The sequence below is a fragment of the Pseudomonas sp. IzPS59 genome (assembly GCF_014863505.1).
In the GTDB taxonomy this organism is placed as follows: Bacteria; Pseudomonadota; Gammaproteobacteria; order Pseudomonadales; family Pseudomonadaceae; genus Aquipseudomonas; species Aquipseudomonas kribbensis.
On the sequence record NZ_CP062251.1, the window covers coordinates 4,998,941 to 5,229,626 of the forward strand.

Sequence of the window (230,686 nt, forward strand, 5' to 3'; positions counted from 1 at the left end):
GACGGCAAGGATCTGGCGATCCTCAGCCCGCGCCAAGGCCTGCGTCGGCATGACGACGCACTGACCGAAAGCCGCGAGTCCCGGGTCAACAGCGACGACCCGCTGGTCAGCCGCGCCATCTCGTATTACCAAACCGCCAGTTATGGCTTCAAGCAACAGCTGCTTGGCTGGAAAGCACCCAAGGAGGGTGCCGCGCAAGTCAGCGATCGTTAATCGAAGCGCCCCGGACTGATGCTCCGGGGCGTTTTCCCGTTCTGGACCCGTCATGTCATCAAGCGTTGTACGCCCTGCCCCTCGCCCGCTGAACTTCTGGCTGTGCCTGGGGATTCCCGCCGTCGCGGCCACTCTTCTGATCCTGCTGGAACTCACCGATCTGGACATGAACCTGGCGCGCATGTTCTACGACCCCGCCGCTGGCGACTTCATCGGACGCCACAGTTACTTCCTGGAAAACATCCTTCACGATCGCGCCAAGCAGGTGGTGATCGCGTTCTCGGTGTTCGCCGTCATTGGTTTCATCGGTGCGTTTTTCATCGACCGGATCAAACCGTACAAGCGTGAACTGGGCTGTCTGGTGCTGTCCCTGGGCCTGGCGACCTCATTCGTGACACCAATGAAAGCCGTGACTGCTGTGCAGTGCCCGTGGAGTCTTGAGCAGTTCGGCGGCCATGAAACCTACAGCAAACTGCTGGATCACCGCCCGCCGACCGACAAGCCCGGCCGCTGCTGGCCCGGTGGTCATGCGGCTACGGGGTTCACCTTGTTTGCGCTGTTTTTCGTGCTGCGTGATCGGCGTCCGCGACTGGCGCGGCAGGCGTTCATCTTTGCCTTTGCGCTGGGTTCGGTGTTCTCGATCAGCCGGATGATGCAGGGCGCACACTTCTTTTCGCACAACGTGTGGACGGCGATTTTCTGCTGGCTGATCTGTCTGGGGTCGTATTACTGTGTGCTGTATCGCCCGACCGTGAAAGCTAAAGCGGTCATGAAGGCACAACCGGTAAACGCCTGATTACTCAAACGCCAGTTAACAAAATCAGGACATTAAAAAACCCCGCCTGCTCATCGCAGGCGGGGTTTTTCGTTTCGCGGTAAGGCTGGCTTACATCATGCCGCCCATGCCACCCATGCCGCCCATGTCCGGCATACCGCCGCCTACTGCACCTTCTTTCTTCGGTGCGTCAGCAACAGCGGCTTCGGTGGTCAGGATCAGACCGCCGATCGACGATGCAGCTTGCAGAGCGGAACGGGTTACCTTGGTTGGGTCCAGGATGCCCATTTCGATCATGTCGCCGTACTCGCCAGTCGCAGCGTTGTAACCGAAGTTACCTTTGCCGTTCTTGACTTCGTTGACCACAACGCTTGGCTCGTCGCCGCTGTTGGCAGCGATCTGACGCAGCGGTGCTTCAACGGCACGACGCAGAACAGCGATACCTACGTCCTGGTCGGCGTTGTCGCCTTTCAGGTTGATGATCGCATTCAGAGCGCGGATCAGCGCAACGCCACCGCCAGGTACCACGCCTTCTTCAACGGCTGCGCGGGTTGCGTGCAGGGCGTCTTCAACGCGGGCTTTCTTCTCTTTCATTTCAACTTCGGAACCGGCACCAACCTTGATCACTGCAACGCCGCCGGACAGCTTGGCCAGACGCTCTTGCAGTTTTTCACGGTCGTAGTCCGAGGAAGTCTCGGCAACCTGGGCACGGATCTGAGCGATACGCGCCTGGATGTCGCCTTCAACGCCAGCACCGTCAACGATGATGGTGTTTTCCTTGGACAGGGTCACGCGCTTGGCGCTGCCCAGGTGTTCCAGAGTGGTGCTTTCCAGGCTCAGGCCGATCTCTTCGGAGATAACGGTACCGCCGGTCAGAACGGCGATGTCCTGCAGCATGGCCTTGCGACGGTCGCCGAAGCCTGGAGCCTTGACGGCTGCGACTTTGACGATGCCACGCATGTTGTTCACGACCAGAGTCGCCAGGGCTTCGCCTTCAACGTCTTCGGCAACGATCAGCAGTGGACGGCCGGCTTTGGCAACGGCTTCCAGCACTGGCAGCATTTCGCGGATGTTCGAGATCTTCTTGTCGACCAGCAGGATCAGCGCGCCTTCCAGCTCGGCAACCATGGTTTCCGGCTTGTTGACGAAGTACGGCGACAGGTAGCCACGGTCGAACTGCATGCCTTCTACGACCGACAGTTCGTTTTCCAGGCCCGAGCCTTCTTCAACGGTGATCACGCCTTCTTTACCGACTTTTTCCATGGCTTCGGCAATGATGTCGCCGATGGAGTTGTCGGAGTTGGCGGAGATGGTGCCAACCTGAGCGATCGCTTTGGTGTCGGTGCATGGCGCGGACAGCTTTTTCAGCTCGGCAACGACAGCGATGGTCGCTTTGTCGATACCGCGCTTCAGGTCCATCGGGTTCATGCCGGCAGCGACGGCTTTCAGGCCTTCGTTGACGATCGACTGAGCCAGAACGGTAGCGGTGGTAGTACCGTCACCAGCGTCATCGTTGGCACGGGAGGCAACGTCTTTGACCAGCTGCGCGCCCATGTTTTCGAAACGGTCTTCCAGCTCGATTTCCTTGGCAACGGAAACGCCGTCCTTGGTGATGGTCGGAGCGCCGAAGCTCTTCTCGAGGATCACGTTACGGCCTTTCGGGCCCAGGGTCGCTTTTACCGCGTCAGCCAGGACGTTTACGCCAACCAGCATTTTCTTGCGGGCGGAATCGCCGAATTTAACTTCTTTAGCAGCCATGATCGATATTCCTTAAATACTTTGTAGTAGCGGGAAAATGAACGGGGGTAATCAGCCTTCGATAACGGCGAGGATTTCGTTCTCGCTCATTACCAGCAGGTCTTCGCCGTCGACTTTCACGGTGTTGCTGCCGGAGTACGGACCGAACACAACCTTGTCGCCCACTTTCACGGACAGTGCGCGCACTTCACCGCTTTCCAGTGCCTTGCCCGGGCCTACAGCCAGAATCTCACCGTGGTTGGCTTTTTCAGCAGCCGAACCTGGCAGGACGATACCGCCAGCGGTTTTCTTTTCTTCTTCGCTGCGACGGATGACGACGCGGTCATGCAGAGGACGAAGCTTCATTGTCGATCTCTCCTAATTGTGGTTTTCATCGGCCGGTGTAGTCCCGGCGGGTTTAACGAATCCGGCCTGCGCCGGTTGCGGCTCGTCGAGCGAACCGCGGAAGTCTGTCCGGTTCAAATACCGGAAACCTTTCGGTGACCGATACATAAGGGCGCATAAGCTTATTACAAGGGCAGGCCTAAAATTTTTTCATCGCGGCTCGTGATGTGCACGGCCATAAACGAACACGGCACCCGAAGGTGCCGTGTGAGTGCAGAAGTTACTTGGTATCGCGGTGTTCGAACTCGCCTTCGATCACATCGCCTTCGCGGCCCAGGGGCTGGCGCGGTGCGGGACCGCCGCGAGGTTGCAGGTCATCGGCGAACGCGCGCTGACGCATGGCCTGTTCTTCGGCACGCTGGCGCATCTTGTTGGCGAACAGACGACGGCTGAACGGCAACAGCAGGATCAGACCGGCCACGTCGCTGATGAAACCCGGCAGGATCAGCAGACCACCGGCCAGGGCCAGCATCAGGCCTTCAAGCATGGTCTGCGCAGGCAGTTCGCCGCGGTTCAGGCTTTCACGGGCACGCAGGGCGGTGGCCAGTCCGGCGATACGCAGCACGAATACGCCGAACATCGAGCCGAGAATGATCAGCAGCAGGGCCGGGAAAAATCCGATCGAACCTGCCACTTTGACGAATACGAACAGCTCCAACACCGGGAACAGCAGAAAGAGCAACAAAAAAGGGCGCATCAAAGTTTCCTCAACGCAAGAAATGCCTTGCAGTAAGCCTTAGATGACGTCGCCCTTTCGTGAATTCAAGCGTCGGCCACCGCATTTTTTGGCCAGACCTCGGCGTGAGCCAGAGAAACCAAGGCTTCGCGCACTTGTATCGGCGTATGACAAGGCGCTTGAAACGGCAGCCAGTACAGCGCCTGACCGATGCGCAGGTGCATGCCTTCGGTGTCGATCCCGGCCATTTGTGCCGGTACGGTTTTCGGCAGCCCGGCGAGGTCGACGTAATGCGCGATGGCCTTGGCGTGGTCGCTGTTCATGTGCTCGACCATGCTGATCTCGGCCTTGCCGGCGAACGGGTTGGCCAGGGTCAGGTGATCGACCCAGTGGATCGCGCCGAAACCGCCGATGTAGCGATGACGCACAGGCTTGAGCACCCAGAAATCGAAATCGTGGGCCTTGTGGTAATTCTGCGAATCGGGGAAATAGCGGTAGTAACGCTCGGCGGCGGCTTCGATGGCGGCTGCGTCTTCGAGTTTTTCCGCTTCCGCCAGATAGGTCAGGCGACCAACGGCTTGCACATCGTCAGCCTCGCGCTCTCCCACCAGCAGCGAACATTTCGGATCTTTCTGCAGGTTGTGGGTGTGCTGGGCGATGCGGCTGATCAGGATCAGCGGCCGGCCCTGCTCGTCCAGGCAGTAAGGAACCACGGAGCCAAACGGAAAACCGGGCATTGATTTGGAGTGGGTCGACAGCACGCCACGGTATTCCTTGAGAAGCAATTCTCGGGCATTCTTAGCCGCTTCAACGCTCAATTTATGACTCCTTAATTAGAATCCGTCGAAAAAACGGACGGGCAACCTGGATTACGTCCCGGTCGCCATCGGGGCAGTTCTCATGTGCAGCCGGGCCATGTCGGGCGCAGATCGAGAGGCTCTCTAAAGGACACCACTCTGACCTGCTCTCGGGGACATGCGAATGCAACTCAACGACAAAGTAATCATTATCACTGGCGGTTGCCAAGGCTTGGGCCGCTCGATGGCCGAGTATTTCGCAGGCAAGGGCGCGAAGCTGGCACTGGTCGACCTGAACCAGGAAAAACTCGATGACGCCGTCGCGGCCTGCAAGGCCAAGGGCGTCGAGGCCCGCAGCTATCTGTGCAACGTCGCCAACGAAGAACAGGTGACACACATGGTTGCCCAGGTCGCCGAAGACTTCGGCGCGATCCACGGCCTGATCAACAACGCCGGGATCCTGCGCGATGGCCTGCTGCTCAAGGTCAAGGACGGCGAAATGACCAAGATGAGCCTGGCCCAATGGCAGGCGGTGATCGACGTCAACCTGACCGGCGTATTCCTCTGCACCCGTGAAGTGGCGGCAAAAATGGTCGAGCTGAAGAACAGCGGCGCGATCATCAACATCTCGTCGATCTCCCGCGCGGGCAACGTCGGCCAGACCAACTACTCCGCCGCCAAGGCCGGTGTGGCGGCAGCGACCGTGACCTGGGCCAAGGAACTGGCGCGCTACGGCATCCGCGTGGCGGGCATCGCACCGGGCTTCATCGAAACCGAGATGACCCTGGGCATGAAGCCGGAAGCGCTGGAGAAAATGACTTCGGGCATTCCACTCAAGCGCATGGGCAAGCCGGAAGAGATCGCCCATTCTGCGGCGTACATCTTCGAGAACGACTACTACACCGGCCGGATTCTGGAGATGGACGGCGGGTTGCGCATCTGACCTCTGCCGCGCAATGAAAAACGCCCCGGTGCACTGGCACCGGGGCGTTTTTTGTTTAAAACACAGCCATCAATCGTCGCTGATGGTGATGTTCGGCATCGCCGGCGACGCCGCTTCCTGCAACACAATCCGCGCACCGACGTGGCGGGCCAGTTCCTGATAGACCATGGCGATCTGGCTGTCCGGCTCGGAAATCACCGTCGGCTTGCCGCCATCGGCCTGTTCGCGGATCAGCATCGACAGTGGCAGCGATGCCAGCAGTTCGACGCCGAACTGGGTCGCCAGCTTCTCGCCACCGCCCTCACCGAACAGATGCTCGGCATGCCCGCAGTTCGAGCAGATGTGCACGGCCATGTTTTCCACCACGCCCAGCACCGGAATGTTGACCTTGCGGAACATCTCCACGCCCTTTCGCGCATCGAGCAGCGCCAGATCCTGCGGGGTGGTGACGATCACTGCACCGGCCACCGGGACTTTCTGCGCCAGGGTCAGCTGGATGTCGCCGGTGCCTGGCGGCATGTCGATGACCAGATAATCCAGGTCGCCCCAGGCGGTTTGCGTGACCAGTTGCAGCAGCGCGCCGGAGACCATCGGCCCGCGCCAGACCATCGGCGTGTTGTCGTCAGTCAGGAAGGCCATCGACATGACTTCCACGCCATGGGCCTGCAGCGGCACGAACCACTTCTGATCCTTGACCTGCGGGCGGGTGCCCTCGGGAATGCCGAACATGATGCCCTGGCTCGGGCCGTAGATATCGGCGTCGAGAATCCCGACCTTCGCGCCTTCACGGGCCAGTGCCAGCGCCAGGTTGGCGGCGGTGGTGGATTTGCCCACGCCACCCTTGCCGGACGCCACGGCGACCACGTTCTTGACGTTGGCCAGCCCCGGAATCTGCGCCTGGGCCTTGTGCGCAGCGATCACGCTGTTGACCTCGACCTTGGCCGACACCACGCCGTCGAGGTTTTCGATGGCCAGTTGCAGCAATTGCGCCCAGCCGCTCTTGAACAGACCGGCGGCATAACCGATTTCCAGCTGCACGCTGACGCGGTCACCGGTGATTTCGATGTTGCGCACGCAACCGGCGCTGACCGGGTCCATGTTCAGGTAAGGGTCGGTGTATTGGCTGAGGACGGCTTCCACCGCTGCGCGAGTGACGGCGCTCATGGGCAACTCCGATAACAAGACTGGGAAAAGATGGCGGGTATCCTACCCCTTCTGTCCTCCGGACGGCATGCCCGGCAACGATTTGCAGGGGTGAAATATCTTTCCCGGCGCTTTATAGTGGCCGACCTCCGTTTCATCAAGTAGCGAAGCCCCACATGTCCGAACCACGCAAGATTCTCGTCACCAGCGCCCTGCCCTACGCCAACGGTTCGATCCACCTTGGCCATATGCTGGAGTACATCCAGACCGATATGTGGGTGCGCTTCCAGAAGCATCGCGGCAATCAGTGCATTTATGTCTGCGCCGACGACGCCCACGGTTCGGCGATCATGCTGCGCGCGGAAAAGGAAGGCATCACCCCGGAACAACTGATCGCCAACGTCCAGGCCGAACACAGCGCCGACTTTGCCGAGTTCCTGGTGGACTTCGACAACTTCCACTCCACTCACGCCGAAGAAAACCGTGAGCTGTCGAGTCAGATCTACCTGAAGCTGCGTGACGCCGGGCACATCGCCCAACGTTCGATCACCCAGTATTTCGACCCGGAAAAGAAAATGTTCCTGGCCGACCGCTTCATCAAGGGCACCTGCCCGAAATGCGGCACCGAAGACCAGTACGGCGACAACTGCGAAAAATGCGGTGCAACCTACGCGCCGACCGACCTGAAGGATCCGAAGTCGGCAATCTCCGGCGCCACCCCGGTGCTCAAGGATTCCCAGCACTTCTTCTTCAAGCTGCCTGACTTCCAGCAGATGCTGCAGACCTGGACCCGCAGCGGCACCCTGCAGGATGCCGTCGCCAACAAGATCGCCGAATGGCTGGACGCCGGCCTGCAACAGTGGGACATCTCCCGCGATGCGCCGTACTTCGGTTTCGAGATCCCGGGCGAGCCGGGCAAGTACTTCTACGTGTGGCTGGATGCGCCGATCGGCTACATGGCCAGCTTCAAGAACCTGTGCAACCGCACGCCGGAGCTGGACTTCGACGCGTTCTGGGGCAAGGACTCCACCGCCGAGCTGTACCACTTCATCGGCAAGGACATCGTCAACTTCCACGCCCTGTTCTGGCCGGCGATGCTCGAAGGCGCGGGTTTCCGCAAGCCGACCGGGATCAACGTGCACGGCTACCTGACCGTCAACGGTCAGAAGATGTCCAAGTCCCGCGGCACCTTCATCAAGGCCCGTACCTACCTGGATCACCTGTCGCCGGAATACCTGCGCTACTACTACGCGGCCAAACTGGGCCGTGGCGTGGACGACCTCGACCTGAACCTCGAAGACTTCGTGCAGAAGGTCAACTCCGACCTGGTCGGCAAAGTCGTCAACATCGCCAGCCGTTGCGCCGGTTTCATCCAGAAGGGCAACGCCGGCCTGCTGGTGGACAACAACGCCGCGCCGGAACTGACCGAAGCGTTCCTGGCCGCCGCGCCGAGCATCGCCGACGCCTATGAAGCCCGCGATTTTGCCCGTGCCATGCGCGAAACCATGGCTTTGGCCGACCGCGCCAACGCCTGGATCGCCGACAAGGCACCGTGGTCGCTGAACAAGCAGGAAGGCAAGCAGGATGAAGTCCAGGCGGTCTGCGCCACGGCGATCAACCTGTTCCGCCAGCTGGTGATCTTCCTCAAGCCGGTGCTGCCGGTGCTGGCCGCCGATGCCGAGGCGTTCCTCAACGTCGCCCCGCTGACCTGGAACGACCACACCACCCTGCTGGCCAACCACCAGTTGAACGAATTCAAACCGTTGATGACCCGCATCGACCCGGTAAAAGTGCAAGCCATGACCGACGCCTCGAAAGAAGACCTGACCGCCAGCCAGACCGACACCGGTGCTGCCGAGCCTGCCGGCAACGGCGAACTGGCCAAGGATCCGCTGTCGCCGGAAATCGACTTCGACACCTTCGCCGCCGTCGACCTGCGCGTGGCGCTGATCGTCAAGGCCGAACACGTGGAAGGCGCGGACAAGCTGCTGCGCCTGACCCTGGATATCGGTGACGAGCAACGCAACGTGTTCTCCGGGATCAAGAGCGCTTACCCGGATCCGTCCAAGCTCGACGGTCGTCTGACCATGATGATTGCCAACCTCAAGCCACGGAAAATGAAGTTCGGCATCTCCGAAGGTATGGTGATGGCAGCCGGCCCTGGCGGTGAAGAAATCTACCTGCTGAGCCCGGACAGCGGCGCCAAGCCGGGTCAGCGCATCAAGTAAGGTTCTGCACTGATCGATCCCACAGGCGTACCCCGTGCGCCTGTGGGATTTTTCATATCTGGTCCGCCCGTCATGGCGGCCGGATAATGCCTAATCTTAAGTGACACCCGCCCGCTCTCACCGGCAGAACCATGACCGAACTCGTGCTTACGCTCTTCAGTGCTGCGCTGATCAACAACTTCGTGTTGCATTGGCCGCTGGGCGTCGATCCGCTGCTGGCGGGCGAACGCCGTCAGGTGCATGCGCTGGGGCTGGCAACATTGTGTCTGATGCTGATTGTCGGTGTGGCGGGTTACGTGATCTGGCATTGGCTGCTGGTGCCGTTGCAACTGGAGTTCCTGCGCCTGTTCGTATTCCTGCCGCTGAGCGTCCTGCTGATCGCACCTTTGTTGAAGTGGCTGGCGCGATGGCGACCCGATATGCCGTTCGACGGCTTGTGGCCGCTGCTGCTGGGCAATGCCGGTGTGCTGGGGCTGACGCTGATCAACGCGCAAGCGGATAAAGGCCTGTTTCATGCAGCGGCGCTGAGCCTCGGCGCCGGCCTGGGTTTCTGGCTGGTGTTGAGCCTGTTCAGCGATTTACGCGAACGCACGGCCGACAACGATATTCCCCTGCCCTTTCGTGGCCTGCCGATCCAGTTGATTGGTGCCGGACTGATGGCGGTGGCTTTTCTCGGATTCAGTGGACTGATCAAAACATGAGTCTGATTCAACGCATCGATGCCCTGCTGCCGCAGACCCAATGCGGCAAGTGCGGCCATCCCGGATGCAAACCCTACGCGGAAGGCATCGCCGCCGGCGAGCCGATCAACAAGTGCCCGCCGGGTGGCGACGAAACCATCGCGGCACTGGCGGAACTGCTGAAGATTCCGGTGCTGGAACTGGATATCAGCCGTGGCACCGCACCGCCGCAAGTGGCGTTTATCCGCGAAGCCGAATGCATCGGCTGCACCAAGTGCATTCAGGCCTGCCCGATCGATGCCATCGTCGGCGCGGCAAAACTGATGCACACGGTGATCATCGACGAGTGCACCGGTTGCGACCTGTGCGTGGCACCCTGCCCGGTGGATTGCATCGAAATGCACCCGCTGCCGCCCGGCACGTTGCCAGTGGTGGGTGGCCTGGCCAACAGTCTCGAAGAACAACAGGCGCGCACCGCCAAGCGCGATCACGCCCGGCAACGTTTCGAACGGCGTAACGCCCGGCTGCAAAGAGAAGAACAGCAGAAACAGGCCGAACGCGAAGCTCGCGCACAACGTGCAGCACAGGTTGAAGTTGCGTCCACCACGCTTGATCCGGTGCAGGCAGCGCTGGAACGGGTGCGCGCGCAGAAAGCCGCAACCGCCGATGCCGCGCTGAAAAAGGCCAAGATCGATGTGGCGATGAGCCGCGCCCAGTTGCACAAATCGCTGAAAGCCTTCGGCCATCCGCCGACCTTCGAACAGCAGTCGCAATTGATCGTTTTACAGCAGCAATTCGAAGCCGCTGAACAGGCGCTGGCCAAACTGGAAAGCAGCGCCGCACCTGCGCCGGTCGTGACAACCCCGGCGAAAGACGCCGATCTGAAACGAGCAAAAATCCAGCTGGCGATGCGCCGTGCCGAGCTGAAAAAGGCGCAGACCGCAGAGGCTCCACCGGAGCAGATTGCTGCGCTCGAACAAGCGCTGCGTGACGCCGAGCAAGCGTTGCACGACGCAGAAGCCGCCAGCGATCAACCGGCCCCCGACCTTGTGCGCGTGGAGAAACGTCCGATCGACAACCAGCTTCGTCAGCTGAAAACCGAACTGGCCTACGCGCGCGCCGACCTGAACAAACTGCAACGACGTGACGGCACGCCAGCCGAAGTCCTCGACAAGGCCCGCACCCGCCTGCAAGAGGCGGAGCGGCAGGTGGAAGCTCATGTCATCCATTGAAACCAGGGACGAACGCCTGCAACAGGCGATGAAGCTGGTTTTGCTGGCGATATTGCCGGGGTTGCTGGCGTTGTTCTGGTTTTACGGCTGGGGGGTGTTGATCAACCTGATCCTCTCCGTCGCCACAGCCTTGAGCGTCGAAGCTGCCGTGACCTCTCTGCGCCGGCAGCCGCTGCAAGCGACCCTGACCGATGGCAGCGCGGTGGTCAGCGCCACGCTGCTGGCCATCGCCCTGCCGCCTTACTGCCCGTGGTGGCTGACGGTCACGGCGATCGGCTCGGGCCTGCTATTGGGCAAACATTTGTACGGTGGCGTGGGCCGAAACCCTTTCAATCCAGCCATGCTCGGCTTTGCCCTGGTGATGGTGATGTTTCCGCAGCCGATGACTCATTGGCCTGCCCATGGGATGGATCTGACGGCGGCTTTTGGCCAGGTATTCAACTTGGGCACGCAGCCGGACGCCTGGGTTCAGGCCACCGCGCTGGACAGTCTGCGCATCAACAAAAGCCTGACCATGGACGAACTGTTTGCCGGCAATCCGGCGTTCGGCCGTTTTGGCGGGCACGGCGTCGAATGGGCGAACCTGGCATTCCTCGCCGGCGGGCTGTTCCTGCTGCAGCGTCGGGTGATCGGCTGGCAGGCGCCGGTCGGCATGCTCGCCAGCCTGTTCGTCATCAGCCTGCTGTGCTGGAATGGCTCAGGGTCCGACTCCCATGGCTCACCACTGTTTCATCTGCTGAGTGGCGCTACCATGCTTGGCGCGTTCTTCATCGTCACCGAGCCGGTTTCCGGTGCAAAAAGCTCGCTCGCACGCCTGTTGTTCGGCGTGGGCGCTGGCCTGCTGACCTATCTGATTCGCACCTGGGGCGGCTACCCGGATGGCGTGGCGTTCGCGGTATTGCTGATGAATCTGTGCGTGCCGGCGCTGGAACGCATTGCAGCCGCTCGTCAGGCGCAGGTGAAGCCATGAACCGCACGAACAGCCTGATCACCCTGGCGCTGCTGGCGACTATTGGTGTCGGCGTGACGTATGTCGTGCAACGCAGCAATGCGCCGCACATCGCTGCCGAACAGCGTCAGCTCGAGAGTCGCAAACTGCTGGACGTGCTTTCAGTCGATGCGTACGACAATCAGCCTCTCGAACAGCCTCTGGCGCTGGCCGACACCCACTTGAGCCACAGCGAGCTGCTGGGTGGTTATCAGGCGACCAAGGCCGGCCAACCGGTGGCGGTGCTGCTGCGCACCCGGAGCGAGGGCTATGCGGGTCCCATCGAGTTGCTGATTGCCATCGATGCTAATGGCCGATTGCTCGGCGTGAAAACCCTGGAGCAAACGGAAACACCGGCACTGGGCGGGCACATCGGCGACTGGCCGAACACCTGGCTGCAGGCGTTTATCGGCAAATCCGGCAGCCAACCGACCGATGCCGGATGGGCCCTGAAAAAGGATCAGGGACAATTCGACCAGATCGCAGGTGCAACCATCACGTCCCGCGCAGCCATCAACGCCATCCACGATGCCCTGCGTTACTTCGACGGCCACCGGACAACCCTGCTCGGGAGCGCGCCATGAACACGTCAGCGACACTGTCGAACTCAATGATGCTGGTGCTGTTGATCGGCGCCACTGACTCCGTGGCGGGCGCGCTGGCGATTGTGCTGATGTTCGCTGTTGTGGTGAGCCTGTATGGCGTGTGCATGGCACCGCTGCGGGCACGACTGAGCGGCGAGAGCCTGTTACCGGTCAGCCTGGTGCTGGCCGCGACGTTGACGGGGTGTGCCGATATTCTGCTGCAACGCAGCGCTGTGCAGTGGCATCAACTGGTCAGCCTTTACGTCGGCCTGATCGGTTTGCAGTGCGTCATATTCGAACACAACGGATTATTTCGACTGCCAGCCCGAGGACGTCTGAAACAGTGCGGCTTGTTCATCGCACTGATGACCGTGCTGGCGGTGTTGCGCGAGCTGCTCGGTCAGGGCAGCATCGGCCATCACCTGTCGGATCACTGGCAAGGCTTGATTCTGTCCGGCGACGGCCTGCATTTCGCGACGCTCGCTCCCGGCGCCTTCATATTGCTGGGGCTGTTGCTCGCCGCCCGTCAGGCCTGCACTCACTCGCTCCGCCGCCCCACCCGAGGAAACGCATCACCCATGAATGCCGCAAAACGTCTGGAGATCTTCCGCCGGTTTCACGAGGACAATCCCGAACCCAAGACCGAACTCGCCTATTCTTCGCCTTTCGAATTGTTGATCGCGGTGATTCTGTCCGCGCAATCGACTGACGTCGGGGTGAACAAGGCGACGGCAAAGCTTTACCCGGTGGCCAACACACCGGCCGCCATTCATGCACTGGGCGTCGAAGGTCTGTCCGAGTACATCAAGACTATCGGCCTCTATAACAGCAAGGCCAAAAACGTGATCGAAACCTGTCGCATGCTGGTCGAACTGCACAATGGCGAAGTCCCGCAGACGCGCGAAGAGCTGGAGGCATTGCCCGGCGTTGGCCGCAAGACCGCCAACGTCGTGCTCAATACCGCGTTCCGACAGTTGACGATGGCGGTGGACACCCACATTTTCCGGGTCAGCAACCGCACCGGTATTGCCCCTGGCAAGAATGTGGTCGAAGTGGAAAACAAACTGATGAAGTTTGTGCCAAAGCAATACCTGCTCGATTCACACCACTGGCTCATTCTTCACGGTCGCTATGTGTGCCTGGCCCGCAAGCCGCGGTGTGGCAGCTGTCGGATCGAAGACTTGTGCGAATACAAGGCCAAAACTTCGGACGATTGAGCGTCTATTGGAATTATTGATATTGCGATTGAAAAAATCTTTTTTACGATCTGCTGGATTATCGATATAAGGAGCGCCAAAGGCAGTCTTAGCCTGGAGTTAACCTTATGAGCACCAGCAAAGAGCAAGTGGACGTAGAAGACGATTTCGTCGCAGATGCGGACGACGAACCGGTGGTTGAGGTCGCCAAGACCAACCTGAGCAAACGCCGGACCATCGATAACATGCTTGAGGAACGCCGACTGCAAAAGCAATTGGCCGATTACGACTTTGATCTCTGACATTTAAAAGCCTCCGCAACGGAGGCTTTTTCGTTTCTGCTGCAAGCTGATGCCGATCTGCCCATGATCCGTCAGCGACTGAAGCGGTCAGACCAGGCCATTGCGCTGGGCCAGTTCGATCAGATCCACCAGCGACCGCGCGTTGAGCTTCAACAGCAACCGTGTCTTGTAGGTGCTGACGGTCTTGTTGCTGAGAAACATGCCATCGGCGATTTCCTTGTTGGTCTTGCCGCGTGCCAGCTGCTGCAACACCATCATCTCGCGCCCGGAAAGACGATCGACCATATCGGCTTCACTGGCATTCCCCAGGCTGGTGCGTACGGTGTGCAACGCCTGATTCGGAAAATAACTGTATCCGGACAGCACAGCCTTGATAGCACTGAGCAGTTCGGTCAGATCCTGTTGTTTGCAAACATATCCTGCTGCCCCGACTGCATGCAGCGCATGGAAAAATGGCCCGGGGCCTGGGACGTCAACACCAACACCTTCAAAGGCATTGCGCTAGTTGTAAGGCGCGCAATGACTTCCAGTCCATCAAGTTTTGGTATACCGATATCGAGAATGACAATATCGGGCATCTGGTCGCGAGCCAGTTGTAATGCATCCACTCCGTTATCCGTTTCTGCAATGACTTCGTAGCCATGACGCTCCATCAGCATACGCACCGCAAGACGAATGACAGGATGATCATCCACGATCAGCACTTTATTCATGGGCAAGTCCAGTTTCGCTGTTCGAATTTTTAGAACCGGCACAATAACGTAGTCATTTCATCCATGGCATAGCGAAGTTCCCTTGCATCAGTAGCGAGAGACACTTCCTACAGGCAATAAAGATTTATCCTACAGAAAAGACTCATGAGCATGACTACTGGATAGCGAACCTTGAAAAAGATGCACTCAGCGGGACAAAAAAACCGAAACAACATACTTATATCCAACCGGATTTTTTTACTATAAACACCAAATACCGGGGAGCAAAATCCTCCAACCACAAAAATCAAAACCACCCAACACAATGAGAAAGATCACTCATGAGTAAAGAATATGTTAAAGATCAACAAAAAAATCACCAACCCCATCAGTGTCATTGCCATATTCGCGTTTATCTCCGAAACGTCCGCAGCGGTGTCCTTGCCCTTCCTTGACAACGACGAACGGGAAATCTACATCTGGTTTCTGATCAGCTTTCCATTTTATTTGTTATTCCTGTTCTTCATTACATTGAACTTCAACTACCGATCCCTTTATGCGCCCTCCGACTTTGATAACGACAAGAACTTTCTCAAAGCTTTTAAAGATGAAGCCCCTGACATTCCAGGCGAGTCCACAGTTCAATCGAACACAGGACCGCATACCGTAAAACTACCAAAACCACTGAGCACACTGTGCATCATTGATATTCGAGGACCGAATACCGAATCAAAAATCGACACGCAATTGAAAAAAATCCCACACCCCGGTAAGAACTTACCAAGAATACTCCTCGTTTTAACCGACGACATGTCGGATATTTTACCGAAAGAAAATTTCGCCAAAACGCTAAAACAAGGAAAAAAAACCATGGGAACGACGCATTGTATTATTTACGATGTCCACTCGCTGAACATCACTGTATTGGGAAAAGTTTAAATTGAGGCGCGGATACACGAAGCGCATCAGTGCGATGCACAAAGTACCCATTGATACGGAAACGCTGATCGGCAACGATCAGGTAAACAGAAGGGTTTTACAACATAGCGGCCTTGTCACAACGACAAGGCCGCTATTTCACATCAGGCCCGAGGGGCTCAGAACAGCTTGCGGCCCTTGTTGGCAGCAATACGCATGCGCAGCGCGTTGAGCTTGATGAAGCCCGCCGCGTCGGCCTGGTTGTAAGCGCCGCCGTCTTCTTCGAAGGTCGCGATGTTGGCGTCGAACAGCGAGTCGTCGGACTTGCGGCCGGTCACGATCACGTTGCCCTTGTACAGTTTCAGGCGCACGACGCCGTTCACGTTGACCTGGGAGGCGTCGATCATCTGTTGCAGCATCAGACGCTCAGGGCTCCACCAGTAGCCGGTGTAGATCAGGCTGGCATACTTCGGCATCAGCTCGTCTTTCAGGTGAGCGACTTCGCGGTCCAGGGTGATCGATTCAATGGCGCGGTGAGCACGCAGCATGATGGTGCCGCCCGGGGTTTCGTAGCAGCCACGGGACTTCATGCCAACATAACGGTTCTCAACGATGTCGAGACGACCGATACCGTGTTGACCACCGATCTTGTTGAGGGTCGCCAGTACGGTGGCCGGGGTCATTTCGACGCCGTCCAGCGCGACGATGTCGCCGTTGCGGTAGGTCAGCTCCAGGTACTGCGGGGTGTCGGGAGCCTTCTCCGGGGAGACGGTCCAGCGCCACATGTCTTCCTCGTGCTCGGTCCAGGTGTCTTCCAGCACGCCGCCTTCATAGGAGATGTGCAGCAGGTTGGCGTCCATCGAGTACGGGGATTTCTTCTTGCCGTGACGCTCGATCGGGATCGCGTGCTTCTCGGCGTAATCCATCAGCTTCTCGCGGGACAGCAGGTCCCACTCGCGCCAAGGGGCGATCACTTTCACGCCTGGCTTGAGCGCGTAGGCACCCAGTTCGAAACGTACCTGGTCGTTGCCCTTGCCGGTCGCGCCGTGGGAAATGGCGTCGGCGCCGGTTTCGTTGGCGATTTCGATCAGACGCTTGGCGATCAGCGGACGCGCGATGGAAGTACCCAGCAGGTACTCGCCTTCGTAAACGGTGTTGGCGCGGAACATCGGGAACACGAAGTCACGCACGAATTCTTCGCGCAGGTCGTCGATGTAGATTTCTTTGACGCCCATGGCCTGCGCCTTGGCGCGAGCCGGCTCGACCTCTTCGCCCTGACCCAGGTCAGCGGTGAAGGTCACGACTTCACAGTTATAAGTATCCTGCAGCCACTTGAGGATCACCGAAGTGTCCAGGCCGCCGGAATACGCCAGAACGACCTTGTTTACGTCCGCCATGCCATCACTCCACGGGGTTCTACGGAAAGCCGAGGAGTCTACCGCTCAAACGCGATAATTTACAGAGGCGCGACAGCTTAAGACGACAAAGCGACAGAATCTGTCGAGAGCGCGACGATGACCGACAGGTCAGGAAGTCGCCGCAGCGTTGGCAGGCGTACTGGCTTGAGGCGCTGGAGCAGTGACCGGTGCCACCCGGGCCAGCTTCACGCTGACTCGCCGGTTTTTCGCCCGGTTGGCGGCGTTGGTGTTCGGTACCAGCGGGTATTGCTCGCCGTGGAAACGCACGGTGATCTGCGATTCGGCGATGCCGTTGGCCTTGAAGAAATCGACCACCGCCAGCGCACGACGGCGCGACAACTCACGATTGGTCAGGCGATTGCCGCTGTTGTCGGAATAGCCATCGAGTTCAATGTGATTGACCGTCGGATCGGCCTTCATGAACTCGAGCATTACTTGCAGTTTGGCTTTCGCGGCGGCGTCCAGATCGGTGCCTTCGCCCGGAAATCCAACTTGCGAATTTTTGACCTGATCGAAATTCTGCGGGAGCAGTTTCGCCACGCAGGTCTGATAGTCATTGAACGCCTTGCTGAACTTGACCGGCAGCAGACGCACTTCGGAGACCCGTCCATCACCGGAGGCACGGCGCACCACCGGGCTGCGACCTTCCAGCAAACCGCTGATCAGCCCGCCGGCCTGCGATTGCGAACTGTTGAACAGCACGTTGCCGGTGCCGATCCTGACGCTGCCCAGGTTGATGTCATTGCGTCCCGGCTGCCAGGGCGCTGCCGCCGCCAGCAAGGTTGCCGAACCACCGCCCAGCATCGCGTTGTAGGCATTCAGGCGAAAGATCGCCTGCTCGCCGGCCTTGCGCACGAACTGGCCCGAGCCGAAATCGGTGATCGGCTGCGTCAGGCGGCATTCGAACTTGTCGCCTTCGACCGTCCACTCAATGTTCTCCAGACGGGTCTGGTAGGTCAGTGCCATCGCGGGAAGACTGGCAAACACACTGAGCAAGGCTAAATAACGCTGGCGCACGGGAGGCTCCATTGGCTTCTACAACAAAAAAGACCGATACATACATGTTTACGGCATACCTATGGGATATCGGACGCTCGTCGCAAAACTTGATAGCGAGTGCCTGCAAGAGTCTTTTCCGGTAGCATTCGCCTCAGTTTGACCCGCCTGGAATCCCCTCATGTCCGACCGCCTGACCCTGCTGCGTCCCGACGACTGGCACATTCATCTTCGCGATGGTGCCGTGTTGACCAATACCGTTGCAGATGTTGCGCGCACCTTTGGTCGCGCCATCATCATGCCTAACCTGGTACCTCCGGTGCGCAACGCCGCTGAAGCCGACGGCTATCGCCAGCGGATTCTCGCTGCCCGCCCGGCCGGCAGTCGTTTCGAGCCGTTGATGGTGCTGTACCTCACCGACCGTACCCAGCCCGAAGAAATCCGTGAAGCCAAGGCCAGCGGTTTTGTCCACGCGGCCAAGTTGTACCCGGCCGGCGCCACCACCAACTCCGATTCCGGGGTCACCAGCATCGACAAGATCTTCCCGGCGCTGGAAGCCATGGCCGAAGTCGGCATGCCGCTGTTGATCCACGGTGAAGTCACCCGTGGCGACGTCGACGTGTTCGACCGCGAAAAAATCTTCATCGATGAGCACATGCGCCGCGTGGTCGAGCGTTTCCCGACCCTCAAGGTCGTGTTCGAACACATCACCACCGGCGATGCCGTGCAGTTCGTCAACGAGGCTTCGGCCAACGTCGGCGCGACCATCACCGCGCATCACCTGCTGTACAACCGCAACCACATGCTGGTGGGCGGGATCCGGCCGCATTTCTACTGCCTGCCGATCCTCAAGCGTAATACGCATCAGGAAGCTCTGCTCGACGCGGCCACCAGCGGCAGCGCGAAGTTCTTCCTCGGCACCGACTCGGCACCGCACGCCCAGCACGCCAAGGAAGCTGCCTGCGGCTGCGCCGGCTGCTACACCGCGTACGCTGCCATCGAGCTGTATGCCGAAGCCTTCGAGCAGCGCAATGCGCTGGACAAGCTCGAAGGGTTCGCCAGCCTCAACGGCCCGCGCTTCTACGGTCTGCCGGCCAACACCGACCGTATCACCCTGGTTCGTGAAGAATGGACCGCCCCGACCAGCCTGCCCTTCGGCGAGCTGAACGTTATCCCGCTGCGCGCCGGTGAAAAACTGCGCTGGCGCCTGCTGGAGGAACACGCGTGAGTGAAGACCATTTCGACGACGAACTGGACGGTCAAGGTGGCGGCGGTTCGCGCCATCCGATGGCAGCGCGCTTTCGCGGCTACCTGCCGGTTGTCGTCGACGTAGAGACCGGTGGCTTCAACTCGGCCACCGACGCGTTGCTGGAGATTGCCGCGACCACCATCGCCATGGATGAAAAGGGTTTCGTCTACCCGGATCACACCTACTTCTTCCGTGTCGAGCCGTTCGAAGGCGCCAACATCGAAGCGGCCGCGCTGGAGTTCACCGGGATCAAGCTCGATCACCCGTTGCGCATGGCGGTCAGTGAAGAAACGGCCCTGACCGACATCTTCCGTGGCGTGCGCAAGGCCTTGAAGGCCAACGGTTGCAAGCGGGCGATCCTGGTCGGCCACAACAGCAGCTTCGACCTGGGCTTCCTCAACGCCGCCGTCGCGCGGCTGGACATGAAGCGCAACCCGTTCCACCCGTTCTCCAGCTTCGACACCGCGACCCTCGCCGGCCTGGCGTACGGTCAGACCGTACTGGCCAAGGCCTGCCAGGCAGCCGACATCGATTTCGATGGCCGTGAAGCGCACTCCGCGCGTTACGACACCGAGAAGACCGCCGAGCTGTTCTGCGGCATCGTCAACCGCTGGAAACAGATGGGCGGCTGGGAAGACTTCGACGACTGATGGTCGTCGGTTTTCTACCGAGCATAAAAAAACCGGCCACATGGGCCGGTTTTTTTTGTACCTCGACGTTGAGCCTTACAGGGCAGCAGCGTTCTCGGTCAGGTAAGCCGCAACGCCTTCCGGCGAAGCGTTCATGCCTTTGTCGCCTTTTTTCCAGTTGGCAGGGCAGACTTCGCCGTGCTCTTCGTGGAATTGCAGAGCGTCGACCAGACGGATCAGCTCTTCCATGTTACGGCCCAGCGGCAGGTCGTTGATGATCTGCGAGCGGACAACGCCTTTGTCGTCGATCAGGAACGCGCCACGGAAAGCCACGCCGCCTTCGGATTCAACGTCGTAGGCCTTGGCGATTTCGTGCTTCATGTCGGCAGCCATGGTGTATTTCACCTGGCCGATGCCGCCATTGTTGACCGGGGTGTTGCGCCACGCGTTGTGGGTGAAGTGCGAGTCGATCGACACAGCGACCACTTCTACGTTGCGCGCCTTGAAGTCAGCCATGCGGTTGTCCAGAGCGATCAGCTCGGACGGGCAGACGAAGGTGAAGTCCAGCGGGTAGAAGAACACCAGGCCGTATTTGCCTTTGATGGCCGAGGACAGGGTGAAGCTGTCAACGATCTCGCCATTGCCGAGTACGGCCGGGACGGTGAAGTCAGGGGCTTGTTTGCCTACGAGTACGCTCATTGATATCTCCTGGTGTAGAAACTTGAAGTTCAGGGTCCGCGCCAGCCTGTCACCCTCAGGCGACAGCCCTGTGACACGAACCCCCTTCGCAAGGGCCGACCATCATACACTGCGTTTTTCGACTGTCCTCAAAGGTTTTTCGCGAAATCCCGGATGGCATTCAGCCATGCACCACCGTTCGTCAGTCACAGCCGTTGGCGATGAAAACCGTTGGGAAAGCACTTTGACAATCATTCTCGTTAACATTAAGATCCATCGCAATTGAGCCACAACCAGCGACGGTTCTCACTTATGTATGTTTGCCTCTGCACTGGCGTCACCGACGGACAGATCCGCGAAGCGATCTATGAAGGTTGCTGCAGCTATAAAGAAGTCCGTCAGGCCACCGGCGTAGCCAGTCAATGCGGCAAATGTGCCTGCCTCGCGAAGGAAGTGGTACGCGAAACCCTGACCAAGCTGCAAACCGCCCAGGCCGCGATCCCCTACCCTGTAGAATTTACTGCAGCGTAATTGCACCCAATTCGAAGAACCGGACTAATGTCCGGTTTTTTATGCCTGAAAATCAATTGCTTAGCGACTAGACGCGGAACACAAACATTCTTATTCCGATTAATTTTCATATATTATTCAATAACTTAGGTTTGACACTTATAAATACCAAGCTCAAACTCCGCCTTATATACCGCTACTTAGGGCAGGACTCCCATCATGAAAGGCGACGTAACAGTCATCCAGCATCTCAACAAGATCCTTGCCAATGAGCTGGTCGCGATCAATCAGTACTTCCTGCATGCGCGCATGTATGAAGATTGGGGCCTGAACAAGCTGGGCAAGCACGAGTACCACGAATCCATCGACGAGATGAAGCACGCGGACAAGCTGATCAAGCGCATCCTGTTCCTCGAAGGCCTGCCGAACGTGCAGGACCTGGGCAAGCTGCACATCGGCGAGCACACCAAGGAAATGCTGGAGTGCGACCTGCGTATCGAGAAGACCGGCCACGCCGATCTGAAGGCCGCCATCGCTCACTGCGAATCGGTTGGCGACTTCGGCAGCCGCGAACTGCTTGAAGACATTCTCGAATCCGAAGAAGAACACATCGACTGGCTGGAAACCCAACTGGGCCTGATCGATAAAGTCGGTCTCGAGAACTATCTGCAATCGCAGATGGGCGAAGACGAGTAATCAGCAAGCGCTGAACTTGAGACATTAAAAAGCCCCGCCCTCTTTCGAGAGGCGGGGCTTTTTATTGCCCGGACTTCAGACTCGCCTAAATCCGGGCTGAAACCGATCAGGCTTCGGACTTGGCCGCAGCAGCCTTGGCGGATGCTTCCTTGACCAGAGTCTGCAGTTCACCGTTGGCGAACATTTCAGCCATGATGTCGCTGCCGCCGACCAGTTCACCAGCTACCCACAGCTGCGGGAAAGTCGGCCAGTTGGCGTACTTCGGCAGGTTGGCACGGATTTCCGGGTTCTGCAGGATGTCGACGTAGGCGAACTTCTCGCCACAGCCCATGACGGCCTGCGCAGCTTTCGCGGAGAAGCCACACTGCGGGGCATTCGGCGAGCCTTTCATGTAAAGCAGAATGGTGTTGTTGGCAATCTGCTCTTTAATCGTTTCGATGATATCCATGGAGCACCTCGGCTGAACTTTCCGACTCATGGGTCGGCACGGTGGCGCATTGTAACGGAATCCCGAGCGCGCTGCTCGGTCTCCCCGACAGACATGCTCAAGCCGCCGCCACCGTCACCGGAACGCCGTTGAGCGCCGCATTGCCCGACAACTCGTCGAGCTGGCATTCATCGGTCAGATCGTTGGCGCTGGAGCCTGGCTGGCCGCTGGCAATCGCCATCTGCACACCCGGTCGGGCATGGCCCCAGCCGTGGGGCAGGCTGACCACGCCCGGCATCATGTCCGCACTACCGAGCACCTCGACCTCGATCTGCCCGACCCGGGAGCTGACGCGCACAAGCTGACCATCAGTGAGCCCGCGACTGGCGAGATCGTCCGGGTTCATCAACAACTGGTGACGCGGCTTGCCCTTCACCAGTCGATGATAGTTGTGCATCCAAGAGTTGTTGCTACGCACATGACGACGTCCAATCATCAACAGTTCACCATCAGCCGGCGCCTGCAAGGCAGAAAAACGCGCCAGGTCGGCAAGAATTTCCGGTGGCGCTGCCTGGACTCGTTGGTTGGCGGTCTTCAAGCGCGGTGCCAGATTGGGCTTCAACGCTCCCAGATCGACGCCGTGCGGATGATCGAACAGCGTCGCCAGCGACAGCTTGTGTTCGGAGGCGTCGCCATACCGACCCATGCGCAGGCCCATGTCGATCATCTTCGCCGGCGGCATCGTCGGCTTCAGTTCCCTGTCGGTCTTCGCCGCAAAAGCCTTGGCCAGGCCGACGAAGATTTCCCAGTCATGCAGCGCGCCTTCGGGCTTGGCGAGGATTGCCCGGTTGAAACGGGTGACGTTGCGCACCGCGAACAGGTTGAAGGTGGTGTCGTAGTGATCGTTCTCCAGCGCCGAGGTGGACGGTAGGATCAAGTCGGCGTAGCGCGTGGTTTCGTTGATGTACAGGTCGACGCTGACCATGAACTCCAGCCCGTCCAGCGCCTGTTCCAGTTGCCGGCCGTTGGGCGTGGACAGCACCGGGTTGCCGGCGACGGTGATCAACGCGCGAATCTGGCCCTCGCCTTCGGTGAGCATCTCTTCGGCCAGCGCTGATACCGGCAGCTCACCACCGTACTCCGGGCGACCCGAGACACGGCTTTGCCATTTGTTGAAATGCCCGCCCGAGGTGGACGCCACCAGATCCACCGCCGGCTCGGTGCACAGAGCGCCGCCCACCCGGTCGAGATTGCCGGTCACCAGGTTGATCAGTTGCACGACCCAATGGCACAGCGTGCCGAAGGCCTGGGTGGAAACCCCCATCCGGCCGTAGCAGACGGCGCTTGGTGCAGCGGCGAAGTCCCGGGCCAGTTGGCGGATCTTTTCGCCGGGAACGGCGCACAACGGACTCATGGCTTCGGCCGTGAACGCCGCCACCGCTGCGCGCACGTCGTCGAGACCGTCCACCGGCAGATGGCTGTCCGACGTCAGCCCTTCGCTGAATAGCGTGTTGAGCACACCAAACAGCAAAGCAGCATCGCCACCGGGACGCACGAACAGGTGCTGATCGGCCATCGCCGCCGTCTCGCTGCGACGAGGATCGACCACCACCACTTTGCCGCCCCGGGCCTGGATGGCCTTCAGGCGCTTTTCCACATCCGGTACGGTCATGATGCTGCCGTTGGACGCCAGCGGGTTGCCGCCCAGGATCAGCATGAAATCGGTGTGATCGATATCCGGGATCGGCAGCAGCAAGCCGTGGCCGTACATCAAGTAGCTGGTCAGGTGATGGGGCAATTGGTCGACAGAAGTTGCCGAATAGCGATTGCGGGTTTTCAGCAGGCCCAGAAAGTAATTGCTGTGAGTCATCAGCCCGTAGTTGTGCACGCTCGGATTGCCCTGATACACGGCGACCGCGTTCTGCCCATGACGCGCCTGAATCGCCGACAGCTTTTCAGCCACCAGCTCAAAGGCCTCCTCCCACTCGATCGGCAACCAGTCACTGCCGACCCGGCGCATGGGCTGGCGCAGGCGATCCGGATCGTTCTGGATATCTTGCAGCGCCACGGCCTTGGGGCAGATGTGCCCGCGACTGAAGGTATCCAGTGCATCACCCTTGATCGAGGTGATCTGCACATGGCCGTCGGTTTCAGTGGTTTCGATGCTCAGGCCACAGATGGCTTCGCACAGGTGGCACGCACGGTGGTGGAGAGTCTTGGTCATGGCCAGTCTCTGTCTTGTTCTGGGCAGGCAATAACGCCTGCGGGAACAAAACTATGGCGCGTGACCGAGCGTGGCGCCAGCGACGTTCGTCTTGTGAATCGACGACCATCAGGCGAGCCGATAGCCCTTCATCGCGATCAGTTGGAAGGCAACTGGGGCGGTGCGGCCAGCTGGATTTCCTGAATGGTTTCAATCTGCTCATGGGCGACGTGCACGCCGGTGAGTTCGCCGATCAGCCGCCAGTGCTCGTCGAGTCCGGTGCTGATGGTCGCCATGCGATCGATCATGTGGCGGCCGGCGGTCTTGACCACTTCGTCTTCACTGCGCAGCAGTTCGAAGGACAAGGAGGTGACCGATGCGGTCAGATGAGTCAGTGAGCGTGCCGTGTGGCCCAGCAATTCCATTAACAGTTTTTCTTTCGATTCCATGCGGAGGCTTCCTGCGTCGCTCGTGAGTTATTTATAACCCAGCACTTTGCTTTAGCAAATGTTTCAGGTCTGACATCCGACCAGCGATTCCATGGCCGACCGGTCGCAAACCGACCAGGCCTGCTCCATCCCCGCCCTGCCTGATTGCCAAGCCAGGCGGCGCCAGTGTACAAAGGTCTGGAATCCGGCTCAAAACCGGCGCTTCGAGTGACCTCGTCACCTCCGCACAATCCGCAAAAATCGTAGCCTATTGGAAAAACGCGACATTTAGTGTCAATATCGCGCCTCCCCCTATTTCGTCGCCCCGTGCGGCTTACGCCGCAGGTCTCGCCCGTTGTTCCTGTAAACAAGGCTTTGAGCATCTGCGGTTTGTAGCAAAAAGGTAGTCAATGATGAGCGCAAGGCACTTTCTCTCCCTGATGGATTGCACGCCCGAAGAGCTGGTCAGCGTGATCCGTCGAGGCGTTGAGCTCAAGGACCTGCGTAACCGCGGCGTACTGTTCGAGCCTCTGAAAAACCGCGTCCTGGGGATGATCTTCGAGAAATCCTCGACCCGTACCCGGATCTCCTTCGAGGCCGGCATGATCCAGCTCGGTGGCCAGGCGATCTTCCTTTCGCCGCGCGACACCCAGCTGGGCCGTGGCGAGCCCATCGGCGACTGCGCCATCGTCATGTCGAGCATGCTCGATGCGGTGATGATCCGTACCTTTGCCCACAGCACCCTGACCGAATTCGCCGCCAACTCCCGCGTGCCGGTGATCAACGGCCTGTCCGATGACCTGCACCCGTGCCAGTTGCTGGCCGACATGCAGACCTTCCTCGAACACCGTGGCTCGATCCAGGGCAAGACCGTGGCGTGGATCGGCGACGGCAACAACATGTGCAACAGCTATATAGAAGCGGCGATCCAGTTCGACTTCCAGTTGCGCGTGGCCTGCCCGGAAGGCTACGAGCCGAATCCCGAGTTCGTGGCCAGGGCCGGTGACCGCGTGACCATCGTCCGCGACCCGAAAGACGCCGTGCGCGGCGCGCATCTGGTGAGCACCGACGTCTGGACCTCCATGGGCCAGGAAGAGGAAACCGCCAAGCGCCTGAAGCTGTTCGCGCCGTTCCAGGTCAACCGTGCCCTGCTCGACCTGGCCGCCGAGGACGTGTTATTCATGCACTGCCTGCCCGCCCATCGCGGGGAGGAAATCAGCCTCGACCTGCTCGATGACCCGCGCTCCGTCGCCTGGGATCAGGCAGAAAACCGTCTCCACGCACAGAAGGCCCTGCTCGAGTTCCTCGTCGAACCGGCATATCACCACGCATGAGTCATGAATTACTGCTGAACCTGCGCAACCTCGCTTGCGGCTATCAAGATCAACGTGTGGTGCAGAACCTCAATCTGCACCTCAACGCCGGTGACATCGGTTGCCTGCTCGGCTCCTCGGGCTGCGGCAAGACCACCACCCTGCGCGCCATCGCCGGTTTCGAACCGGTCCACGAAGGGGAAATCCAGCTCGGCGGTGAAACCATCTCCAGCGCCGGTTTCACCCTCGCCCCGGAAAAACGCCGGATCGGCATGGTGTTCCAGGACTATGCGCTGTTCCCGCACCTGAGTGTCGCGGACAACATCGCCTTCGGCATTCGCAAGCACCCGAACAAGGAGCGCGTCGTCGAAGAGTTGCTGGAACTGGTCAACCTGAAGAACCTCGGCAAGCGTTTCCCGCACGAATTGTCCGGTGGTCAGCAACAACGTGTCGCCCTCGCCCGCGCCCTGGCGCCGGAGCCGCAACTGCTGCTGCTCGACGAACCGTTCTCCAACCTCGATGGCGAACTGCGCCGCAAGCTCAGCCATGAAGTGCGCGACATCCTCAAGGCTCGTGGCACCAGCGCGATTCTGGTGACTCACGACCAGGAGGAAGCCTTCGCCGTCAGCGATCACGTCGGCGTATTCAAGGAAGGCCGTCTGGAGCAGTGGGATACGCCGTACAACCTCTACCACGAACCGGCGACGCCGTTTGTGGCCAGTTTCATCGGTCAGGGCTACTTCATTCGCGGCCAGCTCGGCAGCCCGGAATCGGTGCACACCGAACTCGGTGAACTGCGCGGCAATCGCGCCTACACCTGGCCGACCGGCGGTGCGGTGGATGTGCTGTTGCGTCCGGACGACATTGTTTACGCCCCGGACAGCGGGTTGAAAGCACGGATCGTCGGCAAGACCTTCCTCGGGGCTTCGACCCTGTATCGCCTGCAACTGCCGACCGGCGCGCAACTGGAATCGATCTTCCCGAGCCACGCTGACCATCAGGTCGGAGCGGATGTCGGGATTCGTGTGGCGGCGGAACATCTGGTGCTGTTCCAGGCGTCCGGCAGCACGGCTGCGCAAATTCCAGCGGTGGAAAACGGTGTTCGCCGGTACAGCACGGCTCACTGATCTGTACAAAAGCAATGAGGGAGCCCGATGGCTCCCTTATTTTTTGGCTTCACCCCAGCATCAAGGTGCCGCTCGCAACGAGCGTCGCATTCCCGCCGATCTTCACCCGCTCGCCTTCCAGCCGACAGAACAGCTCCCCGCCACGCGCCGAACGTTGGCAAGCGGTCAGGCTCGACTTGCCCAGACGTTTTGACCAGTACGGAATCAGGCTGCAATGGGTCGAGCCGGTCACCGGGTCTTCATTGATGCCGATTGCCGGAGCGAAGTAGCGCGAGACGAAATCATGCTGATTGCCCCGGGCCGTGACGATGGCGCCGAGCCAAGGCAGCTTGGCCAGGGCGACCATGTCCGGCGTGCAATCGAGCACCGCCTGCTCCGACTCCAGCACCACGAACAGCTCGTTGGAACTCAGAACATCCACCGCCTGAACATTCAACGCCCGCTCGATCTCCACGGTAACGCCTTTCTCCACCGCTTCAATGGCCGGGAAATCCAGCCACAACCGGCCACCTTCGCGGCTGACACTCAACGGCCCGGACTTGCAGATGAAATCAAGACGCTCGGCGCTTTCCTTATAGATCTCGTACAACACATAGGCACTGGCCAGTGTCGCGTGACCGCACAACGGCACTTCGGTGGTCGGCGTGAACCAGCGGATGTGCCAGGCCTGGCCTTCGCGCACCAGAAATGCGGTTTCCGCCAGGTTGTGTTCGGCGGCGATCTTCTGCATCAAGTCGTCCGCGAGCCAGGCGTCGAGCCGATAGACCATCGCCGGGTTGCCACTGAACGGCCGATCGCTGAATGCATCGACCTGATGAAACTCGAGCTGCATAACCTTCTCCCTGTGTCAGTCGAAAGAGCATGCCGCTACGGCTTGTTCATCGCCAGTGACAGAACCGGTCAATTTTTCTCATACAGAACTCAGGCCCGACCAATATCGGCGAACTTCGCCTGGGTGTGCTCGGCAAGGACGGCGGGCGCCAGTTCGACTTCCAGACCACGTCGACCGGCACTGACATAAATGGTCGCAAAACCCTGGGCGGAATTATCAATAAAGGTGCGCAGGCGTTTTTTCTGCCCCAGCGGGCTGATGCCGCCCAACAGGTAACCGGTGGAACGTTGCGCGGCAGCCGGGTCGGCCATCTCCACTTTTTTTACACCGGCGGCGTGGGCCAGCCCTTTGAGGTCGAGACTTCCGACGACCGGCACCACCGCCACCAGCAATTCGCCTTTTTCACTGGCCGCCAGCAGCGTCTTGAACACCTGCGCCGGCTCCAATCCCAGTTTTTCCGCGGCCTCCAGCCCATAGGACGCCGCCTTGGGGTCATGTTCGTAACTGTGCACGCGATGTTCGGCACGAACTTTTTTCAACAAGTCCAACGCAGGGGTCATGGCAGCTCCGGGCTCGGCAGTGGCAAAAAATCCTGCGCCGGATTCTAGGCCATCGGCACGTAAAAGGCTCTACTGCGCGCCACGTTTCCCGGGGCTTGCAGCCTGACAGCCGCATTGCCCGACGGGTGCCCCGCAGGATCATTCACCTGACTGATAGTTTATTTGTGACTGACGGTTCACTTTCGACCTTTGACAGCTTTGTTTCTTGTCTATATTTTTTCGAATCTGAATAATGTAAGAATTATCGTCACCGCAGCACCCAGCAGTAAACCGGGAACAGGATGGGGATCCTGCCCCGGCGAAAATCGCGCCTTGCCCTGTCGGCAACCGCGCCAGACAACAACAAAAACCGAGGTTTTCAATGACAACTGCGTTACAGCAACCATCGCTCTCGAGCCAGTGCCTGGCCGAGTTTCTGGGTACTGCACTTCTGATCTTTTTCGGTACGGGCTGCGTCGCTGCGCTCAAGGTCGCGGGCGCAAGCTTCGGTCTGTGGGAAATCAGCATCATCTGGGGCGTCGGCGTGAGCATGGCGATCTACCTCACCGCCGGGGTTTCCGGTGCGCACCTGAACCCTGCCGTCAGTATCGCCCTGAGCATTTTCGCCGACTTCGAAAAGCGCAAACTGCCGTTCTACATCCTTTCCCAGGTTGCCGGCGCCTTCTGCGGCGCGCTGTTGGTTTACACGCTGTACAGCAACCTGTTCTTCGATTTCGAACAAACTCACCATATGGTTCGTGGCTCGGCCGCCAGCCTGGAACTGGCCTCGGTGTTCTCCACCTTCCCGAACCCTGCGCTGTCGACGGCCCAGGCGTTCCTGGTCGAGGTGATCATCACCGCGATCCTGATGGGCGTGATCATGTCCCTGACCGACGACAATAACGGTCTGCCGAAAGGCCCGCTGGCGCCGCTGCTGATCGGCCTGCTGATTGCCGTGATCGGCAGTTCGATGGGCCCGCTGACCGGTTTCGCGATGAACCCGGCCCGTGACTTCGGTCCGAAACTGATGACTTTCTTCGCGGGCTGGGGTGAAATTTCCTTCACCGGCGCACGTGAAATTCCGTACTTCCTGATTCCGATTTTTGCACCGATTGTCGGTGCCTGCCTCGGCGCCGCCGGGTATCGCGGGCTGATCGCCCGTCACCTGACCGGCGCCACACCTGCTACAAAGGACGCAGAACCGGCCATTGACGGCAAACCAAGAACTTCTTGAAACAGTCGGCGCGGGTTCCTGCCCATTTCGAGCCCGCGCCACGGCCCACTCACCCTTATTTCGTCCAAGGCAATCGACATGACCGACATTCAGAATAAGAACTACATCATTGCCCTCGATCAGGGTACGACCAGCTCCCGCGCGATCATTTTCGACCGCGATGCGAACGTGGTCTGCACCGCGCAGCGCGAATTCGCCCAGCATTACCCGCAAGCCGGTTGGGTCGAACACGACCCGATGGAAATCTTCGCTACCCAGAGCGCAGTGATGGTCGAGGCGCTGGCCCAGGCCGGTCTGCATCACGACCAGGTGGCCGCCATCGGCATCACCAACCAGCGTGAAACCACCGTGGTCTGGGACAAGGCCACCGGCCGCCCGGTCTACAACGCGATCGTCTGGCAATGCCGCCGCAGCACCGAGATCTGCCAGCAGCTCAAGCGCAACGGTCATGAAGACTACATCCGTGAGAACACCGGCCTGGTCACCGACCCGTACTTCTCCGGCACCAAACTGAAGTGGATCCTCGACAACGTCGAAGGCAGCCGTGAGCGTGCGCGCAATGGCGAACTGCTGTTCGGCACCGTCGACAGCTGGCTGATCTGGAAATTCACCGGCGGCAAGGTGCACGTCACCGACTACACCAACGCCTCGCGCACCATGCTCTTCAACATCCACTCGCTGGAGTGGGATTCGAAGATGCTGGAGATCCTCGACATCCCGCGCGAGATGCTGCCGGAAGTCAAAGCCTCCTCGGAAATCTACGGTCGCACCAAGAGCGGCATCGCCATCGGCGGTATCGCCGGCGACCAGCAAGCTGCACTGTTCGGCCAGATGTGCGTCGAGCCGGGCCAGGCAAAAAACACCTATGGCACCGGCTGCTTCCTGCTGATGAACACCGGCGACAAAGCGGTGAAGTCCCAGCACGGCATGCTCACCACCATTGCCTGCGGCCCGCGCGGCGAAGTGGCCTACGCACTGGAAGGCGCAGTGTTCAACGGTGGCTCCACCGTGCAGTGGCTGCGCGATGAACTGAAAATCATCAACGACGCCCACGACACCGAGTACTTCGCCAATAAAGTGAAGGACAGCAACGGCGTGTATCTGGTGCCGGCATTCACCGGCCTCGGCGCTCCGTACTGGGACCCGTATGCCCGTGGCGCGCTGTTCGGCCTGACTCGCGGCGTACGTGTGGATCACATCATCCGCGCTGCGCTGGAATCGATCGCCTACCAGACCCGCGACGTACTCGACGCCATGCAACAGGACTCCGGCGAACGCCTGAAAGCCCTGCGCGTGGACGGCGGTGCGGTGGCGAACAACTTCCTCATGCAGTTCCAGGCCGACATCCTCGGCACTCAGGTCGAGCGCCCGCAAATGCGCGAAACCACTGCACTCGGTGCTGCGTACCTTGCCGGTCTGGCGTGCGGTTTCTGGGGCAGCCTGGAAGAACTGCGCGGCAAGGCAGTGATCGAGCGCGAGTTCGAACCGAGCCTGGACGAAGCGGCAAAAGAGAAGCTGTATAAAGGCTGGAAAAAAGCGGTCAGCCGTACCCGTGACTGGGAACGTGAAGACGCCGAATAAGCCACGAACCGGACTCGTATCCGTATGTAACTGGTAGGGAGCGGATTCCTGCGGCATCATGGGCAAATTTTGCACGGCAGCCCAAAGGAAGCCCCATGAATCTGCCTCCCCGTCAGCAGCAAATCCTCGAGCTGGTCCGCGAACGCGGCTATGTGAGCATCGAGGAAATGGCCACGCTGTTCGTTGTTACCCCGCAAACCATCCGCCGCGATATCAATCAACTGGCGGAAGCCAATCTGCTGCGCCGCTACCACGGCGGCGCCGCCTATGATTCCAGCGTCGAAAACACCGCCTATGCGATGCGCGCCGATCAGATGCGCGATGAAAAACAACGCATCGGTGAAGCCATCGCCGCACAGATTCCCGATCACGCCTCGCTGTTCATCAACATCGGCACCACCACCGAATCCATCGCCCGCGCCCTGCTCAATCACAGCCACCTGAAAATCATCACCAATAACCTGCACGTCGCCTCGATGCTCAGTGCCAAGGATGATTTCGATGTGCTGCTCACCGGCGGCAATGTCCGTCGCGACGGCGGCGTGGTGGGTCAGGCGAGCGTGGACTTCATCAACCAGTTCAAGGTCGACTTTGCGCTGGTGGGCATCAGCGGCATCGACGAAGACGGCAGCCTGCTCGACTTCGATTATCAGGAAGTGCGGGTGTCCCAGGCGATCATCGCCAATGCCCGGCAGGTGATCCTGGCGGCGGACTCCAGCAAGTTCGGCCGTAACGCGATGATCCGCCTCGGTCCGATCAGCCTGATCGATTGCCTGGTCACCGACCAGCAGCCAGTGCCGGCCCTGGCGCAACTGCTGAGCCAGAACAAGATTCGTCTGGAAGTCGTTTAACCCTCCTCACGCATAAGGCGCCTTCATGGGCGCCTTATGCGCATCTGATGTTCGAATATTTTCTTTTAGCCGCCCTTCGATGAGTTTTTTCAATCGAAGTCGACTGGCTGCGTGCGTCTTTATGGGCTACCATTTTCGCAAATGAACATTCATGTTCGATTTCCAAGACAGAAAATCAAAAGAGCCCGAGGCCAGCCGATGTCCACCTCTACCTTGCGTACACCCCCTATCTCCGAGATCTACGATATCGCCGTCATTGGCGGCGGGATCAATGGCGTGGGGATCGCAGCGGATGCCGCCGGTCGCGGTCTTTCGGTGTTCCTTTGCGAAAAGGACGACCTGGCCAGCCACACCTCGTCGGCCAGCAGCAAGCTGATCCACGGTGGTCTGCGCTACCTTGAGCATTATGAATTCCGTCTGGTGCGCGAAGCCCTGGCCGAACGCGAAGTGCTGCTGGCCAAGGCCCCGCACATCGTCAAGCCAATGCGCTTCGTGCTGCCGCACCGTCCGCACCTGCGTCCGGCCTGGATGATCCGTGCCGGCCTGTTCCTGTACGACAACCTCGGCAGGCGCGAAAAGCTCGCAGGTTCGAAAAGCCTGAAGTTCGGCGCCGACAGCGCGCTGAAAAGCGAAATCACCAAAGGCTTCGAATACTCCGACTGCTGGGTCGATGACGCCCGCCTCGTCGTATTGAACGCCATGGCCGCCCGTGAAAAAGGCGCTCATGTGCACACCCAGACCCGTTGCGTCAGCGCCCGCCGCGCCAAAGGCCTGTGGCACCTGAACCTGGAACGTGCCGATGGCAGCCTGTTCTCGATCACCGCCAAGGCACTGGTGAACGCCGCCGGCCCGTGGGTCGCCAAGTTCATCCGCGACGACCTGAAGATGGAGTCGCCGTATGGCATCCGCCTGATCCAGGGCAGCCACATCATCGTGCCGAAACTCTACGAAGGCGATCACGCGCACATCCTGCAAAACGAAGATCAGCGCATCGTTTTCACCATTCCGTACCTGAACAACCTGACGCTGATCGGCACCACCGACCGCGAGTACACCGGCGATCCGGCCAAAGTGGCGATCACCGACGGCGAAACCGATTACCTGCTGAAAGTGGTCAACGCCCACTTCAAGAAGCAGATCAGCCGTGATGACATCCTGCACACCTACTCGGGCGTCCGTCCGCTGTGCAACGACGAATCCGACAACCCTTCGGCCGTGACCCGCGACTACACCCTGGCGCTGTCCGGCAGCACCGAAGAAGCACCGCTGCTGTCGGTGTTCGGCGGCAAGCTGACCACCTACCGCAAACTCGCCGAGTCGGCGATGGCACAACTGATGCCGTTCTTCACCCAGATGCGCCCAAGCTGGACCGCCAGCGCCACGCTGCCGGGCGGCGAAGACATGACCACGCCGCAGGCCTTGAGCGCGCTGATCCGCGACAAGTTCGACTTCGTGCCAAGCGAAATCGCCCGCCGCTGGGCTACCACCTACGGCAGCCGCACCTGGCGCATGCTCGAAGGCGTGGACAGCCTCGCCGACATGGGCGAACACATCGGCGGCGGTCTCTACACCCGTGAAGTCGACTACCTGTGCGCCGAAGAGTGGGCCACCACCGCGCATGACATCCTGTGGCGCCGCAGCAAGCTGGGCCTGTTCACCACCCCGGCCGAACAGGAAAAACTGGCGGCGTACCTGAACAAGGTCGAGCAGAACCGCAAGATCGAAGCAGCCTGATCGATCGGCCCGTAAAACGAAAAGCCCCTGAATCGCGAGATTCAGGGGCTTTTTGCATTCAGGCTTAAACGCGGCCCGCCTTATGGCATTCGGTTTTCCGAACGCGACCTGTCGGTCGGTTCGGATTACCGGATCAGAAACGCTGAAAAACACCATCACAAAACTTTAATCACCAGCAAAATCAACCAGTTAACTTGTTGCAACTGGTCTGGCACGACTCATGCTCTACACTCCTTCGACGAATGCCTGTTGCGCCAGCACAACAGGAGCCGTCAGGCATTCGAAGCACAAAAGGGCCCGCTCAACCGGCTCCATAAAAAAAACAATGTCGAGGAAAATTTGATGCGCATCGTTCCCCATATCCTGGGCGCAGCCATTGCTGCCGCTCTGATCAGCACACCAGTTTTCGCTGCCGAGCTCACCGGCACCCTTAAGAAGATCAACGACTCGGGCACCATCACCCTCGGGCATCGTGACAGCTCCATTCCTTTCTCCTACATCGCCGATGCTTCGGGCAAACCTGTGGGCTACTCCCACGACATCCAGGTCGCTATCGTCGAAGCCCTGAAAAAAGACCTGAACAAGCCTGACCTGAACGCCAAGTACAACCTGGTCACCTCGCAAACCCGTATTCCGCTGGTGCAGAACGGCACCGTGGACATCGAGTGCGGCTCCACCACCAACAACGCCGAACGCGCCCAGCAAGTCGACTTCACCGTCAACATCTTCGAAATCGGCACCCGTCTGCTGGTCAAGAAAGACAAGGAAGGCAAGCCGTCCTACGCCGACTTTGCCGACCTGAAAGGCAAGAACGTCGTGACCACCGCCGGCACCACCTCCGAGCGCATCATCAAAGCGATGAACGCTGACAAGCAGATGGGCATGAACGTCATCTCCGCCAAGGACCACGGTGAATCCTTCCAGATGCTGGAAAGCGGCCGCGCCGTCGCTTTCATGATGGACGACGCCCTGCTGGCCGGCGAAGAAGCCAAGGCCAAGAAGCCGGACGACTGGGTCATCACCGGTACTCCACAGTCCTTCGAAGCCTACGCGTGCATGGTTCGTAAAGACGATCCGGCCTTCAAGAAGGCTGTAGACGACGCCATTGTCGCGCTCTACAAATCCGGCGAGATCAACAAGATCTACAGCAAGTGGTTCGAAAGCCCGATCCCGCCGAAGGGTCTGAACCTGAACTTCCCGATGAGCGAAAAGGTTAAAGAGCTGATCGCCAATCCGAGCGACAAGCCTGCGCCAGACGTAAAAATCTGACACTGATCTAACCTTGTCACCTGAGGGAGCCAACCCTCCCTCGGGCGACAGTTAATACCTGCTGGTTTCAACTGGAACACTCGACCTGGTGGTTTTCGAGCCGATCGCGTGTGCCTGACGTTCAACGTCAGACGGGAAAGGATCTTCCCCAGGCGGGCACTTGTACATCGATCGAATCGAGGGGAGACCCTAATGAATTACAACTGGGACTGGGGCGTGTTCTTCAAGTCCACCGGCGTGGGCAGCGAGACCTATCTCGACTGGTTCATCTCCGGCCTGGGCTGGACCATCGCCATCGCCGTCGTGGCCTGGATCATCGCCCTGTTGCTGGGCTCGCTGCTGGGCATCATGCGCACCGTGCCGAACCGCATCGTGGCGGGCATCGCGACCTGCTACGTCGAACTGTTCCGCAACGTGCCGCTGCTGGTTCAGCTGTTCATCTGGTACTTCCTGGTACCCGACATGCTGCCGCAGAACCTGCAGGACTGGTACAAACAGGACCTGAACCCGACCACCTCGGCCTACCTGAGCGTTGTCGTGTGCCTGGGTCTGTTCACCGCCGCCCGGGTCTGCGAACAGGTTCGCACCGGTATCCAGGCGCTGCCGCGCGGCCAGGAATCCGCCGCCCGCGCCATGGGTTTCAAGCTGCCGCAGATCTACTGGAACGTGCTGCTGCCCCAGGCCTACCGGATCATCATTCCGCCGCTCACCTCGGAATTCTTGAACGTGTTCAAGAACTCCTCGGTGGCCTCGCTGATCGGTCTGATGGAACTGCTGGCGCAAACCAAACAGACCGCCGAGTTCTCGGCCAACCTGTTTGAAGCCTTCACCCTGGCGACCCTGATCTATTTCACCCTGAACATGAGCCTGATGCTGCTGATGCGCATGGTCGAGAAGAAAGTCTCCGTGCCCGGCCTGATCTCCGTGGGGGGTAAATGATGGAATTCGATTTCAGTGGCATCGTCCCGGCCATTCCCGGCCTGTGGAACGGCATGCTGATGACCCTCAAGCTGATGGCGCTGGGCGTGGTCGGCGGGATCATTCTCGGTACCATTCTTGCGCTGTGCCGTCTGTCCCACAGCAAACTGCTGTCGAACCTTGCCGGCGCCTACGTCAACTATTTCCGTTCGATCCCGCTGCTGCTGGTGATCACCTGGTTCTACCTGGCGGTGCCGTTCGTGCTGCGCTGGATCACCGGCGAAGACACCCCGATCGGCGCGTTCACCTCGTGCATCGTGGCCTTCATGATGTTCGAAGCGGCGTACTTCTGCGAAATCGTCCGTGCCGGCGTGCAGTCGATTCCGAAAGGCCAGATGGGCGCCGCCCAGGCACTGGGCATGACCTACGGCCAGATGATGCGCCTGATCATCCTGCCCCAGGCGTTCCGCAAGATGACCCCCCTGCTGCTGCAGCAGAGCATCATCCTGTTCCAGGACACCTCGCTGGTCTACACCGTGGGCCTGGTGGACTTCCTCAACTCCGCCCGCTCCAGCGGCGACATCATCGGACGCTCCAATGAGTTCCTGATCTTCGCCGGTGTCGTCTACTTCATCATCAGCTTTGCCGCCTCGCAGCTGGTCAAGCGTCTGCAAAAAAGGTTCGCCGTATGATCTCTATCAAGAACATCAACAAGTGGTATGGGGACTTCCAGGTGCTGACCGATTGCAGCACCGAGGTCAAAAAGGGTGAAGTGATCGTGGTCTGCGGTCCGTCCGGTTCGGGCAAGTCGACCCTGATCAAGTGCGTCAATGCGCTGGAGCCGTTCCAGAAGGGCGACATCGTGGTCGACGGCACCTCGATTGCCGATCCGAAGACCAACCTGCCGAAACTGCGCTCGCGCGTCGGCATGGTGTTCCAGCATTTCGAACTGTTCCCGCACCTGACCATCACCGAAAACCTGACCATCGCGCAGATCAAAGTGCTGGGTCGCAGCAAGGAAGAAGCGACCAAGAAAGGTCTGCAACTCCTTGATCGCGTCGGCCTCTCCGCTCACGCCCACAAGCACCCGGGCCAACTGTCCGGTGGTCAGCAACAGCGTGTGGCGATTGCCCGTGCGCTGGCGATGGACCCGATCGTCATGCTGTTCGACGAACCGACCTCGGCGCTGGACCCGGAAATGGTCAACGAAGTGCTCGACGTGATGGTGCAACTGGCCCACGAAGGCATGACCATGATGTGCGTGACCCACGAAATGGGCTTCGCCCGCAAAGTGGCCGACCGGGTGATCTTCATGGATGCCGGCAAGATCATCGAAGACTGCAAGAAGGAAGAGTTCTTCGGCGACATCAGCCAGCGCTCCGAACGCGCGCAGCATTTCCTCGAGAAAATCCTGCAGCACTAAAACACTGCGATCCCTGTGGGAGCGGGCTTGCCCGCGATGGGGCCCTGTCAGTTGTCGATGATGTCGACTGACAGACCGCTATCGCTGGCAAGCCAGCTCCCACAGGGGCAGTGGCAGCTTTCAGGTAAGTGTTGTGGTTGACCCAAGGCATCTGTGATGAAATGCGACCCCAATCTCTATCGCGCAACCACGCCATCACTTGCCGTGAAACCCCGTCTGATCCGCCATTTGTTCCTGCCGCCGCTGATCATCATCCTGATGGTCGGACTGGGTTACGCCGGCTTCTGGATCAGCGAACGCTTCGGCATTCGCAGCCTCAGCGAAAACGGCCAGCGCCAGCTCGAACTGAACGCCCGCGCCGTCGAAAGCGAAATCAGCAAATACACCTACCTCCCCAGCCTGCTGGAACTCGAATCGAGCGTTTCGCAGTTGCTCGGCGACCCGACCCCGGAACACCGGCAAACGGTCAACGATTACCTGGAAGGCCTGAACCGGCGCAGCCGCAGTCGGGCCATCTATGTCATGGACACTACCGGCCGGGTCCTGGCCACCAGCAACTGGCGCGACGTCGACAGTTACCTCGGCGAAGACCTGTCCTTCCGCGCTTACTTCCAGAAAGCCGTGCGTGGTGAACCCGGACGTTTCTACGGGATCGGCAGCACCAATGGCGAGCCCGGCTACTACCTGGCCCACGGCCTGGAAGAACACGGCAAGATCATCGGCGTCGCGGTGGTCAAGGTGCGCATGGAAGCCATGGAGGAGCGCTGGCAACGGGCGCGCCTGGAAGCCTTCGTCAGTGACGAGAACGGCATCATCATTCTCTCCAGCGACCCGGCCCGACGTTTGAAATCCGTGGTACCGCTGAGCGACGAGACCAAGGAAAAACTCGCTCGCAGCCTGCAGTACTACTGGTTCCCGCTCAACGAACTGCAACCGCTGGCCCGGGAAACCCTGGCCGAAGGCGTGGAAAAACTCACCTTCCCGGCCAACAGCGAAGTCCTGCCGCAACAGGACCGTGACGAAGAGAACATCAGCTACCTGGCACAGACCCGGCCATTGAGCGACACACCGTGGAATTTCACCCTGCTCACGCCGCTGCAGGACCTGCGGCGCGAAGCGATCAATCAGGGGATTCTGGTGGCGGTCGCTTTTGCGCTGGTGGCGTTCCTGCTGATTGCCTGGAACGAGCGGCGCAAGGTCATCGCCACCCGCCTCGCCGCCCGGGAAGCCCTGCAGGAAGCCAACAATCAGCTGGAGCGTCGGATTACCGAACGCACCGCCGACCTGCGCGCCAGCAACGAACGGCTCAAGAGTCAGATCCGCGAACGCCGTCAGGCCGAAGAAACCCTGCGCCGGGCCCAGGACGAACTGGTGCAGGCCGGCAAACTTGCGGCCATCGGCCAGATGTCCACCAGCATCGCTCACGAACTGAATCAGCCACTGGCGGCGATGCGCACGCTGTCGGGCAATACCGTGCGTTTTCTGGAGCGCGGCCAGCTCGACGTCGCCAGCACCAACCTCAAGACCATCAACGATCTGATCGACCGCATGGGCCGGATCACCGCCAGCCTGCGCTCGTTCGCTCGGCGCGGCGACGACAAGGGCCGCGCCAGCCTCGGCAAAGCCGTGGACGCGGCACTGCAAGTGCTCGGCGCCCGTGTCGAAAAAGCCGCGCTGCAAGTGCACCGTCAGTTCATCGATGAACAAGTGCAGATCGACCAGACGCGACTGGAGCAGATTCTGGTCAACCTGATCGGCAACGCCCTCGACGCCATGCAGGCACAACCGCTGCCGGAACTGTGGCTGGAAGGCGAAGAATTCGACGGCAAATATCGCCTGCGGGTGCGCGACAACGGTCACGGTATCGACGCCGAAGCGCGCAAGCATCTGTTCGAACCGTTCTTCACCACCAAACCCGGCGAACAGGGTCTGGGCCTCGGCCTGACCCTTTCCGCCAGCCTGGCCGCCGCCACCGGCGGGCATCTGGGTGTCGAGCACCCGGCCGGCGGTGGTACCACCTTCGTCCTCAGTTTACCGTTGGTAAGCCCTACTCCTGCCGAGCCAATATGAACAACGACCTTAGTGTGCTGATCGTCGAAGACGATCCCCATGTGCTGCTCGGCTGCCAGCAGGCACTGACCCTGGAAGACATCCCTTGCATCGGCGTCGGCAGTGCCGAAGAAGCGCTGGAGCGGGTCGGCGACAATTTCGCCGGCATCGTCATCAGTGACATTCGCCTGCCCGGCATCGACGGTCTGGAACTGCTGACCCGCCTCAAGCAGCGTGATCGCAGCCTGCCGGTGGTGTTGATCACCGGTCACGGCGACATCTCCATGGCGGTCGGCGCGATGCAGAAAGGCGCCTACGACTTCATGGAAAAACCGTTCTCCCCGGAACGGCTGGTGGATGTGACCCGGCGTGCGCTGGAGCAACGCAGCCTGGCCCGAGAAGTCTCGTCCCTGCGCCGGCAACTGGCCGAGCGTGATTCCCTTGAAGGACGGATCATCGGGCGCTCGCCGGCAATGCAGAACCTGCGCGAACTGATCGCCAACGTCGCCGACACTTCGGCCAACGTTTTGATCGAAGGCGAAACCGGGACCGGCAAGGAACTGGTCGCCCGGTGCCTGCACGACTTCAGCCGTCGCCACACCAAACAATTCGTCGCGCTGAACTGCGGCGGCCTGCCGGAAAACCTGTTCGAAAGCGAGATCTTCGGCCACGAGGCCAACGCCTTCACCGGCGCCGGCAAACGGCGGATCGGCAAGATCGAGCACGCCGACGGCGGCACGCTGTTCCTCGATGAAGTGGAAAGCATGCCGTTGCCGTTGCAGATCAAACTGCTGCGGGTGTTGCAGGAGCGCACCCTCGAACGCCTCGGTTCGAACCAGAGCGTGGCGGTGGATTGCCGGGTGATCGCGGCGACCAAGTCCGACCTCGACGAATCGAGCAAGGCCGGTGAATTCCGCAGCGACTTGTACTACCGGCTCAACGTGGTAACCCTGGAACTGCCGCCCCTGCGCGAACGCCGCGAAGACATCCTGCAACTGTTCGAACACTTCACCCAGCAATCGGCCCTGCGCTTCGACCGCGCACTGCCGGAGCTGGACAACCAGACCCTGTCCAGCCTGATGAGCCACGACTGGCCGGGCAACGTGCGCGAATTGCGCAACGTCGCCGAACGCTTCGCCCTCGGTTTGCCGGCATTCAAAAAGTCCGGCGCCGGCAGCGGCGGCCAGGGCCTGGCGTTCGCCGAAGCGGTGGAAGCCTTCGAACGCAACCTGCTCAGCGATGCCCTGCAGCGCAGCGGCGGCAACCTGACCCAGGCCAGCCTGGAACTGGGCATGGCCAAGACCACGCTGTTCGACAAAGTGAAAAAATACGGCCTGAGCCATTAAAGCGAGTACGACGTGGATCTGATTTTCAAAGCCTTTCTGGGTGCGGCGGTGGTGGTGATCCTCGCCATGCTGGCCAAGACCAAAAACTATTACATCGCCGGTCTGGTGCCGCTGTTTCCGACTTTCGCCCTGATCGCCCACTACATCGTCGGCAAGGGCCGTTCGGTCGATGATCTGAAGACCACCATCGTGTTTGGCATGTGGTCGATCATTCCCTACTTCGTTTATCTGGCGACGCTGTACGTGATGGTCGACCGGATGCGTCTCGAAGCTTCGCTGGCCGTGGCGGCTGTCGCGTGGCTGATGGCGGCGACGGTGCTGGTCAGCGTCTGGGTCCGTCTGCACGCCTGAGCTGCCGTGCGGGAGAGGGGCTGGCCCGTCCCTTGCATTTACCCCCGAAAGCCCGCCCGGCCGGCGCTCATGTTCGATGAGGCCGGTGTCTGGGAGGGTCTGCCAAGGGTGAATTGCGACCTTGAATATATTAGATCTCGACCACAGCCTGACCGGTCAGGCGTCCATCGCGCGGCTACTCGACAGCGGCCGTGCCCGGCGCCTGGACCTGCTCGACCTGGGCCCGAAACTGCGGCTCTGGTCCAGCGAACGCACCTTCCGCCGTTTCACCGAACGCCTGCGTGAGCGGCCCCGGCACAGCGGCCCGGCACCGGAAATTTTTTTCGTCGGTTCCGGCGACTATCACCATCTGACCCCGGCCTTCCTGACTGATTTGCCGGAGCCGGTAAGCCTGATCCATTTCGACAACCACCCCGACTGGGTGCACTTCGCGCCCCGCCGGCATTGCGGTTCGTGGGTCAATCAGGCGCTGAAACTGCCGAACATCGAACGCATCGTCACCCTCGGGCCGTGCAGCGACGACCTGCAAAATCCGCAGATCAAGGGTGGCAATCTCGGTGCCCTGAAACGCGGGGTGTTGCAGCTGTTCCCCTGGCAGCATCCGCCGTCGAAAGTCTGGGGCCGGGTCGGTGACGGCGCCGGTCATCAGCAACAGGAAAACCTGCTGCACTGGAACAACCTGGCCGATCAGGACTGGTCGGCATTTCTCGAGCGGATGATCGCCAGCCTTCCGACCCAAGCCGTGTGGATCACCATCGACAAGGACGTGCTGGCCAGCGAAGACGCCGCGACCAATTGGGATCAAGGCCAGATGCGCCTGAGCCATTTGCTCCAGGCCATCCGCAGCCTCGCCGCCAGCAAGCGCGTAATCGGCATCGACATCTGCGGTGAGTTCGCCCGCCCGGCCTTCAGCAACGCCTTCAAACGCTGGGAAGCCAAGTCCGACCAGCCGCCGGCCGAACGCTGGAGTGAAACCGATCTGCTGCGCAACTCGGCGACCAATCAGGCGCTGATCGAGTTGTTCGAGGAACTGTTCCCATGACCTTGACCGTGATTCTGCTGGTGGCGTTTTCCATCGTGCTCGACGTGATCGGCCAGCTCTGCTTCAAGCTTGGCCTGGACCGTCTGCCTGAGCTTGAGGGCGGTTTTCGGCTCGGTGCGTTCTGGGGCCAGGTGTTCAACGCGCCGCTGCTGTGGTGCGGCATCGGCGCCTACGTGATCGAGTTTTTCGTCTGGCTCGAAGCCCTGTCCCGGGCGCCGCTGAGCCTGTTGTTCCCTGCCGCCGCGCTGGCCTATTGCGGCGTGGTGCTGGCCGGCAAGGTGTTTCTCGGCGAAACCGTCAGCCGACGGCGCTGGATGGGCACTCTGGTGATTACGGCGGGCGTGATGCTCGTGTGTGTCGGCCATGCCTGATTCTCAACTGATACTCAAAAGGAATGGCTCGATGGATTGGCTGCACGGCCGCCTCGGCACCGTGGTGCTCTGGGCGTTGCTGATCATTCTGGAAAGTGGCGGGCAGATCGCGACCAAGGTCGGCGGCGATCAACTGGGGCAAATGGATTTCACCCTGCAATGGCTGCTCAGCGTCGCCCAGGCACCGGGGGTGCTGGTGGCGATTGCCTGCTACATCGGCGCGTTCTTTGTCTGGATGCTGATTCTGCGGCGCAGCAGTCTGTCGCTGGCGTTTCCGCTCAGTTCGCTGGTGTTCGTCGGTGTACTGCTGGGGTCGTGGCTGGGCCTTGGTGAACAGATCAGCCTGCTGCACTGGGTGGGCGTGGCCGTGATCATGGGCGGCATTGCGCTGCTGGCCGAGGGCGAGGAAAACTGAGGTGAACGGTCGTGGGAGCCTGCAGGCTCCCACGTTTTTTACGGTTCAATCCTTGCGATGGGCCACCAGAAATCCGAGGCCATGGGCCACCGGAATATCCTTCACCCCCGCCTCTCGCTGCTGCCCGGCGATCTCCCGGTGAAACGCCTTGACCCGGGTCCAGTGCATTTTCGGCCGGTAGTGATGCTCGGCGTGGTAGCCGTTGTTCATCCACAGCAGGTTGTAGAGCGGGCTGTAGGCGCTGACGCCCCAAGCGATGGGCGAATCCGGGTTGCCGCCGAAATGCTCGTAGTAACCGTTGAGCGAAGACAGCGCTTGGCCCAGATACCAAAACGGCAGCAACACCAGCACCGCCCGCCAGTCACAGATAGCCAGCCCCAGATAGAACGCCACTGTCACACCGATCTCCACCTTGACCCAACGCGCATCGGCTGGACGCTTGCGGCGCATCTCGTCATAAATCGGCTTGGGGTCGTCGCGAAAAAAACTCAGGAAGGTGTAGGCCCATGGATTCTCGGGCTGACCGTCCTTGCCGCGCTGGTAGATCGACAACGGATCGATGGTCTTGCCATCCGCCCCCGGCCGGTCCGAATTGCCCCGGTGATGGCGGTTGTGGATATCGCGATAAAGGGTCTGGGAAAAACCGATGGTCACCGACAGCAGCAGGTCAAAGGCACGGTTGAGCCATGCCGGGGTGAAGTAGGCATTGTGGATCTGGTTATGGGAAATGCTATTGATGCTCCATGACAGGCTCACCGCGTAAACCAGCGCCAGCGGCAGCAATGCCCACCAGGACAACGCATGAAAGGCCAGGACCAGCCACACCACGAAGGCGAAATGGGCCAGTCCGAGGGCCACGGGAATCAGGTCCCACAACGAATGGGCCAGCAAACGGTAAGCAGGGCGAGCCATGAAGAACATCCTGAAACAATGGGTTCGTCACGGCTGTCTGCAAAGGCCAGACCAGTTCACGTCGGGCTTACTTGAATTTATAGGCGATCGCCATCTGCACCTCGCCCTGATTGGTATCGCCGACGCTTTTGACAATGCTGCTGTCGGCCGCCGAGTTCGTCAGGTGAATCCAGCTGGCGCTGGCCACCAGCGACCACTGCGGCGCGATAGGGAACTCGAAACTCTGGGTCAGCGCGATGTTCTGCAAGCCGCCGCCGGCGTTGTAGGCACGGATGCCGGAGGCCTGGGCCTCCTTGTCGCTGACACCGAAGAACGTGTTGTTTTGCCGGGCATTGGCGAAATGCGCAGTCAGATTGCTGCTGCCAATCACGCCGCCGCCCAGTGGATAACCGATCTCGCCACCGACCCGACCGAGCACGCCGCCCTGCCCGCCATTACCGCCGATGGCCTGGCCGACGGAGGCGAATACCCGCCAGAAGTCGGCCGGCGCGTACTGCACGAAGCCACCGGCCTCGGCCATGTCCGGCACATCGCGCAAGCCGCGCAGTTCGCCGTTGGAGGTGCGGCCCGGCAGGTAATTCACATAAGGACCGGCGCTGAAGCCGTTGGTCTTCAAAGCGCTCCAGGTCAGGCCGTCGTCGGTACTGAGGCTGACGTCGCCCCAGTCCAGATCCAGATACGGTATCGGCCGTGTTTCGTAACGGCTGCCACTCGGGTCGTGGGGCTGATAACCCAGGCCCACGCCTGCCTCACCGGTGATGCCGTCCGCCATGGCGCTGGCTGAGAAAGCGCCCAGCGCTGCGAATAAAAACAGTGTCTTCCTCATCATGAGGCCATTCCTTTAATTGAACATGCGCGCATCAATCCCCGGATGCCACCCACCGCGCAAGCACTCATGTTGTTTGTAGCAAGCTACAAAAATTGTAGCTTCGAATTTCCAAAGCACCTCATCGGCCCCGCCGGCAAGGGGCTGATGGCACTTGGCACAGTCCCTGCTCTACCCCTCGGCAAGCGCACACAACGCGCTCTGACCAATAGGTAATGCAGATGATTGATTGGCATATCGTGTGTGATTTCGACGGGACCATCACCCGCACCGACGTGATCGACAGCATTCTCGAACGCTTCGCCGACCCGAGTTGGGAAACGATCGAAAACCAGTGGCTGGCCGGTGAAATCGGTTCCCGTGAATGCCTCAGCCGCCAGCTCTCGCTGGTCAAGGCCACGCCCGGCCAATTGCTGGAGTTCTTCGACAGCATCGAGATCGATCCAGACTTCCCCGACTTCGTCGACCACGCCATCGGCCTGGGCGCTTCGTTCGAAGTGGTCAGCGACGGCATCGAGCAAGGCATCGCGCGGATTCTGTCGCGCAACTACGTGACCCTGCTGCCGATCCTCGCCAACCGCCTGCGACAGATGGATCACGAAAGCTGGCGCATCGACTTCCCGCATTCCAGCGACGCCTGCCGCGCAGCGTCCGGCAACTGCAAATGCAAATCCACGCCGGGCAACAAGCGGGTGCTGGTGATCGGTGACGGCCAGTCCGACATGTGCGTGTCGTCCACCGCCGACTTCGTCTTCGCCAAGGGGCGCCTCGCCGAATACTGCGAGCGCAACGCGATCCCTTACGCGCGCTTCGACAGCTTCGCCGAACTCCCGGCGCTGCTGGCCCTGCTGCCAAAGGCCAGCGCCGCCAACGCCACCGCTTTCAACTCCGACACCTTCAATACCGAAACCCAGGAACTCTTCCACCATGTCTGATATTCGAATCGCTACCCAGGAAGACCAGATCCTTCTGGAAAAAGAAGCCAAGTACTGCTCCTACGGCGACACCGTTCACTACATCGAACCGCCGCGCATCTTCAGCCGCTGCGAAGGCTCCTACGTCTGGGACACCGAAGACCAGGCCTACCTCGACCTGCAAATGTGGTATTCGGCGGTCAACTTCGGTTACGCCAACCCGCGCCTGAACAACGCGCTGAAACAGCAGATCGACACCCTGCCGCAGATCGCCAGCCAATACCTGCACAAAGGCAAGATCGAGCTGTCGGAAATGATCGCCGTGGACGCCAAGAAGAAGTTCGGCCTCGACGGACGCGTGCACTTCAACGTCGGCGGTTCGCAGTCCATCGAGGACTCGCTGAAAGTCGTGCGTAACGCCAGCAACGGCAAGAGCCTGATGTTCGCCTTCGAGGGCGGCTACCACGGTCGTACCCTCGGCGCTTCGTCGATCACTTCCAGCTACCGCTATCGCCGCCGCTACGGCCACTTCGGCGAGCGCGCCAACTTCATCCCGTTCCCGTACCACTTCCGCGGCCCGAAAGGCATGACCAAGGAAGAATACGGCAGCCACTGCGTGCAGCAGTTCGCCCGTCTGTTCGAGACCGAATACAACGGTGTCTGGGATCCGAAGGTCGGCGCCAGTGAATACGCCGCGTTCTACGTCGAGCCGATCCAGGGCACCGGCGGCTACGTGATTCCGCCGATGAACTTCTACAGCGAACTCAAGCATGTGCTGGACCAGCACGGCATCCTGATGGTGGTCGACGAAATCCAGATGGGCTTCTATCGCACCGGCAAGCTGTGGTCGATCGAGCACTTCGACGTCAAACCGGACGTGATCGTCTTCGGCAAGGCGCTGACCAACGGCCTCAACCCGCTGGGCGGCATCTGGGCCAAGGAAGAACTGATCAACCCGAAAGTCTTCCCGCCAGGCTCGACCCACTCGACCTTCGCCTCCAACCCGCTGGGCACCGCCGTGGGCCTGGAAATGTTCAAGATGACCAGCGAAGTCGACTACGGCGCGATGGTCATGGCCAAGGGCAAATACTTCCTCGAAGGCCTGCAGGACCTGCAGAAGCGCTACCCTATCATCGGCGACGTCGATGGCCTGGGCCTGGCCCTGCGCTGCGAAATCTGCGCCCCGGACGGTTTCACCCCGGACAAGGCCACCCTGGACTTCATGGTCGAGGAAGGCATGAAGGGCGACATCGAGATCGACGGCCGCAAACTGGGCCTGATCCTCGACGTGGGCGGTTACTACAAGAACGTGATCACCCTCGCGCCGTCGCTGGAAATCAGCTACCCGGAAATCGACCTGGGCATCGCCCTGCTCGACCGTCTGCTGGCCCGGGCGATGAAACGATGAACGCGGCCGGGATCGATCTGGGCGAAGGCGACGCCGGTTTCGTTCTCGGCACAGGGGAGGTCGCGGTGTTGTTGATCCACGGCCTCACCGGCACCCCGACGGAGTTGCGTCGGGTCGCCGTGGGACTGGCCAAGGCCGGTTGCACGGTGTACGTGCCGACCCTGGCCGGGCACTGCGGCGGCAATGCCGACCTGCAGGCCACCGGCTGGCGCGACTGGTACGAAGGCGTGCGCAAGACCTTCGTCGGCATTCGCCGTCAGCACAGCAAGGTATTCGTCGGCGGCCTGTCGATGGGTGCGGTGATGTCGATGTACGTGGCGTCCGAGCATCCGGGTCAGGTCGCCGGATTACTGATGTATTCCACGACTTTGAAGTACGACGGCTGGAGCATCAACAAACTGGCGTTCCTCACGCCGTTGCTGATGAAAATCCCGTTCGGCGTGCACATCTGCAAGTTCGAAGAGAAACCGCCCTACGGCATCAAGAACGAGCGCCTGCGGGCCATCGTCGAACGGCAGATGAAAGAAGGCCACAGCAGTGAGGCCGGCCTGTTGACCATGGAAGGCGTGACCGTGCGCGAACTGCACCGGATGAACGCCGTGGTGCGCAAGCGCATGCCTTCGATCACCGTGCCGGCGCTGGTACTGCATTCCATCGAGGACGACATCACCAGTCGCTGGAATGCCGACTACGTGGAACGCAAGCTCGGCGGCGAAGTGGTGAAGATTCTGCTGGACGACTGTTATCACATGATCACCGTCGACCTGCAGTACCGACGCGTCGTAGAACTGAGCGTGCAGTTCATCAACAACCACCGCACCGACCTTGCGCCAACCGCTGATTCCCTGCCAACCGAGGAATACCGGCAGCGAGCGTGAAGCGCCTGCAAAACGACATGCCATGCCGGTTAAGGAAACGACGTGATCACGGCCCAAGCCTTTTCAACCATCGAAGCGATTGATCGCGACGCATGGAATGCCTGCTTTCCCGAGGAGCTCGAAGACTGGGCCTACTATCGCGCCGTGGAACAGGCCGGCATCGACGGCTTTCACTGGCGCTATCTGGCGCTGTTTGAAGACGACCGGCTGATTGCGGCGGTCGTGGCCTTCACCACGGCCTATTCGCTCGATACCACCCTGCAGGGCACCGGCAAGCGCTTGAGCCAATGGCTGCGCAGTTGCTGGCCGGGGCTGTTCGACATTCGTCTGTATGCCCTCGGCTCGCCGGTGGCCGAGCAGTGCCATGTCGGCACGCACCCGTCGCTCGATCCGGCACGTTTGCCGACGCTGTTCGCACGCCTGCTGCAACTGGCCCGCGAGGACGCGGATCAGGCCGGGGTCGGTCTGCTGGCCGTCAAGGACGCTTCCCACCGCAACCCGCAATGGCTGCAGGCCTGCCGCGAGGCCGGTTTGCAAAGCATGCCGGGATTGCCCGGTGCCGAGCTGCCGATCAAGTTCGCCTCGGTCGACGCTTACCTCGGCACCCTGGGCAAATCCACCCGCAAGGACCTGCGGCGGACCCTGCGCGGTTCGGGCCCGCGAATCGAATGGCGACGTTCGGTGGACGATCTGCTGCCGACCATGATGCGGCTTTATGAAGCGACACTGGCGCGCAGCGACCTGACCTTCGAATGCCTGCCTGCCGCGTATTTCCGTCAGGTGCTGGAACACCTCGACGAGCGTGCCGCCTGCGTTTTGTACTGGGTGGACGATGAGCTGGTGGCGTTCAATCTGGTGCTGCTGGACGAACAGCGGCTGGTGGACAAGTTCTTCGCCCACGATCTGGCCCGCACCCGCGAGCACAAACTGTACATGCGCAGCTGGCTGGCGAATGTCGGCTACTGTATTGAACACCGGATTCCGATCTACGCGTGCGGCCAGGCCGGCTATGCCAGTAAGCTGCGCCTGGGCTGTTCGTTCATCGGCAATACGGTGTTTTTCCGCCATCGCCACCCCGTACTCAATCACCTGCTGCGGCTGGTGAAGATTTTCATCCGCCCGGACCGTACCGATCCGGCCATGGCGACTGCGATAAGCGAACAACAATAAGCGAGCATGATGAGCAAAGACCGACGCGCCACCGCCCGACCCTTCGCCCTCTCCGGCTGGAGCCTGCAACGCAAACTGGTGCTGGCGTTCTGGCTGGTCAGCGTGATTCCGACCATGATCGCCGCGGAACTGGCGGCCACCACCCTGTCGCAGATTTTCGACAGCAACGTGCGGATCTGGCTGCAGGAGTCGACCAAGATCGTCGAGGACGAGATCCGCGAGATCGTGCGCGACAATGCCCGGATCGCGCAGTTGTTCCTGCGCTACACCCGGCCGCCCACGGACCGGCAGTCGGCCCGGCGCGACAAGCTCACCGCCGACATTGCCGACTCCATGGGCATCGACGTAGTCGCGCTGGTGCGCAACAGCGATCACAAAGTGGTGTTCAGCACCGCCGCCGATGACATCGTGCGGCAGATCAGCACCGCGCCCAAAGCCGTACTGCAAACCCTGCAGGTCGGCGGCGTGGCGACCGGCGCCGTGGTGTCGACCTTCGAGAGCGAGCAGGACGGCACCGACTACAAACTGATCGTGGTGACCTACCTCGACAACAGCTTCCTCACCAGCGTCGCCGACGTGCATTCTCTGGACCTGCGCCTGTACCTGGCCAGAGACGCCGATTTCTCCGAGATCTTTTCCACCCAGCGCTTTGAAGATCACCCGGCAATCGTGCCCGCGAAAATCGAGGACCAGTTGCGCAGCACCAAGCTGCCAATCGAGCAGTCGACCAAACGCTACAGCGGCATCTACCGACCGATTCTCAACGAAAACGGCGAACTGCAAGGCGTGGTGTTCAGCGGTCTGCTGCGCCACACCACGCTGGTCGGGCTGGTGAACCAGAGCAACCTGTTCATCCTGATTTTCATCCTCAGCTCGGCGGCTTCGCTGGCGGTGGGCTGGCTGGTGTCGGAGCGCATGACCAAGCCGCTGCGCGGACTGGCCAAAGGCGTACAAGCGGTGATTGCCGGGGATTACCGCCAGCGCCTGCCGGTCACCGGCGGCGATGAACTGGCGGAACTGAGCAGCATCTTCAACCACATGAGCGAACGCCTCGGCGAGTTGCAGCATCTGGAGTCGCAACTGCGGCGCCGCGACCGCCTGCATGCGCTGGGCGAAGTGGCGATGGGCCTGGCCCATGAAATCCGCAACCCGCTGGGCATCATCAAGACCGCCACGCAACTGCTGCACCGACGCGCCGACCTGCCCGAGACCGACAAGCGTCATCTGGAATACGTGGTCAGTGAAGTCAGCCGCATCAACGACCTGATCACCGAATTTCTCGACTTCGCCAAGCCCAGTGCGCCACTGCGTTCGACCCAACTGGCACGGCCGCTCGTAGATGAGCTGGTGGGTTTCTGCGCCCCGGAACTGGCCAGCCACAACATCGATGTGCAAATTGAGGACCGCGCGCCGGGTGCCACCCTGTACGCCGATGCCCGGCAACTCAAACAGGCGGGCCTGAACCTGATCGTCAACGCCATCGACGCCATGCCCGACGGCGGCCGCCTGACCCTGGGCATCCACAGCGATCAACACAACACGGTCATCAGCATCAGCGACACTGGCCAGGGCATCGAAGCGGACATGCTCGAGCGAATTTTCACGCCGTTCGTCACCACCAAGGCGTCCGGCACCGGACTCGGTCTGGCCAAAGTCTTCTCGATCATGGAAAACCATGACGGACGCATCGAATGCGTCAGTGAAAAAGATGCCGGAGCCACCTTCAGCCTGTACATTCCGGCCAACGGTGAAGATTTCGACGAGGACAGCGATGACGCATAACGTACTGGTGGTGGACGACGAGCCCAAGCTCTGCGACCTGCTGGCATCGGCCTTGAGTCAGAACGACATTGCGGTGTTCACCGCCGGCAACGGCCTGCACGCGCTCAAGGTGCTGGAGTCCGAGGACATCGATCTGGTGATCAGCGACTGGCGCATGCCCGGCATGGACGGCCCGCAACTGCTGGCGGAAATCAAGAACCGCTACCCGCAGTTGCCGGTGATCGTGATGACCGCCTACAGCACGGTGAAGAATGCCGTGCAGTCGATGCGCAACGGCGCCTTCGACTACATCGCCAAACCCTTCGACATCGATGAGCTGGACATCACCGTCAGCAAGGCCCTGCAATTTCGCGACATCCTCAAAGACAACCTGCGCATGCGCGCCGAACTCGACGAGCACCAGCAGATCGACAGCCTGGTGGGTGACAGCCCGAGCTTTCGCCGTGTCCTGAGCGCAATCGATTCGGTGCGCGAAAGCAACGCTACCATCCTGCTGACCGGCGAAAGCGGCACCGGCAAGGAAATGGTCGCCCGGGCCATCCACAAGCACGGCAACCGCGCCGACAAGCCGTTTGTCGCGGTCAACTGCGCGGCGATCCCGGAAGGGCTGCTGGAAAGCGAAATGTTCGGCCACCGCAAAGGCGCGTTCACCGGTGCGGTGGCGGACCGGGTCGGGCGTTTTCAGCAGGCGGACAAGGGCACACTGTTTCTCGATGAAATCGGCGAAATGCCTTTGGCGCTGCAGGCGAAAATCCTCCGCGCCCTGCAGGAACGCATCATCGAACCAGTAGGCGATCCACGCGAGCGCAAGGTCGATGTGCGGGTCATCGCCGCGACCAACAAGAACCTGCTGGACGCGGTGGCCAACAAGGAGTTTCGCGAGGACCTGTATTACCGCCTCAACGTATTCCCGATTCCGTTGCCGGCCTTGCGTGAACGGGTCGAAGACATCGCCCCGTTGGCCCGGCATTTCGCCCACACACTGGGCGCTGCGGCGGGCAAGCGCTTCAGCGGTTTCAGTGCCGAGGCGTTGCAGGCGATGGCCCGCTATTCGTGGCCGGGAAACATTCGTGAACTGCAGAACTGCGTCGAGCGCGCGACCATCGTCGCGTCCGGTGCGGAGATTGAAGAGCAGGACCTGCCGGCCTATCTGTTCGCCTCACAACCGACCCAGCCGGGAGCGCTGGTCGCCGAAGGCAGCGTGCCGGCCGACCTGGAAGCGGCGCTGGCAGAGGTGGAAAAGGCCTACATCCTCGCCGCGCTGGCCCAGAGCAACGGCGTGCAGGCTGCGGCGGCGCAGTTGATCGGGATTTCCGAGCGCAGCTTCTGGTATCGCCTGAAGAAACTGGGGATTCACGTCGACAAGATCGTCCGCTGATCCGGGTTCCCGGGCGTTGCCCGGGAACCTCGCGGCCTCAATTCACCGTGCCGCCCTTCGCCTCGCTCATGATCTGCCGGATCGCCCCGACAAAGGTGTCCTCCGGCTGCCCGCCAGTCACCGCGTATTGCCCGTTGAACACCACGGTTGGCACCGAACTCACGCCGCGCGACAGCCACAGTTGTTCTTCCTGGCGCACTTCACTGGCGAACTCGTCGGACGCCAGAATCGCCTCGGCGCGCTGCCGATCCAGACCCACGCTTTCGGCAATCTCTGCCAGTTGTCCGTGATCGGACGGGTTGCCGCCATCGGTGAAATACGCCTTGAACAGCGCCTCTTTCAACGGCAACTGCAAGCCCTCCTCGCCCGCCCAATGCAGCAGCCGATGCGCATCGAAGGTGTTGTAGATGCGGCTGTTGGAGTCGGTGCGGAAGGCGAAACCGACATCGGCGCCACGGGCGCGGATCACTTCACGGTTCTTCTGTGACTGCTCCGGGGTCGATCCGTATTTTTCCTGGATGTGCTCGCCGATGTTCTGCCCTTTGGCGCCCATCTTCGGGTTCAGCTCGAACGGCTGGAAACGGATCTCGGCCTGCACCTCGTCACGCAGAATCTCCAGCGCCCGCAGCAAACCGTACAGACCGACGACGCACCACGGGCAGGACACGTCGCTGACAAAATCGATTTTCAGGGCAGAACTCATGACACACCTCGCGCGTTCAATCGGGGTCAAAGACCTGCACGATACACCCGCTAGAGCAGGTTGCGCTCGCCCACCGGTTCGATCTGTGCCCAGTGCGAGGTGTCTTCACGGTGCTGCTGCAAATACGGCAACACCGCCGCCAGCAATGGCGCCTTGAACGCCTCCTGAAAACGATGGGCCAGCCCCGGAATCAGCTTCAACTGGCTGCCGCGAATGTGCGCCGCCAGATGTACGCCGTGCATCACCGGCAGCAACGGATCGGCGGTGCCGTGCACCACCAGCGTCGGCACCCGCAACTGATTGAGCAACGCCACCCGGCTCGGCTCGGCGAGGATCGCCATGATCTGGCGCTTCACGCCTTCGGGGTTGAACGCCCGGTCATAGGCCACCGCCGCCTGATGCAACAGCATCTGACGATCATCGGTAACCATCGGGCTGCCCAGCGCCGCCAGCAGATCGGCCTGTTGCTCCAGCGCCACTTCACGGTTAGGGGCACCGCGCCGCGACAGCAATTGCACCAGTGCCGCGCTCGGTGCAGGCAGGCCTTCGGCGCCGGAACTGGTCATGATCAGCGTCAGGCTCTCGACCCGCTGCGGCGCCATGGCCGCCAGGTGCTGGGCGATCATCCCGCCCATGCTCGCGCCGAGCACGTGGAATTGCTCGACGTGCAACGCGTCCATCAGGCCCAGCGCATCGTCGGCCATATCGGTCAGGCTGTAAGGCGCCGCCACCGGCAGGCCGAGTTTGTAGCGCAAGACTTCAAACGTCAGGTTGGCCTCGGCCGGTGCCTGGCGCCAGGTCGACAGACCGACGTCGCGGTTGTCATAGCGGATCACCCGGAAACCCTGCTGACACAGGGCGACCACCACTTCGTCCGGCCAGTGGATCAACTGCCCGCCCAGTCCCATCACCAGCAGCAATGCCGGATCCGACGCACGACCGATGCTCTGGTACGCCAGGCTCACCTGCGCCAGATCGACCCGTTCGGTCGGAACATTGACATCACAACGCGACGCCGCAGAAGACGCCGGAACGAAAAAAACCGCGGCCAACAACGCCGCGATTGCAAAAAATCCCTTGAACATGAAAAACACCGAAACGCAGAACCCCAGTAGAGCGCGAGTCTGATGAAGTTTGTTCAAGCGCGCTGCCACAGTTCGATGACAGTTTGATGAAGAGTGCCGAGCGGTCGAACGGGCCGATAACTATGTAGCACCCGGGCATCCGGTGATTTTCCTTGAATGGCGCTTGAGTGGAGCGGATCCGCCGCCCTTCCCTTGAGCCCCATTGCCATGATCGAACGCTTCTTTCTCGTGAACACTCCTGCGCCGTTGCCAGCATTTCCCGGTTTTACCGCCCTGCCGGCATCTGTCGATGAAAGCCTGCTGCACAGTGCGGCCACCCACCGGCAAGCGTGCAGCGAAGGGCTGCGACAACTGTGTGCCGGCGTACCCTCGGTACGCGCAACGCTCAACCGGTTGCTCCACCGGGAACTGGACCTGGACGGTGAGCAGGCTGGCCTGTCGTTCCCCCCGGGCGACGGCTACCCGGAGCGCCGGATCAGTCTGGTGACAGCCTGCGCCTTCGTCGCCCAATCCCCCCGACCAGAGGAATGGCTCGACAGCCAATGCCGGGTGACCGGTGTGAACAGCAGTCACGCATTGTCGGCACTCACCCCGTCGCAACTGCTCGCCCGGATCAAAGCCCTCGAACCGGCACTGGCGCTCGATGTGCGCTGGAATGCCTACTGGCAGGGCCGCGCTCCGGGCACACCCCATTCCCGCCAGGAACAGGCCGGCCGGTTGTATCACGGGCATATCGAGGCGGCCGCGCAAATGGCCTTCGCCCGACGCACGGTGACAGCCGACCAGCTACAGCCACTGTGGTCGCTGATGGGGGAACCGGGTACGCGGCCTGCGGCTGACGATGCCCTCAGCGTCGAGCTGCCGACCTTGCGCCTGCACAATGGCGTGCGGGTAAAACTGCCGGCGGCCTGGGTCATCAGTCGTGGAGACGACGCCGCACAGTTGCTGTACATGCCTGATCAAGCGGACGCTATCCATGCTTTCGCCCGACGCAGTGACTTGCATGCCTGGTTGGCACAAGAGCCGTTGGTGCCTGCCGGTCTTGCGTTCGAAAACCTTCAGGTCGAATACATCCCGGCCGGGCAATCGCTGGTCACGGCTGTCGACGAATGGCTGCTGCAGCAGCAAATCGCGCAGGTTGCTTCCCTGCGCAACGGCACGGACGGCACGCGCGGTCTCGCCGAACAGGGCCACCACGCGCTGGACGTCGCCGACAGGGTCGACCGGCAACGCAGCACTGCCGTCTTCTGCGCCCCGCCCGGCCTGGACAATCAACTGTCCGGCGTCCGGACAGCAGACGAAGTCGAAGTCTCGCTGTTCGGCAGCCTGCATCCCGATATTCCCCGCTCCCTGCGACAGGCCAGCGTCACCCGGGCACAGGATGCGCTCGAAGCATCAAGCGATGGCGACACCCTGAAATCGTTCGAGGCGCTGCAAACGACACAGGAAACGGCCGAACAGGCCGCCGATCTCGCAGCACGCGCTCTGCTCTATCGCGAACGGGTGCTGGACCTGGCCACCTTCAACCGCCAGTTCACCGCGCTGTACAACGCGCACATGCAAGGTCTGCGGGCCGAAGCCGGGATGCAACGGGCGCTGAATCGCCTGAGTGTCGAAGAACATGACCTGCTCATCGCATGGCTCGATGCACCCGATCGAACCGATGCCGACCGGGTGGTGAAAAGCCTGACACTGTCACTGACCGAATCCGCAGGAGGCAAAGTCACCACCACTCTCCAGACGCTCAATGGCCCGCTCGTACTGATGTTCATGGGTTCGATACAGAGCCTGTTGCTTTACTGGCCCGGCAGCGGTGGCGGCCTGCAGCGATTCGCCAATCGCCAGGCACTCGAACGGTACGTGTTCAAGCTGCATGCCGGTGACGCACAGCAAACCTTGCAATTGAACACCCTGACCGGCGACCCGTTGCTCCATATGTTGAATCAGTTGACCGGCGAGTTTGAAACCCGGGCGGCGACTATCCGCCAGCGATACAGCGAGCCGTCACAGGCCCGACAGCGTGCAGATGAACTGGAGCAACTGCGCCGCAAGACACTTCCCCTGCTACAGGTGCCCGTCGATGCCGCACGACGCCTGGCGCTGTTTCATCGCATCCAGCAGGAACGCAGCGCAACCCTCGCCACACAGGCACCGGCCTGGCTGACCGACCTGAGTGACAACGAACGAAGCACGCTCAAGGCGCTGATCCTGGCCTGGATCAGCGCGATGCACCGCAGTCACGAATTGCTGACCGTCGCGCTGCTACCCCGGGAGGATTTCACTCGACAGCATCTGCACGCCCGACTGCGTCGGGACTTTTCTCTCAAGGGGCACTTTTCGGTACAGCTGGACCTGCCGGACTCGGTTGCGCTGCAAAAACAGGCCTTCAGTGCCCCCGGTGCACCGGGCACCCCGCAAAAACGGGTGGCCGTCCCCAGCGTCGGACGCAGCCGGATGTCCCTCGAAACCCTGGCCCAGCTCAATATCGACAACACCCCGTCGATGAACCTTGAACAACTGTCACTGCGTCTTGGCTTCATGCGCGTCGAAGTCAGCGCCACCGATGAGCGGGAGCGTCAGACCCTCACTGCCGGTATTACCCGGGCCTACCTGCGCAAACTGATGCCGGAACTGGATCTGCCCAAGGCATACGAACAAAAGATTTACGACACCTTCAAAGGTACGACCGAAGAACCACCATTCCAGCGCGAGCACCGTCAGGAATGCCTGCTCGAACCCTGGCAGGTAATGCTCAAGCTGCAAGGCCGATGCGCACGGTTGCAGCACCACATTGACGGCTCTGACCTGAGCCTGTTTGAAACCGCCATCGACGCCGACACGCCCGACGCCTGGGCAACCGCCGGTCGCCGCATTGTGCTGCTTCCGGCATTCCTCGCCGTCGGCGGCACTGACACACCGAATGAAGGCCCCACCACATTGTCCGGTGTGACCTTCATCGAAGAACAAATCAGCGGCACGACACTGCTCTATCTGCCGGATGCCCCCGACGCGAGGTTTCTGCGCCGATACGACAGCCTTGAAGCCGCCCGCAAGGATCTGTTCAATCGTTGCAGCCAGGACGAGATGATCCACTATCTGGCCGACCGGGCCTTGCAAGGCAGCGTAAACGCCCACGAACGCCGCATCGCTCAGGCGGTGGACAAACGCTTCGATGCCATGATCGGTGTCGGCCCGCGCTGGCCGGTAACCACGTCGCTGGCCGCTCATCTGCTCAGTGCGCACATGGGGCGTCTGATCGAGGTCCATCGCGGCTCCTCGCGCTCCAACGATGCGTTGTATCGGGAACGTTATGCTCTGCAGGGCACACGGGTGTTCGATTACCTGAAAATGGCCCTCGGCATGCTGCCATTTGTTGGCAGTGCCATCGCGCTGTACGACGCGTGGAACGCGGCCAACCAGGCAGTCGCGGCTTTTCTGCGGGGCAGTCTCGGCGACGGCCTGGCTGAAGTCGAATCGGTGTTGCTGTGCCTGATCGACGCGTTGATCGACATCGTGCCTGGCGCCGGTGCAGCCCTGACGGCCCGCTCGGCCACCCGTGCCCGCCTGCTGCGAAACCTGGTCCCGGAGGTCGGCACGCTGACCGTTCCCGATACCCGGCAGGCCCGGCGCATCGTTGAACGCTTTGCCGGTTACGAATATGAGAAACCCGTCTCGCTGGCGGGGCTGCGAGCGGCCGAGGGAGGCGTCTGGCGCAATATCTACCGCCATGCCGACGGCGATTTCATTGTCCGTCATGGCCGGATCTATCAGGTCGAATGGAGCCGCGATTCCCGCAACTGGCGCCTGCGCGGCACCTCGCAGAATACCTACAGGCAACCGATCGCCCTGAACGAGGCCGGAGAGTGGGACACCTGGTTCGGCGTCTACGGCACCACCTTCGAAGGCGGCGGTGCCGGTGGTGGCGGCGTGCTCGGGCATATGGCCGATACACTCGACCCGCTGTGGCCACTGGCAATCCGTGAGCGTCTTCCGCGCTGGCTGGTCGACCGGACCTACCGCCGACATCACCAACTGACGCTTGAATGTGATGACCTGAGTTACCGCCTCGATCTCCAGATCGAGCGAAGCGACAGGGCGATCAACGCTTACTGCCAGGCTCCCGATGACGCTCTGCTGAGAAACGTCGCACAGAAAGCCTGCGACGAGGATATTGCCCTGCTCACCCGGCAATACCAGACAGCCGCCGAGCTGCGCCCCCTCACCCATGGCAACAAGTTGCGAGCCCTGCTTGAAATACAGAGCCAGGACGCTGCACGAGTGACCGACCGCCTCAAACACCGTGTCTATATGGCCAACCACCGGATCTACAAATGGCTCGACGAGATCGACACCCGGCACGCAACCCTCGATGCCCTGCCGGACAGCCCGGTTGCCGAACGCCTGGTCCTGCTTCAGGAAATGCGCAGATTGCGCGTCGATGTGACCACCGCCATTGAAGAAGTCGAAGCGCTCATGGGCGACATGAACCGCTGGTACGCGCTGATCGGCGTACGTGCGGACAAGGCCAGACTGACCGAAGCCGTCACCTATTTGAACGGACGCATGAGCGACTTCAATCTGGGTTACCTGAAGACCGCTCACCGCCTGGAGTCCATCAAGAATTTCGAGAACACTGGCGACGTTTCCTGGCTCTACCTGCAACAACGGGCCTGGCAACTGCGCATGGACATGGACCGTGCGCTCTTCACCCAGTTCAGCCTGTCCGAAGTGAGCGCCAACCGTGCGCAGCGCACACAGATCCTGGGCAACTGCCTCGACACCTACACCCGATACTGCCGGGAAATGAACCAGTGGACAGCCAGCTATCCGCAGTACTTTCACATGGAAGAGTTCGAGCCGCTGATGGCCGGCATCGAAGCCATGGCCGAACGTGCCAGAAAGGCCATCGATCATCCCGCGCCGCCTCGTAAGACGGGACCAAGCGAGAAGAAGATTTTCCAGACCGAAGACCAGCAATGGCTGATCGGGGTGGAAAACTGGGAACCCAGAACCCGCAAGCGGCAGTTCGTCCTGAACCACGGCAAGGCGGGGCGGGAAGTCTGGGAGCTGGCTGACAACGGCAAATTCCGCCTGCTGGCGGTGAACACACCGCAGCCCGCGCCTTCCCGGAACCTTGCATCGTTGCTGGCCGACGCCCGCAAGCGCCTGAATGGGCAAGCGGCCTATCAGGCCAAGGTGCAGGGCCACGCCGAGCGCGACATGCTCCCGGTGGATCTGGAGCACATGATGGTCAGCGAAGCCGATGACCTGAGCCATCGGGCCAGCGACATTGAAGCGCTGTCGGCAGAGAACCCGATCATCAGTGAATTGAAAACCAAGGCCGACGAGTTGCGCCTCACCGGACGGCAGTTGCGCACCCGACAAACCCTGAGGAGTCGTAAACCCACCGACGGCATGCTCGATGATCTGCTGCGACAGAACGCCGTGGAAGTGCGCAAGGTGGCCCTGATGAAACAACTGCGCAATCGCGTCGACGGTCGTCCCGACCATCTGCAGGAATATGAAATCCACGACCTGAATGTCCGACCGCCACGTCTGCTGTGGTATGCGCATTTCCACTACAACAAACCCAGGCCGTCATTCGCAGAGTTCGAGAAAGCGCACCTGAAACTGCCGGAGCACCGCTACCTGACTCACGCCGACAATGCGGCGCTGCCGTATGCCGACATAGGCAAACGCTCGCCGGTCCTGCCCTGGTTCGAAGCGTTGTAAAACAAAACGGGGAGCGGTTGGCCGCTCCCCGTTTTGCTGTGCGTCAAGCCAGCTGACTGCGCAGTTGCCGCGCCGCCGCGACCATGTTGACCAGCGCCGCTTCGGTCTCCGGCCAGGCGCGGGTTTTCAGGCCGCAGTCCGGGTTGACCCACAGACGTTGCGCCGGAATCCGCTTCACGGCCTTGCTCATCAGCTTGACCATTTCCGCTGTGTCCGGCACTCGCGGCGAGTGGATATCGTAGACGCCCGGGCCGATGTCGTTCGGGTAGTCGAACGCTTCGAAGGCATCGAGCAATTCCATGTCCGAGCGCGAGGTTTCGATGGTGATCACGTCGGCGTCCATGTCAGCGATGGCCTTGATCACGTCGTTGAATTCGCTGTAGCACATGTGAGTGTGGATCTGGGTTTCGTCCTTCACGCCCGAGGCGGTCAGGCGGAACGCTTCCACCGCCCAGTCCAGATACTCCTGCCACTGTGCGCGGCGCAGCGGCAGGCCTTCGCGGAACGCGGCTTCGTCGATCTGCACGATTTTGATCCCGGCGTTTTCCAGATCCACCACTTCGTCACGCAGGGCCAGCGCCAGTTGCTGCGCCTGGACTTTGCGCGACACGTCCTCGCGGGGGAACGACCACATCAGCATCGTCACCGGGCCGGTCAGCATGCCCTTCATGACCTTATCGGTCAGGCTCTGGGCGTAGCTGATCCAGTCCACGGTCATGGCGTTCGGACGGCTCAGGTCGCCATAGATCACCGCCGGTTTCACGCAGCGGGAACCGTAGCTCTGGACCCAGCCGAAACGGGTGAACAGGTAACCGTCGAGTTGCTCGGCGAAGTACTCGACCATGTCATTGCGTTCGGCTTCACCGTGCACCAGCACATCCAGCCCCAGACGTTCCTGGACTTGCACCGCATGGCGGATTTCGCTGCGCATGGCATCGTGGTAATCGTTGGCCGACAGCTTGCCCTGCTTGAAGGCCTGGCGGGCCAGACGGATCGAACCGGTCTGCGGGAACGAGCCGATGGTGGTGGTCGGAAACGCCGGCAATTTCAAACGTGCCTGTTGCGCGGCGATGCGCTTGGCGAACGGCGAATGACGCTGGCTGTCGCGGGCATTGATCGCTTCGATCCGCGCCTGCACATCGGCCTTGTGAATACGCGGCGAGCGAGCGCGGCTTTCCTGAATGGCGCGGCTTTCGGCCAGCGCGCTTTGCACTTTAGGTGCTTGAGGATCGTTCAGCGCATCACGTAACACAGAAATTTCGGCGCACTTCTGCACGGCGAATGCCAGCCAGCTTTTCAGTTCCGGATCGAGCTTGTCTTCGCGCTCGACATCCACCGGGCTGTGCAGCAACGAGCAGGAACTGCTGACCCACAGATTGTCGCCAAAGCGCTCCTGCGCCGGTTGCAACTGCGCCAGTGCCTGCTCCAGCTCGCAGCGCCAGACGTTGCGACCGTTGACCAGGCCCACCGAAAGAATCTTGTAAGTCGGCAGACGATCCAGCACCTGACCGAGCTGATCCGGCGCACGCACCGTGTCGATGTGCAGGCCTTGTACCGGCAGGCCCACGGCCAGACCGAGGTTGTCTTGCAGGCCGCTGAAATAGGTCGCCACCAGTTTTTTCAACGGCGAGTACTGAAGGATGTGATAGGCGCGTTCGAAGGCGTTTTTCCACGCCTGCGGCAGGTCGAGAGTGAGGATCGGTTCGTCGATCTGCACCCACTCCACGCCCTGTGCGGCAAGCCGCCCGAGGATTTCGTTGTACACCGGCAGCAGGCGCTCGAGCAGGTCGAGCTTGTCGAAATCGTTGCCTTTCGCCTTGCCCAGCCACAGGTAAGTCAGCGGGCCGATGATCACCGGTTTGACGTTGTGACCGAGGGCTTTGGCTTCTTCGACCTCATCGAACAGCTGTTCCCAGCTCAGCTTGAACTGTTGATCGACGGTGAACTCCGGGACCAGGTAGTGGTAGTTGGTGTCGAACCACTTGGTCAGCTCTTGGGCATATTGGGTCTTGCCGTGCTCGCCGCCGCAGCAGGAGGCCGTGGCGCCACGGGCCATGGCGAACAGGGTGTCGAGGGTCGGCAGGCCACGCTCGTCGCGCACGCCATTGAAGCGCTCGGGGATCACACCGAAGGTCAGCGAGTGGGTCAGCACCTGGTCGTACCAGGCGAAGTCGCCGACCGGCAACAGGTCGATGCCGGCGTCTTTCTGAAGTTGCCAATGCTTGGCGCGCAACTCGCGGCCGACCTGATTCAGGGACGCCTGATCGAGATCGCCTTTCCAGTAGGCTTCGAGGGCTTTTTTCAGTTCGCGGTCGGCGCCGATGCGCGGGAAACCAAGGGTGTGGGCCACGGCCATGTCGAGTGTTCTCCATTGCGTAAAAGATGGCGCCATTGTCGACAGCCAACCCAACATGAGACAAACTCAACCTTTTCGTGTTGATCACAAATTTTCCTCATGGAGCCCGTGGTGCTTGAGATCCGTCACCTGAAAACCCTGCATGCCCTGCGCGAAGCCGACAGCCTGGTCGATGCGGCCGACCGCCTGCACCTGACCCAGTCGGCGCTGTCCCACCAGTTCAAGGAACTGGAAGAGCGCATGGGCATGCCGTTGTTCGTGCGCAAGACCAAACCGGTGCGCTTCACCAGCGCCGGCCTGCGCCTGCTGCAACTGGCCGACGCGACCCTGCCGCTGCTGCGTGCCGCCGAACGTGACATCGGGCGTCTGGCCGGGGGCACCGCCGGGCGTCTGCACATGGCCATCGAATGCCACAGCTGCTTTCAGTGGCTGATGCCGACCATCGACCAGTTCCGCGATGCCTGGCCGGAAGTCGAACTCGACCTCGCTTCGGGATTCTCCTTCGCTCCGCTGCCGGCGCTGGCCCGCGGTGACCTGGATCTGGTGGTGACCTCCGACCCGCTGGAAATCGCCGGCATCACCTACGTGCCGCTGTTCACCTACGAAGCCATGCTCGCGGTCGCCAACCAGCATGCATTGGCAAGCAAACCGTACATCGTCCCCGAAGACCTGCTGACGGAAACCCTGATCACTTATCCGGTTGAGCGCGACCGGCTGGACATCTTCACCCGTTTCCTCGAACCCGCCGACATCGAACCTGCGCAAGTACGCACCTCGGAACTGACGGTGATGATGATGCAACTGGTGGCCAGCGGCCGTGGCGTGTGCGGCATGCCGCACTGGGCGCTGCATGAGTACAGCTCGCGGGGCTACGTGAAGGCCAAGCGGCTGGGGGAGAAAGGTCTGTTCGCGACGCTGTACGCGGCGATCCGCGCCGACATGCTCGACGCGCCGTACATGCGCGATTTCCTGCTGACGGCCAAGGACACGTCGTTCTCGACGCTGGATGGGGTCAGCGCGGTTCGTTGAGGCTGGCGGTTGGCAGCAAAGGCGCGCACCACATGTGAATCTTGTCGAAGTAGTCCTCGCCGACCCGCACCGCCATCGGCTCCAGACCGAACTGGATGAAGCCGCAGCGCTGGTACAGCTTGAACGCCGCGTCATTGCCGGCGGTGACGGTCAGTTGAATGACCTTCAGCGCCGGATGCTGCTGCGCTTCCACCAGCACCGCCTCCATCAACTTCAGGCCCAGCCCGCGCTGACGAAATTCAGCCGACACATACATGCCGAATACCGTTGCCTTGTGCCGGGCCTTTTCCCGAGGCTCGAACGCCAGACCAACGATCCCCGCCAGACGGCCTGCTTCGAACGCGCCAAACACCGCATCGAGCTTGCTGGTCAGGCGCGACTCCCACCAGCTCAGCGGCATCGCCGCCCGCTCGCGCACGCTGGAGGTGAAGGCCTGCGGATGCCGGTCATACGCTTCCAGCATCAATTCCCGATAGGCCAGCGCATGGCTGGCATCCAGCCGTTCGATCCACATGTTCACGCGGTCCTGCGCTGCTCGAGCATCAGGCGCACCGCCAGGCCGCCGAGCACGAAGCCCATGAAATAACGCTGCGCCGCCAGCCAGGACGGGTTGTTGGCGAACCACGAGGCAATGCCCGCCGCCGACAGGGCAATCAACAGGTTGACGCTGAAACTGACGCTGATCTGGGTCAGGCCGAGGATGATGCTCTGGCTGAACACCGAGCCGTGCTCCGGCGTGATGAACTGCGGAAACACCGAGAGGTAGAACACCGCGATCTTCGGGTTCAGGGCGCTGGTGAGAAAGCCCATGGTGATGAGCCTGCGCGACGAGTCCGCCGGCAATGCCTGCACTTCGAACGGTGAGCGGGCACCGGGTTTCACCGCTTGCCAGGCCAGCCACAGCAGGTACAGCGCACCGGCCCACTTCAACACTTCATAGGCCATCGGCACCGCGAGAAACACCGCCGTCAGACCGGCCGCCGCCGCGAACATATGCACGAAGAACCCGGCCACCACGCCGAGCAGCGACGTGACCCCGGCCTTACGCCCCTGACAGATCGACCGCGAGATCAGGTAGATCATGTTCGGCCCCGGCGTCAGTACCATCAACAACGCAGCGGCGGCAAAAATCAGCAGGTCTTGAAGCGGGATCATGACGAAGTCCTTTGCACAAATGATCAGGCGATCGCGGTCAGCGAGGCTCGATAAAACGGCAGGATCAGGTCGCGTGTCAATGGGGCGAGAACCACATCGCCGTCGGTGGCCGGGTCGATCCAGATCACCTCTTCGATCTCGGCCGCCGGGGAGACTTCGGCGTCGATGGTCAGTTGAAAGATCTCGGCCTGCACGACAAATCCCGGCTCGTTGGCGGCCGGTGCCGAGAACTGGCCGAGAAAACTCGCCTGCGCCGGATCGATCACCAGCCCCAGCTCTTCTTCCAGTTCGCGGGCCAGCGCATGCACCGGCAGTTCATGGGCCTCGATCTTGCCGCCCGGTTGCATGAACGCCGTGGTATCGCGCTTGCGCACCAGCAGGGTCTGGCCTTCGGGGTTGAGCAGCAGCGCGGCGGCAATGCGAATGGTGCGGGGGGAAACAGCGGATACAGAGGTCATGGGTCAGCCACCGGCCTTGGGAAAAACCGCAAGGATCCCATGCCGGCTGCACCAACGTCACCTCGTGCGGCCTCAAGAACCGGCCAGCAGCGCCATTTCGCCCTCCTCCGGCACTTTCACGAACACCTTGTATTTGGCCCCCTCCATGGCTTCGAAACTGATCAGTTTGTCCACCAGCAGCGCACTCAGCACCTTGCCGGCATTGAGCAGCAACATACCGTTATCGGCATTCAGGTTGCGCGCCAGGATCATTCCCGCCGCCAGCTCCCGAGTGCCCAGCACCTTGACGCTCGGATCGGTCAGGGTGATATCGCTGACCATCGCGCAGACCTTGATGAAGTCCTCGATCAGCTCGGGATCGTAAAGCCTGCCGGCGTACTGGCGCAGGTACAGCAACGCCTCGTCGCTGTTCATCTGCCGTTCGAGAATCAACCCGCGCTGCAACTCGACGAAATCCACCGCCAGTTTCAACAGCCGCGAGCCCAGGGGAATGGCCTCGCCCTTGAGCCGGTCGGGAAAACCGCTGCCGTCCCAGTGTTCCTGATGGTGCAGGATCAGCCGCGCGGCATCCTTCATCGGGTCCAGGGTCATCAGCAGTGACTCGCTCTGTTTCGGATAACCCCGATAGCGGTCGCGGTCGGTGCTGTGCAACAGGTCCGAAGGGGTGGTCATCATGCTGTCGGTCCAGCTCAGCTTGCCGATGTTGTACAGCGCGGCGGCCATGGTCAGGTCGCGGCTGGCGGCTTCGTCCAGCCGATGCACCTTGCAGTAGCCGCGCACCAGTTCGATGATCTGCCGGTTGGTCTGCTTGGCCGGCGGCAGGCGCAGGTTGGCCAGCAGCGAGAACACTTCGGTGCCGGTCACATAGCTGTGCTTGAGCTCCTCGTAGGCCAGATCGAGCATGTCGGCGGTCTGCTGCAACTCGGCGGTACGGGCGCTGACATGTTTTTCCAGGGTGCTGTTGAGCAGCTTCAACTGATCGTTCTGCACCCGGGTCAGTTGCTCCAGACGCTCGCGCTCACGGGCCAGATGCTGATGTTCCAGGGCCTGGCGCAGGATCAGCAGCATCTCCTCGTCGTTCCAGGGTTTGCTGATGTAGCGGTCGATCTGGCCTTCGTTGATGGCCTTGATGATCGCCGAAGGGTCGGCATAGCCCGTCAACATGATCCGCGTGGTCGCCGGATACAGCTGACGAACGCTGGCTAGTAACGTGGCGCCGTCCATATTGGGCATCCGCGCGTCACTCATCACCAGATCGACCGGACGTTGCGCCAGCACTTCCAGCGCCTGGGCACCGCTGCTGGCGAGCAACACCTCATAGGGCTGGCCACGCAGCAGGCGGCGCAGGCTGTTGAGGATCGACTCCTCGTCATCGACCAGCAACACGGCAGGCCGATGGGCCGGAGTCGGGGCGGATTGCTCTTCCATGGCGAGGCCTCGCGAATGACGATGGACGTGGCAGGCGTGTCGACAGACCTCCTCCCTTGCCCGCGCCTGAGTGACAGGCTAGATGATTTTTGCGCCGGGACCGCGCAAGTCATCGGGTAAGGCGAAGTACCCACAGGGCAACTATGCTCAAGTCGCTGGACGACACCATCAGCCTGCGCGCAGGCCTGTGATGAGGGGAAAAGGATGCTCCCGATGACGATCGTGCGTGAACTTGCGGGTATGGCGCCATGAGTGCGCCACCTGGCCCCATCAATCGCCGTGTGCTGATCGTCGACGATACGGCGTCGATCCACGACGATTTCGCGAAAATCCTCAAGTCATCCGCGATTGAAGACAATAGTCTGGGCGAAACCGAAAGCCTGCTGTTCGGCACCCCGTCCGGCGCGCCTGCCACACAGAACGAAAACTTCGAACTGGACTCGGCCTTCCAGGGACGCGAAGCGCTGGACAAGGTCGAAGCCGCGCTGGCCGCCGGTCGCCCTTACGCCATGGCCTTCATCGACATGCGCATGCCGCCGGGCTGGGACGGCCTGGAAACCATCGAGCGGCTCTGGCAGGTCGATCCCAAGCTGCAAGTGGCCCTGTGCACCGCTTATTCCGATTACTCCTGGGAAGAGATCGATCAGCGGTTGCCGCTGAATGATCGCCTGCTGATCCTGAAAAAACCCTTCGATGCGATCGAAATCCGCCAGATGGCCAGCGCCCTGACGGTCAAATGGCAAATGACCGAAGACGCCGCGCTGAAGATGAATCAGCTGGAGCAAAAAGTGACCCTGCTGGCCCGCACGGACGGCCTCACCGGGCTGGCCAACCGCGCCACGCTGATCGAGCGTCTGCATCAGGCCTTCGCTGCCGCGCGCCGGGGGGCGGCGCCATTCTCGGTGTTTTACCTGGACCTGGATCACTTCAAACGGGTCAATGACACCCTCGGTCATCCGGTCGGCGACCTGCTTTTGCAGCAAGTGGCACAACGGATCAAGGCCGGGGTCCGGGAGAACGACGTGGTGGCGCGCTTGGGCGGCGATGAGTTCGCGATCCTGCAACTGGACGTCAGCGAACCGACACAGTCCGCCGCCATGGCCAGCAAAATCCTTGAAACACTGCAGGCGCCCTTCCAACTGGGCGGCAATGCCGTGCGCATTTCGGCCAGCATCGGCATCAGCAGCTATGCGCCCGTCAGCTTCGATGCCGACAGCCTGTTGGGACAAGCCGACATGGCGCTGTACCGTGCCAAGGAGTCCGGACGCGATCAGTTTCACTTCCACTCGGAGGACATCACTCGGGAGGTGGCCGAGCGCATGGTCCTTGCCGAGGAGTTGACCACGGCCCTCACCCAGGGAGGACTGAAGCTCGATTACATGCCGGAAGTGGACCTGCACAGCGGCAGGATTCTCGGCATGGCCGCACAGGTCAGTTGGCAACATCCCCGGCTTGGCCTGCTGCCGGCGTCAGCCTTCGTTCCGGCGGCGGAAAAGACCGGCGCAATCATTCCACTCGGACGCTGGATTCTGGATCAGGCCTGCTGGCAGATGCACCGGTGGCAAAACGACGGGGTGGCGCCTCCGGTGATGGCGATCAAGATTTCCCTGGCGCAGCTCAAGTCCGGCCCCGAACTCATCTACGACGTGTTGCGCACCACTGCGCGCTGGGAGCTGGCGCCATGGGACCTGCGTTTCGATGTCACCGAAGCCACCCTGGCCCAGACCCAATGGACCCACAACGATGCGTTGCCGCGCCTGCGCGAGCTGGGTGTGACCATCGCCATCGATGATTTCGGCACCGAATACTCATCGTTCGATTACCTGAAAACCTACCGGGTCAATCACCTCAAACTCGCCCAGTCCCTGATCGACAATGCGGCCCGGGATGAAGACGGCGCCAACCGGCTGCGGGCGATCGTCAATTTCGCCCGGGACCTGGCCATCGACATCAGCGCCGAGGGTGTCCGGCCGGATGCTCAGGGCGCCGCCCTCGTGCCCGGCACACCGTTGAAAAACGTGCAGGGCTTTTGCCTGAGCGCGGCGGTCAGCCCGGAACAGGCTGCCCGCCTGCTGAAGGACGCCAGCGCGGCCGCCCCGCTGCCCAGGGAGGATGAAGGATGAAAACGCCTTTCCCCCAGACCAACCGGCGCATTCTGATCGTCGACGATACGCCGGCGATCCATGCCGATTTCCGCAAGATCCTCGCCCCCGAGACGGCGGCTGAAGCGGATCTGAGCGGTCTCGAACAGACGCTGTTCGGCACCCTTCAGTCGCCGCACCTGACTTTTCAGCTCGACTCCGCCTATCAGGGCCAGGAAGCGTTGAAGCTGGTGCAACACGCGCTGGACGAAGGTCGCCCCTATGCCCTCGCCTTCACCGACATGCGGATGCCGCCCGGTTGGGACGGCCTGGAGACCATCGAAAAACTGTGGGAGGTCGATCCGAACCTGCAAATTGCCCTGTGCACCGCCTACTCCGACTACAGCTGGGAGGCCATGGCCGAACGGCTGGAATTCGGCGATCAGTTGCTGATCCTGAAAAAGCCGTTCGACACCCTGGAAATCCGTCAGATGGCCAATGCCCTGACCTGGAAATGGCAACTGGCCCAGGACGCGGCGCTGAAGTTGCTCAGCCTCGAGCAGACCGTCGAAGCCCGGGTGCATGAGCTGCTCAAGGTCTCGCGCCTGTTGCAGTACGACAGCCTCACGGGCCTGCCCAACAGCACCTTGCTCGGTGACCGACTGACTCAGTCGCTGGCCGCTTGCCGGCGCCATGACAAACAACTGGTCGTGATGTTTCTCGGCCTGGATCGCTTCAAGCGCATCAACAATGCCCTGGGCCATCCGGCGGGCGACGAGATGCTCAAACGGGTCGGCCAGCAACTGCTGGCCTGCGTACGCGAATCGGACTCGGTGTTTCGCTATGGCTCCGACGAATTCGTGGTGATGCTCAGCGACATCAATCACCCGCAGCAGACCCGCAGCCTCGCCGAAAAACTGCTGGCGGCCATCCGTGAGCCACAGACGATTGTCGGTCACGACGTCAGTGTCACCGCCAGCGTGGGCATCAGCCTTTATCCGGACGACGGGCTGGAAGCCATCGACCTGATCAAAAAAGCCGAGACGGCCATGCGCAATGCCAAGGAAAGCGGTCCGAACGAGATCGGTTTCTTCATCGAGGCCATGAACCAGCGCGCCCGGGAACAGCACGGCATCGAGTCGGGCATTCGCCTGGCTCTGCAACGGCACGAATTCGTCCTGCACTACCAGCCGAAAATCGATCTGGTCAGCGGCCGGGTGGTAGGCGCCGAGGCACTGGTACGCTGGCAGAAACCGGGGCATGGCTGGGTGTATCCATCGGAGTTCATCCCCGTGGCCGAAGACAGCGGCCTGATCGTGCCGCTGAGCAAATGGGTGCTGGGTGAGGCGTGCCGTCAGACGCGGGACTGGCAAAAAGCCGGGTTGCCGCCGATCCGCATGTCGGTCAATACCTCGGCCATCGACTTCCGTCAGCGCCTGTTTGTCGAGGGCATCGAACAGGTGCTCAAAGAGACCGGGCTGGATCCCGCCCTGCTGGAACTGGAAATCACAGAGGGCGTATTGATGCAAAACGTCGACGCGACCATGAGCGCGTTGAACCGGCTCAAGGCCTTGGGCGTCAGGCTGGCCATCGATGATTTCGGCACCGGCTATTCCAGCCTGAGTTACCTGCGGCGGTTCCCCATCGATGTGCTGAAGATCGATCAGTCGTTCATTCGCGGCCTGAGCCATGACAGCAGCGATGCCGCGCTGGTCGGCGCGATCATCAGCCTGGGCAAGAGCCTGAACCTGAACGTCATCGCCGAAGGCGTGGAGACCGCACAGCAACTGGCCTTTCTCAGGGCCCACGACTGCGAGGAGGGCCAGGGTTTCCACTTCAGCAAAGCCTTGCCGGCGGACGCCTTCGCCCGCCTGCTGGTGGCCGGGGTGCCTGGTCCCTGGAGCGTTGCATGAACACGCCGACGACGTACCCGTCGCGAAGTGTTTTGTTCCTGATGCTTTTCGCGCCCTGCGTCGGAATTGTTGCCGCGCCGCTGGACGAGCCGCTGAAACCGCTGCCCGACATTCCGAAACAGGATCCGAAACGCGTCGAGCTGGGCCGCCGGCTTTTTCTCGATCCACGGCTATCGCTCAACAACACCCTGTCCTGCGCCAGTTGCCATCAACTGGACAAGAACGGCGCTGACAGCCGGGCCCTTTCCCTGGGCTTCGATGGCCAGCCGGTGGCGGTCAACACCCCGACCGTACTCAACGCCAGCCTCAATTTCCGCCAGTTCTGGGATGGTCGCGTGGAAACGCTGGAAGAGCAGACCAACGTCGTCATCACCAGCCCCCACGAAATGGGCAGCGACTGGAACACTGTCGTGCAACGGATTGCCGACGATTCCGGTTATCGCCAGTCTTTCAGTGCCGCCTACCCGGATGCCGTGACGCAAGCCAATATCCAGAACGCCCTGACGAGCTACGAACGCACGTTGCTGACACCCGGCTCTCGCTTCGATCAGTACCTGCTCGGCAACACCGATATCCTGACCCTCGATGAGAAATACGGCTATCAGCGCTTCAAGGACTACGGCTGCATTGCCTGCCATCAGGGGGTAAACATCGGCGGCAACATGTACCAGAAGTTCGGGGTGTTCGGTGACTACATTGCCGATCGCGGCAACCCGACGCTGGCGGATCAGGGCCGGTACAACGTCACCGGCGACGAAAACGATCGGGCCGTGTTCAAGGTGCCGAGCCTGCGCAACGTCGCGCTGACCGCACCGTACTTCCACGACGGCTCGGCGCCCACCCTCGAACGGGCGGTGGACGTGATGTTCCAGTATCAGTTGGGGCGCATGCCGAGCGAGGAAGACAAGGCGCTGATCATCGAGTTTCTCAAGACCCTGACCGGACACTGGGAGGGTCAGTCATGATGACCACCGTCTCGGGGCGGCGCAGCCTGCTGTTGCTCAGCCTCCTGGCCGTATTGCTGGCCTCGGTCCTGGTGTTTCTGTACCTCAAGTCCAGTTCCGAGCAGACCACCACCTACACCGAATCCCGGGACCTGATCCGTCAGATCAAGCAACAGGATTCGCAGTGGGAAAGTGAAGTGCTCAAGGCCCGGGTGGCGATCACTCACAATTACGACCCGCTGGTCTCGCCGATGAACGAGATGAATCGCCTGTGGGCACGTTTCGAATCCATGGAATCCGGTCATGGACGTGACGAATCCAGGCAATGGGACCACGCCCACGAGCGCTACCTGGACGCCATGCAGGAAAAGACCCGTCTGGTGGAGCAGTTCAAGTCGCACAACGCGTTGCTGCGCAACTCCCTGGCGTTTCTGCCCAGCGCCGAGGATGACATTCAGGCACAACTGGCCAATCTGTCCGACCTCGACAAGATTCAATTGCAGAACATCGTCACTGACACCTATGACCTTTTGCTCAGCGCACTGGAGTTCGCCCAGGTCGCCTCTGACGACAAAGCCTCCGACATCGAGGTGGGCCTGAACAAACTGGCGGTGAACGCGCAACGTTTGCCGGCGAATTTTCAGACCCCGATCAGGATCCTGAGCAATCACATCGCCCTGATCCTGCGCGAGCAACCGATCGTCAACCGCCTGCTCGATCAGATCGAAGCGATTCCCGTGGCCGAGCGCCTGGACACCATCACCAACATGCTCGACCTGGATCAGCAACAGGCCGAACGCACCGACCAGAAATACCATTTCTACCTGCTGCTGTTTTCCGTCCTGCTGATGTTGTCGCTGCTGTGGCTGGCCATCCGCCTGATCCGCAGTTTTGCCGAAATAAACCGGGTCAATGCGGCCCTGCAAACGGCCAACGATGTGCTCGAGCAACGGGTCGACGAGCGCACCCGCGAACTGAAAAACGTGCAGAGCGAATTGCTCGATGCCGCGCGCCAGGCCGGCATGGCGGAAATCGCCACCAACGTGTTGCACAACGTCGGCAACGTGCTCAACAGCGTGAACATTTCCTCCGACCTGATCTCGCGAAAACTGCGCAGCAGCAAAGCCCTGGGGCTGGGCAAGGCGATGCAGTTGATCAACGAACACCCGGACGACCTCGGGCCGTTCCTGACCGAAGACGCCAAAGGCAAGCTGCTGCCGGGCTACCTCAACCAACTGGTGGGCGCCATCGCCCAGGAACAGCAGGAAATGGCCGAGGAACTGGCGCAGATGAACAAGAGCGTCGATCACATCAAGGACATCGTCGCCACCCAGCAATCCTATGCCGGCGCCAACAGCCTGACCGAGCCGCTGTACATCAACGAACTGCTCGAAGACGCCCTGCGCATGAACGCCGGCGCGCTGACCCGGCATCACGTCACGGTGGTCAAGGATTACGGCGACGTGCCCCAAGTGATGGGCGACAAGCACCGTCTGCTGCTGATCCTGATCAATCTGATCAGCAACGCCAAGTACGCGATGTCCGACCTCAGCAACCGCCCGCGGACCATGACCCTGGGCGTGAAAATCGTCGATGAAGGCTTTCTGGAGATCAGCGTCCGGGACGATGGCGAAGGCATTGCCCCGGAGAACATGACGCGGATCTTTGCCCACGGTTTCACCACCCGCAAGGATGGCCACGGCTTCGGCCTGCACAGTTGCGCCCTGGCGGCCATCGAGATGAACGGCCATCTTACCGCCCACAGCGACGGGCCTGGCCTGGGCGCCCTGTTCACTTTGCAGATCCCGCTGATCACGGTAACGGAGAACGCATGAGCGAACTGTCGAACCGCCGCATCCTGCTGATCGACGACATGCCGTCGATCCACGAAGACTTTCGCAAGATCCTCACCCCGAACCGGGCGCAGTCGGCGGAACTGGACGAGATGGAAGCGGCCCTGTTCGGCGCCCCCGCCAAGCCCCGACGGACGATGTTCCAACTGGACTCGGCCTATGGCGGCGAAGAAGGCCTGGCCAAACTCAACCTGGCCTTGCAGGAGCAATGCCCCTACGCCCTGGCGTTTGTCGACATGCGCATGCCCGACGGTTGGGATGGAGCGAAAACCATCGAGCAGTTGTGGCTGCAGGATCCGCAATTGCAGGTGGTGGTCTGCACCGCTTATTCCGACTATTCCTGGGATGAACTGCTGGATCGCCTGCACGCCCATGACCGGCTGCTGATCCTGAAAAAGCCCTTCGACAACATCGAAGTCCAGCAAATGGCCAACACCCTGCTGACCAAATGGCAGATGACCGAACGTGCATCATTGCAGATGCATCACCTGGAACATCTGGTGGACCAGCGCACGGCCCAGTTCAAGCAGGCCAGCGAAGCCTTGCAGCGAGAGATCGATGAGCGCAAGCAACTGGAAGGCCAGTTGGTGCAGTCGGAAAAACTCGCCTCGCTGGGGCAACTGGCTGCCGGGGTCGCCCACGAAATCAACAACCCGATCGGCTTCATTTCCTCCAACCTCGGCACCCTAGACGGTTACTTCCAGCAACTGCTGGCCATGCTCGGCGCCTATCACGCCGCCGGGCAGACCCTGGCGGCCGAGCCTGCCGCGCAGTTACAACAAATGCGCGAGCACCTCGAAGTGGATTTTCTGCTGGAAGACATTCCGGTGCTGATCCGCGAGTCCAAGGAAGGCATCGGCCGGGTCGGGCAGATCGTCAAGGACCTCAAGGACTTTTCCCGGGTCGACACCCAGCAGCAATGGCAGTGGGCGAACCTGCAACAGGGTATCGAGTCGACCCTGAACATCGTCGCCAGCGAGCTCAAGTACAAGGCCGATGTGGTCAAGGAGTATCAGGACCTTCCGGAGATCGAGTGCCTGCCCTCGCAGATCAATCAGGTCATCATGAACCTGGTGATCAACGCGGCGCAGGCCATGGGTGCCGAGCGCGGCACCATCACCCTGCGCACTGCGGTGCAGGGCGAGTCGGCGATCATCGAAGTGGCCGACACCGGTTCGGGCATTGCGCCCGAGACCCTGCAGAAAATCTTCGACCCGTTTTTCACCACCAAACCCGTAGGCCAGGGGACAGGGCTGGGTCTGTCCCTGTCCTATGGCATCGTGAAGAAACACGGCGGGGATATTTCAGTCAGCAGCACGTTGGGCGCCGGCACCACGTTTCGCGTGCAACTGCCATTGCGCCAGACCCGGCCTGCGGCTTGATCAGGTCGCTTCCTGAAAATCCATTTCCGGTGGCTGGCGACGGAAACCGCCGGTCAGCACCGCCAGATACACCACGCCAATCGCCAGCCAGCTCAGGCCCAGATACACCGCCAGGTGATCGAGGCTGACCATCAGCCACAAGTCCGCGACCAGACCGATGAACGGGAACACCAGAAACAGCAGCAGCTCGCGCGGGCCTTTTTTCTCGCCACCGATCCAGTAGTGAAAAATCACTGACAGGTTGACCAGGCTGAAAGCCAGGAACGCGCCGAAGTTGATGAACGAGGTCGAGGTGGTCACGTCGAGTTTCAGCGCCAGCAATGCCACCACGGCGCAGAGCAGGATGCTGTTGACCGGCGTACCGAAGCGCTCGTGCAAGGTGCCGAAGAATGACTTGGGCAACACGCCGTCACGACCCATCGCAAACAGCAGCCGCGAACCGCTGGCCTGCGCCGAAAGACCCGAAGCGAACTGACCGACGATCAGGCCGATGAGGAAAATCGACACGAACAGGTCACCACCGATGTTGCGCGCAATCTCGTAGGCCGCCGAGTCGACGTTGTCGAACTGGAACGACGGATGCGCGACCTGCACGAAGTACGACACGCCGACGAAGATCAGCCCGCCGATCAGGGTGATCAACATGATCGCCCGAGGGATGGTGCGACGTGCATCGCGGGTTTCTTCGGTGAGGGTGCTGACTGCATCGAAACCGAGGAACGAGTAGCAGGCGATGGCCGCGCCGCTCATGATCAGCGGCATCTGCATGTCGCCGCTGAAGAACGGTTTGATCGACCACAACGGCGTGCTGGCGTCGCCGCCGATGTAATGCACGCACAGGGCGACGAACGCGACCAGCACCAGGAACTGCACCAGCATCAGCAAGGCGTTGATGCCGTTGGCCAGTTTCAGGCCGATGATGTTGATCGCGCTGGTGATGCCGATGAACGCCAGCACCCAGATCCACTGCGGGATCGACGCAAAGGCCGAAGCGAGGTACGCGGCACCGATCAGCCAGATCGCCATCGGCAGAAACAGATAATCAAGCAGCACCGCCCAACCGGCGATGAAACCGAGTTTCGGGCTGATGGCCTTGCGCACATAGCTGTAGGCCGAGCCGGCCACCGGAAATGCAGCAGCCATGCGGCCATAACTCATGGCGGTGAAGAACATCGCCACCAGCGCCGCCAGATACGCGGCGGGCACCATGCCGGCGGTGGATTGGGCGAGGATGCCGAACGTGCCGAGGACAATGATCGGCGTCATGTAGGCGATGCCGAACAGCACCACCGACCCCAGCGAAAGGGTGCGTTGCAAACGAGCCATGGGCGACTTACTCCGGATTTTATTGGATTTATGGCAGAGGCCGAGTTCGGCGAATGTTTTGGGTGTTGCGTTGTTGTTTTTGGGGTTATCTGAATGTTTGTATGACTTGAGATCGATCCCCCTCACCCCAGCCCTCCCGAAACGTCGGACCGCCCCCAAGGGGGCGAGTGGGAAAGGGAGCCGATCGGGGGCTTTTCAAAACCTGAGTTCGACGTGGTCTTTCAGGTCGATGTACCTCGAATGAGCGACTCGGTCGGTCCCCTCTCCCCCTGGGAGAGGGTTAGGGTGAGGGCAGCGATCAACGGGCAGGAATCAAAAGCTCCCGAACACCACCCTCCCGCTCCACCACCTCCCCCGGCAACTTCAACCGCTGATCATCCAGATACCGATAATCCTTGCGCGCCAGTTCTAGCTGACCGAAATCCAGATCGACACTGAACCGCCCTTCCTCACGCCCGGCCTCGAACAGCACCGTACCCAGCGGATCCACCAGCGCACTGCCGCCGGCGAACATCAACCCGTCATCCCCGGCTTCCACGCGGTTGACCATCAGCGCAAACGCCTGGTTTTCCTGGGCCCGGGCCATGATTGCGGTGCGGTGAGTCGGCCCGTACGGGTCCATGTTGCCGTTGGTGACGATCAGCAATTCAGCCCCCAGTTGCGCCAGGGCACGGGCGGACTCCGGGAATTCGATGTCGTAGCAGATCAGCAGACCGACCCGCACGCCGTTCCACAAACACGTGGCATAACGGTCGCCAGCCTCGAACACACCGCGATCGGAGGCCCAGAGGTGGGTCTTGCGGTATTTCAGGGCGATGCCTTCAGGGGTGATCAGCAGCGTGGTGTTGTAGAAGCGGCCGTTGTCGTTTTCGGCCATGCCGATCACCACGGCGAGGTTGCGTTCGCGGGCAGCGGCCTGCACCGCGCTGACGGTCGGCCCATCCAGCGGCTCGGCGATCTGCGCCACGGTGTCGACGGTCGGGAAGCCCATCAGGTGGGTCTCGGGGAACACGATCAGTTGCGTGTCGGCCGGGCACTCGGCAATCGCCGCCAGGGCGCGTTCGAGGTTGTACGCCGTGTCTTTGTCACGGCCCGCCAGTTGGGCGAGTTCGACTTTCATGGGGAGTCCTTGTTATGAGCGCCGGGCGCCGAAAGATTGCCCGGCGGCTGTCTGTGGGCCAGTATGCTCGGCATTCGACCGGCCAGGGAATTACGCGGCCGGGGTAACCCGATAGGGGTAGAGGCATGACTGTTTCGTTTGACGACATCACCTGGCACCGCGCCGTCGGGCAGTTGATCGACGCCCTCGACAAGCCGAATTTCTGGGCGCAACTGGTGCGCCTGCTCGACCAGTACGTCACGTTCGATAGCTGGGTAGCCCTGCTGTTCAGCGCTGACCGTCACCCGCAGGTGTTCGCCGAATGCCCGGGCGAGGACGGCAGTCCCGACCAACTGTTTCAGGATTACCTGCGCGGGTTGTACCTGCTCGACCCGTTCTACATCGCCTGCCGCGAGCAATCGCGCACCGGGTTGTACCGCCTGTCGGAGGTCGCGCCGGAGCACTTCGAGCTGACCGAGTATTACCAGCGATACTTTCGTCTGAATGTGGTGGCCGACGAAATCCAGTTCAATTGCCAGCTCGAAGGCGACCGCACGCTGTGCCTGTCACTGGGCAGCAAACAGCGTTTCAGCGGCGAGCAGATTGCCCTGCTGTCGCTGATTCAGCCGTGGGTGCTCGGCCTGCTGCGCCAGCGCCTGCCTTACGAAATCAATGAAATCGTCGCCCTCGCCCCGTCGCCGGCGCAACCGGACTGGCGGGTGCAACTCGAAGCGTCGGTGCAGCAACTCAAGGGCGCCCAACTGACCGCCCGGGAACTGGATGTCGGGCGTTTGATGCTCAGCGGTTGCTCCAGTAAAGAAATCGCCCGTAAGCTGGAAATCTCTGTTGAAACCGTGAAAGTCCATAAGAAACACATGTACAGCAAGCTGGGGATCAAATCCCAGTCGGAGCTGTTTTCGATCTTCCTGCAGGCGCAGAACGCCTGACTGCCGCAAAAAAATCTGTCCGAACCAAGGAAACCGTATGAGCCTGTCACTCCTGAGCCGCTACGCCTTCTTTGCCGTCTGCGTGATTTTCACCCTCGCCAGCCTGCCCTTCCTCGAACACGACTGGCTGTGGCCGATCACCGCCGTCACCGGGGTGCTGAGCCTGCTCGGTCTGTTCGACCTGATGCAGAGCCCCCACGCGGTGCGCCGCAATTACCCGATCCTGGGCAACATCCGTTATCTGGTCGAGGGGATTCGCCCGGAAATCCGCCAGTACCTGCTGGAATCCGACAGTGACGCCCTGCCCTTCTCCCGCGCCCAGCGCTCGCTGGTGTATTCGCGGGCCAAGAATGAAAGCGCCGACAAACCGTTCGGCACCCTGATCGACGTGTATCAGTCCGGTTTCGAGTTCATTGGTCACTCGATGCGCCCGGCGCCGTTGAGCGATCCGAACAGCTTTCGCGTCACCGTCGGCGGGCCACAGTGCACTCAGCCGTACTCGGCGTCGGTGTTCAACATCTCGGCCATGAGTTTTGGCTCCCTCAGCGCCAACGCGATCCGCGCGCTGAACCAGGGTGCGAAGCTCGGCAACTTCGCCCACGACACCGGCGAAGGCAGCATCAGCCCCTATCACCGCGAACACGGCGGCGACCTGACCTGGGAGCTGGGCAGCGGTTACTTCGGCTGCCGCACCAGCGACGGCCGTTTCGACCCGGAACGCTTCGCCGCCCAGGCGCAGACCCCGCAAGTGCGGATGATCGAAATCAAGATGAGCCAGGGCGCCAAACCCGGCCACGGCGGGATTCTGCCCAAGCACAAGGTGACCCAGGAAATCGCCGATACCCGCGGCATTCTGATGGGCGAAGACTGCATCTCGCCGTCCCGCCACAGCGCGTTCTCCACGCCGATCGAGATGATGCATTTCATCCAGCAACTGCGTGAGCTGTCCGGCGGTAAACCGGTAGGCTTCAAGTTCTGCCTCGGCCATCCGTGGGAGTTCATGGGCATCGCCAAGGCCATGCTGGAAACCGGCATTCTCCCGGACTTCATTGTGGTCGACGGCAAGGAAGGCGGCACCGGCGCGGCGCCGGTGGAGTTCACCGACCACATCGGCGTGCCGATGCGCGAAGGTCTGTTGTTCGTGCACAACACGCTGGTGGGCCTGAATCTGCGGGACAAGATCAAACTCGGCGCCAGCGGCAAGATCGTCAGCGCCTTCGACATCGCCAGCGTGCTGGCCATCGGCGCCGACTGGGCCAACTCGGCGCGCGGTTTCATGTTCGCCATCGGCTGCATCCAGTCGCAAAGCTGCCACACCAACAAATGCCCGACCGGCGTCGCCACCCAGGACAACCTGCGCCAGCGTGCGCTGGTGGTGCCGGACAAGGCTCAGCGGGTCTACAACTTCCATCGCAACACGTTGAAGGCGCTGGCGGAAATGCTCGCTGCCGCCGGCCTCGATCATCCGTCGCAACTGTCGGCCAAGCATTTGGTGCGGCGCATGTCGGCCACCGAGATCAAGTTGTTCTCGCAGCTGCATGTGTTCCTGAAACCGGGGGAACTGCTCACCGGGGAAGTGAATGGCGAGTTCTATTCGAGGATGTGGCAGATGGCGCGGGCGGACAGTTTTGAGCCGCAGGACATCGCGGCTGCCTAGCGGTAACGCTCACCAACTCAGGAGCCGACCATGGGGCGGCTCTTTCATGACGATGAAACCGTAATCGCCGATCAGGTAGATGCGGTAATAGAGGCTGTCCACCAACGCGGGAAAACCCTGATAGCCGACGCGCGTGGCATTGCGCCGCTCGCGTTCGGCGACCACGTTGGTGATACCGGCGGACGGCAGGTTTTCCGCGAGCATGAAGTAGTCGATGTTGAGCAGATAGCGCAGCACCGGCAGCTGTTTGAAGGTGCCCGTCGCACTCGCCAGCCAGCGGTCAGAGTAGGTGACCGAAATGTATATCCGCTTGGCGTCGCGCAATTCGCGATGGGAAGAAATGTCATGACTGAGGCTGTAGAGAGCGCTGCTGGCGAAGGTTTTTTCCATCGTCAGCACCCTCCCATAAGCGAAGGACAGCGACAGCGTGGCCAGAAGCGGAATCGCCAGCAACAGGGGCAGCCGCGAGTGCAGCGACGTCAATCCGATACAGGCCAGATAGAACAGCAACATCAGCAGCACGCCGAACCCCATCAGGGTTCGCGCACCTTCGTTGAAGTCGCGAAACAGCAGCGTCATGCCCGGCACCAGCAGCACAATCAGCGGCAAAGTCAGCAGACAGCCACAGCTCAGGAGCAGGCCCTTTGCGGGTGGTTCCTGGCGCAGGCAAATTCGCTGTCCCATCCGCACACCACCGAGCAACGCGCACAGGAGTAACACGACGAACACTGCCGTGTAGCCACCGTGAAACAGCAGCGCCACCTTCTCCATGACCCGGCCAGAATTGATGCTGATCTGAAGCAGTGGATCAGCACTGAAGTCGAGCAATTCGGTGCGTGTGGAATCGGTGAACGGATAGGCCGTAACGGCGTAGATCGACACACCCAGCGCCAGTTGCGCCAGCCGCCAGCCTGATCGGCGCCAGAGCTCATTCCATGGCACTCGCGCGTGAACATGCCTGAGCAACTCCACACAACACAGCCCGAGAAACACATTGAGGCTGATCTGATACAGCCCGATCGCCAGCGCCAGCAACACCGAAGGCACCAGCCATCGCTGTATCCGGGACGTGCCGCCAAACGTGATCGCGTAAATCACCGCGACCAGACTCAGGGCCATGCCGGCCCCGTCGTATTGATAGGACAGGTTCTGCAACAGGAACGGGTTGTACCAGAGCGGCAACGGCACCAGACAACAGGCCAGCGTCGGTTCGGGGAAATAGTGAAAGGTCAGGCGGGTCAGGGCCAATGACATGGCCAGTGTGGCGAGCAGCAGCGGCAAGGGAAAGATGTTCGGCGCAGCGCCAGTGAACGTCAGCGCTTTATACAGCCAGTCCATGAACAGGCGCCCCTGCCCGGCCCAGACATTGCCGGCGGCCAGGGTGCGCCAGTTGTCGTCGATGTAGGGAAAGTCGGCGAGGAGCAGCGGCAGGATGTACAGCATCGTGGCGAACAGGAAAAACAGCACGACCTGACGGCGGCCGAGTTCTCGTACGAGAAAATCGCTCATCCTCATACCGGCGCCTCTGTGCACTGCTGCGCGGGAAACTGCGTCTATAAAGCTTGGAACATGGCACGAGGTCAGAGGTCGTTTTTTACGCTGGTTTCAGACAAGCGGCCTCACCTCCCGCCCACAAAAAAGCCCCGGCCAATCGACCGGGGCTTTCAGTTTCAGCGCTGACGTTTTACGAAACCGAACGCACCGCGCCTTGCGACGCATCGGTCGGCTGCAGCTTGAACACGTAGAACAGAACGGTCAGCAGCACCAGGAACGCCGGGCCCACATACAGCGCCACGCGGGTGTCCGGGAAGTACGCCATCAGGCCCACCACCAGCACCAGGAAGGCCAGCGCCAGATAGGAGCTGACCGGGAACAGCCACATCTTGTATTTGAGACCGGCGCGTTCGCTGGCGCTCAGGCCTTTGCGGAATTTCAGCTGGGCCAGCAGGATCATCACCCAGGTCCAGATCGCGCCGAAGGTGGCGATGGACGTTACCCAGACGAAGACTTTTTCCGGCACCAGATAATTCAGCAGCACGCCCAGCAGCAGGGCGAAGATCGACAGCAGCAACGCCCGACGCGGCACGCCGTTGGAGGTCTTGGCGAAGCCGGCAGGCGCCTGGCCGTTCTGCGCCAGGCTGTAGAGCATGCGCCCGGTGCTGAAGATGCCGCCGTTGCACGATGACAGCGCAGCGGTGATCACCACGAAGTTGATGATGCCGGCGGCAGTCTTGATGCCCAGACGCTCGAAGGTCATCACGAACGGGCTGCCCTGCGTGCCGATTTCATTCCACGGGTAGATCGACAAAATCACGAACAGTGCGCCGACGTAGAACAGCAGGATCCGCCAGAACACCGAGCCGATGGCACCGGGAATGGTCTTCTGCGGGTTCTTCGCTTCACCGGCGGTCAGGCCGATCATCTCCACGCCCAGGTAGGCGAACATCACCATCTGCAGCGACATCAGCACGCCCGTCACGCCGTTGGGCATGAAGCCGCCATGGGTCCACAGGTTGGAAATCCCCAGCGCCACACCGTCGTTACCGAAACCGAACGCAATGATGCCGATGCCGCCGAGCACCATGGCGATGATGGTGACGATCTTGATCAGGGCAAACCAGAACTCGAATTCACCGAAGGCCTTCACCGCGATCAGGTTGATCGAACCCATGCTGACCAGCGCCGCCAGCGCCCAGATCCAGCGCGGCACATCGGGGAACCAGATGCCCATGTACACCGCCACTGCCGTGATTTCGGCGACGCAGGTCACCAGCCACAGGAACCAGTAGTTCCAGCCGGTGAGAAAGCCTGCCAGCGGGCCGAGATAATCCTGTGCGTAACGGCTGAAGGAGCCGGCCACCGGGTTGTGCACGGCCATCTCGCCGAGTGCGCGCATGATCACCAGGATCGCCAGGCCACCGATGATGTAGGACAGCATGATTGCCGGGCCGGCCATTTCGATGGCCTTGGCCGAACCGAGGAACAGACCGACACCGATACAGGCGCCGAGCGCCATCAGACGGATATGCCGTTCGCCGAGTTCGCGTTTGAGTGGACCGCCGTTCGCGGTCTCGCCATGGGGCGGGTGATTGCCGACTGGCATGGGGGACTTCCTCGTCTTGTTATTGGATAGACCACCGAGTGTCGAAGCGTCGGCCGATAAGCCCTGGCTTCCCGACACCGCGCCGGCCTCGTGGGCGGACGCGTCCTCAGGTCCGGGCCTGAGGATCAGCGGCTCTGGCAGTATAAAAAGCTTCTGGCAGGATATTTCACTCTAAAAGACGCGATATTCAGCGACAAAATTCGCCAACCATCGAACTTTCGAGACAAACACTCCTGAAAAAACCGGATTATTCACTGCCGAAATGGGCGCCGAGTATTGCACAGCAATGGTGCAGCGTCATGCCCCTACCCAAGTCGTATTACCCGCGAACCGCTCTGATCCGCGCCTTTTCAAGACCTGCACACGCATTGCTGCCGGATTGCCCGCTGCGCAGATTTGTTCAGGGTCGAAGCTTCACAATTTTTTCACCCCCGCCAACCACCGACTAAGCTTCAGTCAAGTCCGATCAATCTGCGTGAATGGATCAATCGACTATGGGCGCTTTGTGGCAAACCGATTCGAGTGAAAAAGTGGTTCCGACTGAACGTGTGGATGAAGCGCCTGTCCCTGAGAAACCCCGTCGTAACCGGCATGGGTGGAAGGCTTTCTGGCTGTTGCTGGTGATCATTGCGATTGTGGTGGGCCTGGCCGCGATGAAGGAAATGCGCACTTCGCGTTTTCAATCCCGCGAGGTCAGCCAGTACGCCGCCAGATTGACCTATGAACTGCAACCTGGCCCCAGCGAGGCCATTCGTTATCCGGGCAACGGACCGTTCGATCTGCGTCTGGGTTACAGCTCGCTGGACGAGTTTTTGCCACGACTGCTCAAGCGCAATTACGTGATCACCGAACAGACGCGCTTCTCGCCAGCGCTGCTCGGCTATACCGACAAGGGCCTGTTCGTGCCCTACTCCGAGAAAATCCAGGCCGGGCTGTCGATCACCGATTGCCGCGCCGCACCGCTGTATCAGTACAACTATCCACAGCAGCTGTATTCGAGTTTCGAGTCGATCCCGCCGGTGGTGGTCAACAGCCTGTTGTTCATCGAAAACCGCTTCCTGCTCGACCCCAAACAACCGATGGCCAACCCGGCGGTGGACTGGCCGCGCTTCGGCATGGCCGCGTGGTCGCAGGTTGCCAAGTTGTTGCACTTGCCGGGACAGTCGGCCGGCGGCAGCACCTTGGCCACGCAACTGGAAAAGTATCGCCACTCGCCTGACGGGCTGACCGTCAACGGTGCCGAGAAAATCCGCCAGATGATTTCCGCCAGCGTGCGCGCTTATCAGGCCGGCCCGGACACCTTGCCGGCGCGGCGCAACATCATTCGTGACTACCTCAACAGCGTGCCGTTGTCGGCGGTGCCGGGGCACGGTGAAGTCCATGGCATGGCCGAAGGCCTGCGGGTCTGGTACGGCGCCGATTTCAACGAAGCCAACAAAAAACTCGCCAGTACCGCGACCGATCCACAGACCCTGGCCGACAAGGGCCTGGCCCTGCGCGAAATGCTCTCGCTGATGATCGCCCAGCGCCGTCCTTCCCATTACCTGACCAAGGGCCGGGAAGAGCTGGCCGACCTCACCGACAGCCACCTGCGGCTGCTCAAGCAGAACGGGGTGATCGACAACGCGCTGGCCGATGCGGCCCTCGCGAGCAAAGTCACCTACCGCGACTGGCAGACCCAGCCAACCATTCAGCCGATCGAAACCAACAAAGGCATCAGCGTCGCCCGCAGCCGTCTGGCCTCGATGCTCAATCGTCCGCTGTACGACCTCGACCGCCTCGACCTCTCGGCCACCAGCACCCTGCAAGGCGAGCTGCAAACCCAGGCCACGGCCTACCTGAAAAAACTCGCAGACCCGGCCTACGCCGCCGAAATCGGCCTGCTCGGCGAACGTCTGCTGACGCCCACCAGCACCACCCAGGTACGTTACAGCTTCACCCTGTTTGAGCTGACCCCGGACGGCTCGCGGGTGCGGGTGCAGACCGACAGCACCGACCAGCCGTTCGACATCAACGAAGGCAGCAAACTGGAACTGGGCTCCACGGCGAAGATGCGGGTGCTGACCACCTACCTGCAAATCATCTCCGAACTGCATGACAAGTACGGCGCCATGACCGTGCCGGAACTGAAGAAAGTCGACGTGCCGGATCAGGATCGCCTGACCCAGTGGGTGATCGATTACCTGATCCAGAACAAGGATCACGACCTGTCGAAGATGCTCGGCGCCGCCCTCGACCGCAAATACTCCGCCAGCCCCGGCGAGGCGTTTTTCACCGGTGGCGGCCTGCACGTGTTCCACAACTTCCGCAAGGAAGACAACGGCCGCATGCCGACCCTGCGCGATGCCCTGCGCGAGTCGATCAACCTGCCGTTCATTCGCCTGATGCGCGATCTGGTGCGCTACACCACCTACTCCGGCCCCAACAACAGCGCCGAGCTGCTCAAGGATGATCGCGACCCGCGGCGTCAGGAATACCTGGCCTCGTTCGCCGACCGCGAAGGCACTTCGTTCCTGCTCAAGTTCTGGAAGAAGTACAAGAACAAGGACACCCAGGCCCGGCTCGACACCTTCCTCGACAGCATGCGCCCGACGCCGATCCGCATGGCCGCCGTGCACCGTTATCTGCTGCCCAACGCCAGCCAGGAGGACTTCAACAGCTTCGTGCGCTCACATCTGAAGGGCGTGAAAATCACCGAAAAACTCACCGACGAGCGCCTGGAACGCCTCTACCTCGCCTACGGGCCCGGGACTTACGATTTGCCGGATCAGGGCTTCATCGCCAAGGTGCACCCGCTGGACCTGTGGCTGATCGGCTATCTGCTCAACCACCCGGACGCGACCTGGAGCCAGATCGTCAAGGCCAGTCAGTTCGAGCGTCAGGAAGTCTATAGCTGGCTGTTCAAGAGCAAGCACAAGGGTGCCCGGGACAGTCGCATTCGCACGATGCTGGAGATCGAAGCGTTCCTCGACATCCATCAGCGCTGGCAGAAAGTCGGCTATCCGTTCGATCACCTGGTGCCGTCGCTGGCCACCGCTATCGGCAGCTCCGGCGACCGCCCCGCCGCACTGGCCGAGTTGATCGGCACCATCCTCAACGACGGCGTGCGCATGCCGACCCTGCGCATCGACAGCCTGCATTTTGCCGCCGGCACGCCTTACGAGACGAAACTGGTCAATGACCCTCACGTCGGTAAACGGGTGATGCCGTCCGAAGTCGCCACGGCGATGCGTGAAGCGTTGTCGCAAGTGGTGGACTCGGGAACCGCCAAACGTGTTTCCGGCAGTTTCAAACTGAACGATGGAACTCCGCTGACCATGGGCGGAAAAACCGGTACGGGCGACAACCGCATCGAGGCCATCGGTTCCGGCGGGCGCATTTTGAGTTCCAAGTCGATCAACCGCACGGCGACCTTCGTGTTCTACATCGGCGACCACCATTTCGGCACGCTCACCGCGTTCGTTCCGGGACGCTCGGCAGAGAACTTCAAATTCACCTCGGCCCTGCCGGTGCAGGTGCTCAAGGGCATGGCGCCGATCCTGATGCCGTATCTGCAACCGGGCAGCGATTCGCAATGCCGGCCACCGCAGGTTCCCCAGGTGGCGCTGGTGAACCTGCCATCGCGTAACCCCGATTGAAGTTGTGGAGGCAATAACTAATTATTTTATGCATTCCAATATTCAATGTTTCGCCTGCCAGGTTCGCACTCTAAAAGCAGGCTTTTGAACTAATTCTCTGCACGCTTGAACGTTAGGCTGAACCCTCCTGACTTATTCAAGGCTGTACCCATGACTGCAACAACTGAATACAAAGGGCAACATTACGAATTAATCAAATCGCGGATCGATCCGGTATTTATCGATATGAAGCCGCAACACGGCGAAGCGTTTAGGAAGATCAAGCCTCGCCGTGAGTCGTGGATGACGCCGCAACTGGCCCGGGTCAACAAGAACGCCTGGGCAGCCCGTAACAGTGCCGACAAGGCACTGAGCCGACTGAAAGACATTCATTCATTTGCCAAACCGCTGCTGAAAGCCCGCTTGCGGGAAAAAACCGGCATCGACATTGATATCGAGAAAACGGTTCTGATGCTGTACCGTGACGCCAGATCGCCCTGGTACGTGATAGAAACATTAAGTGGTTCAGCCACAAGAAAAGTGTCATTGCTCGAAGCCGCGTTGAACAACTTTTCCTATAACGAAACTTACGCGCCGAACTCCGCATTTCTCGTCCGAAGAGAACATGTGAATGATCAGTACGATATTTCACCACTTGATCGATTGATGACCGTTGCCCAGTTCCAGACGCTGTGTCGGGAACTGGATATCGGCAGGCTCTATCAAGCACACCTGCAGAACATACTGTTGAACGACGAGCCGGTGGCGCGCAGCTATGTGCAGTCACGGGTTGTGCAAAGTCACAAGGCCACGCTGCAGGCAGCCGCGCACATGGCGTTGGCGAGAAACGAGATCAGCCGCGAAGGCTTTCAACTGATCCGCGCCCTGCTCGATGGCCGCGTGGCGCTCAAGCTCGGTCAGCAGCCGATGCAGGCCTGCGAGCTGAACATCATGGATCTGAAGCTGACCGGCATCCTGATCCTGCGCCCCGATCCCGCTCAGCCGCTGCATTCTTCGCGAGTCATCGTCTACGTTCCCCACGACCCTGAACATCCGTTGAAGGAATACGACTCCCACCTCGACTTTCTCAAGGAACTGTCTCGTCAGTTGCAGAGGAACGAAACTCTGGCCTCCACTGGTGGCAATTACTGGCAGTTCTTCAGCCAGTTCGTCGATCACCATGAGCGCGGGCACTTTTTTGCCGATCTCAAACAGCGCCTGATGCATGTGAAATGGTATCCACATGAACGCGGAGACTCGCGTCCGTCCTGGCGTGAAACACCTGTCAGCAATCCCCACCTGCAATATGGCGCGACTGTCATCACCGGGCCATTGTGGGAATCCCTCTATCAGCGGCAGCTCGACAAGATCCTCAACGATGCACGCAACATCGCCGTGCCTACCGCCGATGCAGACAAGAGTGCTCGCGCGGACTGGTGGGCAAACGTCTTCAAGATCCTCCAGGACATCCTGAATGCGGCGGTGATGGTGGCTGCGCCCTTTGTACCTGTTGTCGGCCTTGCGATGCTGGGCTACACCGCCTGGCAATTGACCAACGAGGTCATCGAAGGTGTGGTGGATCTGACGCTGGCCCATTGGGAGGACGCTGCGGAGCATGTGGTGGGGGTGGTCAACGATGTGCTGCAACTGGCGGCTTTCGCCATTGGCGGCGTCATCGCCAAGCCGTTGCTGCTGAAGCTGTCTCCCTTGATTGAAAACATGAAAGCGGTGCGTTCGTTCGATGGCAGCACGCGCTTGTGGCACCCGGATCTCAAACCGTACGAGCAGTCGCAACTGACGCTGCCGGGGGGCTCAAAACCTGATGTTCGGGGCCTGCATCAACATGCAGGCAAGACTGTTCTGCCGCTGGAGGGCAGACACTATGCGGTCAGGTTCGACCGCAACAGCGGCGACTATCGTGTCGAACACCCTTCCCGACCGCAGGCTTATTCACCACGACTGCAGCACAACGGTCGGGGGGCCTGGACTCACGAGGCCGAGTCCCCCCATGAGTGGGAAGGCCCGCGCCTGATGCGTCGAATGGGCCACTCGGTCGATGGTTTGAGTGACACCGAACTGGAGCGAATACGCCAAATCAGTGGCACGCCAGTCGACTCGCTGCGCCGGATGCATGTGGAAAACAGCCCGCCACCGCCGTTGCTGGACGATACCCTCACCCGCTTCAAGACCTGGCAGGAAGCCAGAAACGTCGGTGAGCTCATTCGTATCGGGCAGCCGCTCTATCCGGAATCGCACTGGTTCGACCGGATAGTCCCTGACATGCCGGGCTGGCCTTCGGACAAGGCCCTGAAGGTCTGGCAAAACAACGATCTGACCGGTGCTTACAGGCAATACGGCAACCCTGGCGCATCTTCCGCGCAGACTTTGTCCGTCGGCATTGCCGATGTAATAGACAACAAACTCCCTGAACGGCTGGTGGACTTTCTCGGAGACGCCGACATGCAATCCCTGCTCGGCGGGAACTACCCGAAAGCCCGACGGGCGCAAATCCTGCGCAACCGCCTGGCCGATATCGTGCGACCCCGTGAAAGCGAGATTTTCGATTATCACTACCGCTTCAAGAATCGCACTGCCGATACGCTGGCCCAGATGATCCAGCGCCGTTTCCCGCACTTGTCCGCACGGCTTGCCGAATCGTTGGCAGGCGAGGCGACAACTGCCGAACACAGCATCATGACCGAGCAGCAACGCATTCCCCTGCGTCTGAAGAGTCAGGCCCGCGAAATCGAATTCGAGGTTCTGTCGACCCGGGCCAATGAGGGCGTGCAGGCTCCGGCGTTGTTGACACCCGATTCAGAACGTCTCGCCCTCAATACCTTGAAGGTTTACACCAACGTATTCGAAAACCTGCGCATTGAGGTGCGAGAAGGCACTCATGACGGCTGGTTGCGATGCAGCGCCGGCCCAGAAAATGCCGCCACCGTGCACAGGCTGATCAGGAATGAGCACGGCCTCTATGACGTGCATGACAGCGCTGACAACAGAGTCCAGGAGGCCAGCGATTTCTATGAGGCGGTTCTGTCGGCTATCCCCGAAGCCAGGCGCACGGCATTGGGCTACCGCACAGGTCAAGGGAGAGTGTTCAGGCAATGGGTGATGGCGTTGACCGAGACACCAGCCGAACGCCGGATCGTGCTGGCGAGCCCTCCCATCCGCCCGTTCGTACCACTGGAAACCGAATTGTTGTTGCGCGGCCCGAGACTTTCCAAGGCACCGCTGACCGTGGAAGAAAAGGTCAGAAATCTCTACCCGCATTTCAGTGAATCAGAGGTGGCGACGTTCACCCGGTCATTGCACTCCACGGGTGATGCTCACTGGAAAATCGCGCGACTTGAAAGTGAGCTCAAGACGTTGAAGGAAAAACTGGAAACCTGGAGACAGAGCTTCCTGAGCAACTGGGATGCGGACATCCCCGATGCCACCCTGCCCCGCGCCTATCGTGACTTTCAGCACATAGGCGGGCGCTTCATCGCCGATCGGCTGCTGGAGTGTTTCGAACGCAAATCCGAAGTGTTCCAGGAGCGCAGCACCAGCCTGGAAAGCGGCTATGCACTGGACTTGTCGAAAGAGATGTTGCCCCATGACCTGCAACACTGGTGGGGGCAGTTGCCCGACGGCCTCAAACCCTGGCTCGATCAGATCACGACACTGAATCTGGACGGTCAGAGGTTCTCCTCGTCCTCCAACGGGTTGTTGAAGGATTTCCCTCAACTGCGTCAACTGAGCGCCAGACACTGTGACCTCAAGACCCTGCCGGCCAGCATCGGTCAGATGCTGCGTCTGGAAACCCTGCGCCTGAGCGACAACCAGCTGCAAATGACGCCCAGCAATGCGCAGCAATTGAACACGCTGACACGTCTGGAGATCCTGAGACTGGACAACAACCCCGTCAGCATGCCCCTGTCGGTCGGGCGCATGCCGAGGTTGCGAATCCTGAGCCTGATCAATACGCAGATCGACGCCTGGCCGCTGGGTCTGTTCGATGTTCCTCGCCCCCGAGGATTCTTTCTCGATCTGGGCAACAATCCGCTCAGATACATCCCCGAAGTACGGCCCGGTTCCAATGAGGCACGATTGATCGCCCGTACTCGCGTCCATCTGGATCAACTCGCCAGACGAGCTCGCGCCACCTACGAGCAATATCGAAGATCAGTGGGTCTGCGTCCTTCGCAAAGCTACGCGACCATTGCCGAAGACTTGCTGGAGCAGTGGCCGGTCTCCGTGGACACCGAACTGGCCGATGAAACGCCCGGCATCGGCGCACTTCGCCCCGAGGCGTGGCACGAACTGGCAAGCGAACCCGGTTCCGACGGATTCTTCCAGGTGCTGCAGGATCTGACCCTTTCTGCCGACTACGAACAGGGTGGCGAGGCGCTGGATCAGTTGACCGACCGCGTCTGGCGCATGATCGACGCCATGGACATCGACACCCGGCTGCGCGAAGAGCTGTTCCTGATGTCGACCAATCCCGAAGGTTGCGAAGATGCCGGCGCCCAGTTGTTCAACAGCATGGGAATACGCGTACTGGAGTCGGAGGCACGCACCTTTTCCAGCTCTCCCGAGGAGCTTGAGCGCCGACTGGTGACACTGGCCAAAGGTGCTGCGCGACTCAGGCAGGTCAATGAAATCGCCCGGGCCGATATCGCGGCCCGGCAGGGCGAACCTGACGAGGTGGAAGTCCATCTGGCCTATGAAACCGGCCTGGTCAGACGCCTTGAACTGCCTTGGCAGTCCGAGGCCATGAAGTTTCGCCGGGTCGCCGGGGTCAGCGATGAAACCATCGATGCCGCCTATGACCGGATCATCGACGATGAAGCCGGTGACGGACTGGTAGAGCAGATGCTCGATCAGCCATTCTGGGATCGTTATCTGCGTGAAACCTGGTCCGGGGAACTTGCGGCCAATACCCGCCGGTTTCAGGAAAAGGCCGATCTGCTGATCGATCTGCAGACAGCCCAGGAGCGCTGGATCGAGTCGGCCGATCGTTCACCGCCACTCAGGCAGGCGCTCGCCGAGCTGGCGCGCCGGCTGTCCATACCGGACGCCGTCGTCTTCACGCCGGAAAAGATGAGCCAGCAGACCTTCGACCGGTTGCTGGAGGACCTGGGCAAGCAGGAGAGACAACTGAACAGAAATCTGACACGCGAGGCGATGACACGCGCGGGCCTCTGACACCTTGAACCGCATCCTGAAGGCAATCCCTCCCGACTGTCTTCAGGACTTGCACTAAACCTCCGAATCCCAGATCACCGTGACATTACCGGCGTACCTTCTGGCCTGACCGGGCTGCAGCATCTGTTCGACGTACTCCCTGGGTATTTCGAAATGCAACGTGCCCGCCGTCCGGTCCAGAAACCGGTCCGGTTGAAAGCCCGGAGCATTCGGGCTGGAGGTCAGCGGCCGACGACGCACCGGCTGGCCTGCATCATCGGTGATACTGTCGGGCAGGCTGACGCTCACGAACACCTGTGCATCGGCCCCTCCGCTCTCCGTATCCCGTAACCCGCAAGACTGTGCACCACCGTGCTGGCATTCGATAAACATCTTGAACCGCGACGACGACGAAATATTGAAGGTCTGATCGCGGAACAAGCGCACCGGTTTGCGCCCCTGTTGCAGCCAGGCCTGCCAGCCGCCCTGCGGCACCAGTACGATCTTGTTGCCGCCGGGGGGAATGTCGACCTTGAGCACATGTTGCACATCCAGTACGAACCTGAAGGTCACGGCCGAATTGTCCGGCAACAGATTGTCGCCGGTATCGATATCCATGCCAGGGCCGACGCTGTAAGTCAGTGCGCCGCTGTACAGGCCGGCCGACATCTGCAGCGGGTTTGGCGTACGCAGTTCATAGGCCACATCCAGATAGCCGTAAGACATCCATGGAATCATGAAAGCCGTCTGTTTGGCGCACGTCCCTTCGGCAGGCGTTTTCCAGAAAAAGCGATAGAAATCCGGTCCGTAAGATGACATCGCTGCGCCTCTACAGGGCAATGGTGCAGACCACCAGGCGCGCCCCCAAAGTACGTCATGCGCTCTAGAGTCGTTGGCTTCTCCCGTCAGGTTGGCCGCCGTATCGCTCAGCACATACTGGGAACCGAATCCGCCAATGCGCATTTCCACCGTCGCCGATTCACCCGTGAACACATTGGTGACCAGCAGACTGCGCCATTGTGCGGGCATGCTGAACATCGCACCGTTGCGCTCGGACGCCCCCGGCTCGACCGCCTGAACCGAGGCGAAACGCAGTGGCAACCTTACGCCGGACAAAGGCTGACAATCGCTGGGGTAAGTACCGCAATAACCGCTCTGGGGCGTCTGGTTGATGAAGGTGTTGGTCTGTGGATTGGCCGGATCGGGGATATAGACCGCACGGATTTCCTGTGTCACCGCCAATACCGCTGACGACAGCAGACCTGCGCACACAGCGCACCACCCTTTTGCCTGATTGAACCTGTTGATCTTGCGCAACCCTGAAACCATTACCAGCTCCTTGCTCAGCAATCGGTCTGTTTTACTTCAAGCGATCAGCCCGCCGGGGCTGCCACGTTGAAAATGATGTTGACGCTGCCGTAGTAATCGCCCGGTTTGTACCCGTCCGGGTGGACCCGTGGTTCGATTTCCAGTTGCACCCGTTTACCCGCCACCGCCTCCTCGCGGGATACAACCTGACGCGGTACCGGATGATTGCTCAGTTCCGTGCCGTTGAACGTGACCCGCAGGCTGATGTCGTCCCGCGAGTCCTGGCCGCTGGAGAGAATGGCGAAGCTTTCGAGGCGGGCTTCGATGGCACTGCTGTCGGTGCGCACATCGAAGTTCTTGCGCAAGCCGCCCAGCGTTGAAGACGTCAGATTCCAGGGCAATGTCTGCTGAAGGTGAATCCAGTCCGCTTCAGTTGGGATCACGTAGAACTCCAGGGTCGGAATATCCACCGAGACTTCAAAGGTGTGTTTCTCCTGCGCCGCAAATACGCCTCCCACCATTGACGATGAAGTGCCGAGGGTCACGGCAATGACTGCTTGCTTGATCATGTCACTTCCTTTTGCGTGGATAAAAAGCCGCCTCCCTGGCGACATCCTTGACTGGCGATAACCGTGATTTCTGCTTTATCCGCAAACGAATACCGATGGTGTGCCGCTGCCAGTCATTCGCCAGGTGCACGAGCGTTGAACAGCACCAGGACGTTGCCGAAATACTCTCCCGCCTTGTAACCGCCTGCAGGAATGATCGGGTCTATCTCCAGCGGAACACGCTTGCCCGTCGCGGCTTCCTCTTTTGACAGCACCTGACGGAAAGCCGGATCGGCGCTCAGCTCCACATTGTTGAAGCGCACGCGCAGGTCGATGTTTTCACCGGGTCTGCCGGTCGACAGGTAAGGCGCACTTTCCAGGCGGGCCTCGATGGCACTGGTGTCATGCCGCACATCGAAGTTCTTGCTGAAGCCACCAAGTGTTGAATCCGGGTAGTTCCAGAGCAGAACCTGTGGCCGGTGGATCCAGCCCGGTTCCGACGGCAGGATGTAGAACGATCGGCTGGGGATCGTCAGCGTGACTTCGAATTGCAGCGTTTCCCGCGCGGCCCAGGCCGTAGCACCGGTCAATGCGCTGATTACCGCCAGTACAGCGGCCACACAATGCTTGTTCATGGGTTTTCCCGTCTGTCAGCGACTGACAACCTTGAGATCCTTCTTGCGCTCGCCTTCGACGAGCTTGAAGCGGTATTCGCGGCCTTTTTCCTTGTCAAAACCGAACGTACGGCCGGCCATGACATGGTGTTTGACGGTCGCACCGCAATCGGTTTCCTTGTCCAGCGAGCAGCTCTTGAACTCGTCGACCACTACCACCGTGTTGCCGTTGTTGCGCACTTCATACCGACTACCGGTGTCATTGAGGACGGTGTCGTAGCGCGCATCTTTCGGGCGTACGAAAAACACCGTGCCGAATCCGGTCATCACATTGACGCCGGCCGAAAGGGTCTTCTTGTAGTCTTCACGCTCTTCGGTGGAAACCACGAAGTCGTCCTCCTTCTCCGGCACCACCGGCACGAAGCGCACCCGGAAATAGCGCTCGCGATCGCGCTCGCCCATATACAGCAAGCGCGTGCCCTGCATGCCCTGGGCCGGAATGATCAGCCGTGCCGGGCTGGCCATCAGGCCGTTGCGCGACGCACCATCAGCGGCATTGGTGACCGGGATTTCCCTGGACTGACCGTCGCTGCCGTAAACGATTTCCAGCACGTTGACCTTGACGAACGCGGTGCTGTCGCCGCTGTTGAACACCCGTTTCAGGTAGGTGCTCTTCTCGCCGTCCAGGTAGTCGTACACCGTCCCAACATTGATCTGCGGCCCGGCGTTGGCCGTCGTCCAGAACACCGCGCACAGCAACAGAAAAAACAGTCGTGTCATCGTTTCAACCTCATGAAAAACGGAATGGCCGCGTGTCGGGCGCTCATACTTCCGAATCGAAAATGATCGTGGCGTTGCCCGTCAGCGTGCCGTTCATGCCGGGCCTGAGAAAATCCAGAAATCGGGGGGAAATGAAGAAGCGCAGCATTCCCTGTTTGCGGTCGATGTAACGGCTCGGTTCGAACGGACCGAGCCACTGGTTATGGATGAGCGTGCCGAACCAGCCGTCGTGATTGCCTGGGCCGACAATACCCGGTGGTACGGTGAGTCGGACCTGGAACTTGGAATAACCCACCTGGTTATTACCGATGTCGCAGTCCGAACCGCCCAAAGAGTTGCATTGCAGCATCACCTTGAACCGCGAAGACGAGGACAGGAAAAACGGCTGGTCACGAAAAATCTCGGTGGGCCGGCGACCGCTGTCGATCCAGCGTTGCCAGCCTCCTGCAGGCTCCAGCGCAATCTTGTTCCCACCAGGAGGCAACTCGACTTTCAGTGTGTGCTGTACGTCGAGGACGAAGTCCAGGGTCAGATTGCTGTCGTCCGGCAACATCATCGAGCCCATCTGGAAATCACCGGTGGGACCGAGTGTGTAGGACAGCGATCCGGTGTACAGCCCGGAGGACATGCCCAACGGATTGGGCGTACGCAACTCATAAGCGAAATCGAGGGTGTCGAAGGACATCGAAGGAATACGGTACGCAGCCACTTTGGTACAGGCGGCCTCTACCGGCGCCTTCCAGAAAAACCGGTAGGTCGCCGGGGTATAGGCCCCTACGCCACTGTATTCACAAGGAGACGGGGCATAGACCCAACTGTTGCTGGTCCAGAGTTTCTGATGTCCTTCAAGGATATTTGTCACCCCCACCAGATTGGCAGCCGAATCGCTCAGAATAAAGTGGGACCCGATACCGATGATGCGCACTTCAACGGTTTCGGTTTCCTGCGTGTCCCGGTTTGTGACCGTCAACCGCCGCCAATTGGCAGGGGCCTTCACCCCCAGACCATCGCCAGGCACCAAGGCCCGCGTGGACGAGAACTGCACCGGTATCTGAATGCTGAACATATTGTTCGCAGAACATTGATCGGGATAATTCGCGCAATAACCGCTGTTCGGCGTTTTGTTGACGAACACATTCTTGTTCGGCTGCGAGGAATCCGGCTGGAACAACGCGCGAATTTCCTGATTGGCCGCCTCGGTCGAAGACAGGCTCAACGCTGCCGCCAGGCCCAGCCAGTACGAAGTCTTTTTCATGGTCTCAACCCGCCTTCTGTTCGGGGGAGGAGAGATCGGCCAGGGTGTCCGGCGTGCAACGCAGATCCCCGATCATCAACACATTGTTTTCGCTGCGATGGTCCTTCTCGTTAAGACGGAACTGACACAGCAGGCTGTTCTCCCGACGCACCTCAAGAGTCGGGGAGCCGGCATTCATTTCCATCGAGAAGAACCCGTCGACTTCGGTGACTCCGCGACTGGCGTGGTTGATCACGTGATGGCCCTTGAGAGGCCGCCCCTGCTCATCGAGCAGACGGCCAAGAACAGTGAGGGTTTTCATCACCCGGATATGTCGGTAATCCACTCCACCCTTGTTCAGGTGATAACGAGTGCGGGCCGGGGCGATGGTCGCGGCGGGCACATGGTTGCCTTCGAAGTCGAAGCTCACGGAGCTGTTCTGGTAAGCGGTCAGCGGAATGAAATTGCGCCCCGGCTTCAACGCCGCACCGCCACCGCTGAGATCGTCGGCCCGCAGGACGATCCCGTCGATATCCGACTCCACGTCGACGATCATGCCGGCCCCGCGCATCTCGTACTCGCTGGTCATCAACATCTTTTCCCCGCCCATCACCAGCGTACTGTCGAGGTTCAGACCGCCGGTGAACTTGTTGTTGTAGGACGAACGCTGAACGAAACCGTCGCCATTGACCGTGTCGGTACGGAAATTGGCCAGGCTCGACAGCCCCATGCCGTAGGTGTCGCTCAGCGCGGTGACCGAGACGTTTTGCAGCACGTGATCCTTGAAGTCCTTGCGCCAGCCCAGCGAGGCGTTGTTGTCGCGTCCGCCATCGCGATCGGTGCGCGAACCGATGCTGCCGGTGAGTTGCTGACCCGGCCCGCCGATGGCCAGGTTCAGGCTCAGATCGACGCCACGGCTGCGGTCATCACCACTGCTGAAACTGCCCGGCCGATCAAACAACGACAGGCGCCAGTTGGCATCGTTGCCGAACAGTACCGCGCGCCGGTTCCAGCCCAGATCCACTCCGACGCCTTCGACGTTGCCTTCGCTGTGAGAAACCCGGGCATTGAGGGAGTTGCGCTGATCGACCCGATGGTTGATCGCCAGCGACGAGTTGCTGGTCTGGCCGACGAACACATTGCGCTGTCGCACACGGGTGCCGTCAGGCAGGGTGTCGTAGAGGTTGGTGGTGTCCAGCCAGCTTCGGCTGTGGCTGAGGATCAGGCTGCCGGCGCCGTAGTTGTAGAGGCTTTGCAGATCCAGGCCGGTGCCGTAGTCCCGGGTCTGGTAGACGTTGGCATACAGACTGAGATGGTTGGCCAGGGTCCAGTCGATGGACGTGCCGTACTGCAGCTTTTCCCGGATCTGGCGTGCCGACAGCCCGAGAATCACCCGCGGGTGCGCCAGGTAGTTGATCGACGCTCCGGCCGTGGGACTGCCGCTGGCCTGTTGATCCCAGTTGCTGAGCAGCTTGCTCTCTTCGCCGGCGAACAGGTTGTAGCGCCAGCGTTCGTCGAGGTTGCGCCAGTTGTTCGGTTTGTAGACCAACTCTTGAGTGGTGGAGGTGATCTGGCCGTCTTCGATCAGCCGCACTTCCACTTCATAGATGCCGCCGGGCAGTGGCCGGGTGTCCAGGGTCTGCAATCCGGCGGGCACCGACTGGGTATTGATCAGCAGGCCGTCGCGATAGATTTCCACTGATCCCTGACGGTTGGCAGTGACATAAATCGGGTAAACGCTGGGCATTGCATTGTTGATGGCGAGACTGTCGGAGCTGCCGTACATCACACCGACCGCTGTGTCGGGGCTGGTGCCGAATGTGCGCGGCTGACGGGTCAGGCCTTCGGAATTGGGGGTGAAATAGCCCAGGCGAAAGAAGCTGCCTTGCAGCTCGCGCTGGGTGTAAAGCTCATGCACGGCGTGGTACAGCTTGTCGTCGGGACCGCCCATGCGCGCCAGTTGCATGTTGAACGTCTGGCTCCAGTTGCCCAGGCTGCCGCTGGCCTCCAGGCCATAGCGCCCGCCAAGGTCCTGATCCTGACCGCCATTGAGATTGAGCTGGTTGCGCACCATCAGACCGCTGCTGCCTTCCAGAGGCTGGTCGTGATAACGCTTGGCCTCGAGATCGCGCTCGGCATTGCGGGTGAGGATCGAGACCAGGGAACTTTCCAGGTTGTAGTGCACTGCCAGCACGTCATCCGGACAAGATCCGGAGCAATCGCCCAGCGGCACACCTGGCTTGAGGAAAGCAGCCCACTTTTCTCGCTCGGCAGGACCGTAGCGGTTCTCGCTGGTATCGGTGAATTCGAGCAGGGTAATGCGATCATCGCGCGACAGCACCACCAGGGCCTCGCCCAGCGGTTGCTGATCAAGCTCGACTCGCACCGCCAGAGGCACATCGAAGAAATGCTCCTCGAAATCCGCCGGCAAACCTTTGGACTGCGCCAGCAGGCTGCGTGGTGTCGTACCCGCAGGAGCAGGGGCCGCCATTGCGCCAGCACAAAACAGCAGCGCAAGCGCGGCCGCGATGGGTGTCATCGGGAACATGAACTCTTACTCTGATTTCGAACAAGTTGAAGTCCGGCGGGGACAATCGGGGAGTGGTTGCCCCGCCGGGAAACGCTATCGGGCAGTCAGCGCAGATCGTCCGATCAAGGCGTGATCACTGGTGGTACAGCGTCGAATGTCATTGCGACAGTGCCGGTGTAATCACCCGGATTGAAGGTGGTGCCCTTGGCCGTGATTTTCAGCGGTGCGCGGTAGTTCACATCGGACTCGGACTCGCCCACGACCATTTGGGGGGTCTGGGTCAGTACTTTGTTATTGAAAGATACTTCCAGCGGAATGGTGTCACTTCCGTAGATCAATTGCGGAACACTTTCCAGGCTGGCGTGAACCGAACCGTTGTTGTTGCGCACATCAAAGAAACCATTGATGTCACGCATCTTGCCGGTGCTTGGCTGGAAGCTCATGTCCTGGTCCTTGTTGACCAGATCCGAATCGGTCGGCACCACGTAGAAACCGTTGGTCGGCACGTGAGCGATGAGGCTGATGGAGTGACGCGCTTCACCGGCAGCGAAGGTCACGGAAGAGCTCAGGGCCAGGGCGGCGAGGGAAGCGGTGATTGCGATTTTCTTGAACATCGGTCAGTACCTGTTTTCTTTTTTAAGGAATCGAAACGTTGAAGTTCATGTCACACCAGCCGATAAGACCTGAAACATGGAAGTTCAACGCCGGGGCATGATCGACTCTTGATTCGAGAATGTAAGCAGGCAACTTCCCACGAACGCGTAGTTCAACAACCTCGCAACTTGAAAGAAAAAACATCGAAAATCGGATATATGAAAAAGTGACTGTAAGGAACGCCCTACCTACAGTTTAAAAGAAAAAACAATACAGCACTTTCACCAATATAAAACGGCACTTTCTTCTATTTTTAGAATATAAACTCCATTACCAATAGAGTGATAGCTTTAACCTTATGGTCATTGTGGTCTGGATGAACAAGTAACCCTTATTCATCCGGCAGAGTGCCCTGCTCAGCCACTGACCGCTCGTCAGCTCTCAGGCCAAAAGACCTTGCCTCGTCGCAAAGATATATCTTAAGTTGTATCTAAACACGACGAGAGAAGACTGAAATGAGAGACCATCATTCCCCCCACCGCGACCATGGCGACAGCCGTGACGGCTTCGAAAAACGCCACGGACGCGAACGCGGCGGCCGCGGCCCTCGGGTCTTCGCCCCCGGTGATCTGAAATTGCTGCTGTTGGCGCTGATCGCCGAACAGCCCTGCCACGGCTACGACCTGATTCGCCAGATCGAAACCATGTTCGACGGCGCCTACAGCCCGAGCCCCGGCGTGATCTACCCGACCCTGACCTTTCTCGAAGAGAGCGAAATGATCACCGGCGATGCCGAGGGTGGAAAAAAGCGCTACGCGGTGACCGATGCCGGTCGCCAATCGCTGAGCGAACAGGCCGTGGCCCTCGACGGCGTGCGCATGCGCATCGATGTCAGCAAGCGCTCATTACGCGGCCACGACCGGCCGCCGGAAATCCATGAGGCGGTGCACAACCTGCGCCACGCCCTGCAGATGCACCACGGGCGCTGGAGCCCGGAAGAAATCCTGCGTGTTCGCGACCTGCTCAACGACACCGCCAAAGCCATCGTCGACGGCCCCGCCGTTCAACCTGCTCCGGAGAAAGCCGAATGACTGAAGTCCAGACTCAAGGCATCCACCGTGTGATGCATGAAATCAAACGCCGCCGACTCGAAGTTTTGCGGGTGGTCGACCTGACCCCGCGCATGCGCCGCATTACCCTCGGCGGGCCGGAATTGGCCGGGTTCATCAGCCTCGGCACTGACGACCACGTCAAACTGTTGTTCCCACAGAACGCCGAACAGGCCGCCGCGCTGGAAACCCTGGTGCTCGGCGCCGGCAAGAGCGACGTGCCGATGCCCGAAATGCGCGACTACACCCCACGTCGCTATGACCTCGACAAACTTGAACTGGACATCGATTTCGTCCTGCACGGCGACGGCCCTGCCTCGACCTGGGCCGAACAGGCCAAGCCCGGGCAATTCCTGCACATCGGCGGCCCGCGCGGTTCGATGATCGTGCCGGACATCTTCGACAGCTACCTGCTGATCGGTGACGAAACCGCCCTGCCCGCCATCGCCCGCCGCCTCGAAGGCCTGGCAGCCAATCGCAAGGCGCTGGTGGTGATCGAAGTGGAAAACGGCAAGGAACAGCAGGCGCTGGAAAGCGCGGCGCAGGTCAACGTGATCTGGGTGTTGCGCGGAGCGAACAAGGACAGCCTGCTGACCACCGTGAAGCAGTTGCAGGTGCCCAAGGGCAATCTGTATGCGTGGGTGGCGACGGAAACGAAAGTCTCGCGGCAGATTCGCCGGGTGCTGCTCGATGAGCACGGGCTGGACGAGCAGTTCGTCAAAGCCGTCGGTTACTGGCGCGCCGAAGGCTCCGAAGAAGAGTGAACAGGAGCGGCGGCGCTGCTAAAGGCGCCGCCCCTTCCAGCGATCAATTCCGATCACCAGCAACGCCATCAGCACAAACCCCGCCAGAATCCCCCCGGCATTGACGAACACCTGTGGATAACCCAGCAGCGCCACGTCAATGAACGGATAGGCGTAAGCCCCCAGCAAGTGTCCGCGCAGCAGCGCATAAGCGAAGTACACCAGCGGATAGATCAGCCACAGCGGCAGATGCTTCAGACGCAAGCTGCCCTTCGGCACGCACACCCACCAATAAGCCAGGAACAGCAGCGGCATCACGTCGTGGAGCAATTCGTCAGCGATAAACTGCCAGCCCTGCGGATGCCAAAGATGTCGCAGCAGAATGCTGTAGGCCAGGCCCACTACGGCAATACTGACGGCAATCCCGCTGCTGACCCACGGCTGCAGAAACCAGCGGCGCGCAGCGGATTCGCGATCGGTCACCGCGCAGGTCAGCACCACCGCCACCAGGGTATTGGTGATCACGGTGAAGTAACTGAAGAAACTCACCAGCCCGCCCAGCAGACTGGCGCCGACACTCAGACGGGCGAAAAAAATCAGGTACAGCTGAATCCCCAGCCCGGTCCAGCCCAGCACCGCAGCCGAAGTGATCAGGCGTCGCCGCAGCACTGCGTTCATCTCAGAGCGGGCGCTTGGTGCGCATCAGCTTCACGTACAGACGCTCGACCTTTTCCCGCGCCCATGGCGTCTTGCGCAAAAAGGTCAGGCTCGACTTGATGGTCGGATCGCTCTTGAAGCAACGAATGTCGATGCGCTCGGCCAGGCCCGACCATTCGTAATGGGTCACCAGTGCATTGAGGATCTGTTCGAGGGTCACGCCGTGCAGCGGATCGGGGTTGTGGTCGTTCATGCCGGGCCTTTGGGCGAAGTGAAAATGCAGAAGCCGCGCACCTTAGCCGAGGGGCTGTGCCGGTGGAAGGCCTTCCTTCAAATGTAGGTGAACCGCGCAAGATCGCAGGCTCCGTCGACACCGGCAATGTGATCGATTGCCGCACTGTTACCGAATCCGAAAGGGTTCATGTCTGCAAAAGCACTTTGTGTTTTTGTAACAGGACATTATCCTGCCGCCCTTCTGCTGAATCGCTTCACTGCCTGCGTCAAATCGTAGCGGTCAGCCCGTCCCCCAAAAAAGATCAAGAAAGACCATTTCATGCCCGATTTTCCGTTCTTCCGAGACAGCGCTATCTCAACCCTGCGCCTGATCGGCGGCTGCACCGCCCTTGGCCTCGCCACCTGCACCCAGGCCGCTCCGGCCTTCGACAGTGAATCACCGTACATGCTCGGTGACTGGAACGGCACCCGCAGCGAACTCTCGGCGAAAGGCATCGACTTCAAGCTCGATTACACCGGCGAAATGGGCAGCAACCTGCACGGCGGCTACGACCACGACCGCACCGCGCGCTACAGCGATCAATGGGGCCTCGGCACGCATCTGGACCTGCAAAAACTGCTGGGCTGGAACGACGCCGAATTCCAGTTGACCGTGACCAAGCGCAGCGGCAACAACATCAGCAACGACCGCATCAACGACCCGCGCGTTGGCGGCTTCACTTCGGCCCAGGAAGTCTGGGGCCGTGGCCAGACCACCCGCCTGACGCAGATGTGGTACCAGCAGAAATTCTTCGACCAGAAGCTCGACATCAAGGTCGGCCGCTTCGGCGAAGGCGAAGACTTCAACAGCTTCCCGTGCGACTTCCAGAACCTGGCGTTCTGCGGCTCGCAGGTCGGCAACTGGGTCGGCGGCATCTGGTACAACTGGCCGGTCAGCCAATGGGCGCTGCGCGTCAAATATCACCTGACGCCGGAGCTGTACGCACAGGTCGGCGCCTACGAGCAGAACCCGTCGAACCTCGATCGCGGCAACGGCTTCAAACTCAGCGGCAGCGGCACCCAGGGCGCGATCCTGCCGGTGGAACTGGTGTGGACGCCGAAGCTCAACGGCCTGCCGGGCGAATACCGCGCCGGTTATTACTACAGCAACGCCAAGGCCACCGACGCCTATAAAGACAGCAACGGCCAGCCGGCGGCCCTGAGCGGCGAAGCCTATCGCAGCGCTTCGAGCAAACACGGCGTTTGGCTCGGTGTGCAGCAGCAGATCACCAGCGTCGCCAGCGACAACTCCCGCGGCTTGAGCGTGTTCGCCAACGGCACGATGCACGACAAGAAGACCAACGCCATCGACAACTACGTCCAGGCCGGCGTGGTCTACAAAGGCCTGTTCGACGCCCGCGCCAAAGACGACATCGGTTTCGCCCTGGCCCGCGTCCACGTCAACCCGGCCTACCGCAAGAACGCCGAAGCGACCAATCAGGCCCGCGCCGTCTACGACTACGACGATCCGTCGTACCTGCCGCCGCAGGACACCGAATACAGCGCCGAACTCTATTACGGCGTGCACGTCACCAATTGGCTGACCGTGCGCCCGAACCTGCAATACATCCGCCATCCCGGTGGCGTGGACAAGGTCGATGACGCGCTGATCGGCGGGATCAAGATCCAGTCGTCGTTCTGATTTCAATTTTGCAATGAACCATGCCCGCGCCCAATCGTCATCTAAAGTGACTACAGCGCGGGACTACTTGAAACGTCACGGAGAACCACACTATGAGCACCGAAAGTGCTTCGAGTCGAGGCCGTCTGCTACCGAGCCTGCTCGGCATTCTGCTTCTACTGATGGGCCTGGCCATGCTGGCCGGGGGAATCAAGCTGAGCACGCTCGGCGGCTCGCTGTACTACCTGCTGGCCGGTATCGGCATCACGCTGACCGGCATTCTGCTGCTGATGCGTCGCCGCGCAGCACTGGGCCTGTACGCTATCGTGCTGTTTGCCAGCACCGTCTGGGCGCTGTGGGAAGTCGGTCTGGACTGGTGGCAACTGGTGCCACGTCTGGCACTGTGGTTTGTCCTCGGCTTCGTGATGCTGCTGCCGTGGTTCCGTCGTCCGCTGCTGCTCAACGGTCCTGCACCGATGGGCACCGGCGGCCTGACCGTGGCCGTGGTACTGGCCGGCCTCACCGCTCTGGCCAGCCTGTTCACCCACCCGGGCGAAACCTTCGGTGAACTGGGTCGCGACACTGCCGACACCACCAGCACCGCGCCAGCCATGCCTGATGGCGACTGGCAGGCGTATGGCCGCACCGAATTCGGTGACCGCTACTCGCCACTGAAGCAGATCACCCCGGCCAACGTCGGCAAGCTGCAGGAAGCCTGGCGCATCCAGACCGGCGACCTGCCGACTGCTGATGACCCGGTGGAACTGACCAACGAAAACACCCCGCTGAAAGCCAACGGCATGCTCTATGCCTGCACCGCTCACAGCAAAGTGCTGGCGCTGGACCCGGACACCGGCAAGGAACTGTGGCGCTTCGACCCGCAGATCAAGAGCCCGGTCGGCTTCAAGGGCTTCGCCCACATGACCTGCCGTGGCGTGTCGTACTACGACGAAGCCGCTTACGCCAAGTCTGAAAACGCCGCGTCCGCCGTCATCTCCGAGGCCGGCAAAGCCGTCGCCCAGGCCTGCCCGCGTCGCCTGTACCTGCCAACCGCCGATGCACGCCTGATCGCACTGAACGCCGACACCGGCAAGATCTGCGAAGGCTTCGGCAACAAAGGCGTGGTCGACCTGACTCAAGGCATCGGCCCGTTCACCGCCGGTGGTTACTACTCCACCTCGCCAGCCGCGATCACTCGTGATCTGGTGATCATGGGCGGTCACGTCACCGACAACGAATCGACCAACGAGCCATCGGGCGTGATCCGCGCCTTCGACGTGCGCGACGGTCACCTGGTGTGGAACTGGGACAGCGACAAGCCGGACGCCACCGAGCCTTTGGCCCCGGGCCAGATCTACAGCCGCAACTCGGCCAACATGTGGTCGCTGGCCAGCGTCGATGAAAAACTCGGCATGGTCTTCCTGCCACTGGGCAACCAGACCCCGGACCAGTGGGGCGCTGATCGCACCCCGGGTGCCGAGAAATTCAGCGCCGGCATCGTCGCGCTGGACCTGGCCACCGGTAAAGTGCGCTGGAACTACCAGTTCACCCACCACGACCTGTGGGACATGGACGTCGGCAGCCAGCCAACCCTGCTGGACATGAAAACCGCCGACGGCATCAAGCCTGCGCTGATCGCCCCGACCAAACAGGGCAGCCTGTACGTCCTCGACCGTCGTGACGGCACGCCGATCATCCCGATCCGTGAGATCCCGGTTCCGCAAGGCGCCGTGAAAGGCGACCACACCGCACCGACCCAGGCCCGTTCGGACCTGAACCTGCTGGCCCCGGAACTGACCGAAAAAGCCATGTGGGGCGCCAGCCCGTTCGACCAGATGCTGTGCCGCATCCAGTTCAAGGAACTGCGCTACGAAGGCCAATACACGCCTCCGTCGGAACAGGGCAGCCTGATCTATCCGGGTAACGTCGGCGTGTTCAACTGGGGCGGCGTCTCGGTCGACCCGGTTCGCCAGATGCTGTTCACCAGCCCGAACTACATGGCCTTCGTCTCCAAGATGATCCCGCGTGCCGAAGTGGCCGCCGACAGCAAGCGCGAAAGCGAAACTGCCGGTATCCAGCCAAACACCGGCGCGCCATATGCCGTGACCATGCATCCGTTCATGTCGCCACTGGGCGTTCCGTGCCAGGCCCCGGCCTGGGGCTATGTCGCCGGTATCGACCTGACCACCGGCAAAGTCGTGTGGAAACGCAAAAACGGCACCAGCCGCGACAGCTCGCCAATCCCGATCGGCTTCACCCTGGGCGTGCCAAGCATGGGCGGTTCGATCGTGACTGCGGGCGGCGTCGGCTTCCTCAGCGGCACCCTCGACCAGTACCTGCGTGCTTACGACGTAAACACCGGTAAAGAGCTGTGGAAATCCCGTCTGCCTGCTGGCGGCCAGGCGACCCCGATGACCTACACCGGCAAGGACGGCAAGCAATACGTCCTGCTCGTGGTGGGTGGTCACGGTTCGCTGGGCACCAAGATGGGTGACTATGTGATTGCGTACAAACTGCCGGAATAGGTTTCAGCGGCGGTAAAGAGAAAGGCGATGCCCTGTGAGGGGTGTCGCCTTTTTTTGTGGGCTGCGTTTTCTTACACGGGGTGTGTATGTCCTACAGACGGGGTGTTTTTCGGGGACGATTCCGACAAGTCGCGTCGGTTGTCCCTAGGAAACGGGGTGGATAGGCTTTGGGGGTCGCTGCAAATTCAGCGATGGGGCGTCGCGGCCCGACTTCTGAGGCATAATTGCCGCCGCTTAACAGCAGCACCTCAAGTGCTTGTTTATGGTGGCTGTGCGCGGGATACCTTCGGGTATGCCGAATGCCTCAGGTCGGTCCGCGAACCCGCGTACAGCTGCCACCCCTCTTTTTGCGTCGCGGCAATTAGAGGAATGGACCAATTCCTGAGGAGTAAAAAATGAAAAAACCAACACCCAATCCCCCCGAATCAAACGACGCATCGCCCTACGAATCGCCAGATTCCAAAAAACTCCATGAAGCCGCCGAGCGCGCGCTCGACCACTACCTGAAACCCAACGCCACCACCCTGCGCTTCCATAAACCCAGCACCATGTTCCAGGTCGCACCCGATCAGGACAGTGAAAGCCTGCTGGTCCACGCCTGCGAATCACTGGCACAGGCCAACCTCATGACCAGCGACATCGCCGCACACATCGACCTCCCGCAGCGGCGGACGATTCTGGCTATTCAGCAGATCATCATGCTGGCTGAGCTGGCGGTGAATCGGGTGCTGGATAACGTCGAGGTCAGCCGATATCCGGCATAAATGCTGATGAGGTCTCTGCGGGAGAAAGGCTTGTGGTGTGTCAATCAGGGCGCTGCCCTCACCCTGGCCCTCTCCCGGGGGGAGAGGGGACTGACCGCGTTGTCTATGAAAAATCCGCCGACCTGAACCAGCAAGTCGCACTCAAGTTTTAAAGCCCCGATCGGCTCCCTTCTCTTCGCACCACCACCACCACCACCACCACCACCACCACCACCACCACCACCAATCTGCTCCTAACCACTCAACACGATGAGCGTTAGCTCAAGTACCGCTTTTGACGTGCTGGCCCCGTCGGCAGGCTGAGTGGAGGGATTTATCCGGGGGTGGGAGCGCAGCGACCGTTTGGCGAAGCCAAACACATCGAGAGGAGGTGCAGCGAAGCAAACCGTAGGCGATGCCCCCGGATGAATCCCGGAACGAAGGAACACCGAGCCACAGCGAGGTGCCGAACGTTGGGGCCCAGCGTTTTGGTTACTTTGGGGCGTTTGCCAAAGTGACTCGCCGTAAGGGCCATCCCTTTCAAGGTCTTTTCGTTTTAGCGGCCTTGATTACCCGGTCCGTTGAAACATGTGCATGCACCGCAGTGCCTTGCACCCATGTTTTGGGTTTAGGCACCTTGGGGCCCCGTGGACTTTTCGCAACTTGTTTGGGTTGGATGTTTCTGGCCAGTTCCAACAAGCGCTGGGCCAGTTTTTCCAGAGGTATGACGGGAAAATATTCCAGGGGCAGCGCGATTTGCAGGCCTTCATAACCACTCCGGACCTGAACCGCCAAGTGATAGGTTGAGGCTTCCCAGCCGTCAGGCTGAGTATCCTGATGGGCTTGCTCGACGCTTCGCTTGAGTACGGCCAGGACGTTGTAGGCCAATACCGCGGTAGCGAACCCGAGCAATGCAGCCTTTGGACTACCAAGGGTTTCGATTTCGCTTTCCAGGATTGCTTCCAGTCGCTGGAACATGCCTTCTATGCTCCAGCGACGGCGATAGAGTTCCGCGATCTGCTGTGCGCTGATGCTTTCAGGCAGGTTGCTCCAGAACATCAAGCTGCTGTCACCCGAGTCCGTTGGCGAGTGAAGCGTCAGTTCAACACGCCGACACTGGTAACCGCCTCTGACCTGAATAATCTGCTCACGCACAGTGCCCGTGTTTACAGGCACTGGTTCTTGCCAATGCCCCTCTTGAATCAGGCGTGGATGCTTGGCTTGTTGACGAATGACAAAGGAGGTTTTGACCTGCTCGCAAGCCTCCATGACCGGGAGCGTGCAATAGAGTCGATCGGCCAGCCACACCTGGCCCGGCTCGGCATCGGCCAAGAGAGGCAACACGCAAACACGCTCGCTTGCGTAGGCATCCTCGCACGCCTGCAGGTCGATGACCTGGTCCAGGTCGGGGTCGTAGACAACCACCGAGAAACCGGGTCGAGCGGCACCACGCTCGTGGCGTAAAGCCCCCAGTCGTTTCTCGGTGGATGCCAAGTGATTACCGTCTACCACCCGGACCTGCCACTCCGGCAGCATCTGCGTGCAACCCAACTCCTTGATGGTTGGAGCCAGGCGCTGCGCACAGCCCGTGACCAGTGCGCGCAACAGAGCTGGCTCGGTACGACTGATCTTGTCGTAGAGCGCCGCCAGACTGACAGGAAGATCTTCCAGTTGCCGCGCGGCGGCGTGCAGGGAAGGCTTCAAGCCCAATGAAACAAGGGACATCAGCTTGATAATGGTCGAGAACAACAGCTCACGAGAATACTGCCGTTGCCGATGTTCTTCGAAGACCTGATCAACCCACTCAGGGGCAATAGCGTGCTCCAGTGCCAATTTGGCCATAACGCTGGCAGGTGCTTTTTTCTCGAACCTCGCTAAAACCTCTGCCCACATCGCTTCGTCGTCCTGACTGAATTTTTGGGGCATTTTAACCAAAGACCTTGAAAGGGATGGCCGTAAGGGCGAAACCGCCAGCGGGCGCACCCGAAGAAACGGATATGCACACGATAAAACCCCAGCCTGGTCGGCCCAAAGGCCGCCAAGCCCACCCCCCAAAACCCTGTCAAAACCCTGAACACACAACCAGAAACATCCACCCCCATTGAAACCACCAAAACCCTGCCCCATCTAAGACCCATACCCCATTGCGCAGGTGCCCCATGAGCGACCAGCAAGAATTCCCCGAGAACCCCGACGACATCACCGAAACCGACGCCGAACACATCGAACACCACGTCCCCGGCAAAGGCCTCGCCCTGCCCGGCCAGAACCTGCCGGACAAGGTCTACATCATCCCGATCCACAACCGCCCGTTCTTCCCGGCCCAGGTCCTGCCGGTCATCGTCAACGAAGACCCCTGGGCCGAAACCCTCGAACTGGTCAGCAAATCCGAACACCACTCCCTGGCCCTGTTCTTCATGGACACGCCCCAGGAAGACCCGCGCCACTTCGACACCAAGGCATTGCCGCAATACGGCACCCTGGTCAAGGTGCACCACGCCAGCCGCGAAAACGGCAAACTGCAATTCGTCGCCCAGGGCCTGAGCCGTGTGCGCATCAAGACCTGGCTCAAGCACCATCGCCCGCCGTATCTCGTTGAAGTCGAATACCCGCACCAGCCCACCGAGCCGACCGACGAGGTCAAGGCCTACGGCATGGCGCTGATCAACGCGATCAAGGAACTGCTGCCGCTCAACCCGCTGTACAGCGAAGAACTGAAGAACTACCTCAACCGCTTCAGCCCCAACGATCCTTCGCCGCTGACCGACTTCGCCGCCGCCCTGACCTCCGCCACCGGCCCTGAATTGCAGGAAGTGCTCGACTGCGTGCCGATGCTCAAGCGCATGGAAAAAGTCCTGCCGATGCTGCGCAAGGAAGTCGAAGTCGCGCGCCTGCAGAAAGAAATCTCCGCCGAAGTGAACCGCAAGATCGGCGAGCATCAGCGCGAGTTCTTCCTTAAAGAACAGCTCAAGGTCATCCAGCAGGAGCTGGGCCTGACCAAGGACGACCGCAGCGCCGACCTCGAGCAGTTCGAGCAGCGTCTGGAGGGCAAAGTCCTGCCGACCCAGGTGCAGAAGCGCCTCGAAGAAGAGATGAACAAACTGTCGATCCTGGAAACCGGATCGCCGGAATACGCGGTCACCCGCAACTACCTCGACTGGGCCACCTCGGTGCCGTGGGGCGTGTACGGCGAGGACAAACTCGACCTCAAGCACGCGCGCAAGGTGCTGGACAAACACCACGCCGGCCTCGATGACATCAAGGATCGCATCCTCGAATTCCTCGCGGTCGGTGCCTATAAAGGCGAAATCAGCGGCTCCATCGTGCTGCTGGTGGGCCCGCCGGGCGTGGGCAAGACCAGCGTCGGCAAGTCCATCGCCGAATCCCTCGGCCGGCCGTTCTACCGCTTCAGCCTCGGCGGCATGCGCGACGAAGCCGAGATCAAGGGCCACCGCCGCACCTACATCGGCGCGCAGCCGGGCAAACTCGTGCAGGCGTTGAAAGACGTCGAAGTGATGAACCCGGTGATCATGCTCGACGAGATCGACAAGATGGGCCAGAGCTACCAGGGCGACCCGGCCTCGGCGCTGCTGGAAACCCTTGATCCGGAACAGAACGTCGAATTCCTCGACCACTATCTGGACCTACGGATGGACCTGTCGAAAGTCCTGTTCGTCTGCACCGCCAACACCCTGGATTCGATTCCCGGCCCGTTGCTGGACCGGATGGAAGTGATTCGCCTGTCGGGTTACATCACCGAAGAAAAAGTCGCCATCGCCAAGCGTCACCTGTGGCCGAAACTGCTGGAGAAGGCCGGCGTATCCAAGGGCAGCCTGAGCATCAGCGACAGCGCCCTCAAAGCCTTGATCGACGGTTACGCCCGTGAAGCCGGCGTGCGCCAGCTGGAAAAACAGATGGGCAAACTGGTGCGCAAAGCGGTGATGAAGCTGATCGACGACCCGAAAGCGGTGATCAAGCTCGGGCCGAAAGATCTGGAAGCGTCCCTCGGTCATCCGGTGTTCCGCAACGAACAAGTGCTGTCCGGCACCGGCGTAATCACTGGCCTGGCGTGGACCAGCATGGGCGGCGCGACCCTGCCGATCGAAGCCACGCGGATTCATACCCTGAACCGAGGTTTCAAACTTACCGGGCAACTGGGCGATGTGATGAAGGAGTCGGCGGAGATCGCCTACAGCTACGTCAGCTCGCACCTCAAATCCTTCGGTGGCGATCCGAAATTCTTCGACGAAGCCTTCGTCCACCTGCACGTGCCGGAAGGCGCAACACCGAAAGACGGCCCGAGCGCCGGCGTGACCATGGCCAGCGCCCTGCTCTCGCTGGCACGCAATCAGCCGCCGAAAAAAGGCGTGGCGATGACCGGTGAACTGACACTGACCGGGCATGTGCTGCCGATTGGCGGGGTGCGCGAGAAGGTGATTGCGGCGCGGCGGCAGAAGATTTTCGAGTTGATTCTGCCGGAGGCGAATCGCGGAAACTTTGAAGAGCTGCCGGATTACCTGAAGGAAGGGATCACCGTGCACTTTGCCAAGAAGTTTGCGGATGTGGCGAAGGTGCTTTTCTGATTTCGTCTTGAACCATCGAGGGGGCAGGCATCGCTGCCCCTCACCCCAGCCCTCTCCCGGAGGGAGAGGGCTGGGGTGAGGGTCGAGGCCATCACTGTCACACTTTGTCTCATCTTCAGTTATGCTCGCCGTTCGTCGCCAACGCCGGAGCCACTGAGCCTATGTCCCCCACTCGCCTGTTTGTCCCCCTGTCCCTCGTCCTGCTGGCCGCCTGCGCCACGCAACCGAAAACCAACGTGACCGTGGAAAAACAGAGCGAATGCCCGGTGCGGCTGACCAACGGCCAGAACCTGACCGTCATGCTGCCAAGCAACCCCACCACCGGCTATCGCTGGGCCATTCAGGACTCGGCCGGCGGCGTGCTGCATGCGCTGAGCCCCGAGGTCTACAGCAGCCCGAAAGATTCCGGCATGGTCGGCGCGGGCGGTTTCTCCACCTGGCGTTTCCAGGCTTTTGCCACCGGCACCGGGCGCCTGCGCCTGACATCGCAGCAACCCTGGGAACCTGAAGTCGAACCGGTGGAAACCTTTGACTGCGCGATCTCGGTGAACTGATCGTGGGCTGGCTGATCCTCGCGCTCATGGGCGCAGCGACCTTTCTCTACGGCGTCAGCACCCATGCGGCGCTGCTTTGCCTGCTGGTCAAACCGCTGCCGGTACTGGCGCTGCTCGGCTGGCTGCACGATGCGCCGCCGAGCGACTATCGCCGCTGGATCAGCCTGGGCCTGATTTTCTCTTTGCTCGGCGATGTATTGCTGGCGTGGCCTGGGGATTTGTTCGTGTTTGGCCTGGGTGCGTTTCTGGTCGCGCATCTGGCGTATCTCAAGGCCTACCTCAGCGATTGCCGGCGTCTGGCTCTGTTGCCGCTGGTTCTTGCCCTTGGCGTTGGCGCCGTGCTGTTGGGCATATTGATCAGCAGCGGACTCGGACCGTTGACTGTGCCGGTGATCGTCTACGGCACCGCCATCAGCGCCATGCTCTGGCGCGCCCTGGCCCGACTCGGCAGCGGCGTACCGCAACGTTCGGCACTGCTGGCGGCGGGCGGCGCGGTGGCTTTCGTGTTCTCCGACAGCGTGATCGGCATCGACCGGTTTGTCGCCCCGTTCCACGCCGCCCCGTACGTCATCATCCTCAGTTACTGGCTGGGGCAGTGGGGCATCGCCGCCTCGGCATTTTCCCAGAGCAAACGCCCGGTCCTTTGATCGGGCGGTTTATCAGACAACCCGCGCATCTGCGCGCCAGTTTGGCTAAAATGCCGGCCTTTTCATCGACACCGCCGGAACCGCCGTGAGCAAAGAACCCGATCGCATTTTCGCCCAGCCGATGGCCCAGGTGCCTGACTTCGCCTTCAACGAGGACGTGGTGCGGGTGTTCCCGGACATGATCAAGCGTTCGGTGCCGGGTTATCCGACCATCGTCGAGAACCTCGGCGTGCTCGCGGCGCAGTTCGCCCAGCCGAACAGCGTCCTTTACGACCTCGGCGCCTCGCTGGGTGCCGTGACTCAGGCCCTGCGTCGCCATGTGCGCACTGACGGTTGCCGGGTGATCGCGGTGGATAACTCGGCGGCGATGGTCGAGCGCTGCCGCGAGTACCTCAACGGTCAGGACTCGATGTTTCAGGAGTTGCTGCCGGTCGAAGTGATCGAAGGCGACATCCTCGCCCTGGATTTCAAACCGGCTTCGGTGGTGGCGCTGAACTTCACCCTGCAATTCATTGCCCCGGATCAGCGCACGGCGTTGCTGTCGCGCATTCGCCAATCGTTGCTGCCGGGCGGCGCGCTGATTCTGTCGGAGAAGCTGCGCTTCAACGATGCCGAAGAACACGCGCTGCTGACCGACCTGCACGTCGCGTTCAAACGCGCCAACGGCTACAGCGAACTGGAAATCGCCCAGAAGCGCAGCGCCATCGAAAACGTCATGAAGCCCGACAGCCTCGAAGAACACCGCGAGCGCCTGCTGGCCGCCGGGTTCTCGAAAGTCGTGCCGTGGTTCCAGTGTCTTAACTTTGCCTCGTTGATTGCCTTGCCATGATTGATCTGTCTCCCCTCGCCCGCCGTCTGGCCGGTACACCGCTGGCCGACTGGGCCAACACCCTGCAAGCGCAACTCGACAAGAAAATGGAGAAAGGCCACGGCGATCTGGAGCGCTGGCAAAGTGCGCTGGACGCCCTGCCGAAGATTCAGCCTAGCGAAGTCGACCTGCTCAACGGCCTGAAACTGGACACCGATTGCGACGACGAAACTCGCGCACAGATGCGTACCGCGCTGATGGGTTTGTCGCCGTGGCGCAAGGGGCCGTTCGATCTGTTCGGCGTGCACGTCGACACCGAATGGCGCTCGGACTGGAAGTGGTCGCGGGTCGCTCCGCATCTGGACCTGAAGGGCAAGCGCATCCTTGATGTCGGTTGCGGCAACGGTTACTACATGTGGCGCATGCTCGGCGCAGGTGCCGACAGCGTGATCGGCGTCGATCCGAACTGGCTGTTTTTCTGCCAGTTCCAGGCGGTGCAGCGTTATCTGTCAGAACCTAATGCCTGGCACCTGCCGTTCCCGTTCGAAGACCTGCCGCCGAATCTGGAAGGCTTCGACACGGTGTTTTCCATGGGCGTGTTCTATCACCGCCGTTCGCCGATCGAGCATTTGCTGGCGTTGAAGGATTGCCTGGTGAAGGGCGGCGAACTGGTGCTGGAGACGCTGGTGGTCGAGGGCGACAAGCATCAGGTGCTGGTGCCGGAGGACCGTTATGCGCAGATGCGTAATGTGTGGTTCTTGCCGTCTGTGCCGGCGCTGGAGTTGTGGTTGCGACGTGCGGGTTTTACTGACATTCGTTGCGTGGATGTCAGCATGACAACAGTCGATGAACAGCGCGGGACCGAGTGGATGAAGTATCAGTCGCTGAGCGACTTCCTGGATCCTGAAGACCACAGCAAAACCATCGAAGGCCTGCCGGCACCGATGCGGGCAGTGATTGTCGCGAAGAAGTAACGATCCCTTCCAGACACTGCAAAAATTTGTGGGAGCTGGCTTGCCAGCGATAACGGTGGATCAGTCGACATCAATGCTTGATGTGCCGACGCCATCGCTGGCAAGCCAGCTCCCACAGGGTTTGATGTTGTTCTTCAGTCTGCGGGTTTTGCCCGCCGCGCCCTGAAGAACTCGGTCAACACCGCCCCACACTCCTCCGCCAGCACCCCACCTTCATACAACACTCGATGGTTGAGAAAGCCCTGGGTGAAGAACTGCCCCTGACTCTGCACAATCCCGGCCTTGGGCTCCAAAGCGCCGTACACCACGCGGGCAACCCGCGAATGCACGATCAACCCGGCGCACATGCTGCATGGCTCCAGCGTCACGTACAGCGTGCTGCCCGGCAGACGATAGTTGTCCACGGCTTGCGCAGCGGCGCGGATCGCGACCATTTCTGCGTGTGCGCTGGGGTCGCTGGTGCTGATCGGGCAATTGAAGCCGCGACCGATGATCTCGCCGTCCTGCACCAGCACCGCACCCACCGGCACTTCGCCAAGAGCCGCGCCTTGCGCCGCCAATGCCAGGGCTTCGCGCATGAAATCGCGATCACGGCTGCGGTCGATGATCGCCGCGGGGCGAATCTGACGCATCACTTCACCTCGATGGCGGCCATCAGGCCGGTTTCCATGTGGTCGATCACGTGGCAGTGGAACATCCATACCCCCGGGTTATCCGCCACCAGCGCCACTTGCGCACGCTCGTTCTTGCCCAGCAGATAAGTGTCAGTGAAGTACGGCACGATCTTGTGTCGGTTCGACGCAATCACCTTGAAGCTCATGCCGTGCAGGTGGATCGGGTGCTGGTACTGGGTCATGTTCTTCAGTTCGAAGATATAACTCTGGCCCAGTTTCAGGCTGGCGATCGGCCGGTCGGCACAGGTCTTGTCGGTGATGTCCCAGGCCTTGCCGTTGATCTGCCACAGGCTCGGCGGCTTGCCGTTGTCGACGTTCACCGACACCGAACCGACCCATTCGAAATTGAAGTTGAGTTTCTCGGCATTGGCCAGGTCAGGCTCGGCCACCGGGTTGGCGGGCAGTGCCTTCGGCCACTCGGTTGGCGCGTCGTTGTTGGCCACCGAACGCAGGGTGCCCAGGCGAACCGGGCCGTTGCGCAGCGACAATTCCTCACCGGCCGGCGGCGCCTTGATCGCCAGACAGATGCGCATGCCCGGGCCGAGCCAGTATTCCTTGCCCAGCGGGCGCGGCTCGACCGGGTTGCCGTCCAGCGCATAGATCTGCGCTTCGACGCCGGGAATGTTGATGCGATAGGTCAGGGTGTTGTCGAGGTTGAGCAAACGTACACGGGTGATCTGCCCGGCCGGCAACTCGATCACCGGTGACGGCACGCCGTTGATGGTCGCCAGCCGCCCCGCCGTACCGCCACGGGCCGCCTCGCGGGGAATGCTGAATTCGACGAAGTTGCCTTCTTCATCGACGTGCCAGCTCTTCAGGCTCAGGGTCTTTTCGTACTTGAACCCGGTCGGCTCGCGCTCCTCGACGATCAACGGCCCGACCAGCCCGCGCCCGAGTTCCTCGCTGCTGCTGACGTGCGGGTGATACCAGTAGCTGCCGGCGTCCGGCACGCGGAATTTGTAATCGAAGTATTCGCCCGGCAGCACCGGCAATTGCGAGACGTAAGGTACGCCGTCCATCTCCAGCGGCAGGCGAATGCCGTGCCAGTGAATGGTGGTCGCTACGGGCAGATGGTTGATGAACCGCACCCGCAGCCACTCGCCCTGACGCACGCGCAACTCGGTGCCCGGCGCCGACGGGCCGAATGCCCAGGCCTCGGTCTTGTGTCCCGGCACCAGCTCGACGTCCAGCGGTGCGGCGATCAGCTCGTAGTCATGCCCGGCATTGGCATCGGCTACCTTGCCCAGCCAGTAACGCGTCGCACCACCGGCTCCCGCGCCAACCACTGCAAGACCGGCCAGGCCACCGAGAATTTGTCGACGGGTAAAGGACATGGGCACAACTACCTCTCGTATCAGCCACGGGCCAGGGCGCCCGCAAAAGGCGAATACGATACACCTGCGGTTGCGAAACAGTAAGGGCAGCGCGGCGGATGGCCGCAGACTACAGGGGCGAAGCCTGCTTCCGATGCATCTTTTTCCTTCAGACGACACGCCAACAGCCGCGTGTCTGACAGACGAATTCTTCACCTCTTGAAATGATCGCGGTCGTTTTTTATCCACCACGCTCAAGGAAAGATTGTGGACACGACACGCGACATGGCACTGCCCAACAGCGCCGACAGAAACGCCCTCAAGGCTCTGGTTCCCGCCTTGGTCGAGGCCTGCCCCGACATGTATGAAATGGCCTGTGCGATTGCCAGAGAGATCCTCGCCAGCCACGACCTCGCTCACCTGGAACCCGAACAGGTTTACTGGCATCGGTTCCACGCCGCACAAAGCAGCCCGCGAACCTTTACCGGTTGGGAGCATCTGTTCGAAACCCCGCGCGAATCAATGACCCTGCCGCAACTGGTGATTCAGCGTTTCAGCGTTCACGACCAGGACAACGCCGATCTGCTCGATTCCGACGCCGGTTTCTACACCGCCGGCCCGGACGCCGGCACCTATAACGAAACCAACGAAGTGAAGCTGCACAGCCGCGAGGTGCTCAAAGCGTTCTGGGCCATCAATTTCGCCGACCGTTACCGGAAAAAAGTCGACTCCTTCTGGAACAAGCAAGGCAAGACCTTCCGGACCCTGGCCAAGTGCACCTTCCTGGCCAAGGCCATGGAGGACCGTGAAGGCGGCCGGCTGTCGGACGACAATTTCCGCACCGCTGTCAAAGCCATCGCCGGCAATGTCAGCTGGCCGGTGACCCGCGAAATGCTCGAAGAGGAAGCTGCGCAAGCCGATGGCCTGCGTATCGGCCTGCTGAAAATCGACGGTTTTGTCGCCACCGATATCCTATGCATCACCGATGGCAAGGGCGGCGCAATTCTCTACGTCCCGGGAGAAATCTGGGGAGTGCATGCCCTGCAGAACGCCCGCGACCTGCATTGGTGGGTGCTGTCGCAGATCAGAAATCCGTCTGATCGAAAACGCTTCATGTCGCACTTTCAGGTCGCCGATCACGACATCATGGAGGACACGTCCTGGCGTGCAGTCGCAAAACGGCGCTGGCTCTGGGCTTTCGGCCCGCTGGTGGGAGGTATCTCGGAGTTGTGGCGCGCACCGCATATCGAGAATGTCGGGCTGAACCATGTGCTGGATCTGCTCGTCAGTACCTGGGACAGCGACGATCACACGCTGGTGGCTCACACCGGTGTTGCTCTCAGTGGCGACATCTTCAGTTTTCTGGCGACCGCCACCCACGCCCGCATGATCAGCGATGCGGAATTCGTGCTGCACTCCAATGGTGACCTGCGCAAAAAGCTCTGGATTGGTTACCTCAACGCCTTCAACCGCGTATTCGGGCCGATGGCGGCCGTTGGCTGGCCGGTAGCGCTGGCCGTGGTCGGTGCGGGTATTGCCAACGTCGGGTTGCAGATTGATCAGGCGGTCAACGGCAAGACGCCTCAGGCACGCAAGGCTGGCGTAACCGGAGCAATCTTCGCGGCCATCGATACGCTGTTCAACGCCACGTTCATCAAAGGCAGCGGGCGACTGCCTGAGATTGCCGAAACCGAGACCTTCATCGCGCCGGAGGAAGAACTTGCTCAAACCGGACTGTCCGTAAAACCGGACGAAAAACTGGCCGAAGCCGCAATGGCGCGTTCACCGCTGCCGACACTGGCAGAGATCGCACCGAAACAGGTTCTGCCGGCAGCGCCGGAGGATTTTCTGGCGTCCTTCAAGACCGGGATTGGTGAAGGTACGCGGATTGAAACTGGAGATCCCAAATTCCAGGAAATCATTCAAACCGCCTCCGGCAAGCACTACATCTACATGCGCCGGGCCGGAACCGATGGTTTCTATCAGGTGCGTTACGTCGAACAGATGCGCGGTTGGTTCATCATTGATCCGGCCAATCCCTATTCGTTTTATCGCAACGTGCCGGTACGCCTGAATGAAGCATTGAAGTGGCAGCCGGTCGCCCGCCCAGGACTTAGAGGGGGAACGAAGCTGTTCGGCGAATGGCCCTGGGGCCATACGTCTGATCCGTTGCCCGAAATGGCAACACAAATGATGCCTTATGACACATCACTGTGGTCCAGGTCGGCTCTGCGTCCAGTGGCGGAAAGTCATGTTGATGATTTCCCGTTGGACAGCCAGACCGGGAGCGACAGCCTCTATCAGGACTTCAAGACGCTGCGGCGCAGCCTGTATGACGACGCCATCGATTTTTACAGCGGTCCGAACTCACCGCCACGTCCGGCGATATCGCCCTTCAAACCGGCAACACCGTTCGCCGACATGACCAAGCGCCTGCTCAAGGAAGCGCCTGGACTGGTGATCGGACAGGACAGTACCGGCGCGGGCGCCCGAGGCATGCTGATCGATAACTTCAAGGCCTTGAACAAACAGAAGGTTCGAACTCTGTATCTGGATCATCTGCTGAGCGATTTCCATCAGACGGATCTCGACCTGTTCTACAAGACCGGCAACATGCCGACTGAGCTGGAAAATTATCTGAAGTCACTGGATGTCCGCTTCGACGCTGACCCGACAGGGCCCCACTCGTATACGGAGCTGGTCAGGAGTGCACAGAAAAACCATATCCGTGTACAGGCTATCGACTGCATGGCCAGCCGGCGCTTCCCGAATATGGAACACACGTCTGGAACCAGCAGCCGCAAGATGCTGAATTACTTCTCCGACACCGTGATCAAGGCCGATCAGGCAACACGTGGTGCCCATCGCTGGGTGGCACTGCTGGATGAAGGGCGCGCCAGCACCTTCGACAAGGTCGCCGGCCTGGGTGAACTGGAAGGCGCGCCAACGCTGCGGGTCGAGGAGATCACTGTAGGTCAGGCGGAAGGCCTGGCAACCGATCCGGGTAAGAAGGTCCGCGATCTGGCGGGTAATCCTATCGACCTGCTTAAAAGCGACCTTCGCCTGCAATTGAATGGACCACCGCCGACGATCACCGCCCGTACGGTTGAAGAAGCCTTGCCCAGAAGGGGCATGTTCATGTTCAAGGAACCCTCCACGCTCATCCATCGCAGCAGCGACGGCACACTGGTTAAAACAGCGATCCAGAAGGATGCCGGAGGTTTTTTCATCGCCCGCCCCAAATGGATTTCAGTCAGCGGTCGGCACTTCGACAGTGTTCAGGAATTGGCAACAGCCCTGAACGATGAAGGCCTGACACTCCGGCGCGTGCGCATCGATCCTCTGGCGGCCGAGGGACAATTGCCGGGTGCCGAGCCATCAATAACCGCCACCGGTGCCGGCGCTGTGGTCAATCCTGACGTGTCGCTGCCTGATACCCCGTTGATCAGCTCACCTTATGAAATCCCCGTTTCGTATCGCAATGAACTGAAAAATGCCACGGTCATCGGCAACGAGCGAACACTGGGCGATGTTTTTGTGAGCTTTGATGCTGATCCGGCACTCGAGACGTTCAAGATGTTGCGCAAACAATTGCGTGAAGCCGCCACCCGCTTTCATGCCGAGCTCAATCTGGCTCCACGTCCGATGCTGGCGCCTGTCCAGCAGGCCGCGAGCGCCGAATCGTTCATCGAGAAATCCCTTGAGCAGTTCAACGGTCTGGTCGTCGGTGAAAGCCATGCAGACATCGGCAGCAAACAATGGCTCATCGAACAGATGCCTGTACTCGCCCGAAAAGGCGTGAAGACCCTGTACATGGAACATCTGCTCACGGACTTCCATCAGGCAGCACTGGACAATTTCGCCAGAACCTCAGTGATGCCCCGGGATCTTGAGCTGTATCTCGAGGGCCTCGACCAGGGTCACATCACCGATCCCACAAGACGCTACACCTTCCTCAACCTGGTGAAGGAAGCCAACCGTCAGGGGGTGCGCGTTCAAGCCATCGACTGCATGGCCAGCTACCGGCTGGAAGGTATGCGAGGCCTTGAAGCGACGACCCGGCAGAAGATGATGAACTTCTTTGCCCACACCATCATCGAGGCCGATCAGGCCGCGCGCGGACCACACAAATGGGTTTCGCTCATGGGCAACTCACATTCCAACACCTACGAGGGCGTCGCCGGCGTCAGTGAGCTGGAAGATGCCATCGGGCTGCGTATCGAAGACGTTGGCTACGGCAAGTCCCGTGGGTTCGAACCGGATCCCGGCAGGACTTTTCTCGACGACAAGGGCAAGCCAATCGGGCGGGTGAAAGGTGATATGCGTCTGCAGATGCAGACGCCGTGGAATGCCCAGACGCAAAAGGAGATCGATCAATTGCTGAATCGTCCGGGCCTGTACACCTTGAAACAGGAGCCCCGTTCCACCCTGCTGGTTCACCGCAGCCGCGACAATGCACTCGTACGCACGGAGATCCATTGGGAATCCGGTCGCTACTTCATTGAACGCCCCGCCTGGCCCGCCCTCCATGAGAAACGCTTCAATAGTGTCGAAGACCTGCTCAAGGCACTGGACGATCGTGGCATGACCCTGGCCGGCTGGTCCGGTCCTTTGTAAGCGCAAACAAAAAGGCCGCGTGAACGATGTTCACGCGGCCTTCTCGTTGCCTGCATTCACGCCTTCAGGGCGTGTGCGGGATCACTCCCACTCAATGGTCGCCGGCGGCTTGCTCGACACGTCGTAAGTGACGCGGGAGATGCCTTCGATTTCATTGATGATGCGGCCGGAAACGGTTTCCAGCAGTTCGTAAGGCAGGTGTGCCCAACGCGCGGTCATGAAGTCGATGGTTTCCACGGCACGCAGGGCCACGACCCAGGCGTAACGACGGCCATCGCCTACCACGCCAACCGACTTCACCGGCTGGAACACGACGAAGGCCTGGCTGACCTTGTGGTACCAGTCGGCCTTGCGCAGTTCTTCGATGAAGATGTGGTCGGCGCGACGCAGCAGGTCGGCGTATTCCTTCTTCACTTCACCGAGGATCCGCACGCCCAGGCCCGGGCCCGGGAACGGGTGACGGTAGACCATGTCGTACGGCAGGCCCAGTTCCAGGCCCAGACGACGAACTTCGTCCTTGAACAGTTCGCGCAGTGGCTCGACCAGTTTCAGGTTCATCTCGTCCGGCAGGCCGCCCACGTTGTGGTGCGACTTGATCACGTGCGCCTTGCCGCTTTTCGCACCAGCCGACTCGATCACGTCCGGGTAGATAGTGCCCTGAGCCAGGTACTTGATGTTGTCCAGCTTGCAGGATTCGGCATCGAACACGTCGATGAAGGTACGGCCGATGATCTTGCGCTTCTTCTCCGGGTCGGCTTCGCCGGCCAGGTTGTTCAGGAACTGGTCTTCAGCGTTGGCGCGGATCACCTTGACGCCCATGTTCTCGGCGAACATGGCCATCACTTGCTCGCCTTCGTGCAGACGCAGCAGGCCGTTGTCGACGAAGACGCAGGTCAGCTGATCGCCGATGGCCTTGTGCAGCAGCGCCGCAACCACCGAGGAATCCACACCGCCGGACAGGCCCAGCAGCACGTTGTCGGTGCCGACCTGTGCGCGGATGTTGGCGATCGCGTCTTCGGCAATCTTCGACGGGGTCCACAGGGCTTCGCAGCCGCAGATGTCGAGAACGAAACGCGACAGGATGCGACCGCCCTGCTTGGTGTGGGTCACTTCCGGGTGGAACTGCACGCCGTAGTAAGCACGCTCGTCGTTGAACATGCCGGCGATCGGGCAGCTCGGGGTGCTGGCCAGGATGTGGAAATCGCTTGGCATCTTGGTGACCTTGTCACCGTGGCTCATCCATACGTCGAGGCCGAACAGGCCGTCGGCGTCGATGTGGTCTTCGATGCCGTCGAGCAGGCGGCTCTTGCCGACCACGTCAACGCGGGCATAACCGAACTCACGCAGCTCGGAACCTTCAACCTTGCCGCCCAGTTGCTCAGCCATGGTCTGCATGCCGTAGCAGATGCCGAAGACCGGTACGCCCAGGTCGAACACCGCTTGCGGGCAGCGCGGGCTGTTGGCTTCGTGCACGGACTCGGGACCGCCGGCGAGGATCACGCCTTTTGGAGCGAATTCGCGGATCGCATCTTCGTCCATGTCGAACGGGTGCAGTTCGCAGTACACACCGATCTCACGCACGCGGCGGGCGATCAGTTGGGTGTATTGCGAACCGAAATCGAGGATCAGGATGCGGTGAGCGTGAATGTCGAGGGCCATGATTCAGTCTCGTCTAAGTAATTCAGAAACAGTCTTGATTCAGAAACGACTCGGGGCTGAATAAAACAGCCCCGGTCATTTAACGTTTTGCTTGAAGCCTCAACCTACGCGGTAGTTTGGCGCTTCCTTGGTGATCTGCACGTCGTGGACGTGGGATTCGGCCATACCGGCACCGGTGATCCGCACGAACTCAGGCTTGGTGCGCATCTCTTCGATGTTGGCGCTGCCGGTGTAACCCATCGAGGAACGCAGACCGCCCATCAACTGGTGAATGATCGCGCTCAGGGTGCCCTTGTAAGGAACACGGCCTTCGATGCCTTCCGGAACGAGTTTCTCGGCACCGGCCGAGGAGTCCTGGAAGTAACGGTCGGAAGAGCCCTGGGCCTGGGACATGGCGCCCAGCGAACCCATGCCGCGATAAGCCTTGTACGAACGGCCCTGGAACAGTTCGATCTCGCCCGGCGCTTCTTCGGTACCGGCGAACATCGAGCCCATCATCACGCAGGAAGCACCGGCCACGATGGCCTTGGACAGGTCACCGGAGAAACGGATGCCGCCGTCGGCGATCAACGGAACACCGGTGCCTTCGAGGGCAGCGGCAACGTTGGCGATGGCACTGATTTGCGGAACGCCGACACCGGCGACGATACGGGTGGTGCAGATCGAGCCAGGGCCGATACCGACCTTGACCGCATCGGCGCCGGCCTCGGCCAAGGCCTTGGCGGCTGCGCCGGTGGCGATGTTGCCGCCGATCACCTGCACTTCAGGGAAGTTCTCCTTGACCCAGCGAACGCGGTCGATCACGCCTTTGGAGTGACCGTGAGCGGTGTCGACCACCACTACGTCCACACCGGCATTGACCAGCGCGGCAACACGGTCACCGGTGTCTTTACCGGTACCGACTGCAGCGCCGACGCGCAGACGACCTTGATCGTCCTTGCTGGCCAGCGGGTAGGCCTTGGCTTTTTCGATGTCTTTGACGGTCATCATGCCTTTGAGGGCAAACTTGTCGTCGACGATCAGGACTTTTTCCAGGCGGTGCTTGTGCAGCAACTCGCGGACTTCGTTCTTGTTGGCGCCTTCGCGAACAGTGACCAGACGCTCTTTCGGCGTCATCACTTCACGAACGGTGGCTTCCAGACGAGTTTCGAAACGCACGTCACGGGAAGTGACGATGCCGACCAGGTCGCCATCGTGCAGCACCGGAACGCCGGAAATGTTGTGCATGCGGGTCAGTTCGAACAGATCACGAACCGTGGCGTCAGCCTCGATGGTGATTGGATCCTTGACCACACCGGCTTCGAACTTCTTGACCTTGCGGACTTCGGCAGCTTGCTGCTCGATGGTCATGTTCTTGTGGATAATGCCGATGCCACCTTCCTGAGCCATGGCGATTGCCAGACGGGCTTCGGTGACGGTGTCCATGGCGGCAGAAACCAGAGGAATATTCAGTTCGATGCCACGGGTGAGGCGGGTCTTGAGACTGACTTCGTTAGGAAGCACCTCGGAATAACCAGGCACTAAAAGAATGTCGTCGAAGGTCAGAGCTTCTTGGCTGATACGCAGCATCGCGGGGGCTCCCGAGCGGGAAAATGGAAGCGCGCCATTATAGTCAGACACCCCTTCGGGTTCAATGTAAAACTTGTCTTATATCAATGTTGCTGATGTACGGGAAAAGCCGCCCCTACAACTCGACCTTGACCCAGCTCACCGGTTGATCCAGCCAGTCGGCGAATTCGTCGATGAAACTCTGCTTGAACCCCGCCTCCAGCCAGTTGTTGAAGATGAAACCGAGGTTGGAAAACCCGCACTCCTGCAAATACAGAAAACCGTTGATGTCGTCTTCATGCCCACACTCGGGGCAGGTGAAGTTGTCGGTGCGGCCCGGCATCCAGTCTTCCAGGCTTTCGAACAGCGCTTCGCCGATTTCCTGACGGCACTCGGCGCAACCGGCCTCTTCGAGAAAGCCCTTGGCCGGGGTGTAGATGCAGCGTTTGGTGATGACTTCCAGACCATTGATCGGCTCACCGAACGGCAGCGCCTCGGGGTGCAGCACCACCGCGCGGGCGCCGTCGGCGATGGCGTAGGCCATGCGGTTGCCGGTGCGTCCGCAGGTGCTCAGTTCTTCCTTGACGATGTTCTTGCGCACCAGCCAGCGCAGGATCGCCCGGGCCCGGGGTTCGTGCACCGGCAGGTTGGAGATTTTCGGGACGATGATGCTCTGGGAATTCATGGTGCAAGCCTGCTGCGTCAAAGGATGTTCTGCGACGAACGCGGCCGGCAGCTTAATCCCTGAGACAATCCGGTCAAGTGCTTAAATAGCGGCCGATCAGCGCCAGACCGCTCGCCAGCACCAGCCAGGTCACCAGCCGCACGAAGGCCTCGCGGGACAAACGCATGGTCAGCCGCCGCCCGATCCACAAGCCCAGCGCCATGGCCGGCAACAGACACAGCGCGAGCATCAACAAGGGTAGCTCGGCATACACCCCGGCGATGGCGAACAGACTCAAACGCACCACCGTGCTGCAACTGATCAAAGCACTTTGCGTGGCCCGGGCCGCGTCCTTGGGCAGTCGGCTGTTGAGATAGATCGCATAAAGAAAGCCGCCACTGCCGAACAACGCGCCGAACAACCCGCCCACCGTGCCCATCGGCAACGCCCACCCGGCGGACAACTGCGCCGGCCGCGCCTTGATCCACAAGCTGTAAACCGCGTAGACACTGATGAACAGTCCCATCAACAGCAACAACAGGTCGGACTTGAGGTTGAGCAGGAAAATCACTCCCAGCGTGCACCCGACCGCCATACACGGTAACAGCCGCAGCAACTCCGGCTTCGCCACATCTCGCCGCGACGGCAGCAGATTGCCGAACGCCGCGACGAAATCCAGCAGCACCAGCAATGGCACGATTTTCGACAGCGGCATGAACAGGATCAGGATCGGCCCCGCCACCAGCGCCGTGCCGAAACCGGCAATGCCGAACACGATGTAGGCCAGAGCGACCCCCACTCCGATGACTGCCCAGCCCCCGAAGCCCCACGACCATTCGCCCAACAACCCCGCCACACTCATCCGCTTGCTTCCTTTAGTAAGCCTGCGATGACTTTAGCCAGCGCCGAGGGTTGCGACTAATATCATCGAAACCGCCAAGCCATCTTGAAAAGGCATACCTCGTGCTTTCAACCCGTCAATTGCGATACTTCGTGGAAATCGCCGAGAGCGGCAGCTTCAGCGCTGCTGCCGAACGCCTGTTCATCGCCCAATCGGCGCTGAGCCGGCAGATCAAGGACATGGAAACCCGCCTGCAAACGCCGCTGTTCGAACGCACGGCACGCCAGCCCCGACTTACCGCCGCTGGCGAAGCGTTTTTACCCCGAGCCAGAAACCTGCTCAACGAACTGAACAAGGCCAGCATCCTGGCCACGGAAATCGGCCAGGGCCAGCGCGGCACCTTGCGCCTGTGTCACTCCAGCACCGTGCCGATCAGCGGCCAACTGTTGCGCGACATGAGCGCTTACCTGGAGCAGCAACCCGGGGTCTCGCTGGACATCGGCACGTTGTCTTCGGAGGCCCAGCTCGAAGAACTGGCCGAGGGGCGGCTCGACATCGGCTTGCTGCGTCTGCCGGTGCTGCGCCAGCGCGAAGGTGTTCAGGTTGTTCCGCTCTACACCGAGCGCTTGCTGCTCGCCCTGCCGGCGGAGCATCGACTGGCTTTCGCGGAGGCAGTCGATCTGGCGCAATTGAAGGACGAAGCGTTCATATCCATTCCGCACCCGCAACGCGGCGGGTTGAGTTACTTGTGCGCCGACCTGTGTATGCGTCACGGTTTCTTCCCCCAGGCTGCACGAGTGATGTCGCGCAAGACCACGCAACTGCAATTGATCCAGACCGGTTTCGGCATCGCCCTGCTGCCGGAGTCGATGCAGGACATCGCGCCCGCCGGTGTGAGATTTGTGCCGCTGACCGGCGATTGCCAGAGCACCGTCGCCCTCGCCTTTCGGCAAAATCCCACACCTTTGGTGCAACACTTCCTCCAGACATTCACCGGCGAAAGCCTTTAAACTGCGCCCCATGATTAAAGATCCCTTTGCAAGACTCGGCCTCGACCGCGAAGTCCTGACCGTCAGCCAGCTCAACGGCCGCGCGCGGGTGTTGCTCGAAGACGTGTTCAGCAACATCTGGGTCGAAGGTGAAATCTCCAACCTCGCCCGCCCGGCGTCCGGCCACGTGTATTTCACGCTCAAGGACAGCGGCGCGCAGGTGCGTTGTGCGCTGTTCCGGCAGAATGCTGCGCGGGTGCGCCAGGCGCTGAAAGACGGTCTGGCGGTCAAGGTGCGCGGCAAGGTCTCGCTGTTCGAGGGCCGTGGCGACTATCAGTTGATTCTCGACACCGTCGAGCCTGCCGGTGACGGCGCCCTGCGTCTGGCCTTCGATGCCTTGAAGGAAAAGCTCAGTGCCGAAGGGCTGTTCAGTGCCGAGCGCAAAGTGCCGCTGCCGGCCCATCCGCAACACATCGGCATCATCAGTTCACCGACCGGCGCGGTGATCCGCGACATCATCAGCGTGTTCCGACGCCGTGCGCCGCAGGTCAAGCTGACCCTGATCCCCACCGCCGTTCAGGGCCGTGAGGCCACGGCGCAGATCGTCCGCGCCCTGAAACTCGCGGATGCCCGGGGCTTCGACGCGCTGATCCTGGCCCGTGGCGGCGGTTCGCTGGAAGACCTCTGGTGCTTCAACGAAGAAGCCGTGGCCCGGGCGGTAGATGCCTGCGTCACGCCGATCGTCAGCGCCGTCGGCCATGAAACCGACGTGTCGATCAGCGACTTTGTGGCCGACGTTCGTGCGCCGACGCCTTCTGCAGCAGCCGAATTGCTCGCCCCGGACTCCAGCCACCTGATCCGCCAGGTCGAAAGCCTGCACCGCCGACTGGTGATGCGCATGCGCGACCGCCTGATGCGTGATCGTCTGCGACTGGAAGGAATGGCCCGCCGCTTGCGCCATCCCGGTGAACGACTGCGCCAGCAGGCCCAGCGTCTGGATGATCTGGACATGCGCATGCGCCGGGCGTTCGAGCGCCAGCTCAATACCCGCCGCGAACGCCTGATTCGTCTGGAAACCCGCCTTGCCGGGCAACATCCCGGCCGGCAACTGGCGCTGCTGCGCCAACGTCTCGACAGCCTCGCCGAACGACTGCCACGCGCCATGAACGAAGGCCTGAAACGCCGGCGCCTGCAGTTGCAAAGCCAGATGCAGACCCTGCACGTGGTCAGTCCGTTGGCGACCCTCGGCCGTGGCTACAGCATTTTGCTCGACGAGCGTGGCAATGCGATCCGCGACGCGGCGCAAACCCACACCGGCCAGCGTCTGAAAGCCAGACTGGGCGAAGGCGAACTGCAAGTGCGCGTCGAGGACAACCACCTGACGCCCGTCACTCTTTCTTTACTGGACTGATCCATGCCGCGTTTTCTCGCTCCGCTGTTATTGCTGTGCCTGACCGTCAACGCCCACGCCGACAGTTACATCACTCGCCTGCTGAACAAGCCGGTGCCGGGTGGCGTGGCGGTCGTCGATCTGGGCACCGCCGTGCAGGCACCGAAAGCCACGTATCAGGGCAAACCGGTATTGGTGGTCAAGGAACAGAACAACTGGCTGGCGATTGTCGGCGTTCCGTTGACCGTCAAACCCGGCGTTCAGCAGATCAGCAGCGGCGGCCGGAACCTCAACTTCAATGTCGGCAACAAGAAGTACCCGGAACAGCACATCACGCTGAAGAACACCCAGCAGGTCAATCCGAACCCGGCGAACCTCAAGCGCATCGAGGGTGAACTGGCCGAGCAGATCAAGGCCTACCGCAGCTTCAGCCCGAACACACCGAGCAACCTGTTGCTGGACAAACCGGTCAACGGGCCGCTGTCGAGCAAGTTCGGCGTACGCCGCTTCTTCAACGGCGAAGAACGCAACCCGCACGCCGGCCTCGACTTCGCGGTGCCGGCCGGCACACCGATCAAGACTCCAGCGGCAGGCAAGGTGATCCTGATCGGCAACTACTTCTTCAATGGCAACACCGTGTTCGTCGACCACGGCCAGGGCTTCATCAGCATGTTCTGCCACATGTCGAAGATCGATGTGCAGAACGGCCAGCAACTGGCTCGCGGCGCAGTGGTGGGCAAGGTTGGCGCCACAGGTCGGGCGACCGGGCCGCACATGCACTGGAATGTCAGCCTGAACGACGCGCGGGTCGATCCGGCAATCTTTATCGGCGCATTTCAACCTTGATTCGCCCCCAGCGGGGATTGCGCGCGACGAATGGTCCGCGCAATCCCCGCCAACAATAACCGCCATATCAAGAATAAAATCTCGGAAAAAACCGCTTTCCGGGTATTCCTCTCAATTTTTTTCGACTGCTTGCCATCCTCATCCCCCGCGGTTAGGGTTGAAGGCATGAAAACCTCTCACACCCTTATTCAGCTTCGCCAGCACCGCAGCCTGTGCCTTGTCAGCGCACGACTGCCGGGCTGAAACGCTGCGCCTCGTCCCAAGCTTCTCCGAACATTCGTTCCACCGGCAGGCCGCCTCTTTTCGGCCCAGACAATAAGGAATTTCCCGATGAGCATGCTCAAAGACCCGTCTTCGAAATACCGCGCGTTTCCTGTGATCAACCTGCCGGATCGCACCTGGCCGTCGAAAACCATCGATGCCGCGCCGATCTGGTGCAGCTCCGACCTGCGTGACGGCAACCAGTCGTTGATCGAGCCGATGGACGCGGTGAAAAAGCTGCGCTTCTGGAAAACCCTGGTGCAGGTCGGTGTGAAGGAAATCGAAGCGTCGTTCCCGGCGGCTTCGCAAACCGACTTCGACTTCGTGCGCACCCTGATCGAAGACGGCCACATCCCGGACGACACCACCATCCAGGTGCTGACCCAGGGCCGTGAAGATCTGATCGAGCGCACCTTCGAATCCCTGCGCGGGGCGAAAAAGGCGATCGTTCACCTGTACAACGCCACCTCCCCTTCTTTCCGTCGCATCGTCTTCAACCAGGACAAGGACGGCATCAAGGCCATCGCCGTGAACGCCGCCAAGCTGTTCGTCAAATATGCAGCCATGCAGCCGGACACCGAGTGGACCTTCGAATACTCGCCGGAAACCTTCAGCGCCACCGAGCTGGAATTCGCCAAGGAAGTCTGCGACGCGGTAATCGAAGTCTGGAACCCGACGCCCGAGCACAAGATCATCCTCAACCTGCCGGCCACCGTTGAATGTGCGACCCCGAACGTCTACGCCGACCAGATCGAGTGGTTCCATCGCAACATCAACCGTCGTGACAGCGTGATCATCAGTCTGCACACCCACAACGACCGTGGCACCGGCGTGGCCGCCACCGAGCTGGGCCTGATGGCTGGCGCCGACCGCGTCGAAGGTTGCCTGTTCGGCAACGGCGAGCGTACCGGTAACGTCGACCTCGTGACCGTGGCACTGAACATGTACACCCAGGGTCTCGACCCGCAACTGGACTTCTCCGACATCGACGGCGTGCGCAAAGTCGTCGAAGAGTGCAACCAGATTCAGGTACACCCGCGTCACCCGTACGTCGGCGACCTGGTGCACACCGCGTTTTCCGGCTCCCACCAGGACGCGATCCGCAAGGGTTTCGCCCAGCAGAAACCGGACACCCTGTGGGAAGTACCGTACCTGCCGATCGACCCGGCCGACATCGGCCGCAGCTACGAGGCGGTGATCCGCGTCAACAGCCAGTCGGGCAAGGGCGGTATCGCCTACCTGCTGGAGCAGGAATACGGCATCAGCCTGCCGCGCCGCATGCAGATCGAGTTCAGCCAGGTCGTACAGCGTGAAACCGATCGTCTGGGCCTGGAAATGACCGCCCAGCAGATCCACTCGCTGTTGCACACCGAGTACCTGCAAGCCAACACCCCGTATGCGCTGGTCAGCCATCGCCTGCAGGAAGAAAACGGCCACAGCGCCGTCGAGGTGGAAGTGGCGAGCAAGGGCCAGGGCGAAACCAACCTGCACTGGCGCGGCAAGGGCAACGGTGCGCTGGAAGCACTGGTGGCCGGCCTGCCGATTCCGGTGGAGATCATGGACTACAACGAACACGCCATCGGCGCGGGCACCAACGCCAAGGCAGCGGCTTATATCGAGTTGCGTGTGAATGGCGAACGTGCCGTGCACGGCGTGGGTATCGATGAAAACATCACCACCGCCAGCTTCAAGGCCCTGTTCAGCGCGCTGAACCGCTCACTGAGCCAGCCGGAAGCGAAAGCGGCGTAACTCACCGCTGAAATGCAAAAGGCCCCGGAGTGCGAACTCCGGGGCCTTTTTTATGCCTGCTGGCTTTATGTTGCCTGAACTGGCCTCTTCGCGGGCAAGCCCGCTCCCACAGTGATCGGTGTGTACTCAATGTTACTTACACCAAAAAACCTGTGGGAGCGGGCTTGCCCGCGATGGGGTCCGCACTGACAACGCAAAAAATCAGGTGAACTCAAACGTGTCCGCATCCAGATTCGCCGGAAATCGCTCGCGGTAAGCCGCCAGCGGTGCAGCTTCCAGCACAGCCTTGAACACCCCGTCCGCCTCCCCCGCCGCCAGCAAGGTCTCGCCCTGGAAGTCCAGCACCTGACTGTCGCCGGTGTAGGCAAAACCCTTGCCGTCGGTGCCAACACGATTCACGGCCGCGACGTAGCACAGGTTTTCAATCGCCCGCGCCGGTAGCAAACGGTTCCAGTGCAGACGCCGCGCGCCCGGCCAATTGGCGGTGTACAGCAGCAGGTCGGTGTCTTGTGCATCGCGGCTCCACACCGGGAAACGCAAGTCGTAGCAAATCAGCGGCCGGATGCGCCAGCCCTTGAGTTCGAACTGCACCTGGCGTTCGCCGGGCGTGTAGTGATTGTGCTCGCCGGCCATGCGGAACAGATGGCGCTTGTCGTAATGCCACACTTCGCCGTCGGGGCGCGCCCATAGCAGGCGATTGCGATGGCTGCCGTCGGCGGCCTGAATGATCACGCTACCGGTGATCACCGCATTGAGCTTCGCCGCCTGTGCCTTCATCCATTTGCTGGTCGGGCCGTTTTCGGCTTCCGCCAGGGTTTCGGATTCCATGGAGAATCCGGTGGTGAACATTTCCGGCAGGATAATCAGATCCGCACCACGCGCCTGCTCCAGCAGAGCGTCGAAATGCTCAAGATTGGCCTGACGGTCATGCCAGGCCAGGCTGGTCTGGATCAGCGCCAGGTTGAGATCGGGCAAAGCACTCAGATCACGCATAGTTTTGCCGCCGCTTCCCGCAGCGTCTCCTCGCGTTTGGCGAAGCACAGGCGCACCAGGCGCTGGCCTTCAGGTGGATTCTGGTAGAACACCGACACCGGGATGCTCGCCACACCATGTTCGCGAGTCATCCACATCGCCATCTCGACATCGTTCAGGTCGGGACGGATCTGCGAATAATCGACCAGTTGGAAATAGGTGCCGGTGACCCGGGTGAAGCTGAATCGCGACGGTGTCAGCAGATCACAGAACAGATCACGCTTGGCCTGATAGAAACCCGGCAGTTCTTCGACGTGTTCCGGATGCTCGGCCATGTAATCGGCCAACGCATATTGCAGCGGCGTCACGCCACAGAAGCTGACGTACTGATGCACCTTGCGCAGCTCGGCAGTCAGCGCTGGCGGCGCCACGACGTAGCCGGTTTTCCAGCCGGTGACGTGATAGGTCTTGCCGAACGAGCTGACCACGAATGCGCGCTGATACAACTCTTCATGGGCCAGCACGCTCACATGCGGAACGCCGTCGTACACCAGGTGTTCGTAGACTTCGTCGCTGATCACATAGATGTCGCGATCGCGGATCAGCGCCGCCAACTGGTCCAGCTCGGCGCGACTGATCAGGGCGCCGCTCGGGTTGTGCGGAGTGTTGAGGATAATCATCCGCGTGCGCGGGCTCAGCGCTGCACTGAGCTTGTCGAAGTCGATGGAGAAATCATCCAGACCGAGTTGCACATGCACGCAGCGCCCGCCGGCCAGCTCCACCGACGGCTCGTAGCTGTCGTAGGCCGGGTCGAACACGATGACTTCATCGCCGCTGTGGATAACCGCCTGGATTGCACAGAAGATCGCCTGGGTCGCGCCGGGGGTGACAGTCACCTCGTGATCGGCATCGACATTCACGCCGTAGCTGCGGGCGATCTTAGCCGCAATCTGTTGGCGCAGGGCCGGCAGACCGGTCATGGGTGAATACTGGTTATGGCCGCTGGCGATGTGCCGACCGACCGCATCGCGCAGCGACTGCGGGCCGTCGAAATCGGGAAAACCCTGGGACAGGTTGATGGCTCCGGTCTGTGCCGCGAGCTGAGACATCTGCGTGAAAATAGTGATGCCGACATTCGGCAGCTTGCTGTTGATCATCGGGGTTCCCTGCTCTGCCCCGGCACTGACGACGGCGCGGGAGAGCCCGAGGATAGCCCATCCGGCGCCCATAAAAAAAGGGCGCCAGACGGCGCCCTTCTCTCTTGATGACCGGGATCAGCGCTTGTCGCGGCGCTTCTTGCTGGCCTTCTTGTTGTGCGACATCAAACGACGCTTCTTGTTGACCTGGCGGTCGGTCAGCGTGTTCTTGTTGCCTTCGTACGGGTTCTCGCCGCCCTTGAACTCGATACGGATCGGCGTACCGACCAGTTTGAGCACGCGGCGGTAAGTGTTTTCCAGATAGCGCACGTACGAGTTCGGCACTTTCTCGATCTGGTTGCCGTGGATCACGATCAGCGGCGGGTTGGCGCCACCGAGGTGGGCATAACGCAGCTTGATCCGGCGGCCGTTGACCATCGGTGGCTGGTGCTCGCTGACCGCGTCTTCGAGGATCTGGGTCAGGCGGCTGGTCGGCCAGCGGGTGACCGCCGACTTGAACGAGTTCTGCACCGAAGCGTAGAGGTTGCCCACGCCGGTACCGTGCAGGGCCGAGATGAAGTGGATGTCGGCGAAATCGACGAAGAACAACCGGCGTTCCAGCTCGGTCTTCACATAGTCACGCTCGCCCGGAGTCATGCCATCCCACTTGTTCAGCGCGATGACCAGCGCACGGCCGGACTCAAGTGCAAAGCCCAACAGGTTGAGGTCGTGGTCGACCACACCTTCGCGGGCGTCCATCACGAAGATCACCACGTTGGCGTCTTTGATCGCCTGCAGGGTTTTGACCACGGAGAACTTTTCGACTTCTTCGTGGATCTTGCCGCGCTTGCGCACACCGGCAGTGTCGATCAGTGTGTACTTCTCGTCGTTACGCTCGAACGGGATGTAGATACTGTCGCGAGTGGTGCCCGGCTGATCGTAGACGATCACCCGCTCTTCACCCAGCATGCGGTTGACCAGCGTCGACTTGCCGACGTTCGGCCGGCCGATGATGGCGATCTTGATGCCGTCCTTTTCGCTCGGGCCTGGAATGCGCTTGGCTTCCTCGCCTTCGGCGACTTCTTCCTGCTCCTCGCCTTCCTGTGGCTCGTCCTCATCTTTCGGGAATTCGCTCAGGGCGATTTCCAGCAATTGAGTGATGCCGCGACCATGGGCGCCGGCAATCGGGATCGCATCGCCCATGCCCATCGGGGCAAATTCGGCGCGAGCCATTTCCGGGTCGATGTTGTCGACCTTGTTGGCGACCACGTAGGAACGCTTGTTACGCTTGCGCAGGTGTTCGCCGATCATCTGGTCGGCGGCGGTGAAACCGGCCTTGGCATCTACCAGGAACAGAACGACATCCGCTTCTTCGATGGCCAGCAGCGACTGCTCGGCCATTTTTTCGTCCATACCATGCTCGTCACCGGAGATACCGCCGGTGTCGATCAGAATGTAGGAACGCCCTTGCCACTTGGCCTCACCGTACTGGCGATCACGGGTCAGACCGGACAAGTCGCCGACGATGGCGTCGCGAGTCCTGGTCAGGCGGTTGAACAAGGTGGACTTGCCGACGTTCGGTCGGCCCACCAGGGCGATTACGGGAACCATGCGGCTCTCCACTTCGTTATTTCAGAAAATACAAAAGCCGCTGCGAGGCAGCGGCTGGTGCTCGGGGCAACACCCATGGGTGTTGCAAACCCTGCCGGAGCAGGGCCGCTTGGGGTTCAACCCCAAGCATAGTCAAACCATTACTTGATGGTCAGGGCTTCCAGTTTGCCGCTGTTGCCATACACGTAAATCGTGTCACCCACCACCAGCGGACGGGCACGCAGGCCGTCGCTGTCGATGCGCTCGCGGCCGACGAAACGACCGTCCACCTGACTCAGCAGATGCAGGTAACCTTCCAGGTCACCGACTGCAACGTAGCTGGAGAACACTTCCGGAGCCGACAGTTGACGGCGGGCCAGCGAATCGTTGGTCCACAGTGCAGTGGTCGAACGCTCGTCGACGCCTTCAACGGTGCCCGAAGACAGGCTCACGTAGACGTTGCCGAAACCCTGGGCGATACCGGCGTAGCTCGACGCATCGCGCTGCCAGAGTTGACGACCGCTTTCCAGGTCCAGTGCCGCAACGCGACCCTGATAGCTGGCAACGTACAGTGTGCCGCCGGACAGCAGCAGACCGCCGTCGATGTCGACCACGCGCTCCAGTTCCGAACGACCTTGTGGAATCGCGATCCGTTGTTCCCAGACCGGCACGCCGTTGGAAATGTCCAGAGCGACCACTTTACCGGTCGACAGGCCAGCCACCGCGAGGCGGTTGGTCGCGAGCGGCGCACTGGTGCCACGCAGGGTCAGTACGGCCGGGGTGCTGTCATACACCCAGCGCTGGTGACCGGTGGAGGCATCCAGACCGATCAGACGATCGTCCTGGGTCTGCACGACCACGATGTCGCCGTTGCTGGCTGGTGGCGCCAATACTTCACTGGTCACCCGAGCGCGCCACTTCTCTTCACCGTTGATGGTGTCGAGAGCGATGACGTCGCCACGCAGCGTGCCGACCAGAACCAGACCGTAACCCACGCCGACGGCGCCGGAGACTGGCACATCCAGTTCTTTCTTCCACTTCACGTCGCCGTTGCTGCGATCCATGGCCATCACGATGCCGGTCACGTCGGCGGCGTAGATGGTGTCACCATCGATCGCCGGCACCAGCATGTTGTAGGTTTCGCCCTGACCGTCACCGATCGAACGGCTCCACACTTTGTGCAGAACCACTTCTTCCTTGAAGGAAGTCAGTTCGGCTGGTGGCAGTTCTTTTGTGCTGTTGCTGCTGCAACCCGTGGCCAGAATGGCCAGAGCCAGCAATGCTGCATGCTTCCAACCGATCACGTCACGCATCCCCTTTGGCCAGGTCGTCCAGCTTGATTTGAAGGCCGCCGACTGCCGCTTCATCCGACAGTGCCGCCTTGGCTTTTTGATACGCCGCGTTCGCTTCGTCAGTGCGGCCCAGCTGTACCAGCAGGTCGCCCTTGAGTTCTTCGCGGGTGGCCAGGAACGACTTGTCGGCATCGCCTTCAAGCAGTTTCAGGGCTTCATCAGCCTTGTTCTGTGCACCCAGCACCTGCGCCAGACGCTGACGGGCGATTTCGCCCAGCGCCGCGTTGGCCGGTTTGGCAACAATGGCTTTCAGTTCGGTCGCCGCGTCGTCCAGCTTGCCGCTGTCGACCGCAACCTTGGCCACGAACAGGCTGCCGTACTGCGCGTAGGCAGTACCGCCGAACTCGCTGTTGAGCTTGCCGGCCAGATCCGCAACGCGCGCGGCGTCAGGCTTGCCGTCCGGGGTCAGCGTGGTTTCCAGCAATTGCTGATAGAGCACCGAGGCGCCTTGCGACTGGTTGCTCTGATACTTGTGAAATGCCTGCCAGCCGAACACGATGACCAGCGCCAACAGGCCGCCAGTGACCAGAGGTTTGCCGTTGCGTGTCCACCAGTCCTTCAAATCCGCCAACTGTTCGTCTTCGGTACTCGACACCCCAATACTCCTTAATCGCTAAATCGGCTGTTTAAACAGCTTCAACCCTGCACGACGCAGGTGGCCAGGTGAGCGGCAAGCGCATCCCAGGCAATGCTTTGTTGTTCGCCCTGGCCACGCAGGGGTTTGAAACCTACCACTTGCTGGGCCATTTCGTCGTCACCGAGGATCAGTGCGTACAGCGCACCGCTCTTGTCGGCTTTCTTGAACTGGCTCTTGAAGCTGCCGGCGCCGGCATTGACTTGCAGGCGCAGGTTGGGCAACTGGTCGCGTACACGCTCGGCCAGAGCCAGACCGGCCAGCTCCGCCTCTTCGCCGAAGGCGCAGAGGTAGACGTCGACCTGACGGGCGAGTTCTTGCGGGATCTGCTCCAGGGTTTCCAGCATCAGCACCAGACGTTCGATACCCATGGCGAAACCGACGCCCGGGGTCGGCTTGCCGCCCATCTGCTCGACCAGACCGTCGTAACGGCCGCCCGCGCACACAGTGCCCTGGGCGCCGAGCTTGTCGGTGACCCATTCGAATACGGTTTTGCTGTAGTAATCGAGACCGCGCACCAGTTTCGGGTTGAGCACGTAAGGAATGCCGACGGCATCCAGACGCGACTTCAGACCTTCGAAGTGGGCACGGGACTCGTCATCCAGGTAATCCGCCATTTTCGGCGCATCGACCAGCACCGCCTGGGTGTCGGCGTTCTTGGTGTCGAGCACGCGCAGCGGGTTGGTTTTCAGGCGACGCTGGCTGTCTTCGTCCAGTTTGTCGTGGTGCGCCGAGAGGTACTCGACCAGCGCTTCACGATAACGGCCGCGGGACTCGCTGGTGCCCAGGCTGTTGAGTTCGAGCTTGACGGCATCACGGATGCCCAGTTCGCCCCACAGGCGCCAGGTCATGATGATCAGCTCGGCGTCGATATCCGGACCGTCGAGGTTGAAGACTTCCAGACCGATCTGGTGGAACTGGCGATAACGGCCTTTCTGCGGACGCTCGTGACGGAACATCGGGCCGATGTACCAGAGTTTCTGCACCTGGCCACCGCCGGTGATGCCGTGCTCGAGCACCGCACGCACGCATGCGGCGGTGCCTTCCGGACGCAGGGTCAGGGAGTCGCCGTTGCGGTCGTCGAAGGTGTACATCTCTTTTTCGACGATGTCGGTCACTTCGCCGATCGAGCGCTTGAACAGCTCGGTGAATTCGACGATCGGCATGCGGATCTGCTTGTAACCGTAGTTATCCAGCAAACGCGAAACGGTGCCTTCGAAGTAGCGCCATACCGGGGTCTGTTCCGGCAGGATGTCGTTCATGCCACGAATGGCTTGCAGGGACTTGCTCACAGAAATTCCTTAATTCGTTCGATCAGCCGCGCGCGATGACCGCTGCGTCGGCTTCGACCTTCTCGGCCGCCTTCTCGCGGATCAGCTTTTCCAGCTCGTCCACCAGATTGTCATTCGTCAGTTTCTGCGACGGCTTGCCGTCGATGTAAATCAGGTTCGGCGTACCGCCGGTCAAGCCGATATGGGCTTCCTTGGCTTCGCCGGGGCCGTTGACCACGCAGCCGATCACCGCAACATCCAGCGGCACCAGCAGGTCTTCAAGGCGCCCTTCCAGCTCGTTCATGGTCTTGACCACATCGAAGTTCTGCCGCGAGCAGCTCGGGCAGGCGATGAAGTTGATGCCACGGGAACGCAGATGCAAAGACTTGAGGATGTCGTAACCGACCTTCACTTCCTCGACCGGATCGGCCGCCAGCGAGATGCGGATGGTATCGCCAATCCCCTCGGCGAGCAGCATACCTAGGCCCACGGCGGATTTCACTGTACCGGAGCGCAATCCACCGGCTTCGGTGATGCCCAGGTGCAGCGGCTGGACGATTTCTTTTGCCAGTAAGCGGTAGGCTTCGACGGCCATGAACACGTCGGAAGCCTTTACGCTGACCTTGAAGTCCTGGAAATTCAGGCGTTCGAGGTGCTCGACGTGACGCAGCGCGGACTCGACCAGCGCGGCCGGGGTCGGTTCGCCGTATTTCTTCTGCAGGTCTTTTTCCAGAGAACCGGCGTTGACACCGATGCGGATCGGAATCCCGCGGTCACGGGCGGCATCGACCACCGCACGCACGCGGTCTTCGCGACCGATGTTGCCCGGGTTGATGCGCAGGCAGTCCACACCCAGTTCGGCCACGCGCAAAGCGATCTTGTAGTCGAAGTGAATGTCGGCAACCAGCGGCACCTTGACCAGTTGCTTGATCTTGCCGAACGCCTCGGCGGCGTCCATGTCCGGCACCGATACGCGAACGATGTCGACGCCAGCGGCTTCCAGACGGTTGATCTGGGCGACGGTGGCCGCGACATCGTTGGTGTCGCTGTTGGTCATGCTCTGCACCGCGATAGGTGCATCGCCGCCCACAGGCACGTTACCGACCCAGATCTTGCGCGATTCGCGACGTTTGATTGGAGATTCACCGTGCATGACTTATTGACCCAACTTCAGGCGAGCAGTCTCGCCACTGGTGAACGGAGCGACATCGACCGGCTGGCCGTTGTAACTGACCTGCGCTGCCCGGGCAACACCCAGACGCACAGCCAGCGGTGGCTTGCCTGCCACGGAGACGCTGTCGCCTTTATGTTTCAGACCGCTGAACAGAACCTTGCCGCGACCATCGGTGACCTGTGCCCAGCAATCAGCGGTGAACTGCAGTTGCACCTGACCTTCGCCTGCTGCCGGAGCAGCGGTTTCTGCGGTGGGTGCCGGGGTGGCCGGGACAACGGGTGCGGTGACGGTCGGTGCCGGAGTCGCCGGAACATTGGGGGCAGGTGCAGCCGGAGTGCCGACAACCGGGGCCGGGGCATGGGCCGGAGCGGCTGGCGTCGCCGCCGGGGCAGCAGGTACGGCCGGTGCGGTTGCCGGAACGACGGGCTCGGCGCCAGTCGACTCGGCAGCGGTTTCCGATTGGGGCAGTGCCAGCGCCGTCGCGCCCTCGGTCTGACCTTCGGTAACGGCCTGGTCTTCCGGCTCGTCGATCGGATGAATCTGCGTGGTGCCATCGGCGCCTTCGACTTCAACGTGCTCCGGGGCCAGACTGGTCAGGTCCTTGGTGCGCAGCGAGGTCTGATCCTGCCACCAGACAAAGCCGCCGCCGATGACCGCGATCAGCAGCAACAGGCTGACGATCCGCAAAATGGTGTGGGAAACACGAACCGGCTCTTCGATCCGGCCCAGGGCGTGGACATTGCTGCCCTGGGAATCGGTGCCGGTGGACTGGTCGAACTGCTGGACCAGGACCGCCTGATCCATGCCGAGCAATTTGGCATAGGCGCGAATATAGCCGCGAGCGAAGGTATGCCCCGGCAACTTGTCGAACGCACCGGCTTCGAGGTTGGTCAGGGAAGTCACGGTGAGGTTGAGCTTGAGGGCCACTTCGGCAAGCGACCAGCCATTGCTTTCGCGGGCCTGGCGCAAGGTCTCACCGGGGTTAACGCGATTCGCTGCTACAACTTCGGGATGCGCCGCTTTCATCATTGCTCCGACAGGTATTGCTGATATTCCGGCGTACCGGGATAGAGTCGTTTTAATTGCAGGCCCGCACTGGCGGCCTTGTCGCGATCTTCAAACACTTTTGCCAACCGAACCGCGAGCAACAGACTACGTGCATTTTGCTCGGACAGCTGGCTGAAACGGTCGTAATAGTCACGCGCGGGCACATAATGCCTGTCTTCGAATGACAACTCAGCCATTTCCAGCAACGCCCGTGGTTGCTGACGGTTCAAACGCAATGCTTTTTCCAGTTGCTGCCGGGCCAGATCACGCTGGCCAAGCTTGGACGCCGTCATGCCGAGGTTCTCGAACACACGGGAACGCTCAGGATACAGGGTATCGGCGGCGGCCTGTTCAAAACGCTCGTAGGCTTCCTTGTAACGCTGTTCTTCGTAGAGAAAACTGCCGTAATTGTTGAGGATGCGGGCATCGGCGGGACGGGAGGACAGCGCCTTGCGAAAGTGTTCGTCGGCCAGCTTCGGCTCCATCTCGGACTGAAAGACCAGCCCAAGAGCGGCGTTGGCGTCGGGATCGGAACCGTCCAGCTCGAGGGCCTTTTTCAACGGCACCTTGGCCCGCTCGGTCATGCCTTGCTGCAAGTATCCCAGCCCCAGCTGCACGTAGGCAGCCCGCGCTTCGTCGCGGCCCTTGCTGGTCTTCATCGGGTTGTAATCACCCGACAGGACACAGCCAGCACACAGGCTGGCCAACAGCAACAGCAGCGCAAAGCGCAGGGACATAGAGATCCTCTCTTAGTTAGTGTTCGCGGCGTTCTGTGCCAGATCGCTGTCGGCGCTCAATTCGCGCACGGCGATGTAACGTTCGCTGCGACGGGTGCGATCCAGCACCTGCCCTACCAATTGACCGCAAGCCGCGTCGATGTCTTCACCACGGGTGGTGCGCACGGTCACGTTGTAGCCTGCCTGATGCAGTTGATCCTGGAACCGGCGAATCGCGTTGTTGCTTGGCCGCTCGTACCCGGAATGCGGGAACGGGTTGAACGGAATCAGGTTGATCTTGCACGGAATATCCTTGAGCAGCTCGATCATTTCCACGGCGTGCTCAAGCTTGTCGTTGACGTCCTTGAGCAAGGTGTACTCGATGGTCAGCACACGCTTCTCGCCCAGGGCGGACATGTAGCGCACACACGAATCGAGGAGCATCTTAAGCGGATATTTCTTGTTGATCGGCACCAATTGGTTACGCAATGCGTCATTCGGTGCGTGCAGGGACAACGCCAGGGATACGTCGATGTGCTTGGCCAGCTCATCGATCATCGGCACCACACCCGACGTGGACAGGGTCACGCGGCGCTTGGAGATCCCGTAGCCCAGATCATCCATCATCAGATGCATGGCAGCCACGACGTTGTCGAAGTTCAGCAGCGGTTCGCCCATGCCCATCATTACCACGTTGGTGATGGCGCGGTCGATGGTAGCCGGAACACTGCCGAAGGATTTGTTGGCAATCCACACCTGGCCGATGACTTCGGCGGCGGTGAGGTTGCTGTTGAAGCCTTGCTTGCCGGTGGAGCAGAAACTGCAGTCCAGGGCACAGCCTGCCTGGGACGAAACGCACAGAGTGCCGCGTTTGCCCTGGGGAATGTAAACGGTCTCGACACAGCTGCCGGACGCCACACGCACCACCCATTTGCGGGTGCCGTCGCTGGAAATGTCCTCGCTGACCACTTCGGGACCGCGAACTTCAGCAACAGCCTTGAGCTTTTCGCGCAAGGCCTTGCTGACGTTCGTCATGGCGTCGAAATCATCGACGCCAAAGTGGTGAATCCATTTCATTACCTGACCGGCACGGAAACGCTTCTCCCCGATTGAGTCGAAGAATTTTTCCATTTCCGGCTGGGTCAGACCCAGCAGGTTGGTTTTAACAGTCGATGTAGTCATGGATTCACCTTCACTCTTAAGCCAATGCTTAGCGAGTGGTTACTTCAGTAGCTGCGAAGAAGTACGAGATTTCGCGAGCGGCAGCGGCTTCGGAGTCCGAACCGTGAACGGCGTTGGCGTCGATCGACTCAGCGAAGTCAGCACGGATGGTGCCGGCAGCAGCTTCTTTAGGGTTGGTAGCGCCCATCAGCTCACGGTTGCGAGCGATGGCGTTTTCGCCTTCCAGAACCTGAACGACAACCGGACCGGAGATCATGAAAGCAACCAGGTCACCGAAGAAACCGCGCTCTTTGTGCTCAGCGTAGAAGCCTTCAGCTTCGGCTTTGGACAGTTGCTTCATTTTCGAAGCAACCACTTTCAGACCAGCCTTTTCGAAACGGGTAACGATTTCGCCGGCAGCGCCTTTTGCAACGGCGTCAGGCTTGATGATGGAGAAAGTACGTTGAACAGCCATGGTGTAACTCCAGAAACGGTAATTTGCGAAAAATTAAACCCGCGAATTATACGCGGGTTCTTGGGTATTGCCTAACCTGCAAGGACGATCAGTCTACTTCTTCGATCCAGAGCGCCTGAACCGCTTCCAACACTTTCTCGCCGACCCGGCCAGAGGTGTTGTCGAAATCAGGCAGCTCCATGATCCATCGCTGCAAGTCGACGAAATTGACAGAGAGCGGATCGACGTCCGGCTTGGCTTCGGCCAGCTCTTCTGCAATACGTTGAACATCATTCCAACCGTAGCTCATGACAGTCTTACCAGTCAGTGCGGCGCTTCGGCCGCATGGTTAAGCGAATATTTCGGAATCTCGACGGTGAGGTCTTCCTCGCCGACGATGGCCTGACAGGCCAGACGCGACTGCGCTTCCAGCCCCCAGGCACGATCGAGGAAATCTTCCTCCAACTCGTCAGCTTCTTCCAGCGAGTCGAAACCCTCGCGGATGATGCAGTGACAGGTGGTGCAGGCGCAGACGCCGCCGCAGGCGCTTTCCATCTCGATGTGGTGTTCATGGGCCAGCTCGAGAATCGAAGTGCCGGGCTCAGCCTCGACCACCATGCCTTCAGGGCAGAACTTCTCGTGTGGCAGAAAAATGACCTGCGGCATCAGATATCCTCGATTTCATTCAGGTTGCGCCCCGACAGAGCGGCTTTCACCGTCTGATCCATACGACGGGCAGCAAAAGCATCGGTTACTTGCGACAGACGCTTGGTCTGCTGCTCGATGGCGTAACCATCGGTACCTTTCATCAGTTCAGTCAGTTCCTGCACCTGCAGATCGATGACCATGCGCTCTTCGGCGTCGAGCAAACGCTCGCCATCCGCTTCCAGAGCGCCCTGCACCGCTTCGATCAGGCGCTGGGCATCGACTTGCTGCTCACGCAGAACGCGAGCGACCTTGTCGTCATTGGCGTGCTGGAACGAATCCTTGAGCATCTTGGCGATTTCGCCGTCGGTCAGGCCGTAGGACGGCTTGACCTGGATGCTGGCCTCAACGCCCGAGCCCAGTTCACGGGCAGAAACACTGAGCAGACCGTCGGCATCGACCTGGAAGGTCACGCGAATCTTGGCTGCACCCGCGACCATCGCCGGGATGCCGCGCAATTCGAAGCGAGCCAGGGAGCGGCAATCGCTGATCAGCTCACGCTCGCCCTGCAACACATGGATCGCCATGGCCGACTGGCCGTCTTTATAAGTGGTGAAGTCCTGGGCGCGGGCAACCGGGATGGTGGTATTGCGCGGAATCACCTTCTCCATCAGGCCGCCCATGGTTTCCAGCCCCAGAGACAGCGGAATCACATCGAGCAGCAGCAGTTCGCCGCCATCGCGCTTGTTGCCGGCCAGCGTATCGGCCTGGATCGCAGCACCGATGGCCACCACTTGATCCGGATCGATCTCGGTCAGCGGTTGACGGCCGAAGGCTTCGGCGACAGCTTCGCGAACACGCGGAACGCGGGTCGAACCGCCCACCATGACCACGGCATGCACGTCTTCCAGCTCGACACCGGAGTCGCGAACGGCACGGCGACAGGCTTTCAGGCTGCGGGCAACCATCGGCTCGATCAGTGCGTCGAAGGCCTCGCGAGTCAACTGTGCTTTCCAGTCACCATAAGCAACTTCAACACTGCCGGCATTCGTCAGGGCTTCTTTGGCCGCACAAGCGGTTTGCAGCAGATTGCGTTGAGCGCCCGGATCGAGATCGGCGGAAAGGCCCGCGCTCTCGATGATCCAGCCGGCAATCGCGTGGTCGAAGTCATCGCCACCCAGCGCGCTGTCGCCGCCAGTTGCCAGAACTTCGAAGACACCACCGGTCAGGCGCAGAATCGAAATATCGAAAGTACCGCCACCCAGGTCATAAATGGCGACCAGGCCTTCGGCATGTTGATCCAGACCATAAGCCACCGCAGCGGCGGTTGGCTCATTGAGCAGGCGCAGCACGTTCAGACCGGCGAGTTTTGCCGCATCCTTCGTAGCCTGGCGCTGAGCGTCGTCGAAATAGGCAGGAACGGTAATCACCGCGCCGACCAGCTCGCCGCCCAAGGTCGCTTCCGCGCGCTGGCGCAGCACTTTGAGGATATCGGCGGAGACTTCGACAGGGCTTTTCGGGCCCTGCACGGTGTCGATGAACGGCATGTGCGATTCGCCGCCGACAAAGCGGTACGGCAGCTGATCGCCCAATTGCTTGACGTCGGACAGACCACGGCCCATCAGGCGTTTGACCGACAGCACGGTATTCAGGGGATCGGAGGACGCGGCCAGCTTGGCCGACTCGCCGACTTCGACGCGATCGGCGTGATAACGCACGGCGGAAGGCAGGATGACCCGTCCTTCGGCATCGGCCAGCGGCTCGGAAAGACCACTGCGCAACGCAGCGACCAGCGAATTGGTAGTGCCCAAGTCGATACCCACAGCCAGACGACGCTGGTGCGGTTGAGGACTTTGGCCGGGTTCGGCGATCTGCAGTAGGGCCATCGTGATCAGGACTTATCTGTATATCAGGCGTGCGACCGGAGCGGCACTGGGTTAATCGTCGAGGCGCTCTTCTAACTGGCGCACTTCGTAGGTGAGCTTGTCGAGGAACTGCATGCGCCGCATCAGGCGTTCGGCCTGCTCGCGTTGCGCTGCATCATCCCAACAGGCTGCGAAGCTTTCGTTCAGCTGCTCCTGGGCGGTCTTCAGGCGACGCTTGAAGGTCGCGACACCCGCCAGGTCGGCACTGTCCTGCAGATCTTCGAGCTCTTCGCGCCATTGCATCTGCTGCAGAAGAAACTCGGGATCGTGGACCGTGACTTCCATCGGCACTTCATGACCGCTGATCGTCAGCAGATAACGCGCACGCTGTGCCGGGCTCTTGAGCGTCTGGTAAGCATCGTTGAGCCGAGCGGACTGTTCGAGCGCCGAGCGCTGCTCACGCTCGGAAGCGTCGGCAAAACGATCGGGATGAACGCCGCGCGCCAGCTCGCGATAGCGCGTGGCCAGTTGCTCGAGATCCAGACGAAAGCCCGGTTGCAGCTCGAATAAAGCGAAATGACAAGGAGTTCCCACGACCAGCCTCAGATGTTGAAGCTTTCGCCGCAGCCACACTCACCGCGCACGTTGGGATTGTTGAACTTGAAGCCTTCGTTCAACCCTTCCTTGACGAAATCGAGTTCGGTGCCGTCGAGGTAAGCCAGGCTCTTGGGGTCGATAATCACTTTTTCGCCGTGACTCTCGAACACCTGATCTTCTGCAACCACCTCGTCGACAAACTCCAGCACGTAGGCAAGGCCGGAACAGCCCGTGGTGCGAACACCCAGACGAATCCCTTCACCCTTGCCGCGCCCGTCGAGGGAGCGTCGCACGTGTCGAGCAGCCGCTTCTGTCATGCTGATAGCCATCGTTGACTCCTTACTCGTCGCCCAATGCTTAGATCAAGCCTTTCTTCTGCTTGTAGTCGCGAACGGCCGCCTTGATGGCGTCTTCAGCGAGTACCGAGCAGTGGATTTTCACTGGCGGCAGTGCCAGTTCTTCGGCCAGCTGGGTGTTCTTGATGGTTTCCGCTTCGTCCAGGGTCTTGCCCTTCATCCACTCGGTGGCGAGGGAGCTGGAAGCGATAGCTGAACCGCAACCGTAGGTCTTGAACTTGGCGTCTTCGATAACGCCCTGGTCGTTGACCTTGATCTGCAGACGCATCACGTCGCCGCACGCCGGAGCGCCGACCATGCCGGTGCCGACATCTGGATCTTCCGCGTCCATCTTGCCGACGTTACGCGGGTTTTCGTAGTGGTCGATGACCTTTTCGCTGTAAGCCATGATTCTCAATCCTCACTCATCAGGGCCGCTCTTGAGACCCTGCAACTGCGCTGCGCAAACCGCCGCGTCGCTACAGGATCCGTATCCGGCGGCTTCTATGTTTAGTGTGCCGCCCACTCGATCTTCGAGATATCGACGCCGTCTTTGTACATGTCCCACAGCGGCGACAGAGCGCGCAGCTTGGTAACGGCCTCGCAGACTTTCTGCGCGGCGTAATCGATTTCTTCTTCGGTGGTGAAACGACCGAAGGTGAAGCGGATCGAGCTGTGTGCCAGTTCGTCGTTGCGGCCCAGGGCGCGCAGCACGTACGAAGGCTCCAGGGACGCCGAGGTGCACGCCGAACCGGACGAAACCGCCAGATCCTTGAGCGCCATGATCAGCGACTCGCCTTCAACGTAGTTGAAGCTCAGGTTCAGGTTGTGCGGAACGCGGGCGGTCAGGCTGCCGTTGACGTACAGCTCTTCCAGATGCTCGACCTGCTTGTAGAAACGGTCGCTCAACGCCTTGATGCGCACGTTTTCGGCAGCCATGTCTTCCTTGGCTACACGGAACGCTTCGCCCATGCCGACGATCTGGTGGGTCGCCAGGGTGCCGGAACGCATGCCACGCTCGTGACCGCCGCCGTGCATGGTCGCTTCGATGCGCACACGCGGCTTGCGGCTGACGTACAGCGCGCCGATGCCTTTAGGACCGTAGGTCTTGTGGGCAGAGAACGACATCATGTCGACTTTCAGCTTCTGCAGGTCGATTTCGACCTTGCCGGTAGACTGAGCGGCGTCGACGTGGAACAGAATACCTTTCGAACGGGTCAGCTCGCCGATGGCGGCGATGTCGTTGACCGTGCCGATTTCGTTGTTCACGTGCATCACCGACACCAGGATGGTGTCTTCGCGCAGCGCGGCTTCGATCATGGCCGGTGTGATCAGACCGTCTTCGGTCGGCTCGAGGTAGGTCACCTCGAAACCTTCACGCTCCAGTTGGCGCATGGTGTCGAGGACAGCCTTGTGCTCGATCTTGGAGGTGATCAGGTGCTTGCCCTTGGAGGCATAGAAATGTGCCGCACCCTTGATTGCCAGGTTGTCGGACTCGGTGGCACCGGAGGTCCAGACGATTTCGCGCGGGTCGGCGTTGACCAGATCGGCCACCTGACGACGGGCGTTTTCGACGGACTCTTCGGCCTTCCAGCCGAACACGTGGGAACGGGACGCCGGGTTACCGAAGTTTCCGTCGACCAGCAGGCACTCACTCATCTTTTGCGCAACGCGCGGATCGACCGGGGTGGTCGCAGAGTAATCAAGGTAAATCGGCAATTTCATGGACTATCTCCTAAATCAGGCTGGCTGGCGTGCCGCTAGCTCTCTGGCTGTCATTCGACGGCGGACGCTTCAATCTTGTCCAGGCGCGGCGCCTTGCCATTGCAACGACGCTGATCCTGACGCTGGGCCACTTCCTGCACCTCACGGCGAGTTACGAGGTCGGCCAAGCTGATACCGCTGAGAAATTCGTGAATCTGCAGGCTCAGGTCGCACCACAGGTGATGAGTCAGGCAGGTGTCGCCGGAATGGCAATCGCCCTGGCCCTGGCATTTTGTTGCATCGACCGATTCGTTCACCGCATCGATCACCTGGGCGACCTGGATGCCCTGCATGTCGCGGGACAACTGGTAGCCACCGCCCGGACCGCGAACACTGGAAACCAGGTTGCTGCGGCGCAGCTTGGCGAAAAGCTGTTCGAGATAGGACAGGGAGATGCCTTGGCGCTCGGAGATATCGGCCAGGGACACGGGCCCGTGCTGCGCGTGCAACGCCAGGTCAAGCATGGCGGTCACGGCGTATCGGCCTTTTGTAGTCAGTCGCATGGACAATTACCACGGAGTTCGGAATGGGCGGGAGTATGCAATTCCCGAGCATTTAAGTCAACTATAAGACCTAGTGCTTTAGTCGGGTTTACCCGCAAAAGAGCGCGCGAATGATAGCAGGGTCTGCGGCTTAATGGCACACCGGCTGGCATCAGCCCTGCAAGCGCATCAATGCGTCGTTGATTCGTCCTTGCCCTTCACGCAGGCGAAGTCTTCTTCGCGCAGTTCAGGCAGATCTTTCGCACAGTAATTGCTGCCCAGATCCTTCAGCGCCCCGCACATCCCTTCCAGACGGCCATCCACCGCCTGCAGGTGATCAAGCAATTGACCAATGGCACGCGCCACAGGGTCCGGCATGTCACCGCTCACGCCATAGGCATCGAAACCGATTTTCTCGGCCATCGCCTTACGCTTTGCGTCAGCCTCATCATCGGACTTGACGATGATCCGACCCGGAATCCCCACCACCGTGGCGCCCGGCGGTACCTCTTTGGTCACCACGGCATTGGAGCCGACCTTGGCGCCAGCGCCGACCGTGAACGGACCCAGCACCTTCGCGCCGGCCCCCACGACAACGCCATCACCCAGCGTCGGGTGACGCTTGCCCTTGTTCCAGCTGGTGCCGCCAAGGGTCACGCCCTGATAGATGGTGACGTCATCGCCGATTTCTGCGGTTTCGCCAATGACGATGCCCATGCCATGGTCGATAAAGAAGCGTCGACCCACCTTGGCGCCCGGATGAATCTCGATACCGGTCAGCCAGCGACCGAAGTTCGACACCAGGCGCGCCAGCCATTTCAAATCGTTACGCCAGAGCATGCCGGCCAGTCGATGAATCCAGATCGCATGCATGCCGGGGTAGCAGGTCAGGACTTCAAAAGCGTTACGCGCCGCCGGGTCTCGGTGGAATACGCTCTGGATATCTTCACGCAAACGCTCGAACATCATTAATCCTTCCGCTTAAGGAGCTCGCCACGGGCCGCTTTCTGGGTTTCCGTGAGGATGCCACGCAAAATATTCATTTCCGCCCGACTGACCGAGCTGCGTCCGTACAACCGGCGCAGGCGCGCCATCAAGTGCCGAGGTTTCTCCGGATCGAGGAATTCGATGGCCACCAGGGTCTGTTCCAGGTGCTCATAGAACCGCTCCAGCTCATCCATGGTCGCCAGCTCGGCGCTTTTCACGGAGGCCACTTCTTCTTTCTCGATCTTGGTCGGCTGACCCTGTGCTGCCAGCCAGGCCATGCGCACTTCATAGCTCAACACCTGCACCGCCGCCCCGAGATTCAGCGAGCTGAATTCAGGATCGGAGGGGATGTGCACGTGATAGTGACATCGTTGCAGCTCGTCGTTGGTCAGGCCGGAATCCTCACGACCGAACACCAGCGCGATTTCCGCGCCCTGCCCGGCCTCCTCGACCACTTTGGTCCCGCATTCGCGCGGATCCAGCAGCGGCCAGGGAATGCGCCGGTCGCGGGCACTGGTGCCGAGCACCAGATTGCAGCCGACCAGGGCGTCTTCCAAGGTGGCGACGACTTGCGCATTTTCAAGGATGTCACCGGCACCCGAGGCACGAGCATCGGCTTCGTGATGCGGAAAGACTCGCGGATCGACCAGCACCAGCCGCGACAAACCCATGTTTTTCATGGCGCGCGCGGTCCCGCCGATATTTCCCGGGTGGCTGGTATTGACCAGGACGACACGAATGTTTTGCAGCACGGCGGGCGCTCTCGGACTGGGGAAAGGGGTGCAAATCTTACAGAACAGCCTACCGTTAAGCTATGAAAGCGAACAGCGACCTTCACCTGAAGAAAAGTTCTGATAGAATGCGCGGCTTTCTTTAACAACCTTAGGTGACACATCCATGCAGCCCATGCTGAATATCGCGCTGCGCGCCGCCCGCAGCGCCAGTGAACTGATCTTCCGCTCCATCGAGCGCCTGGATACCATCAAGGTCGACGAAAAAGACGCCAAGGATTATGTATCCGAGGTCGATCGCGCCGCCGAACAGAAAATCATCGACGCCCTGCGCAAGGCTTACCCGAATCACTCGATCATGGGTGAAGAGACCGGCATGCACGCCGGCAACGGCATCGAAGGCGAAGAATACCTGTGGATCATCGATCCACTGGACGGCACCACCAACTTCCTGCGCGGCATTCCTCACTTCGCTGTCAGCATTGCCTGCAAATACCGTGGTCGCCTGGAACACGCCGTTGTTCTGGATCCGGTTCGCCAGGAAGAATTCACCGCCAGCCGTGGTCGCGGCGCTCAACTGAACGGTCGTCGCCTGCGTGTCAGCGGTCGTACCAGCCTGGACGGCGCTCTGCTCGGCACCGGTTTTCCGTTCCGTGACGACCAGATGGACAACCTCGACAACTACCTGGGCATGTTCCGCGCCCTGGTTGGCCAGACTGCCGGCATCCGCCGCGCCGGTTCGGCGAGCCTGGACCTGGCCTACGTTGCCGCTGGTCGTTTCGACGCGTTCTGGGAGTCGGGCCTGTCCGAGTGGGACATGGCTGCAGGCGCCCTGCTGATTCAGGAAGCAGGCGGCCTGGTGAGCGACTTCACCGGCGGTCACGACTTCCTTGAAAAAGGCCACGTCGTTGCCGGCAACACCAAATGCTTCAAGGCAGTTCTGACGGCGATCCAGCCACACCTGCCGGCCTCGCTGAAGCGCTAAGCTTCTCGCGAAACCAGAAAAGCACCCTTCGGGGTGCTTTTTTTATGCCTGTCATCAGGTTAATCCCGGGCACAAAAAAGCACCCCGAAGGGTGCTTCTTTTTTACTACAACCGCTTATTGCCCAGGCTGCGCCTGCGACAGGATCAGCTTGCCTTCCTTGTCGACCGGAATCTGGTTGCCCGGATCACGATCCATCCGCACCTTGCCTTCCTTGCCGTCCAGCGAGTAGCGGACGTCATAACCTACGACCTTGTCGCTGATGTCATTCACCGTATTACAGCGAGTCTGGGTGGTGGTGTAGGTATCGCGATTCTGCATGCCTTCCTGCACCTTGTTGCCGGCATAACCGCCACCGACCGCGCCAGCTACCGTGGCAATCTTCTTGCCGGTGCCGCCGCCGATCTGGTTACCCAGCAAACCACCTGCCACAGCACCGATGGCGGTACCGAGAATCTGGTGTTGATCCTTGACCGGCGCCTGCCGGGTCACAGCGACATCCTTGCATACTTCACGTGGCGTCTTGATCTGTGTCTTGACCGGTTCAACGGCCAGAACCTGCGCATACTCAGGGCCGCTCTTAACCAGGCTGTAGGTGGCAACAGCGCCCCCGGCAGTCACACCGACAGCACCCAGTACCGCACCAACCAGCAACGACTTGTTCACATGAACCTCCTGACCATCACATGCGGGACGCGCCCGCGCTTCTCCCAGCCTTGGAGCAATAAAAAAGGCGCGAGTTCAACTCGCGCCTTTTTTTGACTGACAACCGGGGAAACGATGGCCGTTATGGACGGTCGTCGACTTCCTTCTCGGTATTGGCCGGCGGAATCAGGTCTTCCGAAGACAGGTTCAGCCAGATCAGCACCACGTTGGCGATGTAGATCGACGAGTAGGTACCCGCCAGAACACCGATGAACAGGGCGATCGAGAAGCCGAACAGGTTGTCGCCACCAAAGAACAGCAGCGCCGCGATCGCCAGCAAGGTGGAGATCGAAGTCGCCATGGTGCGCAGCAGGGTCTGAGTGGTCGAGATGTTGATGTTCTCGATCAGCGAAGCCTTGCGCAGCACGCGGAAGTTCTCACGCACCCGGTCGAACACGACGATGGTGTCGTTCAGCGAGTAACCGATGATCGCCAGCACCGCCGCCAGCACCGTCAGGTCGAAGGTGATCTGGAAGAACGACAGGATACCCACGGTCACGATCACGTCGTGAATCAGCGAAACGATGGCACCGACCGCGAATTTCCACTGAAAGCGGAAAGCCAGGTAGATCAGGATGCCGCCGAGCGCCAGCAGCATGCCGAGGCCGCCCTGGTCGCGCAGTTCTTCACCGACCTGCGGGCCGACGAACTCGACGCGCTTGACCGTGGCCGGGTTTTCACCACCGACCTTCTGCAGCGCTTCCGCCACCTGATGGCCCAGCTGCGGGTCTTCACCCGGCATGCGCACCAGCAGGTCGGTGGTCGCACCGAAGTTCTGCACGACCGCTTCGTGATAACCGGCGGTAACCAGTTGCTCACGCACCTTGGTGACGTCGGCCGGACGCTCGTAGGTCAGCTCGATGAGCGTACCGCCGGTGAAGTCCAGGCCCCAGTTCATGCCCTTGTGGAACACGCTGAACAAGGCCAGCACGGTAAGGAACAATGTGACGCCGAACGCGAAGTTGCGAACGCCCATGAAGTTGATTGTACGTAACATGGCAGCCCCTTAAATCCACAACTTCTTGAAGTCACGACCGCCGAAGATCAGGTTGACCATCGCGCGGGTCACCATGATGGCCGTGAACATCGAGGTAAAGATCCCGAGGGACATGGTCACTGCGAAGCCCTTCACCGGGCCGGTGCCCATGGCGAAGAGGATGCCGCCGACCAGCAAGGTGGTCAGGTTGGCGTCGAGAATCGCGGTGAATGCCCGGCCGAAGCCTTCGTTGATTGCACGCTGCACGGTCATGCCGGCGGCGATCTCTTCACGGATCCGCGAGAAGATCAGCACGTTGGCGTCGACCGCCATACCCATGGTCAACACGATACCGGCGATACCCGGCAGGGTCAGGGTTGCACCCAGCAGCGACATCAGCGCCAGCAGCAGCACCATGTTCACCGCCAGAGCGACGGTGGCGATCAGTCCGAAGAAGCGGTAGATGGCGATGATGAACAGCGAGACGAACAGCATGCCCCACAGCGATGCATCGATACCCTTGGTGATGTTGTCCGCACCCAGGCTCGGGCCGATGGTACGTTCTTCAGCGAAGTACATCGGAGCCGCCAGACCACCGGCACGCAGCAGCAGCGCCAGTTCGGAGGATTCGCCCTGGCCGTTCAGACCGGTGATACGGAATTGCGCACCCAGCGGCGACTGGATGGTCGCCAGGCTGATGATCTTCTTCTCTTCCTTGAAGCTCTGCACGGCAACGTCTTTCTCGACGCCATCGACCATCTGCTTGACGTAGGTGGTCACCGGACGCTGTTCGATGAAGATCACTGCCATGCTGCGACCGACGTTGCTGCGGGTCGCGCGGCTCATCAGTTCGCCACCGTGACCATCCAGACGGATGTTCACTTCAGGTGTGCCGTGCTCGCCGAAACCGGCCTTGGCATCGGTCACCTGGTCACCGGTGATGATCAGGCTGCGCTCGATCTGTGCCGGAGGACGCTTGCCTTCGCGGAACTCGAAAGTCTCGGAAGTGGCTTTCGAGGCACCCGGCTCGGCGGCCAGACGGAACTCCAGGTTGGCAGTCTTGCCGAGGATACGCTTGGCTTCGGCAGTGTCCTGCACGCCCGGCAGCTCGACCACGATGCGGTTGGCGCCCTGACGCTGGACGATCGGTTCGGCAACACCCAGCTCGTTGACGCGGTTACGTACCGTGGTCAGGTTCTGCTTGATGGAGTATTCACGGATTTCCGCCAGCTTGGCCGGGGTCATCGCCAGACGCAGCACCGGTTGACCGTTGAGGTCGGCCGGAACAATGTCGAAATCGTTGAAGTTCTTGCGGATCAGCGCACGGGCCTGTTCGCGGGAGTCAGCATCGCTGAAGCCCAGCTGAATGGCGCCATTGAGCTGCGGCAGGCTGCGATAGCGAAGTTTCTCTTTGCGCAGCAGGCTCTTGACGTCGCCTTCGTAGACTTTCAGGCGTGCGTCGAGGGCTTTGTCCATGTCCACTTCCAGCAGGAAGTGCACACCACCGGACAAGTCCAGACCCAGCTTCATAGGGTGCGCAGCCAAGTTGCGCAGCCATTGCGGGGTGGTCTGTGCCAGGTTCAGCGCGACGACGTAGTCATCACCCAATGCCTTGCGCACAACGTCTTTGGCCGGCAACTGGTCTTCAGCCTTGGTCAGACGGATCAGGCCGCCCTTGCCGTTGGCTGCCAGGCTCGACGCCTTGACGTTGATCCCGGATTCACGCAGCGCGGTGCTCACGCGGTCCAGGTCGGCCTGGTTGACCTGCAGGGCCGTGCTGGCGCCGCTGATCTGGATGGCCGGGTCATCGGGGTATAGATTCGGAGCGGAATAAATCAGACCGATCGCCAGCACCGCCAGGATCAGAATGTATTTCCACAGAGGATATTTGTTCAGCATCACGCCGCCCGTTATGACGCGGGGCGCCTTGCGCGCCCCGTCGATTGAGTAGAAGTTGTTGCCCTTAGATCGCTTTCAGCGTGCCTTTTGGCAGCGTGGCGGCGATGGCGCCCTTCTGGAACTTCATTTCCACGGTGTCGGAAACTTCCAGAACCACGAAGTCATCGGCCACTTTGGTGATCTTGCCGGCGATGCCGCCGGTGGTGACCACTTCGTCGCCCTTCTGCAGGCTGTTCAGCAGGTTCTTCTGCTCTTTGGCGCGCTTGGCCTGTGGACGCCAGATCATCAGGTAGAAGATGACCAGGAAGCCGACCAGGAAAATCCACTCGAAGCCGCCGCCCATAGGCGCTGCAGCCGGTGCAGCCGCGTCAGCCATGGCGTTAGAGATAAAAAAGCTCATTTAGCACTCCAGTTGCAAATGTTGAATCTTGGGGTCAGAAAACTCAGTCCAAAGGCGGAACGGGGAGCCCGCGTTTGGCGTAGAAGGCATCGACAAAGGCGGCCAATGTACCCTGTTGAATAGCCTCGCGCAAACCAGCCATCAGCACCTGATAATGGCGCAAGTTATGGATGGTATTGAGCATGCTTCCCAGCATTTCGCCGCACTTGTCCAGGTGATGCAGATAAGCGCGGGAGAAGTTCTGGCAGGTATAGCAATCGCAGGTCGGATCCAGCGGCGAATCATCATGGCGATGGAACGCGTTACGGATCTTCAGCACGCCTGTATCAATGAACAGATGCCCGTTGCGGGCATTACGGGTTGGCATCACGCAATCGAACATGTCCACACCGCGGCGCACACCCTCAACCAGATCTTCCGGTTTGCCAACGCCCATAAGGTAACGAGGTTTGTCAGCTGGCATCATGCCCGGCAAGTAATCGAGCACCTTGATCATTTCGTGCTTCGGCTCGCCCACCGACAGACCGCCGATGGCCAGGCCGTCGAAACCGATCTTGTCCAGGCCTTCCAGCGAGCGCATGCGCAGGTCCTGGTGCATGCCACCCTGAACGATGCCGAACAGCGCCGCCGTGTTGTCGCCATGGGCATTCTTCGAACGCTGGGCCCAGCGTAGCGACAGCTCCATGGACACGCGGGCGACGTCTTCGTCAGCCGGGTACGGGGTGCATTCGTCGAAAATCATCACGATGTCCGAGCCCAGATCGCGCTGGACCTGCATCGACTCTTCCGGGCCCATGAACACTTTCGAACCGTCGACCGGAGAGGCGAAGGTCACGCCCTCTTCCTTGATCTTGCGCATGGCGCCGAGGCTGAACACCTGGAAACCGCCAGAGTCGGTCAGGATCGGGCCTTTCCACTGCATGAAATCGTGCAGGTCGCCGTGGGCTTTGATCACTTCGGTGCCCGGGCGCAGCCACAGGTGGAAGGTGTTGCCCAGAATGATTTCCGCGCCAATCGCCTCGATATCACGCGGCAACATGCCCTTGACCGTGCCGTACGTACCCACCGGCATGAAGGCCGGGGTCTCGACGGTGCCACGGGGGAAGGTCAGGCGACCACGACGGGCCTTGCCATCGGTGGCCAGGAGTTCAAAGGACATGCGACATTCGCGACTCATTCTGTTTCCTCTGGGCCTGTCTGTTCAGGGGCAGTCGGTGCGGGATTACGGGTGATGAACATCGCATCACCGTAGCTGAAAAAGCGGTAACCGTTGTCCACGGCGGCCTTATAGGCGGCCATGGTTTCCGGGTAACCGGCAAACGCCGAAACCAGCATCAACAGCGTGGATTCGGGCAAATGGAAATTGGTCACCAGGGCATCGACCACATGGAACGGCCGGCCCGGGTAGATAAAGATGTCGGTGTCGCCGCTGAATGGCTTGAGCACGCCGTCGCGGGCGGCGCTTTCCAGCGAACGCACGCTGGTGGTGCCCACGGCAATAACCCGACCACCGCGTGCGCGGCAAGCGGCGACTGCGTCGACCACGTCCTGGCCGACTTCCAGCCACTCGGTGTGCATGTGATGGTCTTCGATCTTCTCGACCCGCACTGGCTGGAAGGTTCCGGCGCCAACGTGCAACGTGACGAATGCAGTCTCGACGCCCTTGGCGGCGATCGCTTCCAACAGCGTCTGGTCGAAGTGCAGCCCGGCGGTCGGTGCAGCCACCGCGCCCAGCTTCTCGGCGTAAACGGTCTGATAACGCTCGCGATCCGAACCTTCGTCCGGGCGATCTATATAAGGAGGCAGCGGCATGTGCCCGACGCGGTCGAGCAGCGGCAGCACTTCCTCAGAGAAACCCAGCTCGAACAGCGCGTCGTGACGCGCCAGCATCTCGGCCTCGCCACCACCGTCGATAAGGATCTTCGAACCCGGCTTCGGCGACTTGCTGGAACGCACATGGGCCAGCACGCGGTGCGTATCGAGCACCCGCTCGATGAGGATTTCCAGCTTGCCGCCGGAGGCTTTCTGCCCGAACAGCCGCGCCGGAATCACCCGGGTATTGTTGAACACCATCAGATCGCCCGGGCGCAAATGCTCAAGCAGATCAGTGAATTGACGGTGTGCCAGGGCGCCGCTGACCCCATCCAGGGTCAACAGGCGACTTCCGCGACGCTCGGCCAAAGGGTGGCGGGCGATCAGCGAATCAGGAAGCTCGAAGGTAAAGTCAGCAACGCGCATGATGGGGTTCGTCTAGCAGGGCCGGAAAGTCTAGCGGAAATATCGAAAATTGACCATGAAACGTGATTGACCAACGGTAGGCACCTCTCTATACTTCGCCGCCATTGAGCCCTGATGGCGGAATTGGTAGACGCGGCGGATTCAAAATCCGTTTTCGAAAGGAGTGGGAGTTCGAGTCTCCCTCGGGGCACCAAAATTAGAAAAGGTCTTGCTTAGCAAGGCCTTTTTTTTCGCCTGCCGGAAAGTGCCGCTGGCCGACCGGCGAGATCTCACACAGGTTCACCCCATGGAAACGTCACTGGAAACAGTCGCCCTTTTCTCTCTGAAACTCGCGTACGAGGAAGAAGGCCTGAGCCCGATTTTGCGGGATGACATGGTCATGGGCGACTATCAGAAAGACGTGTTCGAATTGCTGGTCCGGCGCGGCGATGTCGAGAGTATTCAGTTCAAGATGAGCGAGTGCCTGGCACTGGCGATGGATGCCCTGGGTGGCGCCGAGAAACCTTTGGGGCGGGAACTGCACAAGTTGTCGACCGACCTCAGGCAGGCGCAGTCGCTGGAGCAGCTGGATCAGCCACTCCTCGCGCTCAAGGGTTATTTGAAGGACATTCTGTAATCAGACGCGCGCTCTGAAGAAACAGCCCCTCGGATTACTTGCTGGGTCTGTCCCGCGACAACGGACGCCAAATAGCCAGCTTCTTGGCGTCCGTTGTCACGGGACAGGCCCACAGTTACTTTAAGCATCACAATCAGCTGTTACGTCTCAGCCCAACACGCTAGAGCAGAAAGCAGGAATGACTGACTCTCTGAGCCTTTTCACGCGAGTCATTCCAGACAAGTCCAACGGCTAAGGATCTGAGTGCGGGATCGCCTGCAATATCCGCATTTTGGTCAACATCGATTACCCAATGGGGATTTTATTTGCCATCGCCAGATCAATCTGCTGGCAATATGAAATCAACCTATCGTACGGTTACCATAGCCAATACGAACTACGAAGGGACTTCGATCGATGAGGATCAATAATCACGGAAGCGGAATCCATAAGCGGGAGGTTCCCGGGATTGACTTCCTCAGCAAAAACCTACCGTCAGAGTGGATAGGTCACACCAATCTGGATCTCTCCTTGCCTCAGGGACCTCGCGAGATAGATTTGGTATTGTTTGCCGTCGACCGGATCTTCCTAATCGATCTCAAGGATGGTCATGGCCGTTATGAAAGCCATGAAGGGGGCTGGGCACTAAACGGAACGCCACAAAGCGGGCAGTCTCCGGTAAAAAAAATCATTGAGAACGCCCGGGAAGTCTGGATCAGACTGGATCGCTACCTGGATGAGCGTGCGCGACAGACCAAACGCACCAGAATGCCCACCCCAAAAGTGGTGGGTGTGGTGGTGCTTACCAGTAGCTTCGACCTGAGCGGTATCGCTCCTACTGAAGAGCTAAGCGTCTTCACGGCCAAGAACTTCTGCAACATTGTGAAGGATACGAAGCTTCGGATCGGTCGCTTCCACCCAGTATCTTCAGACTTCGTCTCCACACCTATTTATTCCGAAGATTGGCGTCGTCATCTCGACTTGTTCTTGAACGTAAAAAGCGGGGTATTCGTGCCTGGTATGCGCAGGTACGGCGGCTATGTGGCATCTGGCTCAGGATCTGCTACTTACGTTGGTCCAGCAAAGATCTATCAAGAATTTGCAGTAGAGGACGGCACGCCAGCTAAGGCGACCGGTCTCCTTCGCCTCTGGGATTTCAGTAACGCTGATACGAGGTTTCAGACGCAGGATGGTAGGCTGGAGATCGCCGGTCGTGAGCGCACCATCATAGGATGGCTTAATGACCGGAACGAGGAGTGCGCGAACGCCTTGCTTCAACCGAAGTCCGAGGAGCAAGACCGCTCACCGGACTACTGGGAGGTTTACGACCAACGCAGACGCATGAAGCGCCTTTCAGACTTCGTTCGAAGTGAGCTCCCACGACTTCGGCCCGATCAACGAATTGATGTTGCGCGCCAACTGCTCTTCCAAGCTAGTCGATTGCATGCCTATCAAACGGCGCACCTCGACCTAGGCCCCCATAGTGTTTGGGTGGCTCTACCGGCAGAAGTCAAACTGTCTCATTTAATGGCTGCTCGATACCCACAGGCATGTTCTCTCGGCGACTCTCGCTATCAATTCCTATCTAGCGTCAAATCTCCCGATGAGGAACTGAATCAACATGATGCTACGGGCGAACAAAGGGATGTCTATCATCTGGGTTGCCTGATTCACCAGATTCTCTTTGGTATTCCCCCCGCTGGCTCACCACCCGATTGGGACGCATCCGTCGACACCCAAGGCTCATTCCTAACCCTTCATCAAGTGCTTGCGCATTCAATCTCGTGGGACTGCACAGTCCGATACAAGAGTGCGATAGAACTTTTAGATGCATTCAACGAAGCAGTAGAACCCCCGGGTGTGGGTGCAGAGGTTATAAAGCGCCTTGAAACTTTCAAAACTATTCCGTCCCAGATGAAATTCTTCATGCGGTACCCATTGCATGAAGAGATAAAGGATAACGATTTTATTACTATCTGGCGGTCTGAGTCGGTCGATGGTCCGATGCTAGTCAAACTATGGAAACGAGCAGCATGGGTTGACGGCTCGACTGACCACCCACGCATTCTAGATTTTCTGGAACGAGCGCGTCACTTCAGCATCACTCATCCACCAGGATGCGTGCCGATTAAGGCAGCATATTGGTTGAACGATGCCTTTGCCCTAGTTCAACCCTTCATAGACGCACCGAACCTCGCTGAACACCCCTTCCTGCAAAACAAGAGTGAAGTAACCGCTGATGGGGCTTTGAGATTTTCGCTAAACTTGGTGCAAACGGTTATCACACTCCATGAGTCTGGTGTGAGTCACGGAGATCTGAAGCCCCAAAATATCTTAGCTTGTGGCGACGAGCCGGTGCCTCAGTTTGTAGACTATCTAGATTTCTGCAGCAGTAGTGATGGTGAGCTCCGAACGACAGCTTATTCTCCTGCAGCCGGGGGCACAGTTGAACGAGATCGGTATGCTACCACACGAATTGTCGAAGAAATCCTTACAGGAGTCGCCCTTTCATCGGCTGCTCAAACGGAGGTTGTAACGGGGATAGAAAAATGCCGTGGCGGAGACGCACTAGCGAACGCAACGCTCCTACCGCTACTAGACGCTTTGCAACGTGCTTTAAACCCACCTTCTCAGCCAAAGTTCCGACAGCTTAGCATCGGAATTCCCACTGCGCCTACTAAAGAGTTGCTCCCTGACGACGATGGTTATGGGTACGGTGTAATCGGGGCCGAGTTCTTTATACGCGGCCTGACCGATATTCTCTATTTCAAAATTAAAGGTTCACGAATCACGTTTGCTCGCCATGTAACCGCCCCGCAGGTCGTTCATCGTCGCCTCTACGCACTTCAAACCGGGATAATACGTGCAGAGATCTCGGTTCGCGGCGGAGTAGCCCCCAACTATAAGCAGTTCCAAAGCCTTCTTGAAGATCCAGAATTCGCCGAATTTATCAAGCCGGTGGGCTCGTTGCAATCTACAGTTGATGACGAAGTAGACGTTGACTCCGATGAGATAGATCTTTTTGATAGTGCCCCTACTACCAGTGCTGAAACCGATGAAGATGCGGTCACAGAATTGGTGGAGTCCAGCCGAGGTACGCAGCGCTCCAGTGTACCCGAGTTGTGGCGGACTATGGTCGATGTCGAGGTCAACCTAACGAACGAAGCACGAGCCGTTGGTCCAAGCACGCTGCGCCGCGAAAGCGGGGTTCACGCAGTGCCAATCGAACTCCTCCATGGCCATTTTGAGTTCGATAAGAGGGATCGGGTAAGCGTCGAAAGACTTGGGAATGACGGCCGCTGGCGTAGAATTGGATTTCTCGATCTGGCCAAATCTAGCGCTGAATTCATACAAATCGAAGCGATCGCTTGGTTTGAATCTGTCGGACACCTAGTCGACCAAGATCAGCGACTTCGCTTTACCAGCACTATGGAGTACGCGAACATATCGAGGCGCGCTGCGGCGGTCAAACGCATTCTAAGTCGGCGCTCAATTGTCCCTAATCTTATCGACTATTTTGATCCCGCCTGCTCGCCTGAACTTCATCACGTCCCAATTGAGGTTGATGTCGCCGAAATCATGGACTTGTACGGCCTGAACAAGACCCAGGCAATTGCCTTTGCTCGAATTTTCAATGTACGACCACTTGGACTTCTCCAAGGCCCGCCGGGCACAGGAAAAACCAAGTTCATCGGAGCTCTGATCCATTTCGCACTTACACGTGGTTATGTACGAAACGTACTCCTCACTAGTCAATCACACGAAGCCGTAAACAATGCCGGCCAAGCGGTGCTTAAGTTGTTTCCAGACAGTGAGCAAGCACCGAGCATACTTCGCATAGGTCAAGAGGATGACGTTTCAGACCAACTTCTGCCATATCACGTACTGCGTGTTGAACAACTTTACAAAGACAATTTCAAAGCCACACTTAAGCCTCGTTTAATGACAGCCGCCGCTGCCATTGGAATATCTGAGGAGGCAGCCAGTCAGGTCACCTGGATAGAAACATCGATTCGCCCGATTATAGAAAGTCTCAACAAGTTGGCAGAGGATACAGAGATCGACGGTGTACGTGAGCGGCTACATAGCCAGTTGAGTACACTTAGTACCATGGTTACTAACATGAGTATTGACGTCGACATCCCCCTGATCAGCCAGCTACCTACACCGCACCTGCTAGATGACATCTACGACGCCATTGCGACCCAAACTGGGTGTGCACCCGATGGTATCGCCAAGCTGCGGTCGGTTGCCGTTCTTTCAAGAGATATTGTAAGCAGCGTGTCAACAGCAGAGCGCAGCTTTGAGACGTTCCTCGCAGGCACTCGGCAGATCGTAGCGGGCACATGTGTGGGCCTTGGCAGGTCTTCACTTGGCTTAACGTCTACGGCTTTCGATCTCGTGGTCATCGACGAGGCTGCGCGCTGTACCGCAAGCGAACTTTCGGTACCAATGCAAGCCGGTCGCTGGTGTGTGCTGGTAGGCGATCAAGCTCAACTCGAGCCTCGTGTTGACGAGACAGTACTTTCACTGGTCGCGGAAAAAACAGGTTATTCCGCTAACGACATTACTGAGAGTGCTTTCCAGACAGTCTTCGAGTCCAGCTTTGGTGAGAGTATTAGTCAACGCCTACTAATACAGTATCGCTCTCTTCCGCCGATCGGCCGACTAGTATCAAATTCGTTCTATGAGCAGTCTTTGACCCCTGGCCGGTTGATATCGGACGTGGCTGATTCAGACTACCCGTCCGCGCTGAACTCTCCCTTGACGTGGGTCTATACCGATGACATGCGCGAGGAAGCACACCAAAAACCGGATTACAAAAAAGGATCCAAAAGTCTTACTAATCGCATCGAATGCGAACTCATTGCCGGCATGCTGATGGATTGGGATCGCTGTCCTAATTTCATCGATTGGCTTGAGAGGAAAACTGAAAGGGAACCTGCCATCGGGATCATTTGCTCCTACGGCGCGCAAGCTACGGCTATCAGGCACAAACTCCAGCTGGCACGACTCAGTGACACGATGAGGGGAGCTATTAAAGTTGGTACCGTAGACAGTTACCAAGGTAAAGAGAATCGCATAGTTATCCTGTCGCTTGTTCGAAATAATTTCGATGGGAAGCGGATCGACGGCAAGCCAACGATCAAGCCAGGTTTCATGTCACGTCCGAATCGCATCAACGTAGCTGCCAGCCGGGCGATGGATCGGCTTGTGATCGTCGGTGCAAAATCTGCATGGGCTCCCGGTGGCCCCATGGCAACTCTAAAAGAAAATTTTGATCTCGAGGTTGAGGCTGGTCACGGGGTATTTATCGAAGCGGGACAGCTGCTTGACGAACAAAGAGCGGCGCTCAGCACACCGTTTACCGCAAAACGCGCGAAAATATCTAGCAACAAGGAGGTTTCATGATCGATCTACCAACGACACTATCCTACATCGAAGTTAGTCAGGATGAGGATACACCTTCGATCATCATCGGAATCTACGATGTTCTGCTGCCATGCAGACGATATAGGGTTACTTTCAAACTCGCTGAGGTAGGAAAAGTATCTCTTACAACGGAATTCTTGCTTCGGCTGATCCACACTGTGGATGGCATGCCGGAAACAACCGTCGCAAAGTTCTTTGACTTCAAACCTCAGGAAATGGCCTATTTGCTCAACGATGCAGTAAGCCTTGGGTACATCAGTCGTGATGCTGGCCGTCTGTGGCTGACTACGGCTGGGCGCCTACTATTTGTTCCATGGGACGAAGCGCCCCAAATCTACAACGTTGAAACAAGGACTATGAGTGTCGGCTTCGACATGCTCTCTTTTTCCCCTGAGGAAAAAACAAGGATTGAGCATTTTGATAGCCGGCTCCCGGAGCTCCCAATCGACCCCGCGATTGCAGGTAATGCACGGGACCGAATACCGACCTCATTCAAGCATCACTTCAACGACCTTACATCGCGACGTCAGTTACGGCAGGTGAATCGTAAATCGCTCTACTCGATTGACGAGATCGTTTCGACGGATCGCTTTACAGCTATCGTTCCCATTGTAGTGAAAGCTCTCCGCAGCAATCCTGCGCAAGGGGAACCAGACCTTCTAACCTGGCGTGGAGAGGAATATCTCGAAAGCCGCCCGCAAATCACTTCCGCGGTAGCTCAGTTCGTTGATGAGCTTCGGATGAGCCGCCCCCCAGACGCATCTGCTCACTACCAACTCCTAGCTGACCTCGCCCCGGATCTAATGCATGAATATACCAATAAGGAAGGCGTTTCAGTTATGCGCTTCTACCGGGAGGTCTCCGCTCTGAAAGGGCGTGGTTTTTCCGTAAATCGGCGCACAGTTCCTATTCTTGGCCCACTCGTAAACGTTTCTAACGCTAAACTAGTCATTGATGCCATCAAACGTACGGCGGCTAATAGTCCAATCAGTTGTATTCCCCAGAAGTTTTATTGGAGGGCACCCGCCAACCTCTATTGGGGATTGAACCGTGCATTACCAAAACTATGCGGGCAAATCTCAGAGTATTTAGAAACTAAAACCGGGGAAGATGCGCCCTCTCCCGTGCCGGTCCTCATCCGAACGGCTGGTAATCGGGGGCCTGAGCGCGCGTTCTCAAAAACTCTGGAAATTAGCGATAAAGCGCTTCCCTCTTCGATTGAAATTCTCCTAGTACCCGGCCTTAGCGTCGCCGTTCTGGTGCATCTTCCCCTAGAAGACTCCCAGGGCCATGCTGTACCTTTGGGGTTCGTTAGCTTCGATGCGAGCGTTATCCAGCGAGTAGAGCGGCTGCTTCAAGAGGTTTCTGAAATAGAGCTACCCTTAGAGCGAGTTACGGAGGACATGATCGACTTACCGACCAACTCCTGAGATGACTGGGCACCCTAGCGCTCCTTTCTGTAACTGCCAGACTTATAGCTCGTGCTCAGGACGACCTAAACCACCTGTAATTCCTAACTCAACTGTGATTCGCGACCGCCTTTAGCGGTCGATTGAACCGGTGATCGCTATCCTAGATTGACTGGTCGCACATCGTCCATCAATGACCAGCGAATTTTAATCGCATCCATTGAAAATCAAACTATGCGCCGACTCAATAAATTCCATACATAAAAATATACATAACCATATTAAAACCAACATAATCAATTAGTTAACTCCACTCTCGAGTCTCCCTCGGGCACCAAAATTAAGAAAGGTCTTGCTTTGCAAGGCCTTTTTTTTTCGCCTGCCGGAAAGTGCCGTTGGCCGACCGGCGAGATCTCACACAGGTTCACCCCATGGAATCGTCACTGGAAACAGTCGCCCTTTTCTCCCTGAAACTCGCCTACGAGGAAGAAGGCCTGAGCCCGATTTTGCGGGATGATCTGGTCATGGGCGATTACCAGCGGGATGTGTTCGAGCTGCTGGTACGCCGGGAGGATGTCGAAACCATTCAGTTCAAGATGAACGAATGCCTGGGCCTGGCGATGGATGCCCTGGGCGGTATCGAAAAACCGTTGGGGCGTGAATTGAACAGGTTGTCGGTTGACTTCGGCCAGGCACGATCGGTGGCGCAGATGGATGCACCACTCCTCGCCCTTAAAAGCTACCTGAAGGACATCCTGTAATTCGTCATCAGCGCAGCGCTTTCACGACACGGATATCTGTGGGAAAGCCATCCGGGCCGACCAGTTTCTTCCATCCCACGTACTGGAACGTCCCGCGTTCATCGATGTAATCGCCCTTCTCCACGGACCTGCCTCCTAGCACCGCCACACGTTTTTCCTCGCCGCACCCGCCATCCGATGGTCTGACGGTATAGATCACATACGGTTTCACATACTGCGTGGCACGGAAGTGTCGGCCACAGACTGCATCGACGGTGATCATCATGGTCTTGAGGCGAGCTTCGCCATCCATGTCTTCATGCAGTTTCAGGAATGAGAGCTCACCCACATCGCTGAATCCCAGAGAGCGGGCGCGCTGGTACTCGGGGGAATTCTCGTGAGCGATCCGGCCTTCCTGCACGGCACGTTCGTTTTGCGCGGCATAATCAGCCTTGCCTTGGGCGATCATCGATTCGGCTTGCGCGATGGTGCTGTCGCACTGAGCGTACTCGCGGGAATAGAGATATTCGGGCGTCAGGTTCGGGCGGCGCTCATCGAGAGTTCGCAGGTTCTCTTCCAGGGCAAACATGATGTCGAAAGCAGTGTTGCGACCGCTCTGCACACCAGCCATTTTTTCCTGCATTCGCTGACAGTTGGCGCTGTAGTACTGCCAACTGGCCTGTGGAGCTTCTGTCCAGGCTGCGAACACCGGGGTTACCGCGAAAACGAGTGTGATCGCGCCGAACAGACGCGAGGCATTGAAGGCGGCAAACATAGGTAATCCATTACAGGAGAGAAGTGGCGCGACGCTACTATTTTGATATCTTCTCGTCCACTGCTGACAAGCGCATCAACAGCACCTCACTCCAAAAAATCGCATTCAAGGAACGAACCGCATGTATGCCTTGTTTTACTTCTTCGCCTGGGCCGCCATGTGGGTTTGGGTCGTGAAGACGCGTGGCAACTGGAATCTGCTTTTGGCCAATCTGGCAGGCGCCGCCAGCGGTTTCCTGGTGGCGCTGGCCATCTCGATTGTATGTTCCGGCCTTTTCCCCTCAGCCGTCCCTCCGTCCTCCGCAAATTTGCTCCGCGACCTGCTGGAGGTGATGACAACCGCCGGGGCGATTGCGGGAGTCTGGATGTGGATGCTCCGCCGCCCTCAACCCGAACAACCGGTGGCCCGTCACCTGCTCGCAGGCCTGTGCGGACTGACTGCCGGCGTCACGACGCTAATGTTTTTCGTACTCAACTTTCGCTGACAACGCTTACGTCACTGGTATCACGCTTCTATTTTGATATCTTGCCGTCCATCTTCAGCGTTCATCGTCGGGGCGACGCTGATTTCCGGTTTTTGCAGGTTTAAGGAAAGGATCGAATGGAGTTTCTGCGTTTTCTGGCATTTGTCGCGGCCTGGGGTTTCATGTGGCGCTGGGTGGTGAAAAACCGCGGCAGCTGGCATCTGTTTTACGGCAACCTGGTCGGTGCGGCGGGCGGCTTTATTGTGGCGATGGTGGTGCTGTCGATCACGCTTTCACTGTTCCCGTCAGCCCATCACTACGAAGCCGAGCAGACTGAAAACGTTGTGACACGGGAAGCAGAGCCAACCTCGTTGCTGCCGGAAGCCGAGTCGGCTGCAAGCCCCGCTGCGCTGAAAGCCGCGCCAGTGTTTGCCGCTATCGAGCCAGACGACAAACCCTCGCCGCCGGACTCAGCGTTGCTGCCGAACTACGCCAGTCGGGCGCCGAAGACGATGTCGGTACAAACCGTGATTGACCAGAGCGACGATCAGGGCCGCAAAGCCCTGACAGCCCTGAGCAAAAAACTGCGCAACGACGCGCAGGGTGACAAGTCGATGCTCGCGTATGTGATGTGCAGCCCGTTCGTGACCAGTACCTTGCGCTTTCCCGCTTCCGCGCGGTTTGCCGATAGCAAAAGCATCGCACCGCAACGCTTCAAGGATCAGGTCTACACCTTCAGCAATACCGTCACCGCGCGAAACATGAACGGCGACGACGTCACTTACCGTTTCGACTGCTCCGTGCAGGAACAGCCAAGGGTCGACGCGACGCCTGCCGAATGGCGCCTGTTGGCGCTGAAGCTGCAAAAGTCGGACTCTTAAGCCTCGCTTAAGGGTTGAAAGCACGGGCTGAGCTATCATCGCCAGCCTGTGCGACCTGAGTTTTGCCCTCCGATGTCTCGAATTTCTGCTGACCTGACTCCGCTGCCTCCTGTATTGGCCGGCCCGCTGTTGCGACGGCTGGAACCGACACGCATTGTGCTTTGGCTGGTCGGCAGCCGCGAACTGGCGCTGACGTTACACCTGCAAGGCATCGGAGACATTCCACTGGATGCCGGGAAATGCACGGTCATTCCTGTGGGAAGTCGTGCATTCATTCACCTGATAGACGTCAATCTCGACGGCCCCCTGCCGTCTGACACGCAGATCGATTACGACTTGTTGATCAATGGCCACCAGCGCATTGCAGACTGGGCGCCGCATCTGTTGTACGGCAGCGCCACGTGCCCGAACCTTGTCGTGCGCTCACGGATCGATCAACTGCTCCACGGCTCCTGCCGCAAACCGCATCACCCGGCGGCTGACGGATTGCTCTGTGTCGATCAATTGCTGGCCTCTGAAACCGAGCCGCAACAGCGCCCTGCCCTGCTGATGATGAGCGGCGATCAGATTTACGCCGATGACGTTGCCGGTCCGATGCTGCGGGCGATTCATGCCTTGATCGAGCGGCTCGGCCTGTTCGGCGAGCAACTCGAAGGCGCGGTGGTCAGCGACAGCGCCCGACTCTACGAACACCCGGCCAGTTATTACCACCGTGCCGATTTGTTACCGGCACTTGAGAGCAACGAGACTTTGCGCGAGCGATTTTTCGGCGGTGCGCGCAAGCCGATTTTCACCAGCAGCAGCGCGGACAATCACTTGGTGACGTTCGCTGAAGTCATGGCCATGTACCTGTTGGTGTGGTCGCCAACACCATGGACGCTGATCGATCCACAAGTCCCGAACCTGACGCCCGAACGCCGCCAGCGCTATGCACTGGAGCAGACCCGGATCGATGGCTTCAAGGCAGGTCTGGGCAATGTCGCCCGGGCGCTGGCGCACTTGCCGAGCCTGATGATCTTCGACGATCACGACATCACCGATGACTGGAACCTGTCCGCACAGTGGGAAGAAACCGCCTATGGTCATCCGTTCTCCAGACGCATCATCGGCAATGCGCTGATCGCCTATCTGTTGTGCCAGGGCTGGGGCAACAACCCGGATGCATTCACCGAATTGCTGGAGAAAACCCGGCGCCTGAGCGCCAGCGGTAATGATCGTTATTTCGACTCCCCGGTACAGGACGAACTGATCGATGAGCTGCTGCGCTTTCAGCACTGGCATTTCGTGCTGCCGACCAGCCCGGCCCTGGTGGTGCTAGACACCCGCACCCGGCGCTGGCGCAGCGAGATGGCGCTCAAGCAACCTTCCGGTTTGCTGGATTGGGAAGCCCTTTGCGAACTGCAGCAGGAACTGCTCGATCATCCGTCGGCGATCATCGTCTCGCCGGCACCGATCTTCGGTGTGAAGCTAATCGAAACCGTGCAGAAGGTCTTCAGCTGGTGCGGTTATCCCCTGTTGGTGGACGCGGAAAACTGGATGGCCCATCGCGGCGCCGCCCAGGTAATCCTGAATATTTTCCGACACACCCGTACCCCCGGCAGCTACGTGGTGCTGTCGGGGGATGTGCATTATTCCTTCGTCTACGAAGTGCTTATCCGACACCGCAAGGCCGGTCCGCGCATCTGGCAGATCACCAGCAGCGGCATCAAGAATGAATTCCCGCCCACCTTGCTGGAATGGTTCGACCGCTTGAATCGCTGGCTCTACTCACCCCGCTCGCCACTGAACTGGCTGACCAAACGCCGACGCATGCGCATCGTGCCGTACGTTCCCGAGCATGCCGAAGCAGGTGAACGGCTTTGGAATTCGGCAGGAATCGGTCAGGTGTTTTTCAATGAACAAGGGCAGCCCCGGGACATCATTCAGCACAACTCGAACGGCGCGCCGAAGACCCGGATGCTGGCGCCGGATCTGATGGATTATCCTGATTAAGGTCTTCCTAATTTCCTACATGAAACTGCACGGCTCTTTGGAAAAGGATCACTGGATTTACAGAAACGTCTTTTGAAATTTCGTTTGATACTGGCTGCTAATTGAATTGGAGCCAGTCGATGCAAGCCAAAAACAACGATGAGCCTGAAAAAACAGCCAAAAGGTCGAAATCCGCATTTCAGGTAATGGATGAAACAGAGTACCTACTGAGCTCCCCGGCCAACGCCCAGCGGCTCTTCAATTCGATTGCCCAGATGATAAAAATGGTTGCCGCAAAAGCGGCAACCACTTCGGACCAAATCACGACAGTTACTTCACCTCAAGCATCCGCCCCACTCCCCTCACAATCATCCCCACCTCCCGCTCATCAATCGTCAGCGGCGGCAGCAACCGGATCGTCTTGCCGCGGGTGACGTTGATCAGCAAGCCGTGATCCCGCGCGGCAATCAGGGTCAGGTCGCGGATCGGCTGTTTCAGTTCGATGCCGATCATCAATCCCAGCCCGCGAATCGCCATCACATTCGGGTTGTCCGCGAGTTCAGCCCGCAGGCGGCTGAGCAAACGCTCGCCTTGTACCCGGGCATTTTCCAACAGGCCCTGTTCTTCGATGATGTCCACCACGGTGCAACCCACCCGACAGGCCAGCGGATTGCCGCCGAAGGTGCTGCCATGGCTGCCCGGCGTAAACAGTTCCGCTGCCCGGCCGCGAGCCAGGCAGGCACCAATCGGCACGCCGTTGCCCAGGCCCTTGGCGAGTGTCATGACGTCGGGGACGATGCCTTCATGCTGAAACGCAAACCACCGGCCGGTGCGACCGATGCCGGTCTGGATCTCGTCGAGCATCAACAGCCAGGCGTGGCGATTGCAGAGTTCGCGCAGCGCTTTCAGGTAACCTGGCGGCGCCATTTGCACGCCGCTTTCACCCTGGATCGGCTCGACCAGAATTGCCACGATCCGCTCGCCATGTTGCTGCTGCACCAACTCCAGCGACTCGAGATCACCAAATGGCACTTTAACGAAATCCCCCGGCAACTCGTTGAATCCCAGGCGTACCGCCGGGCCATCACTGGCGGACAAAGTGCCCAGGGTGCGGCCGTGAAAAGCGTTGGCCATCACCACCACCAACGGCTGTTCGATGCCCTTGCGCCACCCGTGCAGGCGCGCCAGTTTCAGCGCGGTTTCGTTGGCCTCGGCACCGGAATTGTTGAAGAACGCCCGTTCCATCCCCGACAACTGCGCAAGTTTGAGCGCCAGTTGCTGCTGCCAGTCGATGCTGTAGAGATTGGAGGTGTGCAACAGCAATCCCGCCTGCTCGCTGATCGCCGAAACAATTCGCGGATGCGAGTGGCCGACATTGGTCACCGCCACACCCGCGACGGCATCGAGATACTCGCGACCGGCCTGATCCCACAGACGGGTGCCCAGACCTTTGGTGAAACTCAGGGCCAGCGGTTGGTACGTGTTCATCAGGGCGGCGGTCATGACTTCAAACTCCAGTGAAGGTCGGTGTGTTTGCAGTATGGTTAGCCACCAGAGCTGGATAAACTCGGCAAAACTTCAATCATTTATAAGCAGGGCTTGATAATGGATCTGTTCCAGTCGATGAGCGTCTACGTCAAGGTCGTGGAAACCGGCAGCATGACGGCCGCCGCCCTGCAGTGCGAAATGTCCACGACCATGGTCGGCAATCACCTGCGGGCACTGGAGCAGCGCCTCGGCGTACAACTGCTGCAACGCACCACCCGCCGTCAGCGGCTGACCGAATTCGGTACGGTCTATTACCAGCGCTGTCTGGAGGTGCTGGGGCTGGTGCAAGACTCCGAACGGCTCGCCGAGCAAACCCTGGATGAGCCGCGCGGCTTGCTGCGCATCACTGCGCCACTGACCTTTGGCGTCGAACGCCTGGCTCCGGCGCTCAGCGAGTTTTCCCTGCAATACCCGCAGGTCAGGATGGATGTCGTGTTGACCAACAGCCGTCCGGATCTGCTGGAGAGTGGTCTCGATGTGGCGTTCCGCCTCGGCCATTTCGAGCAATCGAACCTGATTGCCCGCCCCCTGATCGACTACACCCTGACCGTGTGCGCGTCTCCGGATTACGTGGCCCGGCGCGGCATGCCCCTGACGCCTGAAGACCTGCAACAACACGATTGCCTGTCGTTCGCCTACCCCGCCGGCGATGACTGGCAATCGGTGGAAAAGCGCTGGCGCCTGAGCGGTCCTGAAGGTGAAATCATGATTGATGTCAGCGGGCCGATGCTGATGAACACCTCGGCCGGTTTGCATCAGGCGGCGCGTACCGGGATGGGCATCGTGATGCTGCCCGATGCACTGGTGGAGCAGGATCTGCGCGACGGCAGACTGGTGGCGGTAATGCCCGACTACCAGCCACCGAGCCGTCCTTTGCATCTGCTTTATGCACAGGATCGTTATCGGCTGCCGAAGCTTCGGCGCTTCGTCGAGTTTGCAATGAAGACATGGGGGAAAAGCTGACTACGCTTGGCATCAGTTCAATTGCAATCATCTGGTCATCAAGGATTCGATCACCCAATGGAAAACGATCTGACGGTACGCGATCTTCAACCTGCCGAAACAGAATCAGTGCGGTTGTTTCTCGGACAACACGGTTGGGGACATCGAGTCGGTTCCGCCGAATATTTTGCGCAGTTGATTCGAAACTCTCAGCGGACGGCTGTTGCACGGTGGGACGAGCAGATCATCGGCTTCGCCCGGGGCATTACCGATGGTTTGTCCAATGGCTATCTGTCGATGGTGGTCGTCGATGTACAACACCAACGCCAAGGCGTGGGCCGGAAACTGGTCGAGCATGTGATGGGCGACAACCCTGACATCACCTGGGTACTGCGAGCCGGGCGCGAGGGAGCAGAAGCATTTTTTGCCAGCCTGGGATTTGAAACCTCGGTGATTGCAATGGAGCGCCCGCGATTGAAATAACGGGCACTTACTACGGCCCCGGCTATTATCCACCTTCCCCTTTTTCAGCATGGATGCTGCGCGATGCTCACGATTCTGCAAAACACCCCGATTCGGGCCTACGTGTTTTTTCTACTTGTAGTTTATTTCGGCATCAAGGCGTTTTCTCCCCGCCGCGAAAGCCGTCTCTCGATGCTCATCACACCGCCGGCGTTTCTGGCGTGGTCGTTGTACTCCGTGAACTTGACGATCGACCCGGTTTTGTTCCTTGGCAGTTGGTTTGGCGCGCTGTTGCTGGGCAGCCTCTCGGCCTGGCTGGTTTTTTCCCGCAAGGGCGTGGCACTCGACGATACCGCGACGGGGTTGATCATGCCGGGCACCGTGAAAATCCTGATCATGTTCCTGATGTTCTTTTTCGCGAACTATTACTTCGGCTATCAGGATGCCGTAAATCCGCAGCTGGCCGCTTCATCCGACATGCTGCTGCTCAAATCCACGGTGTCGGGGTTCATGTGCGGCCTGATCAGCACCCGCTCGCTGAAGCTCTACTGGGCACTGCGAACCCTCGCTGCCCGACAGTCGCCAGTGACCGCACAATAACCATTGCACAACCGGTGATCACGACCCGCTTTTCACCAGCACCGGTTTCTCCTGATAACGCTCGGCGAACAGTTGCTTCAACTGCGCCACCTTCGGCAGGTCGTTGATCACGATGTACGGATAGGTCGGATGTTCCGTCAGGAAGTCCTGGTGATAGTCCTCCGCCGGATAGAAGCCGTTGTATTTTTCCAGTCGGGTCACGATGGGTTTGCTGTAGGCATGCGCCGCATCAAGCTGGGCGATATAGGCCTGTGCAACGCGTTGCTGATCGGCATTGACCGGGAACAGCGCCGAGCGATATTGGGTGCCGCTGTCCGGGCCCTGACGGTTGAGTTCTGTCGGGTTGTGGGCCACCGAGAAGTAGATCTGCAACAGGCTGCCGTAGCTGACCTGGGTCGGATCGAAGGTGACTTGCACCGACTCGGCATGGCCCGTATCGCCCTCGCTGACCCGCTCATATTCCGCTGTATTCGCCGCGCCGCCGGCGTATCCGGAGACGGCTTTCTGCACACCTTTGACGTGCTGGAAAACACCCTGCACACCCCAGAAACAGCCGCCGGCGAAGACTGCCGTCTCGCTGTGCGCCTGGGTGTTCTCATCAAGAGTTGGCGGTGGAATGACCACGCCTTCCTCAGCACCGAAGGAAAACGCCGAGCACTGTCCGATCACTCCGGCCGCCGCAACGCCCAACAACAGACGACGCCAGATAATTCGAGTTTTCATGTCACGCACTCCTGATCAGCCGAAGGTAAAGGCGTAGGCCGACACGCCCGGATCGAGAAACTCGATGCTGAAGGTTCGGTCCCTCACCCCATCGGTTTGCCGCACCAATTGATACAAACGCTGTTCGGTGACCCGACCACTGCCGTCCGGCGCCACGTCGACACCGTGGGCATCGCCCGGCGCCTGACCGTCGATGGTCACTTTGAAGCGCACCGGTTTGCCGTCCGTTCCCGGCCCCAGCACCAGATGCAGGTCACGGGCATGGAAGCGGTAAACGATACGGCTGGCCGGCGCGCTGGCGGTCGCGCGCTCGGCACCGACGGCCCATTGCCCGCCCAGACTCCAGTCATTCAGAGCCAGGTTGGTCGGCGCCGTGTAAGCCGCCACCTTGTCAGGCACGAGGCTGGTTTCCGGTACGAAATGTTCCGCACGCTGGTAGCCGACGTAAGTTTCCGGCGACAGCACCTGATTCATGTCCGGTGCCAGCTGCACGCCTTGGGCATCGGCATTGATCAGACCGTCGGCAACAGTTTTCGCACCGGCCTCACGCAGTAGTTGCTGGATGACCCGTTCCGATTCGGCGTAGTCCCCCTCGCCAAAATGGTGGTAACGAATGCGCCCCTGGGCGTCGGCAAAGTAATGCGCCGGCCAGTATTCATTGTTGAAAGCACGCCAGATCTTGTAGTCGTTATCGATGGCTACCGGGTAGTTGATACCCAGTTCCTTCATGGCTTTGGTGACGTTGCCTACATCACGCTCGAAAGCGAATTCCGGTGCATGCACGCCGATCACCACCAGGCCCTGATCCTTGTACTTCTCGGCCCAGGCTTTGACGTAAGGCAAGGTGCGCAGGCAGTTGATGCAGGAGTAGGTCCAGAAATCCACCAGCACCACTTTGCCCTTCAATGCCTGAGCATCAAGCGGCGCGGAGTTAAGCCATTGCACCGCGCCATCGAGCGGCGGCAACTGACCTTCGATCGGCAGCGAGCCCGGTGCCTTGGCGGCCATTTTCATCGCGCCGCCAGCAGCCATCATGCTGCCGTTTGCCGCGTCATCCGCTGCGGGAATCTGCGCCATCATCGTGCCGTTGCCCTGAGGAGATTTCCCCGAAAGCCTGCCGACCAATGCCTGCTCCAGCCCTCCGGTAGAGGCCGTCGACACCCGCGCCAGAATCCCGGTATCGAGGCCCAGCGCGATGGCGGCAACACCGGCCAGCATCGCAGCGCCAAGCCCGCGTCGAATCCACTCGCCAGTCCCGATCGAGCGCTTCATCAGCGCGAAGACCTTACCGCCCAGCAGCAGCGCCGCAGCCAGCGACGTAGCCGCGCCCGCCGCATAAGCGAGCAACAACAGCGTGGTGGCGATGCTTGCCCCTTGCAGCGCGGCACCGGTCAGAATCAGCCCGAGGATGGGCCCGGCGCAAGGCGCCCAAAGCAGCCCGGTGGCGACACCGATCAGAAACGACGCGCCGGGACGCGGACGATTGTCCTGGCCGGCAGCCTCCGACAGGCGACTGCCGGCGGACACCAGCGGCCGGGTCAGGCGCTCGGCCAGATGCGGCAGCAGCAAGGTCAGCCCGAACAGTGCAACGAACAGCAACGCGAGCCAGCGACCGTACTGATTGACTTGCACCACCCAACCGCCGCCCACCGCCGCCAGTGTCGCGACGAGGGCGAAGGTCAGTGCCATCCCGGCCAACAGCGGCAAGCCACTCTTGATAAACGGCTGCCCGGTGCGAGCGAAGACAAAAGGCAGAACCGGCAGGATGCACGGGCTGACGATCGTCAGCACACCGCCGAGATAAGCGAGAACCAAGAGCCACATGGTGTAGTCCTGTAGTGAGTGAAGATTGCAGGCGGGCCATGACTCAGGCCGCCACGGGTTTGAAGGTCATGGCCAGGCCGTTCATGCAGTAGCGCAGACCGGTGGGTTTGGGCCCGTCGTCGAACACATGGCCAAGGTGACCGCCGCAACGCCGGCAATGGACCTCCTCCCGGGTCATGCCGAAGGAGCGGTCCTGACGGGTGGCCACGGCGTGTTCCAGCGGCGCCCAGAAACTCGGCCAGCCAGTGCGGCTGTCGAACTTGGTGTCCGACGAAAACAGCGCCAGATCGCAGCCGGCACAGGCGAATGTGCCGGCCCGATGCTCGTTGTTCAGGGGACTGCTGTAGGCCCGTTCCGTGCCTTCCTTGCGCAGCACGTCGAATTGTTCGTCGGTGAGCAGCGCATGCCATTCACTGTCGCTGTGGGTCACTTCGAACGCTTCGTCGGCAAACGCCTCGCCGACCAGCGCCGAGCCCGTGGATAACTTTGGCAATACACCCGCCAGTAACGCTGCAAGCCCCAGCCCGCCGCCCGTTGCCAGAATCTGTCGCCGTGAAAACATGGCCGTCTCCCAAAATTCCAGATGCCTGTCGTGGAACACAGCCTAGGCTTGGGTTGATCGCCAAATCCTCACGGGAAGTTAAACAATTCGTGATAACTCGCCCGGAGGAAAACCCGCACAATGCGCACATTGCGCCGAAGGATTGAGCTTCATGGAACAGACCAAACGCGTCCTGGTGGTCGAGGACGACCTGCACATCGCCGACCTCATCTGCCTGCATCTGCGGGACGAACAATTCGAGGTGGTCCACAGCGCCGACGGCGACGAAGGCATGCGCCTGCTGCAGCAAGGTCACTGGGATGCATTGATCCTCGACCTCATGTTGCCCGGCGTCGACGGCCTGGAAATCTGCCGCCGCGCCCGGGCCATGGCCCGATACACACCGATCATCATCACCAGCGCCCGCTCCAGCGAACTGCACCGCATTCTCGGCCTTGAACTGGGCGCCGACGATTACCTCGCCAAACCGTTTTCGATGCTTGAACTCGTCGCCCGGGTCAAAGCCCTGCTGCGCCGGGTAGACGCCATGGCCCGCAACCTGAAGATGGACGCAGGCAGCCTGAGCCTCGACGGCCTGACCATCGACCCGATCACCCGTGACGTCGCCCTGAACGGCCAGCGCCTGGACCTCACCCCGCGTGAATTCGACTTGCTGTACTTCTTCGCCCGCCAGCCGGGCAAGGTGTTTTCGCGCATGGACCTGCTCAACGCGGTCTGGGGCTACAGCCACGAAGGCTACGAACACACGGTCAACACCCACATCAATCGCCTGCGGGCGAAGATCGAGGCAGATCCGGCACAACCGGTGCGCATCCTCACGGTGTGGGGCCGTGGCTACAAATTCGGTACGGGTACAGAACAACCATGAAACTGACCCTGACGCAGCGCCTGTCCCTGGTATTCGCCGTGTTGCTGCTGGCGTGCTGCGGCACGTCGGCGTGGCTGCAGGTGCGCTCCAGCCAGATGCATGAGCTGGAGGTGGTGCAGGGGCTGTCCCGGGATCTGGCGCAGCACATCGCCCACGACACAGTGCTGATGGACAGCCACGGCCTGATGCCCGGCGCGGTGCGCGAACTGTTCAGCCAGTTGATGCTGGTCAACCCGAGTGTCGAGGTGTACCTGCTCGACACCGAAGGCCGGATCGTCGGCAACGCCGCACCGGAAGGACGCCTGCGTCGGCAGACTGTCGACCTGCAACCGATTCGACGACTGCTCAATGATCAACCGCTGCCGATCCTTGGCGACGACCCGCGCAGCATCGACGGCCGCAAGGTGTTCAGTGCCGCGCCGTTGCAGGTCAACGGCAAGCCAGCCGGTTACCTTTATGTGGTCCTGCTCAGCGAAGCGCACGACCGTTTCGCCGAGCGCGGCGCCACCAGTGCGGCGCTGAATACGGCGCTGCTGTCCATCGGTCTGGTGGCGTTCCTGTGTCTGATTGCCGGTTTGACGGCATTCAACCTGATCACCCGGCCATTGCGTCGGTTGACCGAAACCGTGAGTCGCTTCGACATCGACGGCGCACCGCAATCGCTGCCAATCGCGCCGACGCCTGTGGACAAGTCTGCCGACCCGGACGAAATCGCCGTGCTCGACGCAGCGTTCCGGCAAATGCAAAACCGCCTCGGCGAACAGTGGCGCTCTTTGACCCGTCAGGATCAGGAGCGCCGGGAACTGGTGGCGAACATTTCCCATGACCTGCGCACACCGCTGGCTTCGCTGCATGGTTACCTGGAAACGCTGTCTCTCAAGGACGCCACCCTGTCTCCGGAAGAACGCCGCCGCTATCTGGGGATCGCCCTGGATCAGAGCCGCAAGGTCGGCGGGCTCGCGCAGTCGCTGCTGGAGCTGGTGCGCCTTGAGCATGGCTTCGTGCAGCCTGTGCTGGAGCAGTTTTCCCTGACCGATCTGGTCCAGGACATCTTCCAGAAATTCGAATTGGGCGCCGAGGCGCGGAACGTCGAGCTCAAGGCCAGTTTCAGTGCCAACCTGCCGACCGTCTGCGCTGACCTCGGGCTGATCGAACGGGTGCTGACCAACCTGTTCGATAACGCCTTGCGCCATACGCCGCCGGGGGGCGAAATCGAACTCGGTCTGAAACCCCAAGGCGCGCTGGTTGAAATCACCGTCAGTGACACCGGCCCCGGCATCGCCGCCGAGTTGCGTGAAGGTTTGTTCCTGCGTCCGTTCAATATCGGCGGCGCGCGACGCGACGGCGGACTGGGCCTGCGGATCGTGCACCGGATCCTGCAACTGCACGGGCGCGAGATCCGGTTGCTCGATGTTGCAGGACGGGGCGCGACCTTTCGCTTCTCGCTGCCGGTGGATCAACAGAACGCCGAACAGTGGATCGTTCGTTCGATGAACCTGAATACGCCGGGCAAATAATCAACTCCATCGGGCCGTTGCTCCGTGACAACACTGCCCCGCTCCCCTAAATTAGTCGGCCTGAAAAAGCCCCCCATGCTTTCTCGTCTTATCCCAAGTTAAAAAAGTAGTGAAATTTCAATGTCCGATTTCAACACCGCTGAATCCGTAGTCACCCTGTCGTCCAAAGCGGAATACGAAAACTCCATCAATCTTTCACAACACATTCCACAAGCGAAGATCATCAGCGAGATGGTGCTCGACGCGTTCCAGTCGACCCGCGAGAGTGAGCAGATCCGCGAGCTGCGTGCCGCGATCCGTCAGGCCCATGATCGCTTCGATGACGATCTGGCCTACGAGCTGATGGGCCAACTCAAGCGCCTGAAAGACGCCGAGGCGGCCGACATCGCAGCCCTCGAAGACCTGAGCAGCAAGTTCCCGATCAGCCGCATCCTGTCCAGCTTCAAGGACGATCCGGCATTCCAGGAAATCGTCTACGGCCTGGCCCTCAAGGTGCTGAACCAGACCCATCAGGCGATCAGCAACCCGAGCGGTGGCAAGAGCAAAGCCGCGCGCGCCAAGAAAGACGTCGAAGTATTCAGCATCAGCAAGGACGGCATCAGCGTGACCCTGCCAATGCGCACGCCGCGTTCGCGCCTGAGCGTGGATCGTGAGGCGCTGGAATTCCTCGGTTTCACCTTCGTCGGTGAAGGCGAAGAAGCAGAAATCGAAGGCGAGACCTTCGTTGACAACACTGGCACCGAACACGCGATCAACCGCAAGAACATCATCACCGCCCTGCAACAGCAGACCGCGTTCGATGGTTACAGCATCGCTGCCCAGTAAGCGCAGCGCTGACGAAAAAGCCCCGCTCTGAATCTCAGGCGGGGCTTTTTGTTGCGCGGCTTTCAGCGATTACGCCGACGGATGTACCGCCGCGATCATGTCGACTTCGATGGCCGCGTTTTTCGGCAACTGATAGACGCCGACGGTTGTACGCGTATGGCGGCCGGCATCCCCCAGCACATAACTGAAAACGTCGGATGCGCCGTTGGCCACTTCACTCAGGTCGACAAAGTCCGGTGTCGACTTCACATAGACCGTGACCCGCAACAACGCCCTGACCTTGTCCAGCGAACCGACCGCATCGACGATGAACGCCAGGCAACGCATGGCGCTGATGCTCGCGGCGGCTTGCGCGTCCTTGAGCGTCAGTTCCAGCCCGACCCGGCCGGGATACTGAATCTTGCCCTCGGTGCGCGGCACCATGCCACTGATGTACAGCTCATCGCGATGACGCACCAGCGGCGCGTAATTGCCGCCCACCGTGTTCTCGCCATTGATGTCGTAATTCAGCTCTTTTGCCAGGGCAATGAAGCGTTCGTCGCAGGTCATCCTCTCAGTCATTTCGCCCAGCCTCTTGATCGATGCGTGAAGAATTGCAGGTTACGACAGTCGAGCGCCGAGCAGTGCATGGCGCCATAACTGACAGGGTTGGATCCAAATCTAGGTTTTTTGCCGACACACCGCAACCTGTGTTTGCTTGGACAAAAAAGCCCCGCACGACATTAAACGTGCAGGGCTTTACGCAGACTTGGAAACGACTTTAAACAGCGCTCAATCGCTCGACCATATCAGGGAATTTTTCCACCAAACGGATCAGCAAGGCAGCCTGAGCGTTGGGCTTTGATTTCTCCTGCTCCCAGTTTCTAAGGGTGCTTGGACTTGTCCTGATTCTTCTGGCAAAAACGGCCTGTGACATGTGCAGTTTTTCCCGTAACGCTACGATTTCCTGAGCACCGACTTCGGGGGCTGGTTTGTCCTCAAGCGTCGTATTACGTAGCGTGATTTTTCCTTCGCGTTGAGCCGCCATCTCATCAACGCCCTGCATCAATTCTGCAAACAGGTCGCGTTTTTTCATGGGGTACCTCGTGTTTTCAACTCTTTCTCTATGGCTCCCTTGAGCGCCCTCTCTTGATCGGCGGTCAAATTCTCAAGCTCATCTTTGTCATAAATCGCAAACATCCAAAACTGGCCATCATTCATAAGCCAATAATAGATAACTCGCAAGCCGCCTCGCCTGCCTTTACCACGACGAGCATCCGCCCAACGCAGTTTTCGGAAGCCACCGGTTCGAGGCATGACATCGCCCGCATGCGGATTGCTCTGCATGTAGGTCTGTAGCTCACGATATTCGTCGTCCGTGAGGTAATGACCCAGGTTTGCGGTGAACAGAGTGGTTTCAAAGAATATTGTTCTCATACAAAAAACTATAAGCAAATTGCCTATAGATGAACAACAAACACCTTTCTCTCCGGATAAACAATCCTCAACAAAAAACCCCGCTCATCTCTCGATGAACGGGGCTTCTCGTACAACGTTCGAACCTTACGGCGCGTACGTCAGCAACAGCTCAGTCGGCACCTTGAAGTCCAGGGACATCATGACGCTCAACGCGGTGATGGTGAAGATCGAGAACACGAACAGCTTGCGTGCCCAGACCGTGTCATCCACCGCTTTGTAGCCGGTCCAGGCCATGTACAGCCAGTACATGCCCATGGCCGCGGCGACGGCGAGGTAGCTCATGCCGGCGTAGCCGCTGAAGGTCAGCATCAGGGTCGCCACGAGGAACGCCAGGATGTAGAACAGGATGTGCTTCTTGGCCACCTGGATTCCGCGCTTCACTGGCAGCACCGGAATCGATGCGGCCAGGTAATCGTTGAAGCGGAAGATCGCGATGGCGTAGGAATGCGGCATCTGCCACAGGCTGAACATCACCAGTAGGGTCAGCGCGGCCATGTCGAAGCTGTTGGTCACGGCCACGTAACCGATCACCGGCGGCATGGCGCCCGACAGACTGCCCACCAGCGTGCCGTGAACCGACTTGCGCTTGAGGTACAGGCTGTAGAAGCCGACGTAGATGATGAAGCCGATCACGGCGAACAGGGCAGCCAACGGGTTGGCCACCTTGTACAGCAACGCAACGCCGGCGACACCCAGGACGGTCGCATAGACCAGGGCCAGTTTCAGGGAGATAAGGCCCTGGACCAGCACCCGGTTCTTGGTGCGTTCCATCTTCAGGTCGATGTCGCGGTCGATGCAGTTGTTGAACACGCAACCGGAGGCCACGACCAGGGAAGTGCCGATCATGGCGGCCAGGAACACCGCCAGATCTACATGCCCTTTCGAGGCCAGGAAGAACCCGCCTGCCACAGAAAGCACGTTACCGAAAATGATCCCCGGTTTGGTGATTTGGATAAAGTGCTTGAGCGACATCGGGTCTACCTCACTTCGCCATCATGTAGGTGTGGATGCTGAACATGATCCACAGCGACAGACCGACCAGCAGCACGATCACGATGGCCGTAAAGACGAACGCAATCACGTTGTTACGTTGGGCAACGGAACGGTCCAGGTGCAGGAAGTAATACAGGTGAACGATCACCTGGATTACCGCGAACAGCAGGACGATTGCCAGCGTGGTGGACTTCGGCAGGGTCGGGAACATCACCAGGCCGAACGGGATGACGGTCAGGATCACCGACAGGATGAAGCCGATGGCGTACGACTTTACGCTGCCGTGGCCAGCATCATGGCTGTCATGGGAGTGTGCATTAGCCATTACAGGGTCCCCATCAGGTAAACAACGGTGAATACGCAGATCCACACCACGTCCAGGAAGTGCCAGAACAGGCTCAGGCAGCTCAGACGGGTCTTGTTGGTCGCCGTCAGGCCGTGCTTGTTGACCTGGTACATCATGATGCCCATCCAGATCAGACCCGCGGATACGTGCAGACCGTGGGTACCGACCAGGGTGAAGAACGCCGACAGGAAGCCCGAACGGCTAGGACCGAAGCCCTCGGAGATCAGCAGGTGGAACTCGTTGATCTCCATGGCGATGAAGCCTGCGCCGAGCAGGAAGGTCATGAACAACCAGCCCAGAACCTGCTGCTTTTTACCTTTGTACAACGCCAGCATGGCGAAGCCGTAGGTGATCGAACTGAACAACAGCAGAGCGGTTTCGCCCAGCACGTATGGCAGTTCGAAGATGTCGTGGCCCGACGGGCCACCGGCGACGTTGTTTACCAGTACCGCGTATACCGCGAAGATCGACGCAAACAGAATGCAGTCGGTCATCAGGTAGAGCCAGAAACCGTATACGGTCATCTCGCCCGAGTCGTGGTGATGGTCATCGTGCCCATGGTCGTGGCCATGGGCGTGTCCAGCATTGGTCACTAAGTTCGACATTGTTTAAGCCTGTTCCAACTTGGTTTCAACACGGGTCGCGGAAGCAGGGATCTTCCCGGCCGCTACCAGACGCTTGTGCTGCTCGGCTTCGATGCGCTCGATCGTTTCAACCGGAACCATGTAGCCCTGGTCGTCACGTGCAGCGTGGATCACGAAGTAGATGACAGTGCCGGCCAGGCTGGCGATCGCCAACCACCAGATGTGCCAGATCATCGCGAAACCGAATACGGTCAGCAGTGCGCCCATCACCACGCCAGTGGCGGTGTTGTTCGGCATGTGGATCGGCTCGTACTTGGCCGGAGTCTGGTACGCAGTACCGTTTTCCTTGGCTTCGGTGAACGGGTCGATGCAGTCAGCCTTAGGCAGCACAGCGAAGTTGTAGAACGGAGGTGGCGACGAGGTCGACCATTCCAGGGTATGGGCATTCCACGGGTCACCGTGTTCGCACATGTTTTCCGGCTTGTTGCGGTCACGTACCGAGACGTACAGCTGGATCAGCTGGCAAGCGATACCAACGGCGATCAGGATCGCACCGAACATGGCAACGTACAGGTACGGTACCCACTCAGGGTTGGTGGTGGCGTTCAGACGACGGGTCATGCCCATGAAGCCCAGTGCATAGAGCGGCATGAACGCAACGAAGAAGCCCGAGATCCAGAACCAGAACGCTGCTTTACCCCAGCCTTCGTGCAGCTTGAAGCCGAACGCTTTCGGGAAGTAGAAGCCGAAACCTGCGATGTAGCCGAATACCGCGCCGCCGATGATCACGTTGTGGAAGTGCGCGATCACGAACAGGCTGTTGTGCAGAACGAAGTCAGCACCCGGGATGGCCAGCAGTACGCCGGTCATGCCGCCGATGGCGAAGGTCACCATGAAGCCCAGGGTCCACAGAACCTGGCTGGTGAAGCGCAGACGGCCCTGGTAGATGGTGAACAGCCAGTTGAACAGTTTCACACCCGTCGGGATGGAAATCAGCATCGTCGCCAGACCGAAGAAGGCGTTGACGCTGGCACCCGAACCCATGGTGAAGAAGTGGTGCAGCCAAACCATGAAGCCCAGTACCGAGATCGCGCCCGAAGCGTAGATCATCGAGTGGTGGCCGAACAGTTTCTTGCCGGTGAAGGCCGAGATCACTTCCGAGAAGATGCCGAAGGCCGGCAGGATCAGGATGTAAACCTCAGGGTGGCCCCATGCCCAGAACAGGTTGACGTACATCATTGGATTGCCACCAAGTTCATTGGTGAAAATGTGGAAATCCATGTAACGGTCAAGGGTCAGCAGTGCCAGGGTAGCGGTCAGGATCGGGAACGAAGCCACGATCAGAACGTTTGCCCAGGTGCAGGTCCAGGTGAAGATCGGCATGTCCATCAGTTTCATGCCAGGGGTACGCATTTTCAGCACGGTCGCGAGGAAGTTGACCCCCGTTAGCGTTGTACCCAGACCCGATAGCTGTAGCGCCCAGATGTAGTAGTCCATCCCCACGCCAGGGCTGTATTGCAGACCCGACAGCGGTGGATAGGCAACCCAGCCGGTCTTGGCGAATTCGCCGACGCCCAGGGACAGGTTGATCAGCACGACGCCGGACACCAGCAGCCAGAAGCTCAGGGAGTTCAGGAACGGGAACGCAACGTCACGGGCACCGATCTGCAGCGGCACTGCAAGGTTCATCAGGCCGGTGAAGAATGGCATCGCCATGAAGATGATCATGATCACACCGTGAGCGGTGAAGATCTGGTCATAGTGTTCAGGTGGCAGGTAGCCAGGCGAACCCTCGGTGGCCATGGCCAGCTGGGTACGCATCATGATGGCGTCGGCAAAGCCACGCAGCAGCATGACCATGGCAACGATGATGTACATCACGCCGATTTTCTTGTGGTCGACCGACGTCAGCCACTCGGTCCACAAGTAAGTCCACTTCTTGAAGTAGGTGATTGCAGCGAACAACGCCAGACCACCGAGCGCGATCATCGAGATGGTGACCATCACGATCGGCTCGTGGAAAGGGATCGCTTCCCAACTTAATTTACCAAACATCGTTTACTCCTCTGCCCCGGCAGCTGAATGCGAATTCGAGTCCATATCCGTTGCCGCCACTTCTTTCTCTTTCTTCTCGTGCTTCAGCGGCTTGCCCGGTTTCATGCCTTCGTACTTGTCGACGATGGTCTGGAACAGGTTCGGCGTGACCGAGGAGTAGAGCTCGACTGGATTGTTCTGGCTTGGCTTGGCAAGGGCTGCGTATTCAGCTTGTTCAAGCTGTTTAGGTGCCTTTTTGACTTCACTTACCCAGGCGTCGAAATCTTCCTGAGAAGTTGCGATCGCTTTGAATTTCATACCGGTGAAACCAGCGCCGCTGTAGTTGGCGGAGATACCGTCCATTTCAGCGTTGCGGTCAGCGATCAGGTGCAGCTTGGTGGTCATGCCCGCCATCGCGTAGATCTGGCCGCCCAGGCCCGGGATGAAGAACGAGTTCATCACCGCGTCCGAAGTGATCCGGAAGTTGACTGGAGTGTGCGCCGGGAACACGATCTTGTTGACCGTGGCGATGCCTTGTTCCGGGTAGATGAACAGCCACTTCCAGTCCAGCGCGACCACTTCGATGGTCACAGGCTTGACGTCGGATTCGATCGGACGATACGGATCCAGCGAGTGGGTCGACTTGTAGGTGATGTAACCCAGGGCAATGATGATCAGGACCGGAATGGTCCAGACTGCCACTTCGATCTTGGTCGAGTGTGACCATTTCGGGGTGTAGACGGCGTTCTTGTTGGAGGCGCGGTACTTCCAGGCGAACAGGAAGGTCATGACGATGACCGGCACAACAACCAACAGCATCAGCAGCGTAGCGGTGATGATCAGGTTGCGCTGTTCCAGGCCGACCTGGCCCGTTGGATTGAGCAAGGTCATGTTGCAGCCTCCCAGCAACAACGTGCCGAGCAGCGGCACTAGGCCTAGTAATCTGGGGTACCTGTTTTTACTCATCTCACGACCTCTAAAGCAGCTTGCGCAATGCAGTTGGGTTTTGATCGCCAACACTTCACCCTGCCAAGGGTTGGCATTTTCTTTGGATTGAATAAGGGCCGCCCGTCGCGCGTCAGACGCTCGACAAATCCTGGGACAGCGGTCAGTTCTTATTCGAATTCGTGGTCAAAGGCCTTGTTACAGACCAATTCCATTTGGTGCGGAAAGTTGGAAGGCACCGACACCTGGGTGTCTCGCAAGCCTTTCGGCCCCTCGACACCCGACTTCCTGCTCAGTTCCTTATAAAGGTTGAACAGTGCCGGGAATTCAGTGCGGGCGATTGTAGATAGGTAGCGCCCTATACACCATGTCTTATCCCGAAATAATTTTTATCGCTCAGAGCAACAATCCATCACCGTTTTTGCAAAAGTTCCGCATGTTATCGAAATCGATTCTCAACAAAAACACCAAAAAATGTAGGTGTACCTGGCTCGGATCAGACAGTTCCGAAGACTTTTTCCGACATCGTGAAGCGCTTAAACCCCGATAACCCAAGGGCTTTGGCCAATTGCCACAGGTTGTTAAAACTGCCTGTTCCGGCACCAGCGTCCCAAAGCCGAAAAACCCTGAAACAGACCAATCCTTTTTTGTAACAACACTCCAATCCGGGCCTGCGAAAGACACTGCGACACGGCGTGTGTGACAACATGTCGCACACCTGTCGCACCGTCCCTTGCCGTTCGTCACGACGTTTTCACAAAGACCCTGAAATGCAAAACGCCCCGATTTGCGTCACTGCAAATCGAGGCGTTTGTGTTATCGGCGCACGGGCCGAAAAGTTGATTCAGCGCAATGCTTTTCGGTTGCGCGAGGTCAACAGCGGCACCAGGATCACCACCAGCACGAAGGCCACCAGTGCCCATTGCGCCAGCGACAGACCGAGGATCGGCGGGTACGGCGTCGAGCAGAAACCGTCGACCTGGAAGCCCAGCGGGAAGATCTTCGCCAGCGGCAGGTCATCGACAATCGGCTGCAGCACATCGATGCCGCAACTCACCGCCGGGTAGAACTGGGTGTACACGTGATGCCCGGCGACGCCGGCTCCGGCAATCGCGCAGATCACCACCAGCACCTCGAACACGGTGATGCTGCGGCGGGTGCGCATGGCCGCGCCGATGAACGCGAACAGCGCGATCAGCAGCAGTGCGTAACGCTGCAGGATGCACAGCGGGCATGGCGCCTCGCCCAGCACGATCTGCATGTACAGCGCGCCACCGATCAGCGCCAGGCAGATGACGCCCAGCAACACCAGATAGCGCCGTTCACGTCCCAATCGAATCGTTTCCTCGCTCATCGCGTTTCCCTTTCATGTCCATGGTTCAGCTGGCCGGCGGCTGCGCTTGCAGTTGCGCCATCAGGCTGATGTTGTCTTCGATATGCCAATTGGCCGCGATGCGACCGTTGTCGATCTGATAGATATCGGTTGCCCGGAAGTCTACACGCTGGCCCTGCCCTTTGAGAGCCTTGAACGTACCGGTGAAATGCCCGCGAAAGTGCAGATGCACCACCACGCGATCACCGGCGACGATCATTTGTTCGATCTCGCAGCTCAGGTCCGGCACCGCCGTGCGAAAGAACTTCGACGCCAGCAGCGGCCCGGTCGGCCCTTGCACCCGGCCTTCCGGCGGGGTCTTGTCGACAAACTGCGGCGACAGGGCCGCCGTGGCCAACGCCTCTTCGCCCGTGTTCCAGAAACTGCCGTAACGCCGCGCCGCCAGTTCCATTGCATCACGCTGGGTCTTGGGCAGGCTCTGATCGACGATCAGGGTCTGCGGCTGGATCAACGCGGACTCGGCAAAGGCAAACGGACTGGACAACAAGGCAACCGACAGGCCCAACGCGGCCAGGCTGAAACGACGGGAAGAGGCGATGTGCGACATGGGGGCGATCCTGATCATGTAAACGAACGAGCGCCTATCATCAGCATCGGGGAATAAACGATAAACCGGTTAAGAAACGATTAACCTTTAAACAGAATTTAAGAATCGGGGCCGTGTAACGGCCAATCGCTGGCAAGCCAGCTCCCACAGGGATTGGCGTCGTATACACAATCTGTGAACGACACCAACCCCTGTGGGAGCGGGCTTGCCCGCGATACAGACGACTCGGTCTTAAGGCTTATTCCAGAGCCGCCGCCGGCCCGAAGAACTCATACCGGCTCTGCTTCTCCGGCACACCCAGCGCCTTCAGATGACGCTTGATCGCCCCCATGAAGCCTTTCGGCCCGAGGAAGTAGGCGTCCACATCACGCTGCGCCGGCAGCCACTCGCCCAGTTGTTCCTGGCTCAACAGCCCAACCTTGTCCGCCGCCGGACTCACGCCATCATCTTCGGCGTAGCAATAGAAGCGCTTGAGTTGCGGATGACGCTCGGCCAGACCGTCGATCCAGTCACGGAACGCATGCACGCTGCCATTGCGCGCGCAGTGAATGAAATGCACCGGACGCTCGGTTTCCAGCGCCGCTTCCAGCATCGCCAGGGTTGGCGTGATGCCAACGCCGCCACTGATCAACACCAGCGGTTTGTCGCTGGCAGTCAGGGTGAACTCGCCCGATGGCGGAAACAGCTGGATGCTCGCACCGACGTGCAGTTGATCGTGCAGGTAATTGGAGGCGCGGCCGCCCGGTTCGCGCTTGACGCTGATGCGGTACTGACCTTTGTTGACCAGGGCCGAGAGCGAGTAATTGCGGCGGATTTCTTCGCCGTCGAGGATCAGCTTCATGCCGATGTACTGACCTGGCTCGGCTGCGAGAATCGGGCCCTTGTCCGCCGGTTCGAAGTAGAACGAAATGATTTCCGCGCTCTCCTCGACCTTGGCCGCGACGATGAACTCCCGCGCCCCGCGCCAGCCGCCGACGGCCTGTTCTTTCTGGTCATAGATGGCGGTTTCGGCGCCGATCAGGATTTCGGCCAATTGACCGTAGGCCGCGCCCCAGGCACTCATCACTTCCGGCGTGGCAATTTCATCGCCCAGCACTTCGGAGATGGCGCGCAGCAGGCAGGTGCCGACGATCGGGTAATGTTCCGGCAGGATTTGCAGGGCCACGTGCTTGTTGATGATCTTCGCCACCAGATCGCCCAACTGGTCGAGTTGATCGATGTGACGGGCGTACATCAACACACCGTTGGCCAGCGCGCGAGGCTGGTCACCGCTGGCCTGGTGAGCCTGGTTGAACAGCGGGCGGACTTCCGGGTACTCGGAGAGCATCATGCGGTAGAAGTGGGTGATCAGCGCTTCACCGCCGCTTTCCAGCAGAGGCACAGTGGATTTGACGATGGCACGATCCTGGACGCTAAGCATAAGGGTGACTCCTGAGCTTTCTCTAAAAGTGCCTTACGTATTCCAGTAATCGTGCCAAGTATTTTTTCTATATAAATCAATGATTTGAAATTTATGTAGTCAGATCGACACAAGCACCTCTATAGTCGCTTCGACTACAACGCGTCTCTTTGACTACAAGCCTATGTCCGCCAAATCACTGCTCACCGCCCTGCTCCCGCTGGTCTCCGACCTGTCCCGTGAATTGCCCGAAGGCGAGCGCTACCGACGCCTGCTCGAAGCCATGCGCGCCCTGCTTCCCTGCGACGCCGCCGCACTGCTGCGTCTCGACGGCGAATGGCTGGTGCCGCTGGCGGTGGACGGATTGAGTACCGACACCCTCGGGCGACGCTTCAAGGTCAGCGAACACCCGCGTTTCGAAGTGCTGCTGGCAGGCGCGGGGCCGACCCGCTTCGCCGCCGACAGTGAATTGCCCGATCCTTATGACGGGCTGGTCGACGGCCTCGACGATCACCTCGAAGTTCACGACTGCCTCGGCTGCCCGCTGTTCGTCGATGAAAAGCTCTGGGGCCTGATTACTCTGGACGCACTCGATCCCGAGCGTTTCGAACCCATCGAACTCGACGCGCTGCAAGCCTTCGCCAGCCTCGCCTCGGCCATGGTCAACGCCGCCGAACGCATCGAACGTCTGGCGATTCGCGCCGAGGACGAACATCAGCGCGCCGAGGTCTATCGCCAGGCCAGCGGCCAGCAGAACCGTGAAATGATCGGCCAGAGCAAGGCCCACAAACGGCTGGTGGAAGAAATCAATCTGGTGGGCGGCAGCGACCTGACCGTGCTGATCACCGGGGAAACCGGGGTCGGCAAGGAACTGGTGGCCCAGGCGATCCATGCCGCCTCCCAGCGCGCCGACAAACCGATCATCAGCCTCAACTGCGCAGCCCTGCCGGACACGCTGGTGGAAAGCGAACTGTTCGGCCACGTGCGCGGCGCCTTCACCGGCGCCACCAGCGACCGGCGCGGCAAGTTCGAACTGGCCAATGGCGGCACGCTGTTTCTCGATGAGGTCGGCGAGTTGTCGCTGACCGTCCAGGCCAAGTTGTTGCGGGTTTTGCAGAGCGGCCAGTTGCAGCGCCTGGGGTCGGACAAGGAGCATCAGGTCGACGTACGTCTGATCGCCGCAACCAACCGCGATCTGGCCGAAGAAGTGCGCAGCGGCCGCTACCGCGCCGACTTCTACCATCGCCTCAGTGTGTACCCGTTGCGGGTGCCGGCGCTGCGCGAACGGGGTCGCGACGTGTTGCTGCTCAGCGGTTTTTTCCTGGAACAGAACCGCTCGCGCATGGGCCTCAACAGCCTGCGCCTGAACAGCGATGCCCAGGAAGCGCTTCTGGCCTACACCTGGCCGGGCAACGTGCGGGAACTGGAACACCTGATCGGACGCAGCGCGCTGAAGGCGCTGGGTAACTGCAAGGTGCGGCCGAAGATTCTCAGCTTGAGCGCGATGGATCTCGACCTGCCGCGCGAGGTTGTGGATAACTCGCCGGAGCCGGCCAGTGCCGTCGCTTCACTGCCTTTGATTTCCGGGGATCTGCGCACCGCCACCGAGCACTACCAGCGGCAGTTGATCAGTGCCGCGCTCGAGTGCAATCAGGGCAACTGGGCCAGCGCTGCGCGTGAACTGGGGCTGGATCGGGCGAACCTGGGACGGCTGGCCAAGCGGTTGGGGATGAAGGGCTAAAAGCACACCCTCACCCTAGCCCTCTCCCAGAGGGAGAGGGGACTGATTGGGGAATATTGCAGAAGTCCGCCGACGTGAACGATCTTTACTGAATCCATAATCGACTCAGTGGGTCAGGTCGATGTAAGACGCAAGACACCTCGGTCGGCCCCCTCTCCCTCCGGAAGAGGGCTGGGCGGGCGGCGTTCCGATGAGGGGCTCTGGATCTCGACGCCATCCGACAACTGACCTAAAGCCCAACCTTTTGACGCCGATAACCCGGCATCAATAGTTTCTGGCGATTTCCACCCTCGCCCACCACCTTTTTCCACAGAAGGTTTTTATGTCTTCCAACAAAGCCCGCGCAGATTCACTTTCGCTTCTGCTGTTTACCTTGCGCAGCGGCAAGCTGATGGCGATCAACCTGCTGAAAGTCAGTGAAATCATCCCCTGCCCGCCGCTGACCAAGCTGCCGGAGTCGCACCCCCACGTCAAAGGCATCGCCACCCTGCGCGGCGCTTCGCTGTCGGTGATCGACCTGAGCCGCGCCATCGGCGAGCGTCCGCTGGAAGACCCGAACGGCGGCTGCCTGATCGTCACCGACGTCAGCCGTTCGAAACAGGGCCTGCATGTGCAGGCGGTGAGCAAAATCGTGCATTGCCTGACCACCGACATCAAACCGCCGCCGTTCGGCTCCGGCGGCTCCCGCGCCTACATCACTGGCGTGACCTCGGTGGACGGCACGCTGGTGCAGGTGCTGGACATCGAAAAGGTCATCCACGGCATCGCCCCGGCGCAGATCGACATGGCCCCGACCGAACTGAGCATGGAAGACGCCGAAGTGCTGGGCAACGCGCGGATCCTGGTGGTCGACGACAGTCAGGTGGCGTTGCAGCAATCGGTGCACACCCTGCGCAACCTCGGCCTGCAATGCCACACCGCCCGCAGTGCCAAGGAAGCCATCGACTGCCTGCTGGACCTGCAAGGCACCGCGCAACAGATCAATCTGATCGTCTCCGACATCGAAATGTCCGAGATGGACGGCTACGCCTTCACCCGGACCTTGCGCGAGACCCCGGACTTCGCCCACCTTTACGTGCTGCTGCACACCTCGCTGGACAGCGCGATGAACAGCGAAAAGGCCCGGCTCGCCGGCGCCAACGGCGTGCTGACCAAGTTCTCCTCGCCGGAACTGACCCACTGCCTGATCGAAGCGGCCAAACACGTCGCTGCCCAAGGTTACTGAGCCTTGAGCGAGACCTTCTGCTTTCTGATGCGGCGCGACCTGAGCCAGGACGTGCCGGCCATCGAGTGGCCGAACGGCATCGAACTCACCACCTACAGCGTTGAACAAGCAGCCGCCGTGCATGAACTGATGCAGATCGGTTACCGCGAAGGCGGTGGTCGGGTGCCCGCGCTGGACGTCTGGCAGCAGCAGTATGAAACGGACGCCGAATACGATCCGGCGCTGTGTTTCATCGCCAGCGATGCCGACGGCGTCATCGGTGTGGCGCAATGCTGGACCAGTTCCTATATCAAGAATCTGGTGGTGCATCCTCGTGCCCAAGGACGTGGATTGGGTCGGGCGTTGCTGCTGCATGCATTCAAGGCGTTTCAGGATCGGCGCGAAGGCTTTGTCGATCTGAAGGTGCTGGAAGACAACCTGCGAGCGCGACAGCTGTATGAAAAGTCTGGAATGTATGTGGTCCGCCGGGAATTGGTGCCCGACTGACAGACCGCCATCGCTGGCAAGCCAGCTCCCACAGGTTTCCGGGTGTTTGCAAAATCTGTATACGCCATCAATCCCTGTGGGAGCGGGCTTGCCCGCGATGACGGCCTCAAGACAACTTTTCCCGCTCAGGCATACTCCAACCTTGGCCTAAACCCAAGGATGCCCGAACCATGAAACGCCTCGCCCTCTCCGTACTGTGTCTCATCGCCCCGTTTGCCCACGCCTCCAGCCCCGACGCCTGGGCGGCGTACGACAAAACCGTGCTCGCCAGTTGCACCAAGGCCAGCGGTCTGAAAGACGCCAAACCGGTCGGCAACGCCGCGCAATTCGATGACCGCGTGGGCTACACCGCGCTGTTGCTACAAGGCCAGTACCCGCAGAAGCATATAAAGGGCCAGCAAGGCACCGAGCTGTGCCTGTACAACAAAAAGTCGAAAACCGCGTTCGTCACCGAATGGGACTCGATCCGCCCGACCGCCAAACCCTGAGCGAATGGCGCACAACTTGCTTCACTCAGGGCCTGTACGGCGACTTTATGTCGCCGATTCGCACCCTGATTGAAGATCGCCCGCTCAATGAATACGACCTTTTCCTGCGTAGGTTGCGGCAAATGCTGCACCGATCACCATGTGCCCCTGACCCTGGCCGAAGCCCGCATGTGGGCGGCCGACGGCGGTCAGGTGATCGTGCTGGTGGAGGCGTTTCTCGCCAACGGCCTGGGCCTGCCGGCGCAACAGCGTGAGCACGCGCAACGTCGTTCGGCGGTGGTGCGCAGCGGAACATCCGACGCCCATGTGGCGATCACCTTCGCCGCCTACAACGTCGGTCCCTGCCGGAATCTTGACGAAGACAAGCTGTGCCGCATCTACGAGCGCCGGCCGCTGGTGTGCCGCATCTATCCCGCCGAAATCAATCCGCACATTGCGCTGAACCCTGCCGCCAAGGACTGCCCGCCGGAATCATGGCAACAGGGGCCGGAACTGATCGTCGGTGGCGAACTGGTGGATCAGGAACTGGTGACATTGATCCAGCGCTCCCGTCAGGCCGATCGCGACGACATCCGGACCAAGGATGCGATCTGCGGCTTGCTCGGCATCCGCACCACCGCGCTCAAGGGCGACGGGTTTACCGCGTATCTGCCGGATATGGGCGTATTTGCTTCGGTGATCGATCAGGTCACCGCGCAGCCATTGAGCGAAGTCTCCAGCGAGTGGCTGTTTCATCTGTCCGGTGATGATGTGGCCGGGCAGGTGCGGGCGGCAGGCGCACAAGTGGTCACCGAACCGCCGCAGACCTACGCGTTCATTTCCCTGCGCGCGGCCTAGGATCCCTGCCGCCGCCCCCAGAACTCCCGCGCCAGCGAACGCAAATCCCCCGCCAGCCCCGCCACATCCTGTGAGTTGAGCTGGCTCTGGCGCCCTTCATCCACAGTCAACTCACACGCCGTACGAATGCTGACGATATTGCGGTTGATGTCCTCGCTCACCGCGCTCTGCTCCTCGACTGCGGCGGCAATCTGCAGGCTCATCTCGGTGATCTGCTCGACTCGCCCACTGATGCCATCCAGCGCACGGGCCGCACGCTGCGCCTGTTCGACACTGTTATCCACATGCTCGCTGCTTTGCTGCATCACCAGCACCGCATCCCGGGCGCCGTTCTGCAGGGTGCTGATCATCCGCTGAATCTCGTTGGTCGACTGCTGAGTGCGCTGGGCCAGCCCCCGCACCTCATCGGCCACCACCGCAAACCCGCGCCCGGCATCCCCGGCCCGAGCCGCTTCGATCGCCGCGTTAAGCGCCAGCAGATTGGTCTGCTCGGCGATGCTGCGAATCACCTCCAGCACCCCGGAAATCTCGCTGCTGTGACCCTCGAGCTGATGAATCACCTCGGTCGCCCGGCCCAATTCCTCAGCTAGTCGCAACACCGCGCTGCGACTTTCGCCAACCAGCAGATGACCTTCACGGGTTTCCGTCCCCGCCATATCCGCCGCCACCGACGCCTGCTGCGCATGACTGGCGACCTCGGCCACACTGGCCGCCATCTGATGAATCGCCGCCGCCACCTGATCGGTTTCCGCCTGCTGCGCCAAGGTGCTGGTATGACTGCTGTGCAAATGATCTACCAATTGCGCCGCATGCCCGGCCAGCCGTTGCGACGCATCGCCGATCCGCCCGACCACCGCGCCGACCTGAGCCTCGAGCATCTGCAAGGCGAACTCGATCTGCCCGAACTGATCCCGCCGCCCGGTATAAATGCCCTGACTCAACGGGTTGTCGGCAATCTGTTTCGCGCGTTCGGTCAGCCGCTCCAGCGGTCGCAACAACCAGCTCACGCCCAGCGCACACGCGCCACTGCCGGCCACCAGCGCAGCGGCCTCAATACCCATGGACTCCGGCCGCAGCCAGGCTTCAATCCCCAGCACCACCGCCAGCACCGAACTGGTCAACGCCACAATCCGCGCCCGCAAGCCCAACACCGGCAGCCGCTGCCAACGCGACACCTGCTTCCCACGCAATTGCGCGTAAGCCCGTTCTGCTGCCGCGATCTGCCGGGCATCCGGCCGCGTGCGTACCGACTGAAACTCCACCGCCGCACCGTTCTGCGTGACCGGCGTGACATAGGCACTGACCCAGTAGTGATCACCGTTCTTGCAACGATTCTTCACCAGCCCCATCCACGAGCGCCCTCGCTTGAGCGTCTGCCACATATGGGCAAACGCCTGCGCCGGCATGTCCGGATGACGTAACAGGTTATGCGGCGTGCCCAGCAGCTCGTCACGGCTGTAACCGCTGATCTTGATGAAGTCGTCGTTGGCGTAGGTGATCGCGCTGGTCAGATCGGTGGTCGAGAGAATGTTCGCATCCGGCGCAACATCGACATTGCGCCCGGTCACCGGGAGATTGATCTTCATGGAAAGCGCGCTCGTTTTATTGGAAAGAGTCGGCAGGGCTGCTGACTCTAAGCGCACTAATCGGTTAAACGTTGATCTGGCTCAGGAACTGAGCAATTAGCCATCACTGTGACCGAAAATCACAGACGATGGCTGCAGGAGGGAAGTGAATCAGCGCTTGCCCATCGAACGACGAGTGCCCGACGGGGCCACACCCGGGGTCCTGGCGTGACGGTCACCGTCCTTGCCCTTGAACTGCGGCTGCTTGGCGGCTTTGGCGGCGGCCAGTTCACCTGGCTTGAACGGAAACTTGAACGCAGGAATGGTCGGCTTGGATTCGCCGGCCTCGGCCAGCTCTGCCGGGACATCGCTCACAGCGTTGTCGATTGGGGAAGTCATGAAAGCTCCGGAAAGCAAAAAGTCCGGCCCGGTGAATGAGCCGCGAAGGCGCGCAGTATACCTGCGCGCGAGGAGTTTAAAGAGTCCCCGAAAGTGCATGACCGGTGCCTTTTGGGGACTCGTCGACTAGCGGATCACGTCTGCGGATCTACCCGATCCAGCGCCCGGTTCACCGCCAGCTCCGCCAGCATGATGATCTGCTGGATCCCGAGCGCCGTACTGCGCTGCGAACCTGTGAGTTCATTGGCGAAATTGCTGGCGATGGTACTGGCCGAGGCCAAGGATTCGCAGGCATTGACCAACAGGCTTTCGGTATCAACGTTGGGAGTGACCATGAACATCGTGCTCGGGCGCGGCTTGGAAGGGTTGGGGCAGAGGTAGTAGTCGAGGGCGCGTTTGATGGCTTCGCGGTTACGGGCGAGGTCTTCGGCGCGCATGGCTTCTTCGAGAGGGGTGGGTGATTCGAGAGGTGGGTCGGGTACGGGCTTCGTCATTGAAATGTTCCTGTTCAATAGCCAGCACTCGTCGTTTCTCACGCGACGAAGTGGTGGCAGCTATGTGCGGAGTGAGAAACCGGTAGGAACAGATCCGGCCGGACCGAAGTCCGCCCGCACACAGCCGCCATAAAACATTGCAAGCAGCAGATAAGCCGGCGGCAATTATGGTGGTACTGATGATGGATTAACAGTTCCTAAGGGTTCTCACACCCGATCACAGAGTTTTCTGCGACAGCCAAAGACTAGAGAGCGCGTTTCCGACGGACAACCTGAAAACGTTGTGGGAAGAGTCCGGAGTTGTTGTTGAAATTTAAACAACTTCAAGAGCTGCCCTCACCCTAGCCCTCTCCCGGAGGGAGAGGGGACTGACCGTGTTGTTTGGGAGGGCTGCGCCGACGTGACATACCGTGGTGAACTCGGGTTTTAAAAAACACACATCTCGCACCTGCCTTTGCCTTTGCCTTTGCCTTTGCCTTTGCTTCCACCACTCAAAACGATGAGCGTTAGCTCGAGTACCGCTTTTGACGTACCGGCCCCATCGGAAGGCTGAGTGGAGGGGTTTATCCGGGGGTGGGAGCGCAGCGACCGTTTGGCGAAGCCAAACACATCGAGAGGAGGTGCAGCGAAGCAAACCGTAGGCGATGCCCCCGGATGAATCCCGGAACGAAGGAACGCCGAGCCTCAGCGAGGTGCCGAACGCCGGGGCCCAGCCTTTTGGTTACTTTTTGGCGTTTGAAAAAGTGACCCGCTGTAAGAGCGGAACCGCCAGCCGCAACACCCGAAGAAACGGATATTCACCCATAACCCCAAGAACCTGGTCGGCCCATAGGCCGCCAAGTCAAAGCCGAAACTGACAGCGCCGTCAGTTAGCCGTCACCCTCCTGACCCCCAAACAAGTTTATAAAGAACCAACCTGCCCAAACCCCGTCCCCCTGGCGCCCCACAAGCATGCAAATCCAGAAGAAAAAGGCCCTGCTCGCCACCCTGCTGATCGCCCTCGCAGCCGCCGGCCTGTGGTATGCGATAAAACCCGCACCCGCCAAACTGGCCGCCCCGACTGCAATCCCGGTCAGGGTCGTCGCCGTCAGCGAAAAAGACGTCCCCCGCTACACCAGCGGCATCGGCTCGGTGCTCTCGCTGCACAGCGTGGTGGTACGTCCACAGATCGACGGCATCCTCACCAAGCTGCTGGTCAAAGAAGGTCAATTGGTGAAACAGGGCGACCTGCTCGCCACCATCGACGACCGCTCGATCCGCGCCAGCCTCGACCAGGCCCGTGCACAACTGGGCGAAAGCCAGGCGCAACTGCAAGTGGCGCTGGTCAACCTCAAGCGCTACAAACTGCTCAGCGTCGACGACGGCGTCTCCAAGCAGACCTACGATCAGCAACAGGCACTGGTCAACCAGCTCAAGGCCTCCGCCCAAGGCAATCAGGCCTCGATTGACGCGGCGCAGGTACAACTTTCCTACACCCAGATTCGCTCCCCGGTCACTGGTCGCGTCGGCATTCGTACGGTCGACGAAGGCAACTTCCTGCGCATGACCGACACCCAGGGTCTGTTCACCGTGACCCAGATCGACCCGATCGCTGTCGAGTTCTCCCTGCCCCAGCAAATGCTGCCGACCCTGCAAGGCCTGATCAGCGATCCGCAGCGCGCTCAGGTCAAGGCCTACATCGGCGCCGATACCGATGGCGAAACCGGCAACCTGCTCGGCGAAGGTCATCTGACCCTGATCGACAACCAGATCAACGCCAACACCGGCACCATTCGCGCCAAGGCCGAATTCGACAACCCCAACCAGAAACTCTGGCCCGGCCTGCTGGTGACGGTAAAGATTCAGACGGCGCTGGATAAAGATGCGCTGGTGGTCCCACCCACCGTCGTACAGCGCGGGCTGGATCAACACTTCGTGTATCGGGTCAACGGCGACAAGGTTGAAGCGGTGCAAGTACAAATGGTCTATCAGGGCAGCGGCCAGGACATCATTAAAGGCGTGAACCCCGGCGACGTTTTGGTCAGTGACGGCCAGTCACGGCTCAAGCCCGGTTCGACCGTGCAGGTCATGAGCGAACCGCCGCAGGTGGTGCAAGCGGAGCCCAAGCCATGAAGCAACACAAAGGCGTTTCGACCTGGTGCATCGACCACCCGGTGGCGACGATTCTGCTGACCATCGCGCTGGTGCTGGTCGGGGTGATTGCCTTCCCGCGCCTGCCGATTGCCCCGTTGCCGGAAGCGGAATTTCCGACCATTCAGGTCTCCGCCCAACTGCCCGGCGCCAGCCCGGACACCATGGCGTCGTCCGTAGCCACGCCGCTGGAGGTGCAATTCAGCGCCATCCCCGGCATGACCCAGATGACCTCCAGCAGTGCGCTGGGCTCCAGCCTGCTGACCCTGCAATTCACCCTCGACAAGAGCATCGATACCGCCGCCCAGGAAGTGCAGGCCGCGATCAACACCGCCGCCGGCAAGCTGCCGAAAGACATGCCGACCCTGCCGACGTGGAAGAAGGTCAACCCGGCCGACAGCCCGGTGCTGATCCTCAGCGTCAGTTCCACGCAGATGCCCGGCACCGAACTCAGTGACCTGGTGGAAACTCTGCTGGCCCGTCAGATCAGTCAGATCGACGGTGTAGGCCAGATCAACATCACCGGTCAGCAACGTCCGGCCATTCGCGTACAGGCCTCGGCGGACAAACTGGCGGCCATCGGCCTGACGCTTGCGGACATTCGTCTGGCGATCCAGCAGACCAGCCTCAACCTCGCCAAAGGTGCGTTGTACGGCGAGTCGAGCATTTCCACGCTGTCGACCAACGACCAGCTGTTCCACCCCGAGGAATACAGCCAGCTCATCGTTTCCTACAAGGACGGCGCCCCGGTTCATCTCAAGGATGTCGCCAAAGTCGTCAACGGTTCGGAAGATGCCTACGTGCAAGCGTGGGCCGGCGATCAACCGGGGGTGAACCTGGTGATCTCCCGCCAGCCGGGGGCCAACATCGTCGAGACCGTGGATCGCATCCAGGCCGCCCTGCCCGGCCTCGAAGCCATGTTGCCGGCCTCGGTGCAGGTCAAGGTGCTGATCGACCGTACCCAGACCATTCGCGCCTCCCTGCATGAAGTGGAAGTCACCCTGCTGATCGCGATCCTGCTGGTGGTGGCGGTGATGGCGCTGTTCCTGCGTCAGTTGTCGGCGACGATGATTGTGTCGGCGGTGCTCGGCGTATCGCTGACCGCCAGTTTCGCCTTGATGTACCTGCTCGGTTTCAGCCTGAACAACCTGACGCTGGTAGCCATCGTGGTGGCAGTAGGTTTCGTGGTCGACGATGCGATCGTGGTGGTGGAGAACATTCACCGCCATCTGGAGGCCGGCGACAGCATGCGCGAAGCGGCGGTCAAGGGTGCCGGGGAGATCGGCTTCACCGTGGTCTCGATCAGTTTCTCGCTGGTGGCGGCGTTCATTCCGTTGCTGTTCATGGGCGGTGTGGTCGGGCGCCTGTTCAAGGAGTTCGCCCTGACGGCCACTTCGACCATCATGATTTCCGTGGTGGTGTCGCTGACCCTGGCGCCAACCCTCGCCGCACTGTTCATGCGCAAACCGGTGCATCACGCCCATGACAAACCGGGCTTCAGCGAACGCCTGCTCGGCTGGTACGAAAAAGGCCTGCGTCGCGCCCTCGCCCACCAAAAACTGATGATCGGCGTGTTCGGGATCTCGGTTGCGCTGGCCATCGGCGGCTACATCTTTATCCCCAAAGGGTTCTTCCCGGTGCAGGACACCGGCTTCGTCCTCGGCACGACGGAAGCCGCTGCGGACATCTCCTACAGCGACATGGTGAAAAAGCACCTGGCGATGGCGGAGATCGTCGCCGCCGACCCGGCCGTGCAGGCGTTTTCCCATTCGGTGGGCGTGTCCGGCAGCAACCAGACCATCGCCAACGGCCGTTTCTGGATCGCCCTGAAAAAACGCGGTGATCGCGATGTTTCGGCCAGCCAGTTCATCGACCGTATCCGTCCGCAATTGATGAAGGTCCCCGGCATCGTCCTCTACCTGCGCGCCGGCCAGGACATCAACCTCAGCTCCGGCCCGAGCCGTGCGCAGTATCAATACGTGCTCAAGAGCAACGACGGGCCGACCCTCGCCACCTGGACCCAGAAGCTCACGGAAAAACTGCGCAGCATCCCGGCGTTCCGTGACATTTCCAACGACCTGCAACTGGGCGGCAGCATCACCCACATCAGCATCGACCGCAGCGCCGCCGCGCGTTTCGGCCTGACGGCGAGTGATGTCGACGAGGCGCTGTACGACGCCTTTGGGCAGCGGCAGATCAACGAGTTCCAGACCCAGGTCAACCAGTACAACGTGATTCTGGAGCTGGACACCGCGCAGCGCGGCAAGGCCGAAAGCCTCAATTATTTCTACCTGCGCTCGCCGCTCAGCGGGGAAATGGTGCCGCTGTCGGCGCTGGCCCGATTCGACGCACCGACCATCGGCCCGCTGTCGATTGCTCACGACGGCATGTTCCCGGCCGCCAATCTGTCGTTCAACCTGGCGCCCGGCGTGGCGTTGGGCGACGCGGTGATCCTGCTCAACCAGGCCAAGGCCGAGATCGGCATGCCGACCGCCATCAGCGGCAACTTCCAGGGCGCGGCCCAGGCGTTCCAGAGTTCCCTCGCCAGTCAGCCATGGCTGATTCTCGCGGCGCTGGTAGCGGTGTACATCATTCTGGGTGTGCTTTATGAAAGCTTCGTCCATCCACTGACGATCATCTCGACCTTGCCGGCGGCGGGTCTGGGTGCGGTGATCATGCTGTGGATCTGCGGCCAGGACTTTTCGATCATGGCGCTGATCGGACTGGTGTTGTTGATCGGTATCGTCAAGAAGAACGGCATCCTGATGATCGACTTCGCCCTCGAAGCCCAGCGTCATCGTGGACTGGCACCCCAGGATGCGATTTTCGAGGCATGCCTGACGCGGTTCCGACCGATCATCATGACCACCCTCGCCGCCCTGCTCGGCGCCCTGCCACTGATGCTCGGCTACGGCACCGGCGCCGAACTGCGCCAGCCGCTGGGGATCGCGGTCGTGGGCGGTTTGCTGGTGAGCCAGATGCTGACGCTGTTCACCACGCCGGTCATATACTTGTGGCTTGAGCGGCTGTTCCACAAGCCCAAACCGGCGCCCGTCGCGGCGCTGGCAACGACAGACTGAGGCGGGTCATGCGCGTCCTGATTATCGAAGACGAAGAGAAAACCGCGGACTATCTGCACCGCGGCCTGACGGAACAGGGTTACACCGTGGATCTGGCCCGCGACGGCGTCGAGGGCCTGCACCTGGCGCTGGAAAGCGACTACGCGGTGATCGTCCTTGACGTGATGCTGCCGGGCCTCGATGGCTTTGGCGTGCTGCGCGCCTTGCGTGCGCGCAAGCAGACGCCGGTGATCATGCTCACCGCCCGCGAACGGGTCGAAGACCGGATCCGGGGTTTGCGTGACGGCGCTGACGATTACCTCGGCAAGCCGTTTTCCTTCCTCGAACTGGTGGCGCGCCTGCAAGCCCTGACCCGCCGCAGTGGCGGCCATGAACCGGTGCAAGTGAGCATCGCCGACCTGTGGATCGATCTGATCAGTCGCAAGGCCACCCGTGCCGGCACCCGGCTGGACCTGACCGCCAAGGAGTTTTCGCTGCTCAGCGTGCTGGCCCGGCGTCAGGGCGAAATCCTCTCGAAAACCGCGATTGCGGAGATGGTCTGGGACATCAATTTCGACAGCGACGCCAACGTCGTCGAAGTCGCGATCAAGCGCCTGCGGGCCAAGCTCGACGGGCCGTTCGACGAGAAACTGCTGCACACCATCCGTGGCATGGGTTATGTGCTGGAGAGCCGTGGTGTCCAGTAACTCCATCGCTTTGCGCCTGAGCGGCATGTTCACGCTGGTGGCGTTGCTGGTGTTCCTGTTAATCGGTGGCGCGCTCTATCAACAAGTGGACAAGGGCTTGGGGTTGTTGCCGGAAGCCGAGCTGGATGCGCGTTACAGCGTGCTCGAATCCACGGTCGGCCGTTATGGCACGCCCGAGCATTGGGTCAAGATCAACAGCAAACTCAAGCTGCTCGGCGAAGAAGACAAGCGCATCAGTTTCTGGATCAGCAGCGGCGATCCGCAGTACGAGTACGGCGACTTCACCCCGCAGATTCGCGACTTCGCCAATGGCCCGCTGGGCATGCGCGACCTGCAATTGCCCGGTCAGCCCTACCCGTTGAAAGTGCTGGTCAGCCAGTTCCCGGCCAAGGATCAACGCCCGCCGCTGCGCTTCATGATCGGCATCGATACCGAGACCTTTCACCAGACCCAGCACAACCTGCTGATCGCCTTGATCGGCCTGGCGATTGTCGGCGTCTTGCTGGCCTCGGCACTGGGTTACTGGGTGGCGCGAATCGGCCTCAAGCCGTTGATCAAACTGTCCCACGAGGCCCAACGCCTGGCGCCACCGCTGCGGGCCGGGCGTCTGCGTCTGTCGCCGCTGCCGCCGGAGCTGGAACAGTTTGTTGACTCGTTCAACTCGACGCTGGAGCGGGTCGAACAGGCGTATTCACGGCTGGAATCGTTCAACGCCGACGTGGCCCATGAGCTGCGCTCGCCGCTGACCAACCTGATCGGCCAGACCCAGGTCGCCCTCACTCGCGGGCGCTCCGCCGAGCATTATTTCGAAGTGCTGCAATCCAACCTCGAAGAACTGGAACGCCTGCGCTCGATCATCAATGACATGCTGTTTCTGGCCAGCGCCGATCAGGGCAGCAAGGCCACCAAACTGACCTCGACGTCGCTGGCCGACGAAGTAGCGACCACCCTCGAATACCTCGATTTCATCCTCGAAGATGCACAGGTCCAGGTCCATGTGAGTGGCGACGCACAGGTGCAGATCGAGATCGCCCATCTGCGCCGGGCATTGATCAATCTGTTGAGCAACGCCGTGCAACACACCGCGCCGGGACAGGTGATCGAAGTGCAGATCACGGTCGAGGAACATCAGGTCAGCATCGGCGTGGCCAACCCCGGTGCGCCGATTGCCGGCGAGCATCTGCCACGGCTGTTCGAGCGCTTCTACCGGGTCGATGCGTCGCGCAGCAACAGTGGCAACAACCATGGCCTGGGGCTGGCGATCGTCAAGGCGATTGCGCTGATGCATGGGGGGGATGTGTTTGTGCGTAGTGATCGGGGGATGAACACTTTCGGGATTCATTTGCCAGTTTGAATGTGGGCAGCTTCAGATCGCCCCCTCACCCTAACCCTCTCCCGGAGGTAGAGGGGACTGACCGAGTTGTTCTTTCGAAGTACGCCGACCTGAAGGCTCGAGTCGTACTCAAGCTTTGAAAAGGCCCCGACCTGCTCCCTTTCCCCCTTGGGGGAGAGGGCTGGGGTGAGGGGGGGACTTTTGCTTTTGCTGTAACAGTCATTTATGAAAATCGCGCTGTTTCCCGGTGCCCGGCGACCTTATCTTTGCCCGCACCAAACAGCACTTGCCAAGCAAGAAGGTTTTCAAGATGTCCAACAGTATGGGTATTGCCAGCGCTTTCGTTTTGTCCTCATTGATCCTGTCGCCGATGGCGATGGCTGAAGAATCGCAGTCGTTCGTAGCGCAGAATGCCGCTCGCGCTCACGCATTCGAACAGCATCAGGCAGAAGTGATGGCCAAGGCTCAAGACGCCACGCAAGCCCCTCAGGCTGCAACTTCCCAGGCTCAGGCAGCCGAGAAAGACAGCTGAGTCACGCACCACGCAACGTTTCCCTCGACGCGGTTGTTTGGCTCTTCCCGTTCAACCGTCGTCCTTCCAGGCCACTGATTTTCAGTGGCCTTTTTTCGTTGTGGTGTGAAAGCGGTCCGGTTCGTCTCTTACAATTAGAAACATCCCGCACCTCAAGACATTGAAGTGTCAGTTGACCCAAGGAGCTTTACCGCAAGTGCGTTACCCAGTCCGCTTTACCCCGCTGTTCATTGCAATCGCCGCAACGATTGCCCCCACCGTCCACGCCGCCGAAGCCGAAAAGGAAGGTTTTGTCGAAGGTTCGAGCCTCAACCTCAACGCCCGCAACTACTACATGAATCGCAACCGCTTGCAGAAAGCGGACGACAACATCGAGTGGGGCCAGGGTTTTCTCGGCAAATTCCAGTCGGGTTACACCGAAGGCACAGTCGGCTTCGGCATTGATGCCCACGCCATGCTCGGGTTGAAACTCGACGGTGGTGGCGGCACGGACAACTCCAGCATCCTGCCGGTCAGCGATGGCAACGGCAAAGCTCCGGGCTCGTTCTCCACGGCGGGCGGCACGCTGAAAATGCGCGCGTTCGATACCGAGCTGAAGGCCGGCGACTTGTTCCTCACCAACCCGGTGATCGCCGGCGGTGAAAGCCGCATGCTGCCGCAGACCTTCCGTGGCGTCAGCCTGACCAACCACAGCTTCGACGGCTGGATGATCGAAGGCGGCCAGGCCAGCTTCACCAAGCCGTACAACCAGAGCGGCCACAAACGCATCGGCACCTCGTACGGCACATTGGCCGAGGGCGATAAAAGCCAGCACCTGAACTGGGCCGGTGTGTCCTGGAGCGGCGTCGAAGGCCTGACCAGCAACCTGTACGCCGCCGAGCTGAAGGACATCTGGAACCAGTACTACTACGACCTCGACTATACCTGGGCGCTGAACGATCTGGTGACCCTCAACCCGGGCCTGCACTTCTATCACACCCAGGACACCGGCGACGCGCTGCTGGGCAACATCGACAACAACACCTACAGCCTGCATTTCACCGTCGGCATCGGCAGCCACAGCGTCACCGCCGCGTACCAGCGGGTCAACGGCAACACGCCGTTCGACTACATCAGCCAGGGCGACAGCATCTACCTCGACAACTCCCAGCAATACTCGGACTTCAACGGCCCGAACGAGCGCTCCTGGAAACTCAAGTACGCCTATGACTTCGCTGGCGTCGGTCTTCCCGGCCTGACCTCGGCGGTGTCCTACTCCCGCGGCACGCTGGACCTGACCAAGGTCGACCCGGACAGCAAGGGCTACGCCGCGTGGTACAGCGCCGAAGGCCGCAACGCCAAGCACTGGGAACGCGACATCGATCTCAAGTACGTGGTGCAGAGCGGTCAGGCCAAAGACCTGGCGGTACGCCTGCAGTGGGCGACCAACCGTGGCGGCAACGGTTACGGCGCGCTGGACACGGATACCGATGAATACCGCGTGATCATCGACTACCCGATCAACGTCTTCTAAGATCGGCGCTACAGTTGAAAGGCCAGCCTTATGCGCTGGCCTTTTTCTTGCGTGTGCGGCAGCGACGTTTGTACAACTACGCTTATAAGACTCTTCAACCGATAACCAACCATGATCGCGAGCCGTACCCCACCTGCTGCGGGCAAGACCGGACGTCCCGAACTGCTGCTGATTCTCGGCAGTCTGCTGAGCGTGTTCGCGATTGTGTGCATCGTCACTTTTCTGCTGATTCGCGAGCACGCCAATGCTCAGGAGTCGGCGACTCGCAGCGCCACCACCATCGCCCAACTGATCGACGCCGATGTGCTGCGCACCGTCGAACTGTACGACCTGACCCTTCAAGGGCTGATCGCCGCCGCCCAGCGCGACGACCTGAAAAACGTGTCACCGCAGATCCGCCATCTGGCGCTGTTCGACCGCTCCACCACGGCGCGCTTCAAGGGCGACATCCTGCTGCTCGACAAGCATGGCGAGGTCATCGCCGATTCCTCGCGGGTCGAACCGCTGCCGGGCAATTTCGCCGACCGCGACTACTTCCTCGCCCACGCCTTCAACCGCGACGCCGGCATGTTCATCAGCCGCCCGTTCAAACCCCGTTGCGACTGCGACGACGCCAACCAGTGGCGCATCAGTTTCAGCCGGCGCATTTCCTCGGACACCGGGGAATTCCTGGGCGTAGCGGTGGCGTCAATGAAGCTCGATTACTTCGACCAGTTGTTCAACAGCCTCGACATCGGCGTCGACAGCACGCTGAACATCATCAACAACGACGGCATCCTTCTGGCCCAGAAGCCTTATCTGCAAAGTGATTCGATCGGCAAGAGCTTCGCCGCCCGTCCCAATGTGGTGCGGATTCTGCGCGACCGCAGCGGCAATGGCAGTTTCAACAGCATTTCGAGCATGGATCACCAGCAACGGCTGTACACGTACTCCCAGGTCGGCAACCTGCCATTGACGGTGATCGTCGCGCTATCCAGCGAGGAAGTGTTCGGCGCGTGGAAGCGCACGGCGATTCTGATCAGCGGCGCCACCGGCGTACTCTGCCTCGGTCTGCTGTGGCTGACCTGGCTGCTGGCCCGGGAACTGCGCCTGCGCCAACGCGCCGAACGAGAACTGGCGCAACTGGCCGCCACCGATGCCCTGACCGGTGTCGCCAACCGGCGCATGCTTGATCAGTCGTTGCGGCACGAGTGGTTTCGCGCCCAACGCTCGGGCAAATCTCTATCGTTGCTGATGATTGACGCCGATCACTTCAAGGCCTTCAACGACCGGCACGGACATCAGGCCGGGGATCAAGCGCTGCGTGAACTGGCCAGGGTCATTACCGCCAATGTGCGACGCCCGGCAGATCTGGTGGCGCGTTATGGCGGTGAAGAGTTCTCGGTGATCCTGGCCGAGACCGACAGCGTCGGCGCGCAGCAGATAGCCGAGCATGTGCGGGCTGCGGTCGAGCAATTGCCGCGTATGGAGGGCGATGAAATGCCGATGACGGTGAGCATCGGGATCAGCACCTGGACGGTGGCGAGTGAAATCAGTCTGGAGCAACTGTTGTTCGCGGCGGACCGGGCGCTGTATCAGGCCAAGGAAGGTGGCCGGAACCGGGTTGTCATGGCTTGAGCCGGGGCGGCCTTTCTGGCCCCATCGCTGGCAAGCCAGCTCCCACACGTTCCTGGTTATTCACAAATCATCAATACACCCCAAACTCTGTGGGAGCTGGCTTGCCAGCGATGAGGCTGGTACAGCTAATGCAAAACCTGCAGGCATAAAAAAAGGCCACCCAAAGGTGGCCTTCAAAAAACTAGAGAGGTTTTTTACTTACACTGCCGCAACCGGGCGCATGTAAGAGATCGGTGCAGTGCTGGCGTCTTCGAACGTCACGACTTCCCAGGCATCTTTCTGCTCAATCAGTTTGCGCAGAAGCTGGTTGTTCAGTGCGTGGCCGGACTTGAAGCCCTTGAACTCACCAATCAGGCTGTTGCCCAGCAGGTACAGGTCGCCAATTGCATCGAGGATCTTGTGCTTCACGAATTCGTCTTCATAGCGAAGGCCGTCTTCGTTCAGTACGCCATCGGCATCGACCACGATTGCGTTTTCAACGCTGCCGCCGAGTGCGAGGTTGTGCTTGCGCAGGTACTCGATATCACTCATGAAACCGAAAGTACGGGCGCGGCTGACTTCTTTTACGAACGAAGTGCTGGAAAAATCCACGCTTGCACTTTGGGTGCGGTCCCGGAATACCGGGTGATCGAAATCGATCTCGAAGCTCACCTTGAATCCGTCGAAAGGGACGAAAGTGGCGCGCTTGTCGCCGTCTTCCACTGTCACTTCACGCAGGATGCGGATGAATTTCTTGGCGGCGTCCTGTTCTTCCAGGCCTGCCGATTGAATCAGGAATACGAAAGGTCCTGCGCTACCGTCCATGATCGGGACTTCGGACGCGGAGAGCTCGACGTAGGCGTTATCGATGCCCAGGCCAGCCATGGCCGAGAGCAAGTGCTCTACCGTGTCCACTTTGACGTCGCCGTTAATCAGCGTCGTCGACATAGTGGTTTCACCGACGTTTTCCGCGCGGGCAGGAATCTGCACCACAGGGTCGAGGTCAGCGCGACAAAACACAATGCCAGTGTCGACAGGCGCAGGCTTGAGGGTCAGGTAGACCTTCTCCCCGGAGTGCAGGCCTACACCTGTGGCACGGATAATATTTTTCAGTGTGCGTTGTTTAATCATGGCTTGGGCCGCTTCAGCGCAAATTGCGAACTGGTATCAACAAAGGCTGGCGATAATAGCAGACCGAGCCTTTGCTGAACACCAATCACCTTCATAGCCCTGATACATTCCATCAATCAGCCTGACGACGCAGGAAAGCCGGGATGTCCAGGTAGTCCAGGTCATCTTGCGGATTCATCTTCGCGGCAGTCGCAGCACCGGCCTGAGCCTGGTTGCGCATGACGGTCGGACGGTCCAGATCACGGTAGTTCACGGCAGGTTGTTCCTGACGTGCAGGAGCCTGTTGCTGCACCGGAGCGGAAGCCATGGTGGTGTGAACGGTGTTGTCGATGACCTTCACAGGCTTCTCGATTTTCGCGCCCAGACCAGTGGCAACCACGGTCACGTGCAGCTCGTCGCGCATGTCCGGATCGATAACGGTACCGACCTTGACCATTGCGTGCTCGGAAGCGAAGGCTTCGATGATCGAACCCACGTCGGAGTACTCACCCAGGGACAGGTCAGGACCGGCGGTGATGTTCACCAGGATGCCGCGTGCGCCTTGCAGGTTCACGTCTTCCAGCAGCGGGTTGCGGATGGCCGCTTCGGTGGCTTCACGTGCACGGTTCGGACCGCTGGCGCAGCCAGTGCCCATCATCGCCATGCCCATTTCGCTCATCACGGTGCGTACGTCGGCGAAGTCGACGTTGATCATGCCCGGACGCTTGATGATGTCGGAGATACCGCGAACGGCACCGGCCAGTACATCGTCAGCCTTGGCGAAAGCCGACAGCAGGCTTGCGTCTTTGCCGAGGATGGTCAGCAGCTTCTCGTTGGGAATGGTGATCAACGAGTCGACGCTTTCGGAGAGCATGCGGATGCCTTCGTCGGCGATCTGCATACGCTTGCGGCCTTCGAACGGGAACGGACGGGTCACGACCGCAACGGTCAGGATGCCCATTTCCTTGGCCACTTCGGCGATGATCGGCGCTGCACCGGTACCGGTACCGCCGCCCATGCCGGTGGTGATGAACACCATGTTGGTGCCGGCCAGCACTTCAGCGATGCGCTCGCGATCTTCCAGCGCAGCCTGACGGCCGACTTCCGGGTTGGCGCCGGCGCCCAGACCTTTGGTCACGCCGGTGCCCAGTTGCAGAATGGTGCGCGCGCCGATGTTTTTCAGCGCCTGAGCATCGGTGTTGGCGCAGATGAACTCGACGCCTTCGATGTTGCTCTTGACCATGTGGTTGACAGCGTTGCCGCCGCCACCGCCAACACCGATAACTTTGATTACCGGGCTTGCGGGGATGTTGTCTACGAGTTCGAACATTTTCCCTCTCCTTACATTCTCTAGTTTTTTCGCCTACTGCATTTTGTTGCGGTGTTGCGGTAAAGCTTTAGAAGTTGCCCTGAACCCACTTCTTCAAACGGTCCAGCAACGGCGCCTGTGGCTCGTCGTTGCTGTAGCTGTCGCGGCTGCCGATGCCCGAGAACGAGATCCCGTCGGACTGCTTCTGCAGGCCGTACATCAACAAGCCCACGCCAGTGGAATAGATCGGGTTGCGCACCACGTCATCCAGGCCCTTCACGCCGTGCGGTACACCGAGGCGTACCGGCATGTGGAAGATTTCCTCGGCCAGCTCGGTGGCGCCTTCCATCTTTGACGTACCGCCGGTCAGCACGATGCCGGCCGGGATCAGGTCTTCGTAGCCGCTGCGACGCAGCTCGGCCTGGATCAGGGTGAACAGTTCGTCGTAACGCGGCTCGACCACTTCGGCCAGGGCCTGACGGGACAGTTCGCGTGGCGGACGATCGCCGACGCTCGGCACCTTGATGGTCTCGCCGGCACCGGCCAGTTTGGCCAGGGCGCAGGCGTAGCGGATCTTGATCTCTTCGGCGTACTGGGTCGGGGTGCGCAACGCCATGGCGATGTCGTTGGTCACCTGATCGCCGGCAATCGGGATCACGGCCGTGTGACGGATCGCGCCTTCGGTGAAGATCGCGATGTCGGTAGTGCCGCCGCCGATGTCGACCAGGCAAACGCCCAGTTCTTTTTCGTCGTCGGTCAGCACCGAATAGGCCGACGCCAGTTGCTCGAGAATGATGTCGTCGATTTCCAGACCGCAGCGACGCACGCATTTTTCAATGTTCTGTGCGGCATTGACGGCGCAGGTGACCACGTGGACCTTGGCTTCCAGACGCACGCCGGACATGCCCAGCGGCTCGCGCACGCCTTCCTGGTTATCGATCACGTAGTCCTGCGGCAAGGTGTGCAGCACGCGCTGGTCAGCCGGGATCGCTACCGCCTGAGCGGCGTCGAGTACGCGCTCCAGGTCAGCCGAGCTGACTTCGCGGTCGCGGATCGCCACGATGCCGTGGGAGTTCAGGCTGCGGATGTGATTGCCCGCCACGCCGACGAACGCCGAGTGAATGCGGCAGCCCGCCATCAACTGGGCTTCTTCGATCGCGCGCTGGATCGATTGCACGGTGGACTCGATGTTCACCACCACGCCTTTCTTCAGGCCGCGGGACGGATGGGTACCGATCCCGACGATATCGAGCGTGCCGTCGTCCGCAACCTCGCCGACCAGCGCCACCACCTTGGAGGTGCCGATATCGAGACCGACGATCATTTTGCCGCTTTGCACGTTTGCCATGGGTCCTGCCTCTTCTTAATTCTTTGCGACAGCGGGTTGGGCTGTCGTCGGCGCTACTGGTTCCCGCCAGCCAACAGCGAGGCCGTTGGCGTAGCGCAGATCGATACGCGCAATGTTCGTAATCTGGTCTTTAAGCGTCTTGTCGTAGATGGCAATGAAGCGGCGCATCTTTTCCACCAGGTTGCCGCGTCCCAGCAGCAACTCGATGCCGGGGCCGGAACTGCCGGCACCGGTGGTCAGGAACCAGCTGCCACGTTCACGCAGTTCCAGGCGCGCGATCGAGAAGCCCAGCGGCCGGAGCATCTGGCTCAGTACCTGGTATTGCTGCATCACTTGCTGCTGGGCCCGCTGCGGACCGAACAGCTGTGGCAGGTGTTCGTAGTTCGCCAGTTCCTTGGGCGTGAACGCCTGGCCCTGGTTGTTGAGCAGCGACTCGTCGCCCCAACGGGCCACGGGCAATTGCTCTTCGAGGCGGATCACCACCTGGTCCGGCCACACGCGACGGACTTCGGCGTGGGCGATCCACGGCATCTGCTCCAGTTCCGAGCGCATGCTGGCCAGGTCGATGGTGAAGAAGCTCGACGCCACGTACGGGGCGATTCGCTGCTGCACCGCCTGCTGACTGATGTAGCTCAGGTCACCCTGCACGGCGATCTTGGTGATCGGCCGGTCGGCATACGGCAGCAAACGCTGCGCACCTTCGTAAGTACCGAACCCGAGCGCCACCAGCAGCACCGGCCAGAACAGGCTTTTCAGAAAGCCGAAATTGGCTTTCGGCAGGCGCGCGGACATCGGCTCTTTGGCCACCATTCGGCTGGCACCCCGCGGCACCGGCTTGCGGCCGGGAGCGGGTGGCTGATGTCTGAGCTGTGCGCCTTGCATGGTCTTAACCTCGCGCCTCTTTATGGCCATCGGCATCGACACTGGCGGCCAGGATGGCCAGGACCAGTTGCTGGAAATCCAGACCGGCCGCTTTCGCCGCCATCGGTACCAGGCTGTGGTCGGTCATGCCGGGAGCCGTGTTGACTTCCAGGAACCAGAACTTGCCGTCAGCGTCCTGCATGACGTCCGCCCGGCCCCAACCCGCGATACCCAGCGCCTCGCAGGCTCGCGCCGTGAGGTCCATGAGTTCTTTTTCCTTGGCGGCATCGAGCCCGCACGGAATCCGATACTGGGTATCGTTGGCGATGTACTTGGCGTCGTAGTCGTAGAACGTGTGTGGCGTACCCAGGGCGATAGGAGGCAACACCTGGTCACGCAGGGTGGCGATGGTGAACTCCGGACCGTGGATCCATTGCTCGACCAACACTTGCGAATCGTAGGTACTGGCCGCTTTCCATGCGTCGATCAACTCGGACGCAGAACTCACTTTGGCCATCCCGATACTTGAACCTTCATGCGCCGGTTTGACGATCAAAGGGAAGCCCAGTTCCGTCGCTGCGGAAATACAATCGGCCTCGCTGCGCAGCACGGCGTGACGCGGCGTCGGAATCCCGAGGGTGTGCCAGACCTGCTTGGTGCGCAGTTTGTCCATGGCCAGCGCCGACGCGAGGATGCCGCTGCCGGTGTAGGGAATGCCGGCCACTTCGAGCAGGCCCTGCATGCTGCCGTCTTCACCGCCACGACCGTGGAGGATGATGAAGGCGCGGTCGATCTTCTCGCTCAGCAGACGCTGCAGAATGTCGGCACCGACGTCGATCCCGAACGCGTCCACACCGGCGCTTTGCAGCGCAGAAAGTACGGCGTTGCCAGACTTCAGCGAGACTTCACGTTCGGCACTCAGGCCACCGAACAGCACGGCGACACGGCCGAAGTCTTTCGGGGCAATAGTGGAGAACAGGTTGGCGTAGGCAGCAGTCATTTCAACTTCCCCTCGACCGGTGCAGCCACGGCACCAGCGAACAACTCGCTTTTCAACAGTTTCGGTGCGAGACCGCCGATATCACCGGCGCCCTGGCACAGCAGAATGTCGCCGGCACGCAGCAGCGGCTTGACCAGCGGCGCCAGATCGACACCGCGCTCGATGTAGATCGGGTCCAATTGACCGCGCTGGCGGATGCTGTTGCACAGCTTGCGGCTGTCGGCCCCCGGGATCGGCTCTTCGCCGGCCGGATAGACTTCCATCAGTAGCAGCACGTTGGCGTCGGCCAGTACATTGACGAAGTCGTCGTACAGGTCACGGGTGCGGCTGTAGCGGTGCGGCTGGTAGACCATCACCAGACGGCGCTCAGGCCAGCCACCGCGTACAGCCTTGATCACGGCCGCGACTTCGGTCGGGTGGTGACCGTAGTCGTCGACCAGCATCACGTTGCCGCCGTCCACCGGCAGTTCGCCATAGACCTGGAAGCGTCGGCCGACACCCTGGAATCCGGAAAGACCCTGGACGATGGCTTCATCGCTGACGCCCTCGTCGGTAGCGATGCAGATGGTCGCCAGGGAATTGAGCACGTTGTGGTTGCCCGGCATGTTCACGGACACATCCAGCGGCTCGCGATCAGGGCGCAGCACGGTGAAGAAGGTCTGCATGCCCTGCTGGCGCACATTGATGGCGCGCACGTCGGCGTCTTCGCTGAAGCCGTAGGTGACGGTCGGACGCTTCACCAGCGGCAGGATTTCACGCACCACCGGATCGTCCAGGCACATCACCGCCAGACCGTAGAACGGCAGGTTGTGCAGGAACTCGACAAAGGTTTTCTTCAGTTTGTTGAAGTCACCGTCGTAGGTCGCCATGTGGTCGGCGTCGATGTTGGTCACCACAGCCACCAGCGGTTGCAGGTGCAGGAAGCTGGCGTCGCTCTCGTCGGCCTCGGCGATCAGGTAACGGCTGGTGCCGAGCTGGGCATTGGTGCCCGCAGCATTCAGACGGCCACCGATGACGAACGTCGGGTCCAGGCCACCGGCGGCGAACACCGAAGCGATCAGGCTGGTGGTGGTGGTCTTGCCGTGAGTACCGGCGACCGCGATGCCATGGCGGTAGCGCATCAGCTCGGCGAGCATCTCGGCACGCGGCACCACCGGAATACGGCGTTCCAGCGCAGTCGCGACTTCCGGGTTGGAAGTGTTCACGGCACTCGACACCACCAGCACGTCGGCGGCAGCGGCGTTCTCGGCACGGTGGCCGATGAAGATCTGTGCACCGAAGGATTCCAGGCGCTCGGTGACCGGCGAAGCCTTGAGGTCGGAGCCGGACACGGCGTAACCCAGGTTCAGCAGCACTTCAGCGATACCGCACATGCCCACGCCGCCGATCCCGACGAAGTGGATGCGACGGATGCGGCGCATTTCCGGTTGCGGCATGGCTTTCTGATTCTCAACCATGGGCCACCTCCAGACAGGTATCGACCACGCTGCGGGTGGCTTCGGGTTTTGCCAGACGGCGGGCCGCTCGGGCCATTTCTTCGAGTCGTTGCGGTTGCATCAAGACCTCTGTCAGGCGCGCGGCAAGGTCCGCGGCACCAGTCGTTCTTTGCGGCATCAGGAAGGCAGCGCCTTCGCGGGCCAGATAATCGGCGTTGCGGGTCTGGTGATCGTCGATCGCATGGGGCAAAGGCACCAGCATCGACGGCAGACCGGCGGCGGCCAGCTCGCTGACGGTCAGTGCGCCGGCACGGCACACCACGATGTCAGCCCAGCCATAGGCCTGAGCCATGTCCTTGATGAAGGGCTGCACCTGCGCGTCCACGCCGGCGGCGCGATAGCGTTCTGCAGTCACTTCATCGTGATTTTTGCCAGCCTGATGAAACACTTCCGGGCGCAAATCGGCAGCGACTTGCGACAGGGCTTCAGGCAGCAACTTGTTCAACGGTTCTGCGCCCAGGCTTCCGCCCAGGATCAGCAAACGCGCCTTGCGTCCGGCCAGTGCCGCACGCGGTGTTTCGAGGAACAGCTCGCTGCGCACCGGGTTACCGGTGGTACGGCGGCTGTCCGACAGGGTAAAGGTGTCGGGGAACGCTTCACACACCCGGGCGGCGAACGGCACCAGCAACCGATTGGCGGTGCCGGCCACGGCGTTCTGCTCGTGAACGATCACCGGCACACCGGCCAGTTTGGCGGCGATGCCACCAGGACCAGTCACATAACCACCAAAACCGACCACGCACACCGGACGCAGGCGGCGAATGATCGCCCGGGCCTGCCACACCGACTTCAGCAGCATGAACGGTGCCTTGAGCAACGACAGCTTGCCCTTGCCGCGCAGGCCGGTGGCGTTGATGCGATGCAATTCAAGGCCGGCGGCCGGCACCAGATCGTTCTCGATCCCCCGTGGCGTGCCGAGCCAGTGCACGGTGTAGCCCCGCGCCTGGAATTCACGGGCACAGGACAGCGCCGGGAACACGTGGCCGCCGGTACCGCCGGCCATGATCAATACGTTAGCGCCCATGGTTCGGCTCCTCGGCGAAGTCGCTCTCATGGAATTCCATCTCTTCACTGCCCAGGTGGGTCCGGCTCTCCCACTCGATCCTCAGCAACAGGCCAAGGCAGGCGCAGCAGATCACCAGGGAACTGCCGCCATAACTGAGGAACGGCAAGGTAAGGCCCTTGGTCGGCAGCAGGCCGACGTTCACGCCGATGTTGATCAGGAACTGACCGATCCACAGGAATGACAGGCCGTAGGCAACATAAGCGGCAAAAAACTGTTTGGCTTTCTCGGCCCACAGACCGATGTACATGCCGCGGATACACACGAACACGAACAGCGCCACGGTGCACAGCGAGCCCACCGCGCCCAGCTCTTCGGCCAGTACCGAGAACACGAAGTCGGTGTGGGCCTCCGGCAGGTAGAACTGCTTCTGCACGCTGTTGCCCAGCCCAACACCCAGCCACTCGCCGCGACCGAAGGCGATCAAGGCCTGGGACAATTGATAACCGGCACCGAACTGGTCGGCCCACGGGTCGGCGAAGTTGGTCAGACGTGCCATACGGTACGGCTGCATCTGGATCAGCAACACCACCGCCGCCACCGCCAGCACCACCATCAGCGAGAACCGGAACAGTCCGACCCCGCCCAGAAACAGCATCGCCGCCGCAGCGCCCATCATCACGACGGTTGCGCCGAAGTCCGGCTCCATCAGCAACAGACCGGCCATCGGCAGCAGCACGATGAATGGCTTGAAGAAGCCCATCCAGCTTTCGCGCACTTCTTTCTGACGACGCACCAGATAACCGGCGAGGTAAATCACCACGAACACCTTGGCGATCTCGGACGGTTGGACGTTGAAGAAGCTGAAGCCGATCCAGCGCATCGAACCGTTAACCTCACGGCCGATCCCCGGGACGATCACCATCACCAGCAGACCGAACGCACCGATCAGCATCATCCAGCCCAGGCGTTGCCAGGTGGCGATCGGAATCATCATGGTGACGATGCACGCGCCCAGGCCCAGCACCACGTAGATCAGGTGACGGGTCATATAGTAGAGAGCGCTGCCCGACTGTACTGCACCGACTTCTGTCGATGCCGAGGCAATCATGATCAGGCCCAGGCCGAGCAGCGCCAGGCAACCGGCGAGCATCGGGAAGTCGAGGTCGATCCCGCGCCCGGTGATGATCGGCGACGGATACGGCTTGATGATGTTTCGCAGGCTCATGCCAGATCCTCCACGGCGCGGACGAACTGGTGACCACGGTCTTCGTAATTCTTGAACATGTCGAAACTGGCGCAGGCCGGCGACAGCAGCACCACGTCACCCGGCTGGGCGGCGGCACGGCATTTTTCGACGGCGTCGATCAGTGTGGTGGCGCGAATCAGCGGCACGGCATCGCCGATGGCTTCGCCGATCTTGTCGGAATCGCGGCCCATCAGGATCACGGCACGGCAATGGGCCGCCGCCGGATCGCGCAGGTCCTTGAACTCGGCACCCTTGCCGTCTCCGCCAGCGATCAACACGACCTTGCCGGTGATGTCCGCGCCCAGGCCTTCGATGGCAGCCAGCGCGGCGCCGACGTTGGTGGCTTTGGAATCGTTGTAGTAACCGACGCCATCCAGGTCACGCACCCACTGGCAGCGATGTTCGAGGCCGGCGAAGTTGCGCAGGGCCGCGAGCATGGCGTCGAACGGCAGACCGACCGCATGCCCGAGCGCCAGCGCCGCCAGGGCGTTGGACTGGTTGTGGGCGCCGCGAATCTTCAGTTCACGCACCGGCATCAGGTTCTGGAATTCGAAGGCCAGGTATTTCTCGCCATTCTCTTCGCGCAGGCCGAACGCCTTGAAATCGGGCTTGGTCAGGCCGAAGGTCCAGCATGGCTGGCCCTCGCCCATCAGCGGCCGGGTCAACGCATCCTGACGGTTGACCACGAACTGTTTCGCGCCACGGAAGATCCGGTGCTTGGCCAGGTGATAGGCCGGCAGACCGCTGTAGCGATCCATGTGGTCTTCGCTGATGTTGAGCACGGTCGCCACTTCGGCGTTGAGCTGGTCGGTGGTTTCCAGCTGGAAGCTCGACAGCTCCATCACGTACAGCTCGACGTCATCGCTGAGCAGGTCCAGCGCCGGCGTACCGAGGTTGCCGCCGACCGCCACGCGCTTGCCGGCCGCAGCCGCCATCTCGCCGACCAGGGTGGTGACGGTGCTTTTCGCGTTGGAACCGCTGATGGCCACGATCGGCGCCTTCGCGTTACGCGCGAACAGCTCGATGTCGCCGGACAGCTTCACGCCACGGGCCGCGGCGGCTTGCAGGGCCGGGGTCGCCAGCGCCAGGCCGGGGCTCACGTAGAGCTCGTCGGCACGGCACAGGAACTCGACGTCCAGCTCGCCACAACGCACTTCCACGTGCGGATAGTCACGCTGGAGCGTGGCCAGTTCCGGTGGATTTTCCCGCGTATCGGCCACCGCAAACGCCACGCCCCGGTTCGCCAGGAAGCGAACCAGGGACATGCCGCTCTTGCCGAGGCCGACAACGATGCGGAAGTGGTCAGAAGCGATCAGTGACACTCGTTCTACCTCAGCTTCAGGGTGGCAAGGCCGATCAGCACGAGAATCACGGTGATGATCCAGAAACGGACGATCACGCGCGGCTCGGGCCAGCCTTTGAGTTCAAAGTGGTGGTGTATCGGAGCCATGCGGAACACACGGCGACCGGTCAGCTTAAAGGAAGCCACCTGAATGACGACTGACAGGGTTTCCATCACGAACACGCCGCCCATGATGAACAGGACGATTTCCTGACGGACGATCACCGCGATGGTGCCCAGGGCAGCGCCCAGCGCCAGTGCGCCGACGTCACCCATGAAGACTTGTGCCGGATAGGTGTTGAACCACAGGAAGCCCAGGCCGGCACCGATCAGTGCGCCGCAGAACACGATCAGCTCGCCCGCGCCCGGTACGTACGGGATCAACAGGTATTCAGCGAATTTCACGTTACCCGACAGGTAGCAGAAGATGCCCAGGCCACCGCCGACCATCACCGTCGGCATGATCGCCAGACCGTCGAGGCCGTCGGTCAGGTTGACCGCGTTGCTCGAGCCGACGATCACGAAGTAGGTCAGCACGATGAAACCGGCGCCCAGCGGAATGCTGTAGTCCTTGAGCATCGGCAGGATCAGGGTGGTTTCCACCGGCGTGGCGGCAGTCATATAAAGGAAGATTGCCGCGCCGAGGCCGAACACCGACTGCCAGAAATATTTCCAGCGGCTCGGCAGACCACGGGAGTTCTTCTCGATCACCTTGCGGTAGTCGTCGACCCAGCCGATGGCGCCGAACAGCAGGGTCACCAGCAGCACGACCCACACGTAACGATTGCTCAGGTCAGCCCACAACAGGGTGCTGACACCGATGGAAGACAGGATCAGTGCGCCGCCCATGGTCGGCGTACCGGATTTGGACAGGTGCGATTGCGGACCATCGTTACGAACCGATTGGCCGATCTGACGGTTCTGCAGGGTGCGGATCATCCACGGGCCGTAGCACAGCGACAGGACCAGCGCGGTCAGCACACCGAGGATCCCGCGCAGGGTCAGGTACTGGAAGACCGCGAAGCCTTTGTAGAACTGTTGCAGATACTCCGCTAGCAGCAGCAGCATTAATGTTTCTCCAGACTGGACCCGCACAGGGCCGCAACGATGTTTTCCATCGCTGCGCTGCGCGAACCCTTGATCAAAATGGTGGTGTTTTTGTCCTGCTCGGCGCCGAGGGCCTGGATCAGTTCGGCCTGCGTGCCGAAGTGATGCGCCTCTTGGCCGAATGCGTTCACGGCGTGGACCATGTTCGGCCCGACGGCGTAAAGCGCGGAAACCTTGCCCCGGGCGTATTCGCCCACGTCGCGGTGCCCCTGCTCCGCCCAGTCGCCCAACTCGCCGATATCCCCGAGCACCAGGACGGTGCGGCCGGAAAAGCCGGCGAGTATATCAACGGCCGCGCACATGGAGGTGGGGTTCGCGTTGTAAGTGTCATCGATCACGCGCATGCCGTTTTTCGCCAGTTGCGCGACGGTGCGACCCTTGACCGGTTGTACCGCGCCAAGCCCGGTGGCGATGCCGAACAGCGACACGCCCAGGGCGTGAGCGGCAGCGGCGGCAGCCAGGGCATTGGCGACGTTATGGGTGCCGAGCAGGTTCAGTTGAACCCGTTCCACACCTTCAGGACTGTGCAGGTTGAACGCCGGGCAGCCACGGGCATCGGTGGCCAGATCGCTGGCGTGGAAATCCGCTTGCGTGTTGCTCAGGGCGAAGGTCAGCACCTTGCGACCGGCAGCGCGGGTCTTCCAGATACCGAACGCCTTGTCATCGAGATTCAGCACGGCAATGCCATCAGCCGCCAGCCCTTCGATGATTTCACCCTTGGCTTCGACGATTTTCTCCGGCCCGCCGAACTCGCCAACGTGAGCGGTGCCGGCGTTGTTGAGGATTGCCACGTGCGGCTTGGTCAGCCCGACGGTGTAGGCGATTTCACCCAGACGCGACGCGCCCAGTTCGATCACTGCCGCGCTGTGTTCCGGGGCAAGTTCGAGCAGGGTCAGCGGTACGCCGAGGTCGTTGTTCAGGTTGCCACGGGTCGCGTGCACCGAACCGCGTGTGCGCAGGATGCTCGCGAGCATTTCCTTGACCGTGGTCTTGCCACTGGAGCCGGTCACGGCCGCGACCGGTTTGGTGAACGCGGCACGGTTCAGTGCACCCAGTTGACCGAGGGCCTGGCGGGTGTCCTTGACCAGCAGTTGCGGCAGCGTGCTGTCGGCGACTTCGCGCTCGACCAATGCAGCAACGGCACCTTTGGCGGCGACTTCATTCAGATAGTCATGACCGTCGAAACGTGGACCGGTCAGGGCAATAAACAGTTGGCCGGCCTTGATCGCGCGGCTGTCGATGCTCACGCCGTCGAAGCTGGCGTCCACGCTGATCAGCCGCGCGTCGAGTGCGTTGGTCAGTTCGCTGAGTTTCAGGGCCTTAAGCATGGGCCACCTCCCACGCGGTCAGGGCATGATCGGCCTCGACCAGATCAGAGAACGCGTGGCGCTCGCCGTTGATTTCCTGATAGTCCTCGTGACCTTTGCCGGCCAGGACCACCACGTCATCCGCCGAGGCGCTGGCGATCAGTTGTGCGATGGCCTGGCCGCGACCGGCCACGAATGTGACGTTATCCACAGCCGTGAAGCCGGCGCGAATGTCATCAAAAATCACCGACGGGTCTTCGGTGCGCGGATTGTCATCGGTCACCAGCACACGATCGGCCAGACGCTCGACCACTTCGGCCATCAGCGGACGCTTGCCGCGATCGCGATCACCGCCACAACCGAACAGGCACAACAACTGGCCTTTGACGTGCGGACGCAACGCAGTCAGAACCTTCTCCAGCGCATCCGGCGTGTGGGCGTAATCGACCACCACCAGCGGCTGGGTGCCGCCGCCGAGACGCTGCATGCGTCCGGCCGGGCCTTCGAGTTTCGGCAGCACCTTGAGAATTTCGTCGAGGGCGTAGTCCAGACCGAGCAAGGCACCAACGGCAGCCAGCACGTTGCTCAGGTTGAAACGGCCCAGCAATGTGCTGCGCAGATGATGTTCGCCCTGGGGGGTGACCAGCGTGGCACGCACACCATGGTCGTCGAACTGTGCTTCGCGGACATACAGATAGGCGCTGCTGTCGAGCAGGCTATAGGAGATCAGACGCGACTCACGTTTTTCCGCGGCCAGTTGCCGGCCGAAATCGTCATCCAGATTGACCACGCGGCACTTCAAGTCATTCCAGGCAAACAGCTTGGCCTTCGCTTCGGCGTAGGCCTCCATGGTGCCGTGGTAATCGAGGTGATCGCGGGACAGGTTGGTCATCACCGCGACGTCGAACGCCAGTGCGGTGACCCGGCCCTGATCCAGACCGTGGGACGAAACTTCCATGGCCACGGCTTTGGCGCCAGCCTTTTTCAGGTCGCCCAGGGTCGCTTGCATGGCAATCGGATTCGGCGTGGTGTGCAGGCCACTTTGCAGCGAACCGTAGAAACCGGAACCCAGGGTGCCGACGATGCCGCAATGCTGGCCGAGCAGATCCAGGGCCTGTGCGACCAATTGGGTCACGCTGGTCTTGCCGTTGGTACCGGTCACGCCCACCAGATTCAGGTGATGACTCGGCTCACCGTAAAAACGGCCGGCGATATCCGACAGCTGAGCCGCCAGCCCTTTGACCGGAATCAACGGCACGTCAGTGATCGGCAGCACGGTGGCGCCTTCCACTTCATAAGCCACCGCTGCGGCGCCACGAGCCAGTGCATCGGCAATGTGCGCACGACCATCGAACTTGCCGCCCGGCACCGCGAGGAACAGGTCGCCCGCGCGCACGTTGCGGCTGTCGAGCGCCAGTTCACGGATCAACAGATCGTGGCCGGCGTGGGGGAATATCTTGTTCAGACTAAGAGACATCAGCCGCGCCCTCCATTGGCTTTCAGCGGAACAGCCGGGGTGGCATTGGCTTGCTGGGTATTCGGCAGGTTGTCCGGGGTGATGTTCATCAGACGCAGAGTGCCGGACATCACACGGCTGAACACCGGTGCCGAAACCAGACCACCGAAATAACCGGCCTTGGTCGGTTCATCGATCACCACGACGATGGCATAACGCGGATCGCTCATCGGGCCGAAACCGGCGAACAGCGAGCGATAGGAGTTTTCGGCATAGCCCTTGGTGCCCACCGAGGTCTTGCGCGCCGTACCCGACTTGCCGGCCACGTGATAGGCGGGAACCTGCGCACGGAATACGCCGCGCGGGGCTTCGATCACTTGTTGCAACATGCCCTGCATGGTTTTCGCCACGGCTTCCGGCAGCACCTGGGTGGTCTGCGGCGCCTTGTCGGTTTTGATCAGGGTCAACGGTGCGAGACGACCGTTGTTGGCCAGTGCCGAGAACGCGTGCACCAACTGGATCGCGGTCACCGAAACGCCGTAGCCGTAGGACAGGGTTGCAGTTTCAGCCTTGCGCCACTCGCGGTAGTTCGGCAGGTTGCCGACACGTTCGCCCGGGAAGCCGAGGCCGGTGTCCTGGCCGAGGCCGACTTTCTGTGCCAGACGGAAAATGGTTTCGCCGCCGATATCGAAAGCGACCTTACTCATGCCGACGTTACTGGAATTGATCAGAATCCCGGTCAGATCGAGTACCGGACCTTCGGTCTTCGACACGTCCTTGATGGTGTACTTGCCGATCTGCAGGGAGCCCGGATACACCTCGACGGTGTCGCTCGGTTTCCAGCGGCCGGTTTCGATCGCGGCGCTCATCGAGATCGCTTTCATGGTCGAACCCGGTTCGAACACGTCGATCATCGCGCGGTTACGCATCATCGCCGGTTGCAGGTTGCGACGGTTGTTCGGGTTGTAGGTCGGCTGGTTGACCATGGCGAGAATCTCGCCGGTCTTCACGTCCATGATCACCAGACTGCCGGCCTTGGCGCCGTTCTCGATGATCGCGTTGCGCAGCTCGCGGTTGGCCAGGTATTGCAGACGCAGGTCAATGGACAACGCCAAGGGCTTGCCGGCCTTGGCGTTCTTGGTGACCTGGACATCCTTGATCAGCCGACCGCGCCGATCCTTGATGACCTGCCGCTTGCCGGGCACGCCGGCCAGCCATTCGTCGTAGGCCAGTTCCACGCCTTCACGACCGTGGTCATCGATGTCGGTGAACCCGACCATGTGCGCGGTCACTTCACCGGCCGGATAGAACCGGCGGAATTCTTCGATGCCGTAGACGCCCGGCACTTTCAGGTCGAGCACGGCCTGGCCCTGCTCGGGGGTCAGCCCGCGCACCAGATAAATGAATTCTTTGTTGGCCTGGGCTTCAAGACGTTCGGCCAGGGCTTTCGGATCCTGGCCGAGGGCAGCGGCGAGCGCCGGCCACTTTTCCTTGGCCAGCTGCATTTCCTTGGCATTGGCCCACAGGGTGGTCACCGGCGTACTCACGGCCAGAGGCTCACCATTGCGGTCAGTGATCAGGCCACGGTGTGCCGGGATCGGAATGTGACGAACGCTTCGCGCATCACCCTGCCCCTTGAGGAAGTCACGGTCGATAACCTGCAGGTCGATGATCCGCCAGCAGATCGCAGCCACCATCACGCCAAGCAGACCGACGACCAGACGGAAGCGCCACGGGAAGAGTGCCCCTTCGAGCTTCATCATGGCGCCACCATCTTCACGTCAGCTGCGCCAGGGATGTGCATCTTCAGTTGTTCGGTGGCCAGCACTTCGATCCGGCTGTGGGCGGTCCAGGTGCTTTGCTCAAGGATCAGACGCCCCCACTCGGCCTGCGCCTTGTCGCGCACGCTGAGTTCGTTATAAAGGGTATTGAGCAACTGCCGGTTCCAGTGGGCGCTATAGGACACGCCGATGGCCGACACGAGCACGCCAATGAACAGCAGCAGCATGAAAAAGCTGCCGCCAGGCAGTGGCTTGGCGAAAAGCTTGCTCACCGCAGCTTCTCCGCGACGCGCATGACGGCGCTACGGGAACGTGGGTTGGCTTTGAGTTCGGCGTCGGAGGCCGTCTGCGCTTTGCCATGGACTTTGATTTTCGGTTCGAACGCGACGTGGCGAACCGGCAGGTTGCGCGGCAGGTTGTCGGCTTCGCCTTTCACCAGCTTGCGCATGAACAGTTTGACGATGCGGTCTTCCAGCGAGTGGAAGCTGATCACGACCAGACGGCCGCCCACTTCCAGGCATTCGAGCGCGGCGTCAAGGCCGGCTTCCAGATCGCCCAGTTCGTTGTTGACGTGAATGCGCAGGCCCTGGAATGCACGGGTGGCCGGGTTCTTGCCCTTTTCCCACGCCGGGTTGGCGACTTTCAGCACTTCGGCCAGATCGGCGGTGCGCTCGAACGGGGTGATGTCGCGGCGCTCGGCCACGGCACGGGCCATGCGACCGGAGAAACGTTCTTCGCCATATTCCTTGAACACCCGGGCGATTTCTTCAACCGGTGCGGTGTTGACGAACTCGGCCGCACTGATGCCACGGGACGGGTCCATGCGCATGTCCAATGGACCGTCGTTGAGGAAACTGAAGCCACGCTCGGCGTCATCGAGCTGCGGCGACGACACGCCGAGGTCGAGCAGAATGCCGCTGATCTTGCCGTCCAGACCGCGCTCGGCAACCACCGAACCCAGCTCGGCAAAGCTGCGCTGCACAACGACAAAGCGGCCGTCTTCGGCCGCTAGCGTTTGCCCGGTGGCAATCGCTTGTGGATCTTTGTCGAATCCGATGAGCCGGCCATCCGGGCCGAGCTTGCTGAGAATCAACCGGCTGTGCCCGCCGCGCCCGAACGTGCCGTCCAGATAGCAGCCATCAGGACGTACGGCGAGAGCCTCGACGGCTTCGTCAAGCAGTACGGTGATGTGGTTAAAGCCGCTATCAATAGTCACAGGATCAGATCACGCAGTTCATCAGGCATGGCGCCCGGTTGTTGTATGGCAGCCAGGTCAGCGGCAGAAACCGCGTTCCAGGCATCTTCGTCCCACAGTTGGAACTTGTTCAGTTGACCGACCAGCATCGCGCGCTTGTCCAGCTTTGCGTATTCGCGCAGGCGCGGCGGCACCAGAAAACGACCACTGCCGTCGAGCTCGAGGTCGACGGCGTTACCAATCAATAAACGTTGCAGACGACGGTTCTCTTCGCGGAGCGAAGGAAGCGCGCGCAACTTGGTTTCAATAATTTCCCACTCATCGAGCGGGTAGACACACAGGCACGGATCAACGGCATCAATGGTCACGATCAATTGGCCGGAACTACGCGAAACGAGCTCGTCACGGTACCGGCTCGGCATGGCGAGACGGCCCTTTGCGTCGAGACTGATAGCGTTAGCTCCGCGAAACACGTCTGCGTTTCTCCAATTTTTATCGTTTTGAGCTCAAAAAACCCACTTCATGCCACTTTCCGCCACTTGCGCACACTATAGGAATGCGCCCACCACACCGTCAAGGCGCGGATCAAAGGAAAACCCTTACAGAACGGAGATTTAGGAGCATAAAAGGAGGAGCAACGAGAATCCGGCGGATGCTTTTATCCAATAACTTGAGACAGCACTGATAGCTGCGCTCGAAAGTTAAAGTAATTTGTTAAGAGTAAGATTTTTTCGGTATTACAAAAGCGCTTCTGCTGTTGATTGAAGCAAGGTGGGAAATGGCTATTACTGCGGTTGCCGCTGCCGGATTTCCAGAGCAGGCCTGCTGATAATAAACAGCCCTGTCGCCTTTAATTCAAGCAGGGAAAAGAAAAAGGTGGAGAGTCGATCTGTAAGCCGGGTTCTGTCTTGAACAGTCATTCGTCTACGATGGCCATCACTGGACATCTTTAGCAACCTACCCGGTCCCAGCGCGGGCCACGCCTTGGGACCCTATTTGGTCTTGCTCCAAGTGGGGTTTACCTAGCCACGAACTGTTGCCAGACGTGCGGTGCGCTCTTACCGCACCTTTTCACCCTTACCGGCGCCGAAGCGCTTAGGCGGTTATTTTCTGTGGCACTTTCCGTAGGCTCACGCCTCCCAGGCATTACCTGGCACTTCGCCCTATGGAGCCCGGACTTTCCTCCCCCCCCTAATTTTCATAGAGGGCAGCGACTGTCCGATCGACTCTCCGCCGCGCAGGTTAACGGCAGAGCGCCCGAAGAACAAGCGCTAATAGCCCGCAAACCGGTCTGCGCGACGGGTTACGCGCCTTTTTGCTGATCCAGCGCGATCTGATACAGCACGTTTTTGCGCTCACCGGTGATTTGCGCTGCCAAAGCGGCCGCACGCTTGAGCGGCATCTCTTCCAGCAGCAGATTAAGGATGCGCATCGCCTCGCTGCTGACGGCATCTTCGGATTCCGGCGCAGTCCAGCCAGCCACCACAACAACACACTCGCCACGTTGCTGATTGCTGTCCGCCTCGACGAACGCACGCAACTCGGCCAGTGGCAGGCCCTTGAGCGTTTCAAAGGTCTTGGTGATTTCACGAGCGAGCAAGGCCGGGCGATCAGCACCGAACACGGCTTCCATATCCTGCAGACATTCGAGAATACGATGCGGCGCCTCGTAGAAAATCAGCGTGCGCGGTTCTTCCTTGATGGCTTCCAGGCGCGCCTTGCGACCAACGGCTTTAGCCGGCAGAAAACCTTCGAAGATGAAACGGTCGGATGGCAGGCCAGCAGCCGACAACGCCGCGATCAACGCACAGGCACCCGGCACCGGCACCACATTGATCCCGGCGGCACGCGCCTGGCGCACCAGGTGATAACCCGGATCGGAAATCAGCGGCGTACCGGCATCGGAAATCAGCGCGACGTTGTCGCCAGCCAGCAGACGCGTGATGAAACGACTGCCCTCATCACGCTCGTTGTGTTCATGGCAGGCCGCCAGCGGCGTGGAGATGCCGAAGTGTTGCATCAGACGCTGGGAATGGCGCGTGTCTTCGGCGGCAATCAGCGCCACTTCGCGCAGGATCTTCAACGCCCGGGCGCTGATATCGTCCAGGTTGCCGATGGGCGTCGCCACCACATAAAGCGAGCCCGCAGCGGAATTCAAAGCACCTGGAGCAGTCAAAGCGCACACCTCATGATCGGTAAAAGCCGCCATTGTAGCGCGTCACGCGCCCGGCGATGCGCTCGCGGCAGACACGGTTTGTCGCACCATTGTGCGGTCGCGCAACATTTACATCAGCTAAATTGACGGTTTCACACCAGTAACATCGCGCCCCGGCCAGCGCTTGGGTACAATTCGACGCTAATTTGATCGAGTATCAGGAACACTTACATGATCGCTTGCCTGCGGCTGTTCACTGCCCTCTGCCTCGCTGCCTTGCTGGCGGCTTGCGCCAGCTCCCCTTCCTCCAGCCTTGGCGAACTTCCACGGACTCCGGACGCCAGCATCGAGCAACTGCTCGAACAGGCCGCCCAGGCCAAATCGCCGGACAAGGCTGCACTGCTGCGCCTGAGTGCAGCGGACATGGCTTACCGCCAGGGCAATGCCGGACAGTCCGCGCAAATCCTGCAACAAGTGCCGATGGAACAACTCCAGCCAGGCCAGCAGGCATTTGCCAGCACGTTGTCTGCTGAACTGGCGATGACCCGCAACCAGCCAAAAGCTGCGCTGGCAGCCTTGAACCATCCAAGCCTGCAGCGCCTGAGCGAAATGTCGATTCCGCTGCAGGTTCGCGCCGGCACCGTTCACGCCCGCGCCCTCGAAGCCGATGGCCAGACACTGGCTGCCGCTCGCGAACGCATCTTCATCGCACCGATGCTGGAAGGCGAAGCCGCCAGCAAGAACCACGAAGCGATCTGGACCCTGATTGCGTCGCTGCCGACCGATCAACTGCAACCCAACGGGACCGACGACCTCGCAGGCTGGATGAGCCTGGCCCTGGCCGTGAAAACCGCCGGCACCCTGGAACAGCAACAGGCTGCCATCGACGACTGGCGCTCGCAGCACCCGAAACACCCGGCCGCGATCAACCTGCCGCTGCCTCTGACCAAACTCAAGGAACTGGCCAGCCAGCCTCTGAGCAAGATCGCCCTGCTACTGCCACAGGACGGCCAGCTGGCCTCGGTCGGCAAGGCCCTGCGTGACGGCTTCATGGCCGCGCATTACCAGGCCCAGCAAGCCGGTCAGAAACCACCGGCCATCGTGTTCTACGACAGCTCGCACCTGACCAACATGGACGAGTTCTACCGCAAGGCCCAGGCCGACGGCGTGCAACTGGTTGTCGGGCCGCTGGAAAAACCGCTGGTCAAACAGCTGAGCACCCGCCCGCAACTGCCGATCACCACTCTCGCGCTGAACTACAGCGAAGGCGACCAGGGCCCGGCGCAACTGTTCCAGTTTGGCCTCGCCGCTGAAGACGAAGCCCGCGAAGTGTCCCGCCGCGCCCGTGCCGACGGCCTGCACCGCGCTGCAATCATGGTGCCAAAAGGCGAATGGGGTGACCGTGTCCTGCGCGCCTTCAGCCAGGACTGGCAAGCCAACGGCGGCAGCATTGTCGCCACCGAGCGTGTCGATCAACCTGTGCAACTGGCCCAACAGATCGCCGACATGTTCCAGTTGCGCCAGAGCGAGGCCCGCGCCAAAAGCCTGCAGAATGCTGCCGGTACCAACGTCGCCGCCCAGCCTTCGCGTCGCCAGGACATCGAGTTCATTTTCCTCGCCGCGACTCCGCAACAGGCCCAGCAGATCAAGCCGACCCTGAACTTCCAGTACGCCGGTGACGTGCCGGTCTACGCGACCTCCCACGTGTTCAGCGCCAGCGGCGACGTCAACCAGTACAACGACATGAACGGCGTGCGCTTCTGCGAAACCCCGTGGCTGCTGGATGCCAACGATCCACTGCGCAAACAGGTCACCGCACAATGGCCACAAGCCGCCGGCAGCCTCGGCCGTCTGTACGCGATGGGTGTTGACGCCTACCGCCTGGCACCACGCCTGAGCCAGCTCAAGACCCTGCCGGACAGCCGCATCGACGGCCTGTCGGGCAGCCTGGGCATGACCCAGAGCCAACGCGTCGTACGTCAGTTGCCATGGGCCCAGTTTGTCAGCGGCCAGATCCAGCGCCTGCCGGACACCCCGCGCTGATGCCCGACAGGTCACACCTGCAAAGCGGCAAGGATGCCGAGCGCCAGGCGCTCGAGCATCTGCAACACCAGGGTCTGCGCCTGCTGGCGCAGAACTGGTTATGTAAACGCGGCGAGCTTGATCTGGTCATGCTTGATGGCGATACAGTAGTATTCGTCGAAGTACGTTACCGAAAGAACACTCAATGGGGTGGAGCGCTCGACAGTATCGACGGGCGCAAACGGCAGAAACTGATTTTCGCCGCACAGTATTTTCTTCAGCGCGAGTCGCGTTGGGCCAATTCCCCCTGCCGCTTCGACGTGGTGGCCATCGACAGCCACCAGGGTCAGCTGAACTGGTTGCAGAATGCGTTCGACAGTTGAGCGCCTGCGCCGACCTGGACATTTTCACTCAACACTTTTGCTCTTTGCTTTGCGGGCTGCACATTCACGTGCCGGACAGCCGCGCTAATTAAGGTCACACAGATGGACATGCAATCCCGAATTCGCCAGCTTTTTCAGGCCAGTATCGACACCAAGCAACAGGCGATGGACGTACTTGCACCGCACATCGAGCAAGCCAGCCAGGTAATGGTCAACGCCCTGCTCAACGAAGGGAAAATGCTCTCGTGCGGCAACGGCGGCTCGGCCGGCGATGCCCAGCACTTTTCCTCGGAACTGCTCAACCGCTTCGAGCGCGAGCGCCCGAGCCTGCCGGCCATCGCCCTGACCACCGACAGCTCGACCATCACCTCGATCGCCAACGACTACAGCTACAACGAAGTGTTCTCCAAGCAGATCCGCGCACTCGGCCAGCCAGGCGATGTGTTGCTGGCGATTTCGACCAGCGGTAACTCGGCGAACATTATTCAAGCGATCCAGGCCGCACATGATCGCGAAATGATTGTCGTAGCTTTGACCGGACGCGATGGCGGCGGCATGGCGTCGCTGCTGCTGCCCGAGGACGTCGAGATTCGCGTACCGGCCAATGTCACCGCACGTATTCAGGAAGTCCACTTGCTGGCGATCCATTGCCTTTGCGATCTGATCGACAGCCAACTGTTCGGGAGTGAAGAATGACCCCTAATCGCCTTGGCCTTCTGGCCTTGACCCTGTGCCTCGGCATTACTGGCTGCACCTCCGTGGTGAATGCCAGCCGCGAAGCACCGATCGAAGACGATCGCGGCACCCGCACCTTCGGCAGCAAGATCGACGATTCATTGATCGAAACCAAAGTCGGCGTCAACGTGGCCAAGGCCGATCCGGGCCTGGACAATGACTCGCACATCGTCGTCACCAGCTTCAACGGCGTCGTGCTGCTGGCCGGCCAGACTCCGCGCGAAGACCTTAAGGCCAAGGCCGAGCAGGCTGCCGCCAATGTGCAACGCGTGAAGAAGGTGCACAACGAGCTGCAAGTGATCGCCCCTTCGAGCTTCCTCGCCCGCCAGAACGACTCCTGGCTGACGACCAAGATCAAGACCCAGATGCTGACCGACGCCAGCATTCCCGGCTCGCGCATCAAAGTCGTGACCGAGAACGGCATCGTCTATCTGCTCGGCCTGCTGACCAAGCAGGAAGCGGCCCAGGCCACCAATCTGGTCCAGGGCGTGTCCGGCGTGCAGAAGATCGTGAAACTGTTCGAGTACATCGACTGACCCGCAAAACGCAGGCACAAAAAAGGCGATCCGGTTGGATCGCCTTTTTTATTACTTCACCACTTTCAGGCTAGGCCGGCCGCTTGGGCGCGGTGGTTCGCTGTCCGGTGGCGGAATATCGTCATCCTGCTCGATCTCGTCTTCGTCATCCATCGGCGACTCCAGATCGAACACCATGCCCTGACCGTTCTCCCGGGCGTAGATACCCAGAATCGCAGCAATCGGCACGTACAGGCTGTGCGGCACACCACCGAAGCGACCTTCGAAGGTCACGACGTCATTGTCCATGTGCAAGTGACGCACGGCACTCGGTGAAATATTCAGGACAATCTGCCCGTCACTGGCAAACCCCTGTGGTACCTGCACTGCCGGGTACTCGGAATTGACCAGCA

At 60.4% G+C, this 230,686-nt stretch carries 198 protein-coding genes, 1 tRNA gene, 1 other RNA gene and 4 pseudogenes (2 of these 204 cut by a window edge); 95 read left to right on the plus strand and 109 right to left on the minus strand.

Translation table 11 applies throughout. The annotated features are described in order from the left end of the window. Both IF189_RS22385 and IF189_RS22390 read left to right on the plus strand, forming a co-directional pair. Nucleotides 1–213, plus strand: the 3' portion of a protein-coding gene (locus IF189_RS22385) for an LTA synthase family protein (RefSeq protein WP_192552283.1). 1,737 nt of this gene lie to the left of the window's left edge; 213 of the gene's 1,950 nt are visible here — the last part of the coding sequence; its start codon lies off the left edge, out of view; its stop codon occupies nt 211–213. Between the two features lie 52 nt (nt 214–265). Beyond that, nucleotides 266–1,009 carry a phosphatase PAP2 family protein gene (locus IF189_RS22390; RefSeq protein WP_134827946.1) on the plus strand — a complete coding sequence of 248 codons (744 nt, stop codon included), beginning with the start codon at nt 266–268 and terminating at the stop codon, nt 1,007–1,009. A 90-nt stretch (nt 1,010–1,099) separates the two neighbouring features. Here IF189_RS22390 and groL read toward each other — a convergent pair whose 3' ends face one another. The 4 genes from groL to IF189_RS22410 form a co-directional block, all read right to left on the minus strand. Next, the gene (groL, locus tag IF189_RS22395; protein ID WP_085709543.1) at nt 1,100–2,746 is read right to left on the minus strand and encodes a chaperonin GroEL; all 1,647 of its coding nucleotides are present in this window, start codon (nt 2,744–2,746) and stop codon (nt 1,100–1,102) included. Nucleotides 2,747–2,797: 51 nt separating this feature from the next. Further along, entirely contained in the window at nt 2,798–3,091 is a 294-nt protein-coding gene (locus IF189_RS22400) for a co-chaperone GroES (RefSeq protein ID WP_011335724.1), read from the minus strand. 259 nt (nt 3,092–3,350) lie between these two features. Next, on the minus strand, nt 3,351–3,827 hold the full coding sequence (locus IF189_RS22405; protein WP_085709542.1) for an FxsA family protein: 477 nt from the start codon (nt 3,825–3,827) through the stop codon (nt 3,351–3,353). A 65-nt stretch (nt 3,828–3,892) separates the two neighbouring features. Then, nucleotides 3,893–4,624, minus strand: coding sequence for a HugZ family protein (locus tag IF189_RS22410; protein WP_085709541.1), 732 nt, complete (start codon nt 4,622–4,624; stop codon nt 3,893–3,895). 163 nt (nt 4,625–4,787) lie between these two features. Between IF189_RS22410 and IF189_RS22415 the strand changes: the two genes are divergently transcribed. Continuing rightward, nucleotides 4,788–5,546: an SDR family oxidoreductase gene (locus IF189_RS22415; RefSeq protein ID WP_011335726.1), complete on the plus strand. Its 759-nt coding sequence runs from the start codon at nt 4,788–4,790 to the stop codon at nt 5,544–5,546. Between the two features lie 69 nt (nt 5,547–5,615). Here the strand turns inward: IF189_RS22415 and apbC are convergent, their stop codons facing one another. Then, nucleotides 5,616–6,710, minus strand: a complete 1,095-nt coding sequence (gene apbC / locus IF189_RS22420) for an iron-sulfur cluster carrier protein ApbC (RefSeq protein ID WP_134827948.1) — start codon at nt 6,708–6,710, stop codon at nt 5,616–5,618. 155 nt (nt 6,711–6,865) lie between these two features. On the opposite strand from apbC, the gene metG reads away from it, so the two are divergent. The 8 genes and pseudogenes from metG (at nt 6,866) to IF189_RS22455 (ending at nt 13,899) form a co-directional block, all read left to right on the plus strand. Next, on the plus strand, nt 6,866–8,917 hold the full coding sequence (gene metG / locus IF189_RS22425) for a methionine--tRNA ligase (RefSeq protein WP_134827949.1): 2,052 nt from the start codon (nt 6,866–6,868) through the stop codon (nt 8,915–8,917). Between the two features lie 131 nt (nt 8,918–9,048). After that, the gene (locus IF189_RS22430) at nt 9,049–9,618 is read left to right on the plus strand and encodes an electron transport complex protein RnfA (protein WP_134827950.1); all 570 of its coding nucleotides are present in this window, start codon (nt 9,049–9,051) and stop codon (nt 9,616–9,618) included. A gap of 17 nt (nt 9,619–9,635) precedes the next feature. After that, nucleotides 9,636–10,010: pseudogene (rsxB, locus tag IF189_RS29215) on the plus strand (electron transport complex subunit RsxB); the annotation flags it as partial. Nucleotides 10,011–10,815: 805 nt separating this feature from the next. Beyond that, nucleotides 10,816–11,799, plus strand: a complete 984-nt coding sequence (locus IF189_RS22440; protein WP_192552284.1) for an RnfABCDGE type electron transport complex subunit D — start codon at nt 10,816–10,818, stop codon at nt 11,797–11,799. Then, nucleotides 11,796–12,401 carry an RnfABCDGE type electron transport complex subunit G gene (locus IF189_RS22445; protein ID WP_192552285.1) on the plus strand — a complete coding sequence of 202 codons (606 nt, stop codon included), beginning with the start codon at nt 11,796–11,798 and terminating at the stop codon, nt 12,399–12,401. Before IF189_RS22440 ends, IF189_RS22445 begins: the two co-directional genes overlap by 4 nt. A gap of 89 nt (nt 12,402–12,490) precedes the next feature. Then, nucleotides 12,491–12,856 (plus strand): annotated as a pseudogene (locus IF189_RS28905) (Rnf-Nqr domain containing protein); the annotation flags it as partial. 123 nt (nt 12,857–12,979) lie between these two features. Next, nucleotides 12,980–13,618 carry an endonuclease III gene (gene nth, locus IF189_RS28910; protein ID WP_085709532.1) on the plus strand — a complete coding sequence of 213 codons (639 nt, stop codon included), beginning with the start codon at nt 12,980–12,982 and terminating at the stop codon, nt 13,616–13,618. A 107-nt stretch (nt 13,619–13,725) separates the two neighbouring features. Next, nucleotides 13,726–13,899, plus strand: coding sequence for a PA3496 family putative envelope integrity protein (locus IF189_RS22455; protein ID WP_167443787.1), 174 nt, complete (start codon nt 13,726–13,728; stop codon nt 13,897–13,899). An 87-nt stretch (nt 13,900–13,986) separates the two neighbouring features. On the opposite strand, the pseudogene IF189_RS22460 reads toward IF189_RS22455, so the two are convergent. Further along, nucleotides 13,987–14,612 (minus strand): annotated as a pseudogene (locus IF189_RS22460) (response regulator). A 333-nt stretch (nt 14,613–14,945) separates the two neighbouring features. Here IF189_RS22460 and IF189_RS22465 point away from each other — a divergent pair. Continuing rightward, complete coding sequence (locus IF189_RS22465) at nt 14,946–15,530, plus strand: hypothetical protein (protein ID WP_134827955.1); 585 nt, start codon at nt 14,946–14,948, stop codon at nt 15,528–15,530. A 158-nt stretch (nt 15,531–15,688) separates the two neighbouring features. Here IF189_RS22465 and IF189_RS22470 read toward each other — a convergent pair whose 3' ends face one another. Beyond that, the gene (locus tag IF189_RS22470) at nt 15,689–16,906 is read right to left on the minus strand and encodes an argininosuccinate synthase (RefSeq protein WP_007963976.1); all 1,218 of its coding nucleotides are present in this window, start codon (nt 16,904–16,906) and stop codon (nt 15,689–15,691) included. A gap of 129 nt (nt 16,907–17,035) precedes the next feature. Beyond that, the gene (locus IF189_RS22475; protein WP_085699676.1) at nt 17,036–17,944 is read right to left on the minus strand and encodes a flagellar protein MotY; all 909 of its coding nucleotides are present in this window, start codon (nt 17,942–17,944) and stop codon (nt 17,036–17,038) included. 160 nt (nt 17,945–18,104) lie between these two features. Between IF189_RS22475 and pyrC the strand changes: the two genes are divergently transcribed. After that, nucleotides 18,105–19,151, plus strand: coding sequence for a dihydroorotase (gene pyrC / locus IF189_RS22480; RefSeq protein WP_134827956.1), 1,047 nt, complete (start codon nt 18,105–18,107; stop codon nt 19,149–19,151). Further along, nucleotides 19,148–19,822, plus strand: a complete 675-nt coding sequence (rnt, locus tag IF189_RS22485) for a ribonuclease T (RefSeq protein ID WP_085709496.1) — start codon at nt 19,148–19,150, stop codon at nt 19,820–19,822. Before pyrC ends, rnt begins: the two co-directional genes overlap by 4 nt. Before the next feature lie 75 nt (nt 19,823–19,897). Here the strand turns inward: rnt and IF189_RS22490 are convergent, their stop codons facing one another. After that, on the minus strand, nt 19,898–20,500 hold the full coding sequence (locus IF189_RS22490; RefSeq protein WP_007963972.1) for a peroxiredoxin: 603 nt from the start codon (nt 20,498–20,500) through the stop codon (nt 19,898–19,900). Nucleotides 20,501–20,791: 291 nt separating this feature from the next. On the opposite strand from IF189_RS22490, the gene IF189_RS22495 reads away from it, so the two are divergent. Together IF189_RS22495 and bfr are read left to right on the plus strand one after the other, a co-directional pair. Further along, nucleotides 20,792–21,010, plus strand: coding sequence for a bacterioferritin-associated ferredoxin (locus IF189_RS22495; RefSeq protein ID WP_003227725.1), 219 nt, complete (start codon nt 20,792–20,794; stop codon nt 21,008–21,010). 198 nt (nt 21,011–21,208) lie between these two features. Beyond that, on the plus strand, nt 21,209–21,685 hold the full coding sequence (gene bfr / locus IF189_RS22500; protein ID WP_011335740.1) for a bacterioferritin: 477 nt from the start codon (nt 21,209–21,211) through the stop codon (nt 21,683–21,685). Nucleotides 21,686–21,791: 106 nt separating this feature from the next. Here the strand turns inward: bfr and grxD are convergent, their stop codons facing one another. From grxD to IF189_RS22515, 3 genes are all read right to left on the minus strand, one after another. Then, a complete protein-coding gene (grxD, locus tag IF189_RS22505) occupies nt 21,792–22,133 on the minus strand; it encodes a Grx4 family monothiol glutaredoxin (protein WP_039765841.1) in 342 nt (113 codons plus the stop codon). A gap of 97 nt (nt 22,134–22,230) precedes the next feature. After that, complete coding sequence (locus IF189_RS22510) at nt 22,231–24,336, minus strand: molybdopterin oxidoreductase family protein (protein WP_134827957.1); 2,106 nt, start codon at nt 24,334–24,336, stop codon at nt 22,231–22,233. Between the two features lie 137 nt (nt 24,337–24,473). Next, nucleotides 24,474–24,764 carry a hypothetical protein gene (locus IF189_RS22515; RefSeq protein WP_065258633.1) on the minus strand — a complete coding sequence of 97 codons (291 nt, stop codon included), beginning with the start codon at nt 24,762–24,764 and terminating at the stop codon, nt 24,474–24,476. Nucleotides 24,765–25,156: 392 nt separating this feature from the next. Between IF189_RS22515 and argF the strand changes: the two genes are divergently transcribed. Beyond that, complete coding sequence (gene argF / locus IF189_RS22520; protein WP_134827958.1) at nt 25,157–26,077, plus strand: ornithine carbamoyltransferase; 921 nt, start codon at nt 25,157–25,159, stop codon at nt 26,075–26,077. Next, complete coding sequence (locus tag IF189_RS22525) at nt 26,074–27,183, plus strand: ABC transporter ATP-binding protein (RefSeq protein WP_114885218.1); 1,110 nt, start codon at nt 26,074–26,076, stop codon at nt 27,181–27,183. The genes argF and IF189_RS22525 overlap by 4 nt, the downstream gene beginning before the upstream one ends. A 49-nt stretch (nt 27,184–27,232) precedes the next feature. On the opposite strand, the gene IF189_RS22530 is transcribed toward IF189_RS22525, so the two are convergent. Both IF189_RS22530 and ybaK read right to left on the minus strand, forming a co-directional pair. Beyond that, nucleotides 27,233–28,015 (minus strand): PhzF family phenazine biosynthesis protein, encoded by a 783-nt coding sequence (locus IF189_RS22530; protein WP_134827959.1) that lies wholly within the window; start codon nt 28,013–28,015, stop codon nt 27,233–27,235. A gap of 89 nt (nt 28,016–28,104) precedes the next feature. Further along, nucleotides 28,105–28,575: a Cys-tRNA(Pro) deacylase gene (ybaK, locus tag IF189_RS22535; protein WP_085709490.1), complete on the minus strand. Its 471-nt coding sequence runs from the start codon at nt 28,573–28,575 to the stop codon at nt 28,105–28,107. Between the two features lie 361 nt (nt 28,576–28,936). Between ybaK and IF189_RS22540 the strand changes: the two genes are divergently transcribed. The 14 genes from IF189_RS22540 (at nt 28,937) to IF189_RS22605 (ending at nt 43,138) form a co-directional block, all read left to right on the plus strand. Then, the gene (locus IF189_RS22540; RefSeq protein WP_134827960.1) at nt 28,937–29,788 is read left to right on the plus strand and encodes an MIP/aquaporin family protein; all 852 of its coding nucleotides are present in this window, start codon (nt 28,937–28,939) and stop codon (nt 29,786–29,788) included. A 78-nt stretch (nt 29,789–29,866) separates the two neighbouring features. Then, complete coding sequence (gene glpK / locus IF189_RS22545) at nt 29,867–31,369, plus strand: glycerol kinase GlpK (protein ID WP_134827961.1); 1,503 nt, start codon at nt 29,867–29,869, stop codon at nt 31,367–31,369. Nucleotides 31,370–31,464: 95 nt separating this feature from the next. After that, nucleotides 31,465–32,220 carry a DeoR family transcriptional regulator gene (locus tag IF189_RS22550; RefSeq protein ID WP_085709487.1) on the plus strand — a complete coding sequence of 252 codons (756 nt, stop codon included), beginning with the start codon at nt 31,465–31,467 and terminating at the stop codon, nt 32,218–32,220. 198 nt (nt 32,221–32,418) lie between these two features. Further along, a complete protein-coding gene (glpD, locus tag IF189_RS22555) occupies nt 32,419–33,954 on the plus strand; it encodes a glycerol-3-phosphate dehydrogenase (protein ID WP_134827962.1) in 1,536 nt (511 codons plus the stop codon). Nucleotides 33,955–34,296: 342 nt separating this feature from the next. Next, the gene (locus IF189_RS22560; RefSeq protein WP_085709739.1) at nt 34,297–35,223 is read left to right on the plus strand and encodes a glutamate/aspartate ABC transporter substrate-binding protein; all 927 of its coding nucleotides are present in this window, start codon (nt 34,297–34,299) and stop codon (nt 35,221–35,223) included. A 192-nt stretch (nt 35,224–35,415) separates the two neighbouring features. Further along, nucleotides 35,416–36,162 (plus strand): amino acid ABC transporter permease, encoded by a 747-nt coding sequence (locus IF189_RS22565; RefSeq protein WP_085709477.1) that lies wholly within the window; start codon nt 35,416–35,418, stop codon nt 36,160–36,162. Next, entirely contained in the window at nt 36,162–36,833 is a 672-nt protein-coding gene (locus IF189_RS22570) for an amino acid ABC transporter permease (protein ID WP_114885245.1), read from the plus strand. Before IF189_RS22565 ends, IF189_RS22570 begins: the two co-directional genes overlap by 1 nt. Beyond that, on the plus strand, nt 36,830–37,564 hold the full coding sequence (locus IF189_RS22575; RefSeq protein ID WP_085709475.1) for an amino acid ABC transporter ATP-binding protein: 735 nt from the start codon (nt 36,830–36,832) through the stop codon (nt 37,562–37,564). The genes IF189_RS22570 and IF189_RS22575 overlap by 4 nt, the downstream gene beginning before the upstream one ends. A 156-nt stretch (nt 37,565–37,720) precedes the next feature. After that, nucleotides 37,721–39,634 (plus strand): sensor histidine kinase, encoded by a 1,914-nt coding sequence (locus tag IF189_RS22580; protein WP_192552287.1) that lies wholly within the window; start codon nt 37,721–37,723, stop codon nt 39,632–39,634. 44 nt (nt 39,635–39,678) lie between these two features. Continuing rightward, a complete protein-coding gene (locus tag IF189_RS22585; protein ID WP_413038535.1) occupies nt 39,679–40,959 on the plus strand; it encodes a sigma-54-dependent transcriptional regulator in 1,281 nt (426 codons plus the stop codon). 21 nt (nt 40,960–40,980) lie between these two features. Continuing rightward, nucleotides 40,981–41,310, plus strand: a complete 330-nt coding sequence (locus IF189_RS22590) for a GlpM family protein (RefSeq protein WP_167443801.1) — start codon at nt 40,981–40,983, stop codon at nt 41,308–41,310. Between the two features lie 121 nt (nt 41,311–41,431). Then, the gene (locus IF189_RS22595) at nt 41,432–42,352 is read left to right on the plus strand and encodes an arginase (protein WP_192552289.1); all 921 of its coding nucleotides are present in this window, start codon (nt 41,432–41,434) and stop codon (nt 42,350–42,352) included. Next, nucleotides 42,349–42,723 carry an EamA family transporter gene (locus tag IF189_RS22600; RefSeq protein ID WP_085709470.1) on the plus strand — a complete coding sequence of 125 codons (375 nt, stop codon included), beginning with the start codon at nt 42,349–42,351 and terminating at the stop codon, nt 42,721–42,723. Before IF189_RS22595 ends, IF189_RS22600 begins: the two co-directional genes overlap by 4 nt. A gap of 31 nt (nt 42,724–42,754) precedes the next feature. Then, nucleotides 42,755–43,138 (plus strand): EamA family transporter, encoded by a 384-nt coding sequence (locus IF189_RS22605; RefSeq protein ID WP_413038507.1) that lies wholly within the window; start codon nt 42,755–42,757, stop codon nt 43,136–43,138. Nucleotides 43,139–43,183: 45 nt separating this feature from the next. On the opposite strand, the gene IF189_RS22610 is transcribed toward IF189_RS22605, so the two are convergent. Together IF189_RS22610 and IF189_RS22615 are read right to left on the minus strand one after the other, a co-directional pair. Then, nucleotides 43,184–44,050 carry a fatty acid desaturase family protein gene (locus IF189_RS22610; protein WP_134827967.1) on the minus strand — a complete coding sequence of 289 codons (867 nt, stop codon included), beginning with the start codon at nt 44,048–44,050 and terminating at the stop codon, nt 43,184–43,186. A gap of 67 nt (nt 44,051–44,117) precedes the next feature. Continuing rightward, entirely contained in the window at nt 44,118–44,879 is a 762-nt protein-coding gene (locus tag IF189_RS22615) for a MipA/OmpV family protein (protein ID WP_134827968.1), read from the minus strand. Nucleotides 44,880–45,097: 218 nt separating this feature from the next. Here IF189_RS22615 and IF189_RS22620 point away from each other — a divergent pair, with 218 nt between their 5' ends. From IF189_RS22620 to IF189_RS22645, 6 genes are read left to right on the plus strand one after another with little or no spacing between them, the layout of a single operon-like run. Further along, nucleotides 45,098–45,811, plus strand: coding sequence for an HAD-IB family phosphatase (locus tag IF189_RS22620; protein ID WP_134827969.1), 714 nt, complete (start codon nt 45,098–45,100; stop codon nt 45,809–45,811). Further along, a complete protein-coding gene (locus IF189_RS22625) occupies nt 45,804–47,198 on the plus strand; it encodes an aspartate aminotransferase family protein (RefSeq protein WP_085709465.1) in 1,395 nt (464 codons plus the stop codon). The genes IF189_RS22620 and IF189_RS22625 overlap by 8 nt, the downstream gene beginning before the upstream one ends. Next, nucleotides 47,195–48,076 carry an alpha/beta hydrolase gene (locus tag IF189_RS22630; RefSeq protein ID WP_134827970.1) on the plus strand — a complete coding sequence of 294 codons (882 nt, stop codon included), beginning with the start codon at nt 47,195–47,197 and terminating at the stop codon, nt 48,074–48,076. Before IF189_RS22625 ends, IF189_RS22630 begins: the two co-directional genes overlap by 4 nt. A gap of 42 nt (nt 48,077–48,118) precedes the next feature. Next, nucleotides 48,119–49,246 carry a GNAT family N-acetyltransferase gene (locus tag IF189_RS22635; RefSeq protein ID WP_134827971.1) on the plus strand — a complete coding sequence of 376 codons (1,128 nt, stop codon included), beginning with the start codon at nt 48,119–48,121 and terminating at the stop codon, nt 49,244–49,246. Between the two features lie 6 nt (nt 49,247–49,252). After that, nucleotides 49,253–51,028 (plus strand): sensor histidine kinase, encoded by a 1,776-nt coding sequence (locus IF189_RS22640; RefSeq protein WP_114885259.1) that lies wholly within the window; start codon nt 49,253–49,255, stop codon nt 51,026–51,028. Next, nucleotides 51,018–52,406, plus strand: a complete 1,389-nt coding sequence (locus tag IF189_RS22645; RefSeq protein WP_119427767.1) for a sigma-54-dependent transcriptional regulator — start codon at nt 51,018–51,020, stop codon at nt 52,404–52,406. Before IF189_RS22640 ends, IF189_RS22645 begins: the two co-directional genes overlap by 11 nt. Before the next feature lie 37 nt (nt 52,407–52,443). Here IF189_RS22645 and IF189_RS22650 read toward each other — a convergent pair whose 3' ends face one another. Next, complete coding sequence (locus IF189_RS22650) at nt 52,444–53,109, minus strand: DsbA family oxidoreductase (protein ID WP_192552290.1); 666 nt, start codon at nt 53,107–53,109, stop codon at nt 52,444–52,446. Between the two features lie 50 nt (nt 53,110–53,159). Next, entirely contained in the window at nt 53,160–54,194 is a 1,035-nt protein-coding gene (locus tag IF189_RS22655) for an alpha/beta fold hydrolase (protein ID WP_192552291.1), read from the minus strand. Nucleotides 54,195–54,401: 207 nt separating this feature from the next. Between IF189_RS22655 and IF189_RS22660 the strand changes: the two genes are divergently transcribed. Next, nucleotides 54,402–59,927 carry a dermonecrotic toxin domain-containing protein gene (locus IF189_RS22660; protein ID WP_192552292.1) on the plus strand — a complete coding sequence of 1,842 codons (5,526 nt, stop codon included), beginning with the start codon at nt 54,402–54,404 and terminating at the stop codon, nt 59,925–59,927. Between the two features lie 43 nt (nt 59,928–59,970). Here IF189_RS22660 and metE read toward each other — a convergent pair whose 3' ends face one another. Then, nucleotides 59,971–62,283, minus strand: coding sequence for a 5-methyltetrahydropteroyltriglutamate--homocysteine S-methyltransferase (metE, locus tag IF189_RS22665; protein ID WP_192552293.1), 2,313 nt, complete (start codon nt 62,281–62,283; stop codon nt 59,971–59,973). 111 nt (nt 62,284–62,394) lie between these two features. Between metE and metR the strand changes: the two genes are divergently transcribed. Continuing rightward, nucleotides 62,395–63,312 (plus strand): transcriptional regulator MetR, encoded by a 918-nt coding sequence (gene metR, locus IF189_RS22670; RefSeq protein WP_085709456.1) that lies wholly within the window; start codon nt 62,395–62,397, stop codon nt 63,310–63,312. Here metR and IF189_RS22675 read toward each other — a convergent pair. The 4 genes from IF189_RS22675 to IF189_RS22690 form a co-directional block, all read right to left on the minus strand. Continuing rightward, nucleotides 63,296–63,826, minus strand: a complete 531-nt coding sequence (locus tag IF189_RS22675) for a GNAT family N-acetyltransferase (protein ID WP_192552294.1) — start codon at nt 63,824–63,826, stop codon at nt 63,296–63,298. The two genes, metR and IF189_RS22675, sit on opposite strands and share 17 nt — an antisense overlap. Before the next feature lie 2 nt (nt 63,827–63,828). Beyond that, entirely contained in the window at nt 63,829–64,467 is a 639-nt protein-coding gene (locus tag IF189_RS22680) for a LysE family translocator (protein WP_192552295.1), read from the minus strand. Between the two features lie 23 nt (nt 64,468–64,490). After that, nucleotides 64,491–64,925 carry an NUDIX hydrolase gene (locus IF189_RS22685; protein WP_192552296.1) on the minus strand — a complete coding sequence of 145 codons (435 nt, stop codon included), beginning with the start codon at nt 64,923–64,925 and terminating at the stop codon, nt 64,491–64,493. A 72-nt stretch (nt 64,926–64,997) separates the two neighbouring features. Continuing rightward, nucleotides 64,998–66,353, minus strand: coding sequence for an HD domain-containing phosphohydrolase (locus tag IF189_RS22690; protein ID WP_192552297.1), 1,356 nt, complete (start codon nt 66,351–66,353; stop codon nt 64,998–65,000). Nucleotides 66,354–66,601: 248 nt separating this feature from the next. On the opposite strand from IF189_RS22690, the gene IF189_RS22695 reads away from it, so the two are divergent. From IF189_RS22695 to IF189_RS22715, 5 genes are read left to right on the plus strand one after another with little or no spacing between them, the layout of a single operon-like run. Beyond that, on the plus strand, nt 66,602–68,476 hold the full coding sequence (locus IF189_RS22695) for a putative bifunctional diguanylate cyclase/phosphodiesterase (RefSeq protein ID WP_192552298.1): 1,875 nt from the start codon (nt 66,602–66,604) through the stop codon (nt 68,474–68,476). After that, nucleotides 68,473–70,347, plus strand: coding sequence for a putative bifunctional diguanylate cyclase/phosphodiesterase (locus IF189_RS22700; protein ID WP_192552299.1), 1,875 nt, complete (start codon nt 68,473–68,475; stop codon nt 70,345–70,347). The genes IF189_RS22695 and IF189_RS22700 overlap by 4 nt, the downstream gene beginning before the upstream one ends. Continuing rightward, on the plus strand, nt 70,344–71,312 hold the full coding sequence (locus tag IF189_RS22705) for a cytochrome c peroxidase (protein WP_192552300.1): 969 nt from the start codon (nt 70,344–70,346) through the stop codon (nt 71,310–71,312). The genes IF189_RS22700 and IF189_RS22705 overlap by 4 nt, the downstream gene beginning before the upstream one ends. Continuing rightward, complete coding sequence (locus IF189_RS22710) at nt 71,312–73,126, plus strand: DAHL domain-containing protein (RefSeq protein ID WP_192553600.1); 1,815 nt, start codon at nt 71,312–71,314, stop codon at nt 73,124–73,126. The genes IF189_RS22705 and IF189_RS22710 overlap by 1 nt, the downstream gene beginning before the upstream one ends. Continuing rightward, nucleotides 73,123–74,526, plus strand: coding sequence for an ATP-binding protein (locus IF189_RS22715; protein WP_192552301.1), 1,404 nt, complete (start codon nt 73,123–73,125; stop codon nt 74,524–74,526). The genes IF189_RS22710 and IF189_RS22715 overlap by 4 nt, the downstream gene beginning before the upstream one ends. Here the strand turns inward: IF189_RS22715 and IF189_RS22720 are convergent, their stop codons facing one another. Continuing rightward, nucleotides 74,527–75,852: an APC family permease gene (locus IF189_RS22720; RefSeq protein WP_134827982.1), complete on the minus strand. Its 1,326-nt coding sequence runs from the start codon at nt 75,850–75,852 to the stop codon at nt 74,527–74,529. A 298-nt stretch (nt 75,853–76,150) separates the two neighbouring features. Further along, nucleotides 76,151–76,972 carry a carbon-nitrogen hydrolase family protein gene (locus tag IF189_RS22725; protein WP_192552302.1) on the minus strand — a complete coding sequence of 274 codons (822 nt, stop codon included), beginning with the start codon at nt 76,970–76,972 and terminating at the stop codon, nt 76,151–76,153. Between the two features lie 125 nt (nt 76,973–77,097). Between IF189_RS22725 and IF189_RS22730 the strand changes: the two genes are divergently transcribed. After that, complete coding sequence (locus IF189_RS22730) at nt 77,098–77,898, plus strand: helix-turn-helix transcriptional regulator (RefSeq protein ID WP_085709445.1); 801 nt, start codon at nt 77,098–77,100, stop codon at nt 77,896–77,898. Between the two features lie 37 nt (nt 77,899–77,935). After that, nucleotides 77,936–79,555, plus strand: a complete 1,620-nt coding sequence (locus tag IF189_RS22735) for an FMN-binding glutamate synthase family protein (RefSeq protein WP_119427750.1) — start codon at nt 77,936–77,938, stop codon at nt 79,553–79,555. A gap of 9 nt (nt 79,556–79,564) precedes the next feature. Here IF189_RS22735 and IF189_RS22740 read toward each other — a convergent pair whose 3' ends face one another. Together IF189_RS22740 and IF189_RS22745 are read right to left on the minus strand one after the other, a co-directional pair. Continuing rightward, nucleotides 79,565–81,070 (minus strand): glucosyltransferase domain-containing protein, encoded by a 1,506-nt coding sequence (locus IF189_RS22740; RefSeq protein WP_192552303.1) that lies wholly within the window; start codon nt 81,068–81,070, stop codon nt 79,565–79,567. 169 nt (nt 81,071–81,239) lie between these two features. After that, the gene (locus IF189_RS22745) at nt 81,240–82,658 is read right to left on the minus strand and encodes an amino acid permease (RefSeq protein WP_192552304.1); all 1,419 of its coding nucleotides are present in this window, start codon (nt 82,656–82,658) and stop codon (nt 81,240–81,242) included. 494 nt (nt 82,659–83,152) lie between these two features. On the opposite strand from IF189_RS22745, the gene IF189_RS22750 reads away from it, so the two are divergent. Further along, complete coding sequence (locus IF189_RS22750) at nt 83,153–86,296, plus strand: transglycosylase domain-containing protein (RefSeq protein ID WP_192552305.1); 3,144 nt, start codon at nt 83,153–83,155, stop codon at nt 86,294–86,296. A 150-nt stretch (nt 86,297–86,446) separates the two neighbouring features. Continuing rightward, the gene (locus IF189_RS22755) at nt 86,447–91,468 is read left to right on the plus strand and encodes an NEL-type E3 ubiquitin ligase domain-containing protein (RefSeq protein ID WP_192552306.1); all 5,022 of its coding nucleotides are present in this window, start codon (nt 86,447–86,449) and stop codon (nt 91,466–91,468) included. A 54-nt stretch (nt 91,469–91,522) separates the two neighbouring features. Here the strand turns inward: IF189_RS22755 and IF189_RS22760 are convergent, their stop codons facing one another. The 7 genes from IF189_RS22760 to IF189_RS22790 form a co-directional block, all read right to left on the minus strand. Beyond that, nucleotides 91,523–92,776, minus strand: a complete 1,254-nt coding sequence (locus IF189_RS22760; protein WP_192552307.1) for a hypothetical protein — start codon at nt 92,774–92,776, stop codon at nt 91,523–91,525. 44 nt (nt 92,777–92,820) lie between these two features. Further along, nucleotides 92,821–93,324: a CS1 type fimbrial major subunit gene (locus tag IF189_RS22765; protein ID WP_134827988.1), complete on the minus strand. Its 504-nt coding sequence runs from the start codon at nt 93,322–93,324 to the stop codon at nt 92,821–92,823. Between the two features lie 113 nt (nt 93,325–93,437). Then, the gene (locus IF189_RS22770) at nt 93,438–93,938 is read right to left on the minus strand and encodes a fimbrial assembly protein (protein WP_134827989.1); all 501 of its coding nucleotides are present in this window, start codon (nt 93,936–93,938) and stop codon (nt 93,438–93,440) included. 15 nt (nt 93,939–93,953) lie between these two features. After that, nucleotides 93,954–94,697: a molecular chaperone gene (locus IF189_RS22775; protein WP_134827990.1), complete on the minus strand. Its 744-nt coding sequence runs from the start codon at nt 94,695–94,697 to the stop codon at nt 93,954–93,956. 43 nt (nt 94,698–94,740) lie between these two features. Then, a complete protein-coding gene (locus IF189_RS22780; protein WP_134827991.1) occupies nt 94,741–95,952 on the minus strand; it encodes a hypothetical protein in 1,212 nt (403 codons plus the stop codon). Between the two features lie 4 nt (nt 95,953–95,956). Then, nucleotides 95,957–98,479, minus strand: a complete 2,523-nt coding sequence (locus IF189_RS22785) for a TcfC E-set like domain-containing protein (protein ID WP_134827992.1) — start codon at nt 98,477–98,479, stop codon at nt 95,957–95,959. Nucleotides 98,480–98,583: 104 nt separating this feature from the next. Next, nucleotides 98,584–99,075, minus strand: coding sequence for a CS1 type fimbrial major subunit (locus IF189_RS22790; RefSeq protein WP_134827993.1), 492 nt, complete (start codon nt 99,073–99,075; stop codon nt 98,584–98,586). A 495-nt stretch (nt 99,076–99,570) separates the two neighbouring features. Between IF189_RS22790 and IF189_RS22795 the strand changes: the two genes are divergently transcribed. Beyond that, a complete protein-coding gene (locus tag IF189_RS22795; RefSeq protein ID WP_102620803.1) occupies nt 99,571–100,146 on the plus strand; it encodes a PadR family transcriptional regulator in 576 nt (191 codons plus the stop codon). Next, nucleotides 100,143–100,928 (plus strand): siderophore-interacting protein, encoded by a 786-nt coding sequence (locus IF189_RS22800; RefSeq protein WP_134827994.1) that lies wholly within the window; start codon nt 100,143–100,145, stop codon nt 100,926–100,928. The genes IF189_RS22795 and IF189_RS22800 overlap by 4 nt, the downstream gene beginning before the upstream one ends. An 18-nt stretch (nt 100,929–100,946) precedes the next feature. Here IF189_RS22800 and IF189_RS22805 read toward each other — a convergent pair whose 3' ends face one another. Together IF189_RS22805 and IF189_RS22810 are read right to left on the minus strand one after the other, a co-directional pair. Continuing rightward, complete coding sequence (locus IF189_RS22805; RefSeq protein WP_192552308.1) at nt 100,947–101,585, minus strand: Pr6Pr family membrane protein; 639 nt, start codon at nt 101,583–101,585, stop codon at nt 100,947–100,949. A gap of 1 nt (nt 101,586) precedes the next feature. Continuing rightward, the gene (locus IF189_RS22810) at nt 101,587–101,817 is read right to left on the minus strand and encodes a VF530 family DNA-binding protein (RefSeq protein ID WP_007956650.1); all 231 of its coding nucleotides are present in this window, start codon (nt 101,815–101,817) and stop codon (nt 101,587–101,589) included. Nucleotides 101,818–102,117: 300 nt separating this feature from the next. Here IF189_RS22810 and IF189_RS22815 point away from each other — a divergent pair, with 300 nt between their 5' ends. The 3 genes from IF189_RS22815 (at nt 102,118) to IF189_RS22825 (ending at nt 106,747) form a co-directional block, all read left to right on the plus strand. Then, nucleotides 102,118–103,479 carry a carbohydrate porin gene (locus tag IF189_RS22815; protein ID WP_134827996.1) on the plus strand — a complete coding sequence of 454 codons (1,362 nt, stop codon included), beginning with the start codon at nt 102,118–102,120 and terminating at the stop codon, nt 103,477–103,479. A gap of 92 nt (nt 103,480–103,571) precedes the next feature. Then, on the plus strand, nt 103,572–105,983 hold the full coding sequence (locus IF189_RS22820) for a glucose/quinate/shikimate family membrane-bound PQQ-dependent dehydrogenase (protein WP_114885323.1): 2,412 nt from the start codon (nt 103,572–103,574) through the stop codon (nt 105,981–105,983). Between the two features lie 395 nt (nt 105,984–106,378). Next, nucleotides 106,379–106,747, plus strand: a complete 369-nt coding sequence (locus tag IF189_RS22825; RefSeq protein WP_085730122.1) for a DUF6124 family protein — start codon at nt 106,379–106,381, stop codon at nt 106,745–106,747. A gap of 519 nt (nt 106,748–107,266) precedes the next feature. Here the strand turns inward: IF189_RS22825 and IF189_RS22830 are convergent. Further along, entirely contained in the window at nt 107,267–108,568 is a 1,302-nt protein-coding gene (locus IF189_RS22830; protein ID WP_134828704.1) for an IS4 family transposase, read from the minus strand. A gap of 317 nt (nt 108,569–108,885) precedes the next feature. Between IF189_RS22830 and lon the strand changes: the two genes are divergently transcribed. From lon to cmoB, 5 genes are all read left to right on the plus strand, one after another. Next, nucleotides 108,886–111,309 carry an endopeptidase La gene (lon, locus tag IF189_RS22835; RefSeq protein WP_134827998.1) on the plus strand — a complete coding sequence of 808 codons (2,424 nt, stop codon included), beginning with the start codon at nt 108,886–108,888 and terminating at the stop codon, nt 111,307–111,309. 161 nt (nt 111,310–111,470) lie between these two features. Continuing rightward, nucleotides 111,471–111,863 carry a protease inhibitor I42 family protein gene (locus IF189_RS22840; protein ID WP_192552309.1) on the plus strand — a complete coding sequence of 131 codons (393 nt, stop codon included), beginning with the start codon at nt 111,471–111,473 and terminating at the stop codon, nt 111,861–111,863. Between the two features lie 2 nt (nt 111,864–111,865). Beyond that, nucleotides 111,866–112,510, plus strand: coding sequence for a lysoplasmalogenase (locus tag IF189_RS22845; RefSeq protein WP_192552310.1), 645 nt, complete (start codon nt 111,866–111,868; stop codon nt 112,508–112,510). Between the two features lie 121 nt (nt 112,511–112,631). After that, on the plus strand, nt 112,632–113,339 hold the full coding sequence (gene cmoA / locus IF189_RS22850; RefSeq protein WP_218888027.1) for a carboxy-S-adenosyl-L-methionine synthase CmoA: 708 nt from the start codon (nt 112,632–112,634) through the stop codon (nt 113,337–113,339). Further along, entirely contained in the window at nt 113,336–114,292 is a 957-nt protein-coding gene (gene cmoB / locus IF189_RS22855) for a tRNA 5-methoxyuridine(34)/uridine 5-oxyacetic acid(34) synthase CmoB (RefSeq protein WP_192552311.1), read from the plus strand. Before cmoA ends, cmoB begins: the two co-directional genes overlap by 4 nt. A gap of 134 nt (nt 114,293–114,426) precedes the next feature. Here cmoB and tadA read toward each other — a convergent pair whose 3' ends face one another. Both tadA and IF189_RS22865 read right to left on the minus strand, forming a co-directional pair. Further along, a complete protein-coding gene (gene tadA / locus IF189_RS22860; RefSeq protein WP_085709417.1) occupies nt 114,427–114,924 on the minus strand; it encodes a tRNA adenosine(34) deaminase TadA in 498 nt (165 codons plus the stop codon). Next, nucleotides 114,924–116,300 (minus strand): multicopper oxidase family protein, encoded by a 1,377-nt coding sequence (locus IF189_RS22865; protein WP_192552312.1) that lies wholly within the window; start codon nt 116,298–116,300, stop codon nt 114,924–114,926. Before IF189_RS22865 ends, tadA begins: the two co-directional genes overlap by 1 nt. Before the next feature lie 246 nt (nt 116,301–116,546). On the opposite strand from IF189_RS22865, the gene IF189_RS22870 reads away from it, so the two are divergent. Next, on the plus strand, nt 116,547–120,896 hold the full coding sequence (locus IF189_RS22870; protein ID WP_192552313.1) for a membrane-targeted effector domain-containing toxin: 4,350 nt from the start codon (nt 116,547–116,549) through the stop codon (nt 120,894–120,896). An 81-nt stretch (nt 120,897–120,977) separates the two neighbouring features. On the opposite strand, the gene guaA is transcribed toward IF189_RS22870, so the two are convergent. The 4 genes from guaA to IF189_RS22890 all read right to left on the minus strand — a co-directional run bounded on the left by guaA (nt 120,978) and on the right by IF189_RS22890 (nt 125,629). After that, nucleotides 120,978–122,555, minus strand: a complete 1,578-nt coding sequence (gene guaA, locus IF189_RS22875) for a glutamine-hydrolyzing GMP synthase (RefSeq protein WP_085709414.1) — start codon at nt 122,553–122,555, stop codon at nt 120,978–120,980. 99 nt (nt 122,556–122,654) lie between these two features. After that, nucleotides 122,655–124,124 carry an IMP dehydrogenase gene (gene guaB, locus IF189_RS22880; RefSeq protein WP_085709413.1) on the minus strand — a complete coding sequence of 490 codons (1,470 nt, stop codon included), beginning with the start codon at nt 124,122–124,124 and terminating at the stop codon, nt 122,655–122,657. A gap of 115 nt (nt 124,125–124,239) precedes the next feature. Beyond that, nucleotides 124,240–124,788, minus strand: a complete 549-nt coding sequence (locus IF189_RS22885) for a hypothetical protein (protein ID WP_011335799.1) — start codon at nt 124,786–124,788, stop codon at nt 124,240–124,242. 73 nt (nt 124,789–124,861) lie between these two features. Further along, a complete protein-coding gene (locus IF189_RS22890) occupies nt 124,862–125,629 on the minus strand; it encodes a sulfite exporter TauE/SafE family protein (protein ID WP_134828004.1) in 768 nt (255 codons plus the stop codon). 101 nt (nt 125,630–125,730) lie between these two features. Here IF189_RS22890 and IF189_RS22895 point away from each other — a divergent pair, with 101 nt between their 5' ends. From IF189_RS22895 to leuA, 4 genes are all read left to right on the plus strand, one after another. After that, nucleotides 125,731–126,618: a LysR family transcriptional regulator gene (locus IF189_RS22895; RefSeq protein WP_134828005.1), complete on the plus strand. Its 888-nt coding sequence runs from the start codon at nt 125,731–125,733 to the stop codon at nt 126,616–126,618. A 10-nt stretch (nt 126,619–126,628) separates the two neighbouring features. Continuing rightward, complete coding sequence (xseA, locus tag IF189_RS22900) at nt 126,629–128,008, plus strand: exodeoxyribonuclease VII large subunit (RefSeq protein ID WP_192552314.1); 1,380 nt, start codon at nt 126,629–126,631, stop codon at nt 128,006–128,008. Between the two features lie 3 nt (nt 128,009–128,011). Next, nucleotides 128,012–128,833, plus strand: a complete 822-nt coding sequence (locus IF189_RS22905) for a peptidoglycan DD-metalloendopeptidase family protein (protein WP_134828007.1) — start codon at nt 128,012–128,014, stop codon at nt 128,831–128,833. Between the two features lie 330 nt (nt 128,834–129,163). Then, a complete protein-coding gene (gene leuA, locus IF189_RS22910; protein WP_085709408.1) occupies nt 129,164–130,843 on the plus strand; it encodes a 2-isopropylmalate synthase in 1,680 nt (559 codons plus the stop codon). A 201-nt stretch (nt 130,844–131,044) separates the two neighbouring features. Here leuA and IF189_RS22915 read toward each other — a convergent pair whose 3' ends face one another. From IF189_RS22915 to trmJ, 21 genes are all read right to left on the minus strand, one after another. Then, nucleotides 131,045–131,836: an amidohydrolase gene (locus IF189_RS22915; RefSeq protein WP_085734105.1), complete on the minus strand. Its 792-nt coding sequence runs from the start codon at nt 131,834–131,836 to the stop codon at nt 131,045–131,047. Then, nucleotides 131,824–132,972: a pyridoxal phosphate-dependent aminotransferase gene (locus IF189_RS22920; RefSeq protein ID WP_134828009.1), complete on the minus strand. Its 1,149-nt coding sequence runs from the start codon at nt 132,970–132,972 to the stop codon at nt 131,824–131,826. Before IF189_RS22920 ends, IF189_RS22915 begins: the two co-directional genes overlap by 13 nt. Before the next feature lie 117 nt (nt 132,973–133,089). Further along, on the minus strand, nt 133,090–134,562 hold the full coding sequence (gene der / locus IF189_RS22925; RefSeq protein WP_085699823.1) for a ribosome biogenesis GTPase Der: 1,473 nt from the start codon (nt 134,560–134,562) through the stop codon (nt 133,090–133,092). 140 nt (nt 134,563–134,702) lie between these two features. Beyond that, entirely contained in the window at nt 134,703–135,854 is a 1,152-nt protein-coding gene (gene bamB, locus IF189_RS22930; protein WP_085709405.1) for an outer membrane protein assembly factor BamB, read from the minus strand. Next, nucleotides 135,847–136,488, minus strand: a complete 642-nt coding sequence (locus tag IF189_RS22935; RefSeq protein ID WP_085734102.1) for a tetratricopeptide repeat protein — start codon at nt 136,486–136,488, stop codon at nt 135,847–135,849. The genes bamB and IF189_RS22935 overlap by 8 nt, the downstream gene beginning before the upstream one ends. Before the next feature lie 41 nt (nt 136,489–136,529). Beyond that, a complete protein-coding gene (gene hisS / locus IF189_RS22940) occupies nt 136,530–137,819 on the minus strand; it encodes a histidine--tRNA ligase (RefSeq protein WP_134828010.1) in 1,290 nt (429 codons plus the stop codon). Between the two features lie 22 nt (nt 137,820–137,841). Continuing rightward, nucleotides 137,842–138,951, minus strand: coding sequence for a flavodoxin-dependent (E)-4-hydroxy-3-methylbut-2-enyl-diphosphate synthase (gene ispG / locus IF189_RS22945; RefSeq protein ID WP_007956680.1), 1,110 nt, complete (start codon nt 138,949–138,951; stop codon nt 137,842–137,844). Nucleotides 138,952–138,954: 3 nt separating this feature from the next. Next, nucleotides 138,955–139,998: a helix-turn-helix domain-containing protein gene (locus IF189_RS22950; protein WP_134828011.1), complete on the minus strand. Its 1,044-nt coding sequence runs from the start codon at nt 139,996–139,998 to the stop codon at nt 138,955–138,957. Further along, a complete protein-coding gene (gene pilW, locus IF189_RS22955; RefSeq protein ID WP_134828012.1) occupies nt 139,998–140,756 on the minus strand; it encodes a type IV pilus biogenesis/stability protein PilW in 759 nt (252 codons plus the stop codon). The genes IF189_RS22950 and pilW overlap by 1 nt, the downstream gene beginning before the upstream one ends. Before the next feature lie 12 nt (nt 140,757–140,768). Next, the gene (rlmN, locus tag IF189_RS22960; RefSeq protein ID WP_085709400.1) at nt 140,769–141,917 is read right to left on the minus strand and encodes a 23S rRNA (adenine(2503)-C(2))-methyltransferase RlmN; all 1,149 of its coding nucleotides are present in this window, start codon (nt 141,915–141,917) and stop codon (nt 140,769–140,771) included. A 28-nt stretch (nt 141,918–141,945) separates the two neighbouring features. Then, entirely contained in the window at nt 141,946–142,371 is a 426-nt protein-coding gene (gene ndk, locus IF189_RS22965; RefSeq protein ID WP_003227894.1) for a nucleoside-diphosphate kinase, read from the minus strand. Between the two features lie 88 nt (nt 142,372–142,459). After that, the gene (gene iscX, locus IF189_RS22970; RefSeq protein WP_027619659.1) at nt 142,460–142,660 is read right to left on the minus strand and encodes a Fe-S cluster assembly protein IscX; all 201 of its coding nucleotides are present in this window, start codon (nt 142,658–142,660) and stop codon (nt 142,460–142,462) included. A gap of 14 nt (nt 142,661–142,674) precedes the next feature. Then, complete coding sequence (fdx, locus tag IF189_RS22975) at nt 142,675–143,016, minus strand: ISC system 2Fe-2S type ferredoxin (RefSeq protein WP_041071821.1); 342 nt, start codon at nt 143,014–143,016, stop codon at nt 142,675–142,677. Next, nucleotides 143,016–144,881, minus strand: coding sequence for a Fe-S protein assembly chaperone HscA (gene hscA / locus IF189_RS22980; protein ID WP_192552315.1), 1,866 nt, complete (start codon nt 144,879–144,881; stop codon nt 143,016–143,018). Before hscA ends, fdx begins: the two co-directional genes overlap by 1 nt. Before the next feature lie 51 nt (nt 144,882–144,932). Beyond that, nucleotides 144,933–145,454: a co-chaperone HscB gene (gene hscB, locus IF189_RS22985; RefSeq protein ID WP_085709397.1), complete on the minus strand. Its 522-nt coding sequence runs from the start codon at nt 145,452–145,454 to the stop codon at nt 144,933–144,935. An 8-nt stretch (nt 145,455–145,462) separates the two neighbouring features. Then, entirely contained in the window at nt 145,463–145,786 is a 324-nt protein-coding gene (iscA, locus tag IF189_RS22990; RefSeq protein ID WP_003227904.1) for an iron-sulfur cluster assembly protein IscA, read from the minus strand. 28 nt (nt 145,787–145,814) lie between these two features. Beyond that, nucleotides 145,815–146,201 (minus strand): Fe-S cluster assembly scaffold IscU, encoded by a 387-nt coding sequence (gene iscU / locus IF189_RS22995; protein WP_064589074.1) that lies wholly within the window; start codon nt 146,199–146,201, stop codon nt 145,815–145,817. Between the two features lie 101 nt (nt 146,202–146,302). Next, on the minus strand, nt 146,303–147,517 hold the full coding sequence (locus IF189_RS23000; RefSeq protein ID WP_085709396.1) for an IscS subfamily cysteine desulfurase: 1,215 nt from the start codon (nt 147,515–147,517) through the stop codon (nt 146,303–146,305). 50 nt (nt 147,518–147,567) lie between these two features. After that, entirely contained in the window at nt 147,568–148,059 is a 492-nt protein-coding gene (gene iscR, locus IF189_RS23005; protein WP_007956690.1) for a Fe-S cluster assembly transcriptional regulator IscR, read from the minus strand. A 168-nt stretch (nt 148,060–148,227) separates the two neighbouring features. Further along, the gene (gene cysE / locus IF189_RS23010; protein ID WP_085709395.1) at nt 148,228–149,004 is read right to left on the minus strand and encodes a serine O-acetyltransferase; all 777 of its coding nucleotides are present in this window, start codon (nt 149,002–149,004) and stop codon (nt 148,228–148,230) included. Nucleotides 149,005–149,006: 2 nt separating this feature from the next. Then, complete coding sequence (trmJ, locus tag IF189_RS23015) at nt 149,007–149,777, minus strand: tRNA (cytosine(32)/uridine(32)-2'-O)-methyltransferase TrmJ (RefSeq protein ID WP_007956692.1); 771 nt, start codon at nt 149,775–149,777, stop codon at nt 149,007–149,009. Between the two features lie 145 nt (nt 149,778–149,922). Between trmJ and suhB the strand changes: the two genes are divergently transcribed. After that, complete coding sequence (gene suhB, locus IF189_RS23020; RefSeq protein ID WP_007903571.1) at nt 149,923–150,741, plus strand: inositol-phosphate phosphatase; 819 nt, start codon at nt 149,923–149,925, stop codon at nt 150,739–150,741. A 115-nt stretch (nt 150,742–150,856) separates the two neighbouring features. On the opposite strand, the gene IF189_RS23025 is transcribed toward suhB, so the two are convergent. The 6 genes from IF189_RS23025 to queA form a co-directional block, all read right to left on the minus strand. Continuing rightward, nucleotides 150,857–151,405 (minus strand): glycine zipper 2TM domain-containing protein, encoded by a 549-nt coding sequence (locus IF189_RS23025; RefSeq protein ID WP_085709392.1) that lies wholly within the window; start codon nt 151,403–151,405, stop codon nt 150,857–150,859. 121 nt (nt 151,406–151,526) lie between these two features. Next, nucleotides 151,527–152,441 (minus strand): protein translocase subunit SecF, encoded by a 915-nt coding sequence (secF, locus tag IF189_RS23030; protein ID WP_085709391.1) that lies wholly within the window; start codon nt 152,439–152,441, stop codon nt 151,527–151,529. 9 nt (nt 152,442–152,450) lie between these two features. Continuing rightward, nucleotides 152,451–154,319 (minus strand): protein translocase subunit SecD, encoded by a 1,869-nt coding sequence (gene secD, locus IF189_RS23035; protein ID WP_192552316.1) that lies wholly within the window; start codon nt 154,317–154,319, stop codon nt 152,451–152,453. A 64-nt stretch (nt 154,320–154,383) separates the two neighbouring features. Further along, the gene (gene yajC / locus IF189_RS23040; protein WP_065257675.1) at nt 154,384–154,719 is read right to left on the minus strand and encodes a preprotein translocase subunit YajC; all 336 of its coding nucleotides are present in this window, start codon (nt 154,717–154,719) and stop codon (nt 154,384–154,386) included. Nucleotides 154,720–154,762: 43 nt separating this feature from the next. Next, on the minus strand, nt 154,763–155,878 hold the full coding sequence (gene tgt / locus IF189_RS23045; protein WP_162803510.1) for a tRNA guanosine(34) transglycosylase Tgt: 1,116 nt from the start codon (nt 155,876–155,878) through the stop codon (nt 154,763–154,765). Nucleotides 155,879–155,892: 14 nt separating this feature from the next. Then, on the minus strand, nt 155,893–156,957 hold the full coding sequence (gene queA / locus IF189_RS23050) for a tRNA preQ1(34) S-adenosylmethionine ribosyltransferase-isomerase QueA (protein ID WP_192552317.1): 1,065 nt from the start codon (nt 156,955–156,957) through the stop codon (nt 155,893–155,895). Nucleotides 156,958–157,065: 108 nt separating this feature from the next. On the opposite strand from queA, the gene IF189_RS23055 reads away from it, so the two are divergent. The 5 genes from IF189_RS23055 to IF189_RS23075 all read left to right on the plus strand — a co-directional run bounded on the left by IF189_RS23055 (nt 157,066) and on the right by IF189_RS23075 (nt 165,155). Next, a tRNA-Leu gene (locus tag IF189_RS23055) sits at nt 157,066–157,150 on the plus strand. 93 nt (nt 157,151–157,243) lie between these two features. Next, nucleotides 157,244–157,573, plus strand: a complete 330-nt coding sequence (locus IF189_RS23060; protein ID WP_192552318.1) for a hypothetical protein — start codon at nt 157,244–157,246, stop codon at nt 157,571–157,573. 396 nt (nt 157,574–157,969) lie between these two features. Then, nucleotides 157,970–162,964: an AAA domain-containing protein gene (locus IF189_RS23065; protein WP_192552319.1), complete on the plus strand. Its 4,995-nt coding sequence runs from the start codon at nt 157,970–157,972 to the stop codon at nt 162,962–162,964. After that, complete coding sequence (locus IF189_RS23070) at nt 162,961–164,415, plus strand: hypothetical protein (protein WP_192552320.1); 1,455 nt, start codon at nt 162,961–162,963, stop codon at nt 164,413–164,415. The genes IF189_RS23065 and IF189_RS23070 overlap by 4 nt, the downstream gene beginning before the upstream one ends. A 410-nt stretch (nt 164,416–164,825) precedes the next feature. Further along, nucleotides 164,826–165,155 (plus strand): hypothetical protein, encoded by a 330-nt coding sequence (locus IF189_RS23075; RefSeq protein ID WP_192552321.1) that lies wholly within the window; start codon nt 164,826–164,828, stop codon nt 165,153–165,155. A gap of 7 nt (nt 165,156–165,162) precedes the next feature. Here IF189_RS23075 and IF189_RS23080 read toward each other — a convergent pair whose 3' ends face one another. After that, on the minus strand, nt 165,163–165,909 hold the full coding sequence (locus tag IF189_RS23080) for a hypothetical protein (protein WP_192552322.1): 747 nt from the start codon (nt 165,907–165,909) through the stop codon (nt 165,163–165,165). 121 nt (nt 165,910–166,030) lie between these two features. Between IF189_RS23080 and IF189_RS23085 the strand changes: the two genes are divergently transcribed. The 3 genes from IF189_RS23085 to IF189_RS23095 all read left to right on the plus strand — a co-directional run bounded on the left by IF189_RS23085 (nt 166,031) and on the right by IF189_RS23095 (nt 169,245). Next, complete coding sequence (locus IF189_RS23085; RefSeq protein WP_192552323.1) at nt 166,031–166,393, plus strand: hypothetical protein; 363 nt, start codon at nt 166,031–166,033, stop codon at nt 166,391–166,393. A 116-nt stretch (nt 166,394–166,509) separates the two neighbouring features. Next, nucleotides 166,510–167,253 (plus strand): hypothetical protein, encoded by a 744-nt coding sequence (locus IF189_RS23090; protein WP_192552324.1) that lies wholly within the window; start codon nt 166,510–166,512, stop codon nt 167,251–167,253. Between the two features lie 72 nt (nt 167,254–167,325). Beyond that, nucleotides 167,326–169,245, plus strand: a complete 1,920-nt coding sequence (locus IF189_RS23095) for an alkaline phosphatase D family protein (RefSeq protein ID WP_134828024.1) — start codon at nt 167,326–167,328, stop codon at nt 169,243–169,245. Between the two features lie 309 nt (nt 169,246–169,554). Here the strand turns inward: IF189_RS23095 and IF189_RS23100 are convergent, their stop codons facing one another. Continuing rightward, complete coding sequence (locus IF189_RS23100) at nt 169,555–170,727, minus strand: aspartate aminotransferase family protein (RefSeq protein WP_192552325.1); 1,173 nt, start codon at nt 170,725–170,727, stop codon at nt 169,555–169,557. A 102-nt stretch (nt 170,728–170,829) separates the two neighbouring features. On the opposite strand from IF189_RS23100, the gene IF189_RS23105 reads away from it, so the two are divergent. The 3 genes from IF189_RS23105 (at nt 170,830) to IF189_RS23115 (ending at nt 172,776) form a co-directional block, all read left to right on the plus strand. After that, complete coding sequence (locus IF189_RS23105) at nt 170,830–171,735, plus strand: LysR family transcriptional regulator (protein WP_192552326.1); 906 nt, start codon at nt 170,830–170,832, stop codon at nt 171,733–171,735. 57 nt (nt 171,736–171,792) lie between these two features. After that, the gene (locus IF189_RS23110; protein WP_192552327.1) at nt 171,793–172,197 is read left to right on the plus strand and encodes a GNAT family N-acetyltransferase; all 405 of its coding nucleotides are present in this window, start codon (nt 171,793–171,795) and stop codon (nt 172,195–172,197) included. Between the two features lie 63 nt (nt 172,198–172,260). Further along, nucleotides 172,261–172,776 (plus strand): DUF6622 family protein, encoded by a 516-nt coding sequence (locus IF189_RS23115; protein ID WP_134828027.1) that lies wholly within the window; start codon nt 172,261–172,263, stop codon nt 172,774–172,776. 18 nt (nt 172,777–172,794) lie between these two features. Here IF189_RS23115 and msrA read toward each other — a convergent pair whose 3' ends face one another. The 3 genes from msrA to msrB are packed head-to-tail and all read right to left on the minus strand — an operon-like array spanning nt 172,795 to nt 175,885. Continuing rightward, nucleotides 172,795–173,499 carry a peptide-methionine (S)-S-oxide reductase MsrA gene (gene msrA, locus IF189_RS23120; protein WP_192552328.1) on the minus strand — a complete coding sequence of 235 codons (705 nt, stop codon included), beginning with the start codon at nt 173,497–173,499 and terminating at the stop codon, nt 172,795–172,797. Nucleotides 173,500–173,514: 15 nt separating this feature from the next. Continuing rightward, nucleotides 173,515–175,323, minus strand: coding sequence for a cytochrome c biogenesis protein DipZ (locus IF189_RS23125; protein WP_134828029.1), 1,809 nt, complete (start codon nt 175,321–175,323; stop codon nt 173,515–173,517). Between the two features lie 43 nt (nt 175,324–175,366). Then, a complete protein-coding gene (gene msrB, locus IF189_RS23130) occupies nt 175,367–175,885 on the minus strand; it encodes a peptide-methionine (R)-S-oxide reductase MsrB (RefSeq protein WP_134828030.1) in 519 nt (172 codons plus the stop codon). Nucleotides 175,886–176,036: 151 nt separating this feature from the next. Here msrB and IF189_RS23135 point away from each other — a divergent pair, with 151 nt between their 5' ends. The 3 genes from IF189_RS23135 (at nt 176,037) to IF189_RS23145 (ending at nt 179,095) form a co-directional block, all read left to right on the plus strand. After that, nucleotides 176,037–176,753: a response regulator transcription factor gene (locus IF189_RS23135; RefSeq protein ID WP_192552329.1), complete on the plus strand. Its 717-nt coding sequence runs from the start codon at nt 176,037–176,039 to the stop codon at nt 176,751–176,753. After that, nucleotides 176,750–178,270, plus strand: a complete 1,521-nt coding sequence (locus IF189_RS23140; protein WP_192552330.1) for a sensor histidine kinase — start codon at nt 176,750–176,752, stop codon at nt 178,268–178,270. The genes IF189_RS23135 and IF189_RS23140 overlap by 4 nt, the downstream gene beginning before the upstream one ends. 120 nt (nt 178,271–178,390) lie before the next feature. Continuing rightward, the gene (locus IF189_RS23145; RefSeq protein ID WP_192552331.1) at nt 178,391–179,095 is read left to right on the plus strand and encodes a hypothetical protein; all 705 of its coding nucleotides are present in this window, start codon (nt 178,391–178,393) and stop codon (nt 179,093–179,095) included. A 69-nt stretch (nt 179,096–179,164) separates the two neighbouring features. Here the strand turns inward: IF189_RS23145 and IF189_RS23150 are convergent, their stop codons facing one another. From IF189_RS23150 to hmpA, 11 genes are all read right to left on the minus strand, one after another. Continuing rightward, nucleotides 179,165–179,656: a RidA family protein gene (locus IF189_RS23150; RefSeq protein WP_192552332.1), complete on the minus strand. Its 492-nt coding sequence runs from the start codon at nt 179,654–179,656 to the stop codon at nt 179,165–179,167. 199 nt (nt 179,657–179,855) lie between these two features. Next, nucleotides 179,856–180,170, minus strand: a complete 315-nt coding sequence (locus tag IF189_RS23155; RefSeq protein WP_007956715.1) for a helix-turn-helix domain-containing protein — start codon at nt 180,168–180,170, stop codon at nt 179,856–179,858. Continuing rightward, nucleotides 180,167–180,511, minus strand: coding sequence for a toxin (locus tag IF189_RS23160; protein WP_096822808.1), 345 nt, complete (start codon nt 180,509–180,511; stop codon nt 180,167–180,169). Before IF189_RS23160 ends, IF189_RS23155 begins: the two co-directional genes overlap by 4 nt. A gap of 126 nt (nt 180,512–180,637) precedes the next feature. After that, the gene (gene cyoE / locus IF189_RS23165) at nt 180,638–181,525 is read right to left on the minus strand and encodes a heme o synthase (RefSeq protein ID WP_039765651.1); all 888 of its coding nucleotides are present in this window, start codon (nt 181,523–181,525) and stop codon (nt 180,638–180,640) included. Between the two features lie 10 nt (nt 181,526–181,535). Beyond that, nucleotides 181,536–181,871 carry a cytochrome o ubiquinol oxidase subunit IV gene (gene cyoD / locus IF189_RS23170; RefSeq protein ID WP_085709371.1) on the minus strand — a complete coding sequence of 112 codons (336 nt, stop codon included), beginning with the start codon at nt 181,869–181,871 and terminating at the stop codon, nt 181,536–181,538. Beyond that, nucleotides 181,871–182,497, minus strand: a complete 627-nt coding sequence (locus tag IF189_RS23175) for a cytochrome o ubiquinol oxidase subunit III (RefSeq protein WP_007956720.1) — start codon at nt 182,495–182,497, stop codon at nt 181,871–181,873. Before IF189_RS23175 ends, cyoD begins: the two co-directional genes overlap by 1 nt. Before the next feature lie 3 nt (nt 182,498–182,500). Then, nucleotides 182,501–184,531 carry a cytochrome o ubiquinol oxidase subunit I gene (gene cyoB / locus IF189_RS23180; protein WP_085701769.1) on the minus strand — a complete coding sequence of 677 codons (2,031 nt, stop codon included), beginning with the start codon at nt 184,529–184,531 and terminating at the stop codon, nt 182,501–182,503. 3 nt (nt 184,532–184,534) lie between these two features. Beyond that, nucleotides 184,535–185,476 (minus strand): ubiquinol oxidase subunit II, encoded by a 942-nt coding sequence (gene cyoA / locus IF189_RS23185; protein ID WP_065261342.1) that lies wholly within the window; start codon nt 185,474–185,476, stop codon nt 184,535–184,537. A gap of 823 nt (nt 185,477–186,299) precedes the next feature. Beyond that, on the minus strand, nt 186,300–186,809 hold the full coding sequence (locus IF189_RS23190) for a disulfide bond formation protein B (RefSeq protein ID WP_085709370.1): 510 nt from the start codon (nt 186,807–186,809) through the stop codon (nt 186,300–186,302). Between the two features lie 25 nt (nt 186,810–186,834). Next, nucleotides 186,835–187,395 carry an ester cyclase gene (locus IF189_RS23195; protein ID WP_192552333.1) on the minus strand — a complete coding sequence of 187 codons (561 nt, stop codon included), beginning with the start codon at nt 187,393–187,395 and terminating at the stop codon, nt 186,835–186,837. 238 nt (nt 187,396–187,633) lie between these two features. After that, the gene (gene hmpA / locus IF189_RS23200) at nt 187,634–188,815 is read right to left on the minus strand and encodes an NO-inducible flavohemoprotein (RefSeq protein ID WP_192552334.1); all 1,182 of its coding nucleotides are present in this window, start codon (nt 188,813–188,815) and stop codon (nt 187,634–187,636) included. 163 nt (nt 188,816–188,978) lie between these two features. Here hmpA and norR point away from each other — a divergent pair, with 163 nt between their 5' ends. From norR to IF189_RS23225, 5 genes are all read left to right on the plus strand, one after another. After that, nucleotides 188,979–190,535, plus strand: coding sequence for a nitric oxide reductase transcriptional regulator NorR (norR, locus tag IF189_RS23205; RefSeq protein ID WP_192552335.1), 1,557 nt, complete (start codon nt 188,979–188,981; stop codon nt 190,533–190,535). 322 nt (nt 190,536–190,857) lie between these two features. Beyond that, nucleotides 190,858–191,760, plus strand: a complete 903-nt coding sequence (locus IF189_RS23210; protein WP_085709366.1) for a chemotaxis protein CheV — start codon at nt 190,858–190,860, stop codon at nt 191,758–191,760. Between the two features lie 27 nt (nt 191,761–191,787). Beyond that, the gene (locus IF189_RS23215) at nt 191,788–192,246 is read left to right on the plus strand and encodes a GNAT family N-acetyltransferase (protein ID WP_192553602.1); all 459 of its coding nucleotides are present in this window, start codon (nt 191,788–191,790) and stop codon (nt 192,244–192,246) included. A 170-nt stretch (nt 192,247–192,416) separates the two neighbouring features. After that, a complete protein-coding gene (locus IF189_RS23220) occupies nt 192,417–192,734 on the plus strand; it encodes a hypothetical protein (protein WP_192552336.1) in 318 nt (105 codons plus the stop codon). A gap of 87 nt (nt 192,735–192,821) precedes the next feature. Next, complete coding sequence (locus IF189_RS23225) at nt 192,822–193,571, plus strand: YkgJ family cysteine cluster protein (RefSeq protein ID WP_192552337.1); 750 nt, start codon at nt 192,822–192,824, stop codon at nt 193,569–193,571. Here the strand turns inward: IF189_RS23225 and IF189_RS23230 are convergent. From IF189_RS23230 to IF189_RS23240, 4 genes and pseudogenes are all read right to left on the minus strand, one after another. Beyond that, nucleotides 193,568–194,632 (minus strand): methyl-accepting chemotaxis protein, encoded by a 1,065-nt coding sequence (locus IF189_RS23230; protein ID WP_413038536.1) that lies wholly within the window; start codon nt 194,630–194,632, stop codon nt 193,568–193,570. The genes IF189_RS23225 and IF189_RS23230 overlap by 4 nt on opposite strands. 243 nt (nt 194,633–194,875) lie before the next feature. Next, nucleotides 194,876–195,157, minus strand: a pseudogene (locus IF189_RS29220) (PAS domain-containing protein); the annotation flags it as partial. Nucleotides 195,158–195,307: 150 nt separating this feature from the next. Next, nucleotides 195,308–195,535 (minus strand): hypothetical protein, encoded by a 228-nt coding sequence (locus IF189_RS23235; RefSeq protein WP_114885412.1) that lies wholly within the window; start codon nt 195,533–195,535, stop codon nt 195,308–195,310. Nucleotides 195,536–195,669: 134 nt separating this feature from the next. After that, on the minus strand, nt 195,670–196,029 hold the full coding sequence (locus tag IF189_RS23240; RefSeq protein WP_134828040.1) for a DUF6124 family protein: 360 nt from the start codon (nt 196,027–196,029) through the stop codon (nt 195,670–195,672). 951 nt (nt 196,030–196,980) lie between these two features. On the opposite strand from IF189_RS23240, the gene IF189_RS23245 reads away from it, so the two are divergent. The 7 genes from IF189_RS23245 to IF189_RS23275 all read left to right on the plus strand — a co-directional run bounded on the left by IF189_RS23245 (nt 196,981) and on the right by IF189_RS23275 (nt 206,920). Further along, nucleotides 196,981–198,141 (plus strand): efflux RND transporter periplasmic adaptor subunit, encoded by a 1,161-nt coding sequence (locus tag IF189_RS23245; RefSeq protein WP_192552338.1) that lies wholly within the window; start codon nt 196,981–196,983, stop codon nt 198,139–198,141. Then, complete coding sequence (locus IF189_RS23250; protein WP_192552339.1) at nt 198,138–201,239, plus strand: multidrug efflux RND transporter permease subunit; 3,102 nt, start codon at nt 198,138–198,140, stop codon at nt 201,237–201,239. The genes IF189_RS23245 and IF189_RS23250 overlap by 4 nt, the downstream gene beginning before the upstream one ends. An 8-nt stretch (nt 201,240–201,247) precedes the next feature. Continuing rightward, on the plus strand, nt 201,248–201,925 hold the full coding sequence (locus IF189_RS23255) for a heavy metal response regulator transcription factor (RefSeq protein WP_003228008.1): 678 nt from the start codon (nt 201,248–201,250) through the stop codon (nt 201,923–201,925). Next, a complete protein-coding gene (locus tag IF189_RS23260; protein WP_192552340.1) occupies nt 201,915–203,279 on the plus strand; it encodes a heavy metal sensor histidine kinase in 1,365 nt (454 codons plus the stop codon). Before IF189_RS23255 ends, IF189_RS23260 begins: the two co-directional genes overlap by 11 nt. Before the next feature lie 289 nt (nt 203,280–203,568). Next, the gene (locus IF189_RS23265) at nt 203,569–203,790 is read left to right on the plus strand and encodes a hypothetical protein (protein ID WP_085709734.1); all 222 of its coding nucleotides are present in this window, start codon (nt 203,569–203,571) and stop codon (nt 203,788–203,790) included. Nucleotides 203,791–203,986: 196 nt separating this feature from the next. Further along, nucleotides 203,987–205,303: an OprD family porin gene (locus IF189_RS23270; RefSeq protein WP_192552341.1), complete on the plus strand. Its 1,317-nt coding sequence runs from the start codon at nt 203,987–203,989 to the stop codon at nt 205,301–205,303. 111 nt (nt 205,304–205,414) lie between these two features. Further along, entirely contained in the window at nt 205,415–206,920 is a 1,506-nt protein-coding gene (locus IF189_RS23275) for a sensor domain-containing diguanylate cyclase (protein ID WP_192552342.1), read from the plus strand. A 198-nt stretch (nt 206,921–207,118) separates the two neighbouring features. Here IF189_RS23275 and lpxC read toward each other — a convergent pair whose 3' ends face one another. The 18 genes from lpxC to rsmI form a co-directional block, all read right to left on the minus strand. Beyond that, nucleotides 207,119–208,030, minus strand: coding sequence for a UDP-3-O-acyl-N-acetylglucosamine deacetylase (gene lpxC / locus IF189_RS23280; protein WP_065261513.1), 912 nt, complete (start codon nt 208,028–208,030; stop codon nt 207,119–207,121). Between the two features lie 112 nt (nt 208,031–208,142). Beyond that, on the minus strand, nt 208,143–209,339 hold the full coding sequence (ftsZ, locus tag IF189_RS23285; RefSeq protein WP_085709356.1) for a cell division protein FtsZ: 1,197 nt from the start codon (nt 209,337–209,339) through the stop codon (nt 208,143–208,145). A gap of 67 nt (nt 209,340–209,406) precedes the next feature. Beyond that, the gene (gene ftsA / locus IF189_RS23290; RefSeq protein ID WP_065261511.1) at nt 209,407–210,666 is read right to left on the minus strand and encodes a cell division protein FtsA; all 1,260 of its coding nucleotides are present in this window, start codon (nt 210,664–210,666) and stop codon (nt 209,407–209,409) included. Between the two features lie 15 nt (nt 210,667–210,681). Then, nucleotides 210,682–211,548: a cell division protein FtsQ/DivIB gene (locus IF189_RS23295; protein ID WP_085709355.1), complete on the minus strand. Its 867-nt coding sequence runs from the start codon at nt 211,546–211,548 to the stop codon at nt 210,682–210,684. Nucleotides 211,549–211,552: 4 nt separating this feature from the next. Further along, nucleotides 211,553–212,527 carry a D-alanine--D-alanine ligase gene (locus IF189_RS23300; protein WP_192552343.1) on the minus strand — a complete coding sequence of 325 codons (975 nt, stop codon included), beginning with the start codon at nt 212,525–212,527 and terminating at the stop codon, nt 211,553–211,555. Beyond that, nucleotides 212,524–213,984 (minus strand): UDP-N-acetylmuramate--L-alanine ligase, encoded by a 1,461-nt coding sequence (gene murC, locus IF189_RS23305; RefSeq protein ID WP_085709353.1) that lies wholly within the window; start codon nt 213,982–213,984, stop codon nt 212,524–212,526. Before murC ends, IF189_RS23300 begins: the two co-directional genes overlap by 4 nt. Then, nucleotides 213,977–215,047 carry an undecaprenyldiphospho-muramoylpentapeptide beta-N-acetylglucosaminyltransferase gene (gene murG / locus IF189_RS23310; RefSeq protein WP_085709352.1) on the minus strand — a complete coding sequence of 357 codons (1,071 nt, stop codon included), beginning with the start codon at nt 215,045–215,047 and terminating at the stop codon, nt 213,977–213,979. Before murG ends, murC begins: the two co-directional genes overlap by 8 nt. Continuing rightward, nucleotides 215,037–216,254 (minus strand): putative lipid II flippase FtsW, encoded by a 1,218-nt coding sequence (gene ftsW / locus IF189_RS23315; RefSeq protein ID WP_085709351.1) that lies wholly within the window; start codon nt 216,252–216,254, stop codon nt 215,037–215,039. Before ftsW ends, murG begins: the two co-directional genes overlap by 11 nt. Next, the gene (gene murD, locus IF189_RS23320) at nt 216,251–217,597 is read right to left on the minus strand and encodes a UDP-N-acetylmuramoyl-L-alanine--D-glutamate ligase (RefSeq protein ID WP_134828047.1); all 1,347 of its coding nucleotides are present in this window, start codon (nt 217,595–217,597) and stop codon (nt 216,251–216,253) included. The genes ftsW and murD overlap by 4 nt, the downstream gene beginning before the upstream one ends. 5 nt (nt 217,598–217,602) lie before the next feature. Continuing rightward, nucleotides 217,603–218,685: a phospho-N-acetylmuramoyl-pentapeptide-transferase gene (gene mraY / locus IF189_RS23325; protein WP_015096766.1), complete on the minus strand. Its 1,083-nt coding sequence runs from the start codon at nt 218,683–218,685 to the stop codon at nt 217,603–217,605. Beyond that, complete coding sequence (locus tag IF189_RS23330) at nt 218,685–220,052, minus strand: UDP-N-acetylmuramoyl-tripeptide--D-alanyl-D-alanine ligase (protein WP_134828048.1); 1,368 nt, start codon at nt 220,050–220,052, stop codon at nt 218,685–218,687. Before IF189_RS23330 ends, mraY begins: the two co-directional genes overlap by 1 nt. Beyond that, a complete protein-coding gene (locus tag IF189_RS23335) occupies nt 220,045–221,508 on the minus strand; it encodes a UDP-N-acetylmuramoyl-L-alanyl-D-glutamate--2,6-diaminopimelate ligase (RefSeq protein ID WP_134828049.1) in 1,464 nt (487 codons plus the stop codon). Before IF189_RS23335 ends, IF189_RS23330 begins: the two co-directional genes overlap by 8 nt. Next, a complete protein-coding gene (locus IF189_RS23340) occupies nt 221,508–223,247 on the minus strand; it encodes a peptidoglycan D,D-transpeptidase FtsI family protein (protein ID WP_170929662.1) in 1,740 nt (579 codons plus the stop codon). The genes IF189_RS23335 and IF189_RS23340 overlap by 1 nt, the downstream gene beginning before the upstream one ends. Beyond that, nucleotides 223,247–223,540, minus strand: coding sequence for a cell division protein FtsL (gene ftsL / locus IF189_RS23345; protein WP_007956777.1), 294 nt, complete (start codon nt 223,538–223,540; stop codon nt 223,247–223,249). The genes IF189_RS23340 and ftsL overlap by 1 nt, the downstream gene beginning before the upstream one ends. Further along, complete coding sequence (rsmH, locus tag IF189_RS23350; protein WP_413038508.1) at nt 223,537–224,484, minus strand: 16S rRNA (cytosine(1402)-N(4))-methyltransferase RsmH; 948 nt, start codon at nt 224,482–224,484, stop codon at nt 223,537–223,539. Before rsmH ends, ftsL begins: the two co-directional genes overlap by 4 nt. After that, the gene (gene mraZ / locus IF189_RS23355; protein WP_003205355.1) at nt 224,481–224,936 is read right to left on the minus strand and encodes a division/cell wall cluster transcriptional repressor MraZ; all 456 of its coding nucleotides are present in this window, start codon (nt 224,934–224,936) and stop codon (nt 224,481–224,483) included. Before mraZ ends, rsmH begins: the two co-directional genes overlap by 4 nt. Before the next feature lie 403 nt (nt 224,937–225,339). Next, nucleotides 225,340–225,693: RNase P RNA component class A (gene rnpB / locus IF189_RS23360), an RNA gene on the minus strand. 73 nt (nt 225,694–225,766) lie between these two features. Further along, nucleotides 225,767–226,672: a 16S rRNA (cytidine(1402)-2'-O)-methyltransferase gene (gene rsmI, locus IF189_RS23365; RefSeq protein WP_134828050.1), complete on the minus strand. Its 906-nt coding sequence runs from the start codon at nt 226,670–226,672 to the stop codon at nt 225,767–225,769. A 177-nt stretch (nt 226,673–226,849) separates the two neighbouring features. On the opposite strand from rsmI, the gene IF189_RS23370 reads away from it, so the two are divergent. From IF189_RS23370 to IF189_RS23385, 4 genes are all read left to right on the plus strand, one after another. After that, nucleotides 226,850–228,661: a penicillin-binding protein activator gene (locus tag IF189_RS23370; RefSeq protein ID WP_134828051.1), complete on the plus strand. Its 1,812-nt coding sequence runs from the start codon at nt 226,850–226,852 to the stop codon at nt 228,659–228,661. After that, entirely contained in the window at nt 228,661–229,023 is a 363-nt protein-coding gene (locus IF189_RS23375; RefSeq protein ID WP_007956783.1) for a YraN family protein, read from the plus strand. The genes IF189_RS23370 and IF189_RS23375 overlap by 1 nt, the downstream gene beginning before the upstream one ends. 102 nt (nt 229,024–229,125) lie before the next feature. Next, on the plus strand, nt 229,126–229,719 hold the full coding sequence (locus IF189_RS23380) for a phosphoheptose isomerase (protein WP_007928463.1): 594 nt from the start codon (nt 229,126–229,128) through the stop codon (nt 229,717–229,719). After that, on the plus strand, nt 229,716–230,294 hold the full coding sequence (locus IF189_RS23385) for a BON domain-containing protein (protein ID WP_134828052.1): 579 nt from the start codon (nt 229,716–229,718) through the stop codon (nt 230,292–230,294). Before IF189_RS23380 ends, IF189_RS23385 begins: the two co-directional genes overlap by 4 nt. A gap of 51 nt (nt 230,295–230,345) precedes the next feature. Here the strand turns inward: IF189_RS23385 and IF189_RS23390 are convergent, their stop codons facing one another. After that, nucleotides 230,346–230,686, minus strand: partial view of a ClpXP protease specificity-enhancing factor gene (locus IF189_RS23390; protein ID WP_065261496.1) — the 3' portion only. Its footprint extends 73 nt past the window's final position; the window shows 341 of its 414 coding nt (coding positions 74–414); its start codon lies off the right edge, out of view — the gene reads right to left on this strand; it ends in the stop codon at nt 230,346–230,348.

Coding starts and splice junctions, on each gene's coding strand:
- xseA (WP_192552314.1), top strand. CDS start 126,629: ATGATTAAAGATCCCTTTGCAAGACTCGGCCTCGACCGCGAAGTCCTG.
- IF189_RS22890 (WP_134828004.1), bottom strand. CDS start 125,629: ATGAGTGTGGCGGGGTTGTTGGGCGAATGGTCGTGGGGCTTCGGGGGC.
- IF189_RS23210 (WP_085709366.1), top strand. CDS start 190,858: ATGTCTTCCAACAAAGCCCGCGCAGATTCACTTTCGCTTCTGCTGTTT.
- IF189_RS22720 (WP_134827982.1), bottom strand. CDS start 75,852: ATGGCTCGTTTGCAACGCACCCTTTCGCTGGGGTCGGTGGTGCTGTTC.
- IF189_RS23300 (WP_192552343.1), bottom strand. CDS start 212,527: ATGACTGCTGCCTACGCCAACCTGTTCTCCACTATTGCCCCGAAAGAC.
- IF189_RS22715 (WP_192552301.1), top strand. CDS start 73,123: ATGAGCGAACTGTCGAACCGCCGCATCCTGCTGATCGACGACATGCCG.
- norR (WP_192552335.1), top strand. CDS start 188,979: ATGTCCGCCAAATCACTGCTCACCGCCCTGCTCCCGCTGGTCTCCGAC.
- IF189_RS23215 (WP_192553602.1), top strand. CDS start 191,788: ATGCGGCGCGACCTGAGCCAGGACGTGCCGGCCATCGAGTGGCCGAAC.
- IF189_RS22570 (WP_114885245.1), top strand. CDS start 36,162: ATGGAATTCGATTTCAGTGGCATCGTCCCGGCCATTCCCGGCCTGTGG.
- IF189_RS22755 (WP_192552306.1), top strand. CDS start 86,447: ATGACTGCAACAACTGAATACAAAGGGCAACATTACGAATTAATCAAA.
- hscA (WP_192552315.1), bottom strand. CDS start 144,881: ATGGCCCTACTGCAGATCGCCGAACCCGGCCAAAGTCCTCAACCGCAC.
- IF189_RS22710 (WP_192553600.1), top strand. CDS start 71,312: ATGACCACCGTCTCGGGGCGGCGCAGCCTGCTGTTGCTCAGCCTCCTG.
- IF189_RS23230 (WP_413038536.1), bottom strand. CDS start 194,632: ATGGGTATTGAGGCCGCTGCGCTGGTGGCCGGCAGTGGCGCGTGTGCG.
- IF189_RS22495 (WP_003227725.1), top strand. CDS start 20,792: ATGTATGTTTGCCTCTGCACTGGCGTCACCGACGGACAGATCCGCGAA.
- IF189_RS22765 (WP_134827988.1), bottom strand. CDS start 93,324: ATGATCAAGCAAGCAGTCATTGCCGTGACCCTCGGCACTTCATCGTCA.
- cyoE (WP_039765651.1), bottom strand. CDS start 181,525: ATGTCGCTCAAGCACTTTATCCAAATCACCAAACCGGGGATCATTTTC.
- IF189_RS22770 (WP_134827989.1), bottom strand. CDS start 93,938: ATGAACAAGCATTGTGTGGCCGCTGTACTGGCGGTAATCAGCGCATTG.
- apbC (WP_134827948.1), bottom strand. CDS start 6,710: ATGAGCGCCGTCACTCGCGCAGCGGTGGAAGCCGTCCTCAGCCAATAC.
- murC (WP_085709353.1), bottom strand. CDS start 213,984: ATGGTTGAGAATCAGAAAGCCATGCCGCAACCGGAAATGCGCCGCATC.
- IF189_RS23065 (WP_192552319.1), top strand. CDS start 157,970: ATGAGGATCAATAATCACGGAAGCGGAATCCATAAGCGGGAGGTTCCC.
- iscX (WP_027619659.1), bottom strand. CDS start 142,660: ATGAGCTACGGTTGGAATGATGTTCAACGTATTGCAGAAGAGCTGGCC.
- IF189_RS22700 (WP_192552299.1), top strand. CDS start 68,473: ATGAAAACGCCTTTCCCCCAGACCAACCGGCGCATTCTGATCGTCGAC.
- pyrC (WP_134827956.1), top strand. CDS start 18,105: ATGTCCGACCGCCTGACCCTGCTGCGTCCCGACGACTGGCACATTCAT.
- IF189_RS22815 (WP_134827996.1), top strand. CDS start 102,118: ATGCCCGATTTTCCGTTCTTCCGAGACAGCGCTATCTCAACCCTGCGC.
- metG (WP_134827949.1), top strand. CDS start 6,866: ATGTCCGAACCACGCAAGATTCTCGTCACCAGCGCCCTGCCCTACGCC.
- ftsZ (WP_085709356.1), bottom strand. CDS start 209,339: ATGTTCGAACTCGTAGACAACATCCCCGCAAGCCCGGTAATCAAAGTT.
- queA (WP_192552317.1), bottom strand. CDS start 156,957: ATGCGCGTTGCTGACTTTACCTTCGAGCTTCCTGATTCGCTGATCGCC.
- IF189_RS23335 (WP_134828049.1), bottom strand. CDS start 221,508: ATGTCTCTTAGTCTGAACAAGATATTCCCCCACGCCGGCCACGATCTG.
- IF189_RS22510 (WP_134827957.1), bottom strand. CDS start 24,336: ATGACCAAGACTCTCCACCACCGTGCGTGCCACCTGTGCGAAGCCATC.
- IF189_RS23255 (WP_003228008.1), top strand. CDS start 201,248: ATGCGCGTCCTGATTATCGAAGACGAAGAGAAAACCGCGGACTATCTG.
- IF189_RS22805 (WP_192552308.1), bottom strand. CDS start 101,585: ATGAACGCAGTGCTGCGGCGACGCCTGATCACTTCGGCTGCGGTGCTG.
- cmoB (WP_192552311.1), top strand. CDS start 113,336: ATGATTGATCTGTCTCCCCTCGCCCGCCGTCTGGCCGGTACACCGCTG.
- der (WP_085699823.1), bottom strand. CDS start 134,562: ATGGTTCCCGTAATCGCCCTGGTGGGCCGACCGAACGTCGGCAAGTCC.
- IF189_RS23250 (WP_192552339.1), top strand. CDS start 198,138: ATGAAGCAACACAAAGGCGTTTCGACCTGGTGCATCGACCACCCGGTG.
- IF189_RS22745 (WP_192552304.1), bottom strand. CDS start 82,658: ATGCCAGTCGGCAATCACCCGCCCCATGGCGAGACCGCGAACGGCGGT.
- IF189_RS22820 (WP_114885323.1), top strand. CDS start 103,572: ATGAGCACCGAAAGTGCTTCGAGTCGAGGCCGTCTGCTACCGAGCCTG.
- msrB (WP_134828030.1), bottom strand. CDS start 175,885: ATGTTTTCACGGCGACAGATTCTGGCAACGGGCGGCGGGCTGGGGCTT.
- IF189_RS23195 (WP_192552333.1), bottom strand. CDS start 187,395: ATGTCGCACATCGCCTCTTCCCGTCGTTTCAGCCTGGCCGCGTTGGGC.
- secF (WP_085709391.1), bottom strand. CDS start 152,441: ATGTTACGTACAATCAACTTCATGGGCGTTCGCAACTTCGCGTTCGGC.
- tgt (WP_162803510.1), bottom strand. CDS start 155,878: ATGTCCTTTGAACTCCTGGCCACCGATGGCAAGGCCCGTCGTGGTCGC.
- tadA (WP_085709417.1), bottom strand. CDS start 114,924: ATGCGTCAGATTCGCCCCGCGGCGATCATCGACCGCAGCCGTGATCGC.
- IF189_RS23075 (WP_192552321.1), top strand. CDS start 164,826: ATGGAATCGTCACTGGAAACAGTCGCCCTTTTCTCCCTGAAACTCGCC.
- IF189_RS22740 (WP_192552303.1), bottom strand. CDS start 81,070: ATGAGGATGAGCGATTTTCTCGTACGAGAACTCGGCCGCCGTCAGGTC.
- IF189_RS22785 (WP_134827992.1), bottom strand. CDS start 98,479: ATGTTCCCGATGACACCCATCGCGGCCGCGCTTGCGCTGCTGTTTTGT.
- IF189_RS22640 (WP_114885259.1), top strand. CDS start 49,253: ATGATGAGCAAAGACCGACGCGCCACCGCCCGACCCTTCGCCCTCTCC.
- IF189_RS22470 (WP_007963976.1), bottom strand. CDS start 16,906: ATGGCGGACGTAAACAAGGTCGTTCTGGCGTATTCCGGCGGCCTGGAC.
- lpxC (WP_065261513.1), bottom strand. CDS start 208,030: ATGATTAAACAACGCACACTGAAAAATATTATCCGTGCCACAGGTGTA.
- IF189_RS23135 (WP_192552329.1), top strand. CDS start 176,037: ATGGAACAGACCAAACGCGTCCTGGTGGTCGAGGACGACCTGCACATC.
- metE (WP_192552293.1), bottom strand. CDS start 62,283: ATGGCCGTGGCCCACACCCTTGGTTTCCCGCGCATCGGCGCCGACCGC.
- guaB (WP_085709413.1), bottom strand. CDS start 124,124: ATGCTGCGTATCAGCCAAGAAGCTCTGACCTTCGACGACATTCTTTTA.
- IF189_RS22915 (WP_085734105.1), bottom strand. CDS start 131,836: ATGCGTGATCTGAGTGCTTTGCCCGATCTCAACCTGGCGCTGATCCAG.
- IF189_RS23235 (WP_114885412.1), bottom strand. CDS start 195,535: ATGACTTCCCCAATCGACAACGCTGTGAGCGATGTCCCGGCAGAGCTG.
- IF189_RS23245 (WP_192552338.1), top strand. CDS start 196,981: ATGCAAATCCAGAAGAAAAAGGCCCTGCTCGCCACCCTGCTGATCGCC.
- IF189_RS22655 (WP_192552291.1), bottom strand. CDS start 54,194: ATGTTCAAGGGATTTTTTGCAATCGCGGCGTTGTTGGCCGCGGTTTTT.
- IF189_RS23160 (WP_096822808.1), bottom strand. CDS start 180,511: ATGAGAACAATATTCTTTGAAACCACTCTGTTCACCGCAAACCTGGGT.
- IF189_RS23145 (WP_192552331.1), top strand. CDS start 178,391: ATGTCCGATTTCAACACCGCTGAATCCGTAGTCACCCTGTCGTCCAAA.
- secD (WP_192552316.1), bottom strand. CDS start 154,319: ATGCTGAACAAATATCCTCTGTGGAAATACATTCTGATCCTGGCGGTG.
- ybaK (WP_085709490.1), bottom strand. CDS start 28,575: ATGACCCCTGCGTTGGACTTGTTGAAAAAAGTTCGTGCCGAACATCGC.
- IF189_RS23265 (WP_085709734.1), top strand. CDS start 203,569: ATGTCCAACAGTATGGGTATTGCCAGCGCTTTCGTTTTGTCCTCATTG.
- IF189_RS23115 (WP_134828027.1), top strand. CDS start 172,261: ATGCTCACGATTCTGCAAAACACCCCGATTCGGGCCTACGTGTTTTTT.
- msrA (WP_192552328.1), bottom strand. CDS start 173,499: ATGAAAACTCGAATTATCTGGCGTCGTCTGTTGTTGGGCGTTGCGGCG.
- IF189_RS23190 (WP_085709370.1), bottom strand. CDS start 186,809: ATGAGCGAGGAAACGATTCGATTGGGACGTGAACGGCGCTATCTGGTG.
- iscA (WP_003227904.1), bottom strand. CDS start 145,786: ATGGCTATCAGCATGACAGAAGCGGCTGCTCGACACGTGCGACGCTCC.
- IF189_RS22675 (WP_192552294.1), bottom strand. CDS start 63,826: ATGTGGATCGAACGGCTGGATGCCAGCCATGCGCTGGCCTATCGGGAA.
- IF189_RS22840 (WP_192552309.1), top strand. CDS start 111,471: ATGTCCCCCACTCGCCTGTTTGTCCCCCTGTCCCTCGTCCTGCTGGCC.
- IF189_RS22390 (WP_134827946.1), top strand. CDS start 266: ATGTCATCAAGCGTTGTACGCCCTGCCCCTCGCCCGCTGAACTTCTGG.
- IF189_RS22830 (WP_134828704.1), bottom strand. CDS start 108,568: ATGGCCAAATTGGCACTGGAGCACGCTATTGCCCCTGAGTGGGTTGAT.
- IF189_RS22790 (WP_134827993.1), bottom strand. CDS start 99,075: ATGTTCAAGAAAATCGCAATCACCGCTTCCCTCGCCGCCCTGGCCCTG.
- IF189_RS22660 (WP_192552292.1), top strand. CDS start 54,402: ATGATCGAACGCTTCTTTCTCGTGAACACTCCTGCGCCGTTGCCAGCA.
- iscU (WP_064589074.1), bottom strand. CDS start 146,201: ATGGCTTACAGCGAAAAGGTCATCGACCACTACGAAAACCCGCGTAAC.
- IF189_RS23375 (WP_007956783.1), top strand. CDS start 228,661: ATGCCCGACAGGTCACACCTGCAAAGCGGCAAGGATGCCGAGCGCCAG.
- ftsW (WP_085709351.1), bottom strand. CDS start 216,254: ATGAGCCTGCGAAACATCATCAAGCCGTATCCGTCGCCGATCATCACC.
- IF189_RS22650 (WP_192552290.1), bottom strand. CDS start 53,109: ATGAGTTCTGCCCTGAAAATCGATTTTGTCAGCGACGTGTCCTGCCCG.
- IF189_RS23295 (WP_085709355.1), bottom strand. CDS start 211,548: ATGCAAGGCGCACAGCTCAGACATCAGCCACCCGCTCCCGGCCGCAAG.
- IF189_RS22735 (WP_119427750.1), top strand. CDS start 77,936: ATGAGCCTGTCACTCCTGAGCCGCTACGCCTTCTTTGCCGTCTGCGTG.
- IF189_RS22515 (WP_065258633.1), bottom strand. CDS start 24,764: ATGGAATCGAAAGAAAAACTGTTAATGGAATTGCTGGGCCACACGGCA.
- IF189_RS22445 (WP_192552285.1), top strand. CDS start 11,796: ATGAACCGCACGAACAGCCTGATCACCCTGGCGCTGCTGGCGACTATT.
- IF189_RS22610 (WP_134827967.1), bottom strand. CDS start 44,050: ATGGCTCGCCCTGCTTACCGTTTGCTGGCCCATTCGTTGTGGGACCTG.
- IF189_RS23085 (WP_192552323.1), top strand. CDS start 166,031: ATGTATGCCTTGTTTTACTTCTTCGCCTGGGCCGCCATGTGGGTTTGG.
- IF189_RS22625 (WP_085709465.1), top strand. CDS start 45,804: ATGTCTGATATTCGAATCGCTACCCAGGAAGACCAGATCCTTCTGGAA.
- argF (WP_134827958.1), top strand. CDS start 25,157: ATGAGCGCAAGGCACTTTCTCTCCCTGATGGATTGCACGCCCGAAGAG.
- IF189_RS22540 (WP_134827960.1), top strand. CDS start 28,937: ATGACAACTGCGTTACAGCAACCATCGCTCTCGAGCCAGTGCCTGGCC.
- IF189_RS23240 (WP_134828040.1), bottom strand. CDS start 196,029: ATGACGAAGCCCGTACCCGACCCACCTCTCGAATCACCCACCCCTCTC.
- IF189_RS22415 (WP_011335726.1), top strand. CDS start 4,788: ATGCAACTCAACGACAAAGTAATCATTATCACTGGCGGTTGCCAAGGC.
- IF189_RS22580 (WP_192552287.1), top strand. CDS start 37,721: ATGAAATGCGACCCCAATCTCTATCGCGCAACCACGCCATCACTTGCC.
- IF189_RS22795 (WP_102620803.1), top strand. CDS start 99,571: ATGAGAGACCATCATTCCCCCCACCGCGACCATGGCGACAGCCGTGAC.
- IF189_RS23220 (WP_192552336.1), top strand. CDS start 192,417: ATGAAACGCCTCGCCCTCTCCGTACTGTGTCTCATCGCCCCGTTTGCC.
- IF189_RS23385 (WP_134828052.1), top strand. CDS start 229,716: ATGACCCCTAATCGCCTTGGCCTTCTGGCCTTGACCCTGTGCCTCGGC.
- yajC (WP_065257675.1), bottom strand. CDS start 154,719: ATGAGCTTTTTTATCTCTAACGCCATGGCTGACGCGGCTGCACCGGCT.
- IF189_RS23275 (WP_192552342.1), top strand. CDS start 205,415: ATGATCGCGAGCCGTACCCCACCTGCTGCGGGCAAGACCGGACGTCCC.
- cyoD (WP_085709371.1), bottom strand. CDS start 181,871: ATGGCTAATGCACACTCCCATGACAGCCATGATGCTGGCCACGGCAGC.
- leuA (WP_085709408.1), top strand. CDS start 129,164: ATGAGCATGCTCAAAGACCCGTCTTCGAAATACCGCGCGTTTCCTGTG.
- bfr (WP_011335740.1), top strand. CDS start 21,209: ATGAAAGGCGACGTAACAGTCATCCAGCATCTCAACAAGATCCTTGCC.
- IF189_RS23125 (WP_134828029.1), bottom strand. CDS start 175,323: ATGTGGCTCTTGGTTCTCGCTTATCTCGGCGGTGTGCTGACGATCGTC.
- IF189_RS22530 (WP_134827959.1), bottom strand. CDS start 28,015: ATGCAGCTCGAGTTTCATCAGGTCGATGCATTCAGCGATCGGCCGTTC.
- suhB (WP_007903571.1), top strand. CDS start 149,923: ATGCAGCCCATGCTGAATATCGCGCTGCGCGCCGCCCGCAGCGCCAGT.
- IF189_RS23110 (WP_192552327.1), top strand. CDS start 171,793: ATGGAAAACGATCTGACGGTACGCGATCTTCAACCTGCCGAAACAGAA.
- IF189_RS23000 (WP_085709396.1), bottom strand. CDS start 147,517: ATGAAATTGCCGATTTACCTTGATTACTCTGCGACCACCCCGGTCGAT.
- IF189_RS22800 (WP_134827994.1), top strand. CDS start 100,143: ATGACTGAAGTCCAGACTCAAGGCATCCACCGTGTGATGCATGAAATC.
- IF189_RS22705 (WP_192552300.1), top strand. CDS start 70,344: ATGAACACGCCGACGACGTACCCGTCGCGAAGTGTTTTGTTCCTGATG.
- IF189_RS22620 (WP_134827969.1), top strand. CDS start 45,098: ATGATTGATTGGCATATCGTGTGTGATTTCGACGGGACCATCACCCGC.
- IF189_RS22750 (WP_192552305.1), top strand. CDS start 83,153: ATGGGCGCTTTGTGGCAAACCGATTCGAGTGAAAAAGTGGTTCCGACT.
- IF189_RS22775 (WP_134827990.1), bottom strand. CDS start 94,697: ATGACACGACTGTTTTTTCTGTTGCTGTGCGCGGTGTTCTGGACGACG.
- IF189_RS22525 (WP_114885218.1), top strand. CDS start 26,074: ATGAGTCATGAATTACTGCTGAACCTGCGCAACCTCGCTTGCGGCTAT.
- IF189_RS22760 (WP_192552307.1), bottom strand. CDS start 92,776: ATGGTTTCAGGGTTGCGCAAGATCAACAGGTTCAATCAGGCAAAAGGG.
- cyoB (WP_085701769.1), bottom strand. CDS start 184,531: ATGTTTGGTAAATTAAGTTGGGAAGCGATCCCTTTCCACGAGCCGATC.
- IF189_RS23340 (WP_170929662.1), bottom strand. CDS start 223,247: ATGAAGCTCGAAGGGGCACTCTTCCCGTGGCGCTTCCGTCTGGTCGTC.
- IF189_RS23095 (WP_134828024.1), top strand. CDS start 167,326: ATGTCTCGAATTTCTGCTGACCTGACTCCGCTGCCTCCTGTATTGGCC.
- IF189_RS22440 (WP_192552284.1), top strand. CDS start 10,816: ATGTCATCCATTGAAACCAGGGACGAACGCCTGCAACAGGCGATGAAG.
- IF189_RS23225 (WP_192552337.1), top strand. CDS start 192,822: ATGAATACGACCTTTTCCTGCGTAGGTTGCGGCAAATGCTGCACCGAT.
- IF189_RS22730 (WP_085709445.1), top strand. CDS start 77,098: ATGACTGTTTCGTTTGACGACATCACCTGGCACCGCGCCGTCGGGCAG.
- cysE (WP_085709395.1), bottom strand. CDS start 149,004: ATGTTCGAGCGTTTGCGTGAAGATATCCAGAGCGTATTCCACCGAGAC.
- IF189_RS22605 (WP_413038507.1), top strand. CDS start 42,755: ATGGATTGGCTGCACGGCCGCCTCGGCACCGTGGTGCTCTGGGCGTTG.
- IF189_RS23060 (WP_192552318.1), top strand. CDS start 157,244: ATGGAAACGTCACTGGAAACAGTCGCCCTTTTCTCTCTGAAACTCGCG.
- IF189_RS22490 (WP_007963972.1), bottom strand. CDS start 20,500: ATGAGCGTACTCGTAGGCAAACAAGCCCCTGACTTCACCGTCCCGGCC.
- IF189_RS22680 (WP_192552295.1), bottom strand. CDS start 64,467: ATGATCCCGCTTCAAGACCTGCTGATTTTTGCCGCCGCTGCGTTGTTG.
- cmoA (WP_218888027.1), top strand. CDS start 112,632: ATGGCCCAGGTGCCTGACTTCGCCTTCAACGAGGACGTGGTGCGGGTG.
- IF189_RS23105 (WP_192552326.1), top strand. CDS start 170,830: ATGGATCTGTTCCAGTCGATGAGCGTCTACGTCAAGGTCGTGGAAACC.
- guaA (WP_085709414.1), bottom strand. CDS start 122,555: ATGGCCCTCGACATTCACGCTCACCGCATCCTGATCCTCGATTTCGGT.
- IF189_RS22465 (WP_134827955.1), top strand. CDS start 14,946: ATGTTAAAGATCAACAAAAAAATCACCAACCCCATCAGTGTCATTGCC.
- IF189_RS22695 (WP_192552298.1), top strand. CDS start 66,602: ATGAGTGCGCCACCTGGCCCCATCAATCGCCGTGTGCTGATCGTCGAC.
- IF189_RS23380 (WP_007928463.1), top strand. CDS start 229,126: ATGGACATGCAATCCCGAATTCGCCAGCTTTTTCAGGCCAGTATCGAC.
- grxD (WP_039765841.1), bottom strand. CDS start 22,133: ATGGATATCATCGAAACGATTAAAGAGCAGATTGCCAACAACACCATT.
- IF189_RS22810 (WP_007956650.1), bottom strand. CDS start 101,817: ATGAACGACCACAACCCCGATCCGCTGCACGGCGTGACCCTCGAACAG.
- IF189_RS22455 (WP_167443787.1), top strand. CDS start 13,726: ATGAGCACCAGCAAAGAGCAAGTGGACGTAGAAGACGATTTCGTCGCA.
- IF189_RS23150 (WP_192552332.1), bottom strand. CDS start 179,656: ATGACTGAGAGGATGACCTGCGACGAACGCTTCATTGCCCTGGCAAAA.
- IF189_RS22560 (WP_085709739.1), top strand. CDS start 34,297: ATGCGCATCGTTCCCCATATCCTGGGCGCAGCCATTGCTGCCGCTCTG.
- ndk (WP_003227894.1), bottom strand. CDS start 142,371: ATGGCTGTTCAACGTACTTTCTCCATCATCAAGCCTGACGCCGTTGCA.
- IF189_RS22825 (WP_085730122.1), top strand. CDS start 106,379: ATGAAAAAACCAACACCCAATCCCCCCGAATCAAACGACGCATCGCCC.
- mraY (WP_015096766.1), bottom strand. CDS start 218,685: ATGCTGCTGCTGCTAGCGGAGTATCTGCAACAGTTCTACAAAGGCTTC.
- IF189_RS23100 (WP_192552325.1), bottom strand. CDS start 170,727: ATGACCGCCGCCCTGATGAACACGTACCAACCGCTGGCCCTGAGTTTC.
- IF189_RS22950 (WP_134828011.1), bottom strand. CDS start 139,998: ATGAAAGCGGCGCATCCCGAAGTTGTAGCAGCGAATCGCGTTAACCCC.
- IF189_RS22685 (WP_192552296.1), bottom strand. CDS start 64,925: ATGACCTCTGTATCCGCTGTTTCCCCCCGCACCATTCGCATTGCCGCC.
- IF189_RS23090 (WP_192552324.1), top strand. CDS start 166,510: ATGGAGTTTCTGCGTTTTCTGGCATTTGTCGCGGCCTGGGGTTTCATG.
- nth (WP_085709532.1), top strand. CDS start 12,980: ATGAATGCCGCAAAACGTCTGGAGATCTTCCGCCGGTTTCACGAGGAC.
- IF189_RS22780 (WP_134827991.1), bottom strand. CDS start 95,952: ATGAAAAAGACTTCGTACTGGCTGGGCCTGGCGGCAGCGTTGAGCCTG.
- IF189_RS22905 (WP_134828007.1), top strand. CDS start 128,012: ATGCCGCGTTTTCTCGCTCCGCTGTTATTGCTGTGCCTGACCGTCAAC.
- IF189_RS23140 (WP_192552330.1), top strand. CDS start 176,750: ATGAAACTGACCCTGACGCAGCGCCTGTCCCTGGTATTCGCCGTGTTG.
- pilW (WP_134828012.1), bottom strand. CDS start 140,756: ATGTCCCTGCGCTTTGCGCTGCTGTTGCTGTTGGCCAGCCTGTGTGCT.
- IF189_RS22725 (WP_192552302.1), bottom strand. CDS start 76,972: ATGAAAGTCGAACTCGCCCAACTGGCGGGCCGTGACAAAGACACGGCG.
- fdx (WP_041071821.1), bottom strand. CDS start 143,016: ATGCCGCAGGTCATTTTTCTGCCACACGAGAAGTTCTGCCCTGAAGGC.
- IF189_RS23155 (WP_007956715.1), bottom strand. CDS start 180,170: ATGAAAAAACGCGACCTGTTTGCAGAATTGATGCAGGGCGTTGATGAG.
- IF189_RS22690 (WP_192552297.1), bottom strand. CDS start 66,353: ATGGAAGAGCAATCCGCCCCGACTCCGGCCCATCGGCCTGCCGTGTTG.
- IF189_RS23080 (WP_192552322.1), bottom strand. CDS start 165,909: ATGTTTGCCGCCTTCAATGCCTCGCGTCTGTTCGGCGCGATCACACTC.
- rsmI (WP_134828050.1), bottom strand. CDS start 226,672: ATGGCGGCTTTTACCGATCATGAGGTGTGCGCTTTGACTGCTCCAGGT.
- glpK (WP_134827961.1), top strand. CDS start 29,867: ATGACCGACATTCAGAATAAGAACTACATCATTGCCCTCGATCAGGGT.
- IF189_RS22405 (WP_085709542.1), bottom strand. CDS start 3,827: ATGCGCCCTTTTTTGTTGCTCTTTCTGCTGTTCCCGGTGTTGGAGCTG.
- IF189_RS22430 (WP_134827950.1), top strand. CDS start 9,049: ATGACCGAACTCGTGCTTACGCTCTTCAGTGCTGCGCTGATCAACAAC.
- IF189_RS22865 (WP_192552312.1), bottom strand. CDS start 116,300: ATGTCCTTTACCCGTCGACAAATTCTCGGTGGCCTGGCCGGTCTTGCA.
- rlmN (WP_085709400.1), bottom strand. CDS start 141,917: ATGACTACATCGACTGTTAAAACCAACCTGCTGGGTCTGACCCAGCCG.
- IF189_RS22645 (WP_119427767.1), top strand. CDS start 51,018: ATGACGCATAACGTACTGGTGGTGGACGACGAGCCCAAGCTCTGCGAC.
- IF189_RS22565 (WP_085709477.1), top strand. CDS start 35,416: ATGAATTACAACTGGGACTGGGGCGTGTTCTTCAAGTCCACCGGCGTG.
- IF189_RS23070 (WP_192552320.1), top strand. CDS start 162,961: ATGATCGATCTACCAACGACACTATCCTACATCGAAGTTAGTCAGGAT.
- hmpA (WP_192552334.1), bottom strand. CDS start 188,815: ATGCTTAGCGTCCAGGATCGTGCCATCGTCAAATCCACTGTGCCTCTG.
- ispG (WP_007956680.1), bottom strand. CDS start 138,951: ATGCACGGTGAATCTCCAATCAAACGTCGCGAATCGCGCAAGATCTGG.
- murG (WP_085709352.1), bottom strand. CDS start 215,047: ATGGGCGCTAACGTATTGATCATGGCCGGCGGTACCGGCGGCCACGTG.
- IF189_RS22575 (WP_085709475.1), top strand. CDS start 36,830: ATGATCTCTATCAAGAACATCAACAAGTGGTATGGGGACTTCCAGGTG.
- IF189_RS22920 (WP_134828009.1), bottom strand. CDS start 132,972: ATGATCAACAGCAAGCTGCCGAATGTCGGCATCACTATTTTCACGCAG.
- bamB (WP_085709405.1), bottom strand. CDS start 135,854: ATGCGTGACGTGATCGGTTGGAAGCATGCAGCATTGCTGGCTCTGGCC.
- ftsA (WP_065261511.1), bottom strand. CDS start 210,666: ATGGCAAACGTGCAAAGCGGCAAAATGATCGTCGGTCTCGATATCGGC.
- cyoA (WP_065261342.1), bottom strand. CDS start 185,476: ATGAGTAAAAACAGGTACCCCAGATTACTAGGCCTAGTGCCGCTGCTC.
- IF189_RS23370 (WP_134828051.1), top strand. CDS start 226,850: ATGATCGCTTGCCTGCGGCTGTTCACTGCCCTCTGCCTCGCTGCCTTG.
- IF189_RS22885 (WP_011335799.1), bottom strand. CDS start 124,788: ATGAATTCCCAGAGCATCATCGTCCCGAAAATCTCCAACCTGCCGGTG.
- IF189_RS22615 (WP_134827968.1), bottom strand. CDS start 44,879: ATGATGAGGAAGACACTGTTTTTATTCGCAGCGCTGGGCGCTTTCTCA.
- IF189_RS22400 (WP_011335724.1), bottom strand. CDS start 3,091: ATGAAGCTTCGTCCTCTGCATGACCGCGTCGTCATCCGTCGCAGCGAA.
- groL (WP_085709543.1), bottom strand. CDS start 2,746: ATGGCTGCTAAAGAAGTTAAATTCGGCGATTCCGCCCGCAAGAAAATG.
- IF189_RS22630 (WP_134827970.1), top strand. CDS start 47,195: ATGAACGCGGCCGGGATCGATCTGGGCGAAGGCGACGCCGGTTTCGTT.
- IF189_RS23330 (WP_134828048.1), bottom strand. CDS start 220,052: ATGCTTAAGGCCCTGAAACTCAGCGAACTGACCAACGCACTCGACGCG.
- iscR (WP_007956690.1), bottom strand. CDS start 148,059: ATGCGACTGACTACAAAAGGCCGATACGCCGTGACCGCCATGCTTGAC.
- IF189_RS22550 (WP_085709487.1), top strand. CDS start 31,465: ATGAATCTGCCTCCCCGTCAGCAGCAAATCCTCGAGCTGGTCCGCGAA.
- IF189_RS23175 (WP_007956720.1), bottom strand. CDS start 182,497: ATGTCGAACTTAGTGACCAATGCTGGACACGCCCATGGCCACGACCAT.
- glpD (WP_134827962.1), top strand. CDS start 32,419: ATGTCCACCTCTACCTTGCGTACACCCCCTATCTCCGAGATCTACGAT.
- lon (WP_134827998.1), top strand. CDS start 108,886: ATGAGCGACCAGCAAGAATTCCCCGAGAACCCCGACGACATCACCGAA.
- IF189_RS22600 (WP_085709470.1), top strand. CDS start 42,349: ATGACCTTGACCGTGATTCTGCTGGTGGCGTTTTCCATCGTGCTCGAC.